Annotated in this window: 231 protein-coding genes, 12 tRNA genes, 3 rRNA genes, 1 other RNA gene and 1 pseudogene (2 of these 248 cut by a window edge); 89 read left to right on the forward strand and 159 right to left on the reverse strand. The window is 47.1% G+C overall.

Features of this window, described 5'->3' with window-relative positions:
- Both IL_RS09040 and IL_RS09045 read right to left on the reverse strand, forming a co-directional pair.
- On the reverse strand, positions 1-587 hold the 5' end (the start) of the coding sequence (locus IL_RS09040) for an ABC transporter permease (RefSeq protein WP_011235002.1). It extends 1918 nt beyond the left edge of the window; only the first 587 of its 2505 coding nucleotides appear in the window; its start codon is at positions 585-587; its stop codon lies beyond the left edge, outside the window.
- Positions 577-1257 (reverse strand): ABC transporter ATP-binding protein, encoded by a 681-nt coding sequence (locus tag IL_RS09045; RefSeq protein ID WP_011235003.1) that lies wholly within the window; start codon positions 1255-1257, stop codon positions 577-579. The genes IL_RS09040 and IL_RS09045 overlap by 11 nt, the downstream gene beginning before the upstream one ends.
- Before the next feature lie 3 nt (positions 1258-1260).
- Here IL_RS09045 and IL_RS09050 point away from each other — a divergent pair, with 3 nt between their 5' ends.
- Positions 1261-1878 (forward strand): arylesterase, encoded by a 618-nt coding sequence (locus IL_RS09050; RefSeq protein ID WP_011235004.1) that lies wholly within the window; start codon positions 1261-1263, stop codon positions 1876-1878.
- A gap of 45 nt (positions 1879-1923) precedes the next feature.
- Here the strand turns inward: IL_RS09050 and IL_RS09055 are convergent.
- From IL_RS09055 to gltX, 6 genes are all read right to left on the reverse strand, one after another.
- Positions 1924-1999 (reverse strand) — tRNA-Glu (locus tag IL_RS09055).
- 35 nt (positions 2000-2034) lie between these two features.
- Positions 2035-2110: transfer RNA gene (locus IL_RS09060), tRNA-Glu, on the reverse strand.
- 32 nt (positions 2111-2142) lie between these two features.
- Positions 2143-2218 (reverse strand) — tRNA-Glu (locus tag IL_RS09065).
- A 47-nt stretch (positions 2219-2265) separates the two neighbouring features.
- Positions 2266-2341, reverse strand: a tRNA-Ala gene (locus IL_RS09070).
- Positions 2342-2482: 141 nt separating this feature from the next.
- Positions 2483-3133 (reverse strand): carbonate dehydratase, encoded by a 651-nt coding sequence (gene can / locus IL_RS09075; RefSeq protein WP_011235005.1) that lies wholly within the window; start codon positions 3131-3133, stop codon positions 2483-2485.
- Between the two features lie 65 nt (positions 3134-3198).
- Positions 3199-4605 (reverse strand): glutamate--tRNA ligase, encoded by a 1407-nt coding sequence (gltX, locus tag IL_RS09080; protein ID WP_011235006.1) that lies wholly within the window; start codon positions 4603-4605, stop codon positions 3199-3201.
- Between the two features lie 192 nt (positions 4606-4797).
- Here gltX and IL_RS09085 point away from each other — a divergent pair.
- Positions 4798-4873 (forward strand) — tRNA-Val (locus IL_RS09085).
- A gap of 35 nt (positions 4874-4908) precedes the next feature.
- Positions 4909-4984, forward strand: a tRNA-Val gene (locus IL_RS09090).
- A 13-nt stretch (positions 4985-4997) separates the two neighbouring features.
- Here IL_RS09090 and IL_RS09095 read toward each other — a convergent pair.
- Positions 4998-5909, reverse strand: coding sequence for a LysR substrate-binding domain-containing protein (locus IL_RS09095; RefSeq protein WP_011235007.1), 912 nt, complete (start codon positions 5907-5909; stop codon positions 4998-5000).
- Positions 5910-6040: 131 nt separating this feature from the next.
- Between IL_RS09095 and IL_RS09100 the strand changes: the two genes are divergently transcribed.
- The 3 genes from IL_RS09100 (at position 6041) to IL_RS09110 (ending at position 9145) form a co-directional block, all read left to right on the forward strand.
- A complete protein-coding gene (locus tag IL_RS09100; RefSeq protein ID WP_011235008.1) occupies positions 6041-7159 on the forward strand; it encodes an S-(hydroxymethyl)glutathione dehydrogenase/class III alcohol dehydrogenase in 1119 nt (372 codons plus the stop codon).
- Between the two features lie 11 nt (positions 7160-7170).
- Positions 7171-8007 carry an S-formylglutathione hydrolase gene (gene fghA, locus IL_RS09105; RefSeq protein WP_011235009.1) on the forward strand — a complete coding sequence of 279 codons (837 nt, stop codon included), beginning with the start codon at positions 7171-7173 and terminating at the stop codon, positions 8005-8007.
- A gap of 106 nt (positions 8008-8113) precedes the next feature.
- Positions 8114-9145: an IS110 family transposase gene (locus IL_RS09110; protein WP_011233734.1), complete on the forward strand. Its 1032-nt coding sequence runs from the start codon at positions 8114-8116 to the stop codon at positions 9143-9145.
- Between the two features lie 308 nt (positions 9146-9453).
- Here IL_RS09110 and IL_RS09115 read toward each other — a convergent pair whose 3' ends face one another.
- Complete coding sequence (locus IL_RS09115; RefSeq protein WP_011235010.1) at positions 9454-11292, reverse strand: methyl-accepting chemotaxis protein; 1839 nt, start codon at positions 11290-11292, stop codon at positions 9454-9456.
- Positions 11293-11479: 187 nt separating this feature from the next.
- Here IL_RS09115 and IL_RS09120 point away from each other — a divergent pair, with 187 nt between their 5' ends.
- From IL_RS09120 to IL_RS09150, 7 genes are all read left to right on the forward strand, one after another.
- The gene (locus IL_RS09120) at positions 11480-12760 is read left to right on the forward strand and encodes an acetyl-CoA hydrolase/transferase family protein (protein WP_011235011.1); all 1281 of its coding nucleotides are present in this window, start codon (positions 11480-11482) and stop codon (positions 12758-12760) included.
- Between the two features lie 87 nt (positions 12761-12847).
- On the forward strand, positions 12848-13537 hold the full coding sequence (locus IL_RS09125) for an aspartate/glutamate racemase family protein (RefSeq protein WP_011235012.1): 690 nt from the start codon (positions 12848-12850) through the stop codon (positions 13535-13537).
- Between the two features lie 13 nt (positions 13538-13550).
- Positions 13551-14234, forward strand: a complete 684-nt coding sequence (locus tag IL_RS09130; protein ID WP_011235013.1) for a DNA-3-methyladenine glycosylase I — start codon at positions 13551-13553, stop codon at positions 14232-14234.
- Between the two features lie 96 nt (positions 14235-14330).
- Positions 14331-14948, forward strand: a complete 618-nt coding sequence (locus IL_RS09135) for an outer membrane protein (protein ID WP_011235014.1) — start codon at positions 14331-14333, stop codon at positions 14946-14948.
- A 157-nt stretch (positions 14949-15105) separates the two neighbouring features.
- Positions 15106-15819, forward strand: a complete 714-nt coding sequence (locus IL_RS09140) for an SIMPL domain-containing protein (protein ID WP_016341372.1) — start codon at positions 15106-15108, stop codon at positions 15817-15819.
- A 51-nt stretch (positions 15820-15870) separates the two neighbouring features.
- Complete coding sequence (locus IL_RS09145) at positions 15871-16476, forward strand: DUF502 domain-containing protein (protein ID WP_011235016.1); 606 nt, start codon at positions 15871-15873, stop codon at positions 16474-16476.
- A gap of 44 nt (positions 16477-16520) precedes the next feature.
- On the forward strand, positions 16521-16898 hold the full coding sequence (locus IL_RS09150) for a YchJ family protein (protein ID WP_011235017.1): 378 nt from the start codon (positions 16521-16523) through the stop codon (positions 16896-16898).
- Here IL_RS09150 and IL_RS09155 read toward each other — a convergent pair.
- From IL_RS09155 to IL_RS09185, 7 genes are all read right to left on the reverse strand, one after another.
- Positions 16895-18226: a GGDEF domain-containing phosphodiesterase gene (locus IL_RS09155; protein WP_011235018.1), complete on the reverse strand. Its 1332-nt coding sequence runs from the start codon at positions 18224-18226 to the stop codon at positions 16895-16897. The genes IL_RS09150 and IL_RS09155 overlap by 4 nt on opposite strands.
- A 261-nt stretch (positions 18227-18487) precedes the next feature.
- Complete coding sequence (locus IL_RS09160; RefSeq protein ID WP_011233734.1) at positions 18488-19519, reverse strand: IS110 family transposase; 1032 nt, start codon at positions 19517-19519, stop codon at positions 18488-18490.
- A 62-nt stretch (positions 19520-19581) separates the two neighbouring features.
- Entirely contained in the window at positions 19582-20541 is a 960-nt protein-coding gene (locus IL_RS09165) for a hypothetical protein (protein ID WP_016341374.1), read from the reverse strand.
- A gap of 72 nt (positions 20542-20613) precedes the next feature.
- A complete protein-coding gene (locus IL_RS09170; protein ID WP_081423227.1) occupies positions 20614-21120 on the reverse strand; it encodes a DUF2919 family protein in 507 nt (168 codons plus the stop codon).
- Positions 21050-21268 carry a DUF2061 domain-containing protein gene (locus tag IL_RS09175; RefSeq protein ID WP_011235021.1) on the reverse strand — a complete coding sequence of 73 codons (219 nt, stop codon included), beginning with the start codon at positions 21266-21268 and terminating at the stop codon, positions 21050-21052. The genes IL_RS09170 and IL_RS09175 overlap by 71 nt, the downstream gene beginning before the upstream one ends.
- Before the next feature lie 99 nt (positions 21269-21367).
- A complete protein-coding gene (uvrB, locus tag IL_RS09180) occupies positions 21368-23401 on the reverse strand; it encodes an excinuclease ABC subunit UvrB (protein ID WP_011235022.1) in 2034 nt (677 codons plus the stop codon).
- A complete protein-coding gene (locus IL_RS09185; RefSeq protein WP_011235023.1) occupies positions 23394-24752 on the reverse strand; it encodes an MATE family efflux transporter in 1359 nt (452 codons plus the stop codon). Before IL_RS09185 ends, uvrB begins: the two co-directional genes overlap by 8 nt.
- A 133-nt stretch (positions 24753-24885) precedes the next feature.
- On the opposite strand from IL_RS09185, the gene IL_RS09190 reads away from it, so the two are divergent.
- From IL_RS09190 to IL_RS09200, 3 genes are all read left to right on the forward strand, one after another.
- On the forward strand, positions 24886-26073 hold the full coding sequence (locus IL_RS09190; protein ID WP_011235024.1) for a pyridoxal phosphate-dependent aminotransferase: 1188 nt from the start codon (positions 24886-24888) through the stop codon (positions 26071-26073).
- 718 nt (positions 26074-26791) lie between these two features.
- Positions 26792-26868: transfer RNA gene (locus tag IL_RS09195), tRNA-Asn, on the forward strand.
- 22 nt (positions 26869-26890) lie between these two features.
- Positions 26891-26967, forward strand: a tRNA-Asn gene (locus tag IL_RS09200).
- Positions 26968-26984: 17 nt separating this feature from the next.
- Here IL_RS09200 and IL_RS09205 read toward each other — a convergent pair.
- Positions 26985-28016 carry a glycosyltransferase family protein gene (locus IL_RS09205; protein ID WP_011235025.1) on the reverse strand — a complete coding sequence of 344 codons (1032 nt, stop codon included), beginning with the start codon at positions 28014-28016 and terminating at the stop codon, positions 26985-26987.
- Positions 28013-28522: a phosphatase PAP2 family protein gene (locus tag IL_RS09210; RefSeq protein ID WP_011235026.1), complete on the reverse strand. Its 510-nt coding sequence runs from the start codon at positions 28520-28522 to the stop codon at positions 28013-28015. Before IL_RS09210 ends, IL_RS09205 begins: the two co-directional genes overlap by 4 nt.
- Positions 28523-28716: 194 nt before the next feature.
- Here IL_RS09210 and rsxA point away from each other — a divergent pair, with 194 nt between their 5' ends.
- The 7 genes from rsxA to nth are packed head-to-tail and all read left to right on the forward strand — an operon-like array spanning position 28717 to position 34576.
- Positions 28717-29298: an electron transport complex subunit RsxA gene (rsxA, locus tag IL_RS09215; protein WP_011235027.1), complete on the forward strand. Its 582-nt coding sequence runs from the start codon at positions 28717-28719 to the stop codon at positions 29296-29298.
- On the forward strand, positions 29298-29879 hold the full coding sequence (rsxB, locus tag IL_RS09220; RefSeq protein WP_011235028.1) for an electron transport complex subunit RsxB: 582 nt from the start codon (positions 29298-29300) through the stop codon (positions 29877-29879). The genes rsxA and rsxB overlap by 1 nt, the downstream gene beginning before the upstream one ends.
- Entirely contained in the window at positions 29876-31546 is a 1671-nt protein-coding gene (gene rsxC / locus IL_RS09225) for an electron transport complex subunit RsxC (RefSeq protein ID WP_011235029.1), read from the forward strand. The genes rsxB and rsxC overlap by 4 nt, the downstream gene beginning before the upstream one ends.
- Positions 31543-32595 carry an electron transport complex subunit RsxD gene (gene rsxD / locus IL_RS09230; RefSeq protein ID WP_011235030.1) on the forward strand — a complete coding sequence of 351 codons (1053 nt, stop codon included), beginning with the start codon at positions 31543-31545 and terminating at the stop codon, positions 32593-32595. The genes rsxC and rsxD overlap by 4 nt, the downstream gene beginning before the upstream one ends.
- Position 32596: 1 nt before the next feature.
- Positions 32597-33238: an electron transport complex subunit RsxG gene (rsxG, locus tag IL_RS09235; protein WP_011235031.1), complete on the forward strand. Its 642-nt coding sequence runs from the start codon at positions 32597-32599 to the stop codon at positions 33236-33238.
- On the forward strand, positions 33235-33915 hold the full coding sequence (locus tag IL_RS09240) for an electron transport complex subunit E (RefSeq protein WP_011235032.1): 681 nt from the start codon (positions 33235-33237) through the stop codon (positions 33913-33915). Before rsxG ends, IL_RS09240 begins: the two co-directional genes overlap by 4 nt.
- 25 nt (positions 33916-33940) lie before the next feature.
- Positions 33941-34576, forward strand: coding sequence for an endonuclease III (nth, locus tag IL_RS09245; protein ID WP_011235033.1), 636 nt, complete (start codon positions 33941-33943; stop codon positions 34574-34576).
- A gap of 5 nt (positions 34577-34581) precedes the next feature.
- Here the strand turns inward: nth and IL_RS09250 are convergent, their stop codons facing one another.
- Positions 34582-35478 (reverse strand): OmpA family protein, encoded by an 897-nt coding sequence (locus tag IL_RS09250; protein WP_011235034.1) that lies wholly within the window; start codon positions 35476-35478, stop codon positions 34582-34584.
- Between the two features lie 128 nt (positions 35479-35606).
- Between IL_RS09250 and rnt the strand changes: the two genes are divergently transcribed.
- Complete coding sequence (gene rnt / locus IL_RS09255; RefSeq protein ID WP_011235035.1) at positions 35607-36254, forward strand: ribonuclease T; 648 nt, start codon at positions 35607-35609, stop codon at positions 36252-36254.
- 67 nt (positions 36255-36321) lie between these two features.
- Here the strand turns inward: rnt and IL_RS09260 are convergent, their stop codons facing one another.
- Together IL_RS09260 and IL_RS09265 are read right to left on the reverse strand one after the other, a co-directional pair.
- Positions 36322-36927: a peroxiredoxin gene (locus IL_RS09260; RefSeq protein ID WP_011235036.1), complete on the reverse strand. Its 606-nt coding sequence runs from the start codon at positions 36925-36927 to the stop codon at positions 36322-36324.
- Between the two features lie 159 nt (positions 36928-37086).
- Positions 37087-37425: a Grx4 family monothiol glutaredoxin gene (locus IL_RS09265; RefSeq protein WP_011235037.1), complete on the reverse strand. Its 339-nt coding sequence runs from the start codon at positions 37423-37425 to the stop codon at positions 37087-37089.
- Between the two features lie 201 nt (positions 37426-37626).
- On the opposite strand from IL_RS09265, the gene IL_RS09270 reads away from it, so the two are divergent.
- The gene (locus IL_RS09270; RefSeq protein ID WP_011235038.1) at positions 37627-38208 is read left to right on the forward strand and encodes a superoxide dismutase; all 582 of its coding nucleotides are present in this window, start codon (positions 37627-37629) and stop codon (positions 38206-38208) included.
- A gap of 57 nt (positions 38209-38265) precedes the next feature.
- Here the strand turns inward: IL_RS09270 and IL_RS09275 are convergent, their stop codons facing one another.
- The 3 genes and pseudogenes from IL_RS09275 to blaOXA all read right to left on the reverse strand — a co-directional run.
- Positions 38266-39591 carry an IS4-like element ISIlo1 family transposase gene (locus IL_RS09275; RefSeq protein ID WP_011234327.1) on the reverse strand — a complete coding sequence of 442 codons (1326 nt, stop codon included), beginning with the start codon at positions 39589-39591 and terminating at the stop codon, positions 38266-38268.
- A gap of 119 nt (positions 39592-39710) precedes the next feature.
- Positions 39711-40706 carry an alpha/beta fold hydrolase gene (locus IL_RS09280; protein WP_011235039.1) on the reverse strand — a complete coding sequence of 332 codons (996 nt, stop codon included), beginning with the start codon at positions 40704-40706 and terminating at the stop codon, positions 39711-39713.
- Positions 40707-41444: 738 nt separating this feature from the next.
- Positions 41445-42248: pseudogene (gene blaOXA, locus IL_RS13800) on the reverse strand (class D beta-lactamase); the annotation flags it as partial.
- Positions 42249-42464: 216 nt separating this feature from the next.
- Between blaOXA and IL_RS09290 the strand changes: the two are divergent.
- Positions 42465-44825: a DUF748 domain-containing protein gene (locus IL_RS09290; protein ID WP_011235041.1), complete on the forward strand. Its 2361-nt coding sequence runs from the start codon at positions 42465-42467 to the stop codon at positions 44823-44825.
- Positions 44826-44858: 33 nt separating this feature from the next.
- Here IL_RS09290 and IL_RS09295 read toward each other — a convergent pair whose 3' ends face one another.
- The 9 genes from IL_RS09295 to IL_RS09340 form a co-directional block, all read right to left on the reverse strand.
- Entirely contained in the window at positions 44859-45626 is a 768-nt protein-coding gene (locus IL_RS09295) for a zinc-dependent peptidase (RefSeq protein ID WP_041291760.1), read from the reverse strand.
- Positions 45627-45667: 41 nt separating this feature from the next.
- Entirely contained in the window at positions 45668-45982 is a 315-nt protein-coding gene (locus tag IL_RS09300) for a hypothetical protein (protein WP_011235043.1), read from the reverse strand.
- Positions 45979-46215: a hypothetical protein gene (locus tag IL_RS09305; protein ID WP_011235044.1), complete on the reverse strand. Its 237-nt coding sequence runs from the start codon at positions 46213-46215 to the stop codon at positions 45979-45981. The genes IL_RS09300 and IL_RS09305 overlap by 4 nt, the downstream gene beginning before the upstream one ends.
- A complete protein-coding gene (locus IL_RS09310; RefSeq protein WP_011235045.1) occupies positions 46212-46532 on the reverse strand; it encodes a hypothetical protein in 321 nt (106 codons plus the stop codon). The genes IL_RS09305 and IL_RS09310 overlap by 4 nt, the downstream gene beginning before the upstream one ends.
- Positions 46533-46708: 176 nt before the next feature.
- On the reverse strand, positions 46709-47305 hold the full coding sequence (locus IL_RS09315) for a DUF5610 domain-containing protein (protein WP_011235046.1): 597 nt from the start codon (positions 47303-47305) through the stop codon (positions 46709-46711).
- 125 nt (positions 47306-47430) lie between these two features.
- Positions 47431-47856 carry an N-acetyltransferase gene (locus IL_RS09320; protein WP_011235047.1) on the reverse strand — a complete coding sequence of 142 codons (426 nt, stop codon included), beginning with the start codon at positions 47854-47856 and terminating at the stop codon, positions 47431-47433.
- A 38-nt stretch (positions 47857-47894) separates the two neighbouring features.
- Entirely contained in the window at positions 47895-48359 is a 465-nt protein-coding gene (locus IL_RS09325; RefSeq protein WP_231378584.1) for a GNAT family N-acetyltransferase, read from the reverse strand.
- A 42-nt stretch (positions 48360-48401) separates the two neighbouring features.
- Entirely contained in the window at positions 48402-48830 is a 429-nt protein-coding gene (locus IL_RS09330) for a DUF1801 domain-containing protein (protein ID WP_011235049.1), read from the reverse strand.
- 260 nt (positions 48831-49090) lie between these two features.
- Positions 49091-50512 carry a serine hydrolase domain-containing protein gene (locus IL_RS09340; RefSeq protein WP_011235050.1) on the reverse strand — a complete coding sequence of 474 codons (1422 nt, stop codon included), beginning with the start codon at positions 50510-50512 and terminating at the stop codon, positions 49091-49093.
- Between the two features lie 121 nt (positions 50513-50633).
- On the opposite strand from IL_RS09340, the gene IL_RS09345 reads away from it, so the two are divergent.
- Positions 50634-52631 carry a winged helix-turn-helix domain-containing protein gene (locus IL_RS09345; RefSeq protein ID WP_011235051.1) on the forward strand — a complete coding sequence of 666 codons (1998 nt, stop codon included), beginning with the start codon at positions 50634-50636 and terminating at the stop codon, positions 52629-52631.
- 394 nt (positions 52632-53025) lie between these two features.
- On the opposite strand, the gene IL_RS09350 is transcribed toward IL_RS09345, so the two are convergent.
- Both IL_RS09350 and fadR read right to left on the reverse strand, forming a co-directional pair.
- Positions 53026-53853, reverse strand: coding sequence for a hypothetical protein (locus IL_RS09350; RefSeq protein WP_011235052.1), 828 nt, complete (start codon positions 53851-53853; stop codon positions 53026-53028).
- Positions 53854-54193: 340 nt separating this feature from the next.
- Complete coding sequence (gene fadR / locus IL_RS09355) at positions 54194-54904, reverse strand: fatty acid metabolism transcriptional regulator FadR (protein ID WP_011235053.1); 711 nt, start codon at positions 54902-54904, stop codon at positions 54194-54196.
- A 143-nt stretch (positions 54905-55047) separates the two neighbouring features.
- Between fadR and dsbB the strand changes: the two genes are divergently transcribed.
- Positions 55048-55593, forward strand: coding sequence for a disulfide bond formation protein DsbB (dsbB, locus tag IL_RS09360; protein WP_011235054.1), 546 nt, complete (start codon positions 55048-55050; stop codon positions 55591-55593).
- An 18-nt stretch (positions 55594-55611) separates the two neighbouring features.
- Here dsbB and IL_RS09365 read toward each other — a convergent pair whose 3' ends face one another.
- The 11 genes from IL_RS09365 to IL_RS09415 form a co-directional block, all read right to left on the reverse strand.
- A complete protein-coding gene (locus tag IL_RS09365; RefSeq protein ID WP_011235055.1) occupies positions 55612-56043 on the reverse strand; it encodes a YcgN family cysteine cluster protein in 432 nt (143 codons plus the stop codon).
- Positions 56044-56059: 16 nt separating this feature from the next.
- Positions 56060-57097, reverse strand: coding sequence for a lytic murein transglycosylase (locus tag IL_RS09370; RefSeq protein ID WP_011235056.1), 1038 nt, complete (start codon positions 57095-57097; stop codon positions 56060-56062).
- Positions 57084-57344 (reverse strand): YcgL domain-containing protein, encoded by a 261-nt coding sequence (locus tag IL_RS09375; protein ID WP_011235057.1) that lies wholly within the window; start codon positions 57342-57344, stop codon positions 57084-57086. The genes IL_RS09370 and IL_RS09375 overlap by 14 nt, the downstream gene beginning before the upstream one ends.
- 20 nt (positions 57345-57364) lie before the next feature.
- Positions 57365-58537 carry a ribonuclease D gene (rnd, locus tag IL_RS09380; protein ID WP_011235058.1) on the reverse strand — a complete coding sequence of 391 codons (1173 nt, stop codon included), beginning with the start codon at positions 58535-58537 and terminating at the stop codon, positions 57365-57367.
- The gene (gene fadD, locus IL_RS09385) at positions 58534-60204 is read right to left on the reverse strand and encodes a long-chain-fatty-acid--CoA ligase FadD (RefSeq protein ID WP_011235059.1); all 1671 of its coding nucleotides are present in this window, start codon (positions 60202-60204) and stop codon (positions 58534-58536) included. The genes rnd and fadD overlap by 4 nt, the downstream gene beginning before the upstream one ends.
- Before the next feature lie 88 nt (positions 60205-60292).
- Complete coding sequence (locus tag IL_RS09390; RefSeq protein WP_011235060.1) at positions 60293-61162, reverse strand: alpha/beta fold hydrolase; 870 nt, start codon at positions 61160-61162, stop codon at positions 60293-60295.
- A gap of 11 nt (positions 61163-61173) precedes the next feature.
- A complete protein-coding gene (locus IL_RS09395) occupies positions 61174-61752 on the reverse strand; it encodes a Slp family lipoprotein (RefSeq protein WP_011235061.1) in 579 nt (192 codons plus the stop codon).
- A gap of 12 nt (positions 61753-61764) precedes the next feature.
- Positions 61765-62064 (reverse strand): hypothetical protein, encoded by a 300-nt coding sequence (locus IL_RS09400; protein ID WP_011235062.1) that lies wholly within the window; start codon positions 62062-62064, stop codon positions 61765-61767.
- Positions 62065-62130: 66 nt separating this feature from the next.
- Positions 62131-62814: a tRNA (adenosine(37)-N6)-threonylcarbamoyltransferase complex dimerization subunit type 1 TsaB gene (tsaB, locus tag IL_RS09405; protein WP_011235063.1), complete on the reverse strand. Its 684-nt coding sequence runs from the start codon at positions 62812-62814 to the stop codon at positions 62131-62133.
- Positions 62792-64744 (reverse strand): ATP-dependent DNA helicase, encoded by a 1953-nt coding sequence (locus IL_RS09410; RefSeq protein WP_011235064.1) that lies wholly within the window; start codon positions 64742-64744, stop codon positions 62792-62794. The genes tsaB and IL_RS09410 overlap by 23 nt, the downstream gene beginning before the upstream one ends.
- A 49-nt stretch (positions 64745-64793) precedes the next feature.
- Positions 64794-65066 (reverse strand): hypothetical protein, encoded by a 273-nt coding sequence (locus IL_RS09415; RefSeq protein ID WP_011235065.1) that lies wholly within the window; start codon positions 65064-65066, stop codon positions 64794-64796.
- A 337-nt stretch (positions 65067-65403) separates the two neighbouring features.
- On the opposite strand from IL_RS09415, the gene hisG reads away from it, so the two are divergent.
- Genes hisG through hisIE form a run of 8 tightly spaced genes read left to right on the forward strand, consistent with a single transcriptional unit; the run spans position 65404 to position 72473 of the window.
- Positions 65404-66297 carry an ATP phosphoribosyltransferase gene (gene hisG / locus IL_RS09420; protein WP_011235066.1) on the forward strand — a complete coding sequence of 298 codons (894 nt, stop codon included), beginning with the start codon at positions 65404-65406 and terminating at the stop codon, positions 66295-66297.
- A 2-nt stretch (positions 66298-66299) separates the two neighbouring features.
- Positions 66300-67628 carry a histidinol dehydrogenase gene (hisD, locus tag IL_RS09425; protein ID WP_011235067.1) on the forward strand — a complete coding sequence of 443 codons (1329 nt, stop codon included), beginning with the start codon at positions 66300-66302 and terminating at the stop codon, positions 67626-67628.
- Positions 67625-68698, forward strand: a complete 1074-nt coding sequence (gene hisC / locus IL_RS09430) for a histidinol-phosphate transaminase (protein WP_011235068.1) — start codon at positions 67625-67627, stop codon at positions 68696-68698. The genes hisD and hisC overlap by 4 nt, the downstream gene beginning before the upstream one ends.
- Entirely contained in the window at positions 68695-69771 is a 1077-nt protein-coding gene (gene hisB, locus IL_RS09435; protein WP_011235069.1) for a bifunctional histidinol-phosphatase/imidazoleglycerol-phosphate dehydratase HisB, read from the forward strand. Before hisC ends, hisB begins: the two co-directional genes overlap by 4 nt.
- Positions 69768-70358 (forward strand): imidazole glycerol phosphate synthase subunit HisH, encoded by a 591-nt coding sequence (gene hisH, locus IL_RS09440; protein ID WP_011235070.1) that lies wholly within the window; start codon positions 69768-69770, stop codon positions 70356-70358. Before hisB ends, hisH begins: the two co-directional genes overlap by 4 nt.
- On the forward strand, positions 70352-71089 hold the full coding sequence (gene hisA, locus IL_RS09445) for a 1-(5-phosphoribosyl)-5-[(5-phosphoribosylamino)methylideneamino]imidazole-4-carboxamide isomerase (protein WP_011235071.1): 738 nt from the start codon (positions 70352-70354) through the stop codon (positions 71087-71089). Before hisH ends, hisA begins: the two co-directional genes overlap by 7 nt.
- Positions 71071-71868 carry an imidazole glycerol phosphate synthase subunit HisF gene (hisF, locus tag IL_RS09450; RefSeq protein ID WP_011235072.1) on the forward strand — a complete coding sequence of 266 codons (798 nt, stop codon included), beginning with the start codon at positions 71071-71073 and terminating at the stop codon, positions 71866-71868. The genes hisA and hisF overlap by 19 nt, the downstream gene beginning before the upstream one ends.
- The gene (hisIE, locus tag IL_RS09455) at positions 71865-72473 is read left to right on the forward strand and encodes a bifunctional phosphoribosyl-AMP cyclohydrolase/phosphoribosyl-ATP diphosphatase HisIE (RefSeq protein ID WP_011235073.1); all 609 of its coding nucleotides are present in this window, start codon (positions 71865-71867) and stop codon (positions 72471-72473) included. The genes hisF and hisIE overlap by 4 nt, the downstream gene beginning before the upstream one ends.
- Here hisIE and IL_RS09460 read toward each other — a convergent pair.
- The 19 genes from IL_RS09460 to IL_RS09545 form a co-directional block, all read right to left on the reverse strand.
- Positions 72470-73858: an MATE family efflux transporter gene (locus IL_RS09460; protein ID WP_011235074.1), complete on the reverse strand. Its 1389-nt coding sequence runs from the start codon at positions 73856-73858 to the stop codon at positions 72470-72472. The genes hisIE and IL_RS09460 overlap by 4 nt on opposite strands.
- A 16-nt stretch (positions 73859-73874) precedes the next feature.
- Positions 73875-74663, reverse strand: coding sequence for an alpha/beta fold hydrolase (locus IL_RS09465; RefSeq protein WP_011235075.1), 789 nt, complete (start codon positions 74661-74663; stop codon positions 73875-73877).
- 9 nt (positions 74664-74672) lie between these two features.
- Positions 74673-75080 carry an MAPEG family protein gene (locus tag IL_RS09470; RefSeq protein ID WP_011235076.1) on the reverse strand — a complete coding sequence of 136 codons (408 nt, stop codon included), beginning with the start codon at positions 75078-75080 and terminating at the stop codon, positions 74673-74675.
- Between the two features lie 75 nt (positions 75081-75155).
- Positions 75156-75803, reverse strand: coding sequence for an adenylate kinase (gene adk / locus IL_RS09475; RefSeq protein WP_011235077.1), 648 nt, complete (start codon positions 75801-75803; stop codon positions 75156-75158).
- Positions 75804-75920: 117 nt separating this feature from the next.
- Positions 75921-77834: a molecular chaperone HtpG gene (htpG, locus tag IL_RS09480; RefSeq protein WP_011235078.1), complete on the reverse strand. Its 1914-nt coding sequence runs from the start codon at positions 77832-77834 to the stop codon at positions 75921-75923.
- Positions 77835-77899: 65 nt separating this feature from the next.
- Positions 77900-78505, reverse strand: a complete 606-nt coding sequence (gene recR, locus IL_RS09485; protein ID WP_011235079.1) for a recombination mediator RecR — start codon at positions 78503-78505, stop codon at positions 77900-77902.
- Between the two features lie 16 nt (positions 78506-78521).
- Positions 78522-78848 (reverse strand): YbaB/EbfC family nucleoid-associated protein, encoded by a 327-nt coding sequence (locus IL_RS09490; RefSeq protein ID WP_011235080.1) that lies wholly within the window; start codon positions 78846-78848, stop codon positions 78522-78524.
- A 31-nt stretch (positions 78849-78879) separates the two neighbouring features.
- Positions 78880-80925, reverse strand: coding sequence for a DNA polymerase III subunit gamma/tau (gene dnaX, locus IL_RS09495; RefSeq protein WP_011235081.1), 2046 nt, complete (start codon positions 80923-80925; stop codon positions 78880-78882).
- Positions 80926-80950: 25 nt separating this feature from the next.
- On the reverse strand, positions 80951-81484 hold the full coding sequence (locus IL_RS09500; RefSeq protein ID WP_011235082.1) for an adenine phosphoribosyltransferase: 534 nt from the start codon (positions 81482-81484) through the stop codon (positions 80951-80953).
- Positions 81485-81500: 16 nt separating this feature from the next.
- Complete coding sequence (locus IL_RS09505; protein WP_011235083.1) at positions 81501-81878, reverse strand: response regulator; 378 nt, start codon at positions 81876-81878, stop codon at positions 81501-81503.
- A gap of 35 nt (positions 81879-81913) precedes the next feature.
- A complete protein-coding gene (locus tag IL_RS13840; RefSeq protein ID WP_255801606.1) occupies positions 81914-82036 on the reverse strand; it encodes a hypothetical protein in 123 nt (40 codons plus the stop codon).
- Positions 82037-82102: 66 nt separating this feature from the next.
- Positions 82103-82858 (reverse strand): HvfC family RiPP maturation protein, encoded by a 756-nt coding sequence (locus IL_RS09510; protein ID WP_011235084.1) that lies wholly within the window; start codon positions 82856-82858, stop codon positions 82103-82105.
- Positions 82851-83660 (reverse strand): HvfB family MNIO-type RiPP peptide maturase, encoded by an 810-nt coding sequence (locus tag IL_RS09515; protein ID WP_011235085.1) that lies wholly within the window; start codon positions 83658-83660, stop codon positions 82851-82853. Before IL_RS09515 ends, IL_RS09510 begins: the two co-directional genes overlap by 8 nt.
- 74 nt (positions 83661-83734) lie before the next feature.
- On the reverse strand, positions 83735-85033 hold the full coding sequence (locus IL_RS09520; protein ID WP_011235086.1) for a tetratricopeptide repeat protein: 1299 nt from the start codon (positions 85031-85033) through the stop codon (positions 83735-83737).
- A gap of 3 nt (positions 85034-85036) precedes the next feature.
- The gene (locus tag IL_RS09525) at positions 85037-85648 is read right to left on the reverse strand and encodes an energy transducer TonB (protein WP_011235087.1); all 612 of its coding nucleotides are present in this window, start codon (positions 85646-85648) and stop codon (positions 85037-85039) included.
- 1 nt (position 85649) lies between these two features.
- Positions 85650-86051, reverse strand: coding sequence for an ExbD/TolR family protein (locus IL_RS09530; protein WP_011235088.1), 402 nt, complete (start codon positions 86049-86051; stop codon positions 85650-85652).
- 12 nt (positions 86052-86063) lie between these two features.
- Entirely contained in the window at positions 86064-86588 is a 525-nt protein-coding gene (locus tag IL_RS09535; protein WP_011235089.1) for a MotA/TolQ/ExbB proton channel family protein, read from the reverse strand.
- Positions 86589-86591: 3 nt separating this feature from the next.
- On the reverse strand, positions 86592-87959 hold the full coding sequence (locus tag IL_RS09540; RefSeq protein WP_011235090.1) for a MotA/TolQ/ExbB proton channel family protein: 1368 nt from the start codon (positions 87957-87959) through the stop codon (positions 86592-86594).
- Complete coding sequence (locus IL_RS09545) at positions 87956-88744, reverse strand: DUF3450 domain-containing protein (protein ID WP_041291783.1); 789 nt, start codon at positions 88742-88744, stop codon at positions 87956-87958. The genes IL_RS09540 and IL_RS09545 overlap by 4 nt, the downstream gene beginning before the upstream one ends.
- Before the next feature lie 467 nt (positions 88745-89211).
- Between IL_RS09545 and priC the strand changes: the two genes are divergently transcribed.
- The 3 genes from priC to IL_RS09560 are packed head-to-tail and all read left to right on the forward strand — an operon-like array spanning position 89212 to position 90945.
- Positions 89212-89742 carry a primosomal replication protein PriC gene (gene priC / locus IL_RS09550; protein WP_011235092.1) on the forward strand — a complete coding sequence of 177 codons (531 nt, stop codon included), beginning with the start codon at positions 89212-89214 and terminating at the stop codon, positions 89740-89742.
- Positions 89729-90664, forward strand: coding sequence for a histone deacetylase family protein (locus tag IL_RS09555; RefSeq protein WP_011235093.1), 936 nt, complete (start codon positions 89729-89731; stop codon positions 90662-90664). Before priC ends, IL_RS09555 begins: the two co-directional genes overlap by 14 nt.
- Before the next feature lie 5 nt (positions 90665-90669).
- On the forward strand, positions 90670-90945 hold the full coding sequence (locus tag IL_RS09560; protein WP_011235094.1) for a late competence development ComFB family protein: 276 nt from the start codon (positions 90670-90672) through the stop codon (positions 90943-90945).
- A gap of 17 nt (positions 90946-90962) precedes the next feature.
- Here IL_RS09560 and ffs read toward each other — a convergent pair.
- The 3 genes from ffs to IL_RS09570 all read right to left on the reverse strand — a co-directional run bounded on the left by ffs (position 90963) and on the right by IL_RS09570 (position 93001).
- Positions 90963-91059, reverse strand: an RNA gene (gene ffs / locus IL_RS13650) — signal recognition particle sRNA small type.
- 83 nt (positions 91060-91142) lie between these two features.
- A complete protein-coding gene (locus IL_RS09565; protein ID WP_011235095.1) occupies positions 91143-91892 on the reverse strand; it encodes an enoyl-CoA hydratase in 750 nt (249 codons plus the stop codon).
- A 20-nt stretch (positions 91893-91912) separates the two neighbouring features.
- Entirely contained in the window at positions 91913-93001 is a 1089-nt protein-coding gene (locus IL_RS09570) for a ketoacyl-ACP synthase III (protein ID WP_011235096.1), read from the reverse strand.
- Positions 93002-93130: 129 nt separating this feature from the next.
- On the opposite strand from IL_RS09570, the gene IL_RS09575 reads away from it, so the two are divergent.
- From IL_RS09575 to IL_RS09590, 4 genes are read left to right on the forward strand one after another with little or no spacing between them, the layout of a single operon-like run.
- Positions 93131-93676, forward strand: coding sequence for a YajG family lipoprotein (locus tag IL_RS09575; RefSeq protein WP_011235097.1), 546 nt, complete (start codon positions 93131-93133; stop codon positions 93674-93676).
- A gap of 2 nt (positions 93677-93678) precedes the next feature.
- Complete coding sequence (locus IL_RS09580) at positions 93679-94269, forward strand: peptidylprolyl isomerase (RefSeq protein WP_011235098.1); 591 nt, start codon at positions 93679-93681, stop codon at positions 94267-94269.
- Positions 94269-95612, forward strand: a complete 1344-nt coding sequence (locus IL_RS09585) for an AmpG family muropeptide MFS transporter (RefSeq protein WP_011235099.1) — start codon at positions 94269-94271, stop codon at positions 95610-95612. The genes IL_RS09580 and IL_RS09585 overlap by 1 nt, the downstream gene beginning before the upstream one ends.
- Positions 95599-96516 carry a ketopantoate reductase family protein gene (locus IL_RS09590; RefSeq protein WP_011235100.1) on the forward strand — a complete coding sequence of 306 codons (918 nt, stop codon included), beginning with the start codon at positions 95599-95601 and terminating at the stop codon, positions 96514-96516. The genes IL_RS09585 and IL_RS09590 overlap by 14 nt, the downstream gene beginning before the upstream one ends.
- Here the strand turns inward: IL_RS09590 and ribBA are convergent.
- Genes ribBA through glyA form a run of 4 tightly spaced genes read right to left on the reverse strand, consistent with a single transcriptional unit; the run spans position 96513 to position 100507 of the window.
- On the reverse strand, positions 96513-97628 hold the full coding sequence (gene ribBA, locus IL_RS09595; protein WP_011235101.1) for a bifunctional 3,4-dihydroxy-2-butanone-4-phosphate synthase/GTP cyclohydrolase II: 1116 nt from the start codon (positions 97626-97628) through the stop codon (positions 96513-96515). The genes IL_RS09590 and ribBA overlap by 4 nt on opposite strands.
- Before the next feature lie 13 nt (positions 97629-97641).
- Positions 97642-98769 carry a bifunctional diaminohydroxyphosphoribosylaminopyrimidine deaminase/5-amino-6-(5-phosphoribosylamino)uracil reductase RibD gene (gene ribD, locus IL_RS09600; RefSeq protein WP_011235102.1) on the reverse strand — a complete coding sequence of 376 codons (1128 nt, stop codon included), beginning with the start codon at positions 98767-98769 and terminating at the stop codon, positions 97642-97644.
- On the reverse strand, positions 98762-99211 hold the full coding sequence (gene nrdR, locus IL_RS09605) for a transcriptional regulator NrdR (protein ID WP_011235103.1): 450 nt from the start codon (positions 99209-99211) through the stop codon (positions 98762-98764). Before nrdR ends, ribD begins: the two co-directional genes overlap by 8 nt.
- A gap of 39 nt (positions 99212-99250) precedes the next feature.
- Positions 99251-100507, reverse strand: a complete 1257-nt coding sequence (glyA, locus tag IL_RS09610) for a serine hydroxymethyltransferase (protein WP_011235104.1) — start codon at positions 100505-100507, stop codon at positions 99251-99253.
- Positions 100508-100666: 159 nt separating this feature from the next.
- Between glyA and ettA the strand changes: the two genes are divergently transcribed.
- The gene (gene ettA / locus IL_RS09615) at positions 100667-102331 is read left to right on the forward strand and encodes an energy-dependent translational throttle protein EttA (protein ID WP_011235105.1); all 1665 of its coding nucleotides are present in this window, start codon (positions 100667-100669) and stop codon (positions 102329-102331) included.
- A gap of 51 nt (positions 102332-102382) precedes the next feature.
- Here ettA and radA read toward each other — a convergent pair whose 3' ends face one another.
- Entirely contained in the window at positions 102383-103747 is a 1365-nt protein-coding gene (gene radA, locus IL_RS09620; RefSeq protein WP_011235106.1) for a DNA repair protein RadA, read from the reverse strand.
- Positions 103748-103812: 65 nt separating this feature from the next.
- Here radA and IL_RS09625 point away from each other — a divergent pair, with 65 nt between their 5' ends.
- The gene (locus tag IL_RS09625; RefSeq protein ID WP_011235107.1) at positions 103813-106317 is read left to right on the forward strand and encodes a PilZ domain-containing protein; all 2505 of its coding nucleotides are present in this window, start codon (positions 103813-103815) and stop codon (positions 106315-106317) included.
- Here the strand turns inward: IL_RS09625 and serB are convergent.
- Positions 106291-106953 carry a phosphoserine phosphatase SerB gene (gene serB / locus IL_RS09630; protein ID WP_011235108.1) on the reverse strand — a complete coding sequence of 221 codons (663 nt, stop codon included), beginning with the start codon at positions 106951-106953 and terminating at the stop codon, positions 106291-106293. The genes IL_RS09625 and serB overlap by 27 nt on opposite strands.
- 27 nt (positions 106954-106980) lie before the next feature.
- Between serB and IL_RS09635 the strand changes: the two genes are divergently transcribed.
- On the forward strand, positions 106981-107613 hold the full coding sequence (locus IL_RS09635; protein WP_231378585.1) for a YtjB family periplasmic protein: 633 nt from the start codon (positions 106981-106983) through the stop codon (positions 107611-107613).
- Here the strand turns inward: IL_RS09635 and IL_RS09640 are convergent.
- On the reverse strand, positions 107570-108367 hold the full coding sequence (locus IL_RS09640) for a TatD family hydrolase (protein ID WP_011235110.1): 798 nt from the start codon (positions 108365-108367) through the stop codon (positions 107570-107572). The genes IL_RS09635 and IL_RS09640 overlap by 44 nt on opposite strands.
- A gap of 5 nt (positions 108368-108372) precedes the next feature.
- Positions 108373-109962 carry a peptide chain release factor 3 gene (gene prfC / locus IL_RS09645; RefSeq protein WP_011235111.1) on the reverse strand — a complete coding sequence of 530 codons (1590 nt, stop codon included), beginning with the start codon at positions 109960-109962 and terminating at the stop codon, positions 108373-108375.
- Positions 109963-110139: 177 nt separating this feature from the next.
- Here prfC and IL_RS09650 point away from each other — a divergent pair, with 177 nt between their 5' ends.
- Positions 110140-111831: a methyl-accepting chemotaxis protein gene (locus IL_RS09650; protein WP_011235112.1), complete on the forward strand. Its 1692-nt coding sequence runs from the start codon at positions 110140-110142 to the stop codon at positions 111829-111831.
- Here IL_RS09650 and IL_RS09655 read toward each other — a convergent pair.
- From IL_RS09655 to IL_RS09685, 7 genes are all read right to left on the reverse strand, one after another.
- Complete coding sequence (locus IL_RS09655; RefSeq protein ID WP_011235113.1) at positions 111824-113023, reverse strand: phosphopentomutase; 1200 nt, start codon at positions 113021-113023, stop codon at positions 111824-111826. The genes IL_RS09650 and IL_RS09655 overlap by 8 nt on opposite strands.
- A complete protein-coding gene (gene deoA, locus IL_RS09660; protein ID WP_011235114.1) occupies positions 113020-114360 on the reverse strand; it encodes a thymidine phosphorylase in 1341 nt (446 codons plus the stop codon). The genes IL_RS09655 and deoA overlap by 4 nt, the downstream gene beginning before the upstream one ends.
- Before the next feature lie 4 nt (positions 114361-114364).
- Positions 114365-115111 carry a deoxyribose-phosphate aldolase gene (gene deoC, locus IL_RS09665; protein WP_011235115.1) on the reverse strand — a complete coding sequence of 249 codons (747 nt, stop codon included), beginning with the start codon at positions 115109-115111 and terminating at the stop codon, positions 114365-114367.
- An 18-nt stretch (positions 115112-115129) separates the two neighbouring features.
- Positions 115130-115567, reverse strand: coding sequence for a ribosomal protein S18-alanine N-acetyltransferase (gene rimI, locus IL_RS09670; RefSeq protein WP_011235116.1), 438 nt, complete (start codon positions 115565-115567; stop codon positions 115130-115132).
- Positions 115554-115874: a hypothetical protein gene (locus tag IL_RS09675; RefSeq protein WP_011235117.1), complete on the reverse strand. Its 321-nt coding sequence runs from the start codon at positions 115872-115874 to the stop codon at positions 115554-115556. Before IL_RS09675 ends, rimI begins: the two co-directional genes overlap by 14 nt.
- 67 nt (positions 115875-115941) lie before the next feature.
- Positions 115942-116018 (reverse strand) — tRNA-Trp (locus tag IL_RS09680).
- 95 nt (positions 116019-116113) lie between these two features.
- Positions 116114-116971 carry an HDOD domain-containing protein gene (locus tag IL_RS09685; RefSeq protein ID WP_011235118.1) on the reverse strand — a complete coding sequence of 286 codons (858 nt, stop codon included), beginning with the start codon at positions 116969-116971 and terminating at the stop codon, positions 116114-116116.
- 85 nt (positions 116972-117056) lie between these two features.
- On the opposite strand from IL_RS09685, the gene IL_RS09690 reads away from it, so the two are divergent.
- Positions 117057-118784 (forward strand): autotransporter assembly complex protein TamA, encoded by a 1728-nt coding sequence (locus tag IL_RS09690; RefSeq protein ID WP_011235119.1) that lies wholly within the window; start codon positions 117057-117059, stop codon positions 118782-118784.
- Entirely contained in the window at positions 118781-122161 is a 3381-nt protein-coding gene (locus IL_RS09695; RefSeq protein ID WP_011235120.1) for a translocation/assembly module TamB domain-containing protein, read from the forward strand. Before IL_RS09690 ends, IL_RS09695 begins: the two co-directional genes overlap by 4 nt.
- A gap of 258 nt (positions 122162-122419) precedes the next feature.
- Here the strand turns inward: IL_RS09695 and rrf are convergent.
- The 5 genes from rrf to IL_RS09720 all read right to left on the reverse strand — a co-directional run bounded on the left by rrf (position 122420) and on the right by IL_RS09720 (position 127838).
- Positions 122420-122535: ribosomal RNA gene (rrf, locus tag IL_RS09700) — 5S ribosomal RNA — on the reverse strand.
- Between the two features lie 116 nt (positions 122536-122651).
- Positions 122652-125540, reverse strand: a 23S ribosomal RNA gene (locus tag IL_RS09705).
- Between the two features lie 223 nt (positions 125541-125763).
- Positions 125764-125839, reverse strand: a tRNA-Ala gene (locus tag IL_RS09710).
- 259 nt (positions 125840-126098) lie between these two features.
- Positions 126099-126175, reverse strand: a tRNA-Ile gene (locus IL_RS09715).
- Positions 126176-126295: 120 nt separating this feature from the next.
- A 16S ribosomal RNA gene (locus tag IL_RS09720) occupies positions 126296-127838 on the reverse strand.
- Together the 16S, 23S and 5S rRNA genes with 2 tRNA genes alongside form the textbook arrangement of a ribosomal RNA operon.
- 512 nt (positions 127839-128350) lie before the next feature.
- Between IL_RS09720 and IL_RS09725 the strand changes: the two genes are divergently transcribed.
- Positions 128351-129133 (forward strand): hypothetical protein, encoded by a 783-nt coding sequence (locus tag IL_RS09725; RefSeq protein ID WP_011235121.1) that lies wholly within the window; start codon positions 128351-128353, stop codon positions 129131-129133.
- A 76-nt stretch (positions 129134-129209) separates the two neighbouring features.
- On the opposite strand, the gene rplQ is transcribed toward IL_RS09725, so the two are convergent.
- The 17 genes from rplQ to rplN all read right to left on the reverse strand — a co-directional run bounded on the left by rplQ (position 129210) and on the right by rplN (position 137703).
- On the reverse strand, positions 129210-129611 hold the full coding sequence (rplQ, locus tag IL_RS09730; RefSeq protein WP_011235122.1) for a 50S ribosomal protein L17: 402 nt from the start codon (positions 129609-129611) through the stop codon (positions 129210-129212).
- Positions 129612-129650: 39 nt separating this feature from the next.
- Positions 129651-130640, reverse strand: a complete 990-nt coding sequence (locus IL_RS09735; protein WP_011235123.1) for a DNA-directed RNA polymerase subunit alpha — start codon at positions 130638-130640, stop codon at positions 129651-129653.
- A 25-nt stretch (positions 130641-130665) separates the two neighbouring features.
- Positions 130666-131286 (reverse strand): 30S ribosomal protein S4, encoded by a 621-nt coding sequence (gene rpsD, locus IL_RS09740; protein ID WP_011235124.1) that lies wholly within the window; start codon positions 131284-131286, stop codon positions 130666-130668.
- A gap of 28 nt (positions 131287-131314) precedes the next feature.
- On the reverse strand, positions 131315-131704 hold the full coding sequence (gene rpsK / locus IL_RS09745; protein ID WP_011235125.1) for a 30S ribosomal protein S11: 390 nt from the start codon (positions 131702-131704) through the stop codon (positions 131315-131317).
- Between the two features lie 12 nt (positions 131705-131716).
- The gene (gene rpsM / locus IL_RS09750) at positions 131717-132073 is read right to left on the reverse strand and encodes a 30S ribosomal protein S13 (RefSeq protein WP_011235126.1); all 357 of its coding nucleotides are present in this window, start codon (positions 132071-132073) and stop codon (positions 131717-131719) included.
- A 120-nt stretch (positions 132074-132193) separates the two neighbouring features.
- Entirely contained in the window at positions 132194-132307 is a 114-nt protein-coding gene (rpmJ, locus tag IL_RS13655) for a 50S ribosomal protein L36 (RefSeq protein WP_006956433.1), read from the reverse strand.
- A gap of 24 nt (positions 132308-132331) precedes the next feature.
- A complete protein-coding gene (gene secY / locus IL_RS09755) occupies positions 132332-133660 on the reverse strand; it encodes a preprotein translocase subunit SecY (RefSeq protein ID WP_011235127.1) in 1329 nt (442 codons plus the stop codon).
- A gap of 5 nt (positions 133661-133665) precedes the next feature.
- Positions 133666-134100, reverse strand: coding sequence for a 50S ribosomal protein L15 (gene rplO, locus IL_RS09760; protein WP_011235128.1), 435 nt, complete (start codon positions 134098-134100; stop codon positions 133666-133668).
- A gap of 3 nt (positions 134101-134103) precedes the next feature.
- Positions 134104-134286: a 50S ribosomal protein L30 gene (rpmD, locus tag IL_RS13660; protein WP_011235129.1), complete on the reverse strand. Its 183-nt coding sequence runs from the start codon at positions 134284-134286 to the stop codon at positions 134104-134106.
- A 6-nt stretch (positions 134287-134292) separates the two neighbouring features.
- Positions 134293-134793 carry a 30S ribosomal protein S5 gene (rpsE, locus tag IL_RS09765; RefSeq protein ID WP_011235130.1) on the reverse strand — a complete coding sequence of 167 codons (501 nt, stop codon included), beginning with the start codon at positions 134791-134793 and terminating at the stop codon, positions 134293-134295.
- Positions 134794-134802: 9 nt separating this feature from the next.
- On the reverse strand, positions 134803-135156 hold the full coding sequence (rplR, locus tag IL_RS09770; protein ID WP_011235131.1) for a 50S ribosomal protein L18: 354 nt from the start codon (positions 135154-135156) through the stop codon (positions 134803-134805).
- A 9-nt stretch (positions 135157-135165) separates the two neighbouring features.
- Positions 135166-135699: a 50S ribosomal protein L6 gene (rplF, locus tag IL_RS09775; protein ID WP_011235132.1), complete on the reverse strand. Its 534-nt coding sequence runs from the start codon at positions 135697-135699 to the stop codon at positions 135166-135168.
- A 14-nt stretch (positions 135700-135713) separates the two neighbouring features.
- On the reverse strand, positions 135714-136106 hold the full coding sequence (gene rpsH, locus IL_RS09780; RefSeq protein WP_011235133.1) for a 30S ribosomal protein S8: 393 nt from the start codon (positions 136104-136106) through the stop codon (positions 135714-135716).
- 26 nt (positions 136107-136132) lie between these two features.
- Positions 136133-136438: a 30S ribosomal protein S14 gene (rpsN, locus tag IL_RS09785; protein WP_011235134.1), complete on the reverse strand. Its 306-nt coding sequence runs from the start codon at positions 136436-136438 to the stop codon at positions 136133-136135.
- Positions 136439-136449: 11 nt separating this feature from the next.
- Positions 136450-136989 (reverse strand): 50S ribosomal protein L5, encoded by a 540-nt coding sequence (gene rplE, locus IL_RS09790; protein WP_011235135.1) that lies wholly within the window; start codon positions 136987-136989, stop codon positions 136450-136452.
- 20 nt (positions 136990-137009) lie between these two features.
- Complete coding sequence (gene rplX, locus IL_RS09795; RefSeq protein WP_011235136.1) at positions 137010-137324, reverse strand: 50S ribosomal protein L24; 315 nt, start codon at positions 137322-137324, stop codon at positions 137010-137012.
- Positions 137325-137334: 10 nt separating this feature from the next.
- The gene (gene rplN / locus IL_RS09800) at positions 137335-137703 is read right to left on the reverse strand and encodes a 50S ribosomal protein L14 (protein WP_006956444.1); all 369 of its coding nucleotides are present in this window, start codon (positions 137701-137703) and stop codon (positions 137335-137337) included.
- 272 nt (positions 137704-137975) lie between these two features.
- Between rplN and IL_RS09805 the strand changes: the two genes are divergently transcribed.
- The 6 genes from IL_RS09805 to IL_RS09830 are packed head-to-tail and all read left to right on the forward strand — an operon-like array spanning position 137976 to position 143783.
- Positions 137976-140765 (forward strand): monovalent cation/H+ antiporter subunit A, encoded by a 2790-nt coding sequence (locus tag IL_RS09805; protein WP_011235137.1) that lies wholly within the window; start codon positions 137976-137978, stop codon positions 140763-140765.
- Positions 140765-141106, forward strand: coding sequence for a Na+/H+ antiporter subunit C (locus IL_RS09810; RefSeq protein WP_011235138.1), 342 nt, complete (start codon positions 140765-140767; stop codon positions 141104-141106). Before IL_RS09805 ends, IL_RS09810 begins: the two co-directional genes overlap by 1 nt.
- Entirely contained in the window at positions 141106-142620 is a 1515-nt protein-coding gene (locus tag IL_RS09815; protein ID WP_011235139.1) for a monovalent cation/H+ antiporter subunit D, read from the forward strand. The genes IL_RS09810 and IL_RS09815 overlap by 1 nt, the downstream gene beginning before the upstream one ends.
- A gap of 5 nt (positions 142621-142625) precedes the next feature.
- Complete coding sequence (locus tag IL_RS09820; RefSeq protein ID WP_011235140.1) at positions 142626-143114, forward strand: Na+/H+ antiporter subunit E; 489 nt, start codon at positions 142626-142628, stop codon at positions 143112-143114.
- Entirely contained in the window at positions 143108-143377 is a 270-nt protein-coding gene (locus tag IL_RS09825; protein ID WP_011235141.1) for a K+/H+ antiporter subunit F, read from the forward strand. The genes IL_RS09820 and IL_RS09825 overlap by 7 nt, the downstream gene beginning before the upstream one ends.
- Positions 143378-143390: 13 nt before the next feature.
- A complete protein-coding gene (locus IL_RS09830; protein ID WP_011235142.1) occupies positions 143391-143783 on the forward strand; it encodes a Na+/H+ antiporter subunit G in 393 nt (130 codons plus the stop codon).
- A gap of 36 nt (positions 143784-143819) precedes the next feature.
- On the opposite strand, the gene IL_RS09835 is transcribed toward IL_RS09830, so the two are convergent.
- From IL_RS09835 to dusA, 16 genes are all read right to left on the reverse strand, one after another.
- Complete coding sequence (locus IL_RS09835; protein WP_011235143.1) at positions 143820-145232, reverse strand: hypothetical protein; 1413 nt, start codon at positions 145230-145232, stop codon at positions 143820-143822.
- A 155-nt stretch (positions 145233-145387) separates the two neighbouring features.
- Positions 145388-146713, reverse strand: coding sequence for an IS4-like element ISIlo1 family transposase (locus IL_RS09840; RefSeq protein WP_011234327.1), 1326 nt, complete (start codon positions 146711-146713; stop codon positions 145388-145390).
- A gap of 136 nt (positions 146714-146849) precedes the next feature.
- Positions 146850-147113, reverse strand: a complete 264-nt coding sequence (rpsQ, locus tag IL_RS09845; protein WP_011235144.1) for a 30S ribosomal protein S17 — start codon at positions 147111-147113, stop codon at positions 146850-146852.
- Positions 147113-147304 (reverse strand): 50S ribosomal protein L29, encoded by a 192-nt coding sequence (gene rpmC / locus IL_RS09850; RefSeq protein ID WP_011235145.1) that lies wholly within the window; start codon positions 147302-147304, stop codon positions 147113-147115. The genes rpsQ and rpmC overlap by 1 nt, the downstream gene beginning before the upstream one ends.
- Positions 147304-147717, reverse strand: a complete 414-nt coding sequence (rplP, locus tag IL_RS09855; protein ID WP_011235146.1) for a 50S ribosomal protein L16 — start codon at positions 147715-147717, stop codon at positions 147304-147306. The genes rpmC and rplP overlap by 1 nt, the downstream gene beginning before the upstream one ends.
- Before the next feature lie 11 nt (positions 147718-147728).
- Complete coding sequence (rpsC, locus tag IL_RS09860; protein WP_011235147.1) at positions 147729-148409, reverse strand: 30S ribosomal protein S3; 681 nt, start codon at positions 148407-148409, stop codon at positions 147729-147731.
- Positions 148410-148419: 10 nt separating this feature from the next.
- Positions 148420-148752 carry a 50S ribosomal protein L22 gene (rplV, locus tag IL_RS09865; RefSeq protein ID WP_011235148.1) on the reverse strand — a complete coding sequence of 111 codons (333 nt, stop codon included), beginning with the start codon at positions 148750-148752 and terminating at the stop codon, positions 148420-148422.
- A gap of 13 nt (positions 148753-148765) precedes the next feature.
- On the reverse strand, positions 148766-149044 hold the full coding sequence (rpsS, locus tag IL_RS09870) for a 30S ribosomal protein S19 (RefSeq protein ID WP_011235149.1): 279 nt from the start codon (positions 149042-149044) through the stop codon (positions 148766-148768).
- 16 nt (positions 149045-149060) lie between these two features.
- Positions 149061-149885 (reverse strand): 50S ribosomal protein L2, encoded by an 825-nt coding sequence (gene rplB, locus IL_RS09875; RefSeq protein ID WP_011235150.1) that lies wholly within the window; start codon positions 149883-149885, stop codon positions 149061-149063.
- A gap of 14 nt (positions 149886-149899) precedes the next feature.
- A complete protein-coding gene (gene rplW, locus IL_RS09880; RefSeq protein ID WP_011235151.1) occupies positions 149900-150202 on the reverse strand; it encodes a 50S ribosomal protein L23 in 303 nt (100 codons plus the stop codon).
- On the reverse strand, positions 150199-150804 hold the full coding sequence (rplD, locus tag IL_RS09885) for a 50S ribosomal protein L4 (RefSeq protein ID WP_011235152.1): 606 nt from the start codon (positions 150802-150804) through the stop codon (positions 150199-150201). The genes rplW and rplD overlap by 4 nt, the downstream gene beginning before the upstream one ends.
- An 18-nt stretch (positions 150805-150822) precedes the next feature.
- Positions 150823-151461 (reverse strand): 50S ribosomal protein L3, encoded by a 639-nt coding sequence (gene rplC, locus IL_RS09890; protein ID WP_011235153.1) that lies wholly within the window; start codon positions 151459-151461, stop codon positions 150823-150825.
- Between the two features lie 38 nt (positions 151462-151499).
- Positions 151500-151811 (reverse strand): 30S ribosomal protein S10, encoded by a 312-nt coding sequence (gene rpsJ, locus IL_RS09895; RefSeq protein ID WP_008488677.1) that lies wholly within the window; start codon positions 151809-151811, stop codon positions 151500-151502.
- Positions 151812-152019: 208 nt separating this feature from the next.
- Positions 152020-153240: a dipeptidase gene (locus IL_RS09900; RefSeq protein WP_011235154.1), complete on the reverse strand. Its 1221-nt coding sequence runs from the start codon at positions 153238-153240 to the stop codon at positions 152020-152022.
- A gap of 174 nt (positions 153241-153414) precedes the next feature.
- Positions 153415-153672: a hypothetical protein gene (locus IL_RS09905; protein ID WP_011235155.1), complete on the reverse strand. Its 258-nt coding sequence runs from the start codon at positions 153670-153672 to the stop codon at positions 153415-153417.
- A 172-nt stretch (positions 153673-153844) separates the two neighbouring features.
- The gene (gene dusA, locus IL_RS09910; protein WP_011235156.1) at positions 153845-154843 is read right to left on the reverse strand and encodes a tRNA dihydrouridine(20/20a) synthase DusA; all 999 of its coding nucleotides are present in this window, start codon (positions 154841-154843) and stop codon (positions 153845-153847) included.
- A gap of 157 nt (positions 154844-155000) precedes the next feature.
- On the opposite strand from dusA, the gene zur reads away from it, so the two are divergent.
- From zur to IL_RS09930, 4 genes are read left to right on the forward strand one after another with little or no spacing between them, the layout of a single operon-like run.
- Positions 155001-155441: a zinc uptake transcriptional repressor Zur gene (gene zur / locus IL_RS09915; protein WP_011235157.1), complete on the forward strand. Its 441-nt coding sequence runs from the start codon at positions 155001-155003 to the stop codon at positions 155439-155441.
- 36 nt (positions 155442-155477) lie between these two features.
- On the forward strand, positions 155478-157808 hold the full coding sequence (locus IL_RS09920) for a M1 family metallopeptidase (protein ID WP_011235158.1): 2331 nt from the start codon (positions 155478-155480) through the stop codon (positions 157806-157808).
- Positions 157801-158307, forward strand: a complete 507-nt coding sequence (locus IL_RS09925; RefSeq protein ID WP_011235159.1) for a DUF6702 family protein — start codon at positions 157801-157803, stop codon at positions 158305-158307. The genes IL_RS09920 and IL_RS09925 overlap by 8 nt, the downstream gene beginning before the upstream one ends.
- Before the next feature lie 3 nt (positions 158308-158310).
- Positions 158311-158781: a chemotaxis protein CheX gene (locus IL_RS09930; RefSeq protein ID WP_011235160.1), complete on the forward strand. Its 471-nt coding sequence runs from the start codon at positions 158311-158313 to the stop codon at positions 158779-158781.
- A 6-nt stretch (positions 158782-158787) separates the two neighbouring features.
- Here the strand turns inward: IL_RS09930 and dnaB are convergent, their stop codons facing one another.
- From dnaB to rnr, 11 genes are all read right to left on the reverse strand, one after another.
- Complete coding sequence (gene dnaB, locus IL_RS09935) at positions 158788-160182, reverse strand: replicative DNA helicase (protein WP_011235161.1); 1395 nt, start codon at positions 160180-160182, stop codon at positions 158788-158790.
- Positions 160183-160277: 95 nt separating this feature from the next.
- The gene (locus IL_RS09940) at positions 160278-161237 is read right to left on the reverse strand and encodes a DUF4097 family beta strand repeat-containing protein (RefSeq protein WP_011235162.1); all 960 of its coding nucleotides are present in this window, start codon (positions 161235-161237) and stop codon (positions 160278-160280) included.
- Positions 161238-161250: 13 nt separating this feature from the next.
- Complete coding sequence (locus tag IL_RS09945; RefSeq protein ID WP_011235163.1) at positions 161251-161766, reverse strand: hypothetical protein; 516 nt, start codon at positions 161764-161766, stop codon at positions 161251-161253.
- A complete protein-coding gene (locus IL_RS09950) occupies positions 161756-162283 on the reverse strand; it encodes an RNA polymerase sigma factor (RefSeq protein WP_011235164.1) in 528 nt (175 codons plus the stop codon). The genes IL_RS09945 and IL_RS09950 overlap by 11 nt, the downstream gene beginning before the upstream one ends.
- A 136-nt stretch (positions 162284-162419) precedes the next feature.
- Positions 162420-162872, reverse strand: coding sequence for a 50S ribosomal protein L9 (gene rplI, locus IL_RS09955; protein WP_011235165.1), 453 nt, complete (start codon positions 162870-162872; stop codon positions 162420-162422).
- 41 nt (positions 162873-162913) lie between these two features.
- Entirely contained in the window at positions 162914-163141 is a 228-nt protein-coding gene (gene rpsR / locus IL_RS09960; RefSeq protein ID WP_011235166.1) for a 30S ribosomal protein S18, read from the reverse strand.
- A gap of 10 nt (positions 163142-163151) precedes the next feature.
- Positions 163152-163451 carry a primosomal replication protein N gene (gene priB / locus IL_RS09965; RefSeq protein WP_011235167.1) on the reverse strand — a complete coding sequence of 100 codons (300 nt, stop codon included), beginning with the start codon at positions 163449-163451 and terminating at the stop codon, positions 163152-163154.
- Between the two features lie 24 nt (positions 163452-163475).
- Complete coding sequence (gene rpsF, locus IL_RS09970) at positions 163476-163826, reverse strand: 30S ribosomal protein S6 (RefSeq protein WP_011235168.1); 351 nt, start codon at positions 163824-163826, stop codon at positions 163476-163478.
- Positions 163827-163963: 137 nt separating this feature from the next.
- Complete coding sequence (locus IL_RS09975; protein ID WP_011235169.1) at positions 163964-164395, reverse strand: hypothetical protein; 432 nt, start codon at positions 164393-164395, stop codon at positions 163964-163966.
- Positions 164385-165131: a 23S rRNA (guanosine(2251)-2'-O)-methyltransferase RlmB gene (rlmB, locus tag IL_RS09980; RefSeq protein ID WP_011235170.1), complete on the reverse strand. Its 747-nt coding sequence runs from the start codon at positions 165129-165131 to the stop codon at positions 164385-164387. Before rlmB ends, IL_RS09975 begins: the two co-directional genes overlap by 11 nt.
- Entirely contained in the window at positions 165128-167437 is a 2310-nt protein-coding gene (gene rnr / locus IL_RS09985) for a ribonuclease R (RefSeq protein WP_011235171.1), read from the reverse strand. The genes rlmB and rnr overlap by 4 nt, the downstream gene beginning before the upstream one ends.
- Positions 167438-167631: 194 nt before the next feature.
- Between rnr and IL_RS09990 the strand changes: the two genes are divergently transcribed.
- The gene (locus IL_RS09990) at positions 167632-167988 is read left to right on the forward strand and encodes a hypothetical protein (protein ID WP_016341380.1); all 357 of its coding nucleotides are present in this window, start codon (positions 167632-167634) and stop codon (positions 167986-167988) included.
- A gap of 37 nt (positions 167989-168025) precedes the next feature.
- Positions 168026-168613 carry a hypothetical protein gene (locus tag IL_RS09995; protein ID WP_011235172.1) on the forward strand — a complete coding sequence of 196 codons (588 nt, stop codon included), beginning with the start codon at positions 168026-168028 and terminating at the stop codon, positions 168611-168613.
- Positions 168614-168682: 69 nt separating this feature from the next.
- On the opposite strand, the gene IL_RS10000 is transcribed toward IL_RS09995, so the two are convergent.
- A tRNA-Leu gene (locus IL_RS10000) sits at positions 168683-168768 on the reverse strand.
- 221 nt (positions 168769-168989) lie between these two features.
- Here IL_RS10000 and IL_RS10005 point away from each other — a divergent pair.
- The gene (locus tag IL_RS10005; RefSeq protein ID WP_011235173.1) at positions 168990-169499 is read left to right on the forward strand and encodes an RDD family protein; all 510 of its coding nucleotides are present in this window, start codon (positions 168990-168992) and stop codon (positions 169497-169499) included.
- Positions 169500-169521: 22 nt separating this feature from the next.
- On the opposite strand, the gene lptG is transcribed toward IL_RS10005, so the two are convergent.
- Together lptG and lptF are read right to left on the reverse strand one after the other, a co-directional pair.
- Positions 169522-170592, reverse strand: a complete 1071-nt coding sequence (gene lptG / locus IL_RS10010) for an LPS export ABC transporter permease LptG (protein WP_011235174.1) — start codon at positions 170590-170592, stop codon at positions 169522-169524.
- Complete coding sequence (gene lptF, locus IL_RS10015; RefSeq protein ID WP_193330461.1) at positions 170592-171701, reverse strand: LPS export ABC transporter permease LptF; 1110 nt, start codon at positions 171699-171701, stop codon at positions 170592-170594. The genes lptG and lptF overlap by 1 nt, the downstream gene beginning before the upstream one ends.
- A gap of 133 nt (positions 171702-171834) precedes the next feature.
- Between lptF and pepA the strand changes: the two genes are divergently transcribed.
- The 3 genes from pepA to IL_RS10030 are packed head-to-tail and all read left to right on the forward strand — an operon-like array spanning position 171835 to position 176648.
- Entirely contained in the window at positions 171835-173340 is a 1506-nt protein-coding gene (pepA, locus tag IL_RS10020; RefSeq protein WP_011235176.1) for a leucyl aminopeptidase, read from the forward strand.
- A 1-nt stretch (position 173341) separates the two neighbouring features.
- Positions 173342-173791: a DNA polymerase III subunit chi gene (locus tag IL_RS10025; RefSeq protein WP_011235177.1), complete on the forward strand. Its 450-nt coding sequence runs from the start codon at positions 173342-173344 to the stop codon at positions 173789-173791.
- A gap of 7 nt (positions 173792-173798) precedes the next feature.
- Complete coding sequence (locus IL_RS10030) at positions 173799-176648, forward strand: valine--tRNA ligase (RefSeq protein ID WP_011235178.1); 2850 nt, start codon at positions 173799-173801, stop codon at positions 176646-176648.
- A gap of 120 nt (positions 176649-176768) precedes the next feature.
- On the opposite strand, the gene rraB is transcribed toward IL_RS10030, so the two are convergent.
- From rraB to IL_RS10060, 6 genes are all read right to left on the reverse strand, one after another.
- Positions 176769-177155 carry a ribonuclease E inhibitor RraB gene (gene rraB, locus IL_RS10035; RefSeq protein ID WP_011235179.1) on the reverse strand — a complete coding sequence of 129 codons (387 nt, stop codon included), beginning with the start codon at positions 177153-177155 and terminating at the stop codon, positions 176769-176771.
- The gene (locus IL_RS10040; protein WP_011235180.1) at positions 177152-177892 is read right to left on the reverse strand and encodes a 1-acylglycerol-3-phosphate O-acyltransferase; all 741 of its coding nucleotides are present in this window, start codon (positions 177890-177892) and stop codon (positions 177152-177154) included. Before IL_RS10040 ends, rraB begins: the two co-directional genes overlap by 4 nt.
- A 13-nt stretch (positions 177893-177905) precedes the next feature.
- The gene (gene parC / locus IL_RS10045) at positions 177906-180149 is read right to left on the reverse strand and encodes a DNA topoisomerase IV subunit A (protein WP_011235181.1); all 2244 of its coding nucleotides are present in this window, start codon (positions 180147-180149) and stop codon (positions 177906-177908) included.
- Positions 180150-180175: 26 nt separating this feature from the next.
- The gene (parE, locus tag IL_RS10050) at positions 180176-182068 is read right to left on the reverse strand and encodes a DNA topoisomerase IV subunit B (RefSeq protein WP_011235182.1); all 1893 of its coding nucleotides are present in this window, start codon (positions 182066-182068) and stop codon (positions 180176-180178) included.
- 66 nt (positions 182069-182134) lie between these two features.
- The gene (locus IL_RS10055; RefSeq protein WP_011235183.1) at positions 182135-182596 is read right to left on the reverse strand and encodes a DUF1249 domain-containing protein; all 462 of its coding nucleotides are present in this window, start codon (positions 182594-182596) and stop codon (positions 182135-182137) included.
- Positions 182597-182605: 9 nt separating this feature from the next.
- Positions 182606-183223 carry an NUDIX domain-containing protein gene (locus IL_RS10060; RefSeq protein ID WP_011235184.1) on the reverse strand — a complete coding sequence of 206 codons (618 nt, stop codon included), beginning with the start codon at positions 183221-183223 and terminating at the stop codon, positions 182606-182608.
- Between the two features lie 184 nt (positions 183224-183407).
- Here IL_RS10060 and tolC point away from each other — a divergent pair, with 184 nt between their 5' ends.
- Together tolC and lpxL are read left to right on the forward strand one after the other, a co-directional pair.
- A complete protein-coding gene (gene tolC / locus IL_RS10065) occupies positions 183408-184793 on the forward strand; it encodes an outer membrane channel protein TolC (RefSeq protein ID WP_011235185.1) in 1386 nt (461 codons plus the stop codon).
- 100 nt (positions 184794-184893) lie between these two features.
- Complete coding sequence (gene lpxL, locus IL_RS10070) at positions 184894-185835, forward strand: LpxL/LpxP family Kdo(2)-lipid IV(A) lauroyl/palmitoleoyl acyltransferase (protein WP_011235186.1); 942 nt, start codon at positions 184894-184896, stop codon at positions 185833-185835.
- Here the strand turns inward: lpxL and glnE are convergent.
- Both glnE and IL_RS10080 read right to left on the reverse strand, forming a co-directional pair.
- Positions 185814-188660 carry a bifunctional [glutamate--ammonia ligase]-adenylyl-L-tyrosine phosphorylase/[glutamate--ammonia-ligase] adenylyltransferase gene (glnE, locus tag IL_RS10075; RefSeq protein ID WP_011235187.1) on the reverse strand — a complete coding sequence of 949 codons (2847 nt, stop codon included), beginning with the start codon at positions 188658-188660 and terminating at the stop codon, positions 185814-185816. The genes lpxL and glnE overlap by 22 nt on opposite strands.
- A gap of 7 nt (positions 188661-188667) precedes the next feature.
- Complete coding sequence (locus IL_RS10080; protein WP_011235188.1) at positions 188668-190167, reverse strand: inorganic triphosphatase; 1500 nt, start codon at positions 190165-190167, stop codon at positions 188668-188670.
- Positions 190168-190392: 225 nt separating this feature from the next.
- Between IL_RS10080 and putA the strand changes: the two genes are divergently transcribed.
- Entirely contained in the window at positions 190393-193560 is a 3168-nt protein-coding gene (putA, locus tag IL_RS10085; protein WP_011235189.1) for a bifunctional proline dehydrogenase/L-glutamate gamma-semialdehyde dehydrogenase PutA, read from the forward strand.
- A 60-nt stretch (positions 193561-193620) separates the two neighbouring features.
- Here the strand turns inward: putA and IL_RS10090 are convergent, their stop codons facing one another.
- The 4 genes from IL_RS10090 to IL_RS10105 all read right to left on the reverse strand — a co-directional run bounded on the left by IL_RS10090 (position 193621) and on the right by IL_RS10105 (position 198095).
- Complete coding sequence (locus tag IL_RS10090; protein ID WP_011235190.1) at positions 193621-194058, reverse strand: hypothetical protein; 438 nt, start codon at positions 194056-194058, stop codon at positions 193621-193623.
- The gene (locus tag IL_RS10095; protein WP_011235191.1) at positions 194048-195832 is read right to left on the reverse strand and encodes an acyl-CoA dehydrogenase C-terminal domain-containing protein; all 1785 of its coding nucleotides are present in this window, start codon (positions 195830-195832) and stop codon (positions 194048-194050) included. Before IL_RS10095 ends, IL_RS10090 begins: the two co-directional genes overlap by 11 nt.
- 108 nt (positions 195833-195940) lie before the next feature.
- Positions 195941-196651: a general secretion pathway protein GspB gene (locus IL_RS10100; protein WP_011235192.1), complete on the reverse strand. Its 711-nt coding sequence runs from the start codon at positions 196649-196651 to the stop codon at positions 195941-195943.
- Positions 196652-196676: 25 nt separating this feature from the next.
- Positions 196677-198095: an ExeA family protein gene (locus tag IL_RS10105; RefSeq protein WP_011235193.1), complete on the reverse strand. Its 1419-nt coding sequence runs from the start codon at positions 198093-198095 to the stop codon at positions 196677-196679.
- A gap of 109 nt (positions 198096-198204) precedes the next feature.
- On the opposite strand from IL_RS10105, the gene IL_RS10110 reads away from it, so the two are divergent.
- A complete protein-coding gene (locus IL_RS10110; protein WP_011235194.1) occupies positions 198205-199317 on the forward strand; it encodes a CCA-adding enzyme in 1113 nt (370 codons plus the stop codon).
- On the opposite strand, the gene folK is transcribed toward IL_RS10110, so the two are convergent.
- Positions 199314-199823, reverse strand: coding sequence for a 2-amino-4-hydroxy-6-hydroxymethyldihydropteridine diphosphokinase (gene folK / locus IL_RS10115; protein ID WP_011235195.1), 510 nt, complete (start codon positions 199821-199823; stop codon positions 199314-199316). The genes IL_RS10110 and folK overlap by 4 nt on opposite strands.
- Positions 199824-199834: 11 nt before the next feature.
- Positions 199835-200218 (reverse strand): dihydroneopterin aldolase, encoded by a 384-nt coding sequence (folB, locus tag IL_RS10120; RefSeq protein WP_011235196.1) that lies wholly within the window; start codon positions 200216-200218, stop codon positions 199835-199837.
- A gap of 97 nt (positions 200219-200315) precedes the next feature.
- Here folB and plsY point away from each other — a divergent pair, with 97 nt between their 5' ends.
- Positions 200316-200906, forward strand: coding sequence for a glycerol-3-phosphate 1-O-acyltransferase PlsY (gene plsY, locus IL_RS10125; RefSeq protein WP_011235197.1), 591 nt, complete (start codon positions 200316-200318; stop codon positions 200904-200906).
- Here the strand turns inward: plsY and tsaD are convergent.
- Entirely contained in the window at positions 200890-201924 is a 1035-nt protein-coding gene (gene tsaD / locus IL_RS10130; RefSeq protein WP_011235198.1) for a tRNA (adenosine(37)-N6)-threonylcarbamoyltransferase complex transferase subunit TsaD, read from the reverse strand. The two genes, plsY and tsaD, sit on opposite strands and share 17 nt — an antisense overlap.
- A gap of 126 nt (positions 201925-202050) precedes the next feature.
- Here tsaD and IL_RS10135 point away from each other — a divergent pair, with 126 nt between their 5' ends.
- The gene (locus tag IL_RS10135; protein WP_011235199.1) at positions 202051-203607 is read left to right on the forward strand and encodes an amidase; all 1557 of its coding nucleotides are present in this window, start codon (positions 202051-202053) and stop codon (positions 203605-203607) included.
- On the opposite strand, the gene IL_RS10140 is transcribed toward IL_RS10135, so the two are convergent.
- Positions 203585-204625 (reverse strand): phosphodiesterase, encoded by a 1041-nt coding sequence (locus IL_RS10140; RefSeq protein ID WP_011235200.1) that lies wholly within the window; start codon positions 204623-204625, stop codon positions 203585-203587. The two genes, IL_RS10135 and IL_RS10140, sit on opposite strands and share 23 nt — an antisense overlap.
- Entirely contained in the window at positions 204625-205659 is a 1035-nt protein-coding gene (locus tag IL_RS10145) for a type IV pilus twitching motility protein PilT (RefSeq protein WP_011235201.1), read from the reverse strand. Before IL_RS10145 ends, IL_RS10140 begins: the two co-directional genes overlap by 1 nt.
- A gap of 36 nt (positions 205660-205695) precedes the next feature.
- On the opposite strand from IL_RS10145, the gene IL_RS10150 reads away from it, so the two are divergent.
- The 4 genes from IL_RS10150 to IL_RS10165 are packed head-to-tail and all read left to right on the forward strand — an operon-like array spanning position 205696 to position 208211.
- Entirely contained in the window at positions 205696-206406 is a 711-nt protein-coding gene (locus tag IL_RS10150) for a YggS family pyridoxal phosphate-dependent enzyme (RefSeq protein WP_016341381.1), read from the forward strand.
- Complete coding sequence (gene proC, locus IL_RS10155) at positions 206406-207230, forward strand: pyrroline-5-carboxylate reductase (protein WP_011235203.1); 825 nt, start codon at positions 206406-206408, stop codon at positions 207228-207230. The genes IL_RS10150 and proC overlap by 1 nt, the downstream gene beginning before the upstream one ends.
- 8 nt (positions 207231-207238) lie before the next feature.
- Positions 207239-207766: a YggT family protein gene (locus tag IL_RS10160; RefSeq protein WP_011235204.1), complete on the forward strand. Its 528-nt coding sequence runs from the start codon at positions 207239-207241 to the stop codon at positions 207764-207766.
- Positions 207767-207788: 22 nt separating this feature from the next.
- A complete protein-coding gene (locus IL_RS10165) occupies positions 207789-208211 on the forward strand; it encodes a DUF4426 domain-containing protein (protein WP_011235205.1) in 423 nt (140 codons plus the stop codon).
- A 2-nt stretch (positions 208212-208213) separates the two neighbouring features.
- Here the strand turns inward: IL_RS10165 and IL_RS10170 are convergent, their stop codons facing one another.
- Complete coding sequence (locus IL_RS10170; RefSeq protein ID WP_011235206.1) at positions 208214-209938, reverse strand: potassium/proton antiporter; 1725 nt, start codon at positions 209936-209938, stop codon at positions 208214-208216.
- Positions 209939-210071: 133 nt separating this feature from the next.
- On the opposite strand from IL_RS10170, the gene rdgB reads away from it, so the two are divergent.
- Entirely contained in the window at positions 210072-210680 is a 609-nt protein-coding gene (rdgB, locus tag IL_RS10175) for an RdgB/HAM1 family non-canonical purine NTP pyrophosphatase (RefSeq protein WP_011235207.1), read from the forward strand.
- A complete protein-coding gene (gene hemW, locus IL_RS10180) occupies positions 210677-211828 on the forward strand; it encodes a radical SAM family heme chaperone HemW (protein ID WP_011235208.1) in 1152 nt (383 codons plus the stop codon). The genes rdgB and hemW overlap by 4 nt, the downstream gene beginning before the upstream one ends.
- Here the strand turns inward: hemW and trmB are convergent.
- Together trmB and IL_RS10190 are read right to left on the reverse strand one after the other, a co-directional pair.
- On the reverse strand, positions 211825-212562 hold the full coding sequence (trmB, locus tag IL_RS10185) for a tRNA (guanosine(46)-N7)-methyltransferase TrmB (RefSeq protein ID WP_011235209.1): 738 nt from the start codon (positions 212560-212562) through the stop codon (positions 211825-211827). The genes hemW and trmB overlap by 4 nt on opposite strands.
- A gap of 112 nt (positions 212563-212674) precedes the next feature.
- Positions 212675-213766, reverse strand: a complete 1092-nt coding sequence (locus IL_RS10190; RefSeq protein ID WP_011235210.1) for an OmpA family protein — start codon at positions 213764-213766, stop codon at positions 212675-212677.
- Positions 213767-213881: 115 nt separating this feature from the next.
- On the opposite strand from IL_RS10190, the gene mutY reads away from it, so the two are divergent.
- From mutY to IL_RS10210, 4 genes are all read left to right on the forward strand, one after another.
- Positions 213882-214922, forward strand: a complete 1041-nt coding sequence (gene mutY / locus IL_RS10195) for an A/G-specific adenine glycosylase (RefSeq protein WP_011235211.1) — start codon at positions 213882-213884, stop codon at positions 214920-214922.
- Positions 214923-214933: 11 nt separating this feature from the next.
- Positions 214934-215206, forward strand: a complete 273-nt coding sequence (locus tag IL_RS10200; RefSeq protein ID WP_011235212.1) for an oxidative damage protection protein — start codon at positions 214934-214936, stop codon at positions 215204-215206.
- A 156-nt stretch (positions 215207-215362) separates the two neighbouring features.
- A complete protein-coding gene (gene proB, locus IL_RS10205) occupies positions 215363-216478 on the forward strand; it encodes a glutamate 5-kinase (protein WP_011235213.1) in 1116 nt (371 codons plus the stop codon).
- Entirely contained in the window at positions 216475-217728 is a 1254-nt protein-coding gene (locus IL_RS10210) for a glutamate-5-semialdehyde dehydrogenase (RefSeq protein ID WP_011235214.1), read from the forward strand. Before proB ends, IL_RS10210 begins: the two co-directional genes overlap by 4 nt.
- Positions 217729-217796: 68 nt before the next feature.
- Here the strand turns inward: IL_RS10210 and IL_RS10215 are convergent, their stop codons facing one another.
- Together IL_RS10215 and IL_RS10220 are read right to left on the reverse strand one after the other, a co-directional pair.
- Entirely contained in the window at positions 217797-219782 is a 1986-nt protein-coding gene (locus IL_RS10215) for a 3-deoxy-D-manno-octulosonic acid kinase (RefSeq protein WP_011235215.1), read from the reverse strand.
- A 5-nt stretch (positions 219783-219787) separates the two neighbouring features.
- Positions 219788-220564: a hypothetical protein gene (locus IL_RS10220; protein WP_011235216.1), complete on the reverse strand. Its 777-nt coding sequence runs from the start codon at positions 220562-220564 to the stop codon at positions 219788-219790.
- A 119-nt stretch (positions 220565-220683) separates the two neighbouring features.
- Between IL_RS10220 and IL_RS10225 the strand changes: the two genes are divergently transcribed.
- On the forward strand, positions 220684-222240 hold the full coding sequence (locus IL_RS10225; RefSeq protein ID WP_011235217.1) for a cryptochrome/photolyase family protein: 1557 nt from the start codon (positions 220684-220686) through the stop codon (positions 222238-222240).
- An 11-nt stretch (positions 222241-222251) separates the two neighbouring features.
- Positions 222252-222788: a lipocalin family protein gene (locus IL_RS10230; RefSeq protein WP_011235218.1), complete on the forward strand. Its 537-nt coding sequence runs from the start codon at positions 222252-222254 to the stop codon at positions 222786-222788.
- Here the strand turns inward: IL_RS10230 and IL_RS10235 are convergent.
- Positions 222785-224569 (reverse strand): DEAD/DEAH box helicase, encoded by a 1785-nt coding sequence (locus IL_RS10235; protein ID WP_011235219.1) that lies wholly within the window; start codon positions 224567-224569, stop codon positions 222785-222787. The two genes, IL_RS10230 and IL_RS10235, sit on opposite strands and share 4 nt — an antisense overlap.
- 343 nt (positions 224570-224912) lie before the next feature.
- On the opposite strand from IL_RS10235, the gene IL_RS10240 reads away from it, so the two are divergent.
- The 5 genes from IL_RS10240 to IL_RS10260 form a co-directional block, all read left to right on the forward strand.
- Positions 224913-226355: an NAD-dependent succinate-semialdehyde dehydrogenase gene (locus IL_RS10240; RefSeq protein WP_011235220.1), complete on the forward strand. Its 1443-nt coding sequence runs from the start codon at positions 224913-224915 to the stop codon at positions 226353-226355.
- Complete coding sequence (locus IL_RS10245; RefSeq protein WP_011235221.1) at positions 226352-227725, forward strand: aldehyde dehydrogenase family protein; 1374 nt, start codon at positions 226352-226354, stop codon at positions 227723-227725. The genes IL_RS10240 and IL_RS10245 overlap by 4 nt, the downstream gene beginning before the upstream one ends.
- Before the next feature lie 82 nt (positions 227726-227807).
- Entirely contained in the window at positions 227808-228659 is an 852-nt protein-coding gene (gene trxA, locus IL_RS10250; RefSeq protein ID WP_011235222.1) for a thioredoxin, read from the forward strand.
- A gap of 93 nt (positions 228660-228752) precedes the next feature.
- The gene (gene zapE, locus IL_RS10255; protein WP_011235223.1) at positions 228753-229874 is read left to right on the forward strand and encodes a cell division protein ZapE; all 1122 of its coding nucleotides are present in this window, start codon (positions 228753-228755) and stop codon (positions 229872-229874) included.
- A gap of 249 nt (positions 229875-230123) precedes the next feature.
- Positions 230124-230686 carry the 5' end (the start) of a sodium-dependent transporter gene (locus IL_RS10260; protein WP_011235224.1) on the forward strand. The gene runs 856 nt beyond the window's last position, so 563 of the gene's 1419 nt are visible here — the first part of the coding sequence; the start codon lies at positions 230124-230126; the stop codon falls past the right edge of the window.

A 230686-nucleotide genomic window follows, 5' to 3' on the forward strand; every position in this document is an offset into this window, starting at 1 on the left:
GTTTCTTCCAGCTGCGAATGGCGAATCAATACGTTAGGACTGTCGGTAAAAACTGAAAAGCCAACGTCAGGCTCGTAAGTAACCACCTTAGTGACTTTAAAGCTACTATTGCCCACTTCAATATCATCGCCAATATCTAATTGCAGCGCCTGAAACAGCTGCGATGCCACCCAGGCTTCACCTTCTGCGGGGAGCCCCTTGGCAACGTAACCTTGTCCAAAAGGTTGATCCGCTATTTCCAGCTCACCGCGCAGAGGATAACCGTCACTCACCGCTTTAACATCCACCAGGGTCATGTTTCCGTCAGCAAAAGCCATGGAATTGAAAACCACTTTCCAGGCGGTTTTCAAGTTCATTTGCCCGGCTTGCTCAAGCCACTCCTGCGGAATATCGCGTCTGGAACTTAGTACTCTGTCGGCAGCCAGAAACTCACTGCTACGTTCAGTTAATCCTGCTTGCAGACGATCACTGAAAATAGACAACGAAAGCACTGCGGTCACCGACAAAATAATAGCCAGTGCCATAATGGTCAGTTCACCGCGCCTCAGCTCCTGCTTTAACAGACGAAATGAAATCTTATGCCACATCCTGATCTGCCTCCGATAGCTGGCCTGCTTCCATTTGCAACACGCGCTGACAACGCGCAGCAAGTCGCTGATCATGAGTGACCACAACAAGTGTGGTGCCATAATCCTTATTCAAGTCAAATAGCAGCTCTTCAACCTTGCCGCCGGTTTTTGCATCAAGGTTACCGGTAGGTTCATCAGCAAACAGAATTTTGGGTTGTCCAACAAAAGCCCGAGCAATAGCTACGCGTTGCTGCTCACCGCCAGACAGTTGGTTAGGATAATGGTGCCAGCGATCTTCCAGCCCAACCTTCGCCAGTAATTCTCTGGCTTCTTTCTCTGCGCCTTTATGTCCGGCCAGTTCTGCCGGCAGCATAACGTTCTCTAAGGCACTTAAGCTAGGTACCAGCAGGAACGACTGAAAAATGAAGCCGACTTTGTCAGCACGAACTTTTGCGCGCTGCTCCTCATCCAATTCGCTTAATTTTTCGTTCTCTATAAGAACCTCTCCGGAGGATGCGAGGTCTAAACCCGCCAGTAGTGACAATAACGTCGACTTACCTGAGCCGGAAGCGCCGACAATGGCTACGGTGTCACCGGCATTGATACTGACGTTAATTGGCTGCAGAATCTGTAATGGACCCTCAGAGGTGTCTACGGTTTTTTCCAGTTGTTGAGCTTGAATGAGCATAAAATGAAAAACTTCCTTTTGAAAACGTGTTTATTTTTAGCGCTGTTGTTGGTTATACGCAGCGTTTCCGCAAATGTCTCACTTGTCGTTTTAGGTGACAGCTTAAGCGCCGGTTATGGGCTTTCTCAGGAACAAACCTGGGTTGCCGAGTTAGATCGACGCTGGGAGAGCTCTCATCCCGATATTAACATCATTAACGCCAGCATTAGTGGCGAGACCACTCGTGGTGGTTTGCGCCGCTTAGAAGGCGTTTTAGAGCGTCATAAACCCGACGCATTATTTATTGAGCTGGGTGGTAATGACGGACTTCGTGGGTTCGACCTAAACACAGTTCGTTCAAATTTGAAACAAATCATCGACCAGGCGCAGCAACAAGGCGTTAAAGTCGGTTTGAGTCAGGTTATGGTGCCACCAAACTATGGCCAGCGTTTTGCTGAACAGTTCCAGAAAATGTTTGAGGAAGTTGCAGAAGAAAAAAATGTGACACTCATACCTTTCTTTATGGAAGAAATAGCAACAAATGCGGATTATGTGCAGGATGATGGCATTCACCCCACCGCGGAAGCCCAGCCAAAGATAGCTGATTTTCTGGAACCTTATTTACTGAAGTTGGCCCAGTAGCGAAAGCCAGAAACAAAAAAACCGCCTGCGGGCGGTTGATTTAAGTGGCGTCCCCTAGGGGATTTGAACCCCTGTTACCGCCGTGAAAGGGCGGTGTCCTAGGCCACTAGACGAAGGGGACCCATGGAACTTAATTTAATATATGCAGAAAAGTAATGGCGTCCCCTAGGGGATTTGAACCCCTGTTACCGCCGTGAAAGGGCGGTGTCCTGGACCACTAGACGAAGGGGACGCAGAAATTACTTTTTACATTTTGTATTTGAATGGCGTCCCCTAGGGGATTTGAACCCCTGTTACCGCCGTGAAAGGGCGGTGTCCTGGACCACTAGACGAAGGGGACGCAACAACCAAATACTTACTGCCAAATAATGCTTTACCAAAACAACTTGGTGGAGCTAAGCGGGATCGAACCGCTGACCTCTTGCATGCCATGCAAGCGCTCTCCCAGCTGAGCTATAGCCCCGCACCTGACAGTCGCAGACTGCCTTGACAGCGGGGCGCATTCTATTGTGACCTGAGCTAATGTGTCAACTATTTTTTCTAAAAATACTTCTGTTTGAGCGTTTTTATGGCAGTTTGCTCAGTAATTCATCAAATCTTGACTTTAACCGCCTTTCGGCAACTTTTGGTGGTAAACGTGGTACACCTGCTCCATGCCTTCCCGGCTTGAAACCGATACATTCATATCATTAACCAAACCATTATCTAAACGATAGACCCAACCGTGTATTGTCAGTGACTCACCTTTGTCCCAGGCTTCCTGCACCATATTGGTTTTGGCCAGGTTTTTAACCTGTTCAATCACGTTCAGTTCACACAAACGATCAATCTGCTCGGTCTCGCCCAGTTGCTCTAACTCTTCGGCATGCTCGCGGTACACATCACGAATTGGATACAACCAGTGATCAACCAGCCCGTGAGGTTTACTCTCAAGTGCCGCTTTTACACCCCCACAACCGTAATGACCCACCACAAGGATATGCCGAACTTTCAACGCTTCAATGGCAAACTGAATAACCGACAAGCAGTTAAAATCAGTCTGGATGACTTGATTGGCGACATTTCTGTGTACAAACAATTCACCCGGAGCCATCCCCACAATCTCGTTCGCCGGCACCCGACTATCGGAACAGCCTATCCATAGATATTGCGGGGATTGCTGCCCTACTAAGCGTTTGAAAAAATCAGGATCGTTCTTTACCTGTTGCTCCGCCCACTCTTTGTTGTTTGCAATCAAATGTTTTATATCTGCCATTACTCATCCCATCGTGGCGGTCGCCTGGCGTTATCAGGCCAGGCGTAATTTTTATTAGCATCAAATTACGCGTTTTCGCGGTTAGCAATAAATTCCAACGCCAGGTCTATACGTGCCAGAACGGTCTGCTGCGGAATTAATTCCAGAGTCACATCTAATGATGGAGAGTTGCCCCCACCCGTCGCGGCAACACGCAGTGGCATGCCCACTTTGCCCATACCAACATCCAAATCGGCAGCTGTCTGGTTAATTGCCGCCTGAATATTAGCAGCATTCCAGTCACTAATTGCTCCGAGCAGTTCTTTGGCTTTTACCAGCGGCTCTTTGGCTACCGGGCGTAAATGTTTTTTCGCCGCTTTTTCGTCAAACTCATCGAATGACTCAAAGAAGTAACGGCTAATGGCAGCCATTTCTTTTAAGGTTTTTACCCGATCAGCCTGCAACGACACAACTTGCTCTAGCGCTGGACCATTACTGGTGTCCACACCTATTTGGTCAAACTGCCATTGCAATTGCGGTGCAACTTGCTCCGCAGGCAAGGTTTTCATGTAGTGCTGGTTTAGCCAGTTAAGTTTTTCGGTATTAAACGCAGAGGCTGCTTTATTCACGTCATCCAGCTTGAAGTACTCCACCAGTTCATCGCGGCTGAATATTTCCTGATCACCATGAGACCAGCCTAAACGCGCTAAGTAATTTACAACCGCTTCCGGTACGTAGCCGTCGTCGCGGTATTGCATAACGCTGACTGCACCATGACGCTTCGACAGCTTCTTACCATCGTCACCTAAAATCATCGACACGTGAGCGTACTGAGGTACTGGTGCACCCAGAGCTTTCAGAATATTAATTTGACGCGGGGTATTATTAATGTGGTCTTCACCACGCACCACGTGCGTAATATCCATGTCCCAGTCATCAACCACCACACAGAAGTTATAAGTCGGCGTACCGTCAGTACGGGCAATGATCAAATCATCCAGTTCAGTATTAGCGAACTCAATGCGCCCGCGAATGTGATCATCAAAAACCACACTGCCGTCTTGCGGGTTACGAAAACGAATGACGTACTTATCACCGCCAACATTCGGGTTGTCCCGACAATGGCCATCGTAGCGAGGCTTTTCACCGGCAGCCATTTGCTCTTCACGCATTTTTTCTAAGCGTTCGGTTGAGCAATAGCATTTATAGGCTTTGTCTTCTTCCAGTAATTTGTCGATTAACTCCTGATAGCGCTCAAAACGCTGAGTCTGGTAATAAGGCCCGCGATCCCAGCTTAAACCTAACCATTCCATGCCCTCTAAAATGGCATCAATAGCAGGCTGAGTTGAACGTTCACGGTCCGTATCTTCTATACGCAGTACGAACTCGCCGCCCTGCGCTTTTGCGACTAACCATGAATACAATGCCGTACGGGCACCACCAACATGCAAATACCCAGTCGGGCTGGGGGCAAAACGCGTTACCACACTCATGTTTGTTCCTTTCTTTAAAACCAGTCAATTTTATGGGCGCAAGTTTATCAAGACTGAGCGCCTGACGCATCTGCTATTCGAAATGATTAAAATGTCAGCAAACGAACACAAGTTGGCAATTTTTATTTGACAGTTTAGATCTGCGCCCTATAATGCCACCTCGCAACGACGCAGAAGTGTCACAGTGAAAATGGTTGCTTAGCTCAGTTGGGAGAGCATCGCCCTTACAAGGCGAGGGTCACTGGTTCAAGCCCAGTAGCAACCACCACTTCTCTTCTTCCGTCAATTGCAGACCTTCAGGATGGTTGCTTAGCTCAGTTGGGAGAGCATCGCCCTTACAAGGCGAGGGTCACTGGTTCGAGCCCAGTAGCAACCACCACTTTTTTACTCTCTCAGTTCTCTATTTCTCCAGTATTAAATTTTCCTGATAAATTTCCTGATAAATTCCCTGACAAATAGTCTAGTAATACCCGTACTTTTGGAATCACCTGACGGTTTTCCGGATACAATGCCCATATACCATCATCGGGTTGCCGGTAGTCCGCTAATACTTCCTCTAGCTGCCCGTTAGCTAATGAGTCCGTTACATAATAGTCCGGCAGCATAGCCAGCCCCAGACCTTTCATAGCGGCGTCACGAAGCGCCAGACCATTGTTGCAATGCAGGTAGGATTCCGGACGAACCGTTTCCAGTTTACCCTCAACCTGAAAGCGCCATTGCCTGACCGTTCCGGTAAAACAGCGGTGCGCATCCAGTGCGTTAATATCTTGCGGCCGACCAAACTCTTCAAAATAAGCAGGAGAGCCGACGACGAAATGTCGGCGCGAGCCTAGTTTTCTGGCCCGTAACCGCGGATTACCCAACTGCCCTAATCTAATGGCAACATCGTAACTGCCCTCTATTAAATCGACCTGCTCGTTGGTTAATTGAAAATCCAGCCGGCATTCTGGGTAAATGTGTAAAAAATCATTCAACAGAGGTGCTATGAAACGCTCACCATAATAGACCGGTGCCGTAATGCGAATCAGCCCCTGCGGCTGCTGCGTTCGCTGCTGAATGGCCTGATCGGCGTCTCTTAAGCTGGCAACCAAGTGCTGACAATGAGGTAAATAAAGCTTCCCCTCTTCCGTTAAACTGACACTGCGGGTTGAGCGGTACAGCAGTTGCATCTGCAGCCGGTGCTCAAGCGCTGCTATATTACGGCTAACCTGCGCCACAGATAACCTGAGTTGCCGGGCTGCCGCAGTAAAGCTCTGTTGCTCAGCCACTGCCGCAAACTCACTGATCCCCTGCCATGGCTTCATCTCACACCCATTATTTCATTTATGAAAAAGTAATTTGTAAAAACAGTAGATTACCTGCTAATGAGAAAAAGTTAAACTTACGCTACGCTTTTACCTAATAAAATGAAAATCCAAGACTATAAGGAATTATTATGGAAACCATTAAGTCACGCGCTATGGTTGCCTGGGGCCCGGGCGAACCACTGAAAGAAGAAATTATTGACGTTGCGCCGCCGAAAAAAGGCGAAGTGCGGGTTCGCATTATAGCAACAGGTGTTTGCCATACCGATGCTTACACACTTTCCGGTAAAGATCCTGAAGGCATTTTCCCTTCTGTACTAGGTCACGAAGGTGGCGGTATTGTTGAATCCGTCGGCGAAGGTGTCACCTCAGTTGAAGTGGGTGATCATGTTATTCCTCTGTACACCGCGGAATGTGGTGAGTGTAAATTCTGTACCTCGGGTAAAACTAACCTGTGTCAGGCCGTTCGTGCCACTCAGGGTAAAGGCTTAATGCCGGACGGTACCAGCCGCTTTTCAAAAGACGGCGAGACCATTTATCACTACATGGGCACTTCAACTTTTTCTGAATACACCGTTTTACCAGAAATTTCACTGGCTAAAATTCCCAAAGACGCTCCTTTAGAAAAAGTCTGTCTGTTAGGTTGTGGTGTCACCACCGGCATGGGCGCGGTTAAAAACACCGCCAAAGTCCAGGAAGGCGACACAGTTGCGGTATTTGGTTTAGGTGGTATTGGTCTGGCCGTTATTATTGGTGCCGTACAAGCCAAAGCTTCGCGCATTATTGCCATTGATGTAAACGACGACAAACAAACGATTGCCAAAGAGCTAGGCGCAACCGACTTCGTGAACCCAACCAAGTACGACAAGCCTATTCAGGAAGTTATTGTCGATATGACTGACGGTGGTGTCGACTTCTCGTTTGAATGCATTGGTAACGTCGACGTTATGCGCGCCGCGCTAGAGTGCTGCCACAAAGGCTGGGGCGAGTCCGTAATTATTGGTGTTGCCGGTGCCGGTGAAGAAATCTCTACCCGCCCTTTCCAGCTGGTTACTGGCCGTGTATGGCGTGGTAGTGCCTTTGGTGGCGTTAAAGGCCGTACCGAACTGCCTGACTATGTAAAACAATATATGGACGGGAAATTTGATTTAGACACCTTTATCACTCATACCATGCCGTTAGAAGAGATTAACGAAGCGTTCGACTTAATGCATGAAGGTAAGTCGATTCGTTCAGTTATTCATTATTAATGGAGTCTGTAATGAAACAAGTTAGCGAAACCCGCTGTTTCGGCGGACGCCAGTTACGCTTTGAACATGACTCTGAAGTACTGAACTGCGCTATGCAGTTCAGTGTCTTTTTGCCCCTAAGAGCAGAAAAGTCCAAGGTGCCAGCGGTTTATTTTCTCTCCGGCTTAACCTGCACCGACGAAAATTTTTCCACTAAAGCCGGTGCGCAACGGGTAGCAACGGAGCTCGGTATTGCCTTAATTGTACCGGATACCAGCCCGCGTGGAGATAACGTAGCTGATGATCCAGACGGGGCTTACGACTTAGGCTTAGGCGCCGGCTTTTACGTCAACGCTACTCAGGAGCCATGGAAAAATCATTATCAGATGTATGACTACATCGTTAAGGAGCTTCCGAAGCTGGTCGAAGCGGAACTGCCAATTAACGATAAACGCGCTATTGCGGGTCATTCCATGGGTGGCCATGGTGCTTTGGTTATTGGCTTGCGTAACAGCGACCGTTACAGCAGTATCTCTGCCTTTTCGCCTATTACTAATCCAACACAGTGCCCCTGGGGTGAAAAAGCCTTTAGTGCTTATTTAGGCGATGATCGCGAACAGTGGAAGCAATACGACGCTGTTGAGATTATTAAATCGAAAGGTCAGACATTGCCAATTCGGGTAGATCAAGGCTTAGCTGATGGCTTTTTAGAAGAACAGCTAAAACCTGAAAACCTGAAAGAAGCCATTGCTGAAGTAGAGGGTGGTGGCACCGTTCACCTACACGACGGTTACGACCACAGCTACTATTTTATATCCTCGTTTATCGAAGCCCAGCTTCGCTTCCATGCGAAGTATTTAAACGCGTAACACGCCGCCGACGTAGCCTGATGAGATGGTCCCCTCCCTCCTAAGCGGCATCGCAATGTGCCAATATAGAGGTTCAAGCTTCTATAGAACAGAGTGGAGAGGACCAATGGCTATTGTAAACAGAATTGCCCTGGATTTGGCAAAGGATTTTATTCAGGTTTTGGCGCTGGATGAAAATGAGCAGGAAGTTTTTAATAAAAAACTGCGCAGCAATAAAGTGTTAGCGAAGCTGGCGACGCTGAGCCGTACGGATGACTGTGAAGTAGCGGTTGAGTCCTGCGGCATGAGTCATTACTGGCGCCGCGAATGTGAAAAGCTGGGTTATAAAACGGTGGCGTTGCCACCGCGTTTCGTCAAAGCGTACCTGCAGGGTGAGAAGAACGATGCGAATGACGCCCGGGCGATAGCCGAGGCGGCATCACGACCCAACCGTCAGACGGTCAGGCTGAAAAGCATTGAGCAGCAGGACTTAGCATTGATGGTCAATCAGCGGGAAGGCTTCGTGCAGACGAGAACGCAGTTCTCGAATAGGTTGCGGGGGCAACTGGCCGAATACGGCATTCTTTTACCGAAGCGAGTCGGTACGATATTACAGAGAGTACCGGAGGTACTGGAAGACGACAGCAATGCGCTGACGCTTCAGTCACGGGACCTCATCAACCGGCTCTATCAGATGCTGCGAGCGGTGGATGAAGAAGTTAAAGCGCTGGATAAGCACTTAGCGACACAGGCCGAAAGGAATGAAGACAGTCAGCGGCTGATGACCCTGCCGGGTATCGGACCGATAACAGCGACCTCGCTGCTGGCACTGATAGGTGATGTGAGTGAATTTAAACGCGGCCGCAACCTGTCGGAATACCTGGGACTGGTACCACGGCAAAACAGCAGTGGCGGTAAAGACCGTTTAGGCGGTATTACCAAAAAAGGGAACACCAAACTCAGGACACTGCTGGTGCATGGCGCCCGCTCGGCACTGCGGGTGGCACAACAGCGCCACGACAGGCTGAGCCTCTGGGCACAGGATGTCGCTAAACGCAGAGGCAACAACGTTGCAGCGGTGGCACTGGCTAACAAGCACGCCCGGATAATCTGGGCGATGTTAAAGAATAAAGAAGATTACCGGATGACTGCTGCTTAACAGCATTCAGTAAAAGAGCACAGCGAAGGTTCATTCCTTCCGGGAGTTGCAAACGTCAACAGGATGGTAAAATAGGGTAAACCGACGACAACTGAGACTGTTGAACGTCCGTACATAAAGTACGTTAGCCTGATAAGCCAGTTGTCGTGCGGAGTTCATCCAGGCCAGGTGCGCAAAGCGCGCACCATAAACAGGCCGTATATATGCGAGCGCCCCGACATTTACCACGAGTTGCCGTTGCAAAACGGGAGGGGACCATATATGACATTTATGTCAGGTGAGATATCTCCCCTGATGTGAACATCAGGCTACACGCGGAATTTGATAACCGCCTGGCGTAATTGCTCTGTTTGATTGCGAACCTGAGCAACGGCATCGGCATTTGACTGCGCATCATTCGCTGCTTCCACACCGGCATCCCGCACACGGGTTATATTTCTGGCGGTTTCATCCACAACCGCCGATTGTTCTTCAACTGCCGTCGCGATAGATGCCGAACGGTCGTTAATTTTTAAAAGCTCCATATGGATGCGATTAAATAACTCATCGGACTCCGATGAATGCTGAGCACTCTCCTCACCCAGTTCATTACACTCCTGCAATGTGGTGACAATAATCTGCGTCTGCTGGTTCAACTGGCTGGTAATAGACTCAATTTCACCAATAGATTTTTGCGTGCGTGAAGCCAGTGTCCGGACTTCATCAGCAACAACAGCGAAACCACGCCCCTGCTCACCAGCTCGGGCAGCCTCAATAGCCGCATTCAGTGCCAGTAAATTGGTTTGCTCTGCAATACCATTTATAACCGTCACTATTTGTGTAATTGAAGCACTGCGTTCCGCTAAGGTATTTGCTTCGCTCACACTACTGTTTAAACGCTCTGCCAGATACCGAACCTTTTCAACGCCAGCTTGTACTGAAGTACTGCCATGCTTAGCCTGATCGGACAAACTGTTCACCTGCTCGGCAGTGTCTTCTGCATCATTCGCAATAGTATGAGCAGTGCTGCCCATCTCATTGATAGCGGCTGCAACCTGATCAACTTCGTGCGATTGCATATCCAGATTCTCAGACGTATGAGTGACGGTATCCGACACCTGCTGGGTTAACCCGTTAACCGTCTCAACTGACTCATTAATTTGCTTAATAACGTTACGGAAGTATCTCAGAAGTTCATTAAAGCTATCGACTAAATCACCTAATTCATCACTACGGAACTTTTCTGATACCAGAGTTAAGTCATTGCTACTCTGGACTTTTTTCATGTCTTCGCGTAACTGAGTTAGCGGCTGATTAATGGAGCGAACAACCCAGAACAGCATGGCTACAACAATAAATGCAATTGCTGCAAAAACCACAATAGGAACCCATTTCATGGTTGCCTGACGTGACTGAAGCAACTCATTTAGATTCTCATCTAACTCAGCTAACGAACTCTCCATATTACCGGCAATAATTCTGACTTCACCTTTAATGCCGGACTCTTCATCCAGGCCAATTTCTTTCGACAAGCTGGCATAACGGCCAAAGTCACGACGATAAGCGTCAACTTTGGAAGCCAGATTCGGCGATGCCGATAGCTCGGCTTTCAACTCATCCAGTAAATTGTTAACTCGGCCGAGGTATTTGTCGTCAAAACGCAGCATAAAGTCTTTTTCGCTACGGCGTATCTGCAACAGAGTTACCAACAATTCGGTTCGGTTGGCTGTATCAATAGCTTCTTCCAGCTCATGCGTCGCCGCCCGCAGCGCGCCATAGGCCGCACTATTTTCATCCAGTCCTCGTTGCTTAAACGCAGCAACTAAACTATTAAAATTTTCTTCATATTTTGAAACCTGCTCAGCAAGACCATCAATAAGTCGCGTAGAGCCCTCATCAGCAACCAGTTGGTTAAGCTGTTCTAACCTTTCAATCGTTACACTAACTTCTTGCTGTAGTTTATCCGCGTAACTTTCATCCATTCGCAAAAGGAAATCTTTTTCGGCACGACGCACTTGTAACAAACCGTTATGTACAGATTCCCGCAATTCACTGGCGCGATGCAGCTGACTAATTTGAGACTGAAAAAACATCATCAGCATTAGTAGTATGATAAAAGCAGCCGTTGTTACCGCACCGACAGAGAGAAGTTTATTGCGAATTGACATAAGGTAAGCCCATGTTTAGAAACTGGCGAAATAATAGTCATTGAACAAATGTTCTGCAATGATCTATTTTGTTAACAACTTTAGCTAAGCGACACGCTATGTCAAAGTAAGAGGTATCACTTACTGGGTAAATACCCTTATTTCAGAACCAGTTATAATCGCACCAAGCTCAAAACAGGATGCAGTAATGAAAGTTAATTCGGCAATACAAGCGTTATCAATTCTGAACGATGGAGATGTTATTTGGTGTCAGTCGATGGCGGCCACTCCCTACAAATTATTAGAGGGTCTGAAGGAAGTTGCCAAACAGCGTGTAAACTTAACGCTATTGCAATTGCATACGGAATACAGCGAAGCTTTAGGTGACCCGGAATTAAACGGGCATCTCAGGCAACGAGCATTTTTTGTCGGAGCATCAACCCGCCAGGCCGTTAATCAGGGTCTGGCCGACTACGTTCCTATTTTCCTGTCTGAAATTCCAAAGCTGTTTCGTTCAGGCGAACAACCGCTGGACGCAGCTATTATTCAGGTATCGCCGCCAGATAAACACGGTAACTGCAGTTTAGGTATCTCGGTAGAAGCAACGCGAGCCGCCCTGCAAGTTGCAAAGAAGGTTATAGCCTGGATAAATCCGAATATGCCACGCACCCATGGCGATGCACTGGTTCAACTTAAGCGCTTCGATCGCTATTTTGAAGAAGCGGCACCGATTCCCGAGCATAAGCAACCGCAACAGAACCCTATTACTCAGAAAATTGGTGAGCAAGTTGCCGGGCTCATTAACGACGGTGACTGTTTACAGATGGGCATTGGAGCGATACCCGATGCGACTCTGGCTTGTCTGCATCATCATAAAGACTTAGGTATTCATACCGAAATGTTTTCAGATGGTGTGCTGCCTTTAGTTGAGCGTGGCGTTATTAATAACAGTCGCAAGCGTAAACACCGAGGACGCATTGTCACCACCTTTGCGATGGGATCTCAGGCATTATATGACTTTGTAGATGACAACCCGGAAGTGTTTTTCCTTGATGTTGAATACACTAACGACACGTCCGTTATTCGCCAAAATAAACAGGTTATGTCTATTAACAGCGCACTGCAGGTTGATTTAAGCGGTCAGGTTTGCGCCGACTCAATCGGTACCCGTATTTATTCCGGCGTTGGTGGGCAAATGGATTTTGTTCGCGGCGCCAGCTTATCCGAAGGTGGTCGCTCAGTGATTGCGCTACCGTCAACGGCTTGTGGCGGAAGCGTTTCCCGCATCAGTTCTCTGCTGGAACCGGGAGCCGGAGTCGTAACAACTCGCGCGCACGTTCATTACATTGTGACCGAGCATGGTATCGCGAATTTACGAGCCAAAAGCATGAGTGAACGCGCACGGGAGCTTATCCACATAGCCGACCCTAAATTCCGTGAAGAACTGGCTAAAGCGGCCTACGACGACTGGGGTCTGAACATAAGCTAGACTGTTTTCATCTAATATCGCCGTTAACTTAACGTCCAAACTGCGCTAGGCTATTTTTAAATAGCCTATTGCGGAGCGGAGGTCTTAATGAAAACAGTCGGCATTATTGGTGGCATGAGCTGGGAATCAACCAGCACTTACTACCGACGCCTGAACCAGCTAGTCAATGAACGACTTGGTGGCCTGCATAGCGCAGAGCTCCTGCTTGCCAGCGTTGACTTTGCGCCTATTGAAAAAATGCAAAGTCAGGGCGACTGGGACGCAGCCGCGCAGGCTCTTATCGGTAAAGCCAGACAACTTGAGTCCGCGGGAGCCGAATGCATTGTTATAGCGACAAATACAATGCATAAAGTGGCACCTCAGATTGAAACCGCTGTAACCATACCCTTACTGCATATTGTTGACGCGGTAGCCGCTCATCTCAAACAAAATAGTGTCCATAACGTTGGGCTGCTTGGTACCCGTTTCACCATGCAGCAACCTTTCTATAAAGAGCGCCTGGAACAAAACAATGTACAGGTTCTGGTCCCCGAGGAAGAGGACAGCATTACCGTCGACAGCATCATTTTTAAAGAACTTTGTCACGGCCAGTTCACTGAAAAAGCCAGGGAGCATTATCTTCGCGTTATTGATTCGCTAGCCGAACGGGGTGCACAAGGTGTTATTCTGGGATGCACAGAAATAGGTTTACTGGTTCAGCAGGAGCATTCGGCTTTGCCATTATTCGATACCACGGAACTGCACTGCCGGGCTATTGCCGACTGGATGTTGAAATAACAGCAGGTTAACCATGACAGACCTAACCACAGACTTTTCTCAATTTTATGAGCGCGCTTGTCAACGCAAAGGCGGCGAAAACGCTATGCTTTCACGCATGCCAAAAGTTACACCTGCAAGCGAGCTGAAACAGCTGGATGACCGGGTCATTTTATCAACCATTACCCGTTGTATTTTCCGCGCCGGTTTTGTCTGGCGCATTATTGAAGCGAAGTGGCCGGGTTTTGAAGAAGCCTTTAAAGGCTTTGTGCCTCTTTACTGGCAACAAGTGCCCCCAGAAGTCTTAGAGGCACTTTCCAAAGATGAACGTATTGTCCGCAACCAGCAAAAAATAAACACCGTGCCCGCTAACGCACGAATGATTGTGGAAGTAGCCGAAGAATACGGCAGTTTTGGTCAGTTTCTGGCTCAATGGCCATCGAGCCAACAAGCGGAGTTGTTGCATTATCTTAAAAAGAACGGTTCGCGATTAGGCGGCGTTACCCCACAGTATGTTTTGCGCGAGCTTGGCTGGGACGGTTTTATTCTTTCCAATGATGTTATCACCGCGTTGACCAACTACAAGCTGATAGACGCTTCTCCCACCAGTCAAAAAGGGTTAAAACAAGCTCAAAGTGCGTTTAACCACTGGCATCAGCAGACCCAGTTACCTTACAGTCATTTGTCGCGAATTCTGTCTTACAGCGTAGGAGAATAGACGCTCGTCAATCTCTTGTCAGGTTAAATATAAAGCAATTGAAGCACTTAGCTATTAAAGGTATATTGCCCGCTTTTCTCAACCAAGGAGAGACTTATGAGAAAAGCTGTTATCGCATTGGCAATGCTGACCTTACCTGGCGCAGTTCTAGCTGAGACCCCTAACTGGAATAAAGTTGATGCGTCCTATCTTGATACCGATGTTGGCGTTGACGGAGCTGGCGATCTTTCTTTCGACGGATTCAGAGTCGGCGGTTCGGCCGCTATTAATCCGGACCTCGTCGTTTTAGATAACCTTTTCGTATTTGCAGATTTCGACTCTGTCTCCAATGACGACTCAGGTTTCGATTTAGATATCGACTTTCTGTCAGCAGGTATCGGTTCATATAAGCACTTAACTAACACCACTGATTTATACTCGACAGTATCGTTTGAACGAGCAAAATTTTCAGGTTCTGGCCAGGGACTGTCGACATCGGCATCCGAGAATGCCTGGGGTGTTGGAGTCGGACTTCGCTCTATGATAGCTCCAAAAGTTGAGGTCGATGCTAAGGTGGACTATATCGCGTTTGACGAAGATACTTTTCGCTTTAGTGTATCTGCTTTCTATCACGCGACAGCAAACCTGTCGTTTGGTCTTGGCTATGAGACATACGGTGAAGTCCAGTACCTCGATGTTGATAGCCTAAGTGCTACCGTACGCTATTCATTTTAATAAACTTAACTATGCTTTCCCCCCTGCTGCTAACCCGCAGCAGGGCCAAATTAAACTCTGGATAAATTCCCTTCTATCGCCTATAAATAGTTGAGTGTACGCACACATTAACTCCCGTTGCCATAAGCCACTCTTTCTAAAAACTATGGGGATTTTGATGAACTCAACTAAGAATACTCTGATAATAAGCATTTCTCTTATCATCAGCTTCGCGATCGTTAGCATTATCGGTTCAAATGCAGTGCTTGAGCACAAGTCTATGGAGCGCAGTGTGACCGTAAAAGGGTTATCCGAACGAGAATATCTTGCCGACACAGTTATCTGGCCTATTCAATTTACCGCGGCAAGCAACGATTTATCAGAAATTTATGAAACTATGGAAGCCTCCAATAAAAAGGTCATCGCCTTCTTACGGGAGAAAGGCATTGAGACGGACGAAATATCCTCATCTGCCCCTTCCATTACAGACAAATCTGCACAGCGTTACGGCTCTTCTCAACCCGCAGAATTTCGTTATACCGCCACACAAGCTATTACTGTCTATTCCAGTAACGTAGAGCAGGTTCGCAGTGTCATGGGAGACCTTGCCGAGCTGGGTAAAGAGGGGATTGTTCTCAGCAGCGACGATTATCAGGCGCAACCTGAATACTTATTTACCCGGTTGAATGAGGTAAAGCCCGAAATGATAGAAGAGGCCACTAAGAAAGCCCGGGAAGTAGCAGAAAAATTTGCGACAGACTCGAACTCTCAGTTGGGTAAAATCAAACAGGCACGTCAGGGGCAGTTTAGTATCAGTGCTCGCGACCGACACAATCCTCATCTGAAAAATGTGCGGGTTGTATCCACCATAGAATATTACTTGTCCGATTGATTTATTCGTTTCACAATGCGGCTAACTCTTTGCCAAAAGGCTTATTAAATAATGAAAAGAACGCTGCAGTATTTGTTTAAAGGGTTAGCCATTTTACTGCCCATTGTTGTGACCTTTGCGTTACTGCAATGGCTGCTAGTTACCATCGAAAATTGGCTTAAGCCTATATGGATAACCTTACTGGGTGAGTCTTCCTATTTTCCGGGGCTCGCCTTTATTAGCTTTTTAGCTATTGCTTTGCTTATTGGTTTTAGCTCCCGCTGGAATTTCATTGATTCTCTCTGGCAGCTTCCCGGAAAACTTATCAACCGGCTGCCACTGCTGCGCAGTCTTTACGGTACCATTAACGATGTCTTTGAAATGATGTCGGGCAAAAACTTCGCTGAAGAATCTGTTGTATTAGTCACACTTCCCGGCAGCAAACTGCGGCTTATTGGTATTGTCACCAAGAAAAGCGGAATTAAGGGTGACCGCCTGTCGGAATTGATGAAAGATGACCAGGTGGCGGTATTTTTGCCCATGAGTTATAACGTCGGCGGCTATATGGTCATTGTGCCGGCGGATTGTATCGAGTCACTGACTATGAAACCTGCCGATGCCCTGCAGCTGACAATAAGTGGGGGCCTGGGCAAAAATCACTCCGGCAAAACAGATTAAAAACTGCAGTTGAAATCAGCGCGCGTGCTGGTAAAGTTCGCGCTATGAAACTATCTGAACCCTGCCCTTGCGGCCTCGATAAAACCTATCAACATTGTTGCTATCCATATCATAATGGAGAATCACTTGCGTCATCGCCTGAAGCCTTAATGCGTTCACGCTACAGTGCCTTTGTCGGACGCTTAGCAGGCTACTTAGAAGCAACATGGCATAGCAGCTACCGCCCCGCCTTTCTCGATTTAAGCGACTCACCAAACTGGCTTAAATTGCAGGTTATTTCTTCCAGCGTAGATCAGAATAAAGGGCAGGTGCATTTCCGCGCATTTTATCGCGACGGAGATGATATTGCTTTTATGGAAGAAAAATCTGATTTTATTTTCGAAGACGGCAAATGGTATTACTTAACCGGCCAGACAACTTAAGACAGCTGCTGACCGGTTTTATCTAAAAATACCAGACCGTGGGTTTTAACATGCTTCTCATAACGAGTTACTGTTAACGGCTTAGAAAAGTAAAAACCCTGAAACTCTGAAAAGCCAATTTCGGTTAATCTTGTTAACTGAGACTTTTCTTCTACACCTTCAACGACACATTTAATTTTCAATTCAGAGCAAATATTAAAAATGCCCTTAACTAAGCTGTATTGTCGCCCGGATGTTTTTATGCCACGAAGCAGCGCTCTGTCCAGTTTTAACTTATCAATCGGGTAATAAGCCAAGCGGGTAACACTGGAATAGCCGACTCCAAAGTCATCAACCGATACCTTAAAGCCCCAGGACTTCAATTCATTCATAAGCTCTAATGAGTTGACCCTGTCCGACTCCAGACAGGTTTCTGTTAACTCCAGCTCTATCTGTGAAGGTTTAACCGAAAAATCGGCCAGATATTTGACCAGCTTCGAAATAAAATCGGGCTGAGAAAAGTCAAGCAGTGAAATGTTGATGGCTACGGGTAACAGCGGAAAATCATTTTTCTTCCACAGCGATATTTGAGCACAGACTTTCTGAACAATTAAGTCGGTTAAACGACTTATCATTCGGTACTCTTCTGCAATTGGAATAAAAATAGCCGGAGAAATGGAACCCAGTACAGGGCTGTCCCAGCGGGCAAGTGCTTCAAGCCCGACACAAGTGCCATCGGCAGTCACTTTCGGTTGAAAACAAACATCCAACTCGTCGTTCTGTATGGCTTCATCCAAAAGAATTGAGATTTCATGGCGTTCCATAAACTCTTCCGAGTTTTCAGTATCATAAAGATGATAAAACTGGTTCACAGAAGCAAACTTCTTTGCTTCCAACGCACGGGAAACAACAACGTCGGCGGTTTCACCATGCTTAGGAAACCTGGCCACACCGAACTGAAAAGACTGCTGACATTTAATACCCTGAAAGGTGTATTCTTTATCGAGAGAGTTTTTAATATCCAGTAAAACGTCTTTTAATTCGTTCTCTACCGTCTTTGGCAAAATAAACACCAGCTTATTTAACGCAATAGTCGCAGTTAAGCGCGGATGCTGCCGGTGCTTCTTCAACCGGCTGTATGAAGACGCTAAAAGTCTTCTGATAACACTTTCACCATACTTTAACCTGAGGTAGTCCTCGCTTTCACTTTGTGCAACAACCACAAAGAATTCACGATCTGACTTAGAAATTAATTTATTGCATTGCAACTCAAACCAGTCGCTGTTCGGCAAGTTTGTCTGAGTATCCAGGTAACGCAAACGGCGGTTTTCCTGCTCTAAGAACGTCATATATGGTCCCCTCCCGTTTTGCAACGGCAACTCGTGGTAAATGTCGGGGCGCTCGCATATATACGGCCTGTTTATGGTGCGCGCTTTGCGCACCTGGCCTGGATGAACTCCGCACGACAACTGGCTTATCAGGCTAACGTACTTTATGTACGGACGTTCAACAGTCTCAGTTGTCGTCGGTTTACCCTATTTTACCATCCTGTTGACGTTTGCAACTCCCGGAAGGAATGAACCTTCGCTGTGCTCTTTTACTGAATGCTGTTAAGCAGCAGTCATCCGGTAATCTTCTTTATTCTTTAACATCGCCCAGATTATCCGGGCGTGCTTGTTAGCCAGTGCCACCGCTGCAACGTTGTTGCCTCTGCGTTTAGCGACATCCTGTGCCCAGAGGCTCAGCCTGTCGTGGCGCTGTTGTGCCACCCGCAGTGCCGAGCGGGCGCCATGCACCAGCAGTGTCCTGAGTTTGGTGTTCCCTTTTTTGGTAATACCGCCTAAACGGTCTTTACCGCCACTGCTGTTTTGCCGTGGTACCAGTCCCAGGTATTCCGACAGGTTGCGGCCGCGTTTAAATTCACTCACATCACCTATCAGTGCCAGCAGCGAGGTCGCTGTTATCGGTCCGATACCCGGCAGGGTCATCAGCCGCTGACTGTCTTCATTCCTTTCGGCCTGTGTCGCTAAGTGCTTATCCAGCGCTTTAACTTCTTCATCCACCGCTCGCAGCATCTGATAGAGCCGGTTGATGAGGTCCCGTGACTGAAGCGTCAGCGCATTGCTGTCGTCTTCCAGTACCTCCGGTACTCTCTGTAATATCGTACCGACTCGCTTCGGTAAAAGAATGCCGTATTCGGCCAGTTGCCCCCGCAACCTATTCGAGAACTGCGTTCTCGTCTGCACGAAGCCTTCCCGCTGATTGACCATCAATGCTAAGTCCTGCTGCTCAATGCTTTTCAGCCTGACCGTCTGACGGTTGGGTCGTGATGCCGCCTCGGCTATTGCCCGGGCGTCATTCGCATCGTTCTTCTCACCCTGCAGGTACGCTTTGACGAAACGCGGTGGCAACGCCACCGTTTTATAACCCAGCTTTTCACATTCGCGGCGCCAGTAATGACTCATGCCGCAGGACTCAACCGCTACTTCACAGTCATCCGTACGGCTCAGCGTCGCCAGCTTCGCTAACACTTTATTGCTGCGCAGTTTTTTATTAAAAACTTCCTGCTCATTTTCATCCAGCGCCAAAACCTGAATAAAATCCTTTGCCAAATCCAGGGCAATTCTGTTTACAATAGCCATTGGTCCTCTCCACTCTGTTCTATAGAAGCTTGAACCTCTATATTGGCACATTGCGATGCCGCTTAGGAGGGAGGGGACCATCTCATCAGGTTACTCTCCAGCGTTTTCTCTTGTGTGCAATCGACAAATTCATAAACATAAGAGCTGGCTTCCGGAACTTCTAATCTGACAACTTGTTGGTATGTATGCTCATGACGGATAATCTTGCCACCCGTGGGTAATTTGGCATGATTAATATCGGGAAACCAGTTAGAAATAGACTGACAACCACTTCTCGTCGACTCATCTAAACCAAAAATATCACCGGCCTGTTTATTAAAATCTGTAATTAACCCGTCTTCATTAACAATAACTTTGGGTCTTCTCGACTCGGCAAAAAACACCCGGTAAAGCGAGTTCTTACCTTTTAAGTAATCGTTAGACTTTTGAGTTTCCTGATTCAGACGTTTTGCAGCGACTATTGTACGAGCCACTGCGAGAGGAATACAGATGTTAAAAAACAGAAAAATAAGTCCCAAAATATATAGAGACGCATCAGGTAACTGTTCGTTAATTCCTGTCAATTCTGATAAGTCGATATCGTTAAGAATAATATAAAACGGCACAATATTAAGAATGCCGTAGAATAATGCAGCACGTCCACCTAAAAGCATCAACGCTATAAGTGGTGAAGCATACATAAACATTGAGCTAACTTGTGCAAGGCTCAAGTCGACTAATAAAAGATTACAGGACAAACTCGCGGCAATAATCATGACATGCAGAGAATGAGCACAAAAATGATAGTATCGAGTACTTAACCAAAATAGGGTCAGCATCACTCCCAAAAATGTGGAGGTAACGCCTATAGTGAAAATTAAATGCAACTCTAATAAAGGGACAAGCGTATCAATAAAAACAGCTAATGAAAGGAAAGCTCCCGAGAAAAGAATAATTCTTAGTGCGCTGACTCGCCAATTGGGAACACCATTTTCTGACGTTCCTTCGTCTTTAAGCAGAAAAAAGTTATTTAAGAAGTTCATGCTGGCCCGAATCAGTTCTCAGACAGCCATTAAAGAACGTTAAACCTTAAAAATCAACTACCTTTACTCAAGTTACTCTATATTAATCAGGTGCTGTCGATAAAAACGCCAGTGTCTGGAGTTTATTAAATACCAGCCACAAACAAACCAACCAAAAACAATTGCGGCGCGACCAAATGAAAAAGCACCATGTTGTTCAATGAATAGCCAGAAAATAAGTACGGCATCAAAAATTAAAGAGAGTAATAACAGAGGTTGAGCAAAACGCATTAATCTATTTGCCCAGTTAGCTTTGTCTTCACCGACAAAGGTGGTTGCCAGCAAAACAATTAAAGCAGGCAGACCAATCAGTAACATCAGCCCGAACTGCTCTGAACTGGTGTAGAAAAGCTTCAGTAATCGAGTTCGGTCTTCAGAAAAAGTCAGAGATATAATGGCGGCGACATAGCCACGCATTTCAAATAAAAGCACCAGCAGGAGCGAGAGCGGTATACTCGCCCGGCCCTCTTTATCCAGGTATCGTGCTCTCTCTACCAATCGCTGCCCGGCGCTTGTCGCCTCGCTGCCAGATTTTTTCATGGAAATAATAACCTACTGTATTCACTAAAGGTTCAATCAGAGCAATAGCACCACCAAGCACGACATCGCCTGTCATTAACCAGACTACGCCAAAGGCGATGGTAAAATGCATGATACCAAATGATACTGTCTTTACTGCGTCTTTCATAACAATCTCCCGCGTCGACTTTTATTGATTGTTGCCGATTAAGATTGTTACAGCCAATTGATAAAAGCGATAACCCTGTTCGCTGCAGGGTATTTATCTTTAAACCGCTCGTTTAAGTTGTTCGCGCAGTTCAGCGACTTCATCGCGCAGTTTACCTGCTTGTTCAAACTCAAGGTTCTGCGCCGCTTTGTACATCTCTTTCTCTTTAGCGTCGATTTCTTTCATCACCGCTTTCGCGTCTTTAACCACTACCGTGCGGGCATCATACCCGGAGGCCACTTCTGCCAGCGCTTTTTCAGCTTTACTCTTACGAGCTTTAGCTGACCCCTGCCCCAAGTCCATCACGTCGGTAATGTCTTTATTCAGTCCCTGCGGGGTAATACCGTGCTCTTTGTTGTAAGCAATTTGCTTCTCGCGGCGACGGTCTGTTTCATCCATAGCGCGTTGCATAGAGCCGGTAATACGGTCGGCGTATAAAATGGCGCGGCCGTTAACGTTACGTGCCGCACGACCAATCGTCTGAATTAACGAACGATCGGAGCGCAGAAAGCCTTCTTTATCCGCATCTAATATCGCGACCAGCGACACTTCCGGCATATCCAGACCTTCCCGCAGCAAGTTAATACCGACCAGCACATCAAACTTACCCAGACGCAAATCGCGGATAATCTCCATACGTTCAACGGTATCAATGTCTGAATGCAGATAACGCACCTTTATGCCGTGTTCATCCAGATAGTCGGCTAAATCTTCCGACATCTTTTTGGTCAAAGTTGTCGCCAGCACCCGCTCGCCGACCTCTGTCCGCAAGCGTATTTCAGACATTAAATCATCCACCTGGGTGGCAACCGGACGCACTTCTATCTGCGGATCAATCAATCCTGTCGGCCTGACAACCTGCTCAACCACTTCATTACCACTGCGCTCTAATTCATACTTGCCCGGTGTCGCTGACACATACAGGGTTTGTGGCGCTATAGCCTCAAACTCATCAAATTTAAGCGGCCGGTTATCCAGTGCTGACGGTAAACGGAAACCGTATTCCACCAGATTTTCTTTACGCGAGCGGTCGCCTTTATACATAGCGCCAATCTGCGACACAGTAACGTGTGACTCATCAATGATAAGCAGTGCGTTATCCGGTAAGTAGTCCATTAAGGTTGGTGGCGGCTCGCCCGGCGCACGACCGGATAAATAGCGTGAGTAGTTTTCAATGCCCGAGCAATAGCCAAGCTCCAGCATCATTTCAATATCAAACTGCGTACGCTGATTAATCCGCTGCTCTTCTATGAGTTTATTTTGCTTAAGCAGAATATCGCGACGATCTTTCAGTTCATCTTTTATCTTTTCAATGGCTTTAACCAGCACTTCCCGCGGTGTTACATAATGCGTTTTCGGATAAATAGTGGCGCGCGCAACGTCTTTTTCCGTAATCTGTCCGGTTAAAGGTTCAAAAAAGCTAATCCGATCAACTTCGCTGTCAAACAGCTCCAGACGCACCGCTATTTCTTCCGACTCCGCCGGAAAGATATCTATCACATCGCCACGAACCCGGTAAGTACCGCGCTCGAAGGCTGCGTCGTTTCGCTTATACTGCAACTGAGCCAAACGCCGCAGAACGTCGCGCTGATCGATAATGTCGCCACGACGCAAATGCAACATCATTTTCATGTAAGACTCGGGATCACCCAGACCGTAGATGGCTGATACCGACGCAACCAGAACCACATCACGGCGTTCCATCAGAGCTTTGGTAGCTGACAAGCGCATTTGCTCTATGTGGTCGTTAATTGAGGCGTCTTTCTCAATGAAAGTATCGGTTGTCGGCACATAAGCTTCAGGCTGATAGTAGTCATAGTAAGAGACAAAGTATTCCACCGCGTTATTGGGGAAATACTCTTTCATCTCACCATAAAGCTGCGCTGCCAGGGTTTTATTGTGTGCCAGTATCAAGGTAGGACGCTGCGAACGTTCAATGACATTCGCCATAGTAAAGGTTTTACCTGAACCAGTTACCCCCAACAGCACCTGATGCGCCAGACCGGCGTCCAGATTATCGAGCAGCGACTCAATGGCTTTGGGCTGGTCACCCGCCGGCTTGTATTTAGAAACCAGTTCAAATTTCTTAGCCACGTTCTCTCCTCAACTCGCGTGAAAACCACCAATACGCAATAACAGCAGTAAACAGATTAGCGACCACCCCGCCAATGAATAAACCGGTTAAGTCAGCGAGTACACTCCCCAAATAAGAGAGCGGTACGAATAAAACAAATAACCGAATGATACTTAACCACAACGCGTTCATTGGCCGGTGCACAGCATTAAAGCTGGAATTGGTCAGTATAATAATGCCCTGCAACCCGTAACCCAACGGCATAATATAAATAAAGAGCTTAACAATGTCGGCAACCGCCTGCTCTTCGGCAAATACCTGAGCTATCCAGTGTGCGGTTACCAGCATCAGTAAATAAATGATCGCCTGAATGGCCAGCACGGCTTTTAACGCGGTTCGATAGGCTTCTTTCACCCGATCAATACGATCCGCGCCGTAGTTCTGGCTAATTAATGGCGGCAACGACATAGACAACGCCAGTATAATGACGCTGGCCAGTGACTCCAGTCGGGACCCGACACCGAACGCTGCCACGGCTGGAGCTCCATAAGATGCGACAATAGCAGTCATCACTGACATAGCTAATGGCGTCAGCATATTGGCGCTGGCTGCCGGCATACCTATTTTTAAAATACCGCGGGCTGACTTAACCCATGCCTGAAAAAAAGGTCGTCCGGCCGGCGGTTTAGAAGAAACCAGCTTGTTTCTGCGCAGCAACCAAAACACTAAAAAGACACCACTAAACCAGGAAATAACACTAGCAAGAGCAGCACCTTCAATGCCCATGGCAGGAATAGGCCCTAGCCCAAAAATTAAAATTGGATCGAAAATGGCGTTCGCCAACCCACCGGAAGCCATAATAAGCGATGGTGTTCGTGTGTCACCGGCGGCTCGCAGAACCGCATTCCCAACCATAGGCGTAACCAACATCACGCAGCCCAGATACCAGAGCGTCATATACTCCCGTATCAATGGCATTAGCCGTTCCTGTGCCTGCAATAAACTGAAAACCGGATCCATCAGCAGGTAGCCAATAAGCGCCAATGCAGCAACTAGTATGGCGGATACTGAAAGCGCAGAAAAACCGTCAAAATGAGCCTCTTCCGGCCTGTCGGAGCCGTATTTACGGGCAATGACGGCAGAAGTGCCTATGCCTAAACCTATGGCCAGGCTTATAACGGTGAAAGTAACGGGAAAGGTAAAGCTGACAGCCGCAAGAGGGTCTGTTCCGAGCATACTGATAAAGAAGGTATCGACAACATTGAAGCTAATGAGAGTAGCCACACCGAAAATAACCGGCCAGGTCATTTCCCAGAGTTTTTGTCCTACCGGCGCGCTGATAAGACTTCTTGATGCGTCGGCAGCTGCCATTCAATCCCTCCTCAGTTCGATAGCCGAATAGTGTACATGAGACTGTGCTTTGTGGCTACGGAGAATAGACTTTAGCCACTGCGATCCGTATAGTAATGGGCATTTCAACCCTTGCGAAAAACAGGATCTGAACGTGGATTATCAACTCTCTGATCGTATCAATGCGATTCAACCATCGCCGACTCTGGCGGTTACTCAAAAAGCCAATGAATTACGCCAACAAGGCAAAGATGTTATTGGTCTGGGCGTCGGCGAGCCAGATTTTGATACACCAGATTTTATCAAAGAAGCGGCTATTCAGGCGATTCGCGATGGTAAAACAAAATATACTGCAGTTGATGGCATCGACGAGCTAAAAGATGCAGTCATTAAAAAGCTGCAGCGCGACAATAACCTGAGCTACGAGCGCAAAGAAATTATTGTCTCTGCCGGCGGCAAACACAGTATTTTTAATTTGCTCAGTGCCTGGTTAAACCCGGGTGATGAAGTCATTATCCCCGCACCTTATTGGGTTTCTTATCCGGATATGACCAAACTAGTTGGCGCAGAGCCCGTTATTGTTAAAGCCGGTATTGATCAGCGTTTTAAGATCACACCAGAACAACTGCGCGAAGCCTTGACCGATAAAACCCGGTTAATGTTCATTAATAGCCCGTCTAACCCGGCGGGAACGGCATACACAGCAGACGAACTAAAAGCTTTGGCTGAAGTATTGCGTGACTATCCAAAGGTACTTATCGCCACTGATGATATGTATGAACATATCCTCTGGAGTGATTCGGCTTTTGCTAACTTCCCTATGGTGGCTCCGGATCTTAAAGATCGCACCGTTATCCTGACCGGAGTATCCAAAGCTTATGCAATGACAGGCTGGCGTATCGGTTATGCTGCCGGACCTAAACCTATTATTGCAGCCATGAAAAAAATGCAGTCACAAAGTACTTCAAATCCAACCAGCATCAGTCAGTATGCAGCGGCGGCGGCATTAAATGGTGACCAGAGCTGCATTGACACAATGGTAAGTGCATTTAAAGAGCGTCACGACTACCTGGTAGATGCCTTAAATAGTATCGACGGCGTTAACTGTGTGCCCGGTGACGGTACCTTCTACGCGTTCGCACAGGTTGACGAACTAATGGCTAAAGCTAAGGTCAGCAGTGACGTTGAACTTTGCGAAAAACTACTTACCGAAGCAAACGTGGCCCTAGTGCCGGGCTCAGCTTTCGGTACCGATGGTTATTGCCGCCTGTCCTTTGCGACCAGCATGGATGTATTAAAAGAAGCGGTTAAGAGAATTAAAGACTTCTCAGAAAGTTTATAAAATAAAGGTTTTGGCGCCATTTTCCTGAATGAGCACCAAAACCCTATTAATTGAACAGTCATTCCAGCTCAAATCACGCCAATATTGCCCTTTTCTATTTTGATAGTTTTATTACAAATTACTAAAAGTTGACCTCAGATAAAGTCAATCAGATCCCGATCAATTTAAGCAATGTCAAGCCCGATCAACTTATTTTTAGAAAGATTTTTTGGCGCGTTTTTTAGTCAAATTCACTAAGAAATACACAAGTTGCTGATTCTTCAGGCATTGGTTGGTGACGTAATCACCAACATGAGTGTTTATTCATCAAAATAACATAACCCATTGTATTTTATAGAAATTAAATCACTGCGTTATTTTTTAACCAGACCTAAAAATGCCTTCAAACCCGCATGAGTCTTACGACTTAACAGAGTTAAACACAAGGTTATCCACAGATTCCGTGGATAAGATCATGTAGCCGTTATCTACTGCGACATTCAGATATCTGTGGATAATGAGATCAGCGATAAACATAGCACTTATGTTATAGATGAATATTTTACAGTTACTTGACATTGTCATCGACAGCGATTGGCGTATGTTTTAGCGCTAATATGATTAAAAAAGCTATTTTGTCGACTTTTTCGACAACCGAACCGTTTTCCTTTAAAAACCTTCGCAGAATAGTTGACACCCCTGCGTATGAGCTTTAATATTCGCAGCCGTTGAATGTTGTTCCCCAGTAGCTCAGTTGGTTAGAGCGGTGGACTGTTAATCCATGTGTCGTTGGTTCGAATCCAACCTGGGGAGCCAAGCAACATCCAACCTGTTCAATTCCCCAGTAGCTCAGTTGGTTAGAGCGGTGGACTGTTAATCCATGTGTCGTTGGTTCGAATCCAACCTGGGGAGCCACATTTAGAGAGAACCGCCTATACGGCGGTTTTTTCGTTTCTGGACCACAGCCCTGCACTCAGTTCAGTAACCGGCTGCTCAGCGCCTTTAGATATCCACTGAGCTAATTCATCTGCAACACTAGGCCAATATAACCGTTGCGGATTACGTTGGGTTAACCAGCTATCAATTGACACACTGTCGATTCGCTTAAGGACATGCGCCAACCCCTGCTCCTGCAGTATCTGCGCATTCCATTTTTGCTCAAACTGACCGGTCAAAGGTTTTACTGCAAGCGCTTTGCCCTGACTCAGAGCCTCGCAACTGGTTTCAAACCCCGCATTAGACAAAATAGCCGACGCCTTATTGAAGTGAGCGGCAAACTCCGCTCTCGAGGGAGGGTAACACTCAATATGACCTAAAGATTCGCGCTTTGCCAAAGGATGAAAAAAAGAAAACTCGTAATTATCTAAAGGCTGCAATTGTTCAATCACATGCCGTGGGTCTTCAAAGGGTAAATACACAACCACACGTTGCATTAAGCCACCACAGTTATTTTCTTCATGCCTGACCACAGGGGGAATCGCATTACCGGTTGAAAGCCAGTGCATACCGACAGGCTCTGAACAGGGCGCAAATGAAGATATCAGCTTTTTCTGCCACCAGGACAAACGCCGGAACAATTCAGGCTCTTGAAACGCATACTGACGACCCAAGCCAATACAGCGTACTCCGGCTTTCTTAGCCGCCCAGGCGGTTACGGGTTCATAATCTGTGATCACTAAATCGTAATTTTTTACCGGTAACTTTTTTACATCCTGCCAAAACTGACTCCAGTCGTTGTTCAGCAACGTCTTACGTCTTCGTAACCGCCCTTTTTCAGTGACAAAAGACAAACCCTGCTGCCACTGATAATCGCCGAAAACGTCCATATCGAATAAGCCGGCAACATCACGCCCCGATATCAGGTAATCAATATCAACATTATATTTTGCAAGAGACTTTGCCATGGTGTGACAGCGACTCAGGTGACCATTACCCGTGCCCTGTATACCATAAAGAATTTTCATATAACGAACTCCGATACGACAATAGCCAGCGAAGCGCCGGCAACAATATCGCTGGGGTAATGGACACCAACCACAACTCGGGAGGCACCAATGGCGGCAGCCCAGCCAAAACAGACTAAGCCAAGATTTGGGTAGTACTGATAGGTTACTGTAGAAAACAGAACCGCAGCTGCGGTATGGCCAGAGGGAAAACTGAATTTATCACTGGCGACAACCAAAGCGGCAAAGGATAAATTTAACTCACTGGGTCGCTGGCGCCGAAAACTGTTTTTCATTATCCAGTAAACCGGTAGCTCAAAAGCAAAGGCAAGTAACAGGTGGGCAAAATAGTCGTCGCCGGATTCGTCCAGAAGCCAGGCCATTAATGCAATAACCAGGTAACCGTAACCGTCACCACTGCGCGACGTCAGCAGTGCAATCTGTCCGGGCAAATCCTTAGCCCGCAAACCAGAAAATAAACAATAGCAATAGCGATCAAAACGTTGTAAATAACTGATTAGTACCATGTGGTTTAAAACCCATTTTGGCTTCAGTTGTAGCTACCTTGCCTAGCCTTTATGACACTAAATGAGCAGTTTCGTGAAGAAAGTATGACAATGCACAAATTTTCTCCAAAACACATGCCCTCTGTCTGTTGTTTATGGCGGCCAAAACACCGATAATATGCGGTCTTTGTTAAACACAGTATCCGGAAAGGTAAATGACCGATTACTTACTGCTACTGATAGGCACCGTGCTGGTTAATAACTTTGTACTGGTGAAGTTTCTGGGTTTATGCCCCTTTATGGGCGTTTCCGGCAAGCTGGACACGGCAATAGGCATGTCAGCAGCGACCACCTTTGTGCTGACCCTGGCCTCGGTCTGTAGCTACCTGGTTAACCAATACCTACTTGAGCCGCTCGACTTAATGTCGCTGCAAACGCTCAGTTTTATTCTGGTTATTGCTGTGGTCGTACAATTTACAGAAATGGTGGTACACAAAACCAGTCCTACGCTGTATCGGTTACTGGGTATTTTCCTGCCACTTATTACCACCAACTGTGCTGTATTAGGTGTGGCTTTGCTTAACGTCAACGAGCAACACAACTTTGTGCAGTCCATTGTTTATGGCTTGGGAGCCGCTATTGGTTTCTCGCTGGTACTTATTTTGTTCTCAGCTCTGCGTGAGCGCTTAGCTGCCGCCGACGTGCCGGTAGCGTTTAAAGGTTCAGCTATTGCGATGATAACCGCAGGGCTTATGTCTCTTGCCTTTATGGGCTTTAGCGGATTGGTGAGCGCTTAATGAGTTTATTCGGAGCAGTTATCGCGCTGGGTATATTAGCGCTGATATTCGGAGTGATTCTTGGCTTTGCCGCGGTTAAGTTCCGCGTCGAAAGCGATCCTATTGTCGACCAAATTGATGAAATTCTGCCACAAACACAATGTGGTCAATGCGGTTACCCCGGTTGCCGACCCTACGCACAAGCCATTGCCGACGGTGACGACATTAACAAATGTCCGCCGGGTGGCGAAGCGACCATAAAGCAGTTAGCCGATTTAATGGGCGTAGAAGCCAAGCCGCTGGATGATGCCCATGGCGAAGAAGACGTTAAAAAAGTCGCTGTTATCCGCGAGGACGAATGCATTGGTTGTACTAAATGTATTCAAGCCTGTCCGGTCGATGCCATTTTAGGTGCAGCGAAACAAATGCACACGGTTATCGAACATGAATGCACCGGCTGCGACCTTTGTGTTGAACCTTGTCCGGTCGACTGTATCGACATGGTAAAAGTAAAAGCAAGACCCGAAACCTGGCAATGGGATTTGGATACAGTGAAAGAGAACATAAAAGCCAATAGCATTCCGGTTAAGGTGGTGGAATGAGCGACGTGCAGGCAAACAAACATGACTTTAGCGCCAATGTGATAGGCCACTTCCCGGGCGGCGTTCATCCTCCTGAACGCAAGCACCCGGCCAGCAGCCAGCCCATTCGTAAACTTAAGTTACCGCAAGAGCTGATTTTGCCGGTGCGCCAGCACATTGGGCCTTCCGGTAAGGTTTTGGTTAAGGTCGGCGAGCGCGTCGATAAAGGCCAGCGTTTAACTGAAGCAGGGTTAAGTCAAGGATTACCCTTGCACGCTCCAACTTCTGGCACCATTGCCGCCATTGAAGAGCGCCCTACAGCACATGCATCGGGCTTGCCGGAACAGGCTATTGTCATTCACCCGGACGGCGAAAACCGCTGGGGAAATAAGCACGCACTGCCCGATTATCATGACGTTGAAATTTCACGCTTACTGGAACTGATTCAGGAAGCTGGTATTGCTGGTTTAGGTGGTGCAGGTTTTCCTACCGCTCAAAAGCTGGCACAACAAAAGCCTCTGAGACACCTTATTATAAACGGGGTTGAGTGCGAACCTTACATTGCCGCAGACGATCGCTTAATGCAGGAACACGCCGATGACATTATTGCCGGCATTCGTATTTTACAGTACATCACCCGTTGCGACTCGGTTCTGCTAGCTATTGAAGATAATAAGCCTGAGGCCATAAAGGCCATGGCAGAAGCCATTGACGACAACCCGCAAATACAGCTTAAGGTAGTGCCCACCAAATACCCTTCGGGTGGGGAAAAACAACTGATTGAACTGCTTACCGGGCATCAGGTACCGAGTGGCAAGTTGCCGATGGATATCGGTTTATTGATGCAAAACGTCGGCACAGCTTATGCCGTTAAACGGGCAATTATCCATGGTGAACCATTATTAGAGCGCGTGGTTACCCTGACCGGCGAGTCTCTGCAACAACGGGGCAACGTGTGGGCCTTATTAGGAACGCCAATTCAACACTTGCTGGATGAGTCAGGTTTTACCCCGGAGAAAAAGCAACGCATTATTATGGGCGGGCCAATGATGGGCTTTACCCTGCCTATTACGGAAGTGCCGGTCATAAAAACCACTAACTGTGTTCTGGCACCTACTGAGAAGGAACTTCCTTCTCCCGGACCTGAACTGGCCTGTATTCGATGCGGCGCCTGTGCCGATGCCTGCCCGGCAACATTACAGCCGCAGCAGTTGCAATGGTTGGCCAAAGCCAAAGACTACGAGTCACTGGAAAAACACAACTTGTTCGACTGCATTGAATGCGGTGCCTGCGCTTATGTCTGCCCCAGCGAAATTCCACTGGTGCATTACTACCGTAAGGCCAAAGCCGAAGTGCGTAATATTGCCCGGGAAAAAGCTAAGGCGGAACAAGCCCGTAAGCGTTTCGAAGCAAGACAGGAACGGCTGGAGCGTGAAAAAGAAGAACGCTTAGAGCGTCACAGAAAAGCCGCCGAAGAGCGCAAGAAAATGCAGCAGGAAATGCAACAAGAAGCGCAGCAGAAAAACAGCGACGAACCGGGAAGTAAAGCGGAAGAAAGCACTGAGAAACCAGCCGGTAAATCAGCTGCGGTTGCAGCCGCTATTGCCCGTGCTAAAGCTAAAAAGGCCGCTCAGGCTGCTAAAGAAAGCCCGGAAGAAAGCAACTCAGCCAAAGGAAGTGAGTCATGAGTTTCAGAATTGCATCGTCACCCCATGGGCATAACCAGCGCAACACCAGCGAGATGATGCGCTGGGTTTGTTATGCACTGGTTCCCGGCGTACTGTTGCACAGCTACTTTTTTGGTTCCGGTATCTGGTTTCAAATTCTTCTGGCCGTGGTTACTGCAATTGCCGCCGAAATGGCCTGCACCGTAGCCCGGGAGCGTCCGGCATTTTCAGCCTTGCGCGACAATACTGCCATAGTTACCGCCGTTTTACTGGCAATTAGCATTCCGTCATTAGCGCCCTGGTGGATCATCGTTATAGGGACGTTATTCGCCATTGTCGTGGTCAAACATGTTTATGGTGGCATGGGGCAAAACTTATTTAACCCGGCCATGGCTGGTTATGTGCTTCTGCTGGTGTCATTCCCGGTACAAATGACCAACTGGTTACCGGTTTCAGCTATTAGTGAGCATTCGCTTAACTTATGGCAAACGTTGCACACCATATTGTTTGAATACACGCCAGCAGGCTACAGCGTTGAGCAGCTCCGTTCCGGTATCGATGGCGTCACCATGGCAACCCCTCTCGACAGTATAAAAACCGGACTGACTCAGGGTTATACACTAACTGAAATTTATCAGCGCCCAGAATTCAGTTACTTTGCCGGTGCCGGCTGGCAGTGGATAAACCTGGGCTTTTTCGTCGGTGGGTTACTCTTAATTCAGCAACGTATTATCAGCTGGCACATTCCACTCGGCTTTCTTGGTGGTCTTTGTATACCCGCATTTATCGCGCATATTTTCGCCCCGGACCTGATGCCCGGACCTATCGTTCACGCCTTAAGCGGAGCAACAATGTTAGGTGCCTTCTTTATTGCCACTGATCCGGTATCTGCGGCTACCTCTAATCGTGGACGGGTTATATTTGGCTTGCTTATTGGCTTCTTAATTTTTGTTATTCGCAGCTGGGGCGGCTACCCGGATGCAGTCGCCTTTGCTGTGTTGCTTGCCAATATGTGTGTACCGCTTATAGACCGTTACACGCGGCCTGTTGTATACGGACACGGAGACTGAAATGACGCTGAACAGTATGCAAAAAAACGGTTTATTGTTGGCGGCATTCGCAGTTGTTGCCACGTCTCTGGTTATTGGTGTGCAGGTGCTGACCGAAGACAAAATTGCCATGCAGCAGCAACAGCAGGTATTGCGCACCTTGAACCAGCTGATACCACCGACCATGCACGACAACGACTTGTATCAGTCCTGTCGTTTACTGGAGAATCCGGCATTAGGCAGCAGCAAGCCGCAACCCTTGTACCGCGCCTGGGTTAACGAAGAGCCAACTGCGCTGGCAGCAGAAGTTATTGCACCCGACGGCTACTCCGGCGCTATTCGTTTATTAGTGGCCATTAAACCCGGCGGGGAAGTCCTGGGCGTGAGAACTCTGCGCCATCAGGAAACCCCCGGTTTAGGCGACAAAATTGAAGTTGAAAAAAGCGACTGGATAAAAAGCTTTGCTGAGAAGCAAGTTCGCGGCGCAGACGATGACCGCTGGGCGGTGCAACGCGACGGCGGCATGTTTGATCAGTTTACCGGCGCCACCATTACGCCTCGCGCCGTGGTTTCGGCAGTAAAACGTGCGACTTTAGAACTTCAGCAACAAGCTGACGTTCTATTTAATGCCGACTTACCTCACTGTCAGGAGGTTCAGGAATGAATGAATACAAACACTTAACCAAGCAAGGCTTATGGGACAATAACCCAGCATTAGTTCAGCTATTAGGCTTATGCCCTTTATTAGCAGTTACCGCTTCGGTGACCAATGCGCTGGGTCTTGGGCTGGCCACCTTGTTTGTTCTGGTTGGCTCTAACATTACCGTGTCTCTGGTACGCGAATTTGTGCCATCGGAAATTCGTATTCCGGTCTTTGTTATGGTTATCGCCACTTTTGTCACCATTATTCAGTTGTTGATGAATGCGTATGTCTTTCAGCTTTACCAGTCACTGGGTATTTTCATTCCGCTCATTGTGACCAACTGTGCCATTATTGGCCGCGCCGAAGCTTACGCTTCGAAAAACCCATGGCAACGGGCCGCCTTCGATGGGTTGGCAATGGGCGCAGGCTTTGCCTTAGTACTGGTTGTGCTGGGCGCAATGCGCGAAATTATCGGTAACGGCACGCTGTTTAATGGCGCAGAACTCTTGTTAGGTGACTGGGCTGCACAATTGCGAATTGAGCTATTCACGGTGAATTACCCATTATTGCTGGCGATACTGCCACCCGGAGCCTTTATTGGTATGGGTTTTATTATTGCGTTGAAAAATAAAATTGATGCAGTACGCAGCGCCCGCGCTGAAAAGAAAACCGTTACCCGTGCACGGGTTACTGCCTGAAAAATATAACAACAAATGACTTATTATGAATAAAACCAAGCGTTACGAAATTTTAAGCCGACTACGGGACAACAACCCCAACCCAACCACAGAACTGGAATATGACTCACCTTTTCAGTTACTGATTGCGGTCTTGTTATCCGCTCAGGCTACCGACGTTGGTGTTAATAAAGCCACTCGTAAGCTCTTTCCCGCAGCACCTACCGCAGAAACAATGCTAGCTCTGGGTGTGGATGGCATAAAAGAATACATAAAAACCATCGGCCTGTTTAATTCCAAAGCCGAAAACGCTTACAAAACCTGCAAAATTCTGGTTCAAGAATATGGCGGCGAAGTACCGGAAGACAGAGCTGCACTGGAAGCCCTGCCTGGTGTTGGTCGTAAAACCGCAAACGTGGTGTTAAATACCGCCTTCGGCTGGCCGACTATTGCCGTAGACACGCACATATTCCGCGTGTCTAACCGCACCAAACTGGCACCGGGAAAAAACGTCAAAGAAGTAGAAGAAAAACTGATAAAAGTGGTACCGGCTGAGTTTAAGGTCGATGTGCACCACTGGTTAATTTTGCACGGCCGTTACACCTGCATAGCCCGCAAGCCACGTTGTGGTTCCTGCGTTATTGAAGACTTGTGCGAGTTTAAAGAAAAAACCAGCGATTGAGCTTATTACAGCTCAATCGACGACGGTTTTGTCAGTTGCACAATAACGCGGCGGTTAATCTGACGGTTTATCTCATTGTCATTGGATTTAACCGGACGATCTTCACCGTGAGCAACGGTTTTAATCCGCTCGGCGTCTATACCACGCTCAACAAAAAACTGCTGAATTTCTTTCGCGCGCTGTTCGGTTAATTCCTGGTTCGGCCCACGCGCACCAAGCGAGTCAGTATAGGCATCCACCAGAACCAGTTCCAGCTCATTATCCACCTGAAGATAATCGCTAATCTGTTTAAGCTTTCGCTGCGAGGACAAAGTCAGCTTTTCGCTGTCGGCTTCATGGTTAAGCACCGTGTACGCAATATCATCAAAGCTGAAAGGCAATAACGCATTTACGCAGCTCATAAAGTCATCATAAGTACGACGAAAATTCACCGACGACAAAGACACTGCCACCTGATCACGGTTGTTGTACCAGTCATCATAGAAAAACGTGGGATACCGCCCTTTCTCCAGCTCGCTTAACAAAGTCCATGCCAGTTGTTTTTGCAGCTCACCATCAAACTGCTTATACAGTTGCATATTACCAATGCGGTAACTGGACTCACCGGGCTGCCAGCGCGGCGGCACCGACTCAATAGCAGACACACCATAGCTGTCCGGTAACTTCTGCATCTCCATTTTCATGCGCAAATTGAGCTCTTTGCTGGCTTCACTTTGAAACCGCACCTTACCGTAACGAGGAATTTCATGTTCCATCTCACAGGCTAAGCGGTTCTTTTCACTGATCTGCCAGGCGGAGTTATCCAGGTTTGCACTGTAGTGCCTGACTGAGTTTGCTTGTGCCTGCCCGCTTAATAGCAGCAGCGAGGCTGAAACAGCAGTCAACATCGGCCAATTTTTCATAAGCGCCCCTGATTTATTTCTGATACGTCTGTTATCGGCAAGCATTGCGGTTGCTTTAGTATTTCTGCAAGCAGAACTCCGTTATCTTTGGCATAATGGCGTTATGTTTTATTCACTACGGAAATTCTATGTCAGACAGCTCTAACTCGCTTATGAAACAACGTTTTCGCGGCTACATGCCGGTAGTCGTCGATGTCGAAACAGCGGGGTTTAACGCAAAAACCGATGCGTTACTGGAAATAGCTGCAGTCTTGCTGGATTTCGATGACGACGGAATACTCAAGCCGGTCGACTCGGTTCATTACCACGTAAAACCTTTCGAAGGTGCCAACATTGAACAGGCAGCTATCGACTTTAACGGCATTGATCCGCACTGCCCCTTGCGCGGCGCCGTAGAGGAAGGTGAAGCGCTGCGTGAGCTTTTCAAGCCTATACGAAAAGCGCAGAAAGCTGCAGGTTGTCAGCGGAGTGTTTTAGTGGGACATAACTCAAACTTTGATCACGGCTTTATGATGGCCGCCGCTGAGCGTGCCAATTTAAAACGTAACCCGTTTCATCCTTTTGTCAGTTTTGACACCACGTCGCTTGCGGCAATGACCTTAGGGCAAACTGTACTGATTAAAGCATGCCAGGCAGCCGGTATTGAGTTTGACAGCAAACAAGCACACTCAGCCTTGTATGACACCGAACGCACCGCAGAGCTCTATTGCTGGATGATTAACCGCTGGAAGGAATTGGGTGGCTGGCCGCCGGAATCGCGTCAGGATAAAAGTTAACTTTACATACGAAATTCAGACATAAAAAAGCCGCTCAAACGAGCGGCTTTCTCAATTCAGTAAACGCTTACAGTTTGTCAGCGTTTTTAGACAAGTAAGAAGCAACGCCTTCTGCGTTTTCTTTCATGCCTTCTTTACCTTCTTCCCAGCCTGCTGGGCAAACTTCACCGTGCTTCTCGTGGAAGTTCAGTGCGTCAACCATACGCAGCATCTCGTCGATGTTACGGCCTAATGGCAAGTCGTTAACTACCTGGTGACGAACCATGCCTTCTTCATCAATTAAGAATGAACCACGGAACGCAACGCCAGCTTGTGGGTGTTCAACGTCGTACGCTTTACAAATGCTGTGACGAACGTCAGCAACCAACGGGTATTTCACCTGACCAATACCACCAGCGTCGGTTGACGTATTACGCCATGCGCTGTGAGTAAACTGAGAGTCAATTGATACACCGATGACTTCTACGCCACGTTTTTTGAATTCGTCTAAACGTTTGTCAAAAGCAATTAGCTCTGAAGGACATACGAAAGTGAAGTCCAACGGATAGAAGAAAACCACTGCTTTTTTGCCTTTGATGGCATCAGACAGTTTGAAATCTTCAACAATTTCACCTGAACCTAATACTGCTGCTGCAGTAAAATCAGGTGCCTTACGACCTACTAATACAGACATCGATTCTCTCCATTTAATGTTGAGTGTGTTAAATCTTCACCTGTAGTGATGGGGATGCCTCAACGAAAAAACAAGGTCACTCACGACATTCACTACAGACTGTCTACTATTTGCTTAAATTCTATTCAGCTGAAGGCTACTTATTCCGCTGAAGGCTCTTTATTCAGCCGAAGGCTCCGGATGACGCTCTGCAACTTCAGAAACCAATTCTTGCAGTTCGCCGTTCTGGAACATTTCCATAATAATATCACAACCGCCAACCAGTTCACCCTCAACCCAAAGCTGCGGGAAAGTCGGCCAGTTTGCGTATTTAGGCAATTCTGCACGGATATCCGGGTTTTGCAGGATATCGACGTAAGCAAACGCCTGCCCACAGCCCATTAAGGCTTGTGATGCTTGTGAAGAGAAACCACAGCTAGGCAACTTCGGAGAGCCTTTCATGTACAACAGGATTGGGTTTTCTTCGATTTGCTGCTTAATTCTGTCAACCGTTTCCATAACACCTCTGCTTAATATAATGGTTGATTAAAACACTCAGGTATTTTAACACAGCCTATAAAGTTTTGTCCTAAATTGGAAGATTTCCTTGAAAAGCAATCCAGTCAGCCCTATATATCGTAAGGTATAACAAGAAAAAACCTGCGCAAGTTAATGTGCAGGTCGAACATTTGCACTCATAAAGAACGGAGAGAAAAAATTATGGCATTTGAACTACCGGCTCTTCCATACGAGAAAAACGCTCTGGCACCGCACATTTCAGAAGAAACTCTGGAATACCATTATGGTAAGCATCACGCAACTTACGTGAGCAAACTGAACGATGCGGTTAAAGGTACCGACCTTGAAAGCAAGTCTCTGGAAGACATTATTAAGTCTGAAAAAGGCGGCCTGTTCAACAACGCTGCACAAGTATGGAACCACACTTTCTACTGGAACTGCCTAAGCCCGAACGGCGGCGGCGAACCAACAGGCGCGATTGCTGACGCAATTAACGCTAAATTCGGTTCTTTCGACAAATTTAAAGAAGAGTTCAACGCAAGCGCTGCCGGCAACTTCGGTTCTGGCTGGACATGGCTGGTGAAAAAATCTGACGGTTCTGTCGATTTGTTCAACACAGACGACGCAGATACCCCAGTTGCGCACGATGGCGTAGAGCCACTGTTAACTGTTGATGTGTGGGAACACGCTTACTACATCGACTACCGTAACTCTCGTCCTAACTACTTAGAAGCTTTCTGGAAGCTGGTAAACTGGGACTTCGTAAACAAGAACTTTGCTTAAAGCAGACTTGTGAATGATTAAAAAAGGCGCCGTTTGGCGTAATGCTTGTCAGTTAAGCTAACTGGCTGTCGGTTTAGAAGGCGGTCGCATCGGATAACGTTGCGGCCGCCTTTTTATTGAACGAGGGTAATATCGCTCTCGTCTTTCGGGCAGCACGAATGCGCTGGCCATTTCCATCATTTGCTCCATGACTTTGGGTATTTTTCCGGGTGAGATGTGTACCAGTATATGTAACTGCCCCACCAGATAATGAGAGGCTTGTTTGAAACTTATTTGATTCGGCTCAATATGCTTCAGGCTATAGGCCATTTGCGCCATCATATACCGCAATAAGTTATAAGCGACCAGCATGCCCCACAACTCCTGCTCAACCAGGTCAGGCCGTTTGCTGCGCAGGGTCAGCTCACTCTTCAGCATATATTGTTTCATTTCACGGTAAGCCTGCTCGATTTCCCAGCGATGAGCATATAAGTCAACGATATCGGCTTCAGGATAACGCATCGTGTCTGTCATTGAGGTTAATATCGCAACCTCTTTTTTAGCTATTTTCTTACACACTAAACGCGCCTGAACAGTGTCCGGTGCATTATCCCACTTCTTCTTAGCTTGTGGTGAGAGCCTAATTTCTACCAATTTGTCCGTGTCGCTAAAAGACTTCTTGACAGAGTATTGTGCGCCTTTTCTGAGGGGAATAAGCCAATGGCGCTCCTCACCGGCACGATGCCATTGATCCAGTAAACCCAGCGCATAAAACCCTTTATCGAACAGCGTCAGTGAGTGGTCCGGCGTCTGTTCAATCAGCCGGGCTGCCAGGTCTACTTCACTAACCTCTGCAATACTGCCGAACTCCGTCGAGGTGACTAAATGGCTGCTTACTTCCATTTGATTCACCATCCGAATTTGAGGATAGTCGGATTCAGCCCGCTGGTTAGCCGTTCGCCCATAGGAAGCATCATTCTCCGGTGTGTCCGGTGTACGCCAGACGGTGCCGTCGACAGCCAGAACCGATAGATTATTCCAGTGAGAAAGCGGTAGTTTATCGAACCACAGCTCATTAGTGAGCTCAAACATACGCTTCATAACATTAGCCCCCAAACGCTGACGAGCCTGAACTACGGCACTCGGCGCAACGTAAGGTCTTTTGCCGGGCAACATTAAATCAAGGTGTGAAACGAGCTGACGCATCGGCATTTCCCGAAATAATGCCATTCCTACGACCGCCCAGACCATAAAGTCCATTGGCAAACGGCGTTTGCGTACCGTTGTAACGCCCGCGTCTTCAAGGCATTGTTCGATTAACTCAGGCTCCAGCAGATCCGGTAGTTTACTAAAATCATCCGGCGTAAACTCCTGCAGTTGGTCCAGTGCTTGACTCAGAAACATAAAAAATCCGTAGTTAGAAAACCTAACTACGGATTTTGAAGTCTCTGCCGGATCGGTCAACCGATCGCTAAAATTTTTCTTAACTGATCGGCATTAGCCGTTTGGCGCCTTTTTTGTTACTAAAATATATTATCCAACTGCTCACGATAACGGTCAAACGCTTCAAACTGCGGCATATGACCAAGGCCTTTCAGCTCATACAAATGACCATCAGGAATTTGCTCAACCACTATTTCGCCTAGTTGGTCGTAGCGGCCCAGCTGATAATCAACGCCTTCTTTTTTCCAGCCACGCCCGGGGCCTGTGGTGTCACGGGTTCCCAGAATTAAATGCGTTGGTACCGTTAATTGGTCAAACTCGTTAGACACATTGCCGGTAAAAATCATGTCGTACGTCAACGCGTTATTCCAAGCTACCAGATCCCAGTCGCCGCCGTTTATCCACCCTTCGTGAATTTTAATTAACGCTTCGTAATCCTCTGACCATTTACCGTCATAGTAATTTTTCTTCTGGTAGGCCCGGACTTTATCAATGGTTTTGCCCTGCTCGTTCTCATAAAAGAAGGCCGGATCTTTGTATTGCACATAACGCAGATAGTCTTCCAGGCCTACCGGGTTAACCAACACCAGTTTCTCGACATTGTCGGCATGGTTCAGGGCATAGCGGGTAGCCAGCATGCCGCCCATAGAATGACCCATCACAACAAGCTCATCTATTCCCAGCGACTCCACTAACCCTTTAGTGTTATCTGCCAGAGCTTCAAAAGAAAACTGATAATGCTCCGGTTTGGAGGACTTACCAAAACCGATTTGGTCCGGCATAAGTACCCCGTAGCCTTTTTCGTGAAGATAGTTAGCGGTCTTTTCCCAATAATCGGCGGCAAAATTCTTGCCATGCAGCAGCAATACAGTCGGCTGGCCATCTTCTGCGGGTAAGTGCATGTAAGCCATTTCCAGCTTCTGCCGTTGGCTGTCGAATTCAAAGTTATGGACTTCAAAAGGGTAAGAATAACTACTCAAACGAGCATCGTATTTCGGAGCATGGTCGTCAGCAGAAGCCTGCGCTGTCAGCCCAAATAGAAAAGCGGTAAACACGGTATAAATCCAGGTACGCATGTGCAAGTCCTTAGTTTGATTTTTAATCGTTACTATCTCGGTCAGCATTTAGACACGATAGTTCCATTTTGGAAAAGATACAAAGCTAACCGCAGACATCATTTAACCCACACAATCTCTTTTTTAGTCACTAGCTCTAGGACAGTTATGGCAGGTTGATTCATACTCCTTCCTGAATTTATCAGCAAAAGGAATCTCAAGTGTGTCCTCAAGCTCATTGTTAACCACCTGAAATTCGAGAAGTTCATCACGAGACAGCCAATGAATAGAATTATGGGAGGCAGATTTAATCGAAAACCAGTAAAAATCATCCGCCCCAAGCATTTCATCGGTATAAATTCGGTGCAAATCATGAGCCGTGTCATGACGCGGAAAGTCCGTTGCTGGCTTACAATGAGATGCTTCAGCACTGTCGGAACACTGAGCCCACGAATGCACACCAACATGCGCCCCCTGGCCAACAGAGCGTTTCACTCCGGCCAAAAACAAGCTAACTCCCCCTGATGCCGCCACGCCATTGGAAATCAAATGCGTGTGAAGCCCTTTTTGGCGTATATACCGACCCAGTCTAAGCGTATCCCGATCATTGACAGAGCCGCCGTTAGCAGTGAACACAATTCGCTGAACGCCAGGGTGGGCTTCCAATGTTGATATCACCTTATCAGCCGTATTACCGTCGAAGGTGCCGAGTAAATATAAGTTCGTATCAACCACAGCAACTGTTGTCTCACTATCTACCTCATTTTTTTCAGCTGTACGACTCGGTAATGCATCAATAGAAGTCAAAATCTCACGTGTGATTTTTTCGCGTTTCGCAAGATCAGCCATCCGGTTCGGTGTGTCGATGTTCAATGCGAAAAACACCGAACCTTCAGGCCATTCGACCCAGCCTACCCACCAGCCAAATCGACCTTCCCAACCGGTTTTTGCTCGCAAAATCCAGTTCCGCTCAGCTTCAACAATCATCAGATCTTTTATTAGCCGCTGATGTTCTACCGCAAAAGGCAGTTCGTTACGGTAAAGCCTTTGCAAAAAGGCAATCTGTTCATTGGCAGAAATAGCCAACTGACCATCCAGCCAATAATTACGGACATCGTCAGACGGGTCTGCATTTCCATAATCAATGCGCTTTAAGTAGCTTTTCGCTTTTTCGGCTCCAATATCCTCCGCAAACTGCTGATAAACCCAAACAGTTGAGTTACGTATAGCCGAGCGCAGATTCTGGTCACTATTATGTCCGGCAAAACTGCGTTCCACTCCATCCCACTTAAACACCTCGAACTCGTCCTGAACGACGCCAGCATCAAGGGCAAAAAGTGTGTGTGGGATCTTAAATGTTGAGGCTGGCGAAAACCGTTTTGCAGCTCTTTCTTTATCAAACACCAGAGTCGTCTGCTCGCTATCACGTCCATCGACTACGACAATGGTGCCCTCAGCCTCATATTTTTCGAATACGCTTCCCCAATCAGAGCGCTCCTGAGTCTCCGCACAAACGGGAACGGCAAAGCTCAATATAAAAAGCACGAGTAAGCTAATTTTCATGTTGTCTCCAAAAGGTCTGGCGCTGCGTTTTTATTCTATGGCTTAATTAAAGGGCATCTGTGGAACTTGTGCTATAACAGTCCTTGGGTTCCACAACTATTTACTACACCATAGCCAGTAAGAGTACCGCAATAAAATTTACGTTACACGAAAGTGACGCTGGCCGCTGAGGCGGCTACACTGTGCATTATTACTCGCTTTAACGGAGGCTCTATTATGCACGGCAGCTCACTTGGTCAATTCGGCAACTATCTGCGAGAAAAATGGGCCTCTCCGCGTCGCATTCGGTTCTGGCTGTTGGTACTGGTTATTCTCTACACCTTGCTGGGCTTTTTTGCCCTACCCTGGGTAATCCAATACGTTGCGGTGAATACGGCTAAAGAAGATTTTGGTCGCGAGTTGCGCATAGAGTCGGTGCACACTAACCCGTATACACTAACGCTTAGAATGAACGGCGTTACGCTAAATGACAAAGATGACCGGCAGTTACTTGGCTGGGGTAATCTGCTTGTCAACCTGGAATGGTCGAGCATTATTGACCAAACCTGGACTTTCGAAGCAATTCGCATAGACAAGCTAATGATTCAGGAAGAACGCTTTGTCTCAGGTGAAACGCGCTTCTCCCGTCTTGCCGCCGAAAGCTCTGGCCCAGAAGCTGGGAAAGAAAAAGCAGAGAAAGAAGAGTCTGCGGAAATGCCTGCCTTACGCATCAGAGACTTTAAGTTGGAAAACGGCATTCTGCGTTTTGCTGACAATCTAAAAGACGTAACAGCAGCTGACGACGCCGAACCCAAACAAGTGTCTCTGGCTCTGCAGAACATAGGCCTTTCCGTAAAGGATTTCACCCTGCAAAATGACGCGAGCTTCCCGCTACGCCTGAATGGTCAGCTTACAAAGGGCGGTAAACTCGCCTTCGACGGAACTTTTCAATTATTGCCGAGCCCAGCTCTGGAAGGAAATGCCGAAATTAATGAGTTGGCGTTTAAGCAGGCAGCCCCTTACCTCCAGCAATTTATGAACGTGCAGCTCGAAAACGGAACCCTGACCCTGAATGGACAAATGAGTACCAATGCACAACAACCTTTTGCTTTTAAAGGCTCTGCCAGCATCAACACGCTGAATATCAAAGAAGCCTCTAACGACGAGACTCTCCTTGGATGGGATAGCCTTCAAACCGGACAGTTTGATTTGAACATAGCAAGCAAAGAAATTGAAACAGCGCCCATTGTCGTTAAAGGCTTGTCTGCCCGGGTGGTCATTAACCAGGACAAAACCACTAACTTCGGACAACTTGTCGTTGATACGCCAGCCGACACAAAAGGCGATACAAATAAAAGCGAGGAAACCCAACCGTTCGGTATCACTATAGAAGGTGTTGAGCTGTCTGACGGAGACGTTCAGTTTGCCGATAAATCTCTGCCGCTGCCCTTCTCTACAAGTATTCATACGCTAAGCGGAGAAGTGTCTACTTTGAGTTCAGATTCGTCTGAGCCCGCACGGGTGAAGTTTGAAGGCGAGGTTGCAGAATATGGCCTGGCACAGGTAAACGGCACCGTTCACGCCTGGCATCCAACGCGCCAGACGACTATTAATGTCAGATTCCGTAACCTTCAGATCCCGGAATACTCTCCCTATACCGTGAACTTCGCTGGCCGAAAAATAGCAGACGGCACGATGGATCTTGATCTCGACTACACCGTTAATGAGGAGAAGCTAGACGGACAAAATAACTTGGTGCTACATGACCTGAAACTCGGCGAAAAAATGGAATCCAGCGACGCGATGGATCTACCGCTGGACCTCGCCATTGCATTGCTGCAGGACAGCGACGGTGTCATTGACCTAAATCTTCCCGTGAGTGGAGATGTTGGCAACCCGCAGTTCGACTTTGGCAAAGTTATCCAACAGGCTGTGGGAGACGCTATTAAGTCTGTCGTTACCGCACCTTTCAGCTTTTTAGCTAACCTTGTGGGCGCGGACTCAGAAGAAATGGGTAAAGTCGAGTTTCCGGAAGGTCGTACCCATTTGCTCCCACCCCAGCGTGAACGCATTGCTAAGCTTCGCGAAGCACTCAACAAGCGGCCAGCTCTGGCTTTGGAGCTAGCTGGTCCATTCAACCAGGCTTTCGATGCTCCTGCTCTGAAAGAAGATAAAGCGATGAAAGTTTTACAACAACGTCTGGCGGAAGAAGGAAGCGAGGTAGAGGAACCCAGCCTGACCAGCGAGTCGAGTCAGGACGCTATGGAGGCAATATTTTCCTCTCATTACCCGGACACAGAACTCGAAGCCCTGAAAGACCGCTTCACTGAAAAACCAAGTGAAGCATCCAATGAAGAGAAATTCGATGCGCTGGCCTATCGCAACCACTTAGCTGAAAAGGTAATAGCCGCGCAATCGATTACAAATGAGGAACTCAAAGCCATTGCAAATGCACGTGCAGAGACTGTACGCGACGCTTTGGTCAACAATTCGGAGAGCGGTATATCTGCTGACCGGGTGCGTATTAGAGAGCCTCAGGAAGTCGATTCAGTAGAAGGCGAACGGATTGCCATGGAACTTGCTGTTACAACGGATTAATCCGCCCACGCTGTTGGAGCACAGCAATATTCGTCAGCAAGGACGCTGTCGGTAGAACTGACATAACAACCGGTAAACCTCGGGCATGTGCTCTTTCATGTTCTGTGGGTCTTCAAAAAAGGTTTCGCTGCATACCGCGAAAAATTCAGCAGGGCTGGTTAACGAATAGCCATCAAGCGGTAACGGCCTATGATGGATAGAATCGCTCTGCAACCTTTCCCAGGCCGCCGAAAAAATATCGTGCCATTCGCCGGGCTTCATATCCGGATGCATAGGCGGCGCGCCGTTGGCACCATCGCGCAACATATCGAGTTTATGGGCAAACTCATGAATAACAACATTACTGGCTTTTCCGTGACGAGCATGAGGCCCTGTTTGACATACCGACTGCCAGGATAGAATCAAAGGACCGCGCAGCCATGCTTCACCGCTTAACCCCGGGCTTTGAGGGTGAACAACGCCGTCGTCGCTCCGATACGGACGATTAGGAACAAAGTCCCCTTCGTAAAGAATAATGGTGTATAAATGATCGTACCAATCTAATCCAAGGTGCAAAATGGGCACACAAGCCATGGTTGCTATTTTTAGGCACATCGCATCGGTGAACTGAAAATCCCCGCCTGACGCAAAGTTTTTACGAACCAGAAAACGAAGCGCCATATCTCGCAGAGCATCGCGCTCCGCGCCTTGATAGCGCGCCATTACCGGCCAGTCAGCTACCGCTGACTCCCACTCACTTATCGTGAAACCCATTTTTCTAATGCGTCTGTTCTCAAACCAATTACGTAATCGTTTAAACATGGCATTCTCGGCGTTGAACAAAAACGCAATAGTGAAATTGATTAACTACTTGGCTTCGCATGGGTTTGCACTCCTTTCCCTGAAAACACCCAGCCGCTTAAACCATCCTGGTTAATCTGAATGGCCATAAAGTCTTTGCCGTATCGTATACGTTTAACGTCATGGTCAGTTCCGGCCGGAACATCGAATACAACGCTGCACCCCGGTTTATTGGAGTAACCACATTCCCAATTGCTGTAAGCCGATACAGCTTCCGTAATTTTTACTTTATTGCCACGATCACTAGCAATATCAGCAGCCCATAGACCCAATATCACCAGGCAAATAGCGATTATTATTCCAATACTCAGTTTCATTGCCAACCCAGCTCTTTATATGTTTTTTTATCCTGCTCCGGGAAGCCACTTATGTATTCTCCCCAGCCCATATACTCGTAATATTTGGTCATAGCTTCAAAGTAAGATGAAGCTTCGCAGGTCCAGGCAAGCTTCGCTCCAGGCCCTAACAAGCCACGGGCACTGTCACCTCGAGGGCCGGAAAGACAAAACGTCTGTGAGTTTTCACCTTCAGTCCATAGTTCGTGTTTCATAACCCGTTCTTCAACTCAGCAACAAACTCATCGAGAGATCTACCCATATCGAAAACACCAAAGTCAAAATCAACGTAGTAGACAGTACCAACAGAATTTGTAAAAAGCACGTTATCGCCTAAGGTGACGGCAAAAGGGCTGAGTTCCATGCCATTCAGGTAGGGTTTGTAAGCATTAACTATCTGCTCTTTATCTTTCTGGGGAATCTGTTCAATAATTTCCAGATTTCTATCCGGTATTTTCTCGGCAAGCTCCCGATACAAAGACACATCAATAAACTTTCCTACAATATCTGTGTTGTGAGCAGGGGGCGTCAACGGTATGTCCTCTGTATTGCATAGAGTCAAAGGGGACTATCTTACCTGTTGAAATTAAAAAATTACCAGCACCTTTACTTCACTTGACGACTCTTTACATCAACAATTCAAAGGTTAGATGCTGAACTTATCGAAAGTACTTAGCCGAGGTGTATTCGGGGAGCAAAGCGCTGAGGTTAGTCCTCAGCACTATTTTCAGACTCTTCTGACTTAGCCGCCTGTTCCAGTATTTTCTCGCGGAAGTTTTCCAGGCCTTTCATTACTAAATCGTAGGTTTTGTCGACACCACTTTCGACTTCGCCTTCGTATGCTTGTAAGCCTGTAAGAATATTTTTGGCGTCATCAAAGCCTTTTTCGATACCGCCAGTAATAGCTTCCATGAAATTATTCAGAGTTTCTTCTTCCGATTCGCCCGGGTTCATTTCCTTGTAGCGGCCATAAAAATTGGTCGCAAAAGAAACAATGCGATCAGCCGTGGCCTCAGGAGAAGTATCAACGCCGGAGTCGTAAATTTTCTGCGTGGCGTTTTTGCCCATTACTGGTTCCAGCTCGGCGTTAATGCCTTCCAGCGCCGTTTTGTACAGTAAGCTGAGCGAGTCATTATTACTGTTCAGCGATACCCGTTCATGAGCGCGCAAAATGCCAGCATTATTTGCCTGCTTAGACTGCGCTGCCATCTCTTTCATGCTGTTGCGGTTGTCGTCGGTTTTTGCCGGACTGTTCTGTTTACCAGAACCCGTTACGGAGGTGCTATTACCTGTAGTAATTGACATAATATTGCTCCTGAAAAGTTCGGCTATAGCTTGATTTTAGTATAGCCCGTAACTTGTTAACGGCAGCTTCCGGTTAAAATTTAACCTTTTTTATTTGTTTTTATCAGGAGAGTTCGAGCACAGCATTAAGATGTATATTCCATAATGAGCTCAGGGTGCCCCGTATGCTCATCAACTTTTTCGTCCGTTGAAATAAATCCATGCTTTTCATAAAAACTTATGCTCGGGGAATTACCTTTGTAAACCGCAAGTTGCAAGCTCTCTCGCCTGCTCTTAGCGTCATTAAGTAAGAGCGTTCCGATTCCTTTGCCCTGAGCACCTGGAGTTACAAAAATTGCAGCCAAAGTGTGTTCATAAAGACTATAGAAACCGTATATTTCCCCTTCAAATTCGAATACAAAGGTCTCCGATGCAGGAATGTACATCTCACGCATGTCGCTAACCTTTGACTCCCAAAATTCCGCTTCTATAAAACTATGAGCTTTTATTGATGCAGAGAGCCATATTTCCAAAACCCGCTCAAGATCTGCTTCCTGATACTCCCGAATCACCCTACTTTCCCTCACTATTTGTAACCCAACTGCCACACTTATTTTGCGTGCATTGAACTGTTAAGTTCAATTTCCATCGGCTGATAAATCAGCCCCTTAGACTCTCCTGTAGCACCTTTGCACTCAAAACCATAGCTCTCATAAGCGGGTACGGAAGACAGAGAAGCGCTAACCGTTACAATATCGGTTCTCGCGTGTTCCAACGCAGCTGCCAGCAATTTTTTACCCACACCTTTCTTCTGGTAGTCAGAACTAACGAATAACATTGCTACGTGACGCCCTTGTTTGAGCTCTATCACGCCCACAGTTTTACCGTCGCTTTCAGCAACAAGCATCAAATTATCGCCCTTCATTCGCTCACCGAACGAATGACTTGCGGCAATTGTTGAGAAGGTTGATACGCCTTCATCAGATAAGCTATCAGCTACAGATTGAAGAAACGAGGCTAAGCAGATGGCGCTTACAGCTTCAAGATCCTTCTCTTCCATTTTCCTGATAATCACCGAAACCTCCCGAAATTTAATACTACTGCGAGTGTCACCAACTCAAGCTCCAAGTAATGGTCGTTGCTTCAAGCTATGGTATTTCAGCGCCATCTGGAGGCAATGACTTAATGGTCCGCTCGCAGGATACGCACTTAAGGGGATAACAATAGCTCTTTTTCCTTCGTACTGGAATTCATCCGGGTAGACCTCTTTAAAGGTTTCGACCAAGACTGTCTGACAATGAAAGTAAACCCTAATGACATCGGGATCTTTTGGCTTCCAGTCCATTCGGATTGTACTACCGCCTTTCACAAGATAGCTAGGCTCGCCCCACTTGAGAGTCTCTTCAACAGCGCCCAAAGCATTTTCTTCGGCTACTGAAAAAATTAGGCTGCGAACATTTTCAAGCTGCCTTTGTGCCTCTACCGGGTAGGAAGTAAATTTGGCTTGTATGTCCGCGCAAGCGTTTGATTCATCTATTTCTGACATTGCGCGCCTCTATTCGTGAAGTCAGTGCTTAGCTCAGTTGTTCATTGGCGAGTTCATCGTCCAATTCTTTCGTAAAAGCCCAGTGGTCACCGGTATCAAATGCGACGACCCAGGCTCCCTGTGCGGCGCTATCTTGTAGAGAGCTGTTACGAGTACCAAAACAACAATTACGGTTATAAAGGCTGTCATAATTTCCATATTCAGTTTGTTCCTTTGTCCGGCCTTATCTGTTCCGCTGTTTTGGTTTGTCAGCATTTAAATTAACGATATCTTGTGATGAGCTCATTAATTTTTCTTCTGACAGGCGCTACAGTGTTAGATTGATTAGCTAAAATAACCACGATAAATCCTTTATCTAAATATATGTCTAAACGCGCATCCACGCCTAAGTATGCGCCACCATGACCAACAATTCGATTATTCGGCTCGCCGCTAACAGAGAAACCATAACCATACCAAAACGCGGAGTTGTAGTCGGTTTTTTCACTGTATGCTTCTTCAGTAAGCTCCTTGCTAAGTAGCTTATACTCAGTCAATGCTATAGCGAATTTATGTAAGTCCCCCACGGTAGAAAAACCACCGCCCGCTGGGCTGCCCTTAATTGCTCTGGTGTAAATGCTGTTAACCCAGTCATCACTGTAGCTTCGTTTCAAGTAGCCAGTAGCTAAGTTTTGATTTGATGAATCCAACTCGAAGCTACCTGTATTTATCATCCCAGCTTTGTTGTAAATGTTTTCTTGTACGTAGTCATAATAGGACGTACCCGTTACGCTTTCGATAACAAGCCCAAGCATTAGCATTCCTGAGTTACTATATCTATTCTGTGTACCCGGCGAAAATAGCAATGGAGAGCTGGATACAAGTGGTTTATAGGCAGTTAGATCCCGGTAAGCTTCCTTGTTGCTTTTATTAAATTCGTCGTTAAAAAAGTTTCCAAAGCCTGAAGTATGCGTTAAGAGGTGACGAACCGTTATTGCTTCGACTTCTCCTTGTGGCAACCAACTGGTGTCTACGAAATCTATCAGTTTGTCTTCAAATTTAAGCTTGCCTTGTTCAATAAGTTGTAACGCCGCAACTGCTGTAAACATCTTGTTCATTGAACCCAAAGAAAATTTTGTCTCTACTTCATTTTTCACGCGCCACGGTCTATTCGCATAGCCAACAGCTTCCTGAAATAAGACATCTTTTCCTTCGGCAACTAAAACAACACCTGAAAAAGCTTCGTTTCGGGCTAACTTATCAATAAAGTTAGTGAGTTTCTGTTTTAGTTCTTGTGCAGTAATGGTTGTTAACTTTTGAGAATCAGATGTAACGTCTTCAAAGGTGAAATAATTGATCTTAAACGGAGATTTTCTTTCTCTATTTATCATTAAATTGTATTCAAGGTCATTGTTGCTTGAAATTACACGAACGCGCTCATTACCATTTTCCGCGGAAAGGTGCTTCTGCACCTCAAGTTGCCCAAAGGTATTTTGCTGATTTAGTAAAACGCCAACATGTGCATCAATCCCATACCTTTCAATCTGACTATTTGACATGTTTTTCTGTAAGTATTTAATAACCTCTGTTCGTGAGCCTTCGTTAAAAACTCCCACAAAGGATTTAGCAAACTTTTCATCGGCAAATGCTAATTTGGAAAAATAGACAGGTATTAATAATAGAAGTATGTATTTAGTTCGCATTTATTTGTCCTAACGTATTAGAATGTTGGACTTAATTTGTTCAGAAAACTCGCTTAAGTCGATGAAGAAATTGATATTTTTTTGCGATTTTTTTGTGATTGACGAAAACTAAGGACTGTAAATGTCAGATTTTTCAATAGAAAGCTTAGGTAAGACACCTTTCTTTCTTGACGAGTTTTTAGTCGACGCTCAGCGCAATACCCTATCGGTTAACGACTCAGTACAAACCGTTGAACCAAAAGTTATGCAGGTGTTGTTAGTTCTCGCTGCGAATAATGGCAATGTGGTTAGTCAGGAAGCCTTGTATGCTGAAGTCTGGCCAAACTCAGTTTTTAGTCCGGGCTCAATCAGAAGAGTCATTACGATTCTGCGTAAAGTATTGAGTAAAGACAACCAGGAATTAATAAAGACCTTTCCTAAAAAGGGCTATAGCCTCAATGCAAAAATTAGATTAGAAAACCATACCAAAACAAGCTTCAAGAAAAGAGCTTGTTGGGCGTTATCAATTATTCCTATCATCGTTTTGTTGTTTGCTTTTACCGTCACCACCGAGACAGACTCAACTTTTACTGTCCACGAGGCAACTCCTATTACCTCGACCGAGGCACTTGAGTTCAATGCCAAGATCTCACCTGATGGCGCAATGGTAGCTTTTTTACGAATAGCTGAAACTGGAGAGGGAAACAGAGCTCTCTGGGTAAAAGACATAGCAACAGACGAAGAACAACTCATAGTTGATGGCAATGTATTGGAGTTTGACTGGTCGACAGAAGCTGATGCCCTGGCGTTTACAATCTTTTCCAATAAAAGTGAGCAAATTCAGACTGTCAATTTGAATACTTTAAATATCTACAATTCAATCGCCTCTTTTGTGAATGAAAAGAGAATTAGTTCTATGCATTGGGGCCGCGACAACAATATTTACACTTTAACCAAAGAGAATGGTCTGGTCAGCTTGATGGCCATTAACCTTAACTCTGGCAAGAAATCAAAGATAAAAGATTTTGATGAGACATTCGTGCCGTATGAGATTAATTTTCACAAAGTACAAAACAAGCTTGCGCTCGCCGGTTTTGACCAGGATGGCGTAAGTAAGATTTTTTCATTGTCGTTAAGTAGCGACGTAGAAGCATTGTCAGAAATTATTGCCTTAAATAAAAATAGATACTTTTTAGCCTGGCACCCAAATGGGGAGGCAATGGTAATAAGTGATGGTCGTTTACTTAGTAAGGTTTGGATGGATGGTAGCTCGTCCAGAATTAACTACGACAGCTATGACTTCGTTCAGCATCCACAGTTTACGCCAAGTGGCGACCAGATACTTTTTAGTCTGGCTAAGATTGATACTGACATTGAACAAATGTCATTAACTAGTAACGACCAAGTCACGAAGTTAGTTAATTCAAATACTGTCGACAGGGAGCCCTCGCTGTCGCCTGATAAGTCGAAATTGGCCTTTATTTCCCAGCGAAAAGGCTTTCCTCAAGTATATGTTTTAGATTTAAACACCCAGGAAATTCAGCTAGTTTATGAGAATAAAGAACGCTTACTGGGTGTCTCCAGACCCGTCTGGAATGCCAATAACAACCGTTTAGGTTTTTCAAACTATGACTTCCCTATTATTATTTCTGCCGAAAACGATAAGTACTCAGTGAAACAACTAACAGCTCCCCATGGAGTCTTAGTCGATTTCTATCCGAACAACGAAAAAGTCTTAACCTTAGCTCGTAAATCGAATCAGTTGTCGACCATAGACTTAGCTACTGAAAAAACGCTAAATCAACGTACGCTTAATGCAAGTAACGCTATAGTCGACGCCGATGGCCAAGTCTGTTTTGTTCAAGCCAATAAATTACAATGTTTTCAAAATGACACTGAATTCGAGGTGTTAGATCTTCAAGGACACGTTTTAAGTTGGGTTAAAATTGGCACCGAGCTACTGTTCACGCTTCAAGCTGACGAAGGAAACTCTCTCGTGGTTGTAGATTTAAAGTCTAAGTCTATTAAGGCGGAGTACGGAATACCGGGATTTGTCACTAAAGTGACAGCGATAAAAGACGGTAAAATTATTTATGAATCTCAAAACAAACAAAAAGATATTGTACTGCTAAAAAGCTGATGGTCGGGAACGTGAAAGCTAGCAAAACTAGGCCGTGAACTTGGCAATATCTTATGTAGATTAACAAAACAACAATACCCATCTTCACTTACAACCCTAAAGGCCTGTTCAATTGTGTTTACCTGACTTTCCCGCTCGTAGCTATGCTAATTTGAATCACTCGACATTATCTTGGAGATCAACCCTGACAGACTCAGTAACGTGACTCGGATCGAACTTGACCGTAGATATTGAAGAATAGATTTTGCTCGATCTCACTACTCTCTCCTCCTCGAAGCGATCGCCACATTGCTCTTCCCGCTTAACGCCTTAATAACCGGCACGCGTTTTTTTGTGAATCAGGTGCCGATAGGCAAGTAGTTAATTGACTTGTTACATTCTATTTTCAAAATATTCACTCTTTGACCGGATAGCTTACTATGCACTGTTGATCGGCAAGCAAGTAAAAGCTGTTCCCAGTTAACTCGATAAATGGAAAGTCAACAAATTTTGCATTATGCATAGATAAGCTTAAATGCATTTTTCTATCTGTTAACTTCAATCTTCTCGCGTGGGCGGGATAAGTACCTTTGCCTTTTTGTGTTACTAAGAAAGCGACAGGAAAAAAAGATAGCAAGCTTAGAATAGTCATGTTCCCCTCATTGTGAAAACCAACCATTTTTGCACTTAAGTGTTTTTTGTGAGGATAAAACCAATAGTATATGTCGTGAGTATTTTCTATAGCATCATTTTCGCCTAAGACAAACTCTTGTAAGGGCTTAAAATATGGTGCGTCCACAGGTTCTGTCCGGCACTCACTTACAGATGTTGCAGCTAAAATATGACCGATCATAGCTCTAGCATATCTTATGGCATCAATATCTAAACTTAGCATTGTAGGAGTCACGAGAGGGCCTTCAAAATGAGCCCTTATTAACACTGTTAACTCCTTATGCACGCGTGATATTTCAGAATCGTTTTTACCAAGTATTTCATTGTTGCATGCGCTACATATAGTTTTAAAAATGCTACCATTTTTAGCCTTTACACCCTTTAAGCTGTTTGATTCATCCCCCATTAACTCGGTAATGTGTTTTTGCTCAACTTTTGTGATTTGAATCGATCCTTGAGGCGGAACGTGATCTTTAGAAAGTGCTCCAAACTTCCCACAAATCAAGCAATATCCTTCCTTGATACGAGTATGTTGGATTCTCTTAGAAATCTCTCTTGAATATTGTCCCATTAAATTGCTCGATGTTTAATTTGAAATGTAACGTTTGTGCACTGCACATGCACACTTTCTAACCCATTAAAAAAATCAAAAGTACCTCTTTCCTTTTTAATAAGGCGTTCGTTTCTATCAAAATTATTCCACTATAAGCTAAAATAAAATGTGCATGCTCATTTAGCCATTTTAAAGTGCGCAATATCAGTCTTTACAATTTACGTATGTAATTGACACTAAACGGGTTAAAAATGAAAAGCAAGCAACAAAAAAGCCTGACAACTCAAAAAGAGTTATCAGGCTTTATAATCAAAAAACTAAATTTAATTCTATCGAGAAAAGCGGGAAACTAGCTTAATTAACCCACCAAATCATCCGGCATATCGCCACGCAGGCTATGCCAAATTTCGGCGGACTCGTAACCGTAACGACGAACCAGGTTAACGGACTCGTTGTAGTCGCCTTCGCGGGTTACGGCTATTAGGTTTTCATAGTAGTCGCGGGCCAGTTGGCGGGCTTCTGACGACGAAAAGTAATACTGCCCAATACGCGAGTACAGGCCTTTAAAGCCGTTCAGTACCAGCACATAAATGGGGTTGCCGGAGGCCATGGCTAAGTCGTGGTTCAACTGGTAGTCGAACTCGGCAAAGGTTTTTTTGTTGTCTTCCAGCTCGCTGGTGGGTTCCAGTAGCTCCAGAACTCGCTTTGGGTTATGGCGAATGGCGGCACGAATATAAATGGCGCTAATATTGGTGCGTGCAGACAATAGCTGGTCGACTAGCTCCGGCATGCCGTCTTCGTCCAGGCGCGCCAGGGTTTCTAGAATATTAAGACCAGAGGTTTCCCAAAAGTTGTTCACTTTGGTGGGTTTGCCGTGCTGAATGGTCAGCCAGCCGTCGCGCGCCAGACGCTGCAGCACTTCGCGAAGGGTGGTTCGCGTTACCCCAATGAGTTCAGACAGTTCTCGTTCAGCGGGTAGAATAGTGCCCGGTGCAAAATGCCCGTTCCAGATAGATTTTACGATGTACTCCTCGGCAAAACCCGCCGGACTTTTAGCTTTTATTATCATATTCCCGCCTGTGAACTAACTAATAAAAGGATTCTAGCAGCCTTGTGTGAGGTCGGACAAGATAACTTCCGGCTTTATATCGACAACACCACGCTATTTGGGTATGGTTTCTACGTTTTTACAGTTTCTTAAGGAAAATCATCATGCTGTCTGTGGGTCAGTGGCCTAACAAACCTTTTGCCTGGTTACTGTTATTTCTAGGGTGTTCAGGCCTGTTGGGCGCCGCGCTTTACTTCCAGATGGTTCTTAACTTAGAGCCCTGCGTAAAGTGTGTTTATCAACGTATGGCGGTTATCGGTATTGGCTTGTCTGCTATTGTCGGCCTGTTTGGTTCCGGGCTTTGGTTAACGCGCTGGGCGGCTTTAATTGGCTGGCTTTACAGCAGTTATCAAGGTTTATTAATTGCCTACGATCACTGGGATCTTCAAACCTCGAAAAACGCGTTCTTTGCGGTGTGTGAAAGTGCGCCTAATTTCCCTGACTGGGCACCAATGCACGAATGGATGCCGGGGCTTTTTGCGGCACCGGGGTTATGCGGTGACATTGACTGGCAATGGCTGGGGTTAGGTATGCCGGGCTGGATGACGGTGATTTTTGCGGGCTTATTGCTCATTGGTATTATTGTGACTATTTGCCATATTATTTCGTCGTTCACGAAAAAAGACGGGTTGGTGCTTTACCACAAATAATCCGTTTTAATGCCAGGGCTAAGACAAGGGCCAGGTCACTATACGGTCTTCCAGGTCGCCCTTGAACTTCGCCTCACTTACGCAATGGCCGGCTACATGATAGCCGGCTTTTTTCATTGGCTCTTTACTGCCCTCATGCCTTAACGGATGCCATTGCGGCAAAGGCTGTCCTTCTGCCCGCAACCGATAAGCGCAGCTAGCGGGCATAAAGTAAACCTCGTCGAGGTTGTCAGGGGTTAAGGTTACACAAGCGGGTACACGCTCACTGCGGTGAGCGTAGTCGCTGCAGCTGGCCGTCTTGGTATCTAACAACCGGCAGGCAACGTCGGTAGAATACAGGTTATCTTCTTCGTCCAGTAGCTGGTTTAAACAGCACTGCCCACAGCCATCGCACAAGGCTTCCCATTGTGCGTGACTCAGTGTGTGCAGCGGCTGTTCATACCATTTCATCAGTACCGACAAGGCATTACCTTGGAAAACGAATGCGGTCGGACAAATAGCCCACGGCGGCCACAAAATAGTGCGAACGGTTCCAGCGCATGAGCGCGTCGTAGTTAGCGTAAGCCAGGTAAACGCGGCCTTCTTTGTCATCCGGAATCACTATTGATGCATCGATATCGCCGCGCGATGGCAACTCAGAGCCGTCAAAGCGTGTAACGCCTAAGTCAGCCCACTCGCCCAGCTTTTTCTTAGTGTCCAGCCCGGCTAATGACTCATCAAAACCTTCAGGCAGTTGTACCTGACGTCCCCAGGTTACGTCGTCTTTCCAGCCAACCGAGCTCAGGTAGTTAGCGGCTGACGCAAATACGTCCGGGTAGCTGCCCCAAATGTCTTTTTTACCGTCACCGTCGTAGTCCACGGCGTAACTCATGAAAGAGCTTGGCATAAACTGAGTTTGCCCCATAGCGCCTGCCCATGAACCCTTCATTTGCTCCGGTTCAATGTGGCCGTCTTCAATAATGGTTAAGGCTTCCCAAAGCTGCTTTTTGAAAAACTCTTCGCGACGTCCGTCAAAAGCCAGCGTAGTTAGTGCCGATACCACATCAAAGCCACCAGTGAACGAACCAAAGTTGGTTTCAATGCCCCACAGCGCGACAATAAAGCGCGGCTGCACGCCGTACTCTTTGCCCACTTTTTCCAGCAGCTCTTTATGTTCGTTGTATTTTTCTAACGCTTTTTCGGCTTTCCAATCCGGTACTGCGCGTGGCAGGTAGGTATCCAGAGTTAATTTAAATTCCGGCTGGTTTTTATCCAGCTCTACCGCCCGTTCGTAATACTTTACTTTGGCGAAGGCTTTATCCAGAGTGTCTTGCTTATAGCCGCTTTCAATGGCTTCGGCTTTCAGAGCTTCAACGTAGGTGGCAAACTGTTGGTTCACATCTTCGCTGGACTCTTTTTTAGCCTTGTCGTCAGTTTCCTGAAACGCAGAAGCCGGCGCGCTAAGCGCAAATGAAGAAGCCAGACAAAGAGCCAGCCCTGCCACTTTTATTTTATTTGTTAACATTGACTTGAAGTTCCTCTCGTTTCGGTGGTAACTGCAAATAGAAACCATCGTTATGCAAATGCTGTTGTAACTTTTCGACCGTTAAACGCGCCAACTGTTCACGGTTGGCCAGGTTAATTGTCAGCACTTTTTCGGCGCGACCAAACTGGCCCAACAAAACATCGGGCACGTCGGTAAATTCGTTACCATGAGGCAGGTAAAGATAGGTATCGGCTTTTTTCGAGCTGCGATAAACATCACACAGCATGGCAGTTCTCCTGAATGGGGCTACTTGCTAATTATAGCCTGTAATTCTGCCCCAATTGCGTGCTGACGCCAACCCACCATTAAGTCAGGTTGCGGCAAACGCTGCTGTTGTTGCGTTGAGTATTGCCAATGAAAGTTAATAAAATCATTAATTTGCTTGCGTGACGCCACCAGTGACGCCGGTATGTGTAAAGATTCAGCCAGTTCCGTAACGGCCTTTTTAATGGCCTTAAAAGTTGGCTTGTAGCCTTCCATATCGTCCAGACGTTCCAACGTTTGCGGAAATTCAGACTCGGGCACTTGTTCGGCTTGCTGAATACAGCGAATAATATCGCGCCCCGAATACTTGCGTGACATGGGGGCTAAATCTGGAATGCGGCTTAGCTCGTCGTCATTTTTTGGCATTCTTCGGGCTAGCTCAAGCAAGACCCCGTCCTTGGCAATAAAGCCCAGCGGAATGTCGCGCTCGCGCGCTTTGTGTAAACGCCAGGGCGTCAGAATTTTAAGTGCAGCCAGTTGCCGCGGGTTCAGCTGCCAGGCATTGCCTACGCCCAAATAGAGCAGATCATCCGGCCAGCTTTGTGTGCGTTTACGCACCTGAATTTGCGACTCTTCGTACACAATATCCAGCACACCTTTTTCTTCACACAAAGCTTTAAGATACGGGTACATTATCGCCAGATAACTGGCATCGGCGGCAGCATAGTCTAACTGTTCATCGCTTAACGGACGCTTAAGCCAGTTGGTACGTGACAAGCTTTTGTCCAGCTCAACGCCGTCAAATAAGGCATCGACTAAACGTGCGTAGCCCATTGAGTCACCCAGGCCACAAAAACCGGCGGCTATCTGGCTATCAAAAATTTGTTTGGGTTGGCGGCCGCTGCTTTGCTGAAAAAACAGTTCAATATCTTCGCCACCGGCATGCAATACGGTTTCGACTTCATCGCCGGAAATCAGCTGCCATAAAGGCTCTAAATCAATATCCGCCAACGGGTCAATAACAGCCGTTGTGCCGTTAGCGTGAATTTGTAATAAGCCTAACTGAGCGTAATAAGTGCGTTCACGCACAAACTCAGAGTCAATAGCGAACCAACCGCATTTTACGGCCTGCTGGCAGAGATCTTGTAAATCATCAGTGGTGGTAACGAGCCGGTATTGTTGTACCGACTCGGGTAATTCTAACGGCAGAGTCAAGCTTCATCCTCTTCATCGCGTAATTCACGGCGAATTATTTTGCCGACGTTGGATTTAGGCAATTCATCACGAAACTCAACCAGTTTAGGTACTTTGTAACCGGTCAGGTTTTCGCGCGAAAAGTCGATAACTTCACGTTCGGTCAGTGATTTATCTTTTGCCACAATGAAGACTTTTACCGCTTCACCAGACGATTCGTGCGGCACGCCTATGGCTGCCGACTCAAGAATTTTAGGATGGTCAGCTAGTACGTCTTCAATTTCGTTCGGATAAACATTAAAACCCGACACCAAAATCATGTCCTTTTTACGATCCACAATTTTGAAGTAACCACGCTCATCAACAGTGGCCATGTCACCCGTTGCAAACCAACCGTCTTTAATTGATTCTGCTGTCGCATCAGGACGGTTAAGGTAACCCACCATAACTTGCGGGCCTTTCACTTCCAGCTCGCCCGGTTCACCTAAAGCCACTTCTTCGCGCGTTTCAGGGTCAACAATACGCATGTCGGTACTTGGTACCGGCAAACCAATGCTGCCCGTGTAATGTTCAATATCGTAAGGGTTAACGGTAACCACCGGAGAACACTCGGTTAAACCATAACCTTCCAGCAAACGAGACTTGGTTACCCGCTCCCACTCGTCGGCCACTGCACGCTGGACCGCCATGCCGCCGCCCAGAGCAATTTTTAAATTCGAGAAATTGACGTCTTTAAAGCCCTTGGTATTCAACAGGCCATTAAACAGCGTGTTAACCCCTGAAATCATTGAGAAAGGATACTTATTCAGCTCTTTCACAAAGTTCGGCATGTCGCGCGGGTTGGTAATTAAGACGTTCTTGCCACCGTGCTTTATAAAGGTAAGGCAGTTCGCGGTTAACGCAAAGATATGATAAAGCGGCAGCGCGGTAATAATGGTTTCTTCGCCATCATTCATTATGGGCGTAATAACCGAGGAAACTTGTTCAAGGTTAGCAACCATATTACGGTGCGACAGCATAGCGCCTTTTGCCACCCCCGTTGTTCCGCCGGTGTACTGTAAAAAGGCAATATCATCACCGGTCACTTCAGGACGTTTATAGTCGGCCATGGTTCCTTTGGCCAGCGCTTGATTAAAACTCACCGTGCCTTTTAAATTATGCGAAGGCACCATACGTTTTATATACTTAACCACAAAGTTAACCAAAGAGCGCTTAAGTAAAGGCAACTGGTCACCTATTTGCGTGGTAACAACTAAATCGAGCGGAGCTTCTGCTTTGATTTTTTCATAGGTTTGAGCAAAGTTTTCCAGAATAACCAGAGCTTTTGCCTGAGAATCTACCAGCTGATGCTTTAACTCGCGCGGCGTGTAAAGTGGGTTGACGTTCACTACAGTCATGCCTGCTCGCAGAATACCGAATAACGCCACAGGATATTGCAGCAAGTTTGGCATCATAACCGCAACGGCATCGCCTTTTTTAAGGCCGGTACTGTGCAGGTAAGCGGCAAAGTCGCGAGTTTTCAGACCCAGTTCTTTGAAACTCATTTCTGAGTCCATATTTACGAAAGCCGTTTTCTCGCCGTACTTTTCAATGGACTGCTCAAGTATATCAACCAACGACGCAAAGTGATCCGGGTCAATTGTTTCCGGTACTCCCGCTGGGTAGTTTTCCAACCAAATTTTATCCATAAAAGGCTCCGCCTCTCACTATTTATAGTTATTTTCAGTGGCGCAATCATCGCATATCCGACCAGTTAATCCTAGTCGTTACCAGCCGCTAAACGTACGATTTAAGCAGTTCAGCTATTTTCTCAGGTTGTTCCATATGTACGTGATGTCCACCTTCCAATGTCTTACAACTTAAGCCTGAAACTTTATCCTGCCATCGCTTAAATGCGCTATCTAACTGATCATAACCGCGGCTCCCGCGCACAACGGTCACTGGCATGATTAACTTTTCAAACAAGTCATCCACTGCCGAACTCGGTAACCTGTAGGCCGACGTTGTCTTTACCCTGGCATCGGCCCGCCAGTGCCAGCGGCCATCTTCACCATGCTCGCAACCACGTTCAACAATTAACCGGACTAAATTGGCTGAAAAATCAGCCTGAGCGGCTCTGGCCTCTACGGCGGAGTCGAAATCCGCGTAGCTTCGCCAGCGAGGTGTCTGTAGTTTTTTGCGACTTAAAAAGCCCTGTTTCAGCTGCTCCTGCGCATTCGTTCCGTCAGACACCAGTAACCCAAAGGCTTCAACTAATAGCAGTTGCTGAATACGCTCAGGGCTTAATGCTGCAACCACATTGCTGACAAAGCCCCCCATAGAGTGACCGAGCAAGGTTAAATTCTGCCAGTCCTGCTGTTGAATCAGCTGCCATAAGTCATAAGCATAGTCGATAAAATGATAATAGTTGCCCACCGGACGGTGATCACTGTGCCCGTGACCGGGCCAGTCAAGCGCTAAAAAACCACCTTTTTCAGGTGACCAGTACCGGGCTATAGGTAAAAAGCTATGACTGTTGTCTAACCAACCATGAGTTGCAACAACTCTTATGTCGTTAGGATCGCCCCAGCACAGCCCCCGAACGGAACCCCAGTCCAGCTGATAACTGACTGGGGTAGCCTGCTCTGCTGTTTCTCTATAATCCATTAAAGAACGAATTAGTTGCGGTTTTTAGCCGGAGTACCCGAGTTGTCCTGCACACGAACACGTACCGGAACCGGATAACGGTAAGGATAATAAGGCGAATAGAAGTTATGACGGAACCACAATGGCGAATAGTCAATTTCTACCTGGTTGTTTTGTTTTTCAATCTTCCACAGGTGATAACCCGTTGCTTCAATAACCGGGTAGGTATAAACATATTCGTCAATTTTGCCCTGCTGAGTTTGGCCTATCGTACCAACAAAACTGATTGACCGGCCTTGCTGATACACGTCGGGATCAACAAAGTCATTAACTACCGCTAAAAAACGCCCATCGCTGTTATCACTAACCTCAGGACGTCCCCAGCGCTTCAACGGGAAGCTGACGACTTCCAGCACGGTATGATCTTCGGCGTTGCGAACATCGGCAATGACACCGCCCCAACGGGCTGGCTCACCGGCTACTTCATCGCCCTGATGCTTGGCAACCTTGTAACTCACCAAAGCCTCTTCATTATCAGTGGCAAGCTCATCCGGAACCGAAGTGCAACCAGCAAGCACCATTGCGCTTAATACTGCAAATATCATTTTCATAACAGACCTCACTCAGGCGTAAACATCAACACCAAACATTGACGTAATTTGCTCTCTTTTCTCGCTTAACGCTATGTTTTGATAAGCATTAAGTGCTTTTTGAGAACGTTGTGGTGGCTCATCGTAAAACGTATTAAGTGACTCCCACCGTTCTGCGCGCCGCTGACTTTGCCGGGCATCGGGCACTACCCGCCGGGTATCAGCGACTTTCGCCGGGTTCTGTTCCTGGCGTTGCTGATCTTCCGGCGCAGACCTTTGAGGCCCTTGCTGTTGGCTGTTTAGCGGCTGAACCGCTTGCGGATTAATTCGCACGTCAACGATGACTCATCTGTTAGTAAGACTGATTTTATTATGGCGAGTTCAGTGCCATTCTACAAGTTATCGACCTGGCAATTTTTTCCAGGTCACTTCATTACGAACATACAAAGGTTCTAAGTTCTCTGCATCGACCGAAGTAACGCAACCTTTAGTTGCTATTGTCAGCATGTCTTCCGCCAGCGGTAACCGGCAATCCATGCTGTGCTTTAATTCCTGCTTAGGGTCTAGGGTACCGGCGTAGTTGTCCCAGCCAGTTCCCGCAGTATGAAAGCCCTGGACATTATGCTCTGCGAATAAACTAGCAGAGGGTTCAGCAACGGCGGGCTCCGTTATTTGTTCAGCAAGACCATTATTATTACGGTACAAGGCGTAATAAATTTCACCCATGCGCGCATCAATACAGGCCACAACCGCTTCTGCATTGTGTTTACGAATGGCTTGCTGCGCTAACGCCTGCAGGCTACTGACCGGATATACTGGTAACTCGGCACTAAAAGCAAGACCCTGCGCCATGGATACCCCGATGCGTACACCGGTAAAACTGCCGGGCCCTACGCCAACGACCAGCCCGTCCAGCTGACTTAATTCGGTTTCTGCCTGCTGCAGCATTTGTTCAACAAAAGGCAGTAAACGCTGCGAATGTTCCCGCGGGCTTTCTATTGCTTCGCTAAAGAAATTGTCCTGCCAGCGAATAGCCACTGAGCAATTTTCGGTCGACGTATCAACTGCTAATAAGTTCGTCATTATTGGTTTCATCTTTCTCTGCAACCTGCGCTAAAAAACTCAGCGCTTCATTTAAATCCCGGGTTCTCGACATAGCTGGCAAGCTGGATAAAAACTGCTTACCGTATTGGCGCGTTACTAAACGACTGTCGCAAACAATTAACACACCGGAGTCGTCTTTATCACGAATTAACCGTCCTGCGCCCTGCTTCAACGCAATTATCGCCTGCGGCAATTGTATCGTGCTGAAGGCGTCGACACCACGCAAACGGGCATCTTCAACACGCGCATTCAGCAAAGGGTCATCCGGCGAGGCAAACGGCAGTTTGTCGATAATAACGCAACGCAAGGCTTCACCCCGCACATCGACCCCTTCCCAAAAGGACGAAGTACCCAACAGCACGGCATTACCTTTTTTGGTGAAGGTTTCCAGTAACTCTGTTTTACCGGACTCGCCCTGCACCAGAATGTCGCGATCCAGCCTGTCACGTAATATTGAGGCCATTTGCTGCAACATACGGTGGCTGGTAAACAGTAGAAAAGTGCCCCCCCGGTTCACCTTAACGCACTGCTCCGCAATTTCAGTCAACATTTGATGCCGATTCGGGTCGTTGGCCTCGGGCAAATAACGCGGTAAACACAGCTTGGCCTGCTTCGCAAAGTCAAAGGGGCTTTCCAGCAACAAGGTGTCGGCGTCATCTATGCCTAAACGCTTGGTAAAGTAATCGAACTTGCCGTTAACCGCCAAAGTAGCAGAGGTAAATACCCAGCTCATTTTGTTGCGCTTGATATAGCCCCCGAAGGTCTTGGCAACGCTTAGCGGGGTTTGATGCAAACTGACGTGTCGGGGTGTAGTTTCAAACCAAAAGCTGTAGCCGGTGCGGTCGACGTCCATTAGCTGACGCCAAATATAGAGGTGCTGTTCAGCGCGTTCATGTAAATTATCAAAGTCTTTATTACGGCCGATAGCGGTTTTCATGACGTCGGTCAGCAGGGTTAAACGCTCCTGCACTCGCTCAGCCACCTCGGCAACGTCCGGTTTTTTGCGCCAGTCTCGCCAGTTGCCGCGCATAGGGTCCCGCGGAAACAACAACCGCCAGTCTTTCAGAGTCTGTAATAACGTACGTGCCATAGCGCTGGCCTGCGACAAGTCCTTCAGCTCAGTCATACATAAACGCTGCAGTTCTTCGCACATTTCTGTCAGTTGCCGACTGGAAACCGTTTCGCCAAAGTACTGGCTGGCAATGTCCGGAATTTGATGAGCTTCGTCAAAGACCACCGTATCCACGCTGGGAATCAACTCACCAAAGCCGGTATCTTTTAGCGCCATATCGGCAAAGAAAAGATGATGGTTGACCACCACAATATCGGCTTCCATGGCTTCTTTGCGGGCTTTGACTAAGTGGCAGTCTTCGTACACCGGACAGTCCCGCCCCAGGCAGTTGTCCTGAGTGCTGGTTACCTGCGGTAATACCGAGGCGTCTTCCGCTAAGGCGTTCAGCTCGCCCACGTCACCACTGCGAGTGGATGTCGCCCAGCGCTTTACCGTAATAAGCTGATTTTGAATGTCTTTGCTGAACTGTCCGGCCTGTTGGGTTGCCTGCTCCATGCGGTGCAGACACAAATAATTTGAACGGCCTTTTAATAAAGCGACAACTTTTTCCGGCGCCAGCACTTTTCTTAACATGGGTAAGTCGCGGTGGAACAGCTGTTCCTGAAGGTTTTTAGTACCGGTAGAAACAATCGCTTTGCCTTTGCCCAGTAGCACAGGAGCCAAATACGCAAAAGTTTTGCCGGTGCCGGTCTCGGCTTCAACGACCAGCTCACCTTTTTTCTTAACAGTAGCGGCTATGGCTTCTGCCATTTGCTGCTGAGCGGCACGTGGCTGAAAGTTTGTAATTGCTTGTGCGAGCTCGCCTGTTGGCTTAAATACTGATAAAACCGTCGCCATAACCTATACCGCCGAAGAAATAGGCACGTATTATGACATAGATGTTTGCCTAGGCGTAGGTGTCTATATGTCCTGAAGATAAGGTTTCATCGTTATCAGCAACCTCTTCAACGTCCGTTTGAGCCGACGATTGTTGATGCTGATGCTGTTGGCTACTTTCTCTTTTTTGATCATCTTCGATGGTAGCCCCTTCGTCTTCATCTACAGCGTTGAGTTCGCGTATCTTCTCAATCTGGTTTATTTTCATCTGCTCACGGGCGAAGTCCACAGGCACGCGAGTGTCTTTGGGGATCAACGGAACCATTGCATCAAAGTTAGCCATTGTTGTTGTCTTTCGCCTCGCAGAGAATGAATTCTGTTATTTGACTATACAACCACTGGTTAAATAATAAGCTTATATCGACTAAATAACCAATAAGTTTACTCTTGCATTACATTTCTCAGCTGTTATAGTGCTATACAACTTTACGAAGTAAAACTATTTTTATTGGAGTGTTAATTATGCGTTTTGTTCACAGCCACCACCATCATCATTGGAACTGTATGGCCTAGCCGTGAACTTAATGTTTGGGCTAGCCGTATAAACGCTAGCCTTTCGATTGACTATACAACCCCCGAAAGGCATATACCTTCGGGGGTTTTTCATTTTAGGAGCTGTTATGACTGACCGTTTAACCATTGCGATACAGAAATCAGGACGACTGAGTAAAGAATCTATGGCATTGCTGAATGCCTGCGGTGTGAAATTTAGTGTTAACGAAGCACGCTTAATTGCGCACAGCACCAGTCACCCTATCGATTTGCTGCGCGTACGTGATGACGACATTCCGGGTCTGGTTATGGACGGCGTGGTTGATTTAGGTCTGGTTGGCGAAAACGTGCTGGAAGAAGCCCGGTTAGAGCGCATTGCAACGGATTCTGTCGCGGCCTATCAGCCATTACGTGGACTTGAGTTTGGTCAGTGCCGCTTGTCGCTGGCGGTGCCAAGAGAAAGCCAGTATCAGTCGTTGAAAGATCTAGACGGTTTACGCGTTGCTACTACCTACCCTCAACTATTAAAGCGTTACCTGAAAGACAACGGCGTGAATGCGCGTACGGTTATGCTGACCGGTTCTGTGGAAGTAGCTCCCCGTGCCGGCCTTGCCGAAGCGATATGTGACTTAGTTTCCACCGGTGCTACGCTGGAAGCAAACGGGTTAGTCGAAAAAGACGTGATATTCCGTTCTCAGGCGCAGCTAATACAACGCGCTGACAGCCTGTCGGAAGAAAAACAGGCGATGATAGACCAGTTGCTGCCACGCATAGACGGCGTGCAAATGGCACGGGAAAGCAAATACATTATGCTGCACGCGCCAAAGAACAAATTAGAGCAAGTAGTCGAGTTGTTACCCGGCGCAGAAACACCAACCATTTTGCCGCTTAGCCACACCGACGAGCAGGTTGCCGTGCACATGGTCAGCACCGAGAAGCTATTCTGGGAAACCATGGAAGATCTTAAATCTATGGGCTGCAGTTCGATACTTGTACTACCTATTGAAAAAATGATGGGGTGATCATGAGTGAATTACGGATACCCATTGAGCAATGGCAAAGCCTGTCGTCAGCGGAGCAAACTCAACGCTTAGCGCGCCCCGGACGGGCTCAGGCAGAATCACTGCGAGAGAAGGTTGCAGTTATTCTGAGTGACGTTCGTGATAACGGTGAGCGCGCGGTACTGAACTATACCCGCCAGTTCGATAACCCGGATGCGACCTCATTGCGAATGAGCGATGAACAGGTGGAAGCAGCCGTTGCTAGTTTAGATGACAAAGTAAAACGCGCCATAGACACTGCGTACCAAACCATTTATCGCTTTCACGAAGCGCAACGTCCGCAGGACTTAAGCATTGAAACCGCGCCAGGCGTGCAATGTGAACTGCGTTATGCGCCGTTAGACGCCGTCGGTTTATACATTCCCGGGGGCAGCGCAACCTTGCCCTCTACCGCATTAATGCTGGGTGTACCCGCGCAAATTGCCGGGTGCCAGCGTGTGGTTATGGTCAGCCCGCCTAATAAACAGGGCGAATTACCAGCCGCCCTGCTCTACGCTGCTAAGCGTTGCGGCGTAACCGATATTCTCCTGTGTGGCGGCGCTCAGGCTATTGGTGCGCTGGCGTACGGTATAGAGTCATCGCCTGCTGTAGGTAAAGTCTTTGGCCCGGGTAACAGCTTTGTTACCGAAGCCAAGCAACAGGTTAGCCAGAATGACAGCGGTTGTGCCATGGATTTACCGGCAGGCCCCTCAGAGCTGTTGGTGATTGCTGATGACAGTGCAAACCCGGCCTATGTGGCGGCGGATTTACTGTCACAAGCCGAGCACGGACCGGATTCTCAGGTTATTTTGCTTACGCCCTCAATGACGGTCGCCGAAAATGTACGGCAGGAACTGATGGCACAATGCGCTCAGCTAAGTCGCGCCGATATTGCCGAGCAGGCCTTACAGGCCAGTCGTCTGCTGGTAGTTGCCGATATGAATGAAGCCATAGCCATTAGCGAAACCTATGCGCCCGAACACCTTTCTATTCAGACGGATAACGCGCGTGATCTACTGCCACAGTTGACCCGTGCAGGCTCTGTCTTTGTCGGACACTACACACCAGAGTCCGGCGGTGATTATGCCACCGGTACCAACCACGTGCTGCCAACCTATGGCTATGCCCGCAATTACAGCAGCCTTGGGCTGGTCGACTTCTACCGTCGTTATACGGTCCAGGAAGCCAGTCACGACGGACTACGCCAGTTAGCAGAAGCCATTACTACTTTGGCTGACGTTGAAGGTTTAGATGCGCACAAACGTGCCGTGACTATTCGTACGGAGACTAAAAGTACGGAGAGCAAACTATGAGCATTGTTGAGCAGTTACAGCGCCAGCACCTGAAACAGCTAACGCCATACGCCTCTGCACGACGTAGCATGAGTGGCGGCAATATCTGGCTGAACGCTAACGAGTCTCCGTACAGTAACTCGTACACTGTTGATGACAGCAAACTTAACCGTTACCCGGAGTTTCAGTCTAAGCCGCTGAACCAGGCCTACGCTGAGTACGCCGGAATTAACGCCTCGAAGGTATTAAGCAGCCGCGGTTCAGACGAAGGTATCGAGTTACTGATACGAGCTTTTTGTGAACCCGGTCAGGACAAAGTACTGATTTGCCCACCGACTTACGGTATGTACGCTATTTCGGCTAAAACCTTTGCGGTTGGTGTTACTGAGGTTCCCTTACTAAATAGCGGAGAGGTGAACAACTGGCAGTTGGATACGGAGTCGATTATAGAAGCTGCTGCTGAGTGCAAAGTCATCTTTCTCTGCTCGCCTTCAAACCCGCTGGGCAATGCACTAAATACCGATGATATTGAACAAGTGCTGCAACACTCGCCACGTTCTATTGTGGTAGTTGATGAAGCCTATATTGAGTTCAGCTCTGGTGACAGCGTTGTCAGTTGGCTGGAACGTTATCCGAACTTGGTGGTGTTACGTACCTTATCGAAGGCCTTTGCTCTGGCCGGCATTCGCTGCGGTTTTTTGCTGGCGAATGACGACATTATTGAGTTACTGCAGAAAGTTCTGGCACCTTACCCTTTGCCAGACCCGACAGTGCAAATTGCGGTTCAGGCTTTGCAGACAAGCTCGCTTGAACGGCTGCAGCAACAGGTAGCAACCTTATTAGCCGAGCGCGACCGTGTGCAAACAGCCTTAGAGCAAACACCACTGACCCTGGTATCGGAAAGTGACACGAACTTTTTACTCTATCAGTGTGAAGATGCCGCTGGTTTAGTGAAATCACTTACCGATAACGACCTATTAATACGTAATCAGTCGGCGCAGCGGGGGCTGGAAAACGTTGTTCGCATAACCATTGGCAGCGCCGCCGAAAATGACGAACTGATTCAACAGTTGAAGGACTATTTTTCATGAGCCAGAAGCCTATTTTATTTATTGACCGTGACGGGACTCTGGTTGAAGAGCCAGTCACTGACAAGCAGTTGGACAGCCTTGAAAAGCTGGTGTTTGAACCGAACGTCGTGCCGGCTTTGCTGAAACTGCAACAGGCGGGTTATCAGCTGGTGATGGTGTCCAACCAGGACGGCCTGGGTACGGATAGCTTTCCTCAGGCCGATTTTGATGCCCCCCACAACTTAATGATGGCGGTGTTTGAGTCGCAAGGCATTCGGTTTGAAGACGTTTTGATTTGCCCTCACTTTGACAGTGATAACTGCAGCTGCCGTAAGCCTGCGCTTGGGCTGGTAAAGTCGTATCTGAAAGAAGGCCGTGTGGACTTTACCAACTCCTACGTTATTGGCGACCGTGAAACCGACCTGCAACTGGCTGAAAACATGGGCATTGAAGGCCTGCGTTACAGTCGTAGCGAACTCAACTGGGATGCCATTGTTCACCAACTACTGGACAACCCACGCACCGCTTCGGTTACCCGCACCACACGGGAAACGGATATTAACATTAAGGTTGATTTAGACAGTCAGACACCGCGCGAATTTAATACCGGCATTGGCTTCTTTGACCACATGCTTGAGCAGATAGCCACACACGCCGGTTTCTCGCTTTCGGTTAAGGTTAAGGGTGATTTGCACATTGACGATCACCACACCATTGAAGACACCGCTCTGGCGCTGGGTCAGGCATTGCGCTCAGCGCTTGGCGACAAGCGCGGCATTGGTCGCTTTGGTTTTGCTCTGCCTATGGATGAATGCCGGGCGGAATGTCTGATCGATTTATCCGGACGCCCCTATTTGAAATGGGAAGCAGATTTCACCCGCGACAAAGTCGGCGAGTTATCCACCGAAATGGTCGAGCACTTCTTCCGCTCGTTAACCGACGCCATGGCAATGAGCTTGCACTTATCGACCACCGAGGGTAATACCCACCACCAGGTCGAAAGCCTGTTTAAGGTATTTGGCCGGGCACTGCGTCAGGCCATTACCAAAACCGGAGACCAACAGTTGCCTTCAAGTAAGGGGATGCTGGCATGAATGTGGTGATTGTCGATACCGAGTGTGCCAACCTGACATCTGTCCGCTTTGCGGTTGAACGTTTGGGCTACTCAGTGCTTATTACCGATGATGCAGAACAAATACGCGCCGCTGACCGTGTCATTTTGCCTGGCGTAGGTACCGCTGCCGCAGCTATGCGTAACTTACAGCGCAAGCAACTCGTGGAGCCGCTACGGGAGTTAACCCAGCCGGTGCTGGGTATTTGCCTGGGCATGCAGTTACTGACCTCACACTCAGAAGAAGGTGACGTTGACTGCCTGAATTTAATTCCGGCAAAAACCAAACGCCTGCGCGATTCTGGTCTGCCTTTGCCGCATATGGGCTGGAATACCCTGCAGCCGACCGCAGATAACCCGTTAGTCGACACGAGCGACAGCTACTGCTATTTCGTGCACAGTTTTGCTGTAGCAGTTGATGAGTACACTATAGCCAGCAGCGAGTATGGTGAGCGTTTTGCCTCAATGATACGTCACAACAACTATTTTGGTGCGCAGTTTCACCCTGAGCGTTCAGGTAAGACTGGCGAAGCTCTGCTGAAACGTTTTCTGGAGTTAACATTATGCTGATACCTGCCCTGGATTTAATTGACGGCAAAGTGGTACGCCTATATCAGGGCGACTTCGCGCAAAAAACCGAGTTTGATTTAACCCCGCTGGGTCAGGCCCAACTCTATGCTCAGGCCGGTGCCGAATGGCTGCATTTGGTTGATTTAGACGGCGCTAAAGACCCGGACAAGCGCCAGCAGAAACTGCTGGCTAAACTAGCCTCAGATTCAGGTATGAAGTGTCAGGCTGGCGGCGGAATTCGTACAACCGAGGATTTGGAAGCCTTGTTTGACGCCGGTATTGAACGTGCCGTAATTGGTTCCACCGCGGTTAACCAGCCAGATACCGTAAAACAATGGTTCCAGGCCTATGGCGGCGAAAAAATTGTACTGGCGCTGGATGTGAATATTGATCAGAGTGGCAATGCCATGGTCGCTACCCACGGCTGGCAACAGGCCAGCACGCATACACTGGATGACATTCTCAACCGCTACCTGGATTTAGGCTGCCGTCATGTACTCTGCACCGATATCAGTAAAGACGGCACCATGACAGGCACCAATGTTGAGCTTTATAAACGCTATAAGCAGCTTTATCCGCAGGTCGTCTGGCAAGCGTCCGGCGGCGTCAGTTGCTTAGACGATCTTAAAGATTTGAAAGCCGTAAACTGTGACTCGGTTATATTGGGTAAGTCGTTACTTACCGGCGCTTTCACTATGCAGGAGGCATTAGCATGTTGGCAAAACGCGTAATCCCATGCCTGGACGTTCGCGACGGACAGGTAGTTAAAGGGGTGAAGTTCCGTAACCATGAAATTATTGGTGATATTTTGCCGCTGGCAAAGCGTTACGCAGAAAGCGGCGCTGACGAGTTGGTATTTTACGATATTACCGCATCTGCAGACGGCCGTACGGTAGATAAGTCCTGGGTTGAGCGGGTTGCTCGTGAAATCAACATTCCCTTTACCGTTGCTGGCGGTATTCGTTCGGTTGAGCACGCACAAACCATGCTATCTATGGGCGCGGACAAAATCTCCATTAACTCGCCTGCCCTGCTTAACCCAAATTTAATTAATACCCTGGTTGAGGAATTTGGTCAGCAGTGCATTGTTATTGGCATAGACAGCTTTTATAACGAACAGTCCGGTGAATACGAAGTGCACCAGTTTACCGGTGACGAAAGCAAGTCGCACAAATCGGCATGGCAGACCAAAGACTGGCTGCAGGAAGTCATTTCCCGTGGCGCCGGTGAAATTGTGTTGAACTGCATGAATCAGGACGGCGTGCGTCAAGGTTACGATATTGCACAGCTGTCGGCATTGCGCGGGCATTGCTCGGTGCCTTTAATTGCCTCAGGCGGAGCCGGCGAGATTCAGCACTTTGTTGATGCCTTTCAAAAGGCGCAGGTAGATGGTGCACTTGCGGCTTCGGTGTTTCACAAGAACCTATTCAGTATCAGCGAAGTGAAAGCCGCAATGGCAGCCAATAATATTGCGGTTCGCCCCATTGAAGCGCTTCAGGAGACGACATGAAAATTGATTTGAATAACATCGACGAGTTGGCCTGGGAGAAAATGTCAGGTTTACTGCCCTGCACAGTACAACACTCTCTAACCGGTGAAGTGTTAATGCAGGCCTATATGAGTACAGAAGCCATTAAGGAAAGCTTAGCAAGCGGTAAAACCACTTTTTACAGCCGCAGTAAAGAACGTTTATGGACTAAAGGCGAAAGCTCAAACAACTACCTCCGGCTTGAGGGCATCTATTCGGACTGTGATTATGACGCATTACTGGTTCAGGCTATACCCGATGGCCCTACCTGCCATTTAGGTAACCGCAGTTGTTTTGCCGAGGCACCTAAACCCTTGCTGCATGAGCTTGACTCGCTCATTGCCAGCCGTAAAGGCGCAGATACCAACGAAAGTTACACTGCCAGCCTATTTTCTAAGGGATTAAAACGTGTGGCTCAAAAAGTTGGGGAAGAAGGCGTGGAAGTCGCTCTGGCAGCGGCAACTGCCGATAAAGACGAGCTGGCTAATGAAAGCGCCGACTTACTCTACCACTTGCTGGTTGCGCTACGGGCCAATGAGCTTAGTTTGGACGATGTGCTGGAGGTATTAGCGAAGCGCCGCGGTTAAGCGGCGCTGTTTAACTGCTCACGAAAATGCTTACGCTCGTATCGGCGGGATACGCGGCGTAGGCGCAATGACAAGAGTACCGCTGCGACACTTAGGCCACTAATAAAGCCAATCCAGAAGCCTGCCGCGCCCATGGCTGGCACAACCCAGTCGGTCAGCCCCAGAATATAACCAACGGTTAAGCCAAACGGCCAGTACGAAATAAAGGCCAATATCATTGGGTATTTAGTGTCTTTGTAGCCACGCAGAGTGCCAATGGAAATGGCCTGGAAGGTGTCCGACACAGTGAAAATAGCCGCCAGCCCCATCAGCGTTGCTGCCAGATTAATAATATCCTTATCAGGAGTGTAAAGGCTGGCTAACCAACCACCACCCAGATACATAATTAAACCGTTAACGCCCGCAAACACGCCACCAAACAGCATCGCGAGTTTAAAGCTCAACATGGCGTTTTTCGGATTACCCGCACCCAGCGCAAAGCCAACCCGTAAAGTCACCGCCATAGAGATACTCAGCGGCACCATATACACTAACGAACTTATGTTCAGTGCAATTTGATGAGCAGAAACCACAGTCGGCCCCAGCGGCGCAATTAATAACGCCACAGCAGCAAACAGACTGACCTCGAAAAAGAGCGACATGGAAATAGGGAAACCGATACGGATAACGTAGGTAACGTCGTCCCAGTTAGGTCGATACCAGCGCCGGAGCAGACGTAACCGCTTGTAACGTTTGGCGGTAAAGGTATAAACAACCATTGAAAGCGCCATACCCCACAAAACAATGGCTGTCGCCAGCCCACAGCCAGCGCCACCCAGTTCCGGCATACCAAACTTGCCGTAAACAAAAATGTAGTTTGCCGGAATATTTATCAATAGCCCGATAAAACCAATGATCAGCGACGGCATGGTGTTCGACAAGCCCTCACAAAAGTTTCTCAGTACCGCGTAAATAACAAAGCCCGGTATGCCCCAGGAGATGTAAAACAAATAGTCCAGCGTAATGGCGCGAAAGTCGTCTTCAACTTCCATGATGTCCAGCAACCAGGGCGCCGAGGACATTCCAATTAGAGTAATCACCCCGACAATGGCGCAGGCGTATAAGCCCTGTTGCAGTATATTGGCGATACGTCGGTGCGAATTTGAACCGTCCAGATGAGAGATAATGGGCGCTAATGCCAGCGCCAGACCAAACACCAATAAAGTTGCTGGTACAAAAATACTGCCGCCGACCGACACAGCGGCTAGGTCAAGTGCCCCTTTGCGCCCAGCCATAACCGTATCCACGACACTCATTAACATTTGAGTTAACTGAGCCACAAGAATAGGACCGGTCAGTTTAGCCAGCTTATTAAATTCGCCTTTATTATTCGTCCACCAGTTCACGCGCGTTTTCTCTGGGTTAGGATTGCTTACGCAAAAATTGCAGGATACGCTGATTCACATCAGCCGGATGAGTCAAAGGCCCCATATGCCCTGCTCCAACGGAGTCTCGTTGAACATCAGGAAGTATCGTCGATAAAGCCTCTGCGACAGCTTTTGCACTGCGACGAGTGTGTTCGCCCTGCAGCAGCAGAACGCTTTGCCCTACCCCGCGGTAGTCTTCCAGGCGTCGGGGTTCGTTAAGCAAGGCATCGAAGTCCAGAGCCACTTTAGCAGCCTGGCTGACCATAATTTGCTGAATGCGTTCAGGCAAAGCATCAAAATATCCGGCGTCATTCCAGTAATCGACAAAGGTGCGTGTGCATTCTATTGCGTCTTTACCGTGCATAGCGTGACTGATCTCCTGTATTTCAAGCATTCCCGGAGAATCATCCGGTAATACGTGAAAGGCAACAGGTTCGTAGACAACCACATCGGAAATTTTAAATGGCTTTTCCAGCGCCAGTTTTAATGCAACAGCGCCGCCGTAGGAGTGACCAACCAGTTGCACAGGCCTGGATAACGCAAGTTGCTCAACCGCGCTAATAATACGGGGCAGTTCCTGCTCCAGTCGAAAGTTTGCCGTAAACTCAACGTTAGGCGCCTGCCCATACCCCAGCAAATCAACCGCAATAACAAAGTGAGTGCTGGTTAACTCTTTTATTAACGCCCGCCACTGGCTACTGGCGCTCTGCGAGCTGTGCAACAAAACAACCGGTGGGTTTTGTTGTTCGCCGTACAGATGAATACCTGATTCTAATTCAGACATAGCTTCACTTTATAATAAACTGACACCAACAAACTGACCGATACCAAAGCCAGCAGCTAACAATAAAACGGCAAAAGTCGTTAATACCCCAATGGTGCGGGGCAAACTCACGCCGACACTGCGGGTTAACCCTATAGCGTGACATAAGCGAGCAACGACTAACGCAATACCCAACCCATGGAGCAGAGCAATCGGAGCGTGTTGTACTTCCATCATAGCAAACAGAATAAGCGCCAGAGGCACATACTCAATAAAGTTACCGTGGATACGCACTGCAACATTGAGCTCTTCCGCTTCACCGGTGCCCAAACCTACCCGGTGTTTCCAGCGCAAACGGATAATGTTCACAGCCAAAACAAGATAAATAAGCGTTAAAATGCCCGCATAAAAGCCGGTTATTGTTAGTTGAGATGTCATTGGAATGCCTCTTGTTATTCGTTGGGGCCTGGCTTCATTAAAAAAGGCTCACCATGTGAGCCTTTTAGTAAAAAATTACTTTCTGAGCAAATCGCCCAGTTGCTCACTGACTCTTTCAACGGGTTGCGTACCATCAATTTTGTGATACTCCGTCTTACCTTCTTCAGACAGCTTTTGATAATACTCTACCAAAGGTTCCGTCTGCTCGTGGTAAACCGAAAGGCGTTTACGAACCGTCTGTTCCTGATCATCCGGGCGCACAACCAGATCTTCACCCGTTTCGTCATCTTTGCCTTCCACTTTCGGTGGATTGTGCTCAACATGATAAACACGGCCGGAACCAGGGTGGACACGGCGACCACTCATGCGATCAACAATAATTTCGTCCGGAACATCAAATTCCAGCACGTAATCAATTTCGATACCGTTATCGCGCATCGCGTCGGCTTGCGGAATGGTTCTTGGAAAACCGTCGAGTAAAAAACCATTCTGGCAGTCTGGCTCTGCAATTCGTTCTTTGACCAATTCGATAATGATGTCGTCCGACACTAACTGTCCGGCATCCATAACTTGTTTGGCCTTTTTACCCAGTTCCGAACCGGACTTAATTGCTGAACGCAGCATATCACCGGTGGAAATTTGAGGGATCCCAAAAGTATTCATCAGGAATTGTGCCTGAGTTCCTTTTCCAGCTCCCGGGGCGCCTAACAAAATAATGCGCATAGAAAACCTCTTTGCATGATTCAAAAGTCTGCCCCGAACTTTACCCTGACAGGCGGGCTATTACAAGCGCAGAAAGCCGCTGCAGGCAATGACTTACCCACAGCGGTTGATACGAAATTAAGCGTTAAGCATTAATTTGTTAAGGCGGGTAACGAAGGAGGCTGGATCTTTCAGGTTGCCCCGCTCCGCTAAAGTGGCCTGATCTAATAACACTTCAGCCCATTCTTTGAAGGTATCATCCTCTTTGGTCAGCATGCGTTGAACCAACGGATGTTCTGGATTTACTTCAAAGATGTACTTAGTTTCAGGAACCGCCTGACCGGCGGCTTCCATCAACTTAGCCATTTGCGTACTCATATCATTGTCATCGGTAATGATACAGGCCGGCGAGTTGGTTAAGCGGTTAGTCACACGAACCTTCTTAACTTTATCACCTAAGGCTTTTTCAAAGCGTTCCAGGTTTTCTTTAAAGGCTTCTTCGGCTTTTTCCTGCTCGGCCTTGTCTTCTTCGTCGTCCAGTTCGCCTAAATCAAGGTCACCTCGAGTCACTGACTGCAACTGTTTCTCTTTAAATTCAGTCAGGTGGCTCATCAACCATTCATCAATGCGCTCTGAAAGCAGCAACACTTCAATGCCTTTCTTGTTGAAGATTTCCAGTGCAGGGTTATTTCTGGCGGCTTCGTAGCTGTCAGCAACAATGTAGAAGATTTTATCCTGACCTTCTTTCATACGCTCAATGTAGTCGTCCAGGCTGACTGACTGCACTGCACCGTCGTTATGCGTTGAAGCAAAACGTAGCAGTTCGGCAATACGCTCACGGTTAGTGTGATCTTCCGCCGGACCTTCTTTCAGCACATTCCCGAAGGTATCCCAGAACTGTTGATACTGTTCTTTGTCGTCTTTTGCCAGCTTCTTCAGCATTTGCAGTACTTTTTTGGTACTGCCATTACGCATTGCACGGGTAATTTTATTATCCTGCAAAATTTCACGCGAAACGTTCAGCGGTAAGTCATTTGAGTCAACCAAACCACGCACAAAACGCAGGTAAGTCGGCATTAACTGCTCAGCGTCGTCCATAATGAAAACACGCTTAACATAAAGCTTAACGCCGTGCTGTTGTTCGCGGTTCCATAAGTCCCACGGAGCGCGTTTTGGAATGTACAGCAAATTAGTGTATTCGGTTGTGCCTTCAACTTTGTTGTGGCTCCACAGCAGTGGTTCATCAAAGTCGTGCGCTACGGTCTTATAGAACTCTTTGTATTCTTCGTCCGTAATGTCTGACTTTTCACGAGTCCAGAGTGCCTGACCTGAGTTTACAGTCTCCCATTCACCGGGCTGCCCTTCCACTTTGTTGCCTTCGTCGTCTTCTGACTCAGGTACCGGTTCTTTCCACATTTGAACCGGGATACTCAGGTGTTCTGAATACTTATTGATAATGCCGCGCAGACGATTTTCATCTAAGAATTCATCGGCATCGTCTTTCAGGTGCAAAATAATGTCCGTGCCGCGACGGGCTTTATCAATGTCAGCAATTTCGAAATCGCCTTCACCTTGCGAGCGCCATTCGACTCCGCGAGCGTCTTTATCTAATGCTGAACGGGTTCTTACGGTAACTTCATCAGCAACAATAAAGGCTGAATAGAAGCCAACACCAAACTGACCGATAAGCTTACTGTCTTTTGCTTCGTCGCCGGACAGCTGACCAAAGAACTCCGCAGTGCCTGACTTGGCAATGGTTCCCAGATTATTCATCACGTCGTCGCGCGTCATACCAACGCCATTGTCGCTGATGGTAATAGTGCGGCTGTCTTTATCAACAGAAACACGAACGTGCAGGTCACTGTCGTCACCGTACAGAGAGTTGTCGCTTAAGGCTTTAAAGCGCAATTTATCTGCTGCGTCGGACGCATTAGAGACCAATTCGCGTAAGAAAATTTCTTTATTGGAATACAAGGAATGGATCATCAGGTGAAGCAATTGTTTTACTTCTGTCTGAAATCCATGTTTTTCCATTTGACCGGCTTCCGCCATAGTATATTTCTCCTGCTGTTATTACCTATGGCAATAACAATGGGGGCGCAGGAGACATTTTCAAGTCATCGGGAAAATTGTTTTCGGCCACTGAAGGCGTGACCCAGTGTGGTTTGATCGACATAACCCAGCTCACCGCCTACTGGCACCCCGTGAGCAATTCGGGTGGTGTTGATATTCAATTGCGCGGCAATGTCGGCAATATAGTGCGCGGTAGCATCCCCTTCCACAGTCGGGTTAGTCGCCAGCACAATTTCTTCCACCGGCTCGCTCTGCAGTTGCCGCTCCAGCTCATCCAGACCAATGTCCGCCGGCCCAATACCATCCAGCGGAGACAAATGCCCCATCAGCACAAAATAACGCCCCTGAAATTGAGAGGTCTGTTCAATGGCTAATACGTCGGCGGGTGTTTCAACAATACAAAGCACACCATTTTCGCGCCGCATAGGATTGCTGCAAATGCGACACAAGGGTTCTTCGGTTAAGGTCCGGCAACACTCGCAGTGGCCGACTTTTTCCACCGCCGACTGCAAAGACTCGGCAAGCCTTGAGGCTCCACCGCGATCGCGCTCAAGCAAATGGAACGCCATACGCTGTGCTGACTTTTGGCCAACACCCGGTAGACGTTTTAAATTCTCGACCAGTTGATCGATTGCCGGACTAATACTCATTAACTGACCTTACTACTTAGAAAGGCATTTTAAAGCCCGGAGGTAAACCCATACCGCCGGTTATTTCAGACATGCGCTCTTTGCTGGTTTCTTCAACGCGACGCACAGCATCGTTGGTCGCTGCAGCAATTAAGTCTTCCAGCATTTCCTGATCGTCTTCCATTAGGCTTGGGTCAATGCTTACGCGCTTTACGTTGTGGTTACCCAGCATGGTAATTTTAACCAGGCCTGCACCGGCTTCACCGGTCACTTCCATATTGGCGACTTCTTCCTGGGCTTGTTGCATGCGCTCCTGCATTTGTTGCGCCTGCTTCATCATGTTACCCATTCCACCTTTAAACATAATTTTATTCCTCGTTTAAGCTTTTAAAAAATTAACGCGCCTGAATTGATGACTCATCAATTTGCGCTTGAAACCTTTGTTGTAAGTCTTGTACGCCGGCGTCTCCGTGTAATATTTCACACGCGCGCTGGTGACGGTATTCATTGATATGCTGTTGCACCATTAAAGGTGTTGGCTGGCTCGGCACGCCAACTTTAAAGTCTACCCTTGCAGTCGCCCCTAATAACCCGGCCAAAGACTCTCTGACGGCCTGGCTGGTCGATTCGTTCAATAAACTTTTTTGTTCTTCAGCCACCAGAATCAGCCAGTCGTCATCGCCCAGCTTTTGCAGTTCGGAGTTTAACAACACCTGACGAGCCAGCCCGGAAATGTCCATGCCTGCTATCATGGCACTCCATTTATCAACTTCGGCGGCTTCGCGGATATCGTCATTTAATTCTGGCAGTTCTTCGTTTAATTCGTCTTTTGATTCCGGCTGATGCTCGGGTTGAGCTTCTGGTTCGGCTTCTGCCGGAACAGTTAACGCCACCGGCGAGCTGTTTTCTGTCTGGCTGTTTAATGTTTTGTTGCTATTGTCGGGATTTTTTTTTTCAGCCAGTTGCTCTCGCACGCGTAAAAGATCGGCTACGCCAGAACTGCTCTGCGCCGCTGGCTCAGGCGTTGGCTCTGCTGTTTGATCTGCTGTTGGCTCAGGTACTGGCTCCGACTTAGCGGCCTCTTCCATATGATACGGAGGCGCATCATTATGATAGAAGCCCGCATCATCATCCGGTTCAGAGTAATTAAATTCAGGAGGCTCTTCATGCTCACTATAAGACGGTTGCATAGGCTCCGATAATTCCGCTTCAGGCTGCGGCTCTGGTCCTGCCTGCGGTGTTACTTCTGCTACAGACCCGGCTTCAGTCTCAGTCACTTCCTGAGCAGGAGCCGTTAGCTTCGACTCAGGCATATCAACAGCAGACGAGTCTGGTTCAGTAATGTTGTAATCGCCCTTTTCTGCCGGGCGGAAACACAGCAGCCGCAATAAAGTCATTTCGAGTCCGCTACGTGCGTCTATAGCGTAAGCCTGCTCGCGGCGACCTTCCAGAACCGTGCGATAAAAAACCTGAATAAGTTCAGCCGGCATGCGTCGCAATAATGGTTTCAGGACATCACTGTTTTCGAACACATTAGCGGCACTGGGTACTTGCTGAACCAACGCCAGCTGATGCAATAAGCTTTGTAGCTCGACCAGCACCGAACTCAAGTCCGGTACCATGGATACCATACTGTCCACACGTTGCATTACAGCTTCTGCATCCCCTTCGAGAACAGATTCCAGTAATGCGGCAATATCGGCCACGGGCACGTTGCCGAGCATACGTCTGACACTGTCGATACTAACCGAACCGCCACCCTGGGCAATAGCCTGGTCGGTTAAGCTAAGCGCATCGCGCATACTGCCACGGGCAGAACGAGCCAACAGTGGCAGCGCTTCGGAATCAGCCTGAACCTGTTCCTGCGATAAAACATAGCTAAGCTGCTGCGTAATATCGTCGTTCGACAAGGCTTTTAAATTAAACTGCAGACAACGCGATAAAATGGTAACCGGTAGCTTCTGCGGATCGGTGGTCGCCAGCAGGAACTTTACGTGCTCCGGTGGTTCTTCCAGTGTTTTCAGCAGAGCATTAAAACTGTGCCGTGACAGCATGTGCACTTCATCAATTAAGTACACTTTATAGCGGCCGCGGGTGGGCCGATACTGGACGTTATCAAGTAACTCGCGGGTGTCTTCAACTTTGGTTCTTGATGCTGCATCAATTTCCAGCAAGTCAACAAACCGTCCCTGCTCTATTTCAAGACAGGCACTGCATTTGCCACACGGCGTTGCCGTAATACCTTCTTCGCAATTCAGTGCTTTAGCCAGGATTCGTGCAATGGTGGTTTTACCAACCCCGCGGGTACCGGTAAACAGATAAGCATGATGAAGCCGCTGCTTGTCTAACGCGTGCTCAAGCGGCTTCAAAACATGTTGTTGGCCGACAACTTCTGCAAACTGCGAAGGTCGCCATTTTCTTGCCAGTACCTGATAACTCATAGGATGGATTATTAACTCTGTTTCATTAAAACTGACATAAGGTATAGCACGCAACGCCGGCCTGCTGCAATTTATCTTCACCGCCGAGCTCAGGTAAAGAGACCACAAAAGCGGCTTCTACAACGTCTGCGCCGGAAGACTTAATCAACTGACTTGCAGCTACCACGGTTCCGCCGGTAGCCAGTAAATCGTCGACAATTAGCACTCTGTCGTTTTCAGTCAAAGCGTTTTCATGCATTTGCAATTCATCTGAACCGTACTCTAACTCATAATTCTGACGTGTCACTTTACCGGGTAACTTCCCCGGCTTTCTTAACAAAGTAACTCCACACCCCATGGCATAGGCTAATGCGGAACCAAAAATAAAGCCACGGGCTTCAACAGCAGCAATTTGTGTTATGCCCTGCCCTGCATAGCGTTGCTTTAACGTATTAATGGTTAATCTAAACGCATCCGGGTTTTGCAGTAAAGGCGTTATATCCCGGAAAATAATACCTGGCTTAGGATAGTCCGGAATGGAACCAATAGAGTCCCTTATATCAGTCGTGGCTGATTCCATAATCTTAGTCTCATCATTATGCGACAAAGCGCACCGCCCAGGATTTTAGCGTATCCAGCAGAAAATCCTCGTTCAAAGGTTTAGCCAGACATTGAGTCGCACCGGCCTTTAATGCCTTTGGCTCTATCTCTACCAAATCCTGAGTTGACATAAACAACAATGGAGTACGGTGATAAGCGTCTAAATCGCGCAGGTTTTTCAGTAAAGACAAACCGTCCATAACCGGCATTTTGTGGTCAAGCAAAACAATATCGAAGTAGGTCTGTTTCGCTTTGCTTAAGCCATCTAAACCATCCCGGGCTACAGTAACCTCAAAGCCAAGTGGCTTTATCACGCTACAAATAGACTCAAGCGTTTTGTCTTTATCCTCGACAACGAGCAAAGTGACTGACATAAATGTCGTTTACCTGATAGTTAATGAGGATGTATTTAAGAAGAAAGAATTTGTGTTAAACGCAGAACCAGCGGTAAACAGGCCCAGAATAAAAACAACACTGCCGTAATAAGCAAAAATCGTTTGCCTGCCGGTTCTTTAAAGGTTTCTGATGACATAACTTTTACCTCTTGATGAAATCGGGGCTGATCATACTCGATCCTCGACAACGATAAAAGTTGAATTCAATTCTTTACCTTCAATATCAAGTGCTGCCCGGCTAGTCTGTTTAAAGTCTGTTCGGCCCCTTGCTGTAGCTGATCTTTGGGCCATTGAGGGAGTAATTCAGGCAAAAGCTCGAGTAAGCTATTCAGTTGAATACTCTCTCTATTTTGTAGCTCTGTTAACAGTAAAAAAGTCATCGCATTAGTGCGAATAAAGCGAACCTTATCGCCGTTGTCGCGAAACACGATCAAAAAACGCGGTTCTGCCAAGGGTTCCTGAGGCTGAAACTCAGTGCTTATTTCATCAACCGGGTACTGATATGACGACACCATAGCTGTCGGGTTAAGTGCAATCAGAGTGTCACTCTCAAGCGCCTCTGCCGGATTAATATAATTTTCAGGCCACGGCTTTTGCTCTACCGCCAGTTCTGCCCATTCATAGTGAGCCAGTTCAGCTGCAAAGATAAACAACTCGTCATGAGATTGCAGGTACTCAACAAAGCTTGCCGCAATACCAGTAAAATATGGTGACTGAGAAGAAAAGGTACGAAAAAACCGCTCTTTGGTTTCTGCCCATTCTTTTTCCGCTGCCAGCTTTTTGAGTACAGGGAATGCACTATCAATAAAACGAAAGATATTATTCCGCAGTAATCGCTGATAAACAGCCAGCCGCCGCGCTTCTATCTCATCCAGCCAAGCTTCGTCTACGAATTTTTCCGGCGCTTTTAACTGTTCCACAAAGCGATTTTGAATTTCTTTAAAAGTCATTTTACTCATGGCGAGCCTGTATCGCTTTTATCCTGTTCAACTCCTGGTTTAACTCTTCCAGCGAAGGGAAGTTGAAATCTCTTTCCAACAAAGTAGGGTAAACGCCGTGCCGCCCATAAGCATAATCCAGAAGCTGGAAAACTTCGTCTTTTACGCTGGCACCATGAGTATCAATATAAAGATCTTCGTATTCTTCGTGATGTCCGGCTATGTGTCCGTAGACAATTCGCTCAGAAGGCAGGCCATCGATGAATTCATAAGGGTCATAGCTGTGGTTTACACTGTTCACAAAAACGTTATTTACATCGAGTAAAAGTTTGCAATCACCTGCCTCAAGAACCTGATTAATGAATTCTAATTCGGTAAGTTCCGGAGAGGGACTCGCGTAATAAGAGACGTTTTCCAATATTAAAGCTTGCCCTAACCTATCCTGAGCTTGCTTAATTCGTTCGGCAACATAGGCAACGGCATCGACTGTAAAAGGAATAGGCAGTAAATCGTATAACTGGCCGTTATGAGAGCAATAGCTTAAATGCTCACTGTAAATTTCAATATCAAAGTCATTCAAAAAGCGCTTCACATCTTTCAGAAAGCTTTGGCTCAACGAGTCCTGGCTGCCAATAGAAAGCGATAAGCCATGGCAGGTCAGTTGATATTTTCCGGCTATTTGGGCGAGTTTTTCCAGACGGGAACCTTTAAAAGGTATCCAGTTCTCAGGGGCTATCTCAAGAAAATCCGCATCAATATCTCCAGCTAAAGCAGCGTCAAGCAACTCGTTTCTTAAGCCAAGACCGACCGAATTAGACCTCATGTTTCTCTCCCCAGAAAACAAAAACCCGACACTGTGGCCGGGTTTTACTATGCAGTTATAAAAACGAAAAGTGGTTAATCGAGATCGATACCTTTTCGTTTAGCTGTAGACTTAATATAACCCTTCCAGCTACGAGCACTGCGACGTTGACCATCGAAGGTTGCAGCTTCATCAACATAACGCATAGCCTGGCGATAGTCACCACCATAGAAATACGCTTCCGCTAATGACATGTACACACGACCTTCTTCATTACGCTCCAAATAATCCAGAGCCTTTTTTAGGGGAGTTGCTGCCGCAATATACTGTTCATTTAACAGCATCAAGTTACCTTGCTTGCGGTAGTACTCACCTTTGTCATCACGTTCTTCAGCTGACTCAGCTGCGCGTTCATACCAGGAAACGGCTTTCTCAAGTTCTTTAGCACGATGGTAGCTGTTAGCGATGGTCGCAAAGTTTTTCGCTGTCTTTTCGATATCACCCGCTTCTACATGCTTCTCCATAGTAGAGGCCGCTTTGTACGGAATACCTTCGTTATCATACAACTGAACCAGCATTTTATACTGACTCTCCGTATCCAGGTATCCTGCCAAATACGCGATTTCCATAGTTTGAAGAGACTTATCTAAGTTTTCTTCTAACATATAAAATTGCGCTAACTGAGGCCACCAGCCAGTTTGCTCCGGCAACTTATTCAAACCTTCTTCAAGAACCTCTATCGCCTGAGGATACATCTTACGCTCATAGTAAGACGCCATCATCAGGTTGTAGATATTCTTGTCAGGTTTCTCTGACTCTTGTAAAGCCACTCGGGCAAAAGGAATGATCTGAGCAAAGTTCTTCATCTGGTAATGCGCATTAGCCATATACAAGAACACCTGAGCATCACGTTCGCCTGTAAACTGAACCCATTTTCTAAGGTATTCAAGACTTTGCTCGTACTTCTCTTCTTGCAGGCTAATTTGACCTACCAGTTTCATAGCCGCGGCCTGATCATTCCAGCCTAGAACGTCTTGGTCGACTGCACTTTTCAGAACGCTCAAAGCATCACCCATGCGCTCGTCTGCTGCATAAAGGTTACCAAGGAAGCGGGCTAAGTATGCCGAGTCGTAACCCGGATCCGGCTCTTGCTCTTCGAGAACCGCTATTGCTTCTTTGATTTTATCTTCTTCATACAGTTCAAACGCATCCATGATTGCCCGGCCAATACTCTGCGAAGCAGCTTTATTGTCGCGAGCTTTCTTCTGCGCCTCAACGGTCTCTTTATCCGGAATGCTGAAACCAAGGTCCTGAGCCGAAGCCTGGGCCGTTGTCATCAACATTACCGAAGCAAAAGCCAGGGCACTAACAAATGTTTTTATTGTATATTTCATTTCTTAGTTCCCATCCATTGTGAAGTCGAGCTGAACAGTCATACCTTCCTGACGAATAGGCTTACCGTCTACAACCTTAGGCTTATACTTCCAACGCAACAATGCGCGGCGTGCCTCACGGTCAAACACTCGACGAGGTTCAGAATCGATGACTTCAACGTCAGTTACACCACCTTGCTGGTCGATAGTGAAGCGCAGCTGTACCCAACCTTCGGTGCCGTTTCTTGCAGCTGAAGGCGGATAACGCGGTTCGATACGAACAATAGGTGTTGCGTCTCCGTCAGAACTTAATCCACCACCAGGTCCTGAAAGACCTGTATCAGCACCACCAACATCAACATCAAAACCCATGTTCATGTTCATGCCACTGTCTGATGTATCAGGCTCAGACTGTGGTGTTTCTGGTGGCTGCTCCGGCGGCGGCGGTGGCGGCGGCGGTGTACGCCGACGCTCCTGAACGTCAGACTCAGGTGGCGACGTTACGATGTCAATAACGGGCGTTGGAGCCGGCGCTTCGTTGCGCTGTGCTCCTCCGCCGATTAAGTAAGCCATGAAAGCAAACAGAGCAAACGTAACGGCGGCACCTAGTAGTAAAGATACTAAAAAGCGCACCATATTAGTTATTCTCCGCAGCTATGGATATCTTATCGATACCCGCTTCCTTAACCTGATCCATGACTTCTACAACGACACCATGTTCAGCTTTCTTGTCGGCCTGGATAACAACAACATCAGTTGGTTGTTCGGCAAGCATACGTTCAATGTTAGCGCCTACACGCTCAACATCCACTTGACGTTTATCCATCCAGACTTCACCAGTATCACGAATAGCGATAAAGATGTTAGCTGAAGGCTCCTTTGTCGTATTACTGGCTTCAGGCTTATTAACCTGAATACCCGCTTCTTTGACGAATGAGGTCGTTACGATAAAGAAGATCAACATAATGAAGACGATGTCAAGCATCGGCGTCATGTCGATCGACGCATCTTCCTCTTCTCGATTACGATTACGTGCCATAGTTTTACTCTCTTAGTGATGTGGCAAACTGTCAACAAGGCCTTCTTTCGCTCTACGCACTTTACTTTCCAGGCGTGTCGCGAAAAACATACCGGATAACGCAGCAACCATTCCCGCCATAGTCGGGATTGTTGCCATCGAAATACCCGATGCCATTAGACGAGGGTTACCCGTCCCTTGTACTGCCATGATTTCAAACACCGCAATCATACCTGTTACGGTACCCAGCAGCCCAACTAGTGGACATAAGGCAACACAAGTTTTTATCAACAGAATACGTGCATTCAGTTTATCGTTCGCTTCGGAAATCCATGCTTCACGGATTCTATGGGCGTACCATGAGGTGGTGTCCTTACGGGCATCCCATTTCGCTATAATGTCATTGCGAAGTTTAGGGAAAGCACCTGTAAGGTACCAATAACGCTCAATCATCAGTACCCACATTAGAAAGAGCACCCCCATGACGATGTACAGGACATCGCCACCGGTAGCCAGAAAATCCCTGATAGATTCCCAAAGTTCCATCAGGTAAAGCATGGGTTACTCCTTCTCCGAATGCGCAGCTACGATACCCGCTGCTTGCTCGTCCAGAATATGAACAATAGACTTGCCGCGAGAAGCCACAATACTGTGAGCCAAAATCAATGGAATAGCTGCAATCAGACCCATAGCTGTTGTTACCAACGCCATAGAGATATCGCCTGCCATGATCTTCGGATCACCGGTACCAAACAGTGTAATAGACTGGAACGTACCAATCATACCAACAACTGTACCTAACAAACCAAGCAATGGAGCAATAGCCGCAAGGATCTTAATGACGTTAATGCCACTTTCGACTCTCGGGGTTTCACGTAAAATTGCTTCGTCCAGTTTCAACTCTAAGTTTTCAACGTCTGCATTCTTATTCTCTTGATAAACCTTAAGAATACGGCCTAATGCGTTGTTGTCTTTAGGTTGCTCTGGGTTCTTCAACTGAGAGCGGATTTTTCCTGCAGCAGTTGTCAAGGTAACCAGTTTGAATACAGAAATTAACAGACCAAGAATTAATACTGCAGTAATTACATAACCAACAGTACCACCTTGGTGATAACGTTCAGACAACGTCGCTTTGTTAGTTAACAAGCTAAGAATCTGACCTTTAGAAGGATCTAAGAAAATACCTTCATAACCACTTTCTGTGTTGTAAAACTCTTGTGCTTGTCCAGTTGCGCCACCTTCAGGTTGACGACCTAATGGTTGTACCTGTTCAGTCGTGTCGTTGTAGACTAAGTAGTTGTCACCCTGAATCAAGTTGAAAACACCAACACGCAATACTTCACGGTTTTCACTACCGCCGTCAAGTAAGGTTACATCAGTATTAAATTTAACAACTTTGCCTGACTCTACCATTTCAGTTAACAAGGCTTTCCAGAGCTCTTCCAGCTCTTCCAGAGTTGGAAGTTCTTTCGCTTCTGACAAGCTTTCCAGAACGTCTTCACGACCTGGATACTGTGCACTGATGATAGAAGTCGCGATACGACCGATAGTTTCTGTCGCAGCACCACGAACAACACCGAACATTTCACCTAAGGTACCTTTAGCATTCTCAAGTTCTTGTTCTTTGTTCGCCAGTTCAACTTCGTTTTCAGAAAACTCTTCCTGCAAACGTTTACCGCGAGCTTTTTCTTCTTCTAATTGCTTCTCTGCACGATTCAGCAATGCTTGCTTATCGGCACGAGCAGCTGTGAATTCACGCTCACGTTCAGCGTTCAGTTCACGAGAAGAAACACGGTTTTTTTCAACAAGCTGTAACAGCTCATCTAAACTTTTAGCTTCAGATTGATCCTGAGCCTGGGCAGCGAGAGTCGTACCTGCAGAAAGGGTGACTGCTGCTGCAATCATTAATGATTTAACTAATTTATTCATTCTGCACTCTCCGCTGCGAATACTGGAAGTTTCACCAGATCGTAAGCAAGTTGCTTACGTGACATACGAATCGCTTGGGTCAGAGGACGGATAAACTCGTCTTCCAAAGCAGTCCACTCATCGGTTTCATTGTTGTAGATCCAAGCATTTTTCAAGTCCAGAGACTGAGCTAAGAATGCAACACGACCCATGTGGAAGTAATCAACAGCAATTTGTTCGCCGTCAATTTCCAGGTTGCCCTGATACGAAATCAAACCTGAACCGTAGTCCATTTCGGTTTGATAAGCTTCGATGATTTGACGAAACTGCTCTGATGTAGAGACGCTTGAGCTGTCCATGATGTCGCGTAAACGCTCAACACGCGCCATACGCTTTTCACGGTGAATTGGAATGTCCAATTTCACAAACTGTTCAAGAGAGTCGATCATTTCATACATCAAAGGAACAACGCCCTGTTTGGTGCGCTCGATTCCGTCGATCTGCTTTTGAAGAGACTCAAGCGTTGCGTTTTGGTCATTAACCAAACGTTGTACATGGTCATTATAGACTTTCAAGTTCTCGTACTCAGCAACCACTGAACGATACTCGATAAGAAGGTCCTGACTTTGCTCGAACAAAGAGTCGATTTTATTTTGCGACTGTTCGCCGGCTTTCAAAACCTTCTGCTCTTCGTTTTGTAGCTTAGCTACATCTACTTGCTGTGCAGCGGCAACGCCGGTGCCAGCAAACGCCATCACACCCATAAGGGTTGCAGCGAGTTTGGTTCTTTTGATTACTTTGGTCATAGTTCCCAACCAATTTGACTTAACTTCCGCTTCAACGCCTAAGGCGTGAAACACCAGTTGTTTGAATGACGAAAAGATCTCGTTCTACACTTTATTATTATTGCCAAAGAAAGCAGCAATACTAAAAGATACTCCCACGATGGCTATACGCTGTCAACCAAGTAAACTGAGTCAACCGCGCTATAGCTGTCGCTTTGTATCCGGTGCAGAACACGGTTCTGGACTCTCGTAATTTCCAGATATTTTCTCGGACGACATCCTGTCGTCAACTCATTTCATACCCCCAGTTTTGGTACATGTATACCTAACTTGGAATATTACTCCTTCCTGAATAGTATCACTTTTTGATCGACGAACAACACTGACATTTCAATTTCAACGTTTTTTAAACAATTAATTTATTAGCCTATATTCAATGGTAGACCCAATTTCGTGACCTAAGTTTCAAAATCCTTTAATATAGAGGGATGAGAGAGATATTAAATGTAACCTCAATACAACATATTGAACAGCTGCTCAACACTTTACAGGGGCGAGCTGAGCAAATTGATGGGGAAAATAGAAAGAAACATCGCCAGCTTAGCGAAAATTGGTTTAGTTCGTCGCTGTTCAGCCAAAGTTCTAACCTGGCTGTAGATTACGTTGCAGAGACCCAAAACCTTTTTCGACAGCTTCAGAAAAGCGACAACCATCATGCTCAACGTTACCTTGCGGAAAAACTCAGTCTGCAGCTAGAAGCATTAAATACAGCTTTCCGGGCTAATAGACCACCTAAACAACAGCAAGATCATCGCATTACTGCGCAAAATCAACTGCAGCAGATGCATCAACAATTAGTGACTTATCGTGACTACGAAAGACGACTGACAGAAAACCTGGATACGGCTGCTGCGGGTAATAACCCAACCATGATTCAAAGCGCGCAGCAACGCCTTAACCGCTGCCAAATGGCCATTGATTCTCTGGAGAAAAAGATTAGCCGTTATGAAGAAGGTTGACGTTCCTTTTATCTACTCACCTTTATACAGTGAATTAGATTTACCGCCCAGACACCGTTACCCAATAGAGAAATACCGCCTACTAAAAGACTGGGCGGTTAAACACGGAGCAACCAATAATCAATGGCATCAACCTGAGCCACTTAGCTGGGAACAGGTAGCACGAACACACTGTCCGGGATATCTGTCTCAGTTACGGCAGAACAGCATGGATAAAAGCAGCTGGCGACGCATAGGCTTTCCCTGGTCAGAACAGCTATTGTACCGCACCCTAACCTCCGCTGGGGGCACACTGCTGACGACCGAACTGGCACTCACGAAGGGAGTTGCCATACACTTTTCCGGCGGCTACCACCATGCTCACAAAGACTGGGGCAGTGGTTTTTGTCTACTCAACGATTTAGCAATAGCCTGCAATGAAATACTAGTTCGCCATCCAAAACTAAAAATAGTGGTACTGGATACCGATGTTCATCAAGGCGACGGAACCGCCACGCTCTTCGAAAATGATAATAGGGTGTTTACCTGCTCAATACACGGGGAACGCAATTTTCCATTTTCCAAAGCTAGCTCTAACCTGGATATTCCTTTAGCTAAACATACCTCTGACAAAGAATACTTAGCGGCTCTCGAAAATACCCTCGAACGCATCAACCGCGAAATTAAACCCGATCTTATTCTTTACGATGCCGGTGTCGACATTTATCAGCGGGACGAGTTGGGTCATCTGAATATTAGTCTGGCGGGTATTTTTCAAAGAGACCTCACTGTACTACGCTTTGCTAAAAGACATAAGACTCCTCTGGCTGCTGTAATCGGCGGTGGGTATCAACGTAATTTACCTCGTTTAGTCAGAGCCCATGCTCAACTACTAAGAGCGAGTTATTATGTCTATACTGAGAATAAGCTCACAGAAGGATAAAAGGTATGAAGTTTGACGACGACATTCATAATTATTACGAACGCTTAGTTGCAGACCGGATAGAAGAACTGGAACTGGAAAAGCAACACAGTCAGGAGTTTCTGGCTGATCTCAGTTGCCTGGTACTTAATCAGTTGCCGCCGCGTTACATTCGACACGAAGTTGATATGGCTTTCTTTTTACCACCGTCAAAGCGGCTGGACATGGAAATGCAGGTACACAAAGCAATAGCGGAAGCACTGGAATTTTTGAAAGGAAGAAAACGCCCTGACGGCGATTAATAAAGATTGGGTGGCGACTCTACCAGCCACACCTCGGCACACACATCCCTGACTACGGCTGCTCCCTTCCGGGCCTGACCGGGTTCACCAGTTAGCGTTGCGAGGGGACCCGCAGAGTCACCATAAACGCTTTGTTCAAAGCGGGCTGCATTATGAACCAGTTGCCCGGCTGAAACAACCCACAGTTTACCTTTTGCTTACTTTTTCTGCAGCTTTGCAGCAATTGCCTGACGAGCTTCATCTGAGCTTAACGCTTTTGCAAAAAACGTCGCTTCACGACTGATGCGATCAGCTACTGACTCCGTCGGCTGCTTTAATAAATGCTTGGAAATTCGTAATGACTTGCTGGATTGCTTACGCAGTTTATCCAGAGTTTCTTCAACCACAACAGGCAGCCGCTCAAGCGAAACCACATGGTTAACAAACCCGGCTTGCTGAGCCGACTGCGCGTCAAAACTTTCGCCGAGCAACAACAATTCTGCCGCTTTTTGGTAACCACAAATTTGCGGTAACAACAAACTTGAGGCAGCTTCAGGCAATAACCCTAGCTGCACAAATGGCAACGCAAATACTGCGTCGTCACTGCTGTAAACAATATCGCAATGCAGTAAGAGCGTTGTTCCTATGCCTATAGCTAATCCATTTACTGCGGCAACTATAGGTACCTCGGCACGGGCCAGAGTATGCAAAAACTGAAACGCTGGAGCCGATTCATCTAAGTTTTCAGTTGATAAAAAGTCATTTAAATCGTTACCGGCAGAAAAACTGTCACCGCTGGACTCAAAAAGTACTGCATGAACCGAGCTGTCGTTGTCTGCCGCTTTCAACGCTTCATTACATGTTGTGTACATGTCCTGAGTGAAGGCATTCTTCTTTGCTGGTCGGTTCAGACGTATGCGAACAACACCGTTATCTTGCGAAACTTGTACGAGCTCTTCAGTACTCAAAATCTGTCTCCCGTCAATTATTACTGACCGCGATTTTTCCAGGCCTTTTTAGTCGCTTCGTGCATGGGAACAATAAGCTCCAATGCGCTTTTATCTCCGGCCGGTAGCTCCATTTGATTAGGACGTTTGGGCGTGACTCTCTGCCCCCATTTAATCAATCCGGCACCGCAAGTGAGTCCACCACCAAACACGGCTGACATAATGCTGTCACCAGGCTTGATAATACCGTTGTCAGCAGCTTCAGCAAAGGCAATAGGTAGTGTCGCTGAGGATGTATTTCCGTAATTCTGAATATTAATAACGGTTTTCTCGCTCGGCACTTTGCACATTTTACCTAAGAAATCGATTAACCGTTTATTCGCCTGATGCGGAATAAGGGCGTCGATATCGTCGGTGGTCATGCCGGTTTCCTGAAAAACCTTGTCGACAGCCGCACTCATGCCTTTCACTGCACGTTTAAATATTTCCTGGCCAACAAAATCAAATTGCATAATACCGTCAAAGTTAAACCGGTCAAAGCTAGAGCCAAAATCGAGGCTTAACACGTCGCGGGCATCTGCGTCACAACTGATGTGGCTAGCTAGCAAACCAACTTCTTCATCTGAGGCTTCAAGTACCATAGCGCCCGCGCCATCGCCAAATAAAACGGCGCTTTCGCGCTTGGTCCAGTCCAGAATGCGGGTTAAACGTTCTGCCCCTATGAGTAAGACCTTTTTATGTGCGCCGGTTTTTATGCCTTGAGTCGCAACGTGCATTGCATATAAAAAGCTGCTGCAAGCTGCGTTTAGGTCAAAGGCTGCAGCATGTTTTGAACCGATATTTTGCTGTACTTTAGACGCGACGTTGGGGATAAGTTCATCTGCAGTACAAGTACCGACAATGATGAGGTCCAGTTCATTGGGATCTAAATCGGCAGCGGCCAGAGCATTACGCGCAGCAACCGTCGCCAACTCAGACGTACCAACATGGCTTACTCGACGTTCGGAAATACCCGTTCGTGAAACAATCCACTCGTCGGAGGTTTCCAGGAAAGTGGCAAGATCATCATTGGTCATTACAGCCGGTGGCAGACATTTTCCCCAACCGGTAATTTCAGCAAATTTAGTCACGGCAAAACCTTTTACTTCTGTCGGCTAGTATCGTCATAATGGTAAGGTATTTTATGACAATACGGTTTCACCGTATGATAGCACGAATCGACGTCAGGTGAATGACCGCCATAAAAAAGGATAACTCCTATGTTCCGAACACTATTTGCCGCCAGTTTTTTGCTTATTATCAGTGCTTGCCAGAGCCAGCCTGATCCATTAATTATTAGCGCTGATACTGTTGTTGATAAACTAAACACCAAGGTAAGCCAATTAAAAGTCACGGATAAACGCTCTTATTCTTATTTATATCGCCATAAAAAAGAAGAGGACAAAGCAGCATTCGCACCCACTCTAAGGCCCTTAACCTTAGTTGTTGAAGAAGCTTTACAGCCTGTTACAGGTGCTTATGATGAAAACGGTCTGACATGGTACGTCACCATCGAAAAAGCACTAATTGACGCAACTCTTCATACCGTAAAATACGAACTCGAGCACAGTATTACCATTCGTGTTGAGGCCACCCGGGGAAATCGTCGCTATAGCAACTTTTATTCTGGAACCTATAACTCCACAGGTGGTCTGAAACCAGCCCAGGCAACTTTAGAACGTCAATTCAAACAATTACTGAATTCGGTGCTTACGGAAATCGCTAATGATCCTAAGCTGCGTATGCGTGAACAAGAGGACTTTTAGTCATGACTTTCCTTAAATATTTTATTGGCCTCACCGCAGCTATTTTTATCAGCGTCAGTCATGCTGAAATTCAGCCAGATAACCCCTTCCCGCGGGTAAAAATAATAACTTCTATGGGTAACATCACTGTAGAGCTCAATCGCGATGCAGCTCCTTTAACCGTTAAGAACTTTTTCCGTTATGTGAAAAAAGCACAATACAACGGTACGATATTTCATCGTTTAGTTCCCGGCTTTGTTATCCAGGGCGGCGGCTATGACGAAGATTTTCAGGACAAACCCTCATTTGAAAAAATTGCGAATGAATCCGGTAACGGCTTGAAGAACGAATATGGCACAATTGCTATGGCTCGCGAACGTGAACCTCACTCAGGTACCCGCCAGTTTTTCTTTAACTTAAATGACAATACTTCACTTAATCCAGACAATGGTGACTGGGGCTACGCTGTATTTGGTCGTATCGTTGAAGGCTTAGATGTCCTTGAAGCCATGGCTAAACTTGAATCACAGGCCTATAGCGATGAAATTGGCTGGGCTGATGTACCTGTCGACCCGCCTATTCTGAAACGTATAGAGGTTGTACCGCAAAACTAATGGCTTTAACAAAACCGACTTTCTGGCAAGATTTGAAAGTCTACAAACAGCCTCGCGTATTAGTTATTTTTGTTCTGGGCCTAGCCAGTGGTTTTCCGTGGGTGATGATTGGCTCAGCACTTTCAGCGTGGCTGCAGGAGGTTGGACTAACCCGCTCAGTCATTGGCTATTTCGGTGCGGTTTTTGGCGCCTACTCTATAAATTTTTTATGGGCGCCTATTATCGACAACCTAAAAATCCCGATACTCACTCGCTGGCTGGGTCAACGAAGAAGCTGGATTTTTTTCTGCCAGATGCTCATTGCCGGAGGTTGTTTCGCATTAGCGAGTCTGGATATTATCGACCACCTTCATCTCGTCGGGCTAATTGCACTTGGCATTGCTGTCAGTTCAGCGACTCAGGATATAGCCATTGACGCCTACCGAATTGAATCTTTTGCGGAAAACGAAGGTCGACTGCAAAGCGCCGGTGCAGCAATGACAACCGCCGGATGGTGGACCGGCTACAGTGGTTTAGGTGCCCTGCCGTTCTTTTTTGTCGATGGTATAACCTGGCAATGGCAACACGCTTATTTCGGACTGGGCTGCATCATGTTAGTCCTTGCAGCTGTCGTACTCTTTGTGCGCCGCACCACTTATCATCAGGAACCAACCATAAAAACAAAATTGACTCACTTCTGGCCGGCAATGAAAGAGAGAGTCAACATTATTGTTATTCAGCCTATTGGTGAGTTCTTTTCCCGTAACGGCGTTAAGCTCGCTTTTTCAATTCTGGCCTTTATCTTTTTGTTTAAAATTGGCGAAGCTTTTCTTGGACGAATGTCGATTGTTTTCTATAAAGAAGTTGGCTTTACTAATGCCGAAATCGGCACCTATTCAAAATTGGTTACCTGGTGGGTAACTATTATTTTTGCGCTACTAGGCAGTGCCGTCAACTTACGGTTGGGTATAATTAAAGGCCTGCTCATAGGCGGCGTAGCCATGGCCTCTTCTAACCTGATGTTCTCGTGGATTGCTCTGGTAGGCCCGGATACAAACCTATTTCTAAGCGCGGTTTTAATTGACGGCTTTACCAGTGCCTGGTCAACTGTCGCCTTCGTTGCCTTCATCAGTTTACTTTGTAACCGAACCTTTACCGCAACCCAGTATGCACTAATGGCATCGTTGGGGTCTTTAGGAAAAACAGTACTGTCGTCCTCCAGCGGACAAATTGTCGATTATATGGATGGCAACTGGGCTTTATTCTTTGTTTTAACTGCTTTAATGGTTATCCCCAGTCTTATCTTCCTCTGGTTTATTCGTAAACCCATAGCCGAGCTGGAGCGAAAACGTGACGAAGGCTAACCTAAATTGGGTCGTGCTTGGCCCTGGAGCCATTGGAGGGCTTATTGCCGGCGCTCTGCTGGAACATGGCCAGTCTGTATCGGTTTTACCGCGTAAGAACCGAACACGAGAAATAAACTGGCAAGTCACTCACAAGCAGTTTAAAGCTGACTACAGTGCTCCTGTTATTACACAACTTCTGGCCGAGAATACGGTGTTCGTTATTGCGGTTAAAGCCTTTGATGTGATTCAAGCCTTGCAACGCATAACGACATTGCGCGGGTTTAATAAAGCCATGCCCATAATAATAAGTCACAACGGCATGGTGGAACTTCCTGAACCGTTAAAAGAGCTTAATTTACACCCATTGGTGACAACTCACGGTGCGGTACGAAGCAGGAATGAAAATGCCGACCTTTGTATTGAACACAGGGGGGCAGGCCGAAGCTGGCTGGAAGTCGACCCTGCAGTCCGGAATCAGCCGACGGACTTTGACCCAGGCCTGGTCCTGCAACAGGCTTTTCCTCCGCTTACTCTGGAACAAGATCTAAGTCAGAGACGCTGGTTAAAGTTCGTTATTAATTGCGTTATTAATCCGCTGACTGCAGTTCATCAGTGCGCTAATGGCGAATTGCTGAAGGGAAGCTGGCAGGCGCAAGTATACAGCCTCGTAGCAGAAGCCGTAGCTGTAGCGAACAGTCAAAATGTGTCTTTGACAACTGAGGAATGCTATAAAGAGGTGCTTTTAGTAGCAAAGGAGACGGCCTTAAACCACTCTTCCATGCTGCAGGATATTCAACAACAACGGCGTACCGAGATACAGCAGTTAACCGGTTATTTAATTAACGCTGGTAAGACGGCGGGTGTTGCCACACCGACTCACCAGCAACTACTCAATGAGTTCCAACAACGTTATAGCGGCTAGTCTTTATCTTCAATAAAGTCGACCACTTCTAGGCCAAAGCCTGACAGTGCAGAGTAACGTTTTGGCGAGCTCATTAAGTGCATTTTATGAATGTTCAGGTCTGCCAGAATCTGTGAGCCTAAACCGACGTTCCGGGACGCATTTGACGCCGATGTTGTTGGTTTTTGCTCTCCTTTATCCTGCGCTTCAAATTCACACACCTGAGCAATGATGCTCTCCGGGGTTTGCTGACGACCAATAATAACCAGCACACCATCGTGTTCAGCAATATAGGACATAGCTTTCTGAATTGGCCAGCTGCGTTTTGCTGCCCGCTCGGTTAAAAAGGTATCGTGGAAGGTGTCCTGCAAATGAACTCGTACGTTAGTCACTTTATCTTGCGAGAGGTCACCGTGAACAAGAGCATAATGTACCTGTTCATCAATAGTGTCCTGATAAGTGATTAACCGGAACTTGCCAAATGCCGTAGGCAAATTACATTCAGCCACCCGTTCTATGGTTTTTTCCTGTATCGAGCGATATTCGATTAAATCGGCAATGGTGCCGACTTTAATACCATGCTCTTCAGAAAAAGCTTCAAGATCAGCGCGGCGCGCCATGGTGCCATCTTCGTTCAGCACTTCAACGATAACCGCCGCAGGTTCAAACCCGGCTAAACGCGCAAGATCACAACCCGCTTCGGTGTGTCCCGCACGGTTCAACACCCCGCCCGACTTAGCCTTTAACGGGAAAATATGTCCCGGCATGACTAAATCTTCGGGCTTGGCGTCTTTTTTCACAGCATCCAGCACCGTTTTCGCTCTGTCCGCCGCGGAAATACCTGTGGTTACCCCCTCAGCGGCCTCAATCGAAACAGTAAAGCTTGTTGCGTATGGGGCGTTGTTCTTATCTACCATTAACGGCAAATTCAGTTGCTCACAGCGTTCTTCCGTTAACGTCAGACAAATCAGTCCGCGACCATAACGCGCCATAAAATTGATAGTTTCCGGCGTCACACACTCGGCTGCAATAATGATATCACCTTCGTTTTCGCGATCTTCGTCATCCATAAGGATAACCATTTTACCCTGACGAATATCTTCGATAATCTCTTCTGTGCTATGCAGTGACATAACGCTTTACCTTTTAATCTTGTGTATGAGGTACTGCTACCAAGCGTTGATCAGGGCCTACCTGCCGACGATCAATAATTTTAAACCTTGGTGCTGAAGCTAAATTCAACGGCTCGTTCATGTCGATAACCGAACGTCCATGATGGCCCAATAACTGACCCGAACTGTAAATCATCAATCTGTCGCATAATTGCTGCTGAATAAGAGCGCCCGCCAAATTCGCCCCACACTCAGTCCATAACTGGTTAATTTCGCGGTTAGCCAATTCAACCATAAGCGCCGGCAGACTCACTTTACCGTTAGGGTCTGCGGCAATAATTAATTCATGACAATGTGGATGGCAACTGGGTTTACCAGGAGTTGTTCGCACTAACCACACCGGCGCCGGAGAGTCAAAAACCCTGGCCTCGTCATTCACCCTGTGCTGACTGTCAATAATAATACGTACCGGCTGTTTTAAAGGCTCAGGCAGCGGTCTTGATTTTGGCCACTGATCAACACGCACTGTCAATTTAGGATCGTCAGCCAGAATCGTTGCAGCACCACTCAGAATCGCGTCGGCCTGTGCCCGAAAAAACTGCACATCACTGCGAGAGTCAGAGGACGTTATCCATTGACTGCGGCCATCTGACAACGCCGTTTTTGCATCCAGTGAGGTTGCCATTTTTAGGGTTACCCATGGACGTTGTCGTGTCATTCGGGAAATAAACCCCGGATTCAGACTCTCCGCAGCCAATTGCAGTACACCGACGTCCACAGAAATACCCGCAGCTTTCAGACGCTGAATACCATTACCGCTGACCCTAGGGTTTGGATCCTGCATGGCAACCACAACACGTTTTACTCCGGCCTCAATTAACGCATCGCAACAAGGCGGTGTACGACCAATATGACTGCATGGCTCCAACGTGACATAAGCCGTTGCGCCCCTGACTTTTTGTCCTGCCGCGCGCAAAGCATGTACTTCAGCGTGAGGTTCGCCAGCCTGATGATGCCAGCCTTCACCAACAACTTCAGTCCCGAGAGTAATGACACAGCCAACCGCAGGGTTCGGCCTGGTCGTCATCAGTCCGCGCCGCGCCAGCATTAACGCACGGTGCATCATTTGATGGTCAAAGTACTGCGGGTTTAATTCAGTCATTAAGGCGCGCTATTTCTTCACCAAATTCGCGAATGTCCTCAAACGAGCGATAAACAGAAGCAAAACGAACGTAAGCAACCTTGTCTATCTGCTTGAGGTTTTCCATGACCAGACTGCCGACGAAATTACTGCTTATTTCGCGCTCGCCGGTCGCCCGGATGCTGGATTTTATTTTGTTAATGGCCTGTTCCATCAACTCAAGACTCACAGGTCGCTTTTCCAGTGCTCTCAGCAGTCCATTTCGGAGTTTATCTTCGTTAAATGGTTCGCGGGAACCATCAGTTTTGATAACCCGGGGCATGACCAGCTCAGCTGTCTCAAAGGTTGTAAAGCGCTCCTTGCAATGATTACATTCACGCCGGCGACGAACTGAGGCTCCATCCGCAACCAATCGCGAATCGATAACCTTAGTATCCTGTGTGCCGCAAAATGGACAATGCATTGCCTGACTCCTTTATGTGCGCTTTACAACTGTTCGCAATTAACCGTAAACCGGAAACTTAGCGCATAGCGCTTTTACCTGCTCGCGAACTTGATTAATTTTACTTTCGTCAGCAATGTCATCCAGCACATCGCAAATCCAGTTGGCGACCTGCTCAGCTTCCGCTTCTTTAAAGCCGCGGCGAGTAATTGCCGGCGTGCCTAAACGCAAACCTGAAGTGACAAAAGGTGAACGCGGGTCATTAGGAACCGCATTTTTGTTAACAGTAATGAACGCGTTACCTAAAGCCGCATCAGCATCTTTACCAGTAATATCTTTGTCAATTAAATCCACCAGGAACAAGTGGTTCTGAGTGCCGTTCGACACGATTTTGTAACCGCGCGCCTGCATGGTTTTTACCATGGCATTGGCGTTCACTAATACTTGCTTTTGGTAGTCTTTAAACTCTGGCTGCAACGCCTCCTGAAAAGCCACCGCTTTACCAGCGATAACGTGACAAAGTGGCCCACCCTGGTTGCCAGGGAATACCGCACTGTTTAACTTCTTGTGTAACTTTTCATCATCGCTGCCGGAAATAATCAGGCCGCCGCGAGGGCCCGCCAGAGTTTTATGCGTAGTGGTAGTGACAACATGAGCATAAGGTACCGGGTTAGGATAGACGCCAGCGGCAACCAGACCCGCTACGTGCGCCATATCAACCATTAAATAAGCATCAACTTTATCGGCAATTTCACGGAATTTTGCCCAGTCAACAATGCCTGAATAAGCCGAGAAACCAGCGACGATAACTTTCGGTTTGTGTTCCTGCGCCAGCTTTTCAACTTCAGCGTAGTCAATTTCACCGGTGGATTCGTCCAGACCGTATGAAACTGCATTGTATAGTTTGCCTGAAAAGTTCACACCAGAGCCATGTGTTAAGTGGCCGCCGTGAGCCAGGCTCATACCAAGGAAGGTATCGCCTGCTTCCATCATAGCCATAAAGGCAGCGGTATTAGCTTGAGAGCCGGAATGCGGTTGTACGTTTGCGTACTTGGCGCCGAACAATTCTTTTGCGCGCTCAATAGCTAAGTCCTCGACTTTATCGACGAACTCACAGCCGCCGTAGTAACGCTTGTGCGGATAGCCTTCTGCGTACTTGTTGGTCAGTTGTGACCCCTGAGCCTGCATTACCCGCGGACTGGTGTAGTTTTCCGATGCAATCAGCTCAATGTGTTGTTCCTGACGTTCAACTTCATCCTGCATCGCCTGCCATAAGTCCGCGTCAAAGTCGGCAATGTTCATCTCAGATTTCAGCATTACAGCTCTCCAAATCATTAAATGGTCTTAATTTGCCCGCTATTTTACCTTAAAACACAAATGAGTGCCTAGTTCAGCACAACAAAGTTTGGGGATGTCCGTAAATAACAGTAAACTATGCAGTAACTTTTTTGTTGATAAGAAGGATTTTACGTCGCTATGGCGCAATATATCTATTCAATGTCGCGGGTGAGCAAAGTTGTTCCCCCCAAGAAAACGATTTTAAAAGACATTTCTCTGTCGTTTTATCCCGGCGCCAAAATTGGTGTTTTAGGCGTTAACGGTGCTGGTAAGTCGACCTTACTGCGCATTATGGCGGGTGTTGATAATGAATACGAAGGCGAAGCCCGTCCGTTAGCAGGTATCCAAATCGGTTACCTGCCTCAGGAACCTCAGTTAGATGAAAATAAAACGGTGAAAGAAACCGTTGAAGAGGCTGTGGCAGATGTAAAAGAGGCCTTCGCTAAGCTTGATGAAATTTATGCCGCTTATGCCGACGAAAACGCAGATTTCGACGCCTTAGCAAAAGAGCAAGGTGAGCTTGAAGCCTTGTTGCAGGCAAAAGACGGGCATAATATCGACAACATTCTTGAGCGTGCTGCAGACGCACTGCGCCTGCCGGAGTGGGATGCAAAAATCGGTAACTTGTCAGGTGGTGAAAGACGCCGTGTGGCTATTTGTCGCCTGTTGCTATCGAAGCCAGACATGCTACTTCTTGATGAGCCCACCAACCACCTGGATGCGGAATCGGTGGCCTGGCTTGAACGCTTCCTGCATGACTACAATGGTACTGTGGTTGCTATTACCCACGACCGTTATTTCCTTGATAATGTTGCGGGCTGGATCCTTGAACTGGACCGTGGTTACGGCATTCCATGGGAAGGCAACTACTCCTCATGGCTGGAGCAAAAAGAGAAGCGTCTGGAGCAGGAAGAGCGTTCTGAAAAAGCACGCCAGCGCACTATTAAGCAGGAGCTGGAGTGGGTACGTACTAACCCGAAAGGCCGTCAGGCGAAAAGCAAAGCACGCCTTAACCGCTTTGAAGAGCTACAAAGTGGCGATTACCAAAAACGTAACGAAACCAACGAACTGTTTATTCCACCGGGCCCTCGCTTAGGCGACAAAGTTATTGAGGTTAACGGCATAAGCAAGGCTTACGGCAAGCGCCAGCTAATTGATAACTTAAGCTTTAGCGTTCCCAAAGGCGCTATCGTTGGTATTATAGGTCCAAATGGTGCGGGTAAATCCACTTTATTCCGCATGATTAGCGGGCAAGAGCAACCTGACAGTGGTTCAGTTGAATTGGGCGAAACCGTGCAATTAGCCAGCGTTGATCAGTTCCGTGACAACATGGATGACAGCAAAACCGTCTTTGAAGAAATTACTGACGGCAACGACATTCTGAAAATTGGTAACTTTGAAGTTAACGGCCGGGCTTATGTTGGGCGCTTTAACTTCCGTGGTACCGACCAGCAAAAACGCATTGGCGAATTGTCTGGTGGTGAACGTAACCGTGTGCATTTAGCCAAACTGCTAAAAGCCGGTGGCAACACCTTGTTACTCGATGAGCCGACCAACGACTTAGACGTGGAAACCCTGCGGGCACTGGAAGAAGCCATTCTGGAATTCCCGGGCTCAGTGATGGTTATTTCGCACGACCGTTGGTTCCTTGACCGTATTGCTACTCACATTCTGGACTACCGCGATGAAGGCGAAGTAGTATTCTACGAAGGTAACTACAGCGATTACGAAGCTTATATGAAAGAAAAATTCGGTGAACAGGCTATGGAGCCGCACCGCATTAAATACAAACCTATTGGTTAAAAGAATGCGGCTAAAAGGGGAGCTTTATTGCTCCCCTTTTTTACTTCCGAATTACATGACATCCAGCGCTTGCTGAAGATTCTTCACCCCAATAACTTCCATACCCTTGGGCGAGGTTTTGGGCGTATTGCCAATAGGGACAATAGCTTTTTTGAAACCGTGTTTCGCAGCTTCATTTAATCGTTCCAGACCATTGGGCACCGGGCGTATTTCTCCGGCCAGGCCAACCTCACCAAACACAATTAATTCACGCGGCAATGGTTCTCCTTTAAAGCTGGAAACAATAGCAAGCAACAACGCTAAGTCTGCTGACGTTTCAGATACCTTAACCCCGCCAACGACGTTCACAAAAACGTCCTGATCCGATACCTGTAAACCACCATGCCGATGCAAAACCGCAAGTAGCAGTGCTAGTCGCGTTGCTTCCAGTCCTACCGCAACCCGTCGCGGGTTAGCCAGCGCCGAGTAATCGACCAAGGCCTGAATTTCAACCAGCAAGGGGCGGGTACCTTCCCAGATCACCATCACCACAGAGCCATTGCCCTGATCTTCGGCGCGCTGCAGGAATATAGCCGATGGATTCGAGACCTCTTTCAGGCCGCCACCTGTCATCGCAAATACGCCGAGTTCGTTCACCGCTCCAAATCGGTTCTTGGTACCACGCAGGGTGCGATAACGGGAGTCTGATGAGCCATCCAGAAGTACGGAGCAGTCAATGCAATGTTCCAGAACTTTCGGCCCCGCCAGATGCCCTTCTTTGGTCACGTGCCCGACCATAATAATGGCGACATTTTTTTGTTTGGCGTAACGCGTTAAAAAGGCCGCTGATTCACGCACCTGAGAGACGCTGCCCGGTGCCGACTGAATATCCGCCATATGCATCACCTGAATGGAATCAATGACCATAATGGCGGGTTTTTCTTTATCAGCCAGCTGACAAATGCTCTCCACTGAGGTTTCAGACAACATACGCAGTTTATCCGTCGGCAGGTTAAGCCGCTGAGCCCGCATTGCAACCTGCTGCAGAGATTCCTCGCCGGTAACGTATAATGCAGGCATACGTTCTGCCAGTTTGCATAAGGCCTGCAGTAACAGCGTGCTTTTCCCTGCCCCCGGTGAACCGCCGATGAGTATTGCCGAACCGGGCACAACGCCGCCGCCTAAAACGCGGTCAAACTCCTGAAAGCCCGAGCTAAAACGCGGCACTTCCTGCAAGTCAACCTCGTTCAGGGTCTGCACCCGGCCTTCGGTAATACCGCTGAAGCCCCTCCGTTCAGATGAAGTAGGGGTTGTTTTTGATGTTAAACGAATTTCAGTTAACGTGTTCCAGGCCTTACATTCCGGGCATTGCCCAAGCCAGCGCGGGAAGTCGGCGCCACAGTCATTACACACATACGCACTTTTTGCTTTTGCCATTCGTCTGCTTCTCGTTTTATGATGAGGTATTATTCAAGAATAACTATAAAAAATATTAGACTTCGATGCCGAACCATTATTTTGACCAACTTATCGATCAGTTAAAACCCGTCGTTTACGATACTGACTTTGACACCTTATTTCAGTCGTTAACTGAAAACGAAGATGGTCCCACAAAATTCAAGCTTAAAATGGAGCTTAGACGTTTAGCCGCTCCCTGTCATCGCACTGTTGACTTGCGTAATCAGGTTGATGGCGAGTGCCGTCCTTACGAATACAATGGACGCCGGCATCAGCTTGACGATGTTGCTATTGAAATTTTTGAGCGGGGTCTGGAAACCTATAAAGGCGTTTTTACCCAGGATACTTTTGAGCAAATACTGGATGCAGACAACCATTTACGCCAGGCTCGCGAAGAAGAAAGAGCCTTTGCACAAAGTTTAGCTGACCACAATGCCGAGCCCTTAAGCGGTCAATCACCATTTTTGAACAGCGACAACGAGGCTGAATCTTACCTTCTGGAAACATTCCACTTTGGCCAGTACCCTTACCGCGCCGAAGAACGAATGAATTTTACCATCGAAGTCGGGCTTGAAGACAGTAAAGGAAAAAATTATCAGGCGGTAACGGCTGACATTTCCATTACGGGGATGCGCGTACGTGTCAACGACGAACATAGCCTGCAATACGGCGATTCACTGTCGCTTTATTTTACCGGACTGGCAAAAGAGTTCACGGTAAACCCTGAAACTCGAATTCCCTATCGTGTTGTCGGAGTTCAGGAGCTAGACGGTAAACACTACTTGAGTTTGAATCGAGACCCGGATTATCAGTCAGCCGAACTGGATAAGTTTTTTCATCGGTTCATTAATGGTTATAAAAAACGCTACCGCGTTAATATTGATAATACTTACAACACAATACTCAATAAAGGACACGAACAATTCCTGTTACCCAGGATGCAGCAGTTGCCGGTGTTCTTTTCCGAGTCAAACAAACAACTGGTAGCCGATTACGTATTAACCACCGACAACAACCGCTTTATTTTAAGTAACTGGATTAATGAACTGAATCAAATCAGTTTCGGTTCTATTTTTAATCTACGCCGCAGCCGCTGGTTACTTCAGGACTTAGCTCAAAAAGAGCATGCTCGTTTACTGGTAATGACCTTTTCTATTACCGCCCGCGGAAAAATATACAACTATTCAGCCACCGCAGAAGAGCTTCAAAAAACGGGGTTATGGGACACTTATATTGCCTTTGGCAGTAAAAAAGCCTCCTGGCGAGTTTATCAAATCGATTTACGCCGGGTAGATTTGAATCAGGCATGGCAACCTCAGAGCGTACCGAAAAACATTAATGTTCCGTTTCGCATCAACCCTCCTACAGCACAAGTTAAAAGAGCGATAGCACCCTTACGATATATGGGGGTGGTTAACGATATAACGGATAGTTTGCAGGGCTTTTTCGACACGGGTATAGAAAAAGAGCAATTAGCTTCATTAAAAGCTTTTGCACACCCACCGTCCACACCTATTCGGACAAAAGAAGCACGCCTTGAATTTATTAACTTACGCAGTGAAAAACGCTTCAGCTACCGCAGCCGCTGCCGGGTTAAAGTTGGCAAGCTGGTTCGTGACGGCATGATCATTGACCTTTCTGTCAGCGGTCTGCAAGTACAAATTGATACACCACTACCGGCAGAAAAAGGTGACAACGTCGACATTTCTCTGACCGGCTTCAAGAAGCTGTATAAAAAAGCCAAGTTAGACCATTTAGCTTACACCATAGCTTCTATTGACGATGCCCGCACCACGTTACGTTTGAAAATTGAAGGTGACCACGAACAACACATGGGCTCGGAGTTCATACGCTTTTTAATTCGTGAACAGCGCGACCTCCTTAAGCTTCAAGTGGAAAACACCTCAATAAATGGGCTGGAACTTTGTCTGCGCAATTTGTACTGTGACGCTCCGGGCTCATTGCCGGTTTTCCTGTACAGAAATAAAAAGCGTAAAACCTCTGTGCGCCGCGCCGGCCTCTCTAACTGGCCATCCGGATGGGCTAAGTTATTGGCTAAATTTCCCGGCAGTCAACCAAGTGCAATTAATTTACAACCGCTGCTGCGAGGTTCCTCGTTAACAGAAGAACTTCTCCCCAGATTAAATGAGATGGACCGTACGTCGGAACCTGTCACTTTATTACTGTTACTGCGGTTATATCGCCAAAATGGAGAGGATATTGTTCAGACCCAATGGCTGGAGGGTAATGACAACCAGGCTATTGAATCTTTTATTGAGCAAAGCATACCCAATTCTATCTTTCGGGCTATCACTGTGACTCTTTCCAGAACAGGACGCCCTGATACTCAGTTTATTCAGGCCGAACTGAATTACATTAGCCGCTATGCTGCTTACCGGGCACAGGAAATAGAAGAAGACTTGTGGCAGGTATACGCCATTGCAGACACAGTTGATGTAACCGAGAGCTTACTGGAGTTTGCCTTATCGGGCACCGACGCCATTAAGGAGCAGCAGGAGCGCTTAAATAACTGGCTCAATAAGTTCTGACTGTTTAAGGCAGCCTAGTATCTCGAGTAAGTTATTGGAATTGACAGAATAATCCGCAATAGCCTGTAATGCCGGTTTTGCATTAAAGGCTATACCAACAGCGGCGGCTTTAAGCATTAAGCCGTCGTTGGCGCCGTCTCCTACCGCTACGGTTCGGTCCGGCGGAATATTCCAGTGCCCGGCCAGTTGCTGAAGTTGTTCAGCTTTAACTTGAGCGTCAACAATGTCACCTAATACCTTCCCGGTCAGGCAGCCATCGGCTACTTCCAACTGGTTAGCGACAACCGCATCCAGATTCAGAGCCGCTTGAACCCTGTTTGCAAACCAGGTGAAACCACCGGAAACCAGTGCAGTTTTCCAGCCGGCGGCTTGCAGCGCCTGAATAAGTTCTTTAGCGCCGGGGTTAAATGGAATAGGTGAAAATAAACTTTCCAGATCAGACTCTTTAATGCCTTCGAGGCAGGCCACACGCTGGGTTAAGCTCTCTGCGAAATCAATTTCTCCCCTCATAGCGGCTTCCGTTATGGCCGAGACTTTAGTATAACGGTTGTTTAATCGTGCAATTTCGTCGATACACTCAATATGAATTAAGGTAGAATCCATGTCGAAAACAATTAAACCAGAACTGTGTTTCATTTAACGGGAAACTCCTGAGCTGAACTCATGCGACTAACAGAATCCAGGCAATGGCAAAGAGTAAAAAGTACTTTGCTTAACAATAAAACCAAAGCCATTATTCGTATTATGACGAAACGTGCTCTGCGCTTAGCCGCTGCCGGTGGATTACTGCTAATCATTATTAATGTCTGGAATATTGCCAGTGTCCAGTCGCAACAGCAACTTTTCTCGCAAACTCAGTCGGTAACTCAGCTTATGATGGATCAGGCCGAGCACGAAGCGCATTATTGGCTTGAACATCAAAATACCGAGCGCTTAACTGCTCTGACCGACAATATCGCCAGCCACCCCGAAGTTATGGCGGCAACCATTCGTAACCGTTTTGGTGAACTGCTCGTGCACAGTGGCGTTAATTCATCCATTATTGACTGGCCCACTAGCGAAGACACTTCTGAGCCATGGGTACTGGTTGAAGAAATTAACCTGGAAGACAATGTGAGTGGTTATTTACAGGTCATTTTCGATAAAAATTTATTATTGAAGCAAAGCCAGACCGCCCATAACGGCCTGATGCAACAAGGTAAACTCTTACTTCTTTTGGCGATGCTAGCCGGTGTGTTTATTATGCTTGGCTTTAACCGGATACGTGATCGTTACTGGCAGGTTGAGCCTCATTAAACAGCTCACAACTGTTCTTCCATAAAGCTTCGCTAAGTGAGTCTTTATCAACCTTTCTCAACTCGGCTAAAACGCTCAAAACCTTTGCAATCCTTGCCGGTTCATTACGTTCTCCCTGATGTCCGCAAATAGGCATATCCGGTGAGTCAGTCTCTAGCACCAAAGCCGATAGCGGTACTTTGGCTATTGCCTGTCGCGTTTTTTGTGCCCGGGTGTAAGTAATTACTCCGCCAACACCCAACTTATAACCGCAATCAACAAACTTCATAGCCTGCTCATAGCTGCCACTGAAGGCGTGTATAACGCCTTGCTCAGGACCATATTGTTTGACTAACGGATGAGTTGTCTCCAGAGTTTTACGGTGATGTATAATCACTGGCAGGCGATAGTTCTTCGCTAATTTCAGCTGTTCAATAAAGAGCTCGCGCTGCAGCTCGGAATTATCGCAGGTAGCATCTAGCCCCACCTCCCCCACTGCCCGTAACCGCTCATGCGGAGTATCTAAGGCTTGTTCCAGCTCTTGCAGGTGGTTCAGATTATGTTGTTGAATAAACCAGGGATGCAAACCTAAAGCAAAGCGCCAGCTTGCAAACTGATTAACTAACTGCTGCAGCCGGGGCCATTGCTCAGCACTAACACCCGGCACCATAAAACGCTCAACTCCGGCTTCAGCAGCCGCTTCTAAAACTTGCTCCCGGTCCTCATCAAATGCCTGAAAATCAATATGGCAATGAGTGTCGTAAAGCGTATTCATAAGCTTTAGTGTTCGCGTGTGTGAGTAAACTCAATATCAGGGTAACGCTCTTCTGCCAGGCTTAAGTTCACCATAGTCGGGGCAATGTAGGTCAGGTTGTCACCGCCATCTAATGCCAGATTCGCTTCTGCTCTACGACGAAACTCATCCAGTTTCTTCTCGTCTTTACTACTCACCCAGCGCGCTGTCGCGACGTTAATATTTTCGTACATGGCATCCACTTTGTATTCTGTTCGCAGGCGATGAACAACCACATCAAACTGCAGTACACCAACAGCGCCAACAATCAGGTCGTTGCTGATAAGCGGACGGAACACCTGCACGGCGCCCTCTTCAGATAACTGCACTAAGCCTTTTAATAATTGCTTCTGCTTTAGTGGATCTTTCAGCCGGATACGACGGAAAAGCTCAGGCGCAAAGTTCGGAATACCGCTAAACTTGAAGTCTTCGCCGGCGGTAAAGGTATCGCCGATTTGAATGGTTCCGTGGTTATGAAGCCCAATGATATCGCCTGGATAAGCTTCTTCCACGTGCGAACGGTCACCGGCTAAAAAGGTTAATGCATCACTGATACGCACGTCTTTACCTGTACGAACCTGACGCATTTTCATGCCTTTCTCATACTTACCGGACACAATACGCATGAAGGCAACCCGGTCTCTGTGACGCGGATCCATATTCGCCTGAATTTTAAAAATGAAACCGGAGAAGTCTTCGCTGGTGGCACTAACGCCTTCTTGTTGATCGGTTTCCCGCCCTTGAGGTTTCGGTGCCCAGTCGACCAGACCATCCAGCATATGATCCACACCGAAGTTACCTAACGCCGTTCCGAAAAATACCGGCGTCAATTCACCGGCGAGAAAAAGCTCTTTATCAAAGGGGTTCGACGCGCCATTCACCAACTCGATTTGCTCACGTAGCTCATCTGCCCAGACGCCTAGCTTCTCATCTAACTCAGGGTTATCAAGACCTTTTATAATGGTCTCTTCCTGAATTCGGTGCCCCTGCCCGGTTTTATATAAAATCGTTTCATCTTTAAGAAGGTGATAAACCCCTTTAAAGTTTTTGCCGGAACCAATCGGCCAGGTAATAGGTGCGCACATAATTTTCAGAACATCTTCCACTTCATCCAACAACTCCAGCGGGTCACGAATGTCACGGTCAAGTTTGTTCATAAAAGTGATAATAGGAGTGTCACGTAAACGAGTGACTTCCATCAATTTAATGGTTCGGTCCTCAACACCTTTAGCGCCGTCAATAACCATTAAACAAGAATCAACGGCAGTCAGGGTACGGTAAGTATCTTCTGAGAAGTCTTCGTGTCCGGGAGTATCTAATAGATTCACCAGGGCATTATGATAAGGGAATTGCATGACCGAGGTAGTTACCGATATGCCCCGCTCCTGTTCCATTTGCATCCAGTCTGACTTTGCATGCTGACCAGATTTCTTGCCTTTTATCGTTCCCGCTTTTTGGATCTGCTGACCATGCAACAGGACCTTTTCAGTAATCGTGGTTTTACCGGCATCCGGGTGAGAGATAATGGCAAAGGTACGACGTTTCGCGACTTCATTCTGCAAACTGGATTCAGACATCAACAAGACTCTTATTGGTTAAATTTAACTATATTGCTTATTTTCGCTGATCTGCTGCCGATACACAAACCATGGATTGTTATAATCTGAGATAGATACGGTACTAATGTCTAAAAGATAGCATTCCGAGCCTGTACTAAACTACAAACTGACATGAACAACCCGAGTAACCTGCCCATGCAACTGACGATAAAAGCGAAAGTATTTTCTCTGGCACTTATCCCCCCGGTACTTATTGCCGTGTTCTTAACCTGGTATAACTTGTCTCAGTCGACGACTGTTGGTCAAAACGCCGTTGAAGAATTCACAACGCAAATGGAAAAAGACAGTCGAGAGGAGCTTTCTAACTATTTGGAGTTAGCATTTACTTCTATCCAGCACCTTGTAAAAGACACTTCTCTGGGCTCGTTACAGGAAAGACAAGAACGCGCAAAGCAAATACTACGGCAATTACGTTTTGATGATTCTGGCGATGTGGGTTACCTCTTTGTTTATGACCGTCAGGGGGTCAGTGTTGCTCATGGCGTTAATCAAAGCCTTGAAGGTAAAAACCTGTTCGACTTTCAGGATCCTAATGGGGTTTACCTTATAAGAAAGCTTATTGAAGAAGCAGAAGGCGGTGGCGGCTTCGTCAAATATGACTGGCAGAATACTCAGCAGCAAGTGAATCCTAAACTCGGTTACGCCAAGCTACTAAACGAGTGGAACTGGGTAATAGGTACTGGCTTTTGGACAGCCGGAATGGAGCAGGAAGCCGCCAGAATTGAAAATAATGTTGATGAAGCACTAGCCGACGCCGTTGTTGAAACCATCGTTGCGTCAATTATTGCATTGCTGATTATCGCCGCGCTGGCGTTGTTTGTGGTCAAAGGAATTACACGACCACTGCGTAACGCCCTTAACGCTATGGAAAGAATTGCAAAAGGTGACGGTGATCTCACCCAGCGCCTCGATACGACCAGCAACGATGAAATGGCCGATCTTGGGCAGGCCTTTAACGATTTTGCCGACCAGGTTTCCGATATGGTAACCAATATCCGTCATTCTGCGAGCTCCGTCAGCCGCTCCACTCAAAAGCTGGACAAAGTTCTGATTGACGCTCGCGAGGGAGTAACCGAGCAGCAAGCAGAAAGTGAGCAGGTAGCAACCGCAATTAACGAAATGTCGACGGCCTCTCATGAAGTCGCCCGTAGCGCCAGCGAAGCGTCATCAGCAGCTGAACAGGCAGAAGAATTGGTTCATTCAAGTAATCACCTGCTGACCAAAGCCGTTAATGTCATTCACGGACTTGCAGAAAAAGTTGAGAACGGCGCATCAGAAGTTGAACAGCTAAACGCGCATTCGGCAAAAATTGGCTCCGTGCTTGATGTTATTCGAGGCATTGCTGAACAGACCAACTTACTGGCGCTTAACGCGGCAATAGAGTCGGCTCGGGCAGGTGAAGCAGGCAGAGGTTTTGCCGTTGTTGCCGACGAGGTTCGCACTCTGGCAAAACGAACTCAGGACAGCACTCACGAAATTGAATCGATGATAGAGCAACTGCAGCAAGGCAGTAAAAAAGTGTCCAGCGTCATGGCTTCAATAAAAGAAGGTAGTGAAACCAGTGTCGCTGAAGCAGCTGAAGTGGAAAACGCTTTGGCGAAAGTTCTGGAGGCGGTAAACACCATTAACACGCAGAACGCTCAAATTGCGACTGCAGCGGAAGAGCAAACATCGGTTTCGGAAACCATAAACCAAAATATGACCGCAATTGTCGATATTGCGAAGCAAACCGCCGATGGCACTCAACAGGCCGGAGAGCATATGAAAGAGCTTAGTAACACTGCGGCACAACTTGAGAACAACGTTAAGCGGTATCGTGTTAGCTAAGCTTAATCGCCTTGCCTTCTTCCATCGCCGGTAAGTCAAATAAACGACACAGTGTCTGCCCTAAATCGGCAAAACTGTGTCGTTTCCCCCGGTTACCCGCCTGCACGTTTTGACCCGACAGTAATAAAGGAATAAGTTCACGGGTATGATCGGTTCCCTGCCAGGTGGGGTCACAGCCGTGATCAGCGGTTAATACTAAAACATCATCCGGTGTCATTGCCGATTCAATAACAGGCAACCATTGGTCGAACGTTTCCAGTTCCCGGGCATAGCCATCAATGTCCCGCCGGTGTCCGTATAAGGTGTCAAAATCCACTAAATTGGTAAAAATTAATGTGTTCTCCGGGGCTTTCTCCATTGCGTTTAATGTCGCAGTTAAAAGCCCGTTCAGCCCCGAGGCTTTGACCGACTCGGAAACGCCCTGCCCGGCAAAAATATCCGAGATTTTACCGATAGCAATAACCTTGCCGCCTTTATTTTGAAGCTTATCCAGCACCGTCGGCTTAGGTGGTAAAACAGAGTAGTCTTTTCGATTGGCTGTACGCTCAAAGTTGTCCGCTTTATCGCCAACAAAAGGACGCGCAATAACGCGACCAATATTATATGGCTCTATAAGAGCCCGAACCTTCTCGCATACCTGATATAAACGCTCCAGACCAAAATGTTCTTCGTGCGCGGCAATTTGAAACACGGAGTCGGCCGAAGTGTAAAAAATAGGATAACTGCTACGAATGTGCTGCTCACCTAACTGCTTTAGGATTTCTGTGCCCGAAGCATGGCAATTACCAAGGTAACCGTCGAGTTCGCAGGCCTTAAGAATTTGAGCTAATAATTCATTGGGAAAGCTGTTTTCTTTATCCTGGAAATAACCCCATTCGAAGTGTACAGGAACGCCCATTAGCTCCCAGTGACCAGAGGGTGTGTCTTTTCCAGACGAGAGTTCTGCAGCACAAGCATAGGCGCCATGAGTTTCCACTTCGTGAAAACCTTTGGCATAGGTGCCTGTCGCTTCTTTATGAGCTTCAGCTAAACCCAGCCGGGTAAGGTTAGGTAACTGCAGGGGTTGTCCGTGCTGATACCTGTATTCCGCAATATGGCCAAAAGTATCAGCGCCTTCATCACCAAACTTATCAGCGTCGGGGGCTGAACCAATACCAAACGAATCTAATACCAGAACAATGGCTCTGCTCATTCAGTCTCTCCGGCTATGCGCTCATAGATAACAGAGTCGGGCTCCGGCGGGGTAGAGGAAAAACTCAAAGCTTTCAGTATGCTGTCAGCAGCCTCTTGCCAGTCCGACTCGTTACTGGCATGCACTGTTGCAATGACACTCTCTGAGTCCACTTTCGATCCAACTGTCAGGATATCGGTCATACCAACGCTTAAATCCAATTTATCATCAGCTTTGCGCCGGCCTCCACCTAAACAGACAACCGCCATTCCCAATTCTCTTGTATTCACTTCCGATAAATATAGCCCATGATACTCGGCGGGAAGCTTTAACGGTTTTCTCAGGTTTGCCTGGGGCAGGTACTGGTCGCTTTTTTCCAGAAAGTCGTGAGGTCCACCCAAAGAACCGACCATTTTGGCGAAACGTTCCGCCGCCAAACCGCTTCCCAGTACGTTTTCAACCATAACCTCAGCTTGGTCAGTACTTTTAGCCAAGTTTCCCGACACCAGCAACTCAGCAGATAAGGCTTTTGTTACCTGATGCAGGCGTTTATCTCTGCGCTTTCCCGTTAAATAATCGACGGCTAACTGAACCTCAACCGCATTACCGGCAGCTGAACCTAATGCCTGATTCATGTCAGTAATAAGCGCCGTGGTTTCTACTCCCAGTTTCCGGCCAACACTAACCAGACTCTGCGCTAACTCTCTCGACTCATCGTATCCTGGCATGAATGCACCGTTACCGGCTTTAACATCCATAACCAAACCATCAAGGCCTTCAGCCAGCTTTTTTGCCAGAATAGAAGCTGTAATTAACGGAATCGACTCCACTGTCGCGGTCACATCGCGCGTTGCGTAAAAGCGGCTATCAGCTGGTGCCAGACGCCCTGTTTGCCCAATAATGGCAACACCAGCCTGCTTAACCGTGTCGCGAAAGCGCCGATTATCCGGCGCGGTCTGATAGCCGGGGATGGCGTCAAATTTATCCAGCGTACCGCCAGTATGTCCCAGACCACGCCCCGAAATCATCGGAACATAGCCACCACAGGCTGCGACAATAGGACCCAGCATTAAACTAACGACGTCACCGACACCGCCGGTTGAGTGCTTATCCAATACCGGACCATTTAAATTGTCCTGTCGCCAGTCAAGAACATCGCCGGAATCTCTCATAGCAACGGTTAAAGCTGTTTTTTCCTGCGCCGACATACCGCGAAAATAAATAGCCATAGCCAACGCAGCTATTTGCCCCTCACTGACGCTATCATCGCAAATTCCGTTAACGAACTGCTGAATATCGGTGTCGGATAAACTTACAGCGTCACGCTTTTTGCGAATAACTTCTTGCGCCAAAAACATAAACTTAAACCTTAACCAAAAGGCTTTGGAGATCCTGCAACAGGCTACTGGCTCCGATGCGGAAATTATCAGCTGTGACCCAGTCCTCACCCATAATCCGCTCGGCTAACTCAATATACTGAACCGCATCATCCAGAGTCCCGATTCCGCCTGCGGCTTTAAAACCACAATCTGTTTGACTGGATTTAATGACCCCCAGCATAGCTTCCGCCGCTTTCAAGGTGGCATTTATCGATACTTTTCCGGTTGAGGTTTTAATAAAGTCAGCGCCGTTAGCAATAGCTAACTCACTAGCCAGAACAATTTTATCGTGTTGCTGAAGCTCACCTGACTCAATAATGACTTTTAGCTGAACAGAATCGCCGCAAATATCCTTGCACTCTCTTACCAATTCAGCCGGGGTGCTCTCATCACCCTGCAATAAAGCAGCATAAGGCAGGACCACGTCAACCTCGTGCGCTCCGGCCGCTATAGCTCGCTCGGTTTCTGCTGCGGCGCGGGCGACATTGGTACTGCCATCAGGAAAGTTAGTAACCGTAGCGACTTTGGTATCCAGCCCCTGCTCGTTGAGAAACTGGCGAGCCAACGCCACCCATTCAGGGAACACACAAACCGCAGCGACACTCTTTTTATTTATCGAGGCACGTTGGCATAAGTCTTCAATAACCTCTCGGGTATCATCGTTATTCAACGTGGTTAAATCCATAAAGGACAAGGCCTGTAGTGCCCGTACCTGTTGTGTTGATGGCATAATTACTCCATTTGGTTATTAGCTTTCCCAACGCATAACTAAAGCGTCTTCACGCCCGTCGGCGGCTGGATAATAATTGACTCTGCGCCCTACCGTATCAAATCCATTGCCTTCATATAAGCGGATAGCGGCAGCATTGGAAGCACGAACTTCCAGAAACACAACGCAGTGTTTCTTTTCAGCATAGTCTAATAAGTCCTGCATGAGTTTGTAACCAAAGCCCTGCCCCTGAAAGTCAGGATCCACAGCAATATTGTGCAACGTCAACTCATCGGCAACTAACTGGCTAATAGTAAAACCAATAACCCTTGAGTCGCTCAATAGCCGCCGACAACGATACTGTTCACCATGGCTTTCGCTAAATACAGACCAGGGCCATGGGGTGCGATGTGCTTTCTTTTCGACCGAAAACTCAAGCTCACCGGGTCGAAAATCCTCGATATTAAAGCTTTGCATGTTTAAGTTGTTGCCAGAGAGATTTTTTTGTTTCCACCGGAAATGAACCAGTAAGACTGTCAGTGTAATCGAAACACACATCTGGAGTTTTAGAGGGGGCTTTTATAGCAACCGGGCGTTGCTCGAAGTACAAACAAAGATCATCAAGCCAACCGGGCAAAGAAACAGGCAATTCTCTCTCTCCACGCAAATAGAGAGGGCCCAGACGATAATAAAATACCGGTGCCGACGCACGTTTCTTTTCCCAAATGGGAATACCCATAACTTGTAATGCGGCGCGTTGTTGACTGGTCCATTCTGGGAGCATGACGATTACCGTTGAAAACAGATAAATGCAGTTTACTCAAGCTTGGGAAGGATAGCCAGTTAGAAACTGGCAGGGGCGGAGGGATTCGAACCCCCAACCGTCGGTTTTGGAGACCGCTGTTCTACCAATTGGAACTACGCCCCTAACGCTTGAGCGGAGAATTATACCGACACCCAGTATTCAGACAAGCGATATTTACGGCTTAACCTACTGTTTGCAGATAAATTAAACAATTATGGCTAGGCTTCTGTATCAAAAAGCTCCTCATGAACAATCTGCAGCATCTCATCTACCTTAAACTCATCAATTTGAAAATGCTCAAGTACGCCATCCTGAACATACTGCCATTCTTCTTCTCCGGCCAAACTGCGGGTTCTCAAATCAATTGCGTATCGCGATATCTTTAGTATTCCCAATAAGTCGAGGGTTAAATTGTCAAGTTCACTGGAGTGATTGAAAATTGAACTGTCTTCAAACAAATAATAAATGACTTCAACTACAATTTTCGGCAACTTCCATTGTTGTGCCAACAGCGCACCGATAGTAGTGTGTGAAGTCTGGAAAAGCTCTAGCTCTTTAGCTTGTACCTGCTGCCAGGGAGTACTTTCTGCGGCATTTAGTAAGTCAGCATAATCATCGAACTCAGCCAACATAACCGGTATTCCTGAGCTTTGAAAAAGACCCAGCATATAAGCATGATCTCTCAATTCCGGTCGTCCGATGGCTTCAGCGATCATCACACAGGCCCCGGCAACCCACTCGTTATAACGCCAGAACTCGCTGAGATCATAGTCAGATGTCAAAGCCGACTTAAGAGCAACCGCCCTTACAATCGGAAAAACCCGGCGAAAGCCAAGCGTCATGACGGCCTGCTGAATTGAATCGACCTCTCTTGCTCTGCGGTAAGCGGCAGAATTAACAACCTGTAAAACAGCGGCGGCTATACTCATATCAGCCGAAATAGATTCAGCGATAACGTTGACATCAGGTTCACTTTTTTTGGCTTCACGACTCACAGTTAGCAAAGTTTCGGGGCGCGGTGGAATACTTACTCTTTGTAACAATCGTTTTTCTGCCGTCGTAATTTCTATCGCCATAGAGTCTCCGGGTTGAACCAATGATTTACATGAAATCTTAAAGCATGCGATTATGTCTTAACTTTTTGTCTGGTATAACACTTCAATGCGTTACTTTCGATTTATTCTTTTTAGTTTTAGTATACTTTTCAACGGGCTGGCTCTTGCTTCAGTTGAAGTTGCGGTCTCCGGTGTTGAGGGAGACGAGTACGCCAATGTTATGGCGCTATTACAAATAGCCCGTCTGGATAAAGACAAAAGTTACGCCGACTATAGAGTCCGGTATCTACATAGACAAGCACCTGCCGACATTAAAAAAGCACTCCGCCCATATGGATATTATCAGGTTGAAGTGAATGCTCAACTAGAAACAATTGAGGGAGGTTGGTCAGCTGCCTACCAAATTGAGCTGAATGACCCGGTAAAAATTGCTAAAAACATGTGGGAAATTCGGGGCGACGCGGCTGAAGACGAGGCGTTCGAGAACATAATAGAGAATAATAGCCTCAAAGAAAAACAACGTTTTATTCATAGTACTTACGAACAAGTTAAGTCCAGGTTATTGTCATTAGCGAGTCAGCGCGGCTATCACGATGCTCGCTTTATAAAACACAATGTCGAAATTGATGTTGCAGAAAACACCGCTGATATAGAAGTGATTTTTGATTCCGGGAAACGCTACGAGTACGGGCAGGTCACATTCGAACAGGATATACTCGACGACGAACTGCTCCATCGCTTTGTTCCTTTTGAACACGGCGAAGGCTACAGCACACAGGAACTCAGTCAATTACAAGTAGCATTAGGTGACAGCGGATATTTCTCTCAAGTTCAGGTCAGTCCGGACTGGGGAAATGCCGAAGAGCACACAGTACCTATCTCTGTCAGCTCCGAGCCTAACTTCAGAAACCAGTATCAATACGGTGTTGGTTACGGAACCGATACCGGAGCTCGTATTAGTGCCAGCCTCAACCGCCGTTGGGTCAATACGCAGGGACACCAACTCAGGGGGATGACACAGTTATCAGAAGTAGAAAGCCGCGTTGGTGCAAACTACATCATTCCGGGTCAAAACCCTCAGTCAGATTATTACCAGATTCGAGCCGAGGCCTCTGATAAAGATAACGAAGGACAAACTAACCGACTATATCGCTTTGGCGCATCCAGCGTTGTTGCAATGGGTAAATGGCAACGCGAGTACGGGTTAAACTGGCAACGCGATGACTTCGAAATTGGCGAAAGTTCGGGAACCAGTCAGTTTTTAATTCCGCAAGCCAGTTGGAACTATGTGACAGCTGACGGAAGGTTAAATATCGACAAAGGCTTTCGTTTTGATGTAACACTAAAAGCAGCAAGTGAAGCAGTTTTGTCTGATGCCGATTTAGCCAGCGTGGAACTTGGCTTTAAGGCCGTTGTCCCTGTTACAGACAATATACGTTTTCTTGCCAGAGCCGAAGCCGGCGCTACCTATATAGATGATTTTAATCAGTTGCCTCCTTCGCTACGTTTTTTCGCTGGCGGGGACAACAGCGTGCGCGGCTACGCTTATGAGCAATTAGGACCGGAAGACGATACAGGAACCATTTTAGGTGGCCGTTATTTGGCTGTTGCCAGCGCAGAAATTGATTATCGCTTTAAGGAAAATTGGCGTGTCGCTTTATTCACGGATATTGGTAATGCCATGATTGAACCTAATGAAAAGCTGAAACAAAGTGTCGGATTCGGAATTCGCTGGATTTCTCCTATTGGTTCGGTTCGTCTGGATTTGGCTCAGGCAATAGATGAGCCAGATAAGCCCTGGCGCCTGCACTTTACCTTAGGCCCCGATTTATGAGCATTTATCGTTGGTTGGCCATTACAGTTCTTGTTCTGGTTGTTTTAGTCCCACTAATGGCTATCAGCTTGGTTGGCAGTGAAACTGGCAGCCGCTGGATACTAACTCAGGGACAAAAATATCTACCGGTAGACATCCAGTACAAAACATTTAATGGAACTCTGCTGAATGAGTTTGAGTTTGAAGATTTTCGTTTTGAAAGCGAAACTTTTTCCTATACACCAAACAAGCTAATCATAAACTGGGATCCGCTAGCTTTGTTGTCCGGTGTTATTCGAATAGATAACATAGAAAGCCTTGGTGGCGAGATCCGTCTTCGTGCAGCTCAGAATTCGAGTCAAAACGCGGATTCTGAAGCTTCTGTTGAAGACATTCAAATTGAGCTGCCTTTAGATGTCAACTTGCGTAACTTGCTGGTTAAGGAAAGCCGTTTTTTTATTTTAGAAACTCCTTCTCAGGAACTAACGATTGAAGCATCAGCCAGAGCTAACGCTGATGGCCAGCTTAATATCAGACAGTTTCGTCTGGAGCACCAATACCTAACCACCGAGATTTCCGGAAAAACTAAATTATCTTATCCTTTTAAAAGTGAGCTCGAAAATAACACCCATTTTCACTCACCAGACTTCCCTTCGCTTAAAGTAAAAACGGAGATAGCTGGCGACATTCGGTCTCTGACGACAAATAGTGAACTATCCGAAGGACTTGTCGGTGAAGTTACCGCTAAAATCGATAACCCGCTGAACGAGCTTACCTGGCAGTTTGACAGCAATTGGCAGCAGAATAACCTGAGCCTGTGGTTGGCAAGTGTCGGAGCTGACCAGGTTGAATTGAGTTTTGCCGGAGATATACGTGGAGAGGGTGGAGTAACACAAGCCAGTATCGAGCCCGACATAGCTGTCACAGTTAATCAACAGACAATGGATATCGGTGGTTCCGTTAGCTATCAAGACAACATAATAAACTTCGCACCACTCAATGTGCACTCTAGAGGCGATATCCAGGGACAGCTAACCTTGCAGGGAAATGTTTCATCATTATCGACTACTCCGGTAATTGATGCTTCTGTAAGTTGGGAAAAAATAACCTACGAACCGAACGGTATCAGCAGCCACGAAGGCCGGTTACAGGCCAAAGGCGAACTCGATGAGCTTGCAATTAATTTAAGTAACGAACTGTCTGGCGTACTGGAAGAAGACTTACAGCTTGTTACTGAAGCTAAACTTAAGTCTGACAGCCTAAATATCTTAAGCCTGAAACTTACTCATAATGATGAAACTGTCAGTGGCAAGGCTGCTATCAATTGGAAAGACAATTTATCTTTAACTACGGATATTTCGGGTGAATATCAACAGCGGACGGTCAATGCAGAAGCGAAATTGCGTTTGTCAGAGCCCTACTTATTTGTTGACCAGTTTAATGCCAGCTGGGGAGCGCAGTCACTTATCGCTGAAGGGGCGCTTAGCCCTGGCAAAAAGCTCACCTGGCAAGTAACGTCTAAAGATTTAAGCGAGCTTTCTGACGTTAAAGGAGAGGTTGTAGCTACCGGTGATATTAGTGGGCAACTAAACCAACCAGAGTTTAAAATAGGTTTTAATAAATTTAACCTGAAGCACCCTGACTACAATACTGTTAGTTTAAATCAACCTATCACGGTCGTTTTTAACTATGAGGACATCACGTTCAATACAACGCCAGTTTGTCTAAATTACAAAGGGATAGATAATCCCTTCTGCCTTAAGTTAGAACAGCAGGACAAGTTAATAAGTTTCGATGCAGATGCCAGTGAGATTCCGCTGGATTTACTGCAAGCTCTTGTATTACCCGACGTCGCTTACAAGCTAACTGGAGAGGTATCGGCTGAGGTTGTCGGTACATTCGATTATGAAAATATGACGTTAAGGAAGCTTGACGGCGCTATTAACGCGGATAACAGTCAAGTACTGGCTGGTGAAGAAAAAGTTATTTTAAATCAGCTTAACTTAACCGCTAAAAACCGCGACGACGAGGGCATTGATATTGGAATGACAGCGATAGCTGACGAACTCGATTTTAACCTGTCAGGGCAGCTTACTATCGAAAAAGTAGCTCCCGACAGTCCTCTTTCCGGAAAGGTTTCATTAAATTCTAAAAGTTTAGAGTTACTGAATTTATTTGCACCGCAAGTGGATATCGGCAATGGGAGTACTAGCGCAGAACTCAATATTGCAGGTGATTTAAATGATCCAACTGCTTCAGGAAAAGTTAACCTTAATGCAGACAGAATCATTGTATTAGCCAGTGGTACATTAATTACTGAGCTCAATGCAAAACTAACGGCGGACGCAAATGTTGGCGAATTTACGGTTAATGCAGACGGCAAAATAGGTGATGGTGATGTCGCTATTGAGGGGGAGCTCAATGCATTTAAACGAACCGGAAACCTCATTATAAAGGGTAAAGATCTATTGATTTTAGATACCCCGGATCTTCTCCTTGTTGCATCACCTGATATCTCCCTAAAGCTTGAGAAAGATCTTGTATTCGTCAGAGGGGATTTACATCTACCTAAAGCTCGAATAACACCAGTGAATTTAGATCAAGCTGTCACTGAGTCAGCTGATGTTACTTTGAAAAATGAGTCTAAAGATCCTCCTTTGTTTTCTACTAATACAGATATAACAGTGAGTCTAGGAGAACAAGTTCGCGTCGAAGCTCTAGGTTTTTCAGGTAACTTAAAAGGGAAACTCCAAATTACGCAGCAACCCGATTCCGTTGCACGAGGTAACGGCAGTATTGGGGTCGTATCCGGTGATTACGAGATTTACGGACAAAAATTAGCTATTGAACGCGGTGATTTGCTTTTCAATGGGGGGCCTTTAGATACTCCATCCCTAAATCTTAGAGTTACCCGTAATATTGAAAAAACAGGTATCGACGAGCGGCCGCCTGAGACGATAGGAGCCCGAGTTACCGGTACTATAAACCGACCTGAATTAAGCCTTTTTTCAACTCCGCCTCTTCCGGACAGTACTATCCTCTCGTACCTTTTATTCGGGAAACCGCCGGGTAGCCAGGGAGATGCGAATAATCTCGAACTGCAGGCAGCACTATTAGTTGGTGGCCGTAGCGCCAAGTTTCTAACTGAAGGCATAAAAGACACTTTTGATTTAGATGAAGTGTCTTTGGATTCGGAAACCAGTGATGTCAATGATACCTCTTTGTATATAGGTAAATACCTCTCTCCTCGTCTGTACGTTAAGTATGGAATTGGCTTACTAGAACCAACCTCTACTTTCATACTGCGCTACACACTGTCTGAAAGACTACTTTTTGAATCCACCTCAAACACTGAAGGTCAAGGCGGCGACTTAATATACACCATCGAAACTAAGTAATTCCCGTAACTCCCCTCGCTTTGCCACCAAAGTTTTGTAGTAGCCTGATGCTCTTGCATCAGGTGGGGAGGTTGGGGGTTAAACCCGGGGTATATTATGAGAGCGGATCTTGGCCGACACGCGTCACTGCAGCTATAAACTGAGCAGGGAGACTAAGTACGGAGAAGCCAGGGGATCTCACCTGACGTTAACGTCACAGGCTACCCAGCAGACATAAAAAAAGCCCCCAGCGTGAGCTGAGGGCTTCTTAGAATAAAAGTCTGGCGGTGACCTACTCTCGCATGGGGAGACCCCACACTACCATCGGCGCTGGTGTGTTTCACTTCTGAGTTCGGAATGGATTCAGGTGGTGCCACACCGCTATGGCCGCCAGACATAAACTGTCACAACATGTAAAAACTGACTGTCGTCTTAATAACGCCACTCTATTTGCTCTAATTCGGTAAAGTCGCTCGCTTGTGCGTAACGTCCCAAACACCTTGGGTGTTGTATGGTTAAGTCTCACGGGCAATTAGTACGGGTTAGCTCAACGCATTACTACGCTTCCACACCCCGCCTATCAACGTTGTAGTCTCCAACAACCCTTCAGAGCACTCTAAGTGCTAGTGACAGCTTATCTTGAGGCTCGCTTCCCGCTTAGATGCTTTCAGCGGTTATCGATTCCGAACGTAGCTACCGGGCAATGCCACTGGCGTGACAACCCGAACACCAGAGGTTCGTCCACTCCGGTCCTCTCGTACTAGGAGCAGCTCCTCTCAACTCTCAAACGCCCACGGCAGATAGGGACCGAACTGTCTCACGACGTTCTAAACCCAGCTCGCGTACCACTTTAAATGGCGAACAGCCATACCCTTGGGACCGACTTCAGCCCCAGGATGTGATGAGCCGACATCGAGGTGCCAAACACCGCCGTCGATATGAACTCTTGGGCGGTATCAGCCTGTTATCCCCGGAGTACCTTTTATCCGTTGAGCGATGGCCCTTCCATTCAGAACCACCGGATCACTATGACCTACTTTCGTATCTGCTCGACGTGTCTGTCTCGCAGTTAAGCTGGCTTCTGCCATTGCACTAACCGTACGATGTCCGACCGTACTTAGCCAACCTTCGTGCTCCTCCGTTACTCTTTGGGAGGAGACCGCCCCAGTCAAACTACCCACCAGGCACTGTCCACAACCCCGATAAGGGGCCTATGTTAGAACATCAAACATACAAGGGTGGTATTTCAAGGATGGCTCCACGTCAACTAGCGCCAACGCTTCAAAGCCTCCCACCTATCCTACACATGTAGGTTCAATGTTCAGTGCCAAGCTGTAGTAAAGGTTCACGGGGTCTTTCCGTCTAGCCGCGGGTACACAGCATCTTCACTGCGATTTCAATTTCACTGAGTCTCGGGTGGAGACAGCGTGGCCATGGTTACACCATTCGTGCAGGTCGGAACTTACCCGACAAGGAATTTCGCTACCTTAGGACCGTTATAGTTACGGCCGCCGTTTACCGGGGCTTCGATCAAGAGCTTCGTCCGAAAACTAACCCCATCAATTAACCTTCCGGCACCGGGCAGGTGTCACACCGTATACGTCCACTTTCGTGTTAGCACAGTGCTGTGTTTTTAATAAACAGTCCCAGCCACCTGGTCACTGCGACCACCAGCAGCTCATGACGCGAAGTCAATCACCACCAGTGGCGTACCTTCTCCCGAAGTTACGGTACTATTTTGCCTAGTTCCTTCACCCGAGTTCTCTCAAGCGCCTTAGTATTCTCTACCTGACCACCTGTGTCGGTTTGGGGTACGGTCAATGTTCATCTGAAGCTTAGAGGCTTTTCCCGGAAGCATGGCATCAATGACTTCGCACCCGTGGGTACTCGTCTCGTGTCTCGGCCTTAAGGACCCGGATTTACCTAAGTCCTCAGCCTACGCACTTTCACCGGGACTACCAACGCCCGGCTCACCTAGCCTTCTCCGTCCCCCCATCGCAATGAACATCGGTACAGGAATATTGACCTGTTTTCCATCGACTACGCGTTTCCGCCTCGCCTTAGGGGCCGACTTACCCTACCCTGATTAGCATGGGATAGGAAACCTTGGTCTTCCGGCGTGGGAGTTTTTCACTCCCATTATCGTTACTCATGTCAGCATTCGCACTTCTGATATGTCCAGCAGTCCTCTCGAACCACCTTCGCCCACTTACAGAACGCTCCCCTACCCCGCATACCTAAGTATGCAGCCGCAGCTTCGGTGTATGGCTTAGCCCCGTTACATCTTCCGCGCAGGCCGACTCGACTAGTGAGCTATTACGCTTTCTTTAAAGGATGGCTGCTTCTAAGCCAACCTCCTAGCTGTCTCTGCCTTCCCACATCGTTTCCCACTGAGCCATAACTTCGGGACCTTAGCTGGCGGTCTGGGTTGTTTCCCTCTTCACGACGGACGTTAGCACCCGCCGTGTGTCTCCCGGATAGTACTCATTGGTATTCGGAGTTTGCATGGGGTTGGTAAGTCGGGATGACCCCCTAGCCCAAACAGTGCTCTACCCCCAATGGTATTCGTCCGAGGCTCTACCTAAATAGATTTCGGGGAGAACCAGCTATCTCCGGGCTTGATTAGCCTTTCACTCCTAGCCACAAGTCATCCCCTCATTTTTCAACATAAGTGGGTTCGGTCCTCCAATTGATGTTACTCAATCTTCAACCTGCTCATGGTTAGATCGCCCGGTTTCGGGTCTATACCCTGCAACTCAACGCCCAGTTAAGACTCGGTTTCCCTACGGCTTCCCTATACGGTTAACCTTGCTACAGAATATAAGTCGCTGACCCATTATACAAAAGGTACGCAGTCACGGGACGAACCCGCTCCTACTGCTTGTACGTACACGGTTTCAGGTTCTGTTTCACTCCCCTCGCCGGGGTTCTTTTCGCCTTTCCCTCACGGTACTGGTTCACTATCGGTCAGTTGGGAGTATTTAGCCTTGGAGGATGGTCCCCCCATATTCAGTCAGGATATCACGTGTCCCGACCTACTCGATTTCACTTATCATGCACCTTCACATACCGGGCTCTCACCGTCTGTGGCTCCGCTTCCCATCGGATTCTGTTAGCACAAGTTAAGCTTAAGGGCTGCTTCCCGTTCGCTCGCCGCTACTGGGGAAATCTCGGTTGATTTCTTTTCCTCCGGGTACTTAGATGTTTCAGTTCTCCGGGTTCGCTTCCTGGCACCTATTGATTCAGTGCCGGATACTCTGTGAACAGAGTGGGTTTCCCCATTCGGAAATCCATGACTCAAGTGCCTCTTACTGGCTTATCATGGCTTATCGCAAGTTAGTACGTCCTTCATCGCCTCCAACTGCCTAGGCATCCACCGTGTACGCTTAGTCACTTAACCATACAACCCGAAGGTGTCTGGCATACGTGACCAAGATTGTTTGTTCTCGCTGTACACAAGTTCGATACGCCTCTACCAAATCAGTTTGTTCAAGTAGAGTGGCATTTCTTACTTTTAATATTACAATCAGCTTTTCATGTTGTTAAAGAGCACGTAACACTAAGTTACCGGTAAACATTCTTATTAAAGAGTGCTTAACGCTAACGGTTACGAAGAGAAGAAATGGTGGAGCCAAGCGGGATCGAACCGCTGACCTCCTGCGTGCAAGGCAGGCGCTCTCCCAGCTGAGCTATGGCCCCAGAATGCTTGCCTGAAGCTTCGATAGCGGCGTTGCGCGATTCGTTCAATCAGTCACATACCATCGAGGTATGCTCCTTCAATCATTCAACGTGCGCCTTGCTCTCAAAGCTTCATGCTGCGCGTGCTGACATCGGGGAAAACCCTCTTCTCAACATCGCGGCAGCCCTGACAAGGGAATTTCAAGGTTAGGCAAGGCGAGAGGGTGCAAAGCATACATCAGTATGCGAGTACCCGAACAACGCAGCATAACCGCAGAAATGGTGGGTCTGGGCAGACTTGAACTGCCGACCTCACCCTTATCAGGGGTGCGCTCTAACCAGCTGAGCTACAGACCCAGTTTTCTTCTCTGTCTATATCAAGCCTGCAAACTGTGTGGACACTTACTCACACGGATGTGAGGTAGACAAAAAATGCAGGACGCAATTTTTTGTGTACACAAAAGATAAGCTGTTTTGTAAGGAGGTGATCCAGCCGCAGGTTCCCCTACGGCTACCTTGTTACGACTTCACCCCAGTCATGAACCACACCGTGGTGATCGTTCTCCCGAAGGTTAAACTAACCACTTCTGGTGCAGCCCACTCCCATGGTGTGACGGGCGGTGTGTACAAGGCCCGGGAACGTATTCACCGTGGCATTCTGATCCACGATTACTAGCGATTCCGACTTCACGGAGTCGAGTTGCAGACTCCGATCCGGACTACGACGCACTTTATGAGATTCGCTAACCATCGCTGGCTTGCTGCCCTTTGTATGCGCCATTGTAGCACGTGTGTAGCCCATCCCGTAAGGGCCATGATGACTTGACGTCGTCCCCACCTTCCTCCGGTTTATCACCGGCAGTCTCCCCAGAGTTCCCACCTTTACGTGCTGGCAACTAAGGATAAGGGTTGCGCTCGTTGCGGGACTTAACCCAACATCTCACAACACGAGCTGACGACAGCCATGCAGCACCTGTCTCAGTGTTCCCGAAGGCACTAATTCATCTCTGAAAAATTCACTGGATGTCAAGGGATGGTAAGGTTCTTCGCGTTGCATCGAATTAAACCACATGCTCCACCGCTTGTGCGGGCCCCCGTCAATTCATTTGAGTTTTAACCTTGCGGCCGTACTCCCCAGGCGGTCAACTTAGTGCGTTAGCTGCGTTACTCACGTCTTAATGACACGAACAACTAGTTGACATCGTTTACGGCGTGGACTACCAGGGTATCTAATCCTGTTTGCTCCCCACGCTTTCGTACCTCAGCGTCAGTCTCTGACCAGGTGGCCGCCTTCGCCACCGGTATTCCTTCCAATATCTACGCATTTCACCGCTACACTGGAAATTCTACCACCCTCTTCAGGACTCTAGCATGCCAGTTCAAAATGCAATTCCCAGGTTGAGCCCGGGGCTTTCACATCTTGCTTAACACGCCGCCTACGTACGCTTTACGCCCAGTAATTCCGATTAACGCTTGCACCCTCCGTATTACCGCGGCTGCTGGCACGGAGTTAGCCGGTGCTTCTTCTGCGACTAACGTCAATGTGCTGCGCTATTAACACAACACCCTTCCTCGTCGCTGAAAGTGCTTTACAACCCGAAGGCCTTCTTCACACACGCGGCATGGCTGCATCAGGGTTTCCCCCATTGTGCAATATTCCCCACTGCTGCCTCCCGTAGGAGTCTGGGCCGTGTCTCAGTCCCAGTGTGGCTGATCATCCTCTCAGAACAGCTAGGGATCGTCGCCTTGGTGAGCCTTTACCCCACCAACTAGCTAATCCCGCTTGGGCTCATCTTTAGGTGTGAGGCCCGAAGGTCCCCCACTTTGGTCCGTAGACATTATGCGGTATTAGCCACAGTTTCCCGTGGTTGTCCCCCGCCTAAAGGCAAATTCCCAAGTATTACTCACCCGTCCGCCGCTCGTCAGCAGAGAAGCAAGCTTCTCTCTGTTACCGCTCGACTTGCATGTGTTAGGCCTGCCGCCAGCGTTCAATCTGAGCCATGATCAAACTCTTCAATTAAAAGTAGTTCAATCAACTCAATGAATTACGCGTTTTTGCTCGGTTTCTTGCGAAACCTTGCTGAACACTCATTCAAAAGTTGCAATACAAATATTTCGTTTTGCTTAACTTCTGCAAGTGCCCACACAGTTTGCTTGGCTTGATATAATTGTTAAAGAGCGTTGCTTCTTTCGAAGCAGGGAGGCGTATTCTACACGTCCCTTTCGTTTCGTCAACCCATTTTTTTCAGCTTTTTCAGCCCGGTTAAAACAAAACGCCGTTGTCCGAATTTATTGCAAATACACTTTGCAGATAACTCATGACAACGGCGGCGAATTATAGTGATCTCTCTGAGCCTTGCAAGATCTTTTTCGATCAAAAAGTTTAACCGAACAAAAAACAACCAGCTGTAACTAAAACCCTTAGATTTGCTCGTTTTTAATTCTATTTTGTTGTTTTTTTGTGATTACCTTGAACTGTTGTTATATTGAATCACTCTAATAAGTTGGAATTACATAAAGGGCTTAAATCTTATGCGCTGGAAATCAATAACTTTTACCTGTTTGCTTGTTGCAACTCTTAGTTCAAGCGCCATACGAACGAGTCATGCTGCTACTTTTGATGGCAGCCTCCAAAATTCGTCTTCCACTTTACAAGATACTTACCGAAGTATTATCGAAAGTCACCTCAATAAAAACTTCTCTATTATGCGAACTGTACGCATTCTGATTAATAACTACCCAGAACATGCTGCCTATATCGTTAATGCCGCTTTTGATACCAGAGAGAGTAGAGTAACCGCCATTGTAATAGCCGCCATGCAAGCGGAGCCTGCAGTTACTTATACTGTCGTCGACATTGCTATAGCTCGTTATCCAGATTTATGTAATGCCATTGTTGAGGCAGCTATTCAAACCGAGCCCGCTTATATTGATGATATCATTACTATTGCTTTGCAACGTCAACCTGATCGGGCTGAAACTATTATACGCAAAGCTGTCGCGTCCCATCCTGATTTTACTGAGTCTGTTTTGAGAACCGCAGCGCAGGAAGCACCTAGTTCAATTTTTTCTTCATTGACTAAGTCGATAAAGGCTTTACCGGAGACAGCAACAGCTTTAATTGCCGTTATGAAGGACTTTTTTGTTGGTTCAGATGATGAAGAGGGCACATACGAAATTAGCAAAGAAGATTGGAGAATTTTAACTCTGGAAGCGAAAGAGTCGGGAGTTAGCCGCAAGGAACTTGAATGGTTAGTAAAGGAAGGTTATCTGGAAAAGGAAACCTTCGCTAAGATTTTCAACGAAAGACTCTAATTAGTTATTACCACTTGGTTTTAGACACAAAAAAGCCGGCTGTACTTCAGCCGGCTTTTTAACTTTCCGAAGCGGTTTACTCCGCAGCTTCTTCAGCTACTTCTTCAACTTCTTCAACTTCTGGGCGACCAACTAATTCAATGTAAGCCATTGGTGCGTTATCACCTGTACGGAAGCCACACTTCATAATGCGAGTGTAACCACCTGGGCGTTCTTCATAACGCGGGCCTAATTCATTAAACAGCTTGCCAACAACCTCTTTGTCACGTGTGCGTGCGAACGCCAGACGACGATTTGCTACGCTGTCTTGTTTTGCCATTGTGATCAACGGCTCAACAACGCGACGTAACTCTTTTGCCTTTGGCAAAGTCGTCTTGATGATCTCATGACGCACTAAAGAGCTTGCCATGTTGCGGAACATTGCCTGACGATGGCTGCTGTTTCGATTTAGTTGACGACCACTCTTACGATGGCGCATACCTATACCCTTCTCAGTAAATCTATTACTAAGGTGACCTTAGTCGTTGTCAATTAAGCTGGCTGGTGGCCAGTTCTCAAGGCGCATGCCTAGAGACAAACCACGTGAAGCCAACACGTCTTTGATTTCAGTCAACGACTTCTTACCCAAGTTCGGAGTTTTCAATAACTCGACCTCAGTGCGTTGTACTAAGTCACCAATGTACTGAATCGCTTCTGCTTTCAAGCAGTTCGCAGATCGAACAGTCAATTCCAAGTCGTCTACCGGACGCAGAAGGATCGGATCGAACTCCGGCTTCTCTTCTTTTTCTTCCGGTTCACTGATATCACGAAGTTCTACGAAGGCATCCAACTGTTCAGCTAAAATTGTTGCTGCACGGCGGATAGCTTCTTCTGGATCCAATGTACCATTGGTTTCCATTTCGATAACCAGCTTGTCTAAGTCAGTGCGCTGTTCAACACGAGCCGCATCTACAGAATATGCAATGCGTTCTACCGGGCTGAACGACGCGTCGACTAAAAGACGACCGATTGGACGTTCATCATCATCAGCGGACTGACGAGATGCCGCAGGCACGTAACCACGACCACGTTCGACTTTCACTCGCATAACAAGTTCATAGTCGCCTGTCAGATGACAGATAACGTGCTCAGGATTAACGATTTCAACATCACCATCGTGGGTGAAATCGCCTGCTGTTACAGGACCTGCTCCGGATTTATTCAAAGTCAGAGTTGCTTCATCTTTACCTTCAACGCTGACTGCCAGCCCTTTCAGGTTTAATAAAACTTCAATGACATCTTCCTGAACGCCCTCTTTGCTGCTGTATTCGTGCAGCACGCCATCGATTTCAACCTCAGTCACTGCACAGCCTGGCATTGACGACAGTAAAATGCGACGTAACGCATTACCTAGTGTATAACCAAAGCCGCGTTCCAGAGGCTCCAGTGTCACCTTGGCATGAGTCGGGCTGATTTGCTCGATGTCGACTAACCTCGGCTTTAGGAATTCGGTAACAGAACCCTGCATTGTGTCCTCTCTCTATGCTTAAGCTTTACTTAGAGTAAAGCTCTACGATCAACTGTTCGTTAATTTCAGCAGACAAGTCGCTACGTTCTGGAAGACGTTTAAATGCACCTTCCAATTTGTTGTTGTCTACTTCTATCCAGACTGGCTTTTCGCGTTGTTCTGCAAGCTCCAGTGCTGCTCCGATACGTGCCTGTTTCTTCGCTTTTTCACGAACAGAAACGACATCTTCAGGACGAACCTTGAACGATGGAATGTTCACTACCTGACCATTCACAACAACTGCTTTGTGACTGACCAGCTGACGAGCTTCTGCGCGTGTTGACGCAAAACCCATGCGATACACTACGTTATCCAAGCGCTGTTCCAGCAACTGCAACAGGTTTTCACCGGTATTGCCTTTCAGTCGTGCAGCTTCTTTGTAGTAGTTACGAAATTGCTTTTCCAGTACGCCGTACATACGACGAACTTTCTGTTTCTCACGCAACTGAACACCGTAATCTGACAAACGACCGCGACGCGCGCCGTGTTGTCCTGGTGCAGTTTCGATCTTACATTTAGAATCGATTGCGCGAACGCCGCTCTTCAGGAACAAATCTGTTCCTTCGCGACGGCTCAGCTTGAGCTTTGGACCCAAATATCTAGCCATGATCTTTCTCCAACTATCGATTCACGCCTTAAACGCGACGTTTCTTAGGCGGACGACAACCGTTGTGAGGAATCGGTGTCACATCGGTAATATTTGTGATTTTGTAACCAACGGCGTTCAGGGCACGAATCGATGATTCACGACCTGGGCCTGGACCATTCACAAATACTTCCAGGTTTTTCAGTCCGTATTCCTTCGCCATTTCACCTGCGCGTTCTGCTGCAACCTGTGCTGCGAACGGCGTTGATTTCCGTGAACCACGGAACCCTGATCCACCTGCAGTAGCCCACGCTAGTGCGTTACCCTGGCGATCAGTAATGGTAATAATGGTGTTGTTGAAAGATGCATGCACATGAGCCATGCCATCGGCGACCTGCTTTTTAACGCGCTTTCGAGAGCGAGTTGGTGTTTTAGCCATTACTCAATCCCCCTATTTCTTGATTGGTTTGCGCGGACCTTTACGAGTGCGCGCATTTGTTTTAGTGCGCTGCCCACGTAGAGGTAAGCTACGACGATGACGAAGTCCACGGAAACACCCGAGGTCCATCAAACGTTTAATGTTCATAGATACTTCACGACGCAGATCACCTTCTACGGCGAACTTTGATACAGCGTCACGAAGCGCGTCCAGTTTGTCTTCTGACAATGAACCAATCTTGGTGTCTTCAGCGATACCCGTAGCAGCAAGAATCTGCTGTGAACGAGTACGGCCAACACCGTAGATTGCAGTCAAAGCTATGACTGCATGCTTATTGTCAGGAACGTTAATGCCAGCGATACGGGCCACTAACACGTCTCCTTCAGTTTGTAGGCTTCAGTTGAAAAGCCCGTTAGGATACTCAACCGATTGCCGAATTGCAAATACTTCAAAGGCTGCGGCGACTAAGCCGCAAGCCTTTCCTTCGAATCAACCTTGTCGTTGCTTATGCTTAGCATCAGTGCAAATAACGCGAACTACACCGTTACGCTTGATGATTTTGCAGTTACGACAGATTTTCTTCACGGAAGCACGAACTTTCATTGCTACTCTCCGTTCTACCCAATCTTACCGGCCGTAGCCTTTTAGATTGGCTTTTTTCAGGACAGAGTCATATTGATGCGACATCATATGAGTCTGAACCTGTGCCATAAAGTCCATGATAACAACAACGATAATCAATAAAGATGTACCGCCGAAGTAGAATTGCACATTCCATGCAATCATCATGAACTCCGGAACCAAACAGACAAAGGTAATGTACAGTGCGCCTGCTAATGTCAAACGCGTCATTACTTTATCGATGTATCTTGAGGTTTGTTCACCTGGGCGAATCCCCGGAATAAACGCACCCGACTTCTTCAAGTTGTCAGCTGTTTCGCGAGGGTTAAATACCAACGCAGTATAGAAGAAACAGAAGAAGATTATCGCAGCCGCGTACAATAACACATATAACGGCTGACCGGGAGACAATGTCATCGATACTTGCTGCAAAAAGTCTGCAACCATACCTTCACCAGAGCCAAACCAAGTGGCAATGGTACCCGGGAATAAAATAATACTTGACGCAAAAATTGGTGGAATAACACCAGCCATATTAACTTTCAATGGCAAGTGCGTGCTTTGCGCAGCAAATACCTTACGACCTTGTTGACGCTTCGCATAATTAACGACGATACGACGTTGACCACGCTCCACAAAAACAACGAAATAAGTTACTGCTAAAACCACAACCCCAATTAATAACAACAATAACAGGTGCAAGTCACCTTGACGCGCTTGTTCAGCCGTTTGGCCGATAGCGGAAGGTAATCCTGCAACAATACCCACAAAGATCAGGATAGAGATACCGTTGCCAATACCACGCTCAGTAATCTGTTCACCTAACCACATAAGGAACATGGTTCCTGTGACTAAGCTCACTACAGCAGTGAAATAGAAGCCGAAGCCAGGGTCTATTACGAGTCCTGGCATCAAATTTGGCAAGCCTGTAGCTATACCAATCGACTGGAACGTTGCCAGTATTAAAGTACCCCACCGCGTATACTGGTTAATCTTACGACGACCAGACTCACCTTCTTTCTTAAGCTCGGCCAAACGCGGATGTACCACGCTAGCCAACTGCATAATAATCGAAGCCGAAATATACGGCATAATACCTAATGCAAATACTGACGCACGCTCTAAGGCACCACCGCTGAACATGTTAAACATGGCAACGATGGTATCTTTCTGCTGTTCGAATAGCTGAGCTAATACAGCGGCATCAATACCAGGAATAGGCACAAAGGAGCCCGCTCGGAAAACGATAATCGCTCCTAACACAAACAGCAGGCGACGCTTAAGTTCCGACAAGCCACCTTGCGCTCGATTTGATTCCAATCCTGGTTTAGCCATTTGCTCTATCCTTCGATTTTGCCGCCAGCAGCTTCAATAGCTTCGCGAGCGCCTTTGGTGACTTTAAGACCTTTTACAGTCACAGCACGACTTAACTCACCAGATTTGATGACTTTAGCGTGTAGTACGTTCTTACGAACGAGACCTGCTGCTTTCAAAGTCGCCAGTTCAACGGTATCACCGTCAACCTTCGCGATTTCTGCCAAGTTTACTTCTGCAGTGACCATAGCCTTGCGAGAAGTAAAACCAAATTTTGGCAGACGACGTTGAATTGGCATTTGTCCGCCTTCGAAACCTGGCTTGACTGAGCCACCAGAGCGAGATTTCTGCCCTTTGTGACCACGGCCGCCAGTCTTTCCAAGACCTGAACCAATACCACGCCCAACGCGCTTTTTGCTGCTTTTTGCACCAGGTGCGGGAGCAAGTGTATTAAGTTCCATCGCTTATCCCTCCACCTTAATCATGTAATTAACTCGGTTCACCATACCGCGGACTGCAGCAGTGTCTTCCAACTCTACTGTGTGACCAATGCGGCGGAGACCCAAGCCACGTAGTGTAGCTTTATGCTTCGGCAAACGACCGATAGAGCTACGCGTCTGTGTTACTTTGATTGTCTTTTTCGCCATTGTTCACTACCCCAGTATTTCGTCAACGCGCAATCCACGCTTCGCCGCAACTTGCTCCGGCGATTTCATGCCGTTCAACGCTTTGATAGTCGCGCGAACAACGTTGATTGGGTTGGTTGAACCATATGCCTTTGACAGCACGTTATGAACACCTGAAACTTCCAGAACCGCACGCATTGCACCACCAGCGATGATACCCGTACCTTCTGAAGCAGGTTGCATGTATACCTGTGAACCTGAATGACGTCCTTTAACAGGATGCTGTAAAGTGTCGCCTTTCAGTTGAACGGTAACCATATTGCGACGTGCTTTTTCCATTGCTTTTTGAATAGCAGCGGGTACTTCACGCGCTTTACCATAACCAAAACCGACTTTACCTTTACCGTCGCCAACCACAGTCAGTGCAGTGAAGCTAAAGATACGACCACCTTTAACCACTTTTGCTACACGATTTACTGTGATCAACTTCTCTATCAGTTCACCGGTTTGAGCTTCTACATTTGCCATGTTCGTCTCCTAGAACTGAAGTCCGGCTTCACGAGCTGCGTCCGCTAATGCGGCTACGCGACCGTGGTATTTAAAACCACTACGATCGAAAGACACGTTTTTAACGCCTTTTTCAATCGCTCGTTCAGCGATAGTTTTGCCCACGACTTTGGCTGCGTCTACATTACCTGTAGATTTAAGCCCTTCGCGGACACTTTTCTCTGCAGTCGATGCGGCTGCCAGCACTTCAGAACCGTTAGGTGCGATCAACTGCGCGTAAATATGCCGTGGTGTACGGTGAACGACCAGGCGATTTGCACCCAACTCTTTAATTTGTTTACGTGCGCGAGTAGCACGACGTAAGCGAGCTGCTTTATTGTCCATCGTATTACCCTACTTTTTCTTGGCTTCTTTACGGCGCACTTGCTCGTCAGCATAACGGACACCTTTGCCTTTGTAAGGCTCGGGTTTACGGTATGCACGAATGTTAGCGGCAACTTGACCAACTAACTGCTTATCTGCACCTTTAACGACGACTTCAGTCTGAGTCGGAGTATCGATTGTGATCCCTTCAGGAATCTCGAACTCCACAGGATGCGAAAAGCCTAGCGTCAGGTTTAGTTTTTTACCTTGTGCTTGCGCACGGTAACCAACACCTATCAACTGTAACTTACGTTCGAATCCTTTAGTGACTCCGACCACCATGTTTTGCAACAATGCACGAGCCGTACCAGCTTGAGCTGTTGAGTTAGCAACACCTTCACGGGCGTTAGTACGTAACTCACTCTCATCTTTTACCAGTTCAACTGCATCGTTTACAACACGACTCAGTGAGCCTTGGGCACCTTTAATCGTGACTTCCTGGCCATTTAGCGTAACTTCAACGCCAGCAGGAATTTCAATGGGTGCTTTAGCAACACGTGACATTTCCTACCTCCTAATTACGCTACGTAACCGATAATTTCGCCACCAAGACCAGCTTGGCGAGCGGCACGATCAGTCATCAGGCCTTTAGACGTCGAAACTACTGCGATGCCAAGGCCACCCATTACGTTAGGCAACTCGTTGCGTTTCTTATAGATACGCAGACCAGGCCGACTAACGCGCTCGATTGTTTCAATTACTGGCTTGCCTTCGAAATATTTCAATTCGACTTCAAGCTCAGGTTTAACAGTACTCTCGGCACTGTAACCAGTAATAAAACCTTCTTCTTTCAGAACTTGAGCAATCGCCACTTTCTGCTTAGAAGACGGCATTTTAACCGTTACTTTGTTAGCACCTTGAGCGTTGCGAATGCGTGTGAACATATCCGCAATTGGATCTTGCATGCTCATATTTGCTTTCTCCCGTGATTCGTGGCTTACCAGCTAGCTTTTTTCAAGCCAGGAATTTCACCGCGCATCGCCATCTCACGGACCTTGATTCGGCTCATGCCGAATTTACGAAGGAAACCATGAGGACGACCAGTTATACGACAACGGTTACGTTGACGCGTCGGACTGGCATCACGTGGGAGCTGTTGCAACTTAAGTACGGCTTCCCAACGCTCTTCGTCTGATGCTTTAGGGTCATTAATGACCGTTTTCAGTGCGTTGCGTTTTTCTGCGTATTTTGAAGCGATTTTAGCTCGCTTCACGTCACGCGCTTTCATTGACTGTTTTGCCATAACTCTACACCTTACTTTCTGAACGGGAAGTTAAAGGCAGCTAGCAAAGCACGAGCTTCGTCATCTGTGCCAGCATTTGTGGTAATGGTGATATCCAGACCACGTACCTTGTCGACTTTGTCATAGTCGACCTCCGGAAAGATGATCTGCTCACGAACACCCATGCTGTAATTACCACGACCATCGAACGATTTAGGGTTCAGGCCACGGAAGTCACGGATACGTGGGATTGCAATCGAAATTAAGCGTTGCAAAAAGTCCCACATGCGCTCGCCGCGCAGAGTTACTTTACAGCCAATCGGGAAGCCTTCACGGACTTTGAAACCGGCGACAGACTTGCGTGCCACAGTACGAATTGGCTTTTGACCAGAGATAGCCTCTAGGTCAGCCACTGCGTTATCAAGTACTTTTTTGTCAGCCAGAGCTTCACCAACACCCATGTTAAGGGTGATTTTATCAATCCGAGGGACTTGCATGACGCTGTTGTAGCTGAACTCTTTCATAAGCTCAGGAACTACCGATTCTCTGTAAAAATCATGCAGTTTCGCCATCGTAAAACTCCAAGTTTGAATTAAATGATTGCGTTGTTCGATTTGAAGAAGCGAACTTTCTTGCCATCTTCAAGACGAAATCCAACACGATCTGCTTTACCTGTCTCTGGGTTAAGGATCGCTACGTTCGAAATGTGGATTGCTGCTTCTTGTTCAACGATGCCACCTGATTCACCTAAAGCCGGATTTGGCTTCTGATGTTTCTTGACTACGTTGACGCCTTCCACGATCACGCGATCTTTATCGGTAAGAACTTTCAGGACTTTGCCTTGCTTGCCCTTGTCCTTACCTGCCAGGACGACTACTTCGTCATCACGTTTAATTTTTGCCGCCATAATTGACTCCTTATAGTACTTCTGGTGCCAGCGAGATAATCTTCATAAACTGCTCTGAACGCAGTTCACGAGTTACCGGCCCGAAAATACGTGTGCCAATGGGCTGTTGGTTGTTATTCAACAACACAGCCGCGTTGCGGTCAAAACGGATGACCGACCCGTCTTGTCGACGGACGCCTTTTCTGGTGCGAACGACCACCGCATTCACTACATCGCCTTTCTTCACCTTACCGCGCGGAATTGCTTCCTTGACAGTAACTTTGATGATATCGCCGATGTTTGCGTAGCGACGGTGCGAACCACCTAGAACCTTAATACATTGTACGCTGCGCGCGCCGGAGTTATCGGCAACGTCCAGGGTAGTTTGCATTTGGATCATTTCAGTGCCCCGCTTAGGTTAAAAAAACAGACCCTCTCGGGTCGTGCTGCCTTTGGTTTTTCCCTTATAAAAAGGGTCGCGAAGTGTAACAGATAAAATTTGTAAGTGGTAGGGTAATCTCAGAAAATTTCGTAGGCGTAAGATGAATTCACTATCTTAAGGGTTTAGTTTAGTTGGATTGCAGCAGAACCAATGGTAAATTCAATACTTTACGTTGCTCCGTTAATTATACCTTATTATAAGAGCACAGGCTGACTTGGGACTTCTATGGTATGAATCTGCTATTCATTATTTTTGCCCCATTCTTTGGTGCGCTCTTACCGCTATTATTTAAGCAAGCGTCGCGACCGACAAAGACTGGGATTACACTACTTGTTCCTATTTTCTGCTTAATTGTTTTGTTTCAGTACCTACCCGCTACACTTGCCGGTGAAGTACCTAAGCAAATGGTGGAATGGCTACCGGGTATAGGGCTTGATTTTGCCGTGCGTCTGGACGGCTTGTCACTTCTTTTCGTGGGGCTCATATTAGGCATAGGCGTACTGATTATTGGCTATGCTCACTACTATTTAAGCAGCGACGACGATGAATCCCGTTTTTATGCCTGCCTGCTGTTATTTATGTCATCGATGCTGGGCATCGTTATGGCAGATAATATCTTACTAATGTGGGTTTTCTGGGAACTGACCAGCATCTCTTCCTTTTTACTTATTGGTTATTGGTTCCATAGCAGTGATGCACGTCGCGGTGCTCGCATGGCATTGGCAACAACCGGCGCCGGAGGTCTGGCACTGTTAGCCGGATTACTAATAATTGGGCACATAGCCGGTGGCTATCAACTGGATACTGTATTCGCCGCAGCAGACCAGATAAAAGCGCACGCTTACTATGTACCCGCTTTAATACTCGTTTTATTAGGAGCCTTTACTAAGTCAGCCCAGTTTCCATTTCAATTTTGGCTACCACATGCCATGGCGGCGCCAACTCCCGTAAGTGCGTACTTACACTCTGCGACCATGGTAAAAGCCGGTATCTTTCTATTAGCACGTTTTCATCCGGTATTAGCCGAGACTGAACTGTGGTTTACCCTGGTGACATTAACCGGTTTAATTACCATGTTAGTCGGTGCTTACTTTGCTCTGTTAAAGCACGACCTTAAAGGTTTGCTGGCTTTCTCTACGGTAAGCCATCTGGGCCTCATTTGTATGTTACTGGGGATAGGCACCCAGGCGGCTGTGATAGCGGCGCTATTTCACATTATTAACCATGCTCTATTTAAAGCCGCGCTGTTTATGACCGCAGGCATTATTGACCATGAGTCCGGCACTCGTGATATGCGTAAACTGCAAGGGCTTATGAGCCTGATGCCTATAACGGCTACTCTTGCCATGATTGTAGCGGCCTCAATGGCAGGAATACCACCGTTTAACGGGTTTATGTCTAAAGAGCTATTCCTGGATCAAGCTCTGCAGCAACATTTATTCGGTGGGCTGTCATGGTTTATTCCTATTTTGGCGACTGTGGGAGCCATGCTGTCGGTGGCTTACTCTATTCGCTTTATTCACGATGTTTTCTTTAACGGCGACTATAAAGAACTGCCCAAAAAACCACATGATCCTCCTCGCATGATGTCTGTACCGGTTGCTGTGTTAGGGTTCCTTTGTATCGCTATCGGCGTCGCACCAATGACTATGGTCTCCGGTATACTCGATCAGGCCGCCGCCGCTGTTACCGGCTCTCCTGTTGAAGTAAAACTATCGCTTTGGCACGGCTTTAACATGCCTCTGTTAATGAGCGCAGTCGCAGTGGTTGGCGGTATTCTGATATACCTTTCCCGCGATCAACTGTTTACATTTAATCGCCAATTTGACGGGCAGGACGCTAAACACAATTTTGAACGCCTCGTGCAAAAAGCCTCTGATGCAGCAGCAAATTTTTACGACCGCTTAGACACAGGTTCCTTGCAGCGCTACATTGCTTTTGTTCTTATCAGCGTTATTGTCGTGTTGCTTCCTTCGTTAAGCGACCTAAGCGTGGTAACTGGTGGCAAACCTCAGTTGCCTGTTGATATGGTGAGCATGGTTGGTGCTATCATCCTGATATCCGCAGCATTTGCCACCGCTACATTACATCGTAATCGTTTTGTGATGTTGATGATGCTATCCGTGGTTGGACTGGTTGTGTCGTTAGCTTTCGCGCACTTTTCGGCCCCGGATCTTGCCATGACTCAGTTGGTTGTCGAAGTGGTCAGTATTATCTTAATGATACTGGCGTTGTTCTTTATGCCACAAAAAACCAGTCGGGCCTCTTCTGGCCACCGAGTTTTTCGTGACATAATCATTGCGAGCTTTATTGGTGGTATTGTCGCGACCTTAAATTTCGCAATACTGACCTCACCGTTTGAAAGCATCTCGGACTTTTTCCTTGCGAATGCAAAATCCGGTGGTGGTGGAACCAACGTAGTAAACGTCATTCTGGTGGACTTTCGTGGTTTCGATACATTAGGAGAAATTACCGTTCTGGCAATAGCTGCCGCAGGTATTCATAAGCTGCTTAATAAGCTAAAACCATTTATGCCTTCCAGTGATATTGACGGACGCCCCTGGCATAGAATTAGACACCCGTTGATGTTAACAACTGTTGCCAACATTATTTTACCCATGGCGATGGTAGTTGCTGCCTATATATTCCTAAGAGGCCACAACTTACCGGGTGGTGGTTTCATCGCAGGCCTGATAGTCGCCTCGGCGATGATCCTGCAATACATTGCCAATGGTGTCGACTGGATGAAAGAACGCTTTAGCGTTAATTATCAATCTCTAATGTCATTTGGCGTTTTGATTGCCGCGCTTACCGGGCTTGGTAGCTGGCTGTTTGGCAAGCCTTTCCTGACTTCCTGGTTTACCTATTTAAACTGGCCAGTGGTTGGTAAATTTGAATTTGCAACGGCTTTACTCTTCGATCTTGGCGTTTTCCTAACGGTTGTTGGCGCTACTATGATGATTTTAAGTAACTTCGGGAAGATGACGACACGTCATCGCCCAACGCATGAGGGTCATTAATGGAAACTTTATACTCAGTTACCGTTGGTATTTTAACCGCATGCAGTGTTTTTCTAATTCTGCGCGGCCGTTCATTTCCTGTGGTCGTCGGCATTACCATGCTGTCTTATGCCGTTAACTTATTTCTATTTTCAACCGGTCGTCTGACAATAGACGGCGCACCAATTTATGGCACGCAGGAAACCTATGCCGACCCTTTACCTCAGGCACTAGTTCTCACCGCTATCGTTATCGGCTTCGCCATGACAGCGTATTCAATTATTCTGGCTGTGCGCGCCCGAGGCGAGATAGGGACGGATGAAGTTAACCAACAAGATAACAGCACGGAGGGCAACCGCTAATGTGGCAACAACATTTGGCGATACTTCCTATTTTGGTGCCGTTACTGGCGGCGCTGCTACAGCTTCTTCCCTGGGGAGACAGACCTCAGCCAAAACGCAGAGCCATAGGCCTGCTGTCCAGTATATTAACTTTAATACTGACTATTGCCCTGCTCGTTCAGGTTAATCAAGATCAGATGATTGTTTATGCATTAGGCAATTGGTCTGCGCCATTTGGAATTGTCCTGATGGTGGACAAGCTTAGTGCTCTGATGATGCTGGTAACGGCAATATTGGCATTACCAGTGCTCATCTACGGTTGTTATGCCGAAGATAATCTTGGCTCACACTTTCAGGCATTATTTCAGTTTCAGATAATGGGTATTATGGGGGCTTTTGCTACCGGCGATATTTTCAACTTATTCGTCTTCTTCGAAGTTCTTCTGATTTCCTCCTACGCACTATTAATGCACGGTGGAGGAAAATTTCGCCTACGCACAACCTTACACTACGTATTACTCAACCTTTTAGGTTCAGCACTTTTCCTAATTAGTGTCGGTACTCTATATGGTGTTACAGGCACTTTGAATATGGCTGACCTTGCTACCCAAGTTCAACAGTTAAGCGGAGACCAGGCCGCCTTAGCTAAAGCCGGTGGTATGATGCTATTGATAGTATTCGGCATTAAAGCCGCTATCCTGCCGTTGCACTTCTGGCTGCCTCAGGCCTATTCCACAACAACCGGAGTTGTTGCCGCTCTATTCGCAATAATGACAAAAGTTGGGGTTTACGCCATAGTTCGGGTCTACACACTCATTTTCGGTCCTGAAGCTAATGAGCTTGCACTCATTGCACATGACTGGCTTTGGGTTATGGGTCTCGTTACCATGCTAGCCGGCGCTATCGGAATTATCGGAGCTCGCGACTTGCGCTTGCTTGTGGCTTATTTAGTCGTCATTTCAATTGGAACACTTATCGCAACCTACAGCTTGAATGGAATTGCGACAACCGGAGCCATGCTGTTTTATTTAATCCACTCAACCTTTATCACTGGCGCATTATTTTTACTGGCCGACCTTATTGCGTTCGAACGTGGTAAAACCGCATCACGCATCGTATCGGGCAAGAAAATGGCCAATCACTCTGCTTATTCAGTCATGTTTTTAATTGCTGCAATAGCAATAATTGGTTTACCACCTCTGTCAGGTTTTGTCGGAAAACTTATGATTATGGAATCGGCAAGCCCAACCGGGGCCAGTTTTTGGCTGTGGGGAGCCATGTTAGGCGCAACTCTTATTATGCTAATTTCAGTCACCCGGGCGGGAAGTAAAATGCTCTGGCACACACTGTCGGGTAAAGCGAATGAACAATCCGCTCCTTTAGGGAAAAGAGCTGCTGTTGTTATGCTTCTGTCGTTATCGGTTGTTATGACGTTATTTGCCAGCCCAATACGCAACTATACCGATGATGTCGCTGAACAGCTTTACGACATAGACCAGTACCCATCCCGCGTGCTGACAAAAGGAGCGGAATAATTACTATGAAAAAACTATTTCCGACACCTTTGTTATCTTTTTTCTTATTGACGCTATGGGTTCTATTATTTAACTCGGTTTCGCCCGGGGTGATCATACTGGGCGCTTTATTTTCCTGGTTTATTCCATTTTTATTCCGTGACGCCTGGCCTAATTTTGCAAAAGTTAAGCGCCCCGACCTGGCAGTCGTTTACTTTTTCATTCTGCTGAATGACATTGTCGTGGCTAACTTTAAGGTTGCCGGTATGATTCTTGGGAAACCTCGCTCGATAAAACCCGCGTTGTTTGTTTTTCCACTGGATATGAAAGAGGAGCTTCCGGTTACTCTTCTTGCAAGTACCATAACACTGACGCCGGGAACGGTATCCTGCGAAATTACTCGTGGGCGCAAAGGCATTCTTATTCACGCATTCTCAGAAGAAAGCCCGGAAGAAGTCATAAAAACGATTCGAAACCGTTATGAGCGTCGCCTGAAGGAGATATTCCAATGTTAACGACGGTACTACACATTGCCTTCTTGTTATTCAGTCTATCGGTATTAATGAATTTCTGGCGCCTTATTAAAGGACCCGATCTACCGGACAGAATACTGGCTCTGGATACAATTTACATTAATTCGCTGGCTTTACTGCTGTTGCTGGGTATGTACCAAAACACGCAAACCTATTTTGAAGCAGCATTACTCATTGCCATGTTCGGTTTTGTCGGTACCATCGCGGCAGGTAAATTTTTACTGCGTGGCGACCTAATAGAATAAAAAGGAAAACCTTATGGATGCATTGAACCAATTACCAGCATGGTCACAGTGGCTAGCGGCCTTCTTTATCTTATTAGGCGCTATATTTGCCTTTATTGGCTCTTTGGGGTTAGCAATACTCCCCGACTTTTTTACTCGTTTACACGCCCCCACGAAAAACACCACAATAGGCATTGGAGGCATAGTCATAGCTTCTATTCTTATTACTTCGGTACAAGGGTCGATTAACCTGAACGAACTTCTGATTGCCATATTCCTGTTTTTGACGGCACCTATCAGCGCCCACATTATGGCTAAAGCCGCATTACATACAGAACTGAAGATGTTTAATCGAACAAAAGACTTTCGTCAGGAAGGGGATTCTTACGAGCATATATTGCCTAATAAAAAAGACATGGAACCATAAGGTTCCATGTCTTTCGCAGTAAAAACTTAAATCGCTTTAGAAATAGTAACCAAAGTTAATGTTAAAGCGGTCATTGACCTCGCCACCATCAGTTGCGGTATTACCACCAATAAATGGTTGGTTTTTTGCTCTTACGTAATCAACATAAGTATAAAAACCGCCGCCGGCTGCAACAGCAACCCCTAGAACGTTCATCCAGGTATCATCTTGATAACCCATTTTATCGGTCATTAAGCTGTGGTCATTATAGAAAGTTAAGCTTGTCAGAGGACCAATATCTACTGGCAAAGTATAAGCAACATTAGCTGTATACAGTTTCGCTTCAGTAGGAATTGCGTCGTAATAAGCGTAAGCAGCCATGTAAACACCACGGTTTTCTAATTTTATATCGTAGTCATAGTCTGAATACTGTAACTGTACGTTCCAGGGGCCGTTATTGTAGACACCATGAGCGGCCCAGGCCATACGATTACCAACATTCTGATTCTCATACGCCTGTGCATCTGTGAAGCCTTCAGCGGCCGTTCCTGAATACAAATTCCCGCCTTGCAAAGACACACCAAGCTCTAAGTTCTCATCATCGCTGAAGGTAAACTTACGTGCGGTTCTGAAAGCATAACTATTGCTCTCACCTACAGGTAAACCCGGTTCGTCATAAGCGCCCTGACCTGGTAACCGAATACCCACGGTGTCATAGTTATAGCGCGCTGTACGATCAGATGTTGAGCCGTCAATACCGCCCTGCTCATCTGATTTCAGGTAAGCTAAATCAAAATCCCACTCATCGCCACGGTATTTGAACCGAATACCGTTATCATGTTCGTCTTCCAGGCCAACATAGAAAGTACTATTGAAGAAATAACTGTGGGAGTTGTAAGGCATGTTGCCAAATGGGATTTTTACAACACCAACCTGCCCCTGCAGTTTATCGGTGAAGTCATAACCAAACCAAGCGTGTTTAATAACGTCCTGATAATTAAACCAACGATATTCAGCAGAAAGGATGACACCTCCCATTTCTCCATCAAAATTCAGACGGAAAATATCGAAATCCAAATCGCCACCGCGGTTTTCATTATCTGAGTCATAATTATTGTATTCATACTGAAAACGAACAGCACCATGAATCTTTATTGGCCAATTTTCATTCTCTTCCGTTTTCTTTTCCAGCTCGTCTAAACGTGCATGGACTCCAGAGTCATAGACAACTCTGCGCTTCGAACTGTTTTCGTTACTGGCAATTTCATTGCCTTTTTCTACTTCTCGTTCTTTTACAACAACAACTTCTTCTTTTTCACGCTCTTCTTTTTCTTCAAGCCGTTTCTCCAATTGAGCTAAACGTTCTTTTAATGCCTGAATTTCCTGTTCAACCGAATTACTATCTTGAGGAGCAGCAATGACCGGACTTGCCGCAAGCACAGTAGCTGCAAAAAATAAACTTTTTGACATGAATTGTCTCCCTCTGAGAACTACGCATTGGTGTGCGTATTTATTATTTCTTATGTTAAAAAGAAATTTATTTAATTTCAGATATTTGTACTAAACCTATTAAGGTTTAGATCAAAAAAAAAGCCTCCGCAAGGGAGTAATGCTTGTCAGTTAAGCTAACTGGCTGTCGGTTTAGAAGGCGGTCGCATCGGATAACGTTGCGGCCGCCTTTTTATTGAACGAGGGTAATATCGCTCTCGTCTTTCGGGCAGCACGAATGCGCTGGCCATTTCCATCATTTGCTCCATGACTTTGGGTATTTTTCCGGGTGAGATGTGTACCAGTATATGTAACTGCCCCACCAGATAATGAGAGGCTTGTTTGAAACTTATTTGATTCGGCTCAATATGCTTCAGGCTATAGGCCATTTGCGCCATCATATACCGCAATAAGTTATAAGCGACCAGCATGCCCCACAACTCCTGCTCAACCAGGTCAGGCCGTTTGCTGCGCAGGGTCAGCTCACTCTTCAGCATATATTGTTTCATTTCACGGTAAGCCTGCTCGATTTCCCAGCGATGAGCATATAAGTCAACGATATCGGCTTCAGGATAACGCATCGTGTCTGTCATTGAGGTTAATATCGCAACCTCTTTTTTAGCTATTTTCTTACACACTAAACGCGCCTGAACAGTGTCCGGTGCATTATCCCACTTCTTCTTAGCTTGTGGTGAGAGCCTAATTTCTACCAATTTGTCCGTGTCGCTAAAAGACTTCTTGACAGAGTATTGTGCGCCTTTTCTGAGGGGAATAAGCCAATGGCGCTCCTCACCGGCACGATGCCATTGATCCAGTAAACCCAGCGCATAAAACCCTTTATCGAACAGCGTCAGTGAGTGGTCCGGCGTCTGTTCAATCAGCCGGGCTGCCAGGTCTACTTCACTAACCTCTGCAATACTGCCGAACTCCGTCGAGGTGACTAAATGGCTGCTTACTTCCATTTGATTCACCATCCGAATTTGAGGATAGTCGGATTCAGCCCGCTGGTTAGCCGTTCGCCCATAGGAAGCATCATTCTCCGGTGTGTCCGGTGTACGCCAGACGGTGCCGTCGACAGCCAGAACCGATAGATTATTCCAGTGAGAAAGCGGTAGTTTATCGAACCACAGCTCATTAGTGAGCTCAAACATACGCTTCATAACATTAGCCCCCAAACGCTGACGAGCCTGAACTACGGCACTCGGCGCAACGTAAGGTCTTTTGCCGGGCAACATTAAATCAAGGTGTGAAACGAGCTGACGCATCGGCATTTCCCGAAATAATGCCATTCCTACGACCGCCCAGACCATAAAGTCCATTGGCAAACGGCGTTTGCGTACCGTTGTAACGCCCGCGTCTTCAAGGCATTGTTCGATTAACTCAGGCTCCAGCAGATCCGGTAGTTTACTAAAATCATCCGGCGTAAACTCCTGCAGTTGGTCCAGTGCTTGACTCAGAAACATAAAAAATCCGTAGTTAGAAAACCTAACTACGGATTTTGAAGTCTCTGCCGGATCGGTCAACCGATCGCTAAAATTTTTCTTAACTGATCGGCATTACCGCAAGGGAGGCCTTTTAATTTCTTTTCGCTATCTGCGTCTAGACAACAGTCGCGCGATCAACGATTTCTTCCAGAGTCCAAGATTTATTCTTAGACAGCGGACGACATTCGCGAACAATCACGGTATCGCCAGCTTTAACCTGGTTTTCTTCGTCATGCGCATGTACTTTAGTTGTACGCGTGATGTACTTCCCGTATACCGGGTGCTTTACACGACGTTCAACAGCTACAGTGATGGTTTTATCCATCTTATCGCTGACAACTTTGCCTTGCAGAGTACGAACACGTTTTTCGTCAGTCATTACGCACCTGCCTTCTCATTTAAGATGGTTTTAACACGTGCGATATCACGACGCACTTGTTTCATCATGTGAGTCTGATTCAGCTGACCAGTTGCTGCCTGCATGCGCAGATTAAACTGCTCACGACGCAAGCCTAACAACTCTTCTTGCAGCTGCTCAACGGTTTTATCTTTCAGTTCACTTGCTTTCATCACATTACCGTCCGAGTCACAAAAGTGGTTTTGAAAGGCAGTTTACGTGCCGCCAGGCGGAACGCTTCACGTGCCAACTCTTCAGGAACACCGTCCATTTCATACAGAACGCGACCTGGTTGAATCTGAGCAACCCAGTATTCGACGTTACCTTTACCTTTACCCATACGAACTTCTAAAGGCTTTTTGGTAATAGGCTTGTCAGGAAATACACGGATCCAGATTTTACCTTGACGCTTAACGTGACGAGTCATTGCACGACGGCCTGCTTCGATTTGACGCGCGGTCATACGACCACGGTCAGTAGCTTTTAAACCAAAAGTACCGAAGCTGACTTTGTTACCAGACTGCGCCAGACCACGGTTGCGGCCTGTGTGAACCTTACGGAATTTTGTACGCTTAGGTTGTAACATATCGTCTCTCCTTACTTACGGTTCTTGCCGCGCTTAGGAGCTGGCTTTTCTTCAGTTGGAAGTCCACCAAGAACTTCACCACGGAAAATCCAGACCTTAACACCGATGATACCGTAAGTGGTGTTCGCTTCTGAGGTCGAGTAGTCGATGTCTGCACGTAATGTGTGCAGCGGTACACGGCCTTCACGATACCACTCAGTACGTGCAATCTCTGCGCCGCCTAAACGACCACTCACTTCAACTTTGATACCTTTGGCACCCAAGCGAATGGCGTTTTGTACGGCACGTTTCATAGCACGACGGAACATGACACGACGTTCCAACTGACCAGCAATATTGTCAGCTACCAGCTGCGAATCCAACTCAGGCTTACGAACTTCTGAGATGTTGATTTGCGCAGGAGCACCTGTCAACTTAGAAACTTGCTTACGCAGCTTTTCTACGTCTTCGCCTTTCTTACCGATAACCACGCCAGGACGTGCTGTGTGAATAGTCACACGAACGCTCTTAGCTGGACGATCGATAACGATACGAGAGACTGATGCATTGCGCAGTTCTTTGTTCAGGAACTTACGTACCTGAAAATCACTGTGCAGGTTATCAGCGAACTCATTTGTATTCGCATACCAGGTTGCATTCCATGGTCTGGAGATACCTAGGCGAATACCATTAGGATGTACTTTCTGACCCATAATTTATCTCCTAGCTATCTGACACGACCACAGTAATGTGGCTGGTGCGCTTAAAGATACGATCGGCACGGCCTTTCGCCCGTGGCTTGATGCGCTTCATAGTAGGACCTTCGTCTAAAAAGACTCGGCTCACTTTAAGTTCATCAATATCCGCACCTTCGTTATGTTCCGCGTTCGCGATTGCTGACTCAAGAACTTTCTTGATTAAGCCAGCAGCTGCTTTGGGGCTGTATGCCAGGATATCCAGTGCTTTTTCTACCGGAAGTCCACGGATTTGGTCTGCGACCAAACGGCCCTTCTGCGCTGAAACGCGGGCAAATTGGTGTTTAGCAATTGCTTCCATCACTCTCTACCTCTTACCGTTTCTTCGCTTTCTTATCAGCAGCATGGCCGCGATAAGTACGGGTTGGCGCGAATTCGCCTAATTTATGACCGATCATTTCATCTGTCACGTAGACAGGAACGTGCTGACGACCGTTGTGAACAGCGATTGTCAGGCCGATCATATCTGGGATGATCATTGAACGACGGGACCAAGTTTTAATTGGCTTCTTTTCCCCGGCTTCCAACGCTTTCTCCACCTTATTTAGCAGGTGAAGGTCAATAAATGGACCTTTTTTAAGAGAACGTGGCATGTTTTATCCTCAACTCTTATTTGTTGCGACGGCGTACGATGAACTTATCGGTACGCTTGTTTTTACGGGTTTTGTAGCCCTTGGTCGGCGTGCCCCATGGAGTCACAGGATGACGTCCACCAGAGGTACGGCCTTCACCACCACCGTGAGGGTGATCAACTGGGTTCATCGCCACACCGCGAACGGTCGGACGAATACCACGCCAGCGGTTTGCACCGGCTTTACCCAATTGACGCAGCATGTGTTCTGCGTTGCCTACTTCACCGATAGTTGCACGACCTTCAGACTGAACGCGACGCATCTCACCTGAACGTAAACGAACAGTAACATAAGCACCGTCACGAGCAAGAATCTGGCAATAAGCACCCGCTGAACGAGCCATCTGTGCGCCTTTACCTGGCTGTAACTCTACCGCGTGAACAACACTACCCACAGGGATGTTGCGCATTGGCAGGCTGTTACCAGGTTTGATTGGTGCGTCAACACCAGACTGGATACGATCGCCTACTGAAAGGTTTTTCGGAGCCAGAATGTAACGGCGTTCACCGTCAGCATACAAAACTAAAGCGATATTCGCTGAACGGTTAGGATCGTATTCAATACGCTCAACCTTTGCAGGGATACCATCTTTATTACGTTTAAAGTCGATTACACGGTAGTGGTGTTTATGACCACCGCCAATGTGACGAACCGTGATACGACCGTTATTGTTACGACCACCAGACTTGCTGTTTTTTTCCAGCAATGGTGCGTAAGGCTTGCCTTTGTACAGGTCCTGACCGACGACTTTAACGACGTGGCGTTGACCCGGAGACGTAGGCTTACTTTTAACTACAGCCATGTTTATTCCTCCTGTTACTCAGCGCCGCCTGAGAAGTCAATGTCAGCACCTTCATTCAAGGCAACATACGCTTTCTTCCAGTCACTGCGTTTCCCAAAACGAGAACCAGTACGTTTGGTTTTACCCTTCACGTTGACTGTACGTACGTTTTTGACTTCAACTTCAAACAATTTTTCGACAGCCGCTTTGATTTCGGTTTTAGTCGCATCAACAGCTACTTTAAAAACAACCGTGTTGTTATTTTCAGCAGTGTTAGTCGATTTTTCCGAAACGTGAGGTGCTAAAATCACTTTAAGCAAACGTTCTTCGCGCATCATGATAACACCTCCTCAAGCTGCTTGACGGCGTCAGCAGTCATCAGCACTTTCTCGAAAGCAATCAGACTGACAGGGTCAATACCCTGAACATCGCGCACGTCGACTTTATGCAAGTTGCGAGAAGCTAAGAACAGGTTCTCATCAACTTCTTTTGTCACGATCAAAACGTCGTTCAGATCCATTTCTTTCAGTTTCGCTGCCAGTTGCTTTGTTTTTGGCTCATCAACACCAAACTTCTCAACAACAATCAAACGTTCCTGACGAATCAGTTCCGACAAAATGCTTTTAATCGCACCGCGGTACATTTTTTTGTTTACTTTCTGGCTGTGATTTTGCGGTTTAGCTGCAAAAGTCGCACCACCAGAACGCCAGATAGGACTACGGATTGTACCTGCACGGGCACGACCAGTACCTTTTTGACGCCAAGGCTTCTTACCACCACCGGCTACTTCAGAACGAGTTTTCTGAGCTTTTGTGCCCTGACGAGCACCTGCAGCGTAAGCTACAACTACTTGATGGACAAGGGCTTCATTAAACTCACGTCCAAAGGTAGCTTCGGAAACCTCAAGAGCGCCTTTTGCGTCTTTCAATGTTAATTCCATCACTATTCTCCTCAGACGTTATGCCTTGACCGCTGGTTTAACGATCACATCACTTCCGGTTGCACCCGGGACCGCACCTTTGATCAACAACAAGCTGCGCTCTGCATCAACCCGAACTAATTCAAGTGATTGCGTAGTGACTTGCTCATTACCCATCTGACCAGCCATTTTCTTGCCTTTGAATACTTTACCAGGCGACTGGTTTTGACCGATTGAACCCGGTGCACGGTGAGATAATGAGTTACCATGAGTAGCGTCCTGCATGCTGAAGTTCCAGCGCTTCACAGTACCGGCAAAGCCTTTACCTTTTGAAGTACCAGTAACGTCTACTTTGTTAACTTCTGCAAAAATATCAACAGTCAGTTCAGAACCTACTGCGTAATCTTCGCCTTCGCCATTTTGCAGGCGGAATTCCCAAAGACCACGACCAGCCTCTGTACCAGCTTTAGCAAAGTGACCTGCTAAAGGCTTGGTTACACGGCTCGCTTTCTTCTCGCCTGTGGTTACTTGAAGGGCACGGTAACCGTCAGTGTCATCAGATTTAACCTGAGTCACACGGTTCGCCAGCACTTCGATCACAGTAACAGGAACAGAAGCGCCGTCTTCCTGGAAGACACGCGTCATTCCTACTTTACGACCGACTAGACCTATAGCCATTGTTAAAACCTCTCGTGTGTAATCCTATTACTGCCCACTTAACCCAAGCTGATCTGTACATCAACGCCAGCTGCCAAATCTAAACGCATAAGCGCGTCAACCGTTTTGTCAGTAGGGTCCATGATATCAATCAGACGCTTGTGGGTGCGGATTTCGTACTGGTCACGCGCGTCTTTATTCACGTGTGGAGAAATCAGCACGGTGAAGCGTTCTTTCCGTGTTGGCAGTGGGATAGGACCACGTACCTGAGCACCAGTGCGTTTTGCAGTTTCAACAATCTCTGCAGTCGACTGGTCGATCAGACGGTGATCGAACGCTTTCAAACGAATCCGAATTCTTTGATTAGCCATAAATAAATCAAAGCCTCAATAAAAGAGCATTTAAAAAAGAGCACAGAAAATCGCAACCTCCCTGGCACATACCGGGGGTGCGATGTTCTACGTCAACCATTCAGTCCCCAATCGGGACTGTTGTCGAACGCCTTTCACACGGCCAAAGCCGATAAACTCAAAAGACGTGGCCGCGAATTATACCGATTCACGGCCTGGTGTCAAGGCCTTAATGTGTTTTGGCGTAGTCTTCAACCTGCTCCCAAACACGCATTAAATTACCACCCAGAATCATTTCAATTTCTTTATCTGAGTACCCTCTGTCCATCAACCCCTGAACAAGATTTGGATAGCTAGATACGTCTTTTAGTCCAACAGGTAAGGAATCACCAACACCATCGTAGTCGGAGCCAATACCGATATGTTCAACCCCAATCAAATCACGTACATGATCGATATGGTCTAAAACGGTATCTACAGTCGCAAAGGGGTACGGATTATTAGCTTCAATGTCCTTAATGCGACGTTTCGCTTCGTCGCTGTCTTCGCCATATTGCTCTTTTACTGCGGTAATCCGCTTTTTCATCATGTCACGGTAACGGTTGGCCTGCTCAGCCAAAAACGACGAACCAAAGTTAATTTGGATAACGCCCTCATTTTTCGCTAAGGCCTTTAGCATGTCATCGCTCATATTACGTTCAAAACCCGGAGTGTAAGAGCGCAGCGACGAATGCGACGCAATGACCGGAGCGTCACTAATTTCAACCGCCTGATAAAACGCCTCATCGGAAATGTGCGACACATCAACCATAACCCCTACCTTATTCATTTCTTTGACCAATTTTTTACCGAATGGACTTAAGCCATCCCATTGACGGCGAATGTCATAAGAAGAGTCTGAAATGTGATTAGATAATGAGTGAGCCAGAGTAATGTAGCGAATACCGCGCTCATAGAACATACGCAGGTTGTCAAGATCGCCTTCGATAGGAGTGCCGTTTTCCATGCCCAAAGCAATTGACATCAAGCCTTGCTCTTTATTTTCGCGGATATCATCAGTGCTATAAGCCATTGCGAACTTATCTGGTGCACGTCCGACAAGCGCTTCCATACCGTCGATAAGCTCATGAGCCAACTGAACACTGCCGCCACTCTCTTCATAAGAGGCCGGAATATAAATAGACATAAACGGGGCATCGAGGCCACCTTCTACTGCACGCGGGTAGTCAAAATCCCCTTCTGCAGTGGCCTCTGTTACATCTTCCCACTTATCATGAATTCGATAAGGTACATCAATATGTGTGTCTATTAGTAAATACTGCTTCGCCAATTTTTCAGCTTTGTCACTAGCGGTATATTCCGCTTGTTCAGAAACGTTGGTTGCGGCTTGCCCCGCTGTTGCACAACCGGTAATAACGGCCAGTACAGAAGCGGCTATCAGAGACTTCATCATACGTATTCCTCTTTTTATTTTTATACGAGATATACGCAGAGTAGCAAAAGTCTAGCTGTGCCGCATTACTGATACGCTGAAACTTATGACAGCGCCGACAATCAAGGTTCCTAATACCGGTGCCGCCAACCAAATGAGCCACCATTGATCTAATAAAATCACGGGAGCCCCTTACTGAGACTGCTTATTCTTTTGTTCAGAAGGGTCAATCTGAGTTTCAGCTTGCTTTAAATCAGGCAAAAACTCTATAACCCACTCTTCAATTGACTCTGAAACCGACTGTTTGACACTTTGCATCGCTTCTTCAGAAATTTCAGCAATCTGAGCTTGAAGCTCAGCAGTGATAGAATCTCTATTCTCATCGGCAGCTGAGACCGATGCACTGAACAACATAACACCACTGACAACACTTACGATTAACGCTTTCATGATTTTCTCCTTTGAATAAATGACAGTGCGTTAGTTAAGTCACACTATGTAATTCAAAGGTTGTGCCATCTTTTTAAATGTTGCTAACCATTTGTTATATAATCACTTTTTATTTTTAACTGAGAGAAAGAAGATTTCTCAGGTTAGTGTTTTTCACCAACTTTTAGTCAATTTATGACGTTAATGATGATACGTGCTGACTGTGATCATCGCGAAAAGCCAGAGCACCATAAAGCAGTTGTTCGGCGCTGGTGGCTCTGGGGCCTTTCACACTAAGATACTGGCGCCACCGCTTACCTCCGGTCATTCCCTGAAACAGTCCCAGCATATGGCGGGCCACATGCCAGGCGCGCCCGCCCTGTCGAATATGGTTGTCTATATAAGGTATCATCGCGGTAACTACAGCCTCACGAGTTAACTCTGCCGGCTTCGTTTCACTCAAAGAATCAAGCTGAGTAAGTAACCAGGGATTTTGGTAGGCTGCCCGGCCAATCATCACCCCATGGACCTGGTTTAAATGCTGCTTAACCTCATGCAATTCGACAATTCCGCCGTTAATCGCCACGGGGACATCAGGGTATCTTTTTTGGGCCCGGTAAACCCGTTCATACTGCAATTCAGGAATATCCCGGTTTTCTTTCGGGCTAAGGCCTTGCAGCCAGGCTTTACGGGCATGCAAAGTCAGTTGATCAACACCAGCAGCAACAACGGCATCGGTTAATTCATATAGAAAGTCATCAGAATCCTGCTCATCAATGCCCAAACGGGTTTTTACGGTAACCGGAATATCGGTTACCGCTTTCATTGCCTTTACGCATTCAGCAACTTTTTCCGGTTGAGCCATCAAGCACGCGCCAAAGCTACCATTTTGCACTCGGTCAGATGGGCAACCGACATTAATATTAACCTCATCGTACCCCCGCTCTTGTGCCAAACGCGCGCACTCGGCCATAGCCGCGGGCTCCGAACCTCCCAGCTGCAAAGCAACCGGATGTTCCTCTGCATTGAATGCCAGAAAATCCTGCTGACCAAAAATAATCGCACCTGTCGTTACCATCTCGGTATAAAGCAAGGTACTCCTGGTCAGGAGACGATGAAAATACCGGCAATGGCGATCGGTCCAGTCCAGCATCGGGGCTACAGAAAGCTTATAAGAATATGGTTCGGTCAAAACATCCACCCGGTAAAAAGTTAACCGACAAAGTCAGTATATTTAGCAGACTATTTTAACTCAGAATACACCAGTAAGCAGCCTCTTCCGTAAAACCCTTTTCCTTACCCCTAAAACTCTCTACAATGACTAAAATGGTCATAAATTGTAGTCAATAATGAAAGCTCAAGAAGCACAACGACTTATACAAAAAGCTGAAAAACTCTGCCAACAACGTGGTGCCCGCCTGACAAATGCCCGCCGCGAAGTTTTCGCGATACTCGCAGAGCATTCAGGAGCCGTCGGCGCATATGATTTACTTGATCAACTGCGGGAAGTCATGCCCAATGCAAAACCCCCGACAATCTACCGCGCTTTAGACTTTTTACAAGAACAAGGCTTCGTTCATAAAATCACTTCGTCGAATAGTTTTGTTCTTTGCTCGCATTTCGACCATCAACATCCGGTTCAAATGTTAATCTGCAGTTCCTGCGGCGATGTTCAGGAAATTCAGTCCGAAGGGGTTTATGACGAATTGAAACATCAAGCCGAAGATCAAGGGTTTAAGGTTCAGAGCCAAACTATAGAAGCACATGGTTTGTGCACTAAATGCCTTTAATATTAGCGCTATTAAATAATAACAATAGGTAACACTATGAAGCTCAATCATCTTATTGCCACTGCAGCGGTTTGTTTAACCGTTAATCAGGCGGCAACCGCTCAAGCTTTTGAAGATAAATTCCGCCAGCTTAACGATGATAAATTCCGTAGTCCGAACATTTATCGTACGGCGTCCGGTGCTCCCGGACATGCTTACTGGCAACAGGAAGCGGACTACAAAATTGAGGTTGCTCTGGACGATGAGAATCAGAGTATTACGGCACAAAGCACCATAACGTACACCAATAACTCCCCCGATACTTTGCGCTATTTATGGGTTCAACTTGACCAGAACCGCTTTAAGAAAGACTCCATTGGGCCGCAGAGTCAAGCCTCCGGAGATTTAGACCGAGTTAGCTTTTCCAGAATGGAAAGCATGCTCACTCAGGAAGAGTTTCCGGCCGGTTATGAGCTTACAGAAATCAGTAACGAAGATGGTGAACCTTTAGCACATTACGTTAATGACACTATGCTAAGGCTGGATCTGGATGAGCCCCTTAAAAGCGGCGAAAGTGTCACTTTTAATATCAACTGGCAGTTCAATATTATCGAAGCTGAAGTACTTGGTGGTCGCGGCGGTTATGAGTACTTTGAAGACGACGGAAACTACCTGTATGAGATGGCACAGTGGTTCCCTCGTATGGCCGCATATTACGACGCTGAAGGTTGGCAGAATAAACAGTTTATCGGCAACGGAGAGTTCGCTTTAGAGTTTGGTGATTATCGCGTAGAGATAACGGTTCCGGCGGATCATATTGTAGCCTCTACTGGTGTTTTGCAAAATCCCGATGAAGTACTCACTTCTACTCAGCGTGAACGCCTGGAAAAAGCCCGTAATTCAGACAAGCCGGTAAAAATTGTCACTGAAGAAGAGGCATTAGAAAATCAGAAGGAAAGCACCAGCAATACTAAAACCTGGATTTTCGAAGCAGATAAAGTTCGTGACTTTGCCTGGGCTTCGTCGCGCAAGTTTATCTGGGACGCGCAAGGTTACAAAAAGAACGATACCAATGTGCTGGCTATGTCGTATTACCCTGAAGAGGGCAATCCATTATGGGAACGTTACTCGACCGCTTCTATTATTCACACAATTGAGCACTATAACGATTACAGCTTTGACTATCCTTATCCTGTCGCTATATCGGTAAACGGCCCTGTTGGTGGTATGGAATACCCGATGATTACCTTTAATGGTCCGCGCCCTTACGTTGATGAGGATTCAGGTGAGAAATACTACTCTAAACGCACCAAATACGGTCTAATTTCTGTAATCATCCACGAAATTGGTCACATTTACTTTCCTATGGTAGTTAACTCTGATGAACGCCAGTGGACCTGGATGGATGAAGGTATCAATACTTACCTACAGTTTCTGGCTGAACAAAAATGGGAAAAAGATTATCCGTCGTGGCGCGGTGAACCGCGTAACATTACCAGTTACATGGCCAGCAGTAACCAAATGCCTATTATGACCAACTCAGAGTCGATTCTGCAATTTGGTAATAATGCCTACGGAAAGCCAGCTACAGCACTTAATATATTACGTGAAACTATCGTTGGCCGTGAGCTCTTTGATTTCGCTTTCCGTCAGTATGCGCAGCGTTGGAAATTTAAACGTCCTACACCAGAAGACTTATTCAGAACCATAGAAGATGCTTCCGGCGTTGATTTAGACTGGTTCTGGAGAGGCTGGTTCTACTCTACTGACCATGTCGATATCGCCCTTGAGCAAGTCAATCAGTTGACTATTAATACGCAAGATCCGGAAATCGAAAAAGCATGGCAAGAACAGCAAGAAAATGCTGAGCCAGAGTCTTTGACAACTCAGCGTAATGCCGACGTTAATTATAAAATTCATCAGCAACCGGATCTTACTGACTTTTATAATGAGAACGACGACTACACTGTCACTAACGCTGACCGAAACAAATATCAAGAGCTGATAGAGGGGCTTAACGAAGAGCAGCGGGAAATGCTGAAGAACGGCAGCAACTTCTACGTACTTGATTTCGTCAATAAAGGCGGCTTAGTTATGCCTATTTTACTAGATCTTCAGTTTGAAGATGGCAGTAAAGAACATGTTCGCATTCCGGCCGAAGTATGGCGTCGCTCTCCAGAAAAGGTGAGCAAGTTATTAATTCGCGATAAAACTTTGACTCAAGTCGTTGTTGACCCTAACTGGGAGACGGCAGATGTTGATACCAGTAACAACTACTGGCCAGCCAGAGCAGTGCCATCCCGGATTGAACTGTTTAAGCGTGAAGACCGTAATAAGAGCATGATGGAAGACTTCAACGAGGAGTTGGAGTCGGGCAACGATGATTAAACTTGTTGCTGCTATTGTTTTTTTGTTCGCGCTGATACCTTCTGTATCAGCGCATCGCTATTTTTTTGGGTTAACCGAAATAAGTGCGAATAAAAACACCCAAGCAATAGAAATTATTCATCAGTATACTTTGCATGACGTACAACAAGTGCTTAAAAAGCGGCTGGGAAAGGCTTTTAGACTGGAAGAAGAAGGTTCTGAAAAACATATCAGAGACTGGATAACTGAAAAGTTTCAACTGGTAAACTCGCAAGGAAATAAAGTTGAGCCAAACTGGGTAGGTTTTGAAGCTGACTACCAGAAAATTTGGGTTTATCAGGAGATACCGAAGCGTGATAACCTGTGTGGGTGGGATGTTTCAAATAAGCTATTAATGGATAGCTTTTCTGCCCAGGTAAATACTATCAATGTCGTCGATGATCATGGCAATCGTAGCCTAATTCTGACCATTGAAAATACATCTGACACAATTACGTGCCAGCAAGAGATAAAGGAATAGAAAATGAATGCCGAGTTCGTAAACCCATTTCTTCAAGCACTGCAAAATGTCTTGTCGATGATGGCTCAAATGGAATTGAAGCCCGGTAAAGCTCAACTAAAAAAGGATGAGTACGCGCGGGGCGATGTATCAGGCGTCATCGGTATGGTGGGCCCACAGATAAAAGGATCATTCTCAATTTCATTTGAGGAAAATCTGGCCTGTGAAATCATGAATAAAATGTTAGGTGAGTTACCAAACTCAATTAACGAAGATGTCTGTGATATGGTCGGCGAAATCACGAATATGGTTACCGGCGGAGCCAAAAAGACACTAGGTGAAAAAGGTTACGATTTTGATATGGCTACTCCAATTGTGGTTTCAGGTAAAGACCATACCATTTCTCATAAATCTGAAGGCTCAAAATTAATCATGCCATTCAACCACGTTGCCGGCAAAGCTTACATAGAAATATGCTTCGATAAAATCAAATAGCGACGACTAATAACGCTCGTCGCTGGCATGGCGGGCATAGTTGTCAAACCTCGATAATTGCCCATGGAATTTCAATTCAATTTTACCAATAGGCCCATTACGCTGTTTGCCGATAATGATTTCAGCTAAGCCCTGTTCAGCTGAGTCTGGGTGGTAAACTTCGTCACGGTAAATAAACATAATAACATCAGCATCCTGCTCAATAGAGCCAGACTCACGCAAGTCTGAGTTAACGGGTCTTTTATCGGAACGCTGCTCAAGTGAACGGTTTAACTGAGACAGCGCCACCACAGGCACTTCCAGCTCTTTCGCTAACGACTTCAAAGAACGAGATATCTCTGCAATTTCCAGCGTTCGGTTTTCCGACATGCCCGGAACCGTCATTAGCTGCAGATAATCCACCATAATCATGGATATTCCCTTATGCTCTCTATGAATCCGGCGAGCACGGGAGCGCACTTCGGTAGGAGTTAAGCCAGATGAGTCGTCTATGTAGATATTATTTTTATCATTTAGCATGTTCATGACAGACGCGATGCGAGCCCAGTCGTCATCTTCAAGCTTACCGGTACGTACTTTATTCTGATCTACCCGACTAAGTGACGCCAGCATACGCATCATCAGCTGCTCTGCGGGCATTTCCAAACTAAACACCAATACCGGACGGTCATCATTGAGCGCAATATTCTCTGCCAGATTCATGGCAAAGGTCGTTTTCCCCATAGACGGACGTGCCGCTACAATGACCAGGTCAGAAGGCTGAAGACCAGCAGTCATCTGATCGAGGTCAGTAAAGCCGGTAGAAACACCGGTCACGCCGTTATTGTTTTTCAGCTTACTCAACTGCTCAATACGGCTAACCGTACGCTGCAGAATTAAATTGATACCTTGCGGCCCTTCGCTGGAACTGACTCGCTTCTCAGCAATTTGAAAGACTTTTGATTCCGCCAGATCAAGCAATTCGGCGCTGCTTCGCCCCTGAGTATCGTAACCTGACTCAGCAATATCATTTGCCGCACCAATCATTTCCCTTAACACCGCTCGTTCGCGGACAATGTTTGCATAGGCTAATATATTTGCCGCGCTGGGGGTGTTTTTCGCAATTTCTCCAAGGTAGGCAAAACCACCTATTTGCTCAAGCTCCCCAGCCGTTTCCAAGTTTTCGGAAACTGTCACCAAATCCATTGGCTGACTGCGTTGAGCAAGCTCATGCATGGCTTTAAAAATAAGCCTATGCGAACGATGATAGAAGTCTTCAGCGATGACGCTACCGGCAACATTGTCCCAGGCATCATTATCGAGCATTAAACCGCCAAGAACGGATTGTTCAGCTTCAATTGAATGTGGTGCCGAGCGCAGTGCTTCTATTGACGCGTCGCGTTTTTTTGACTTCTCTGCCATGGGGAAAGTTGTCTCGCAAAGGGAAATAATAAGAGGGGATTACTATACAAAATCCCCTCTTGTTTAGAAAGCGAAGCAACGCCTAACAGCACGATTTAATTTTTATCGAGTGTTATTTCACCACTAACCGTTGTTGCAGATATATCCGCACTGCCTTCTCCTATCATAAACTCCAGATTAGATGATGGGCCCCATTCGGCTTCAATAGCTTTATCTTTTGTTAAGTAATTGGTAATTTCACCACCGGCGTTAGATTTCAAGTTGAAGTTTGCGTGAATCTCGCCCTCCCACTTAAAAGTTAAGTCGCCGCTAACTGAGCTCGCCTCCAGGCGTGCATTTTCATTCAGGGCTGCGGTTAGAGTGGCATCACCACTCACGGTGGTCATTTTCCCTTTACGTAATGTTCCAATTTTTGCGTCAATATCTCCGGAAACCGACTGAGCAGTAAACTCAGTAATTGAGTCAGACTGACTTGTAATATCGCCACTCACAGATTGATAAGTCGCAGCGTCAGAACTATTCCGAATATCCATAATATCGCCGCTTACCGTCTCAAAACGCACATCACCTTCAATATCTTTTGCATCGATGTCACCACTAACGGTTTTTAACAACAGACGGTTTTTAATTTTATTGACAGTAACGTCCCCACTGACCAGCCTAATTTCCAAGCCACCGTTAAACTCATTTGCAATAACATCCATGGACACACCATTAACTTTGATATCCATTGACGCTGGTAGATAAATTTTTAGGTCGGAACCGCCGTCATCAGATGAAAAACTGAACCCTCGCTCTTGCGGTGTTTCAACATTAATATGAATACCATTACCACGTTGTTCGAAAATAAACTTCTCTGTCTTCTCATCCAGTGTCCCAACCACTCTAATTTCATTTTTTTCGTGCACAATGAGTTCTACTTTGCCTCTCATATTATCGATTAGCACTCTTGCTCCTGGCGAGACCGATAAGGTTTCATCGACCTCTTCCTGTGCCAGTACTGTGAAACTCAAAGTTAGTAGCAATAATCCAACTAAGGATAATATTCTGTTCATTTCTTTCTCCTGTTTATATTTCTCGTAAATTATTATTCAACGTATAAGACTGATTTAGTAATTTCAGCTCTTGCTCATTTACCCAGCGTAACAATTCCAATAAACTCGGATCCCCGGGGCTAAGCCTTAACGATTCAGTAATGTCCTGCCTGGCTAACGCCAATTGCATTAGCTGAGCTTCAATTTCACCATTAAGTTGATGATACCCCGCCATTTCATAACCTGTGCGTAGACTATACAGCTGCTGTCGCTGTTCAGCATTCATTTCTTCAGCTAACAAGTAGAATCCGGATACCGTTTTTTCTGCTGGCGGCAAAGAACTGAACAGCCATCCAGTCATAAAGAGAGCAATCAAAAAACTGGCGGCCAAGGCTCCTTGCCAAAAAGTTGTTTTAGACCTTCTTCGCGATATCGGATAATCAATTTGCCTTTCAATTTCGGGCCAAAAATCTTTGCTAGGGTTAATCCCGCTGAGCTTAATTTCTTCGAGTCGACTTTCGAACTTTTGGTACTCTTCATTATTTGCCATCCTGAAGTGACTCCTCCAATTTTTTACGGGCCCGGTGAAACTGTGCTTTACTTGTCCCCACTGCAATTCCCGGCCAATTCGCAATTTGTTGATGAGATTCTCCCTGCAACGCATGCAAAACAAAAACTTGCCGGGTTTGCTCAGGGAGCTTAAAAATCAATCTATCGAGTTGATGAATATCCATCTCCCCTTCATCAAACTCCTCATGGGCCTTATGCTCTTGAGATAAAAACCTGGAAAACCAACGGTTTCGTTTGCGCATTTCAGTCAGACAGATATTTGTCGCTACACGATAAAGCCAACTGCTAAACTTTGCCTCGCCACGAAAAGAGCTAAGTTTCTGCCAAAGTTGCACGAACACTTCTTGAACGACGTCATCCGCCAATGTTCTGTCTGCGCACAAACGCAATACCAGCCCGTATACTTGCCGTATATATAAATGATATAGGCGCTGAAAAGCTTCTACATCACCCTGCGCAGCCAGTCGCACATCTTCACAGGCCGTTTCGCTTTGCAACGCTCTCTCCCTAGGCACACTTTATTATCAATATAGTAGTTTAGACGACACAGACATCAGGAAGGTTTACAGGAAACATTTTTTCCCCAAAAAAAAAAGCTGCCCGGAGGCAGCTTTTTGATAAAACCGTAACGACTTATTCAGCCGGTACAACTTTCAATGTAATGTTTGCAAATACATCAGCGTGCAAGTGCAGTTCAATATCAAACTCACCGACTTCACGTAATGTACCATGCGGCATTAATACTTCGCTCTTCTTCACTTCAACGCCAGCAGCTGTTACTGCATCTGCGATGTCGCGAGTACCGATAGAGCCAAATAGTTTGCCTTCATCACCAGCTTTAGAAGCAATAGTTACTGCATCTAAAGCATTTACTTTTTCAGCGCGAGCTTGAGCAGCAGCTAATTGATCCGCTAATTTCGCTTCATACTCAGCACGACGTTGTTCGAATAGATCAACGTTGCTTTTGGTTGCAGGTACAGCTTTTCCCTGTGGGAAAAGAAAGTTACGTGCGTAACCAGATTTTACACTGACTTGATCGCCAAGGCTTCCCAAGTTAGCAATTTTATCTAACAAAATGACATTCATTTCTCGCTACCTCTACTTTTGGTAATCGAACCGGTGCTAGCTTACTGATGTGAGTCAGTATAAGGCAGCAGTGACAAATAACGAGCACGCTTGATAGCGCGCGCTAACTGACGCTGATACTTAGCGGATGTTCCAGTAATACGGCTAGGAACGATTTTACCAGTTTCAGTAATGTAGTTCTTAAGCGTAGCGATATCTTTATAATCAATTTCTTTTACGCCATCTGCTTTAAAGCGGCAGAATTTGCGGCGACGAAAAAAACGAGCCATGATGGTCTCCTTAAATCAATTCGAGATGCTGAGCATGAAGTACCAAACGAGGTGAGCCATTGCTATCCTCGTGACGGTGCAGAAAACCTTCTGCCAGAACTTCACAACCCACCGTCAATTTTTCTAACCAGTGTTGTAAACCTTCACCACTTAAAACGACCTGAATACGCACATAAGATTGACGATTCATACCAGCTTCCGGTTGCATAGACCGATGTTCAATCACTAATTGTAAATGCTCAATACCTGACGGGCTGGTTTCCAGCTTAGGTACTTTGCCAAGTGTTCCGGTTAAATGCAGTCGATTCATAAGGGCTATTGAAAGTCAGCAAGCTTACGCTGCTTCACTGTCACCTTTACGATCTTCCTTCGGCTTAGTCAGCGGCGAAGGCTCAGTAATAGATTCTTTTTTGCGCATGATCATATTGCGCAATACCGCATCGTTATAACGGAATGCAGTTTCAAGCTCTTCCACAACCTCTGCAGACGCTTCAATGTTCAACAGAACATAGTGCGCTTTGTGCAGTTTGTTGATTGGGTAAGCCAATTGACGACGGCCCCAGTCTTCTAAACGATGGATTTGACCACCACCTTGCTTGATCGTTTCGCTGTAGCGCTCGATCATGCCAGGTACTTGCTCGCTCTGGTCCGGGTGGACCATAAATACGATTTCGTAATGACGCATTACAGTTTCCTTTTGGTTCGTATAGCCTCAGTTTAGCTCAGCCGCACTAACATAGAAGCAAGGAACACATTCAGTAAAATGAAAATATGGCTGATTTAAGCCGCGCGATACTAACTAAAATGAACGCCAATTGCAAATTAATCGGCGTTTTTATGGGCTTTTTCAATGCGGGAGCTGAGTAAAGCAACAACGCGGTCGGCCAATTCGTTTGCTACGGCTTTGTCGCCACGAACCACAATATTGTCTACGATTTTGCCCTGGCGACGAGCTGTAGCATCAATTTGCACCGCATCCTGCTGTTCAGCGAATACAAGAGTGACTTGCCATTCAGCATTACTATCCTCGACTCTGTGCCATTCGTGCCTGACATCCAGTCGATTACTAATATCAAAGGCAAGGTTCTGCACAGACTGGGTTGCGTCATCCTCAACGTCAAAATGAAAAGCGACATAGGGTTTCTCTGAACGCAGCCAGGTTGGTGATTCCCAGTTAGGCGTCCAACTGACAAACAATACTGCGACCATTGCTAAGGCAATGGCTATAGGCAAAAGGCGACGTTTAAGATCCATTGCGCTGTCTGACAACCTCAAATAAGCAAACACCACTGGCTACAGAAACATTTAAGCTACTGACACTACCAGACAAAGGAATGGAGACTAAATCGTCACAGGTTTCGCGGGTAAGACGTCTCATACCTTTACCTTCGGCACCCATAACCAAAGCGACAGGCCCTCTGTAATCAACATCATAAACAGATTGAGTTGCTTCGCCTGCTGTGCCGTATGCCCACACGCCCAATTCCTGTAAGTCACGAAGCGCCCTGGCTAAGTTGGTGACCACAACAAGAGGAACGTTCTCGGCAGCACCCGACGCCACCTTACGCACGGTTGGAGTAATTTGAGCCGACTTGTCTTTTGGTACAATAACGCCCGTAACCCCTGCTGCATCGGCCGTGCGCAGGCAAGCACCTAAATTATGCGGGTCGGTCACGCCATCGAGTATTAAGAACAACCCGGCCTGCTGACTTTGTTCCAGTAATTTAGGCAAGTCGTGCTCAGTTAAAGTAGGCGGCGACTGAACGGTCGCCACAACGCCCTGGTGGTTACCGCCTTCCGCTCGTTTTTCCAAAGCTTGTTTAGGCACCCATTGAGGTCTGACGCCAGTTGCATGGCATTGATTGACAATGTCACGCACCGAATCATCCTGACGCTCTTTAGAAACGTAGAGCTCTACCAAACGGTCTGGATGATTTTTTAATATGGCCCGCACCGCGTGCAAGCCAAATACGGTCACTTTTTGACTCATGACTTGCTACGTCCCTTATTGCTGCTGCGATTACCGCTTTTCCGCTGGCCGCCTTTTCCACGAGACTGTCCTTTTCTCTTACCTTTGCCTGAACCTTTAGCTGGCATATTTCGTTTCTGGCCACCCGGACTCGTCGCTTCCAGCAAAGTTAAATCAATTTTACGATCGTCCAGATTCACGTCTTTCACTTTGACTTTCACATTATCACCCAGACGGAAAACGCTGTTGCTGTTCTCTCCGATTAGCATTCCTTTTTGCTGATCAAAGTGATAGTAGTCGTTGTCGAGGTTACTAATATGAATAAGACCGTCAATTTGGTAGTCACTTAAGCGCACGAACAAGCCAAAATTGGTGACTGAGGAAATAACGCCCTCAAACTCCATACCAATATGGTCTAGCATGAACTCACACTTCAGCCATTCGTCAACCTGGCGGGTAGCATCATCTGCACGTCGCTCGGTCATTGAGGTATGTACACCCAGTTCATCCAATTGCTTATCAGAGTATGCCCATGCACCCACTAAGCCTTTCTCTTCACCTTTTTTCTTGCGTAAAATTGCTTTTATCGCGCGGTGCAAAATAAGATCCGGGTAACGACGAATAGGTGAGGTAAAGTGCGCGTAAGACTTCAATGCCAAGCCAAAGTGCCCTTTATTCTCTGGTTGATATACCGCCTGCTGCATAGAGCGCAACAACATGGTTTCAATCAGTTCATGATCCTGACGATCTTTCACTTGCTCAAGCAAAGTCGCATAGTCTTTCGGAGATGGTTCATCACCGCCTTCCAGGTTCAGACCCAGTTCGCCAAGAAAACTGCGGAAGTTGTTCAGTCGTTCGTCAGCCGGAGTTTCATGCACGCGGAACAACGCGCCAACTTCTTTATCTGACTCAATAAGCTGAGCAGAGGCCACGTTTGCCATAATCATGCACTCTTCAATAATTTTGTGAGCAACATGACGTTTAACCGGTTCGATACTCTCAATTTTACGCTGAGCATTAAAAATAAAGCGGGTTTCCTGCGTATCAAACTCAATAGCTGAGCGGCGCTTACGAGCTGCACTTAATGCGTTATAAAGTCGCTCCAGTTCCTGCACATTGTCCATGACATGCTGGTACTGCTGTTGCAGTTCTTCATCGCCATCAAGTAGCTTTTTAACTTTATTGTAAGTCAGTCGCGCATGGCTTTTCATTACTGCCGGATAAAACTCTGTGGACTTGAGTTTTCCACGAGGTCCCAATTCCATTTCTGCAACCATGCACAAACGGTCGACATCGGGGTTTAATGAACACAAACCATTAGACAGTTTTTCCGGTAGCATTGGAATAACATTGCTGGGGAAATAAACTGAATTACCGCGTTCTGTTGCGGCTTTATCAAGAACGGTGTCCGGACGAACATAGTAAGACACATCGGCAATTGCTACCCAAAGGCGCCAGCCTTTTTCTTCCTGCACGCAGCAAACGGCATCATCAAAGTCGCGAGAGTCTTCACCATCGATAGTAATAAGCGGCAGGTCACGTAAGTCTTTACGGCCCTCGTAAGCCTCGGCTGGCACTTCTTCGCTATATTTTTTCAGCTCTTCGTCAACTTCAGTTGGCCATTCGGTAGGAATATCGTGCTCACGAATAGCGACCTGAATTTCCATGCCTGGTGCCATATGTTCACCCAGCACCTCGCTGACACGACCAATTGGGCTGGTTCGGCGACTTGGACGTCGGGTAATTTCAACGACCACAAGCTGTCCATGACGCGCGCCATTTTTATCCGCATCAGGAATAAGAATATCCTGACTAATACGGCCATCGTCCGGTACTACTATGCCCAGATCATGTTCAACGAAGTAACGGCCAACAATATTACTGTCGCGGGGCTCTGTAACTCTAACGATACGCCCCTCGGTGCGACCTCGGCTATCTTTACCACTGGTTTTAACCAGTACGCGATCACCATGCAAAACTGAATACATTTGATGATGTGGAATAAACAGGTCTTTACCGCCATCTTCAGTCTGACAAAATCCAAAACCATCTTTATGACCAATGATACGACCTTTGATCAAATCCATACGCTCGGGCAGACCATAAGCATTCGCTTTACTGTATATAAGCTGTCCGTCGCGCTCCATAGCGCGCAAACGCCGTTTCAAACCAATTGCCTGGCGCTCATCATCTAAACCAAAGTGACGAATGAACTCATCAAACTGAACCGGTTTACTGTTTGAGGTTACAAGTTCAAGCAATTGCTCACGGCCCGGAATTTCAACTTCATATTCTGGCGTACTGTTGTTCTGTTGATTATCTGACATAGAATCCTATTGTAGTTGCACGGTTAAGGAGGACCGATGGGCAACAGTATACGTGCTGAAAGTCATAATGTCAGTGCTTAGCTTGTATTTTGAACAAAACGTACCCATGTACTACTTAATAGGTAAAAAAATGAGTTGTCGAATCGTCTTATATACTCTAATTTGAGAACTGGAACATTTACGAAGATCAAAAAATGCAAAAATATTCAGCAACTACAACCGAATTAAACGGGCTCCAACAGTGGAGCTATCGGGTATTGCTGTGTTTATTACTCATCGTTTTCAGTACAGCCAGCTACGCCGCATCTGGCGAAATTAGTGAAAAACAGCTAACGGCGCAGCAAAATTCCAACGCTGTTTTCATTGTAGACCTGTCATCGCCTATATCTGAAATTCAGGCAGAAGATCCCGAATTCGATAAAGCAATCGACGCATCCTCACGAGTTTTTCAAAACGTCTTAGCGCTTGCTCCTCTATCTCAGGAGAAAAGCGAACCGAAGCTTACCCAATGGAATTGGCATCTCGTCCGGGGGCCACCCGCTCACCTTTAAAAATTCTGTATTTTTTTAATTTTTAAAGGAGTTTGTCATGAGTGAGTTTAAAGAAATTCAATGGTCTTCTGCAGCCGATAAAATTGCAATACACCACAACTATGAGCATCAACCGTTAATTAGCTGGCACGATAGTGCTACGCATGTTGTTGATGATTTCACAAAAGTATCTCCTCTAGAAATAAAGGAGAGCACTCTGGTCAGCGACGCAGAGCAAAAGCTTCGTAATGCCAACCTCCGCTACGCCTGCATAAAAAATCAAAGTGATGAAATGACAGGTTTACTGGCATTGCGTGAGCTTCACGGACGCAAAGCAACTCAGCTAAGTACCGTCAAGCAAATTGGCTGGCGGGAATTGGCAGTAAAAGAGTTGATGTTACCTCTGGTGGCATTACCACAGGTAAGACTTGAGGACTTAAAGAAAGCTAAAATCGGTGACGCAGCGGCAACTCTCAAAGCCAGTGGCCGCGACTTTCTTCTCGTGATTAACGATGGAGAAGTCTGTGGCGTAGTGTCATCTCTTAGAATAGCTGAATTAACAGGGGAGTCAGTAAACGTTTATCACCTGCCCTCAACTTTTGCGGAAATTATTTCAGCGATAAATCATCATGAGGTCATTGACTGAAATCAATTATATGTCAGAAGTGCTTTTGCGCTTCTGGCATCTTCAGTACCAACTACGAAGGGAAAAACTTGGTGGCGCTGGACGGACTTGAACCGTCACTCCCAGAAGGAACCTGATTTTGAATCAGGCGTGTCTACCAATTCCACCACAGCGCCATGCTTTATAAGGTGAAGGCGTTGCATAACAAAGCAACGGGACGGAATTATACTCGTCCACTCTCTCTAATCAAGCAATAATTCACTAAAACACCTTATAATCCAACTAACTGCTGATTCCTTATACAGCTAAGAGTACAACTGAGAGTAAAACGGAGGTAGCTGTCAGCCCGCTTTGCTCGTGATATGATTAACGCACTATTGAGTTAAATGAGTTTCACATGAGTTCCGCAGCACAGAAATTACACGCCAGTTTCCCCAGTGCCGGCTTTCCCAGACGTTTTGTCTCCTGGGTTTATGACTTTTTAGTCGCCGTAGCTATTATTATGCTCGCTTCAGCCTTGGCTTTACTCTTTGCCGCGCTGCTGACTACTCTTGACTGGTTAGTGTTGCCCGAAGGAATGGATCACGCCGCCTGGTTAGCCCAGGGACCTTGGTACAGCTTGTATCTTCTTTCCGTTGTTTCGCTATTTTTTGGCTGGTTCTGGAAACGTTCGGGTCAAACCTTAGGTATGCGCGCGTGGCGCCTGAAACTTCAAAACCGTGATGGTTCGAGGCTGACTAATCGCCAGGTTTTTATCAGGCTGATTACTTGTTGTGCAGGCCTTGGAAACCTCTGGGTTCTGGTAGATTTTAAAAACAAACGTGCCTGGCATGATTACGCTGCCGGCACCGAAGTTGTCACGCTTTCAAAAGAAGCAAATCAGCTGTTCTACTGGAATGAACTTTAGCCTATAGAGGTACGGCCAATTGTCAGGCCGTACGCCCTCGCATAAAGTAAACGGCCACTCCGGCAAATAAAATACTGGGTAATAAAGCTCCCAGAATAGCCGGAATTTGATAAACCTGAGCCAACGGACCAAAAATTTCGTTACTCACATGAAAGCCAAAACCAGTAATAACACCAAGTAATATTCGGGCACCCATTGTTGTTGATCGCAGCGGGCCAAAAATAAAAGACAAGGCCACCAACAGCATAACCGCTACCGTAATCGGTGCGAAAAGTTTCCGCCATAACGCCAACTCGTAGCGCTCCGCGGATTGCTGGTTACTCTCTAGGTAGGTTAAGTAGTCCAACAGCCCAGTAATAGAAAGCGACTCTGGTTTTATAGTCACCACTCCAAGTTTGTCCGGCGTTAAACTCGACTGCCAAACCATACTAGGCTTTTCATCACGTAACATTCGGATATCATCAAGCTGAGTTACAGTTACCTGCTGCATGCGCCATTTGTCACCACTGAAATTAGCGGTCCGGGCGTAAGTTACTTTTTGCAACTCACGATTGTCGTTAAAGTCGTAAATTAATACGTCGTTAAGCCGTCCGGTATCCTCTACTTCGCCAATATTGATAAAGTCCGAGCCATCTTTTGCCCACACTCCCTGCTGAGCAGATATTAAGCTACCGCCGGAAATAGCCTGTGAACGTATGGCCCGGCCCTGAGCTTCCATAGGCGGCGCTATCCACTCTCCAATGGCCATAACCGCGACCATCATAATAATAGCTGACTTCATTACCGCGCCAATAATATTTAAACGCGACCGCCCGGCGGCCATCATGACCACCAGTTCCGAGTTACTGGCAAGCATCCCCACGCCAATGAGCCCGCCGAGTAAAGCGGCCATTGGAAAGAAAGTTTCAACATCGCGCGGCAGGCTGTAAAACACAAAGAGCGCCGCATCCATAACATTGTAGTCGCCGCGACCCACCGCTTTAAGCTGCTCCACAAAGCGGATTAACGAGGAAAGCCCGGTTAATACGGCCAGACTTAAAAGCGATGTCCGTAATACGGAAAGCCCAATGTACTTATCTAAAATACTAAACATCAGTGCCCCCGCGCAGCGCCAAAGCGCAAGTTTGCCAGTAACCTCAACCCGAGCGGACGCCCCTTACCCACCAGAGCCAACCCAAAAATCAGCAAAATGAAGTGTATCCACCACAAGCCAATAATAGGCGGAATAACGCCGTCCCGAATGGCTGACTTAGCTGCCATAAGCAATAAAAAGTACCCCAGATAAATAAGCAGCGCCGGCGCCATTCTTCCGAACTTACCCTGACGCGGGTTTACCCGGCTTAGTGGCACCGCAATAAGTGTCAGTAACGGCATTGCCAGCGGAATAGCAATACGCCACTGTAATTCAGCAATCGCTGCCGGTTCTTTCCGCGATAACAGTTCAACAGTTGGGTAAGCCTCAAGTTTTCGTAATTGCTCACTTGCCTGCTGCTCTTTAATTTGCAATTGATAACTGTCGAACGACATCATCTGATAGCTGTCGTCATCGCCGGCATAACGTTTTCCCTGACCCAGCTCCAGCCATTGCGAGCCGGTTGTTTCACTAATCACTTTGCCGGTTTTGGCCATCACCACACTACCGGACTGTAACTCGCCCTGATTGTGCGTGTGCTGCGCAACAAAAACTTCCTCCAAATCACCCTCATCGCCAACACGTTGTACAAAAATAACCGCCTTCTGGTTGCTGGCTTGCTGAAATCGCCCCGGCATAAGCGCGGTGAGTCCGCTTTCTGAACGAGCTTTATCTTCTAGTTTTTGCTCCTGATCAAGCGACCAGGGCACCAGCCACAAAGTAAAAGACGCGGTGATAATAGCCAGAATCAGTGAGAGCACCAGCGTTACCCGGGTTACGTACCACTCACTGACGCCACAAGCGTGCAAAACGGTCATTTCATTGTCGGCGTAGATACGTCCGTGAGCCAGTAAAATCCCTAAAAACAGGCTAAGAGGCAAAATCAGTGACAATAATGCCGGCAGGTTCAACGACAACAGCTGAAAAATAATAGCGCCCGGTATGTCCCCTTCTGACGCATCCGATAACACACGGACAAATTTCTGACTGACAAAAATTGTCATCAGGATAAAAAGCACAGCAAGCTGCGACTTCAAGGTTTCACTGATCAAATATCGGAATATGCGCACTGGCGTTCACTCATAACTTAGGTTTTTACTGGAATAGCTGTGATTTTTAAGTAAACTTGTTATTTTAACAACAAAGTGTCTTTATAGCGAAACTATAGCAGGCATTGAAGCCACCTGAAACAGGAGCACTGTCATGGAGTTCAGCGTCAAAAGTGGTAATCCGGAAAAACAACGCTCTGCTTGTATCGTTGTTGGCGTATTTGAACCTCGTCGTCTGTCTGGCGTTGCCGAACAATTAGACAAAGTCAGTGATGGTTATTTAAGCAACCTATTACGCCGCGGAGACCTCGAAGGTAAATCCGGCCAGGTTTTGCTGTTACATCATGTCCCGAATATTCTTGCCGAACGAGTTTTACTGGTCGGCTGTGGTAAAGAACGCGAACTCGATGAGCGTCAGTACCGCCAGATTATCGCTCGTACTATGAACACTTTGAACGAAACAGGTTCAATGGAAGCGGTGTGCTTTCTTAGTGAACTGCACGTTAAAGGTCGCGATACCTACTGGAAAGTTCGCCAGGCGGTAGAGTCTGCACGGGCAACATTGTACAACTTTAATGAGCTCAAAAGTAAAAAAGAAGAGCCTCGCCGCCCGTTACGCAAATTGGTTTTTAACGTTCCAAGCCGTAAAGAACTGGCTTTGGGCGAACAAGCTGTGCAGCATGCATTAGCCGTGGCAACCGGAATGGATATTTGCCGCAACGTAGCAAATATGCCGCCTAACATTTGCACGCCTCGTTATCTGGCCGATCAAGCCAAATTAATGGCTGATAATTACGACAATTTAACGGTTGCCACGGTTGAAGAAGCCGAAATGGAAAAGCTGGGTATGAATGCATACTTAGCGGTAGGCCGGGGTTCCGAGCATGAGTCAGTACTCACATTAATGCATTATAAAGGCGCAGCCGATGATCAAGCTCCCATTGTGCTGGTTGGTAAAGGTCTGACATTTGATTCTGGCGGTATTTCAATTAAGCCCTCCGCCAATATGGATGAAATGAAATACGATATGGGCGGCGCAGCTGGTGTTTTAGGTGCCATGCAGGCTCTGGCCGAATTGCAGCTACCTATTAACGTTATTGGCACGGTCGCCGGTTGTGAGAACATGCCAGATGGCAAAGCATACCGCCCGGGTGACATATTAACCACGATGAGCGGCCAAACCGTTGAAGTACTCAATACTGACGCAGAAGGCCGACTGGTATTGTGCGATACCCTCACTTATATTGAGCGGTTTGAACCTGAATCGGTGATTGACTTAGCGACTCTCACAGGCGCCTGCGTTATTGCTTTAGGCAGTCATGCTTCTGCCGTGCTCAGCCAGCACAACCCGCTAGCACACGAAATTCTGAATGCAGCCCAGCAAAGTGGCGATAAAGCCTGGCGCATGCCGCTTTGGGACGAGTATCAGTCGATGCTGGACAGTCCTTTCGCGGATATGGCGAATATTGGCGGTCGTGAAGCTGGTACTATTACTGCTGCCTGTTTCCTCTCGCGTTACACTAAAAAGTACAACTGGGCGCACATGGATATCGCAGGTACTGCCTGGCAAGGTGGTAAAGACAAAGGTTCAACGGGGCGCCCGGTTCCACTGTTAACTCAGTTCTTAATTAACCGGTGCAACACCGAGGCAGCTGAATAAAATGTCGTCAGCCACCTTTTTCTTAATGCCGGACGAAGCTGAAGATGAGCAAAACCGGCTTATCTGCGATAAGATAGCGCAACTGTACCGAAAGCATAAAAAGTTGCGGGTCTGGGCGCGTAATCAGCAGCAGGCTGAAGCTTTGGACGAACTCTTGTGGCAACAACCAAGTGATGCTTTTATTCCGCATAACTTACACGGCGAAGGCCCGGCCACTGGTGCTCCGGTAGAGTTTTGCTGGCCTGAGGCGGATGCAGTAAAAAACCGTCCGGGTTATGCACTGTTTAACCTGGCGGAAGAGATTCCGGTACAAGCCCAGCAGAGCCAACAGCTCTATGACATTGTTCCAGCCGATGACAATGGCAAAAAAACAGCTCGCGAGCGTTACAAACATTACAGGGCGCGCGGTTGCCAAATGCAAACCGAGCCCCTGACATCCGAACAGAAGTAAGGTCATTATGGATAAAACATACTCCCCTGCAGCGATAGAACAAGATCTCTACCAACAATGGGAAGACAAAGGCTATTTTAAGCCTTCAGGTAAAGGCGATCCCTACTCGATTATGATTCCGCCGCCCAATGTTACCGGCAGTCTGCATATGGGTCATGCCTTCCAACACACGATTATGGATACGCTTACCCGTTACCAGCGCATGGACGGCCTTAATACCCTTTGGCAAGTAGGTTCTGACCACGCCGGTATCGCCACGCAAATGGTTGTTGAGCGCCAGTTAGCGGCTCAGGGACAAACCCGTCAGGAGCTCGGTCGTGACGCGTTCATCGATAAAATCTGGGAGTGGAAAGAACAATCGGGCGGCACTATTACCCAACAAATGCGCCGCCTGGGCGACTCAGTAGACTGGGATCGCGAACGTTTCACTATGGACGAAGGCCTTTCAGATGCGGTCCGTGAAGTGTTCGTAAAACTGCACGAAGACAACCTGATTTACCGTGGTAAGCGCCTGGTAAACTGGGATCCTGCTCTGCAGACCGCTATTTCTGACTTAGAAGTCGAGAACAAAGAACAACAAGGTTATATCTGGTATTTACGCTATCCGCTCGCCGATGGTGAGAAAACGGAAGACGGTAAAGACCATTTGGTGGTCGCGACCACCCGCCCGGAAACCATGTTAGGCGATGTTTGTGTTGCCGTGCATCCCGACGACGAGCGTTTCGCTCATTTAGTCGGTAAATTCCTTGAGTTACCTATTGTTAACCGCCGTATTCCGATAGTTGCCGACCATCACGTTGACAGCGAATTCGGTACCGGTTGCGTAAAGGTAACCCCGGCACATGATTTTAACGACTACGAAATTGGCAAGCGTCATCAAACTGGCATGATTTCCATTTTTGATGACACGGCTCATGTTATGGCAAAAGCCGGCCTTTACACCAGTACGGGTGAAACGCTTGAAGAGCTGAACGGATTTAACGGTATATTACCTGAACAGTACGCTGGTAAAGAGCGTTTCGAGGCTCGTAAACAGCTTGTTGCCGAATTTGACGAGCTTGGTTTACTGGAAAAAATTGAAAAGCACACCAACAAAATACCTTATGGCGACCGTGGTGGTGTTCCTATTGAACCGCATTTGACCGACCAGTGGTATGTCCGCGTTGAACCTATGGCGAAACAGGCTACGGCAGCGGTTGAAGATGGCCGCATTGAGTTTGTGCCCAAGCAGTATGAGAACATGTATTTCAGCTGGATGCGCGACATTCAGGACTGGTGTATTTCGCGTCAGTTATGGTGGGGACACCGCATTCCGGCATGGTACGACGAACAAGGCAATGTCTATGTTGGTCGCACCGAAGAAGAAGTGCGGGAAAAACATAATTTAGGCGATACGCCGTTACAGCAGGACGAAGACGTACTGGATACCTGGTTCTCTTCGGCGTTGTGGACGTTTTCGACTTTAGGGTGGCCCAAAAATACCGAGGACTTAAAAACCTTCCATCCGACCGATGTGCTGGTTACCGGTTTTGACATTATTTTCTTCTGGGTTGCCCGCATGATCATGATGACCATGCACTTTATGAAAGACGAAGAAGGCCAACCGCAAGTACCGTTTAAGAAGGTCTATGTGACCGGTCTTATTCGTGACGAGGAAGGCCAGAAGATGTCTAAGTCTAAAGGTAATGTATTAGATCCGCTGGACATGATTGACGGCATTAGTGCTGACGAGCTGGTCGCTAAACGTACTGCGAATTTGATGCAGCCTAAAATGCGCGAGAAAATTGAAAAGCGCACCCGCAAGGAATTCCCAGAAGGTATCACCGCTCACGGAACCGATGCACTGCGTTTTACATTAACTGCGCTTGCCTCAACAGGTCGCGATATCAATTGGGACATGAAACGCCTGGAGGGTTATCGCAACTTCTGTAACAAGCTGTGGAACGCCAGCCGTTACGTGCTGATGAGCACCGAAGAACATGACTGTGGGCTTGAAAACGACGATATGACCCTGTCACTGGCAGACGAATGGATCATTGCCCGTTTTAACAGCACAGTAAAAGATTTTCGTCAGGCTTTGGATACCTACCGTTTTGATCAGGCTGCGGCTATTGCGTACGAGTTTACCTGGAACCAATTCTGTGACTGGTATCTGGAGCTCACTAAACCGGTGCTGCAAAATGGTACTGAATCACAGCAACGCGGTACCCGCCACACACTGGTGAATGTTTTAGAGCAGTTACTGCGTTTACTACACCCGGTTATGCCTTACATTACCGAAACTATCTGGCAACGTGTTAAACCGCTGGTTGGTAATACAGATGATACTATTATGCTGCAGCCGTTCCCGCGGGTTGAGGACAACGTCAGCCATCAGGCAATGCAGGACATGGAGTGGCTTAAGCGCGTTATTTTGGCTATTCGTAATATTCGCGGTGAAATGGACTTATCACCGAATAAGCCGCTACCGCTGTTACTCTCAAATGCCGATGCAATGGCAAAAGGTCGTATTCAAAACAATGAAAGCTTCCTGAGTAGCCTGGCAAAACTGGAGTCTATTGAGTTTATTGAAAGCGACGATGACGCACCAGCCAGTATGACTGCGCTGGTTGATACGTTGAAGCTACACATTCCAATGGCCGGTTTAATTGATAAAGAAGCTGAGCTGCAACGTCTGCAAAAGTCTATTGAGAAAGCGAATAAAGAGTGGCAGCGCCTGAATGGCAAGTTAAGCAATGATAACTTTGTCAGTAAAGCACCTGAAGCGGTCATTGCCAAAGAACGTGAAAAGCTTTCAGAGGCTGAAACAACGCTAAAACAGTTGCAGGAGCAGCAGGACAAAATTAAAGCTCTCTAATTTTGTACGACGCCATTGCTGAACAAAAAAAGCCCGGATCATTAGATTCGGGCTTTTTTCTAAAGTTATCTATTCTAAACAAAACTATTGCTTTAATTACCAATAAAGGCTGAGAGAGGCTCATTCCTCTCCATCATCTAAGTCTTCATCGTCAAGTTCTTCGTCTTCAATCAGCGTGCCCCAGCCGTCGTATTCAACTTCGCATTCGTCAGCAATAGCGGCTATTTCACGCACCTGACGGTTGAGAATATCGTTATCAAGCTCAGCGTCGGTGACCGCCATAAACGCAAACCAACGCTTGCCACGTTCGTCTTCAAACTCGTCGGCATCGTCCACATGATACCCCTGCTTAACCAGTTCAACAGCGGCTTTTTCCAATTTGGTGAAGTCCTGGCTGGCTAAGTGATGTTCAATTTCATACAAGAGTTCTGTTTCTGCACCATCAGCAATCAAAGCCTGTACAGTTTCTTCACTTTGCGTAAGTAGATCATTAAGATCTCGACTCATGTTTTTTCCTTTTTAGCCTGTTCTTGCTCAATGCTCGCGTTTAACTGCTTAATTTTATCATCCATTTTTTGATGACAGTGAGCACTTAATTCACGTAGGTTCTCTCGCTGATAATTGGCAATTCTCACCGGTTCAAGAAACGCCACTTTTAACACACCGTTGTTCCAGCGGTTCATCTTTATCTTACCGTGTAATTCAGACACGCAGACCGGCACGACATCCACCTGGGCACGAAAAGCAGTATGAAATGCACCGTTTTTAAATGGCAACAAACCACGCCCGTAACTGCGAGTGCCTTCTGGAAACATCCATACCGAAATATCGCGCCGCTTTATTACATCAGCCGTCTGCCCGATTGTGCCATGGGCTTTACCGGCATTTTTTCTGTCTATAAGGATATTGCCTGCCAACCAGTAGAGCCAGCCGAAAAAGGGGATCCACCTAAGGCTCTTCTTGCCAACAGTCACCGTATTTTTTGGCAGCATTGCTGCTATGGTGAAAATTTCCCAGCTATTTTGATGATTACAAATAAAGACATAAGGCCCACCCTTTTCGATATCCGGGTGCCGGCTGACCTCAATTCGCATCCCCAAAACCCGTATTGCCCAACCAAAGATATGGGCAAAACGATAGGTATTGTTACGGTGAAAAGGGCGGACAATGCAAAACAAGCAGCCTACGACACCAAACACCACAACAAAACCGCCAAGAAACAACCATCGCAACAAGGCTAACATTCAAACTCCCCAATTAATCCTTGTTTTCCTCAACCACTATTCCGTCGACACGTTGTAACCCGCGCGGCAGTTTATTGCCCCGGCGACCACGTTCTCCGTAATAATGTTCTAAATCAGCCGGCTTCAGAGTCAGTTTGCGTTTACCTGCAATCAGGGTAATAGCGGCATCCGGCGCGGCGGTAGCTAAAGCAACCACATACTCCTCGCGGGACTGCGCTCTTAAGGCCGGAATACTGATTAACTTATTCCCTTTTCCTTTGCTCAACTGGGGTAAGTCTGCAACCGGGAACACCAACATCCGACCCTCATTGGAAATAACAATGACTTTGTCGTGTTGCAGGTCATTCACGTTATTCGGCGGCAGGATCTTAGCCCCGGTAGGTAATGTAATAATAGCTTTACCATTTTTATTACGGCTGACTAAATCACTAAACTGACAAACAAACCCGTAGCCTGCGTCAGACGCCAGCAGCAAATGGCTTTCATCTTTTGCCATTAAAACATGCTCGACATTCTCACCAGCAACCAGACTGAAACGTCCGGTCAGAGGTTCCCCCTGACTCCGTGCCGATGGAAGTAGATGTGCCTCACAGGAGAAACTCTTACCTGAGCTATCAAGAAAAACGACCGGTTGGTTACTCTTCCCTTCAGCCGAAGCAAGATAGCTGTCGCCCGATTTATAACTGAGCTTATCACCCTCGATATCATGACCTTTGGCTGTACGTACCCAGCCTTTTTTAGAGAGCACAACAGTGACCGCTTCAGCAGGTGTTAAGTCTCGTTCGCTTAGCGCTTTTGCTTCAGAACGTTCAACAATAGGCGAACGACGTTCATCACCATAATTCTCAGCATCCGCCAGCAATTCTTTCTTAATCAAAGTTTTCAGACGACGATCAGAGCCCAGCAAGGTCTCAAGCTTTTCTCGTTCTTTATTCAATTCATCTTGTTCGCCAGTCAGCTTCATTTCTTCCAATTTAGCTAAGTGGCGTAATTTCAATTCAAGAATCGCTTCAGCTTGCTTATCGGTAAGCGCAAAGCGACTCATCAGTTCTTCTTTCGGCTTGTCTTCTGTACGAATAATCTCAATAACTTCATCAATATTCAGATAAGCAATGAGTAAGCCTTCCAGAATATGCAAACGCGCCAGCACTTTATCTAAACGATGCTGCAAACGGCGGGTAACAGTGGTCTGACGGAATTCCAGCCACTCCTTCAAAATGCCCACCAAAGGCTTCACTTTTGGCCGACCGTCTAAGCCGAGAATATTCAGATTAACCCGATACTGCTTCTCTAAATCGGTGGTAGCAAACAAGTGGTTCATTAACTGTTCGGTATCGACTCGATTTGAACGCGGAACCACAACCAACCGGGTCGGATTTTCGTGGTCAGACTCATCCCGCAGGTCAGATACCAGAGGAAGTTTTTTCGCCTGCATCTGATGCGCTATTTGCTCTAAAACCCTTGCACCTGAGGCTTGGTGTGGCAGCGCCGTAATAACAATTTCGCCGTCTTCAACGCTGTAACAAGCTCGCATTTTAATGCTGCCACGCCCGGTTTCATACAGTTTGACGATGTCTTCCGACGGCGTAATGATTTCTGCATCCGTCGGATAATCCGGACCCTTCAACACTTCCATTATATCTTCAAGCTGGCTGCCGGGCTTTTCCAGTAACATCGCACAAGCATTTGCTACTTCACGGGCATTGTGCGGAGGAATATCCGTCGCCATACCAACAGCAATGCCGGTAACGCCGTTCAATAATATATGAGGTAACCGCGCGGGCAGAACCTGTGGTTCTTTCATGGTACCGTCGAAGTTCGGTATCCAGTCAACTGTGCCCTGACCCAGTTCACTCAGCAGCACTTCGCTGAACTTAGACAACCGGGCTTCGGTATAACGCATAGCCGCAAAAGACTTAGGGTCATCCGGAGAACCCCAGTTACCCTGACCATCCACCAGAGGATGACGATAGGTAAAGGGCTGCGCCATTAATACCATTGCTTCATAACAGGCGCTGTCACCATGCGGGTGGAACTTACCCAGCACGTCACCCACGGTACGAGCCGATTTTTTATATTTTGCTAATGCAGACAAACCCAGCTCTGACATTGCGTAAACAATGCGTCGCTGTACCGGTTTCAGGCCATCGCCAATATTTGGCAGTGCCCTGTCCATAATTACGTACATGGAGTAATTAAGGTAGGCCTCTTCGGTAAAGCGACTCAGTGGGCGGGTTTCTGTAACTTCCGTCGTCATTCTGACTTCTCCTTGCTCACAAGTGCTTACAGTTCAGCCAAATCGGCCATGTTACCTTTGCTTTCCAGCCAGGTACGGCGATCACCAGCGCGTTTTTTCGCTAACAGCATATCCATTAACTCTTCCATTACTTCGCCGTCATCAATGGTCAACTGGACTAACCGGCGGGTATTAGGATCCATGGTGGTTTCTCGTAGTGTCAGCGGGTTCATCTCGCCCAGACCTTTGAAACGCTGCACATTGACTTTGCCTTTGCGTTTCTCTGCTTCAATCCGATCCAGAATTCCCTGCTTTTCTGCTTCATCTAACGCATAAAACACTTCTTTGCCCACGTCGACACGATACAACGGCGGCATGGCTACAAAAATATGGCCATGCTCGACCAAAGGTCTGAAATGTTTCACAAACAATGCGCACAATAGGGTGGCAATGTGCAGACCGTCGGAATCGGCGTCAGCAAGAATACAAATTTTTCCATACCGCAACTTGTCTAAATCAACACTGTTTGGATCGACACCCACGGCAACAGAAATGTCATGAATTTCCTGCGAGCCTAAAATTTGCTCCGGGTCGACTTCCCAAGTATTTAAGATTTTTCCCCGCAACGGCATCACCGCCTGAAACTCGCGGTCGCGGGCTTGTTTAGCAGAGCCTCCGGCGGAGTCCCCTTCCACTAAAAACAATTCACTGCGGCCAGGTTCCTGGCTAGAACAGTCGGTGAGCTTGCCGGGCAGTGCCGGACCCTGAGTCACTTTTTTACGAACAACTTTTTTACTGGCTTTTAAGCGTCGCTGCGCGTTACTAATACAAACATCAGCTAAAAGTTCGGCTTGATCGGTATGCTCATTCAGCCACAGGCTAAAAGCGTCTTTTACCACACCGGAAACAAAACTGGCCGACTGACGGGATGACAAACGCTCTTTGGTCTGTCCGGCAAATTGCGGGTCCTGCATTTTTGTCGACAGGATATAACTGCAACGCTCCCAGACATCTTCCGGTGTTAATTTGACACCTCTGGGTAACAAATTACGAAACTCACAAAACTCGCGCATGGCTTCCAGCAAGCCCTGGCGCAATCCATTAACGTGTGTACCGCCGAGCGTAGTAGGAATGAGGTTAACGTAACTTTCTGAGACCCCTTCACCGCCTTCCGGGAGCCAGGTAACGGCCCAGTCAACACCTTCAGTCTGAGAACTAAAACTTCCGTCAAACGGCATTTCCGGCAACGTCGGTACATCTTTTACCGCTTCCACCAGGTAGTCAGTCAGACCGTCCTGATAAAACCAGGTATCTTCTGTGTCATCTATTTTATTGCGGAAGGTTATTTTAAGCCCGGGGCAAAGTACCGCCTTAGCTCGCAAAATATGTTTTAGCTTGGTAACAGAGAATTTTGCCGAATCGAAATATTGAGGGTCTGGCCAAAAATGAACCCGGGTGCCGGTATTTCTCTTGCCTACGGTACCGGTAACCTCAAGCTCGCTGACTTTATCACCGTTTTCATAGGCCATTTCATAAACCTGGCCGTCACGCTTAATAGTCAACTCAACGCGCTTAGAAAGCGCATTAACGACCGAAATACCCACACCATGCAAACCACCGGAGAATTGATAGTTTTTATTTGAAAATTTACCGCCGGCGTGCAGTTTGCTCATAATCAGTTCAACACCGGGAACTCCCTCTTCCGGGTGGATATCCACTGGCATTCCGCGTCCATCATCTGTCGTTTCGAGAGATTGATCGGGATGCAGAATAACAAGTAATGATTTAGCGTGCCCCGCCAGAGCTTCATCGACACTGTTATCTATAACTTCCTGACCCAAATGGTTAGGTCGAGAGGTGTCAGTGTACATACCGGGGCGGCGCTGAACCGGTTCCAGTCCGTTCAGCACCTCAATGGAGTCGGATTTATAGTCTGTCATGAGTCCCTGTTTTTATTATTGGCTCGATCCGCGAAAAGTCTGCCTCAATTTACCGTTAACTGGCGTCTATTTGAAGTAGTAAGGCATAAATTTCTGAACGGCTTCACTGAGTTTTGGTTGAATATGCCCCTGCTTTCGACACAATGTTAACCAGTCAGCCAAAAACTGATTAACCTGATGCTTTTCATCTCGGTGCCGCATTTCGCGGTTAGGTTGTTGATAACGTGCCGCTAAACGGGTAACCCCCTGGCTGGCTATGATCTCAGCCATACGCACATCATGGTATAATCTTACCGTCATTTTCGCCTGCAAGTAATCCGCCCAGTTTGGCTTCAATTGTTCAATTTCTATATCTGAGGTGTAGCGCGATTCGCTAACGTTGCGTAAATTGAAAGCCAAGTTTTCGCCCGCGTAGAGCGTTACCTCAGCTTCAGATTCAAGCTGAGACAACAGCGGTAACAAGCCTGCATAATTTAGTTCAGTTAGCCGGTGCAGTTCCGCAACGTCGACAACATAGCGCTGTTGCATAATAAAACCTCAGTTTTGCTCCTGGTCAGAGAACATCTTATCACGATGTAATAGCAACCATTGTAACCCAATAACACTAGCAGCGTTGTTGATTTCTTCACGTTCGAGCATGTTAATAACTTCTGTTCTGGGTAAAACATGAACCCGGATATCTTCGTCTTCTTCAGGTAATCCGCCAAAACTAGCAGCCGATTGACTGTCGACTTCGGCAATATAAATAGTCAACTTTTCGTCGGTGCCACCCGGACTTGAATAATAGCTGGTCGCGTAGATTAAGCGCTTAGCTTTTAATCCTGCTTCTTCTTCTAATTCACGCGTAGCGACTTCCTCTGCACTCTCATCAGCGTCAAACATGCCCGCGACAAATTCAAACAACCAGGGGCCGTTTTTATCATCAAGCGCACCCACCCTGAACTGCTCCAGAACAACCAGCTGGTCGCGAATCGGGTCATAAGGAATAACCACAACAGCGTGCCCGCGTTCCATTAATTCCCTGTTTATCTCCGGACTCCAGTCACCAGAGAACAGCCGATGTTGTAAAGAATAGCGATAAACCGATAAAAAACCTTGATAAAGAGGTACCTTTTCCTTTACTTTCACATCATCTCGGTGAAAACGAATCGTCATACTTACTGTCCTTTCTTGGGGGTAATTAAAGACAAACATTCTGTTACACTTGAGCGAATTCTGAAACCATGTTTTTCTTAAACTATCTGCGCAAATCATTTACACTGGTAATCATTCAACACTGTATGTAAACTATGCGCAATCATTGAACAATTGCATGTCAAGTAACAGGAATCTGACTACCATGAAAAAGCATATTTTGTCGGCAGCTGCCGGTCTGGCATTGACCACAGCCTCTTTTACGTCAAATGCTGAAGATTTGGCTCAAATTTACCGTTTAGCCGTAGATAACGACCCGACCTTATTACGCGCTGCAGCAGAACGCAATGCCGCACAAAAAGGCATTGATATTGCCAAGTCAGGATTCCTGCCTCAGGTTTCGGGAGAAGCTGGTTACAGTGACTCAACAAGCGAATCCGCGCAAGTTTTTGAGTCAGGCATTCAAGTTTTCGATAGCGACAGCAGTGGTTGGCAAGCCGGCATTACGCTGAACCAGAGTATTTTTGACTGGACTGTCTGGAGAAACGCCGACATTGCAGAGAAACAAGCTTATCAGTCTGAAGTTGCCTACAGTAACGCTCAGCAAGACTTAATGCTTCGCGTTGTTAACGCTTATTTCCAGGCATTACAGGCTCGCGATGATTTATCCTTTGCTGAAGCTGAGAAAAAAGCGATTGAACGTCAGCTTGAACAAACCAAACAACGTTTTTCTGTTGGGTTAACTGCAATTACTGATGTACACGAAGCTCAGGCTCAGTACGACAGCGCAGTTGCTCGCGAAATTCAGGCGCGTAACGCGGTGGAAATTGCACTGGAAGATATCCGTGAAATTACCGGTCAATACCCACAAACTCTGGCCGCCCTGGATACCGACACCTTTTCTCCCAGTAGTCCAGCACCGGACGATGTTCGTCAGTGGGTAAAAAAAGCCGAAAGCGGTAACTTAAGCTTATTAGAAAGCAAAGTTTTGGTAGATATTGCTGAGCAACAAATTCAATTGAATCAAGCTGGGCATTATCCAACCGTTTCTTTGCAGGCGAGTTACTCAACACAAGACAACGAACGCACAATAACGACTGACAACGGACAGCAACAAACGACAAACTTACCACGTCTGGACAGTCGCTCTATAGGTCTAAACGTCAGCGTACCCATTTTCTCAGGGTTCCGTACCTCGTCTGAAGTTGCACAAGCGCGCGACAACTACGTTGCCAGCAGCCAGCAAATGGTACAGACTCGCCGCAATATTGAGCGCGAAGTGCGAAACGCCTACTACCAGGTAACCGCGTCTATTGCCAGCATCAATGCATTCCAGCAGTCTGTGGTATCTGCTGAGAGCGCATTAAAAGCTACTGAAGCGGGTTTTGAAGTGGGTACACGTACTATTGTAGACGTACTCGACAGCACCCGTAACCTGTACAACGCAAAACGTAACTTGTCAGAAGCCCGCTACGGCTATATTCGTCAAATTTTGACACTTGAACAAGCCGCTGGGCAGCTGCAGGAACAAGACCTGATGGCTATTAACAGCAGCCTTTCTGAGAACGTACAAGGCACTGCCGCAGACTAACTGCGCAGACCACGGCACCGCCTGACTATTGGCGGTGCCTCATTTTTGAATTTTTATGTTACTATCCGCGGCAAATAGCGAATAATAAGCGACATCAGCTGTGATCGAACCTCCCAAATTTAAATTCTACTTTTTACATCCTAAGTTTTGGCTTACCTGGCTCGGTGTTTTCATCCTGTATAGCGTGTCATGGTTACCTTATCGCCTACAGCTTGCCATGGGCCGCGGGTTGGGCTTACTGTTTAAAAAACTCATGCCGCGCCGGGTGAATATTGCCCGCACCAACTTAAAGCTGTGCTTCCCGGAATACAGCAATGAGAAAATCGAGACATTGCTAACCGAAAATATGAAAAATACAGGGATAGCATACTTTGAAGTTGGTATGGCATGGTGGTGGCCGAGCTGGCGAATTAAACGTAAACTGCATGTTCATGGCGAAGAGCATTTGCGTCAGGCTCAGGAAGATGGCAGTGGTGTTCTGCTACTGCTATTTCACTTCCTTAGCCTTGAAGTTCACGCCCGCTTACATGGCTTTGTCGAGCCAGCTGTTGGTCTTTATCGCCCACACAATAATGCGGTCATGGAGTTCTTACAAACCCGCGGCCGAGGGCGTTCAAACAAATATATGATCCAGCGTCGCGATGTCAAAGCCATGATGAGGTCGCTTACCGAAGGTGACATCGCCGGTTATCTTCCGGATCAGGATTATGGTCGTCGTCGCGTCGAGTTTGTTAAGTTCTTTGCAGTACCGGATGCTTCAACGACCTTGGGTACTATGCTTTTTGCCCGCAACCCTAACTGCAAAGTCATGGTAAGCCGCTGCGTCAGACGTGACGACGGAAGCGGTTACGATCTCTTTTACGAACCGCCGCTTGAAAATTTCCCCACGGGAGACAAAAAGGCAGATGCCGAACGCGTGAATGGTTTGGTGGAAGACGCCATTCTAAAAGCTCCGGCACAGTATCTCTGGGTTCACCGCAGGTTCAAGACCCGTCCTGACCCCGACATGCCAAGCTACTATCAGTCATCTTCCAGTAAGTGATTCCAGCAATTGAGCACAGCCTGACGTTCATTGTCCAGGTTGTGTTCCTCCAATAACTGCTCCCCCTGTAACGCCAGCGAATGACTCTCACAGCGAAAAATTTGAAAGGCGTTAATTAAGTTCTGAGCATCCACTTCTGTTAGTAAATGTAACTGTTGCGCTTCAGTCAGAAGCCTGACGTTATCACTGTACTTGCATAGCTCCGGATATTTATGCGCATAACGCAAAACCAGGTACTGAGTGATAAACTCAATATCTGCAATACCGCCCGGGTCTTGTTTTAAATCGAACTTCCGGCTGTTTCTTTGCGTCAAATGCTCACGCATTTTTTCACGCATTTTAACAATACTCTGACGCAGCTCTTGTTCATCTCGTTTTTGAGACAAAACACTTCGCCGTATATCCATAACCGTATCTCTTAATGCAGGAACACCGTATACAGGTCGCGCACGCACCAGTGCCTGCAACTCCCAGGTCCAGGCGTCATCGCGCAAATAACGGGCAAAAGAATTCACCTGTGTCACCAATAAACCGGCCTGTCCTGACGGCCGCAAGCGTAAATCCACGTCATATAAAATGCCCGCAACAGTGCGGGTCGTGAATAAATGCAGAATCCGTTGCGCCAGGCGTAAGTAAAACTGCTGAACTTCAATCGGTCGTTGACCGTCTGTTTGCCCCTGATAGTTGGCATCCGTTACAAAAACTAAATCAAGGTCGGAACCATAACCCAGTTCCTGCCCGCCTAGCTTGCCATAGCCCAGCACCGCAAAGCCTGTATTGTCGAGACAAGTTCCAGCAGGTTTACCGTGCTTTTGAGTCAGATGTTGCCAGGCTAGGCCGACCACTTCAGAAATAATGGCTTCTGCAAGCGCACTTAAATGATCACTAACGTTCATGAGTTCTAAAACGCCACTGATATCCGCTGCGGCAATTTTTAGTTGCAGCGCCTGCTTAGCCTGACGCAACGCATCCATCTGCGTTTCCAGATCTTGTTCAGGAATACGCATCAGATATTCGCGTAGTACTGCGGCATAGTCCTTTGACTCAGGCAGGCTGTAAAGCTGCTGCGGGTCAATTAGTTCATCCAGAAGTATGGGATGCAAAGCCAGCTGTTCAGAGATCCACGGGCTCGCCATACATAATTTACAAAGCTGCTCGCGGGCGCCGGGGTTTTCAGCCAGCAATTCAATATACGCCGTTCGGCTCATAACCGCTTTAATAATAGAAAGCAGTCTTTCCAGCAAGCGTTCAGGGTGCTGATGCTGAATAGCATGTCGGAGCATTATCGGCATTAACCTTGCTAATGCTGAACGCCCTCTAGGGCCCGAACTGCGACGGCGGCTCTCCTGACGAAAATTTTTAATCAGAGTCCATAATGCCTGAGGTTCATCAACTCCTTCACTTTCTATGATTTCTAGCGCTGCATCATCATCCAGCATGTCCTGCCACAAAACCTGCAAGCCTTGCTCATCCTCGTCATCTTCAGACTCCGCGCCAACCACTTGCTGGAACTCTGCATGAATGCGCTCCATGCACTCGTCAATTTTTCTTTGCAAGGTTTCCCACTCAGGTTCATTCAGCATTGCGCATAATCGCATGCGACCAGTTTCATCTGTGGGTAATTGCTGAGTTTGCTGATCATCAATTTGTTGCAGCCGGTGCTCAATAACCCGCAAATATTCGTAATCTTTTAGCAGCTGCCTGGCATGCTCCGGATCTATCAAATCCAGTTCCACCAGACCATTCATAGCGATATAAACTGAACGTGTCTGCAGTGATTTTTCCTGCCCCCCGCGGATAAGCTGATGCGCCTGAACAATAAACTCAACTTCGCGAATCCCGCCGGCACCCAGCTTGATGTTATTTTTAACTCCCTGCCGGCGGGTTTCCTGAGTAATTAAAAGCTTCATTTTACGCAGCGCTTCAATGGCACCAAAATCAATATAGCGGCGGTAAACGAAAGGTCGTATCAACTGCTGAAATGCTTGCTCATATTGTTCATCAGCCCCTATCATGCGGGCTTTAACCATGGCGTAACGTTCCCAGTCACGCCCCTGCTCCTGGTAGTAATGTTCCAGAGCATTCAAACTGGTTACCAACGGGCCCGACTGACCAAAAGGTCTTAACCGCATATCGACCCGGAACACTTGCCCGTCCGCAGTCGTCTCGTCAAGTAACCCAATAAGTGACTGCGCCAGCCGCTTGTAAAAAACCCCGTGCTCCAGATTACGTCCCGGCCCCTGTGTTTCCCCTTGTTCAGGAAAAGCAAAAATAAGGTCAATGTCGGACGAGAAATTCAGCTCTTTTCCACCCAGCTTCCCCATGCCAATGACCAACATCGGCATTAGCTGATCATTAGCATCAAGCGGTTTACCGTGACGTTGAACAAAGCGTTCAAACAACCACTCAAGACTTTTATTGATTGCTGCATCAGCAAAGGTACTGTAATGGTGCAAAGACTCCTTTAACGACACTTGCTGCAGAATATCGGCTGCGGCAAGCTTCGCCATCCAGCAGTGTCGTAGTCTCCGTAGGCATTTTTTTGCCTCATCTTCGTTCGTTACTTGACTTAACGACTCAGCTATACGGTCACCGTAACTGTCAGCATCAATCAAACGAACGGAGCTTCCACTGCCGTCAAAAAAATCGGTTACAAGATGCTCAGGGTAACTTTCCGCAACCCTGCCAATGAACGGGCTGACAGCAAATAACGCCCGTAATATTTGCTCCTGTTCAGCTGTGAGCGTAATGCTCTCTACAACCTCTTTATAACGCTCCCAGGCTGTTTCAGTTTCGCTCATCAATTTATTATCGGGAGTCAGCATAACCACCTTAATTTAACCAGTATGGTTCACGTTTCAACGCAGCTTTACGAGAATATTCAAGAGCTTTTAACAGGGACTCTCGCTGTACTTTTTGCCAGTCCATCAGTTTTTCATCCACTTCGTCGTCGCGATCCCGAATACGCTCATGCAAAATATGCAATGCGGTAATTTCACGAATACCCCGGGCTAAATCCTGCCACGGCAAGCGGAAACTTTCTCTCAAATCCGCATCAAATAAATGCCCGAAACAAGTCCCCATCAAAAGGCTATTTTGCAAGGGTGTAAGCAACTTAAGATACCCTTCTTCACTGAGCTTTTCATGCTCAGAAAATGCCGTTTGTACCAGCTGCCAGTCGCTTTTCAAAAGTTGACTGCTCCAGGGCAAAACCGGCTGCTCCAACTCCTCTGTCATTTCTTCTTTCAACAGAAACTCTGACAACCCCAGTACGGTTTTCTGGTATGCGGCAGAATGTACTAATTCAGCGACTTCATTCAGGCGAATAACATCCTCCTGACTGTTGACTAACGATTCATACAGTTTGTTGTAGCGCTTAAGCGCGCGATGATAAGCACCATCTTCTGCGGTTAGCTCATCCAGTCCTTCAAAGCGCTTGAGCCACTGCAGCTTCGCAGTTATTTGCGAGATGCCGGTCAGCAACCGCCGCTCTCCAACACCGTTCTCAATGAGCTGCTCCAACACAACCCGCACCATTTGCATGCCGTCCGCCATTCCCTGTACCGCCCGGACACTGGGCTGGAAGTCCAGACAAGCTTCATTATGCTGCCAGTGACGTAAGCCTGACTCCAACGATCGATAAAGCGCCTGACCAACATTTTGCTCGGAGTGGATTGGTACGTAGTGCATTTGTGTAAAAGGCTCCAGCAAGCTTTTTCCGGCCAGCAGATAACCTCTTGCCGCTTTACTTAACGAGCCAACTCGCGCACCGGCTTTTTTTACTAACTCCTGCGCCAGTCGATAGGCCTCGGCCAAAGAACCGCCCTGTAACTCCAGTTCAATCTCCGCTATTGGCTCTCGCTGCTCGCCCGACTCTATATATCCCTCATCAAGAACCATTTCGATAACACCTTCGCCACTGGGAAGCCGCCAACGGGTCCGGGTAAAATCGGTCACAAACAAGGTGTCCAAATCGCGCTGAATATCGTAAACCGGGAAGTCATCCGGCCATATTTCGTTATCAAACAGGGTTAAATCCGGTTTGTCGCTATCAATGTCAATATTGTACTCAGGCCTTTGATGCATACCGCCCATAACCCGACCAGCCAATTTCACCGTCTGCTCTTTATGATCTTTATCGCTGCGTATCCGTAATCCAATATCGAACTGACGTAAACGTAAATCGGACGTGTCAAAGTAGGCATTTTTGAGTTCAAACTGCTCTTTGCGGGGTTTTGCCTGATGAGAATCCGCCAACGACTGGCAGACTTCGAGCGCTTTTTCTCGCTGTTCTGGAGCAATTAATAGTTTGAGCTCAACTTCTTGTGACATAAATCGATTCCGATGCGTTTAATAAGTTAGATTAAAGGTACTGGCTTGGCGGCTAACGGTCAACAAACACGGGCATTTAGTTCACTTGACACCAAGGGTGAAAAGTTGCAACGTGAGATCCGACCATGAAGGGTCTTTACCCGCGCAAAAATAAGCTTATACTTGCGCCGATTCCCAACTTTGGGGAAGCACGCCGAGCTTCGGCCTGGCTACACAGGAGATGCTATGTTCAAAGCGAGTGAGGTGCTATCCAAACAGCATCAGGCTGAGGACTTAAAGTCCTTACAGCAGGCAATTACTGACAATTATATTGTTGATGAAGACGAATATATGCGTGAGTTGTTGCCGCTGGTTCCTGCCGATGATGATACGGTTAGCGCAGTAACCGAGCGCGCAGCTAAGTTAGTTGAGCAAGTGAGGGAACAGGCAGATAACGGCGTCGTCGACGCATTTCTGCAAGAGTACAGCCTAGATACCAAAGAAGGTATTATTTTAATGTGCCTTGCCGAGGCACTATTGCGAATTCCTGATGCTTATACAGCCGACGCGTTAATTCAAGATAAACTCTCCGGCGGAGACTGGCAGAAACATATGGGCCAGAGTGCGTCCTGGTTAGTTAACTCAGGTACCTGGGGGCTGGCACTGACAAACAGTGTGACAAACCCTACAGGCAAAGCCATGGAAACACCTCGTGGTGCTTTCCGTCGTCTTGTTCGCAAACTCGGTAAACCCATTATTCGCAAGGCAACCTATACCGCCATGCAAATTATGGGTAAGCAGTTCGTATTGGGACGTACCATTGAGGAAGCCTTGAAAGAAAGCCGTGATAACCGTGACAAGGGTTACACTCACGCTTACGATATGCTTGGCGAAGCCGCATTAACTATGAAGGATGCGGATTACTACAAGCAGCAGTACGTCAACTCAATCAAGACGATCACCAAAGAAGAGTTCAATAACCCGGATGCACCACGGCCAACAATTTCAATTAAATTGTCAGCCTTGCACCCTCGTTATGAAGCATCAAATCACGAACGTGTACTAACTGAACTGGCCACCACTTTGACTGAACTGGTCAAGCTGGCCAAAGAAGCCGATGTTGGTGTGACCATTGATGCCGAAGAAGCCGATCGCCACGAGCTTTCAATGGAGCTGTTTGAGAAAGTCTACCGCAGCGGCGTCTGTAAAGGCTGGCCACGTTTTGGTTTGGTTGTACAGGCCTACTCGAAGCGTGCACTACCAACCTTGTGCTGGATAACCGCACTGGCAAAAGAGTGTGGCGATGAAATTCCTGTTCGTTTGGTAAAAGGGGCTTATTGGGATAACGAAATTAAGTGGACTCAGGAAAACGGTTTACTTGGTTATCCGGTATTTACTCGTAAGTCACACAGCGACATTTCATACCTGGCCTGTGCCCGTTACTTACTAAGTGACGACACTGACGGTGCCATTTATCCGCAATTCGCGACTCACAACGCGCAAACCTTTATGGCCATTCAACAAATGAATGAGACCCACCAGCGTAGAATTGAGTATCAGCGTTTGCACGGCATGGGTGATAGCTTATACGACACCATAATGGAGCAAAATCCAGGTATGGTGGTACGTATCTACGCACCAGTAGGCCCTCACAAAGATTTGTTGCCGTATTTAGTCCGCCGGCTTCTAGAGAACGGTGCTAACTCGTCGTTTGTCCACAAACTGCTAGATGCAGACACACCGGTCAATGACTTAGTCGAGCACCCGATGAAAACCGCGTCCGGCTACGAGAAGTACGCAAACAGCAAAATTCCACTTCCCTCAGAAATGTATGGGGATCGCACAAATTCATTAGGATTGAATATGAATATTCACTCACAAGCAGATGATTTTATTGCAGCGGTTCAACAGTACCGTGACAAACAATGGCAAGGCGGCCCCATCGTCGATGGGAAAACCATAGAAACCGATCACCACGTCAGTATTACCAGCCCTCAGGAAACCTCGAAGCAGGTTGGTAGTATCTACTGGGGTGATAAAAAACTCTCTGAACAGGCACTGAAAAGTGCGAACGCTGCCTACAAATCCTGGCGTAAGGTTCCTACCGACGAGCGAGCGGAATGTTTAGAGAAATTTGCCGACTTAATGGAAGCTAACCGCAACGAGCTTATCGCTCTGTGTTCTGTAGAAGCAGGAAAAGGCTTACAGGACGGGATCGACGAAGTTCGCGAGGCCGTTGATTTCTGTCGCTATTACGCCAATCAGGCGCGTGAACTCATGGGTGGCCCTATTCAGTTACCGGGTCCGACAGGCGAAGACAATGAGCTATTTGTTGAAGGCCGTGGAACTTTCATTTGTATTAGCCCATGGAACTTCCCTCTTGCCATTTTCGTCGGCCAGGTTGCAGCCGCTTTGGTTACCGGTAACTCAGTTATTGCTAAACCGGCAGAGCAAACTGGGCTTATCGCATACCGCGCAGTGCAGCTGGCTTTGGAAGCAGGCATTCCGGGTAACGTATTGCACTTTATGCCTGGCAGTGGTGCCGAGGTCGGTAGCTATTTAACCAGCCAGGAAGACATTGGTGGTGTTTGCTTTACCGGTTCAACTTATACCGCTCAGGCCATTAACCGGGCACTAGCGGCACGTACTGGTCCAATTGTGCCATTGGTTGCTGAAACCGGTGGACAGAACGCCATGATGGTTGACTCTACCGCTCTGCCGGAACAAGTTGTCACCGATATCGTTGCCAGTGCCTTCCAGAGTGCGGGACAGCGTTGTTCAGCCCTGCGAGTTCTATTCGTACAGGATGATGTTGCTGATCGTGTTCTCGACTTACTACGTGGCGCTATGGAAGAGCTGCAAGTTGGTGACCCACTGCTGCATGAAACCGACGTTGGTCCGGTTATAGACGGCATTGCAAAAACCAACCTGGAACAGCACATATCTGATATCCAGCAGGCCGGTCGACTGATTGCTCGCGCGCCACTGCCAGATTACGCTATGGGTGGTACCTTTGTTGCGCCTACAGCGATCGAAATCGACAGTATCAGCCAGCTGGTGAAAGAAAACTTCGGGCCAATTCTGCACGTTATTCGCTTTAAAACAAGTGAAATTGACGAGGTTATCGAGAGTATTAATAACACAGGCTTTGGTTTAACTTTTGGTATTCACAGCCGTAACGAAACCTTTGCTCACGACGTGGCAAGCCGCATTGATGTAGGTAACGTGTACATTAACCGTAACCAGATAGGTGCGATTGTTGGCGTACAACCATTTGGTGGTCGCGGTATGTCAGGTACCGGACCGAAAGCCGGTGGTCCACACTACTTGACCCGCTTTATTACCGAAAAAACGCGTAGTGATAATATTACTGCCGTTGGTGGTAACGCCACCTTGTTGTCTCTGGACGATTAGAGACCAGCAAGAGACAAAAAAGCCAGCGAGAAATCGCTGGCTTTTTACTTTATTCTTCGTTTATTTCTTCGTAACTTTTAGCTCTATCTGGTAATTTTCCAGTTGCCGTTTGAGGCTGTCATTTAAAACGACAATAATTTCCTGCTTGCGCCCTTTTTCATCCACAAAACTCAAACCGGCTAAATCTTTTTCATACTGCTGCAGTACCGGCGGGTGTTCCAACTGATAAGTTCTGGGGGGTAAAATGAGGCGTTTTTCCGTTAACTCAAGATCATTATAAAACGCGGCTGGTTGCAATGGCCTGAATTTCACTACAATTGCCATAACAATAACCATGGTCAGCAGCGCGCCTGTAACAATAATCCACAAGGAAACCGCGTCACCAATATAAATTGCCATCCATATCGCTAAAAAGAAGCCGCCCCAGGCCTGGGGGCGGCGACTATCACGATAAAACGTCAGTGCATTGTTTTCTTTTTTTTCGTCTTTAGAATTCATCGTCACTATGTAAGTAAAGGCTTTCACTACCATCTTTTATCGCAGCTGCCAGGCTATGAATGCGAGGCAAAATGCGGGCAAAATAGAAACGTGCCGTTTTTGCTTTAGTTGCAAGGTATGGCTTGTCGCTTAATAGTGGCTCGGCGGCTATTGCCATTTTCAACCACAGGTAAGCGTAAGAAACATAGCCTACCAGATGCAGATACTCAACCGCCACACTGTTCACTAAGTTCTCATCACCAGCTGCTTTTTGCAGTACTTCCTCACTGACACCATTGAGGATATTTAGCGCCTGCTGCAATTGCTCTCGCTGCTTTATCCATTCGCTGCCAGTAACCGTTTCATCCAGAAAGCTCTGAATTTCTTCATTAAATGGCTGCAGTAGCTGACCTTGTGAACCAAAAACTTTACGACCCAGCAAGTCCAGCGCCTGAATACCATTAGTGCCTTCGTATATTTGAGCTATACGGGTATCGCGAACCAATTGTTCCTGGCCCCATTCTCTGACATAACCGTGCCCGCCAAAAACCTGTTGGCCATGAATGGTCGACTCCAGTCCTGTGTCGGTTAAAAACGCTTTCGCAACAGGCGTCAATAACGCCACCATGGCATCGGCTTTTTGTCTAACCTGATCATCCCCGGCGTATTTTGAACGATCGAGCTGCTGCCCCACCCAGGTAGAAAACGCGCGACCACCTTCGGTCAGAGACTTCATGGTCAGCAACATACGGCGCACGTCACCATGCACTAAAATTGAGTCGGCTTCGGCCTGGTCGTTACGAGTTGCTTTTGCGCCGCGTCCCTGAATACGATCTTTAGCGTATTCCAGAGCATTTTGATACGAACGTTCTGCTGCGCCCAGCCCCTGAATACCAACGCCTAATCGCTCATAGTTCATCATGGTAAACATAGCGGGTAAACCTCGATGAGGCTCACCAACCAGCCAGGCCTTAGCTCCATCAAAGTTCATCACACAGGTTGCTGACGCGTGAATCCCCATTTTGTGTTCAATAGAACCGCAGCTAACATTGTTGCGTTCGGTCAGGTTACCCTGCTCGTCGGATAAAAACTTAGGCACCACAAACAACGATATACCTTTTGTACCCGCCGGTGCGTCAGGCAATTTAGCCAACACCAGGTGGACAATATTGTCGGTTAAGTCATGCTCACCGCCAGTAATAAATATTTTGGTGCCGCTAAGTGAAAAACTGCCGTCTTGCGCGGGAATAGCCTTACTGCGAATAATGCCTAAATCCGTACCGGCATGAGGTTCAGTCAGGCACATGGTACCTGTCCATTCCCCCGAAACCATACGCGGTAAATAATGGTTCTTCAGCTCATCACTGCCATGTGAGTTAATTGCCATGATTGCGCCGGAGGTTAGGCCCGGATATAGAGAGAAAGCGATGTCGGCGCTGCAAAGCATTTCTTCGTACTGAGCAGATAAAGATTTCGGCAAACCCATGCCGCCAAAATCAGGATTTGCCGTTACACCAACCCAGCCACCTTCAGCCAACTGGCGAAAGTTCTCTTTATAGCCTTTAGGTGTTGTCACCTCGCCGTCTTTAAACTTAACACCTTCTTCGTCTGCTTCGCGGGCTATGGGCGCAACCAAGTTTTCCGCAACTTTTGCACCTTCATCAAGAATAGCGCCAGCGGTTTCAACGTCCATCATGTCGGCAAGTTCCGGAGTCTGCTGCCAGTCATCAGCAACGCGGAATACATCATGCAAAACAAAATCCATGTCGTCGCGGGGAGCTCTGTAGTCAGCCATATCATTACCTCTTGTAGAAATTACAAAGCGTTCAAACTAATAATTTAAACGCTTGTTTAAACTGTATCGCACAAGAGTATGAATCCCTTCGCAGGATGTCAATAATTTCTATGGTTGCCAGTCTTCTAAAGCGGGCTGGGAGAATGCCTGTGAGTCTTTCACCAAAACCACCTTTTGCGGTTCTATTCGCAATATTGTCAGCTGATTTAACGCATCGCCCTCGTACAGTCGCTGGCCGTTCAGCTCAATCCACCGCTGAGATGCACTGGAGCGATACATATGGCTGTCGTAACTAAACGCAGGAACCTCTCGCTGAAACGAGCGCGAGAGTTCACTTAATGAAGGGATTACACTAGTATCGGCTCTATTATCATCGCTATTGCTGGTGTCGTTCACTGCCGCTTCAAAACGCTGCAACAAGTCTGGCGAAACAGTAGAAAGATCCAGAGCCTGCCGCTGCGATCCAGCTTGGGCGCTTGGCTCGGGTTCTGATGATTGCTGTTGACCACTGCTTTGTGTGACTTCGGGTTCTTCTTCCGGAACGGGTTCGGGTTCTGCTTCCCATTCAACCGATTCAATACTGGCGGTTTCTCCCCACCGGAAGCCTTCCGCTTCAGGACGTTCAGACTGGTTTGTTTCACCAAGCCAAACAGCTCCGGCAGAGCCCAGCACTGCGCCGAGAATAAGCACCAAAGGCCAAAGTAACCAACTCCAGCTACGGCTGTGTTTATCGTTAGCCATAAGCGAGGCATCAAGCACCGAGGTTTGTTTTAATAATGGCGACTGTTGCTGCTTTAATGCTTTTAATAAGGATGACATTATTTGCTCTCTTTACTCGCTTTTTTCATTCGCTTTCTTTACTCAATCTGGGCCCAAAGTCAGACGCGCGTGATGCCAGCCATGCCATTGTCGCTTCATCTAGTTTCCCGGTTACCCTTAGCCCCTGGCTTTTTTGCAGCTCTTTAAATTGCTCGTCCGATGACTTGCTTTGCCATTTAGAACCCAGGTGTTTTATCAGCTGTTCACGAACCCACTGTTGGTGTGCGTCGTCACTTTCAGCCAGCGGCTGTTGATACAAAATAAGGAAAGCCCCGTTCCAGCCATTAGTATCTATCGCCGTACCATCGGTTATTAAATCGGCGCTTTTATCTCGCCTATAAAGCAATGCCGGGTAATTAATGCTGCGCAGTTGCTGCAGGCTCTGGTTTAACTCAAGACAGACGAGATCATATTGTTCTATCCACTGACAAAAATCAGTATCTACCGGCGGTTCGGGCAAGCCCCAGACACTCGCCAACTCTTTTGCGGCCTGATACTGACTGCTGGACGTTGCGTCCAACGGTTTTTCCGTATCGTTAATCAGGGTGTAACTGCCAGCCGCGCTGGCGACAAGAAGCAAAAAAGCCCCCGCCCAACGCCATAAAGCTGAGTGCGGCTGTCTATTCCGACTACCGGTAGTGCCATTCAGCTCAATATGCGCTTGCTGTATATGCCTTGGCAACACTTCGCTACTGGATTCCGTATAAGCTGCCAACAATGCCCGGTCACAATAAAGGTTTAATAAACGGGGAATACCCTGGGTTAACTGGTGTGCCTTCCTTCCTGCAGCAGCAGTAAACAAAGGCCGGTTTGCGCCAGCCACCTGCAGGCGGTAAGCAATGTAGCGTTGCGTGTCCTGCTCGGTCAGCGGCAAAATATGATAGCGGGCGGTAATACGCTGTGCCAGTTGACGAAGCTCCTGTCGGCGCAGTAAGTCCTGTAATTCCGGCTGACCAATTAAAATGACCCGAAGCAATTTACGATCATGAGTTTCTAAGTTGGTCAGTAACCTCAGCTGTTCCAGAACCTGTGGTCGCAAATGCTGAGCTTCATCAATGAGCACCACACATTGGCGGCCATCATCATTAGCTTTCAGAAAAAACTGGCTGAGCTTATCGGTCAGTGTTTTACGGGTCGCAGAGCGCTTTTGATAACGAATACCAAACTCATCGCACAGGCTGGCAAGCAGTTCATCTTCATTCAACATAGGGTTGAGGATGAACGCCGTTTCCGTTGACTCGGGCAACTGCTCCAGTAACGCTCTGGATACCGTGGTTTTACCTGTGCCCACTTCCCCGGTTAACAGAATAAAACCACCGCTGCCTTGTAGCCCCTGTGTAAGATGCGCCAAAGCCTCCTGATGCCGTTCACTCAGGTAAAGGTAATTTGGGTCCGGGGCAATGGAGAAAGGCTCTGCCTGAAGACCAAAATAGTTCTGATACATATCGGCCCGCTACTGTGCTGATAATATTATTTGTTCAACAGTGTAACGACTTGCTTGCACATCGACCAGTGATTCGACATGATCATGCCAAACAAAGTTGAGGTGAACAGTGGACGTATACTTAGTTGGTGGCGCAGTACGCGATAAACTTCTGAAATTACCAGTACACGAACGCGACTGGGTAGTGGTCGGTGCCCGTGCAGAAGACTTGCTGAAACAGGGGTTTCTGCAAGTTGGTAAAGACTTCCCGGTGTTCCTGCACCCCAGTACCCGCGAAGAATACGCACTGGCCCGGACTGAACGAAAATCCGGCAAAGGCCACACCAGCTTTGACGTTTTTGCCTCTCCCGATGTGACTCTGGAAGATGATTTAGCCCGCCGGGATTTAACCATTAACGCCATTGCGCAAAGTGAGGACGGTGAAATAGTCGATCCATACAATGGCGTGCAAGATATTAAAGCGCGCAAGTTACGCCATGTTTCTGAGGCTTTTACTGAGGATCCGCTAAGGGTATTAAGAGTGGCGCGCTTTGCCGCACGTTTTGCCCACTTAGATTTTACCGTCGCCGAAGAGACTCAGCAAATGCTGCAGGAAATGTCAGCCAGTCAGGAACTCAGTCACTTAGTCCCTGAACGGGTCTGGCGGGAATGGGAGAAGTCACTGTTAACCCAAACGCCAACTGTCTTTTTAACTCTGCTTAGAGACATACAGGCGCTTTCTCAGGTGTTACCCGGAATAACCGCCGATGATTCACAACTGCAACGATTGCAAAGAACATCGGCTTATTCCGATTCAGTGACGCTAAGATTTGCCAGCTTATTTATAGAGCAAGAAACCCCTGAGAGCCTGAAGCAGTTCTGCAGGCAACTGGCCATACCGAATCATTATCGTGACAGCGCTTTGCTGGCAAGAAATCATGAAGATTTCATTACCACACCGGAGCTCCCAGAAAAAGCTCAATTGGCTGCACTACTGAAACAAATTGACTACTGGCGCCGACCGGAGAAGCTGGAGCAGTTGCTACAGTTACGGCAAGCTGAATATAGTGAATCTAAGCAGCAGAAAAGTATTGCTGCTCAGCATAAAAAGTTACGTTCGGGGGCAGAAAAAGCCGCAGCGCTTAATGCTGGGACTTTGCAGCAGCAGGGCTTTACCGGTAAAGCCCTGGGCGATGCTTTACGCGAACAGCGTGAGCAGATACTGGCTGAGGCATTGAATTAACCTTCCAGCCAAGAAGTGTCGCTAATAGGCTCTAATTGTTGCGGTGAGTCTTTATGAGTCTGCTGGTATTGCTCCCACAACTGCTCGTAACTCACATTTAAAAGCGGATGCAGGTGGTGCCCGGCTATTTCAGCCAGTGGCCAGAGCACAAAGGCATTTTCAAGAATTTCGCCACGGGGCAACTGCGGTTGTTGCTCCCGAATAACGTCATCATACAATAAGACATCAATGTCTAATGTTCGCGGGCTGAACTTAGCACTGCCCGGAATCCGTCCGTTTTCCTGCTCAATGCGCTTGCATTCAGCCAGAACTTCGGTAACAGAAAGGTTGGTTATTACCTCCACCACCAGATTGTAAAAATCACTTCCGGAAAACCCTACCGAGGCACTGCGAAAAATTCTTGAGCGTTGTTGCCAGGTAAAGCTCTTTGCAATGGCTTTCAACCCTGCCCGAATATGTTTTTCACGATCCGTATTAGAACCTATTCCGAGAAAAACTTGCGCCACAACTTATCCTCTTACCCAAATGGGCTGTCGAAAACACTTCGGCGAACGCTTACAGCCACCGTTTTAGCATTAGGCACAGCTCCGGGTTTAGCCACCCGCACTTCAACGTTCTGCACACCGAATTCATTCAAAATGAGGCTGGCAACGCCTTCAGCAACCGTTTCTATGAGCTGACGCGGCTTCTCTGCTACCCAGGCCGACACTCGCTCGCTCACCAGTGCATAATCTAAAGCGTCGTCAATATTGTCAGTAACTGCCGCGCGCTGGTTGTCCCAGCTCATCTGAATATCCAGCACCAACTGCTGTTTTTTTTCTTTTTCCCAGTCATAGACACCAATGATGGTTTCTACGGTTAAGCCTTCAATGCTAACGACATCAATATCTGCTTGTTCCATTTGTGTTAACCCGTGGTAATTGCCCAAAAAACCGCTTATTCTAGGGACATTGAGTTTTAATCGCAGTCTACCTTAACCAACGAGGGATTCGTACCCCATGACAGCGCTTACTTTACTGATGATACTTTCAGCCTACCTTCTGGGCTCTATCAGTAGCGCTGTGGTTATCTGCCGGCTTTGGGGCTTACCTGACCCGCGCAAAGAAGGTTCCGGCAACCCCGGAGCCACGAATGTTTACCGGGTTGGCGGAAAAATCCCTGCGTTATTAACTCTTTGGTTTGATGTTTTAAAAGGTATGGTTCCGGTGTGGGGCTCTTACTTTCTCGGCATTGAGCCCTTTTTCCTTGGGCTAATTGCGGTTGCAGCCTGCCTTGGCCATATTTTTCCGCTTTACTTTCATTTTCGTGGCGGCAAAGCTGTTGCTACCGCCTTAGGTGCTATGTTTCCGGTTGCCTGGGAAATGGCGTTGTTGCTCATTGCCACCTGGTTACTGGTTTTCCGTGTCAGCCGGGTATCCTCTTTAGCGGCTTTAGTAACCGTCTGTCTGGCACCCTTTTATGCCTATTGGATAAAACCCCAATACACAGTGCCGGTTATTATGATTTCGCTATTAATACTCTGGCGTCACCAGGCCAATATTCTGCGCTTGTCCTCCGGCGAAGAAAAAGCCTTTAAACGGCGTCGCTAATATTCACCATGGGTTTCAAATCTGTCATCGGCCATCTTGGGTGTGTTTTCACTGCCAATGGCTCACGTTCTCCCGCTTCTAAACGCAGAGCGCCCGCTAAGGCGATCATCGCACCGTTATCAGTACAAAATTCCGTACGCGGGTAAAATATCTGGCCCTTTTGTTTTTCTAATAAAGCTTCAAGTTTTGCGCGTAAATGCTTATTGGCACTGACCCCACCGGCAACGACCAAACGCTTGTAACCGGTTTCTTTTAGCGCCCGGCGACATTTAATCACCAAGGTATCAACCACCGCATCTTCAAATGCCCGCGCAATATCCGCCAGGGTCTGCTCATCACTGTCATTAGCGGCCAGAGTATTAGCCGCAGAAGTTTTCAAACCACTGAAAGAAAAATTAAGACCTGGTCTGTCTGTCATTGGTCTGGGAAAGGTAAAACGATCGCTGTTGCCCTGTTCAGCCAAAGCAGCCAATCGCGGCCCCCCGGGATAATCAAGCCCCATTAGCTTAGCTGTTTTATCAAAAGCCTCGCCTGCGGCGTCGTCTACTGATTCGCCCAGCAAATGATAATCGCCTATACCTTTTACTTGAACCAGTTGAGTATGCCCGCCGGAAACCAACAAGGCGACAAAAGGAAATTCGGGCTGGTTTTCTTCCAGCATAGGCGCCAGCAAATGGCCTTCCATATGATGAACTCCAACCGCGGGTAAATTCCATCCAAAAGCCAGACTACGACCAATACAAGCACCAACTAACAGAGCACCAACCAGCCCAGGCCCCATTGTATAAGCAATACCATCCAGTTGCTGATGCGAAATCCCGGCCTCTTTGAGCGCAGCTTTAATCAACGGTAAGGTCTTGCGCACGTGGTCACGAGATGCCAGCTCGGGCACTACGCCGCCGTAGTCGGCATGCAGTTTCACCTGCGAGTACAACTGGTGGGCTAATAAGCCTTTTTCGGTGTCGTACACCGCAACACCCGTTTCATCACAAGACGTTTCAATACCCAATACCCGCATAATACTAACCAATTCTGCTATTTACCGACAATTGACGCTATTTTACCTGATTTTTATTCGCATGACTCGCCTTACAGGAAAAGTTATGCCACTTTATGAAAACATAAAAACAACAAAGGCTTTAGCATGAGACAACTCGTTGCATTTCTATTTATTCTGACCTTATCGGCTTGTCAGACATCACCGACGGAGCAGGGTAAGTTTTCCTGGCAGGACGCCTCTGTTATCGAATTGCAAAACACCATGACCAATGGTGATTTAAATGCCGAACAACTCACACAATATTATTTGCAGCGCATCAATACTCATAACCGTCAGGGTGCGAATTTACGAGCGGTAAACAGCGTAAATGAGAATGCTCTGAAAGATGCCAGACGGCTTGATGCCGAGCGCGAACAAGGCAAGGTTCGCGGTCCATTGCACGGCATTCCTGTTCTGTTAAAAGACAACATCGATACCGCCGACGGTATGGCAAATACCGGGGGTTCATTATTGTTCGCAGAAAACTACCCGGAAGATGATGCTTTTCTTGTAGAACAATTGCGTGATGCCGGAGCTATTATTTTAGGCAAAGCCAACTTAAGTGAGTGGGCGAATTTTCGCTCTACCCGCTCCAGTTCGGGCTGGAGTGCTATTGGAGGTCAGGCCGTGAATCCGTATGACACGACTCGCTCTACTTGTGGCTCCAGTGCAGGTTCCGCTACCGCTGTTGCCGCCGATTTAGTCGCACTTGCGGTAGGTACCGAAACCGACGGCTCGTTAACCTGTCCGGCCGCTGTTAATGGCATTGTTACCATCAAGCCAACGCTGGGCCTTATCAGTCGCGACGGCATTATCCCTATTGCGCATAGTCAGGATACTGCAGGCCCAATGGCTCGTAGCGTAGCCGGAGCCGCCTTAATGCTGGATGCGATGCAAGCTTACGATCCGGATGACCCCGCAGGCTATCGTACTGAAACGAATTTTGCCTCGCATTTAAAAGCAGACGGACTCGAAGGCAAGCGTATTGGTGTGGTTCGTAACTTAATGGGTTACAACAACTTGCTTGACGAACAGTTCGAGCAACAGCTCTCGATTATGGAAGCTCAGGGAGCTGAAATTATTAACGTTGAGATGACAACCTACGGAGAATACGGCGGCGATGAATTTACCGTGCTGCTGTATGAGTTTCAACAGGATATGGCGGCTTACCTGAGCAGCACGAATCTGCCCTATAACAATTTAAGCGATATGATAGCGGCAAATAATGAATTGCCTGAGCAGGAGTTATCACTATTTGGTCAGGAGCTCTTTGAAATGGCAGAGGCTCAGGATGACGAAGCCGCTTATCAGAAAGCGTTGGCCAAAAGCAAAAAGCTGGCAGGTAAAGAAGGCATCGATGCCATGCTTGAGGAGAACAATATCGACTTACTAATAGCTCCGACAACAAGCCCTGCCTGGAAAATCGATCACGTACTTGGCGACAACTATTCAGGCTCAGCCAGTTCACCGGCTGCCGTTGCCGGATACCCGCACATATCAGTGCCTATGGGTTATATCCAAATTGGAGACGAACCCGCCCTGCCGGTCGGTATCAGTTTCTTTGGCGCTGCACGCTCTGAGGCCACGCTCATAGAAGCGGCTTTCGCCTACGAACAGGCAACAAAGCACCGTAAACCGCCTAATCTGGTTGTAACTGACTAAGGTTGAGTTTACGAGTATCGAGCGGCCGGCCGTCGACATCGCGGAGTGTTAGTTCCAGTTCCGGCTGCTCTTTCCAAATAACTTCAACTTGACCGTAACGGCTTTCAGCATAAGCCTCACCGTCGCGATAACTAGATGAGTAAGGCGTTTCACCATCAAAGTTAATGGACCCAGGCGTCACCTGCCAGAGTGGATAAGGCAGGAATTCATCTGACTTAGCGAACTCACCGAACAAGCGGTCACCGCTCGCCAGCAATAAACCTGAAGGTTTCAGTTCCGTTAACAACTCTTTTAAACGGTTTTGTTCGCGCAAGTAAAGTGCCCAGCTATCATAGCCATTGGCAGGAGCTATTACCGGTGTCGCGCTCATAATAATGCGGACTTCGGCAGGCTGTTGTAATTGCTCCGCAAGCCACTGCCATTGCTCATCACCCAGCAAATCGCCCGTATTATTCGACTCATAAGGACCTAAATCAGCATTAAAGCGGCGAGTCTGACGCTCTACCCAGCCCACCTGACTCAGTGGGTCACGGTTCCAGCGACCGTCCAGAACAATAACCTGCACACGTTGCGGTTCATTCCCAAAAATTACGCTCTTTGCAATACCATGACTTTGAAACAGCCGTTCCGAGGTTGCCGGCTCACGCCAGAAGGTAAGAAAGTGGTTGCGGACGGCATAGCGATTCGGGTTATTTTTTCCGCTCTTGCCATCCAGACTGTAATCGTTGCGGTTCCAGACCGACATAACCGCAGAGTTGCGTCGCAGAACCCGTGGCCCGCGGTAACGGTTAAACACCTCATAGGCATCCAGTAAGTCGTCCATGTCGCCGGCGTTCTCACCGATAGTATCACCCAGGAACACAAAGACTTCAGGCTGCGCATGATTAATCGCATCCCAGACTTCCTGTCGCTTGGTATGGTCAATGCAACAGCCAAAAGCCACTCGTGTTGTCTGCTGTGCAGGCGCACTAAACGCCGCAGCCAACAGCAGAAGCAGCCAAACGCTCCGTATTAGCATTAGAAATCCTCTTTAGTCACCGCACAGCGGCGTGCCTCTTCTGCCTCTATATCGCCACGAGCCAGTAATTTCTTGAGTGCCTGATCTAATGTTTGCATGCCCCGCTCTGCTCCAGTTTGAATAGAGGAGTACATTTGCGCCACTTTGTCTTCTCGAATCAAGTTTTTAATAGCTGGCGATGACAGCATAATTTCATGTGCGGCAACACGACCACCGCCAACTCGTTTTAGCAAGCTCTGCGAGATAACCGCACGTAAAGATTCTGACAGCATGGAGCGGATCATCGGTTTATCATCGCCCGGAAATACGTCAATAATGCGGTCGATAGTTTTAGGTGCAGAAGTTGTATGCAAGGTACCTAAAACTAAATGCCCGGTTTCGGCTGCCGTCATAGCTAAACGGATGGTTTCTAAATCGCGCATTTCACCCACCAGAATCACATCAGGATCTTCACGCAGTGCTGAGCGCAGGGCCGCACTGAAACTGCGAGTGTCCCGATGAACTTCACGCTGGCTGACCAGGCTTTTTTGATTGTCGTGAACGAATTCTATGGGGTCCTCAATGGTTAAAATATGCAACGCCCGGTTTTGATTCAAATAATTAACCATGGCCGCCAATGTGGTTGATTTACCCGAGCCAGTCGGTCCGGTTACTAACACTAAACCCCGGTTAGCACTGACAATGTCCTTAAATATCTCCGGAGCATCCAGTTGCTCTAAAGTGGTGACTTCGGCAGGTATCATACGAAAAGCGGCGGCAATGCCTTTGCGCTGGGTAAACACGTTGGCACGGAAACGCGCAACGCCTTCTATTTCAAAGGAAAAATCACACTCAAATTTTTCCTCGAACTCCTGCCACTGGCCTTTGGTCATCACCTCAAACAACATGTCTTTCAGCTCATCCGGCTGATGCTCGGGTTGATTTAGCGGACGAATGTCCCCATCCACTCTAATCATAGGGACACTGCCGGAGGACAAATGTAAGTCCGAGGCATTTTGTTTCACACTGAAGGCCAGTAATTCGTTAACATTCATATATCTTATCCCTGAATAAGTGAGATGACGGTGGCAATGACAACTAAGGTAGCAGAAAAGATAACAAATAATCTCGCGGAAATACGTCAGCAATTGCAGATTTTATCTGAAGAATCGCCACACCAGCAGTCGGTCAAATTGCTGGCGGTGAGTAAAAAACATTCTTTAGAAGCGATAAAAGCCGCTATAGCCGCCGGGCAAATGCACTTCGGCGAAAACTATGTTCAGGAAGCCGTCGCTAAAATAACTCAGCTAAAAGAACAAACTACTGATCCGGTACAGTGGCATTTTATCGGCCCGGTTCAGTCGAACAAAACCAAAGATATAGCTCAGCACTTTGACTGGGTACAGAGCGTGGAGCGGGAGAAAATAGCCCGTCGTCTCAATGAGCAGCGCCCCGACGATTCCCAGCAGCTCAACCTATTATTGCAGGTTAATATTGATGATGACGACAACAAATCGGGTTTAGCCCCCGAGCAGGTTGAAGCTTTAGCGGAATACGTTATGAATTGCCCTAAACTAAAATTACGCGGTTTAATGACTATTCTTAAAGCAGGGACAACAGAAGACGAACGCGAAAAAAGCTTTCAGCAGATGTATAAGCTCTACCAACAGTTGCAACAAACTTACGGCGAGCAAATTGATACCTTATCCATGGGGATGTCGGGTGATATGCGACAAGCGGTGCTTGAGGGTGCTAACATGGTACGTATTGGAACAGCAATTTTTGGAGAACGGGAGTCCTAATGAACGACATTCGGAATATTGCCTTCATTGGCGCAGGAAATATGACACAAAGCATTGTCGGCGGTATGTGCAAAAGCGGTTACCCTGCTGACAAAGTCTGGGTCAGTAACCCCAGCGATGCCAAATTAGAAAAAATGAAATCGGAGCTGGGCGTCAATACCAGTAACGATAATCTGGAAGTGGTGAATAACGCTGACGCTATTGTACTGTCGGTTAAGCCTCAGTTAATGGCGGAAGTTTGCGCTCACTTACGTGAAAACGTTCACAATCTGACAGACAAATTAATAATTACCATTGCCGCCGGTATTCGTATTCCTAAATATCGCGAGTATTTAGGCGAAAACATCCGTATTATCCGGGTTATGCCAAATACGCCGTCACTGGTAGGTCAGGGCATGTCAGGTTTAGTTACTGACGATTCCGTTGACGAAGCCGATAAAAACTTTGTAACCGAAGCCTTTAATGGCGTAGGTGAAACACTCTGGGTTAGTGACGAAGATCAGCTCGATATTCTTGGCGCCGTAGCAGGCAGTGGGCCAGCTTACTTTTTCGAGTTTATGGACAGCCTGGCAAAAGCTGCAACCGAGCTTGGTTTTGATGCCGAGAAAGCGCGCGCTATGGTTCAGCAAACCTGCTTAGGTGCAGCTCAAATGGCCAAAGAAAGTGAGTTATCATTGGAAGACTTGCGCAAACAAGTCACCAGTAAAGGCGGCTCAACAGCAAAAGGTGTTGAAGCCTACCAAGACTCTGACTTACACGGCATTTCGGAAAAAGCGGTAAAAGCCGCGGTTAACCGTAATCAGGAAATGGCGAAACTCTTTTAGGAGTCACTATGAATAACGCCCTTACATTTTTAGTCGCAACCATAATTGACCTGTATTTGGTCATAGTACTTTTGCGACTCTGGATGCAGTTAACTCAAGCTGATTTTTATAACCCGGTCAGCCAGTTTGTTTATAAGGCAACCCAGCCTGTCGTGGGCCCGCTGCGCAGCTTTATGCCAATGCTGGGCAAGCTGGACACAGCCAGCTTAATTTTTGCGTTAGCATTAGGCATGCTAAAAGTAGCGGCGCTGGTCTGGCTTAACAACTTAGTTGTTGACCCGCTGGTGATTGTTATTCAGGGAATATTAACGGCTGTAAGCAGTTTGCTGTCAATGTTGTTCTGGGTACTGGTTATTCGGGCAATACTCAGCTGGTTCTCACAGGGGTACAACCCGGTAGAAGCCATGTTGCACCAAATTACAGAGCCGTTATTAGCGCCTGTACGTAAAATTCTTCCTCCAATTGGAGGCTTAGATTTATCGGTACTGGTTGTCATTATTGGACTACAGTTTTTACGCATATTAATTGGTGTTTAATGCTACTGGTGGAGGAAAAGTGATGAGTAAAACATTCTTTGTTAAAACAGTAATGGTCGTTTCTTTAATATTTTCAGGCTTTGTTATGGCTGAACAGAAAGAGACACTAGGCGACTGGGATGTTCACTACAGCGCTTTTAACTCCACCTCTTTATCTCCCGCTATTGCGACGCAATACAACTTAACCCGCAGCGCATCGAAAGGCGTGCTCAATATTGCGGTATTGGATAAAAAGACTCAAAAAGCGCAAACACCCGGGGTAACCGGGCAAGTGGTTAATCCGCTGGGACAAATACAGGAGCTCGACTTTCAACAGGTAACTGAAGGTGATGCCAGTTATTACCTGGCTCAGTTTGAGCACTCTAACGCCGAAACCCTGCGTTTTACCATTCAGGTTGGAGAACAACAGTTTAAATTTAACCAGGAGTTCTGGTTAAATGATTAGCTTTAAACCGGCTTAACGCCTATTGACTGAATATCACCTTTATCACTAATTTTCCTTACCGTCAGAATGACATCGCCCAAACGTATATTGTCACCAATAACAACGCGGCGATGGAATTTCTGAGAGAAGTAATCAGCGATTGTCGTACTCAGTAGAGCATCGTCCAGATTACCCAGAGGATAAAAGCTCCCGACATCAGCCAGCGTCAGGTCGCCACGTAAAGTAAAGTCGCCAAAGAAGTCTTTCTCGGATACTTTTAAGCCCTTACCACCTGATGCGAGAATTCTGCTCACTTCATCAATATCGTTTACCGTCGCGGCGACCAGCAGGCCATCACCCTCTTCCACCATAGGCTGAGTTTCTGGCTGTAACCATTCACCATCGCGAATTAACCCAACGAAGGTAGCCGGAGCCGTTAGTTTTAGCTCCTTCCAGGTATGGTCACAAGCTGGCGAGTTTTTGTCGATTTGATAAAGCCAGACTTCTAACGCTTCCTTACTGGGCACTGAGGACAGCGGCATACGCTGCTGAGGTTTAGCTTTTAACGGCACCTCAAGCCCTAACCAACGCGCTACCGGTGCAATACTCCACCCCTGGATAATGAGTGAGATCATGACCACCACAAAAGCAATATCAAAATACAGTTCTTGATCAGGTACGCCACTTAGCCAGGGGAATAGCGCCAGTATAATAGGAACAGCACCTCTTAAACCCACCCAGCTGATAAACACCTGTTCACGCCAGGGAAAACTGAACGGCAGTAAGCTAACAACGACAGCTAATGGGCGTGCAATAAAAATTAAAGTAAAGGCAATACCAATGGCTACCGGCGCATTAGCCATTAAATGAGAAGGAACAACCAATAACCCCAGAATAAGGAACATAGCTATCTGACTAAGCCAGGCCAGCCCATCCTGCACTTGCAGTATATGCACGAGTTGGGGTAGCCGCGCATTGCCAATAACAAAGCCCATTAAATAGACCGCCAGAAACCCACTGGCATGAAGTTTTGCTGTTAGCGCATAAATGGAAATAGCGCAGGCTACTGCTAGCAATGGAAAAAAGCTGAAACTAAGAGGCAACTTACGCGCCGCAATAATGAATAACCGACCACCTAGCCAACCTATGGTCAGGCCGCCAATTAGCTGCCAGATGACATCAAGACCTACCCAGTACCAGTCAGGGAAGCTGCCGCTGGCTACGGCGCCAGTCATGGTTAAAGTCAGAATAACGGCCATGGGGTCGTTACTGCCCGACTCTATTTCAAGGGTTGATGCGACCCGCTCTTTAATCTGCAACCCGCGGGACTGAAAGATACCAAACACCGCGGCGGCATCTGTTGAACTGAGTATAGCTCCCATTAGTAAAGCCGCAGGCCAGGGTAAACCAAACCAATATACCGCAGCGGAAGCCACCAGAGTACAGGTTAACGCAACACCTATAGTTGCCAGGCTAATAGCGGGCCAGAGGGCTACCCGAAAACGCTCAGGGTGCGTTCGCATCCCACCATCAAACAGGATAATAACCAAAGCTGCAGAGCCAATAAAAAACGCGATATCCGGATTGTTAAATTCGACACCTAATACACCTTGCTCACCCGCTAACATGCCAATTAACAAAAAGGTCAGCAGTACAGGTGCACCCAGCCGGTTGGATGCTACAGCGGCTAAAATGCTGACAACCAGCAGCAAGCCACACAATAAAATCAAGGTGTTAGCCGAATCCAAATAGAATCTCCTTATCTTTGTCTCTGCTTGTTCATCATAGCAGGTTTCACTTGGAGGCTAATGTTAGATTTCAAATCACGTTAAAACCCTTTATCCTGTGCCTCTTGATAATTAGGGTACAGGTTCGCTTATGATGTCACAAAACACCTTAGTGCTGGCTACCGGCAACGCAGGAAAAGTTGCCGAATTGCGTCACATGTTAAGTCAGACACATGCCACCGCCGACTGGCTAGTTCGCCCGCAGTCAGAATGGGACTTCGCTGAGGCTGATGAAACCGGCACCACTTTTGTCGAAAATGCCATTATAAAAGCTCGCCACGCGTGCCAGCAAACGGGGTTACCTGCTATTGCTGATGATTCAGGTCTGGCCGTTACCGCTTTAAATGGCGCTCCGGGCGTTTACTCGGCCCGCTACGCTGGCGGCAATGCCACCGACTCTGACAATATCAATAAACTACTGAAAGCCTTAGAGGGCGTTGAAGAAAGCCAGCGTCAGGCCAGTTTTCATTGCGTACTGGTTTATATGCAAAGTGCGGAAGATCCGACACCAATCATCTGTCAGGGCCGCTGGGACGGACACATATTAACTCACCCGGTTGGAGAAGAAGGTTTCGGCTACGACCCTGTGTTCTGGGTTAAGGAAAAAAACTGTTCCGCAGCGCAGTTAAGCAAAACAGAAAAACAAGCACTCAGCCACCGCGGACAAGCTTTGAAGCAACTGCTGGAGCAGCTGGCTAAATGACTTCTCCTCTGACGCTTCCGCCGTTATCGCTGTATATACACATTCCTTGGTGTATTCAAAAATGCCCTTATTGTGATTTTAACTCACATAAACTGACCGGAGATGTACCTGAAGCAAGCTACGTCGGCCGTCTTTTAGAAGACTTACGAGCCGACATTGACTGGGTTCAGGGTCGGGAAATTCAGTCAATATTTATCGGTGGGGGGACGCCGAGTGTCTTGTCTGCAAAAGCGATACAGCAGTTAATGGACGGCGTTCGTTCAATAGTCGCACTAAGTCCCGATTGCGAAGTGACTATGGAAGCCAACCCGGGAACCTTTGAGACCGAAAAGTTCTCAGCCTTCGTTGCCGCAGGCATAAACCGGTTATCTATTGGTGTCCAGAGCTTACAGGAGCATCAGTTACAACGCCTGGGGCGTATTCACAATCCGCAACAGGCAATAAATGCGGCCGCACACGCAAGTGAACTACCGCTATCCAGTTTTAATCTCGACCTTATGCACGGCTTACCGGATCAAACCGTAGAAATGGCTTTAGACGACCTACGTCAGATCATTGCCCTGAATCCACCGCATATCTCCTGGTATCAGTTGACTATTGAGCCTAACACGCTGTTTGCGAGCCAACCTCCGGAACTACCGGACGACGATACACTGTGGGAAATTTACCAGCAGGGCCATAAACTTCTGGAGGCTGCGGGTTATTCTCAGTACGAAGTGAGCGCTTACGCTAAACCCGGCCATCAAAGCAGGCACAACCGTAACTACTGGCAATATGGCGACTATTTAGGTATTGGTTGCGGAGCCCACAGCAAAGTCACTCTGCCTCAACAAAATAAAATTCTGCGTTGCGAAAAAGTGAAGCACCCCAAAGGCTATTTAGATTTAACCAAGCCTCTGCGCTATCAATTAAAAGAAGTTGCAGTAGAAGACCGCTTGTTTGAGTTTTTCATGAACCAATTCCGCTTACTGGAGCCGGTTAGTAAAAGTAACTTTGAACAAACCACAGCTCTTTCTGCAGAGGTAGCTTCAAAGCAGTTAACGGAAGCGAAAACTCTGGAGCTTGTAACGGAAGACGAGCTTAACTGGCAACTAACTCAACGCGGTCACAGATTTCTAAACTCGGTTCTGGATACGCTTCTGGATTAACCCAGAAGCGTGGCAGATTTATTGGTTTTAAACTGAAGATCCCAAACGCCATGGCCTTTTCCTTCGCCCCGGCGTTCAAACTTGGTTTTTGGGCGGTTCTCAGGACGTGGTACGTAGTCACCTGAAGACGACAAATTGGTTAACCGGGGTTCGTCATTCAGAACTTCCAGCATATGCTCTGCGTAGTTTTCCCAGTCTGTTGCAAGATGAATGACTCCGCCAGTCTCAATTTTCTGAATTAATAATTTCACAAACTCAGGCTGCACAATGCGGCGTTTATGGTGACGCTTCTTATGCCAGGGGTCGGGAAAGAAAATTTGAACACAGTTCAGGCTATTATCCGGAATGCATTGTTTTAATACTTCGACCGCGTCTTCATGAAACACCCGAAAGTTTTCCACCCCTGCTTCCTCTGCCGCCATAAGGCAAGCACCTACACCGGGTTCATGCACTTCTATACCAATAAAGTCACGTTCGGGAGCATTAGCTGCCATCTCAACTAGTGAATGCCCCATACCAAAACCAATTTCCAGCGTTACCGGGGCTTCACGGCCGAAGACCATAGCAAGATCCAGTCGTCCATTTTCCAGCGTTAGTCCAACGGTTGGCCATAGACGTTCAATAGCCGCCGCCTGGCCTTTGGTCAGCCTTCCTTCTCTTTTCACAAAGCTGCGCACTGTTCTCACGTATTTGCCTGCAGCGGCGGCTTCTTCGGCACTTTTAAAATGGCTCATGACTTTCCTGAAAATTAATGACTTAGCGAATACCAAAAAAACAGGCCTGAAAAATCAGGCCTGTTTAGAGTAGAGCTATTATCGCTATTTCAAGCAATCAATACAATCGGTATTAACGAGTTTTAGGTACCCGGTTTACGACTTTCAATGTTGCTTCTATGCGACGGTTTTCCTGTCTGTCAGCAGCGCTGTTCTCACGAACTTTTGGTTGAGATTCACCGTGACCTTTAAAGTCAACGCGGCTCTTCTCAATACCATGTTGCTTAACAAGTGCGTTGGCAACAGCTTCTGCGCGACGCTCAGACAACCACTGGTTATATTTCGCTTCGCCCGTGCTGTCCGTATGTCCGTGAATAGTGATATCCAACTGTGGATGCTCTTTCATGAACTCCGCCATATCCTTAATGTCTGACCGTTCACCACTGCGGATGTTCGAAGAGTTTAAGTCAAACTCTACCAGCAACTCTTCAGTAATGGTCTCGTTTTCATAAAGAATACAACCAGTCTCATCTACTGAGTAATTTTTAGGTGTATTGGCACATTTGTCTTTTGAATCAACAACGCCATCACCATCAGAATCTACAGGTTTAGACTCCGGCTCAGGTGCCGCTTGTTGAGGCTCCGGACGTGGCTCTGGACGTGTTCTTGGTTCAGGGCTGGTATCGCGACCACCAAAGAACCATTGCAAACCAACGTTTGCGAACATTTCTGTGTAGTCTTCTTCCCAACCACGCTGAGCTCCACCTTCCACACGCCAGGCCAGATTATCGGTTATAAAGCTACGATGACCAAGCGTGACTCGCGCAGCAACATCCGTCACATCACCAATTTCAGTGTTGTTTACACCTAAACCAGCATAAAAGTTGTTGTTGAAGTGGTATAGCGCATCAACACCGTAGCTGTCGCCGTAGGCGTCGCCTGCGCCAACCAGATCGGCTTCCATGTAGTCATAATAAATGCGGGCTTCCCATGCCTCAGTAAACATCATGCCGGCTTCAACGCCTGAAGTAATGGTTTTGAAACCGTCATCAACAGAGAATACTTGACCATTTTTTACCGCAACACGATCATCGTCGGCAGAAAATGCGCCTAAACGCGCGCCCAGATAAAAGTCGTTTTGCTCAACCTCAGTTTGTTGTGCAAAAACTGGAGCGGTTAATCCAGCGGTTAGCAAAGATATAGTGATTAGATTTAAGGTTTTCATTGCAAAGCTCCTTTTAATTGCAATAACAATCATGCTCGGAATATGAGACACTGTGTATGACATAAAGACTAGTACATTTTTTGAATAAGTCATTTTTATTTGCAGAGATTTACAGTTGACTCAGACATTTAGCTCACAGGTTCTCAATTGGTTTCAGCAATACGGGCGCAAGCATCTGCCATGGCAGAAAAACGTCACGCCCTATCGCGTCTGGGTGTCAGAAATTATGCTGCAACAAACCCAGGTCACTACCGTTATTCCGTACTTCGAACGTTTTATGGCAACCTTTCCTACGGTTCAGGAACTGGCCTCAGCCCCACAAGACAAAGTATTGAATTTATGGACTGGATTAGGCTATTACGCAAGAGCCCGGAACCTTCATAAAACCGCAAAACTTGTTTGCACTGAATATAACGGTGAATTTCCAAAAAAAGTTCATGAACTCGAACAATTACCTGGGGTTGGCCGCTCAACAGCGGGTGCAATTCGCTCTCTTGGACATGGTGAGTACGCGCCTATTTTAGATGGCAACGTTAAGCGTGTATTAGCACGCCATTTTGCTGTTTCTGGCTGGCCTGGTAAGGCAGATGTTTTGAAGCAGCTGTGGCAACTGAGCGAACAGTTGACCCCGAAGCAAGACTCCGGCGCATACAATCAGGCAATGATGGATATCGGTGCAATGATTTGCACTCGCAGTAAACCGCTTTGCGAGCAATGCCCTGTCAATAGCACCTGTATTGCCAGAGCAACGGACACAATAGCACAGTATCCGGGAAAGAAGCCGAAAAAGATTAAACCAGTAAAAACAACCCACATGCTGCTTTTTCGGCATAATCATCAGTTCTTGCTGGAGAAGCGCCCCCAGTCTGGTATATGGGGCGGGCTTTGGTGCTTTCCACAATGTGATGAGGAAACGGACATTCCTTCCTTAGCCCAACAATACGGTGTCACTGAACTGGCAAGACAGCAACTGACACCTTTTCGTCATACTTTTAGTCACTTCCACCTGGATTGCAAGCCTCTGCTGATTGATGTCGCTCCCTCTGAGATTTTACTCAACGAAGCTCAACATTTATGGGTAAAGGCTGATACCAATCAGGACTTGGGCTTTGCTGCACCAACCGTTAAACTGATGGAGCAGTTAACTACTAAATAGGTGAACACCGCATGAGCCGCACTGTATTTTGTGAGCATTTTCAAAAAGAAGCCGAAGGCCTCGATTTTCAACTCTACCCCGGCGAGCTGGGCGAGCGTATTTTTAACCATATATCAAAAGACGCCTGGGCTGAGTGGCAAAAGAAGCAGACCATGCTGATAAACGAAAAACGGTTAAACATGATGGATCCGACTGATCGTGAGTTTCTTGAAAAGCAGATGACAGCCTTTTTATTCGAAGGAAAAGCCCCTGAAATTGAAGGCTACACCCCACCAGAGAGTTAATGCATTACATTAACGAATTTCCGGACTTGACTCTTTTTTCTTGTAAATCGAAATTATTGTCTAATATATTGACAATAGGTATGGCTTATGAGCCTCGCTGGAGCTTAGACAGCCAATCTGTTAGACTACTAACGAATTCAACAAAAGGGAGTCTCTATGAAAGCGCCATCCTGGCGAAGAGCCGTACTGAAAGTGGGGAGTGCGCTCATCGCGCCAGATGAAACTGGGGTTAGCACCAAATACCTATTACCCATAGCTCGTTTTATTAACGAGTGCCGAGAACGCGGGCAAGAAGTTGTCTTAGTCTCGTCAGGCAGCGTTGCTGCCGGCCGCAAACATTTTAACTTTGAACACAAGAAAGTACCGGTTGCTGTGCGTAAAGCAATGTCCGCAGTCGGTCAAAATGAAATGATGGGTTACTGGTCACGCTTTTTCGATTCCCCCTGCGCCCAGTTGCTTATGACCCACAGTGACTTACGCGACCGAGCTCGCTACGTCAGCATTAAAAACACCCTAAACAGATTGTTAGAGCACGACATTTTACCGGTGGTAAATGAGAACGATGCTCTTGCTACTGACGAAATGAAAGTGGGTGATAACGACAACTTGTCGGCCATGATCGCGACTTTGGTTGATGCCGACGCGCTGTTTATTTGTTCAGACATCGACGGTCTGTATGACTCAGATCCGAACCTGAATCCGGACGCGAAAAAAATACCGGTGGTTGAACAAATTGACGAAAGCATTTATTCGCTTGCCGGTGGTTCAGTAAGTTCCGTCGGTACCGGGGGAATGCGCACTAAAGTTGAGGCGGCAGAAAAAGCTACTTCACACGGTATCGATACTTACATAGTTAACGGTCGTAAGGGTGAAACTTTTGAATCGTTACTACAGGGGGACATCCCCGGCACATTATTCCGTCGCCAATCTGATCCAATTAGCAATAAAAAGCATTGGTTAAGACATACTCTGGTTGCCCAGGGTGAAATATTGGTTGATGAAGGTGCTGAGAAAGCATTAATTGAGAACGGTGCCTCACTACTGAGTTCAGGCATTGTTGATGTACAAGGTGACTTTGATCGCGGTGACGCCGTGCTGGTTCGCAGCGCCAACGATACTGACGCTATCGCAAAAGGTATTTGTCAGTACAGCGCACATGAACTGATGCATATTAAAGGGCAGCAAACGGAAGATATAGCGGAGAAATTTGGCTATAGCCCAATTACGGAAGTTATTCACCGCGACGATCTAATGATTTTGGAGGATTCATGAGCCAGCAACTAGCAAAAGAAATTTCGCAACGCGCCGCAAAAGCGGCACGCGCTGTAGCAACCTTATCGGAAACGGACAAAAACGCCGTACTTCAAAAAATGGCTGACGCTATTCGCGCACGTCAGGATAAGATTATTGAAGTAAATAAAAAAGATTTGGCCACAGGCAAAGAAAAAGGCCTAAGCGACGCTATGATGGATCGCCTGGAATTAACGCCAGAGCGTGTCGAAGGCATGGCTTCTGCCATTGAAGAGATCATTGCATTGAAAGATCCTGTAGGCGACAGCTACGTTCTCGATGAGCGCCCTAACGGCATGAAAATTGAGAAAATGCGTATTCCTCTCGGCGTTATCTGCATGATTTATGAAGCACGTCCGAATGTCACAGCTGACGCTGGAGCGCTATGCTTTAAGTCTGGTAACGCAGTAATTTTACGTTGTGGCCGGGAAGCCATTGAGAGCAGTAAAGCCATTGCTGAAGCCTTGCACGAAGCTTTAGAAGCCAGCAATCTACCTAAAGACGTTATCACCGTGGTGCCAACACCTGACCGCGAACTGATGACTGAACTTCTGCAACAGAAAGACTATATCGATCTGGTTATTCCTCGCGGCGGTGAAGGTCTGATTCACTTCGTTAGCGATACCAGCAAAATCCCAGTCATTCAACATTACAAAGGTGTTTGCCACCTGTATGTGGATAAAGACGCAGACCTTGATAAAGCTCTGGCAATTTTACTTAACGGTAAAACTCAGCGTACCGGCGTTTGTAATGCGCTCGAAGGTCTACTGGTTCATCAGGACGTTGCTGATAAGTTCTTGCCTATGGCTGCTAAGGCTCTGGCAGAGAAAGACGTAACCATCCACGCCGATAAGCGTTCAGTAAGCTACTTTGATGGCGCTGATGAGATTGCAGACGATGCTTTTGGTGAAGAATACCTGGCTCTTGAGATTGCGGTTCGCACCGTCGACAACTACGAAGGTGCTATTGAGCATATTCAGGAGTTTGGTAGCGGTCATACCGAAGTTATTATCACTGAAAACGATGAAACCGCTAAGCGTTTCATTCGTGAAGTAGATTCAGCCGTTACCATGGCAAATGTCTCTTCTCGCTTCTCTGATGGCGGCCAGTTAGGTTTGGGTGCTGAAATTGGTATCTCCACCAGCAAGCTGCACGCATACGGACCAATGGGTCTTGAGGCACTAACAACTGAAAAATTCGTGGTGACCGGTAACGGTCAGGTTCGCGACTGATTCAGTGCTTAGCGCATTAAAAAGCCCCGGTCACTTCAAGTGGCCGGGGCTTTTTTATGGCTTAAAACTTAACGACGATAGCCTGTTAATAGTTCTGGCCAGTCACGGGACTCCTTCCAATAGAAGGTTTCATTCTTCTCTTTTTCTTTGCGTAAAGAGCGCAGTAGCCGTTGGATATTAGCTTCTTTCCAGTCACCGTTTTCACGGAAGTCGCACTTGTCAAAATCGACAATCCAGGCTTTGTCTTTGTCATCCAGCATAAGGTTGTGACAATTTAAATCTGAATGGTAGACACCGGTATCATGCAATTCTTTAATGACGCTTCCCAACTTTTGCCATAGCTCCGCGGATAGTTTCTTTTCACGCAGTAAGCGAAAAACATCGACAGCCCCCGGAATAACTTCCACCAATATGTCTGCTTTGTAACTAAAAACTGCTGTTTTTTCCATACGAGCGGCTACCGGACGCGGAACGGGCAAACCAATTTCCCGCAGCTTTAGCAGCAAATCAAATTCATGAATTGCCCGGCTTTTTTCCGCCGGCTCACGTAAAAAACGATCTTTATTAATTTTACCAACTAAACCACCACGATAGTAATGCCGCAGTAAAAGTCCCAAATCGCCTTGCTGAATAAACCAGACTGTTGCGCGTCCCGTTGAGTTTCCTGCAATCGACTTCTGCTGCTGCCAATACTGGGCTGTAAAATGCTTGTCTTCTATCGTTTCAAAAATATCGCTGTCGTAGCGAATAAGCCCTTGGGGACTCTGCTCTGTTTTTATCATACCGCTTCCTGTCAGAGTATATTCCAGTGCCCGCTTTAATACTCTTAACGTAGCACCCTGGTGCGTTTGTAAAACGCTTTTAGCAGCTTCATGTTGCGCTTTCATGACAGCTGTCTGCTGCATCAACTCCACAGCTTGTTTAATTTCTCCGGCATTATTAACCCACTGCACGGCACCGGCTTTTGCCAGCTCACCATAAACTTGTGGGAAATTGAACACGTGCCGCCCTGACATAACATTGGAGCCAGCTGCTATAACTTCAAGGGGGTTATGCCCGCCTCGCTCAATAATACTTCCGCCGACAAAGCTCGCCGAGGCTAATTGCCCCCAAAGCATCATTTCGCCCATGCTGTCAGCAAGAAAGACATCACAATCTTCAGGTATCGCATTACTCTCGCTTCTGCGGGCAAGCTTAAGCCCGGACTCCCGTATCATTTTTGCTACCACCTCAAATTGCTCAGGGTGTCGCGGGGCAATGATAAGACAGGAATTGGATAAGTCCTGTTGAATCAGTTTATGTGCCTCTAACAGCAGCTCATGCTCGCCCGGATGACTGCTACTGGCAAGCCACACATGTCGCGACGCACAGCTTTGCCGCCACAACAGAGCCTTCTCAATATCTGTGACAGAAAGCTCAATGTCGTATTTTAGGTTTCCGTCCACAAAAAGCACACTATCGGGGACACCTAAAACCTTCATTCTGCGCGCCGTTTCTTTATTCTGAACGGAAACCAGTGTCAGTTGTTTCCAGACCTTCTTCATCAACCAATGAAAACGCCGATAACCTGCCGCTGAGCGAGCCGAAAGTCGCGCGTTTAACAATGCGACAGGAATATTCGCTTTGGAAAATTGGTTCAACATTTGCGGCCAAAGCTCGGTTTCCATTACCCACACGGCTTTAGGTTTAAACTTACGCACAAAACGCTTCGCGGCACCCGGACTATCTATCGGCCAGTAGCGACAACTAACAGTGTCGGCAAAATGCTGCTGGATAAGTTCCCGGGCCGTTGGTGTCATACAGGTAATGAGTATTTTTTGACCTGGCTCCTGACGCAAAAGCTGCTCGATTAACCGTTTCGCCGCTAAGGTTTCACCAACGGAAACACTATGAATAACCAAACAGCCGTGCTGTTTTTTATCAACAGAGCCCAGCGCAAGCCGTTCTGACCAGTTCTGACGGTAGCGACTGTCTTTTCCGCCGCGTAGCCACAACCAGACAAAAACGGCTGGAGTGACCAGCCGTATTAATACTCCGTAGATCCACAATTGCATATCATTTAACGCCAGTATTCGGCTATCCACTTGGTTGGCAGAACCTTACGGTACCACTTGCCGCTTCGGCCTTCCAACGCATCATCCGGATGCGGCTTGCCGTGGAAAATAATAACTTTTGCTTCTTCCGGAATACGCGGTTCCTGAAAGAAGCTAAGTGGAAACGGACGCAGACAATGGCGCTTAAAGCTACGACACCACTTTTCCGGCCAGTACGTCAGCTTGTTTTGGCGATCGACAAAATGGGTAATATATTCCTGCTCATTTCGTACGTCAGCGATAGCCGCTTTCGGATCTTTTTTCAGATGCTCTAACGCGTCTTCATGAGCGCCAATATCAAAACGAAATACCGATGTATTCCCGGTAGCGTCAGATTTATCCCACTCTTTGATCACCATAAACTCACCTTCCGGCTCAAAGAACTCGTCCAGACTACCAACAATAATAATATCCAGATCCAGGAATAAAGTCGGGCCTTCAAGATCATAAAGCGGGTTCGCAAAGCAGGTAAGCTTTAACCAGCCGTGACCTTTTGTCCACGGAACTTGTTCATCAAAGTCTTTAAAGCCAATTTTAGGAATAGCTTTTACTTCAATGTCGTCATTGATACCCTCAAAGTCATCGGTGAAGCAGACAAAACGAAACGGTCTACTAAGATGGCGACTGACCATTGAATGCAATGTATTGACGTAATCGGGGCCATATTTTTTACCCCATTTAATGCAAATGACATTGACCGTTTTTTGCTCTGATGAATTCTCGTTACCCGCTGCCTGGTTCATAACTGCTCCTGAATCTGAAACTACCGCGCATAATGCCATATTTTGGGGCATTTAGGTATGCCGATCTGAATCCCTGAATAGAACGTAATGAAGCTATCAACCCTAACTCCTCACTGTTTATGAAAATTCATACTCTACGACTCATACTTGGCGACCAACTCAATGCCAGACATTCGTGGTTCAGAGAAAAGGACGCGGGTGTACTTTATGTAATGATGGAGCTCAAACAAGAAACTGATTACGTTGTTCACCATCGGCAAAAAGTATTAGCTTTTTTCGCAGCGATGCGGGCTTTCGGTAACGCTCTGAACACTTCAGGACATCAGGTAAACTATATAAAACTTGATGATGATACTAATGAACAAAGCCTGACTCAGAACCTTCAGCAGTTAATGAAAAAGTACGAAGTGACCACTCTGGAATGTCAGCAACCCGACGAATACCGGCTCGATCATCAACTGAAAAGCTGGGCCGGCGCCAATAACATTCATTTAAGCTGGTTTGATACAGAGCACTTTCTTACCGGCCGCAACTCGCTAAAAGAGTATTTCCCCAATAGCGAAAACTACTTAATGGAAACCTTCTACCGAAGGGTACGTAAGCAATACGATATTCTAATGGATGGAGGACGTCCGACTGGTGGCCGCTGGAATTACGATAAAGAAAACCAGAAAAAGGTTCCCGCAAGTCATGACGTAGAACTGCCTTTAATCTTCTCCAATGACGTATCAGATATAGATGAACTGCTGCGTAGCAGTGAAATTAAGACCATGGGACAAGCGAACGCGGCTCAACTGATATGGCCGGTTAACCGAAAACAGTCTAAGCAGTTGCTTGAACATTTTTGTCAATTCGGACTCCCTGATTTTGGTCGTTATCAGGATACAATGGCAACAGAAAACAACGTTGGGAAGGCCCACTGGAGTCTTTATCATTCAAGGCTTTCATTTTCTCTAAACACCAAAATGCTGCATCCGTTAGAAGTGGTTAACGCTGCTATTGATGCCTGGTCGAAAAACAAAGACACCATTTCCCTAGCCCAAATTGAAGGCTTTTGTCGGCAAATTATTGGCTGGCGAGAGTTTGTTCGGGGTATTTACTGGGCGCATATGCCCGACTATAAAAATCTTAACGCACTTAACCACACCAGACCGCTACCGGAGTTTTACTGGACTGCCAATACCAAAATGGCATGTTTGCATTACGCCGTTAAGCAGTCGTTAGACTATGCCTACGCCCATCACATACAGCGGTTAATGGTAACCGGAAATTTCGCTCTGCTGGCCAGCGTATCACCGGACGCTTTGGATGACTGGTATCTTGGTATTTATATTGATGCCATTGAGTGGGTAGAACTACCCAATACTTGCGGCATGAGTCAGTATGCCGACGGTGGGCTAATAGCAACCAAGCCCTACATTGCCAGTGCCAACTATATGCAAAAAATGGGGCACTATTGTAAAGAGTGCTATTATGATCCGAAGAAGAAAACCGGCGAAAAAGCCTGTCCTTTTAATAGCCTGTACTGGCATTTTATTGAACGTCATAAAGAACGCTTTAAAGACAATCACAGAATGAGCATGATGTATCAGGTCTGGAATAAAAAAACCGAAGAAGAACAGCAGGCGTTAATGAAACAAGCCGAAACTTATTTAGATAATATCAACGAGTTATAAAAGGAAGCACAATGAAAAAATGGATGGTGTCATTACTTTTTACCTTTCTACTGAGTGCCTGTAACTCTCAACCAACACCGGTAGCCGAAGTTGTTGACGACTTTGAAGCCGAGCGTTACCTGGGAAAATGGTACGAAATAGTCCGCATGCCACACAGCTTTGAAGAAGGCTTGCAGGGTGTTACGGCAGAGTATCGCTTAAATGGTGATGGCACACTGGAAGTGACCAACCGGGGTTATCACACCCAAAATGAAGAATGGCAAACCGCTATTGGATTGGCTGAGCCAGTCGAAAACATGGAGGCCGCATATCAGGTCACCTTCTTCTGGCCCTTTTATGGCGGATATTACGTAAGTTGGTTAGGTGGTGATTATCAGCAGGCTATAGTAACCAGCGACTCACACGAGTATTTCTGGTTTTTATCCAGAAGTCCTGATGTTTCTCAGGCAGATATTGATTACGCTTTAGCCAAGGCTCATGAGTGGGGATATGACATCGACCAGATGATCATTGTTGATCATCCGGCCGAGTTAAGAGACGCTAATTAACTAAAACGACGCGCAGCACCCTTACCGGAGTTGCGCTTAGGTCCGCCACGAGCATCGCGGTCACGCGGTGGGCGTGGCGCACGTTTAACTTGCTCATCACTTAGCTCAAGACCCATAGGCTGTTGACGCACACGAGCTTTTTTCAGTACGTGCATAATGTCTTTTGGCATACCTTTTGGTAGCTGCACTAAAGAATGATTATCAAACAACTGAATTTGCCCAATATACTTGCTGTCCATTGATGCTTCGTTAGCAATAGCACCAACGATGTCACCAGGACGAGCGCCGTGCTCACGGCCTACCTGAATTTTGTAGGTTTCAAAATCGACATCCGCTGCACGACCACCACGTTCGGCACGAGGTTTACGCTTATCGCCACGGTCACTGCGTTCATTGCGACCTGAGCGTTCGCTACGCTCGTTGCGTGCTTCACGTACCGGACGGTCTTCTTTCAGGAACAACGGGCGCTGCTCATTATGCTGAGCCAATAACGCTAAAGCAATTTCTTCAGCACTTAACTCTGACTGTTCCAGCCACTCGCCTAACAGTTTCTCTAGCTTAGGCTTATCGGCGCTTGCAGTTTCAGGAGCCAGTGACGCCTGCAACTTCTCTAACAATTGTTGCTGACGGTACTTGCTCAGTTCATTTGCGTTTGGTACTTCAAAGAACTCAACCGGTGCATTGGTTAAGCGCTCATAGTGACGCAACAAATGACGTTCTTTTGCACGGAAGAAAAGAATCGCTTCACCGGTACGGCCCGCACGACCAGTACGTCCAATACGGTGAACATAAGATTCAGTATCGCTTGGTAAGTCATAGTTAATAACGTGCGTAATTTCAGGAACGTCTAAGCCACGAGCAACAACGTCGGTCCCTACCAGAATTTCGATGTGTCCACTACGTAACTGACTGACAGTCTGCTCACGCTGAGCCTGGTTCAAGTCACCGCTTAATGGCGCCGCTTTAAATCCGTTGCGTTGCAATAATTCAGCCACATCCATCGTATCCTGACGGGTACGTACGAAAATCAGTGCGCGCTGATACGGAGTCACTTCTAACAATCGAGTCAGAGCGGTCATTTTCGTCATGCCCTGAACTTTCCATGCTTTCTGCTTAATCGTCGCTTTTTCGCGGGCAATAGCTTCAATCTGAATGTTCAGCGGATCTTTCAGGAAAGTTTTTGCCAGTTTGCGAATTGCATTCGGCATAGTTGCTGAGAATAACGCGCGTTGCGCCGTATTCGGTACAGCTTTTAGAATCGTCTCGATGTCTTCAATGAAACCCATGTTAAGCATTTCATCAGCTTCATCCAGAACGCCCACTTTCAAACCATCTAGTTGCAGGACGTTTTTATTCAATAAGTCGATAAGACGACCCGGGGTACCAACAACAATAGCGGTTCCCTGCTTCAGGGCTTTAACCTGAGGACCAAATGGAGCGCCACCGTAAACGGTTGCTACGCCAACGCCACGCATTTTCGCAGCAAAGCCTTCAAGCGCTTCAGCTACCTGAATAGCCAGCTCACGAGTTGGAGTTACGACTAATACTTGAGTTTGCTTAACCGACGCATCAATTTTTGCCAGTGCAGGCAGACCGAATGCAGCAGTTTTACCGGTACCGGTCTGAGCTTCGCCCAGCACGTCTTGCCCTTCCAGCAATGCAGGAATAGCCTGTAGCTGAATAGGAGTCGGAGTTAAAAACTGCATTGCGTTTAATTGTTCAAGCACAGCACTAGGTAAGGCCATGTCGTTAAACGACAGACCCGTTTGAGTATTTGACATATTTGTCTCACTTTATTCCCGTTTGCCCATTGGCAAACACAATAAAAAAGGGGTTATGGCCCGGCAACAGGAATCAGTGTTCAGTCTCTAAACTGTCTGGACTGGAATCAGGCGCTGCAACCCCACGAATCAAGGGTGACCGCTGCCTCATCAGTTATGCGGTGTTCCTTGAGGAACGGCGGATTATACGTTTTTTTACTCAAAAAGCAATGCCTTTGACCTTTTTTTCACCAAACGCATCTATTTCCGTCAAAATAATCGAAAAAGTTGAACCATTTCTTTTTATATTGCCTACATTATTAGAGTTATTCTCAAATTTGGAGGAATTATGTCAGCACATTCTATGTCATCCCTGACTAAGAAAGACTGCTTTATTGAAGGTCACTGGGTTCCTACGGACAAACGTTTCTCAGTCACTAACCCCGCAACTGGCGAAGTAATAGCCGAGGTTGCTGACGCTGACGAAGATTTAACTCAACGTGCCATAAACGTTGCAGAGACAGCTCTTAAAAGCTGGCGCAAGAAAACCGCCCGTGAACGCGCGATGCTGCTGCGTAAATGGTACGAAGCCATGATGGACAACAAGCAGGCACTGGGTGAATTAATGAGTGCCGAGCAAGGTAAGCCCGTCGCCGAAGCCGTTGGCGAGGTCGAATACGGCGCCAGCTTTGTTGACTGGTTTGCCGGTGAAGCTGAACGCATCGATGGCGATATATTACCCAACGCTGATAGCAGTAAGCGTGTAATGGTCACTAAAGAGCCGGTTGGTGTCTGTGCGGCCATTACCCCATGGAATTTCCCCAACGCCATGATCACTCGTAAAATTGCGCCGGCACTGGCAGCGGGCTGCACTATCGTGGTTAAGCCACCGCAATTAACTCCGCTTTCTAGTCTGGCATTAGCCCAACTGGCTAGTGAAGTTGGCATTCCCGACGGCGTTATTAATATTATTCCGACCAGCGATGCTAAAAGTGTAGGTAAACGTCTGGCGACCTCACCACAGGTTCGCAAGCTGTCATTTACCGGCTCTACAGGTGTCGGGAAAATTCTAATGCAGCAATGTTCAGAGCACGTCACAAAATTGTCTCTTGAGCTTGGTGGTAATGCTCCATTCCTGGTCTTTGACGATGCCGATATAGAGCAAGCCGCGGAACAGCTAATAGCCTGCAAATTCCGCAATGCCGGGCAAACCTGTGTTTCAGCGAACAGGATACTGGTACAACAGTCTGTAGCCGAAAAATTTACCGACGCGGTTGTCAGTAAAGTGAAAGCTCTGAAAGTAGGGCCCGGTACAGAAGAAAATGTCGACCTAGGTCCGCTTATCGATCAGGACGCTGTTGATAAAGTACAACGTTTAGTACTTGCTGCTAAGTCTGACGGTGCAACCATAGAAACTGGCGGTTCAGTAATGACCGAGTTAGGCGATTTATTCTATGCGCCAACGGTCATTACAGGTGTAACCGAAGAAATGGATATTAGTGAAGAAGAAATCTTTGGTCCGGTAGTGGCTATTAATACCTTTGAAACAGAAGAAGAAGGCATTGAAAAAGCCAACAATACTCCATTTGGCCTGGCTTCTTACTTCGCAGCCAAAGACACCGCTCGTATTTTCCGTGTAAGTGATGCGCTTGAATACGGCATGGTTGGTGTGAATACTGGTGGCATATCGCACGCTTATAATCCATTCGGTGGCATCAAAGAATCCGGTGTTGGCCGTGAAGGTTCTAAGTACGGTATTGATGAATATCTTGAGTTAAAAACGGTGACTCTTGGCGGACTTGGATGAACCCGTTTGAAAACACACTGAAGCAATTAAAAAGCCATTTTGACAGCGGGCTCACTCGTCCGCTGTCATGGCGTTTAAATCAACTTCAGCAACTTCAGCGATTTCTTACGGAGAACGAAAAGTCTTTACTGCAAGCTCTAAAGTCTGATCTCAACAAACACCCTAGCGAAGCGCGTTTAACTGAATTACAGTTCCTCCAAAGCGATATTAAGCAGACAATTAAAGCTCTGCCAAAGTGGAGCAAGCCTCGCAAAGTGGGTAATCCTTTACTGGCGTGGCCGGCAACCAGCCAGTTAATTCCTGAACCGCTTGGCGCCGTACTTATTCTGGGAGCCTGGAACTACCCTTTACAATTACTTCTGGCGCCTTTAATTGCAGCCATTGCCGCTGGCAACTGCGCTGTCATAAAGCCCTCTGAACATGCAACAGCAACAGCAGACCTACTGGCTCACCAGTTACCAGACTACCTGGACAATGCCGCAATAAAGCTCGTGACAGGATCCGTAACCGAGTCACAACAACTGACAGCACTGCCCTTCGACCACATTTTCTATACTGGCGGAGAAAACGCAGCCAAAGCAATTATGGCGTCTGCCGCAGAAAACTTAACCCCGGTTACGCTGGAGCTTGGCGGTAAAAGCCCGGCGGTAGTTTTAGCCGACGCACCCATTCAAGTTGCCGCCCGCCGTATTATCTGGGGTAAGTTTCTTAATGCAGGCCAAACCTGTATTGCGCCGGATTATGTGCTGGTAGAGGATAGCGTGAAAGAGCCGTTAATTGCCGCCATGCAGCACGAACTCATCAGTTTTTACGGTGAAGATCCTCAGCACAGCAGTGATTACGGCAGGATCATCCATCAGCAGCACTGGCAGCGCCTGACGCAAATGCTGGAAGGCGAAAACGTGGTTGTCGGTGGAGACTCTGATAAGAGCGAACGTTATATTGCACCCACAATAGTGGATGGTGTAAAAGACGGCAGTGCGCTCATGCAGGAAGAAATTTTTGGTCCAATATTGCCTGTTATAACCATTAAGTCAGCAGCGGATGCCATTGAGGAAATCCGTCGTCATCCAAAACCATTAGCACTCTATGTGTTTAGCAACAATCAGCGCCTGCTTGATTTATTTACACAGCAAGTGTCTGCCGGCAATGTTTGTTACAACGACACACTCATGTTCATGCTGAACGACGAATTGCCTTTTGGTGGCGTTGGTCGCAGTGGTATGGGTCGCTACCATGGTAAATGGGGCTTTGATACCTTCAGCCATTTAAAACCCGTGATGACACGCAGTTTTCGTTTCGACGTCGTTTTGCGCTACCCGCCTTACAGCAAGTTAAAAGATAAAATCTTATCCTGGTTTAGTCATTAACCATTGAAATTATGGACTCGCGTCTGCATATCTCTGATAACAGAGATTAAAGTGGCTTATTAAAACAGGAGCGTCGCAGCTGATGTCCGAATCCAATATCGTTAACCTTGACTTGCAGAACTTTCAGCAAGTTTTGCTGGAAGGCTCAAAAGAAAAACTCATTATTATCGATTTTTGGGCTGACTGGTGTGAACCCTGCAAACAACTTATGCCAGTGCTTGAAAAGCTGGCTATGCAATACAGCGACCAGGTTATTCTGGCCAAAATAAATTGTGATGAACAACAAGAATTAGCCGCCCAGTTTGGTATTCGCAGTTTACCTACCGTAGCCTTTTTTAAAGACGGTCAGCCAGTTGACAGTTTCGGTGGAGTGAAAACCGAAGGTGAAATTCAGGAAATACTAACGAAACACCTGCCCAGTCCGTCAGACGACTTAATTCAACAAGCTCAGACAGCTATGGGCGAAGGTGACGCGAATACGGCTTATACTCTGGCTAAACAAGCTTACGATTTAGACAACACTAATATGCAGGCTCTTAAACTGCTAGCCGAAGCTGCGGTCGATGCTGGCCGGTTGGATCAGGCCAAAGAGCTGGTCGCTAAGATTCCACTGGTAGAGCAAGACGGTGACTACCAACGTATAAAAGGCAAGCTTGAGCTGGCGGAAGACGCCGCTGACTCTCCAGAGCTACGCGCTTTACAGGAGCAAGTAGAAAATACCCCCGATGACCTGGCTTTAAAATTACAGTTAGCACTTAAGTTTCATGAAGCAAGTCGTGATGAAGAAGCCCTGCAGCAGATTTTCACTGTATTAGGTAAAGACGTCAATTTTGCTGATGCGAAAAAATACGCACTCGACATTATCAATTCATTACCCGATGGTGATCCTCTGGCAGCGACCTATCGTAGAAAGCTTTACAGCACAATGTATTGAAGACCTGTATTGATGGTTGTTCACTAGCAGCAGTGTTTGGCCGGCTTCCCCAGCCGGCTTCTTTTTGTCCTGACGTTTTGTGATAATAAGCTCATGCAGGAAAACTATAATCAAGACATTCAGTCCGGTGCGCTCCAACCCGATAAATATCAGTTAGAGGCGGTAAAGGCGCTGCAGCAACGACTGGACTCACTTGCTCGCGGACATAAACCGAAAAGTCTTTACTTATTTGGCCCGGTCGGCCGAGGGAAGACCCTGCTGATGGACATGTTTTATCAACATCTTCCGAAAAGTCAGTCTATTCGGCTGCATTTCCACCATTTTATGGCCAAAATCCACGAAGAACTGAATAGCCTTCAGGGCGAAGCTAACCCGATGCAGATTATTGCTAAGAGGTGGTCACAGCACTATTCGATAATCTGTCTGGATGAGTTTTTCGTTGAAGATATTGGCGACGCAATGATTTTAGCCGGACTATGGCATGCGCTGTTCAACGAGGAGGTTAGTTTAATAACAACCTCGAACGCCCCACCTAATGAGCTTTACAGAGATGGTTTGGCGCGCCATCGCTTCGAACCTACAATAGAGTTGTTGAATAAGGAGTGTGACTGTCTGGACTTGGGTATGGGCGTTGATTATCGCCGACTGCACGAAGCCGATTTACCCTATTACCTTAAGCAAGGCACGCTGCAACAGCTCCGTTCACTCGCAGAGAGTCATTTCGGCCGCACAAAAGAAACCCCCTCCGTTCGGATAATGAAGCGTGAAATTCCGTGCTTATGGCACAACAATAAAGTGATTGGTTTTGACTTTATGTCTCTCTGCTCCGGCCCCAGAAGTCAGCGCGACTATATGGAACTGGCCGATCGTTATGCTGCTATAGCGGTGCATCAGGTTCCGGCTTTTTCTTATATACCAGATAAAGACCTGGTACATGGTGTAGAGGAAACATACCAGCGCGAACATCAGGCAAATATTGTCAGCAAACTGGATAACGAAGCCCGTCGTTTTATAGCTCTGGTCGATGAGTGCTATGACCGAAAGTGTCACTTATTGGTAACCGCCGAAACCGACATCGATAAATTATATCAGGCCAGACAATTGGCTTTTCCTTTCCGGCGTTGCGTTTCACGACTTTTTGAAATGCAGCAATGGGGTGACTCAGTTGCAGGAAACACGCTGGTAAAAAGACGCCAATCTGTTCCAGAGAGTTGAATTCCCTGTATTTACCAGCGTGTTAAAACTGAGTTAATTAAATGTTATATGACTTGCAACAAATTCCAATATTACAATTGTCATGGATGTTAAAATAAGTTTTGTTTCCAAGCCGGATTTCCCGCATTCTGCCGCACAAACAGTAATTAGCTGCTTGCCGTTAAATTAACGCCTTGCTAGGATTGCTGGAATTTGCTGAACAGCAGCGCTTAAAAAGCGTAAAACAAAAACGATAAAAGAAGGTTCAGAATGAGCGAACAACGCGATCAATTTAGCTCTAAGATTGGCTTTATATTAGCGGCGGCAGGTTCTGCCGTCGGCATTGGTAACTTAGTTGGGTTCCCCGTTGCTGCCACTAAAAATGGCGGTGGGGCATTTTTAATTATCTATGCGTTATTCGTTGCCTTTATCTGCGTGCCAGTTATGTTGGCAGAAATGGGCCTGGGCCGACGCGCTCAAAAAAGCCCTCTGGGATCTTACAAAGCATTATCGCCAAACAATAAAGGCTGGCATCTTGCTGGCTTACTGGCAGTTATCACGCCATTTATGATTGCGGTTTTCTACATGGTCATCACGGTGTGGATCTTCGGTTACCTCTGGCATTCAGTTACCGGCAACCTCGATATGCTCGCCGACGCCGAATACTTTGGCCAATTCGTAAACGACTACGGCTTTGTTGGTTTCCTTATTGCAGTGACAATAATCGTCAATGTTATCTTGCTTGGTGGTGTTCGTCAGGGGATAGAGAAAGCCGCGAAATTCCTGATGCCAGCGCTGTTTATTATGCTCATTCTGCTGGTTATCTTTGTTCT

It is taken from the genome of Idiomarina loihiensis L2TR (assembly GCF_000008465.1).
Lineage (GTDB): Bacteria > Pseudomonadota > Gammaproteobacteria > Enterobacterales > Alteromonadaceae > Idiomarina > Idiomarina loihiensis.

Coding starts and splice junctions, on each gene's coding strand:
- IL_RS09525 (WP_011235087.1), bottom strand. CDS start 85,648: ATGGTGCGCTTTTTAGTATCTTTACTACTAGGTGCCGCCGTTACGTTT.
- rplD (WP_011235152.1), bottom strand. CDS start 150,804: ATGGAATTAACATTGAAAGACGCAAAAGGCGCTCTTGAGGTTTCCGAA.
- hisIE (WP_011235073.1), top strand. CDS start 71,865: ATGAAAATTGATTTGAATAACATCGACGAGTTGGCCTGGGAGAAAATG.
- rsxC (WP_011235029.1), top strand. CDS start 29,876: ATGAGCGACGTGCAGGCAAACAAACATGACTTTAGCGCCAATGTGATA.
- IL_RS09290 (WP_011235041.1), top strand. CDS start 42,465: ATGCACGGCAGCTCACTTGGTCAATTCGGCAACTATCTGCGAGAAAAA.
- rpmD (WP_011235129.1), bottom strand. CDS start 134,286: ATGGCGAAAAAGACAATCAAAGTAACACAGACGCGTAGCTCTATCGGT.
- rplX (WP_011235136.1), bottom strand. CDS start 137,324: ATGGCGGCAAAAATTAAACGTGATGACGAAGTAGTCGTCCTGGCAGGT.
- IL_RS09465 (WP_011235075.1), bottom strand. CDS start 74,663: ATGTCTGAATTAGAATCAGGTATTCATCTGTACGGCGAACAACAAAAC.
- IL_RS09300 (WP_011235043.1), bottom strand. CDS start 45,982: ATGAAACTGAGTATTGGAATAATAATCGCTATTTGCCTGGTGATATTG.
- IL_RS09995 (WP_011235172.1), top strand. CDS start 168,026: ATGAGTGAGTTTAAAGAAATTCAATGGTCTTCTGCAGCCGATAAAATT.
- rnr (WP_011235171.1), bottom strand. CDS start 167,437: ATGTCAGATAATCAACAGAACAACAGTACGCCAGAATATGAAGTTGAA.
- IL_RS09470 (WP_011235076.1), bottom strand. CDS start 75,080: ATGACATCTCAACTAACAATAACCGGCTTTTATGCGGGCATTTTAACG.
- rplV (WP_011235148.1), bottom strand. CDS start 148,752: ATGGAAGCAATTGCTAAACACCAATTTGCCCGCGTTTCAGCGCAGAAG.
- IL_RS09260 (WP_011235036.1), bottom strand. CDS start 36,927: ATGTCTGTATTAGTAGGTCGTAAGGCACCTGATTTTACTGCAGCAGCA.
- glnE (WP_011235187.1), bottom strand. CDS start 188,660: ATGCTGACTCCCGATAATAAATTGATGAGCGAAACTGAAACAGCCTGG.
- dsbB (WP_011235054.1), top strand. CDS start 55,048: ATGCTGTCTGTGGGTCAGTGGCCTAACAAACCTTTTGCCTGGTTACTG.
- IL_RS09510 (WP_011235084.1), bottom strand. CDS start 82,858: ATGAGTAAAATGACTTTTAAAGAAATTCAAAATCGCTTTGTGGAACAG.
- parC (WP_011235181.1), bottom strand. CDS start 180,149: ATGACGACGGAAGTTACAGAAACCCGCCCACTGAGTCGCTTTACCGAA.
- IL_RS09165 (WP_016341374.1), bottom strand. CDS start 20,541: ATGAACTTCTTAAATAACTTTTTTCTGCTTAAAGACGAAGGAACGTCA.
- IL_RS09555 (WP_011235093.1), top strand. CDS start 89,729: ATGAAGAAGGTTGACGTTCCTTTTATCTACTCACCTTTATACAGTGAA.
- IL_RS09375 (WP_011235057.1), bottom strand. CDS start 57,344: ATGCTGTGTGATGTTTATCGCAGCTCGAAAAAAGCCGATACCTATCTT.
- IL_RS10150 (WP_016341381.1), top strand. CDS start 205,696: ATGACAACTAAGGTAGCAGAAAAGATAACAAATAATCTCGCGGAAATA.
- IL_RS09685 (WP_011235118.1), bottom strand. CDS start 116,971: ATGGCGATAGAAATTACGACGGCAGAAAAACGATTGTTACAAAGAGTA.
- IL_RS09340 (WP_011235050.1), bottom strand. CDS start 50,512: ATGCGAACTAAATACATACTTCTATTATTAATACCTGTCTATTTTTCC.
- IL_RS10145 (WP_011235201.1), bottom strand. CDS start 205,659: ATGAATGTTAACGAATTACTGGCCTTCAGTGTGAAACAAAATGCCTCG.
- IL_RS09725 (WP_011235121.1), top strand. CDS start 128,351: ATGCGCTGGAAATCAATAACTTTTACCTGTTTGCTTGTTGCAACTCTT.
- rplO (WP_011235128.1), bottom strand. CDS start 134,100: ATGGAACTTAATACACTTGCTCCCGCACCTGGTGCAAAAAGCAGCAAA.
- IL_RS09535 (WP_011235089.1), bottom strand. CDS start 86,588: ATGCTTTACCTGATGGAACTTTGGGAATCTATCAGGGATTTTCTGGCT.
- rplP (WP_011235146.1), bottom strand. CDS start 147,717: ATGTTACAACCTAAGCGTACAAAATTCCGTAAGGTTCACACAGGCCGC.
- IL_RS10245 (WP_011235221.1), top strand. CDS start 226,352: ATGAACCCGTTTGAAAACACACTGAAGCAATTAAAAAGCCATTTTGAC.
- IL_RS09515 (WP_011235085.1), bottom strand. CDS start 83,660: ATGAGGTCTAATTCGGTCGGTCTTGGCTTAAGAAACGAGTTGCTTGAC.
- IL_RS10160 (WP_011235204.1), top strand. CDS start 207,239: ATGAATAACGCCCTTACATTTTTAGTCGCAACCATAATTGACCTGTAT.
- rplC (WP_011235153.1), bottom strand. CDS start 151,461: ATGGCTATAGGTCTAGTCGGTCGTAAAGTAGGAATGACGCGTGTCTTC.
- IL_RS10005 (WP_011235173.1), top strand. CDS start 168,990: ATGAGTTCCGCAGCACAGAAATTACACGCCAGTTTCCCCAGTGCCGGC.
- rsxG (WP_011235031.1), top strand. CDS start 32,597: ATGACGCTGAACAGTATGCAAAAAAACGGTTTATTGTTGGCGGCATTC.
- IL_RS09415 (WP_011235065.1), bottom strand. CDS start 65,066: ATGGCTAACTTTGATGCAATGGTTCCGTTGATCCCCAAAGACACTCGC.
- IL_RS09350 (WP_011235052.1), bottom strand. CDS start 53,853: ATGGGACAATATTCAAGAGAGATTTCTAAGAGAATCCAACATACTCGT.
- rplE (WP_011235135.1), bottom strand. CDS start 136,989: ATGGCGAAACTGCATGATTTTTACAGAGAATCGGTAGTTCCTGAGCTT.
- ribD (WP_011235102.1), bottom strand. CDS start 98,769: ATGACTGAATTAAACCCGCAGTACTTTGACCATCAAATGATGCACCGT.
- IL_RS09905 (WP_011235155.1), bottom strand. CDS start 153,672: ATGAAAGCGTTAATCGTAAGTGTTGTCAGTGGTGTTATGTTGTTCAGT.
- IL_RS09395 (WP_011235061.1), bottom strand. CDS start 61,752: ATGAAAATGATATTTGCAGTATTAAGCGCAATGGTGCTTGCTGGTTGC.
- IL_RS10165 (WP_011235205.1), top strand. CDS start 207,789: ATGAGTAAAACATTCTTTGTTAAAACAGTAATGGTCGTTTCTTTAATA.
- IL_RS09975 (WP_011235169.1), bottom strand. CDS start 164,395: ATGGATCTTAAACGTCGCCTTTTGCCTATAGCCATTGCCTTAGCAATG.
- IL_RS10060 (WP_011235184.1), bottom strand. CDS start 183,223: ATGACGATTCGTTTTCACCGAGATGATGTGAAAGTAAAGGAAAAGGTA.
- rpmC (WP_011235145.1), bottom strand. CDS start 147,304: ATGAAAGCAAGTGAACTGAAAGATAAAACCGTTGAGCAGCTGCAAGAA.
- pepA (WP_011235176.1), top strand. CDS start 171,835: ATGGAGTTCAGCGTCAAAAGTGGTAATCCGGAAAAACAACGCTCTGCT.
- IL_RS09270 (WP_011235038.1), top strand. CDS start 37,627: ATGGCATTTGAACTACCGGCTCTTCCATACGAGAAAAACGCTCTGGCA.
- IL_RS10055 (WP_011235183.1), bottom strand. CDS start 182,596: ATGCAACAGCGCTATGTTGTCGACGTTGCGGAACTGCACCGGCTAACT.
- IL_RS09990 (WP_016341380.1), top strand. CDS start 167,632: ATGCAAAAATATTCAGCAACTACAACCGAATTAAACGGGCTCCAACAG.
- folB (WP_011235196.1), bottom strand. CDS start 200,218: ATGGAACAAGCAGATATTGATGTCGTTAGCATTGAAGGCTTAACCGTA.
- tsaB (WP_011235063.1), bottom strand. CDS start 62,814: ATGACGAACTTATTAGCAGTTGATACGTCGACCGAAAATTGCTCAGTG.
- IL_RS09150 (WP_011235017.1), top strand. CDS start 16,521: ATGAAACTATCTGAACCCTGCCCTTGCGGCCTCGATAAAACCTATCAA.
- IL_RS09920 (WP_011235158.1), top strand. CDS start 155,478: ATGAAGCTCAATCATCTTATTGCCACTGCAGCGGTTTGTTTAACCGTT.
- IL_RS10135 (WP_011235199.1), top strand. CDS start 202,051: ATGAGACAACTCGTTGCATTTCTATTTATTCTGACCTTATCGGCTTGT.
- rsxA (WP_011235027.1), top strand. CDS start 28,717: ATGACCGATTACTTACTGCTACTGATAGGCACCGTGCTGGTTAATAAC.
- IL_RS10140 (WP_011235200.1), bottom strand. CDS start 204,625: ATGCTAATACGGAGCGTTTGGCTGCTTCTGCTGTTGGCTGCGGCGTTT.
- IL_RS09155 (WP_011235018.1), bottom strand. CDS start 18,226: ATGACGTTCTTAGAGCAGGAAAACCGCCGTTTGCGTTACCTGGATACT.
- tsaD (WP_011235198.1), bottom strand. CDS start 201,924: ATGCGGGTATTGGGTATTGAAACGTCTTGTGATGAAACGGGTGTTGCG.
- fadR (WP_011235053.1), bottom strand. CDS start 54,904: ATGATAATAAAAGCTAAAAGTCCGGCGGGTTTTGCCGAGGAGTACATC.
- radA (WP_011235106.1), bottom strand. CDS start 103,747: ATGGCAAAAGCAAAAAGTGCGTATGTGTGTAATGACTGTGGCGCCGAC.
- IL_RS09490 (WP_011235080.1), bottom strand. CDS start 78,848: ATGTTTAAAGGTGGAATGGGTAACATGATGAAGCAGGCGCAACAAATG.
- fadD (WP_011235059.1), bottom strand. CDS start 60,204: ATGGATAAAATTTGGTTGGAAAACTACCCAGCGGGAGTACCGGAAACA.
- IL_RS10240 (WP_011235220.1), top strand. CDS start 224,913: ATGTCATCCCTGACTAAGAAAGACTGCTTTATTGAAGGTCACTGGGTT.
- IL_RS09815 (WP_011235139.1), top strand. CDS start 141,106: ATGTGGCAACAACATTTGGCGATACTTCCTATTTTGGTGCCGTTACTG.
- IL_RS09315 (WP_011235046.1), bottom strand. CDS start 47,305: ATGTCAATTACTACAGGTAATAGCACCTCCGTAACGGGTTCTGGTAAA.
- hemW (WP_011235208.1), top strand. CDS start 210,677: ATGACTTCTCCTCTGACGCTTCCGCCGTTATCGCTGTATATACACATT.
- IL_RS10220 (WP_011235216.1), bottom strand. CDS start 220,564: ATGAACCAGGCAGCGGGTAACGAGAATTCATCAGAGCAAAAAACGGTC.
- IL_RS09900 (WP_011235154.1), bottom strand. CDS start 153,240: ATGAAGTCTCTGATAGCCGCTTCTGTACTGGCCGTTATTACCGGTTGT.
- IL_RS09305 (WP_011235044.1), bottom strand. CDS start 46,215: ATGAAACACGAACTATGGACTGAAGGTGAAAACTCACAGACGTTTTGT.
- IL_RS10095 (WP_011235191.1), bottom strand. CDS start 195,832: ATGGCTGACTACAGAGCTCCCCGCGACGACATGGATTTTGTTTTGCAT.
- IL_RS09810 (WP_011235138.1), top strand. CDS start 140,765: ATGGAAACTTTATACTCAGTTACCGTTGGTATTTTAACCGCATGCAGT.
- IL_RS10215 (WP_011235215.1), bottom strand. CDS start 219,782: ATGCAATTGTGGATCTACGGAGTATTAATACGGCTGGTCACTCCAGCC.
- rpmJ (WP_006956433.1), bottom strand. CDS start 132,307: ATGAAAGTTCGTGCTTCCGTGAAGAAAATCTGTCGTAACTGCAAAATC.
- IL_RS09655 (WP_011235113.1), bottom strand. CDS start 113,023: ATGAGCAGAGCCATTGTTCTGGTATTAGATTCGTTTGGTATTGGTTCA.
- priB (WP_011235167.1), bottom strand. CDS start 163,451: ATGAATCGACTGCATTTAACCGGAACACTTGGCAAAGTACCTAAGCTG.
- IL_RS10025 (WP_011235177.1), top strand. CDS start 173,342: ATGTCGTCAGCCACCTTTTTCTTAATGCCGGACGAAGCTGAAGATGAG.
- zur (WP_011235157.1), top strand. CDS start 155,001: ATGAAAGCTCAAGAAGCACAACGACTTATACAAAAAGCTGAAAAACTC.
- rplW (WP_011235151.1), bottom strand. CDS start 150,202: ATGATGCGCGAAGAACGTTTGCTTAAAGTGATTTTAGCACCTCACGTT.
- hisB (WP_011235069.1), top strand. CDS start 68,695: ATGAGCCAGAAGCCTATTTTATTTATTGACCGTGACGGGACTCTGGTT.
- nrdR (WP_011235103.1), bottom strand. CDS start 99,211: ATGCATTGTCCATTTTGCGGCACACAGGATACTAAGGTTATCGATTCG.
- IL_RS10030 (WP_011235178.1), top strand. CDS start 173,799: ATGGATAAAACATACTCCCCTGCAGCGATAGAACAAGATCTCTACCAA.
- IL_RS10105 (WP_011235193.1), bottom strand. CDS start 198,095: ATGTATCAGAACTATTTTGGTCTTCAGGCAGAGCCTTTCTCCATTGCC.
- rpsF (WP_011235168.1), bottom strand. CDS start 163,826: ATGCGTCATTACGAAATCGTATTTATGGTCCACCCGGACCAGAGCGAG.
- deoC (WP_011235115.1), bottom strand. CDS start 115,111: ATGCCATCAACACAACAGGTACGGGCACTACAGGCCTTGTCCTTTATG.
- IL_RS09135 (WP_011235014.1), top strand. CDS start 14,331: ATGAGAAAAGCTGTTATCGCATTGGCAATGCTGACCTTACCTGGCGCA.
- rplN (WP_006956444.1), bottom strand. CDS start 137,703: ATGATCCAAATGCAAACTACCCTGGACGTTGCCGATAACTCCGGCGCG.
- IL_RS09295 (WP_041291760.1), bottom strand. CDS start 45,626: ATGTTTAAACGATTACGTAATTGGTTTGAGAACAGACGCATTAGAAAA.
- proB (WP_011235213.1), top strand. CDS start 215,363: ATGAAAGCGCCATCCTGGCGAAGAGCCGTACTGAAAGTGGGGAGTGCG.
- nth (WP_011235033.1), top strand. CDS start 33,941: ATGAATAAAACCAAGCGTTACGAAATTTTAAGCCGACTACGGGACAAC.
- rpsD (WP_011235124.1), bottom strand. CDS start 131,286: ATGGCTAGATATTTGGGTCCAAAGCTCAAGCTGAGCCGTCGCGAAGGA.
- IL_RS09520 (WP_011235086.1), bottom strand. CDS start 85,033: ATGAAATATACAATAAAAACATTTGTTAGTGCCCTGGCTTTTGCTTCG.
- prfC (WP_011235111.1), bottom strand. CDS start 109,962: ATGTCTGAATCCAGTTTGCAGAATGAAGTCGCGAAACGTCGTACCTTT.
- rdgB (WP_011235207.1), top strand. CDS start 210,072: ATGTCACAAAACACCTTAGTGCTGGCTACCGGCAACGCAGGAAAAGTT.
- IL_RS09390 (WP_011235060.1), bottom strand. CDS start 61,162: ATGGATTATAGAGAAACAGCAGAGCAGGCTACCCCAGTCAGTTATCAG.
- serB (WP_011235108.1), bottom strand. CDS start 106,953: ATGAAACACAGTTCTGGTTTAATTGTTTTCGACATGGATTCTACCTTA.
- IL_RS09640 (WP_011235110.1), bottom strand. CDS start 108,367: ATGAATACGCTTTACGACACTCATTGCCATATTGATTTTCAGGCATTT.
- IL_RS09280 (WP_011235039.1), bottom strand. CDS start 40,706: ATGCGTACCTGGATTTATACCGTGTTTACCGCTTTTCTATTTGGGCTG.
- IL_RS09170 (WP_081423227.1), bottom strand. CDS start 21,120: ATGAAAAAATCTGGCAGCGAGGCGACAAGCGCCGGGCAGCGATTGGTA.
- proC (WP_011235203.1), top strand. CDS start 206,406: ATGAACGACATTCGGAATATTGCCTTCATTGGCGCAGGAAATATGACA.
- IL_RS09830 (WP_011235142.1), top strand. CDS start 143,391: ATGGATGCATTGAACCAATTACCAGCATGGTCACAGTGGCTAGCGGCC.
- IL_RS09365 (WP_011235055.1), bottom strand. CDS start 56,043: ATGAAATGGTATGAACAGCCGCTGCACACACTGAGTCACGCACAATGG.
- glyA (WP_011235104.1), bottom strand. CDS start 100,507: ATGCTGAAATCTGAGATGAACATTGCCGACTTTGACGCGGACTTATGG.
- IL_RS09140 (WP_016341372.1), top strand. CDS start 15,106: ATGAACTCAACTAAGAATACTCTGATAATAAGCATTTCTCTTATCATC.
- IL_RS09115 (WP_011235010.1), bottom strand. CDS start 11,292: ATGTCAATTCGCAATAAACTTCTCTCTGTCGGTGCGGTAACAACGGCT.
- hisG (WP_011235066.1), top strand. CDS start 65,404: ATGACTGACCGTTTAACCATTGCGATACAGAAATCAGGACGACTGAGT.
- dnaB (WP_011235161.1), bottom strand. CDS start 160,182: ATGGCAGAGAAGTCAAAAAAACGCGACGCGTCAATAGAAGCACTGCGC.
- IL_RS09125 (WP_011235012.1), top strand. CDS start 12,848: ATGAAAACAGTCGGCATTATTGGTGGCATGAGCTGGGAATCAACCAGC.
- IL_RS09330 (WP_011235049.1), bottom strand. CDS start 48,830: ATGTCAGAAATAGATGAATCAAACGCTTGCGCGGACATACAAGCCAAA.
- rlmB (WP_011235170.1), bottom strand. CDS start 165,131: ATGAGTCAAAAAGTGACCGTATTTGGCTTGCACGCGGTGCGGGCCATA.
- IL_RS09240 (WP_011235032.1), top strand. CDS start 33,235: ATGAATGAATACAAACACTTAACCAAGCAAGGCTTATGGGACAATAAC.
- adk (WP_011235077.1), bottom strand. CDS start 75,803: ATGCGCATTATTTTGTTAGGCGCCCCGGGAGCTGGAAAAGGAACTCAG.
- IL_RS09370 (WP_011235056.1), bottom strand. CDS start 57,097: ATGTTAACAAATAAAATAAAAGTGGCAGGGCTGGCTCTTTGTCTGGCT.
- IL_RS10040 (WP_011235180.1), bottom strand. CDS start 177,892: ATGTTAGCCTTGTTGCGATGGTTGTTTCTTGGCGGTTTTGTTGTGGTG.
- IL_RS09045 (WP_011235003.1), bottom strand. CDS start 1,257: ATGCTCATTCAAGCTCAACAACTGGAAAAAACCGTAGACACCTCTGAG.
- can (WP_011235005.1), bottom strand. CDS start 3,133: ATGGCAGATATAAAACATTTGATTGCAAACAACAAAGAGTGGGCGGAG.
- IL_RS09580 (WP_011235098.1), top strand. CDS start 93,679: ATGACTTTCCTTAAATATTTTATTGGCCTCACCGCAGCTATTTTTATC.
- IL_RS09530 (WP_011235088.1), bottom strand. CDS start 86,051: ATGGCACGTAATCGTAATCGAGAAGAGGAAGATGCGTCGATCGACATG.
- IL_RS09545 (WP_041291783.1), bottom strand. CDS start 88,744: ATGACCAAAGTAATCAAAAGAACCAAACTCGCTGCAACCCTTATGGGT.
- IL_RS10080 (WP_011235188.1), bottom strand. CDS start 190,167: ATGTCACAAGAAGTTGAGCTCAAACTATTAATTGCTCCAGAACAGCGA.
- IL_RS09650 (WP_011235112.1), top strand. CDS start 110,140: ATGCAACTGACGATAAAAGCGAAAGTATTTTCTCTGGCACTTATCCCC.
- hisA (WP_011235071.1), top strand. CDS start 70,352: ATGCTGATACCTGCCCTGGATTTAATTGACGGCAAAGTGGTACGCCTA.
- hisF (WP_011235072.1), top strand. CDS start 71,071: ATGTTGGCAAAACGCGTAATCCCATGCCTGGACGTTCGCGACGGACAG.
- rpsN (WP_011235134.1), bottom strand. CDS start 136,438: ATGGCAAAACAGTCAATGAAAGCGCGTGACGTGAAGCGAGCTAAAATC.
- IL_RS10230 (WP_011235218.1), top strand. CDS start 222,252: ATGAAAAAATGGATGGTGTCATTACTTTTTACCTTTCTACTGAGTGCC.
- IL_RS09735 (WP_011235123.1), bottom strand. CDS start 130,640: ATGCAGGGTTCTGTTACCGAATTCCTAAAGCCGAGGTTAGTCGACATC.
- htpG (WP_011235078.1), bottom strand. CDS start 77,834: ATGGCGGAAGCCGGTCAAATGGAAAAACATGGATTTCAGACAGAAGTA.
- trxA (WP_011235222.1), top strand. CDS start 227,808: ATGTCCGAATCCAATATCGTTAACCTTGACTTGCAGAACTTTCAGCAA.
- deoA (WP_011235114.1), bottom strand. CDS start 114,360: ATGTTTTTGGCGCAAGAAGTTATTCGCAAAAAGCGTGACGCTGTAAGT.
- rpsC (WP_011235147.1), bottom strand. CDS start 148,409: ATGGGTCAGAAAGTACATCCTAATGGTATTCGCCTAGGTATCTCCAGA.
- priC (WP_011235092.1), top strand. CDS start 89,212: ATGAGAGAGATATTAAATGTAACCTCAATACAACATATTGAACAGCTG.
- rraB (WP_011235179.1), bottom strand. CDS start 177,155: ATGAGTCGAGATCTTAATGATCTACTTACGCAAAGTGAAGAAACTGTA.
- trmB (WP_011235209.1), bottom strand. CDS start 212,562: ATGAGCCATTTTAAAAGTGCCGAAGAAGCCGCCGCTGCAGGCAAATAC.
- IL_RS10225 (WP_011235217.1), top strand. CDS start 220,684: ATGAAAATTCATACTCTACGACTCATACTTGGCGACCAACTCAATGCC.
- IL_RS09695 (WP_011235120.1), top strand. CDS start 118,781: ATGAGCATTTATCGTTGGTTGGCCATTACAGTTCTTGTTCTGGTTGTT.
- rpsJ (WP_008488677.1), bottom strand. CDS start 151,811: ATGGCTAATCAAAGAATTCGGATTCGTTTGAAAGCGTTCGATCACCGT.
- IL_RS09345 (WP_011235051.1), top strand. CDS start 50,634: ATGTCAGATTTTTCAATAGAAAGCTTAGGTAAGACACCTTTCTTTCTT.
- rpsH (WP_011235133.1), bottom strand. CDS start 136,106: ATGAGCATGCAAGATCCAATTGCGGATATGTTCACACGCATTCGCAAC.
- IL_RS09835 (WP_011235143.1), bottom strand. CDS start 145,232: ATGTCAAAAAGTTTATTTTTTGCAGCTACTGTGCTTGCGGCAAGTCCG.
- rplF (WP_011235132.1), bottom strand. CDS start 135,699: ATGTCACGTGTTGCTAAAGCACCCATTGAAATTCCTGCTGGCGTTGAA.
- IL_RS09110 (WP_011233734.1), top strand. CDS start 8,114: ATGGCTATTGTAAACAGAATTGCCCTGGATTTGGCAAAGGATTTTATT.
- IL_RS09095 (WP_011235007.1), bottom strand. CDS start 5,909: ATGAAGCCATGGCAGGGGATCAGTGAGTTTGCGGCAGTGGCTGAGCAA.
- rpsK (WP_011235125.1), bottom strand. CDS start 131,704: ATGGCTAAAACACCAACTCGCTCTCGAAAGCGCGTTAAAAAGCAGGTC.
- rpsS (WP_011235149.1), bottom strand. CDS start 149,044: ATGCCACGTTCTCTTAAAAAAGGTCCATTTATTGACCTTCACCTGCTA.
- IL_RS10200 (WP_011235212.1), top strand. CDS start 214,934: ATGAGCCGCACTGTATTTTGTGAGCATTTTCAAAAAGAAGCCGAAGGC.
- rpsE (WP_011235130.1), bottom strand. CDS start 134,793: ATGGCAAATGTAGAAGCTCAAACCGGTGAACTGATAGAGAAGTTGATC.
- IL_RS09820 (WP_011235140.1), top strand. CDS start 142,626: ATGAAAAAACTATTTCCGACACCTTTGTTATCTTTTTTCTTATTGACG.
- IL_RS09185 (WP_011235023.1), bottom strand. CDS start 24,752: ATGGCAGCTGCCGACGCATCAAGAAGTCTTATCAGCGCGCCGGTAGGA.
- tolC (WP_011235185.1), top strand. CDS start 183,408: ATGAAAAAGCATATTTTGTCGGCAGCTGCCGGTCTGGCATTGACCACA.
- IL_RS09505 (WP_011235083.1), bottom strand. CDS start 81,878: ATGTCAGTCACTTTGCTCGTTGTCGAGGATAAAGACAAAACGCTTGAG.
- IL_RS09635 (WP_231378585.1), top strand. CDS start 106,981: ATGCGACTAACAGAATCCAGGCAATGGCAAAGAGTAAAAAGTACTTTG.
- rpsR (WP_011235166.1), bottom strand. CDS start 163,141: ATGGCTCGTTTTTTTCGTCGCCGCAAATTCTGCCGCTTTAAAGCAGAT.
- hisD (WP_011235067.1), top strand. CDS start 66,300: ATGAGTGAATTACGGATACCCATTGAGCAATGGCAAAGCCTGTCGTCA.
- gltX (WP_011235006.1), bottom strand. CDS start 4,605: ATGAGTGTGGTAACGCGTTTTGCCCCCAGCCCGACTGGGTATTTGCAT.
- IL_RS09690 (WP_011235119.1), top strand. CDS start 117,057: ATGCGTTACTTTCGATTTATTCTTTTTAGTTTTAGTATACTTTTCAAC.
- IL_RS09120 (WP_011235011.1), top strand. CDS start 11,480: ATGAAAGTTAATTCGGCAATACAAGCGTTATCAATTCTGAACGATGGA.
- recR (WP_011235079.1), bottom strand. CDS start 78,505: ATGAGTATTAGTCCGGCAATCGATCAACTGGTCGAGAATTTAAAACGT.
- IL_RS10235 (WP_011235219.1), bottom strand. CDS start 224,569: ATGTCAAATACTCAAACGGGTCTGTCGTTTAACGACATGGCCTTACCT.
- putA (WP_011235189.1), top strand. CDS start 190,393: ATGTTCAAAGCGAGTGAGGTGCTATCCAAACAGCATCAGGCTGAGGAC.
- IL_RS09160 (WP_011233734.1), bottom strand. CDS start 19,519: ATGGCTATTGTAAACAGAATTGCCCTGGATTTGGCAAAGGATTTTATT.
- IL_RS09145 (WP_011235016.1), top strand. CDS start 15,871: ATGAAAAGAACGCTGCAGTATTTGTTTAAAGGGTTAGCCATTTTACTG.
- IL_RS09560 (WP_011235094.1), top strand. CDS start 90,670: ATGAAGTTTGACGACGACATTCATAATTATTACGAACGCTTAGTTGCA.
- IL_RS09100 (WP_011235008.1), top strand. CDS start 6,041: ATGGAAACCATTAAGTCACGCGCTATGGTTGCCTGGGGCCCGGGCGAA.
- ettA (WP_011235105.1), top strand. CDS start 100,667: ATGGCGCAATATATCTATTCAATGTCGCGGGTGAGCAAAGTTGTTCCC.
- rsxB (WP_011235028.1), top strand. CDS start 29,298: ATGAGTTTATTCGGAGCAGTTATCGCGCTGGGTATATTAGCGCTGATA.
- rplQ (WP_011235122.1), bottom strand. CDS start 129,611: ATGCGCCATCGTAAGAGTGGTCGTCAACTAAATCGAAACAGCAGCCAT.
- IL_RS09275 (WP_011234327.1), bottom strand. CDS start 39,591: ATGTTTCTGAGTCAAGCACTGGACCAACTGCAGGAGTTTACGCCGGAT.
- rnt (WP_011235035.1), top strand. CDS start 35,607: ATGTCAGACAGCTCTAACTCGCTTATGAAACAACGTTTTCGCGGCTAC.
- ribBA (WP_011235101.1), bottom strand. CDS start 97,628: ATGTCACTGCATAGCACAGAAGAGATTATCGAAGATATTCGTCAGGGT.
- IL_RS09925 (WP_011235159.1), top strand. CDS start 157,801: ATGATTAAACTTGTTGCTGCTATTGTTTTTTTGTTCGCGCTGATACCT.
- IL_RS10190 (WP_011235210.1), bottom strand. CDS start 213,766: ATGAAAACCTTAAATCTAATCACTATATCTTTGCTAACCGCTGGATTA.
- IL_RS09205 (WP_011235025.1), bottom strand. CDS start 28,016: ATGAAAATTCTTTATGGTATACAGGGCACGGGTAATGGTCACCTGAGT.
- fghA (WP_011235009.1), top strand. CDS start 7,171: ATGAAACAAGTTAGCGAAACCCGCTGTTTCGGCGGACGCCAGTTACGC.
- IL_RS09930 (WP_011235160.1), top strand. CDS start 158,311: ATGAATGCCGAGTTCGTAAACCCATTTCTTCAAGCACTGCAAAATGTC.
- IL_RS13840 (WP_255801606.1), bottom strand. CDS start 82,036: ATGTCATCAGAAACCTTTAAAGAACCGGCAGGCAAACGATTTTTGCTT.
- secY (WP_011235127.1), bottom strand. CDS start 133,660: ATGGCTAAACCAGGATTGGAATCAAATCGAGCGCAAGGTGGCTTGTCG.
- IL_RS09250 (WP_011235034.1), bottom strand. CDS start 35,478: ATGAAAAATTGGCCGATGTTGACTGCTGTTTCAGCCTCGCTGCTGCTA.
- IL_RS09210 (WP_011235026.1), bottom strand. CDS start 28,522: ATGGTACTAATCAGTTATTTACAACGTTTTGATCGCTATTGCTATTGT.
- IL_RS09575 (WP_011235097.1), top strand. CDS start 93,131: ATGTTCCGAACACTATTTGCCGCCAGTTTTTTGCTTATTATCAGTGCT.
- rimI (WP_011235116.1), bottom strand. CDS start 115,567: ATGCAAAGCTTTAATATCGAGGATTTTCGACCCGGTGAGCTTGAGTTT.
- rplI (WP_011235165.1), bottom strand. CDS start 162,872: ATGAATGTCATTTTGTTAGATAAAATTGCTAACTTGGGAAGCCTTGGC.
- IL_RS10090 (WP_011235190.1), bottom strand. CDS start 194,058: ATGAATTCTAAAGACGAAAAAAAAGAAAACAATGCACTGACGTTTTAT.
- rpsQ (WP_011235144.1), bottom strand. CDS start 147,113: ATGACTGACGAAAAACGTGTTCGTACTCTGCAAGGCAAAGTTGTCAGC.
- IL_RS10210 (WP_011235214.1), top strand. CDS start 216,475: ATGAGCCAGCAACTAGCAAAAGAAATTTCGCAACGCGCCGCAAAAGCG.
- IL_RS09050 (WP_011235004.1), top strand. CDS start 1,261: ATGAAAAACTTCCTTTTGAAAACGTGTTTATTTTTAGCGCTGTTGTTG.
- parE (WP_011235182.1), bottom strand. CDS start 182,068: ATGACAGACTATAAATCCGACTCCATTGAGGTGCTGAACGGACTGGAA.
- IL_RS09805 (WP_011235137.1), top strand. CDS start 137,976: ATGAATCTGCTATTCATTATTTTTGCCCCATTCTTTGGTGCGCTCTTA.
- IL_RS09130 (WP_011235013.1), top strand. CDS start 13,551: ATGACAGACCTAACCACAGACTTTTCTCAATTTTATGAGCGCGCTTGT.
- hisC (WP_011235068.1), top strand. CDS start 67,625: ATGAGCATTGTTGAGCAGTTACAGCGCCAGCACCTGAAACAGCTAACG.
- IL_RS09675 (WP_011235117.1), bottom strand. CDS start 115,874: ATGCTCCCAGAATGGACCAGTCAACAACGCGCCGCATTACAAGTTATG.
- lptG (WP_011235174.1), bottom strand. CDS start 170,592: ATGTTTAGTATTTTAGATAAGTACATTGGGCTTTCCGTATTACGGACA.
- zapE (WP_011235223.1), top strand. CDS start 228,753: ATGCAGGAAAACTATAATCAAGACATTCAGTCCGGTGCGCTCCAACCC.
- IL_RS09825 (WP_011235141.1), top strand. CDS start 143,108: ATGTTAACGACGGTACTACACATTGCCTTCTTGTTATTCAGTCTATCG.
- rsxD (WP_011235030.1), top strand. CDS start 31,543: ATGAGTTTCAGAATTGCATCGTCACCCCATGGGCATAACCAGCGCAAC.
- rplB (WP_011235150.1), bottom strand. CDS start 149,885: ATGGCTGTAGTTAAAAGTAAGCCTACGTCTCCGGGTCAACGCCACGTC.
- IL_RS09940 (WP_011235162.1), bottom strand. CDS start 161,237: ATGAACAGAATATTATCCTTAGTTGGATTATTGCTACTAACTTTGAGT.
- rplR (WP_011235131.1), bottom strand. CDS start 135,156: ATGGACAATAAAGCAGCTCGCTTACGTCGTGCTACTCGCGCACGTAAA.
- IL_RS10100 (WP_011235192.1), bottom strand. CDS start 196,651: ATGTCATCCTTATTAAAAGCATTAAAGCAGCAACAGTCGCCATTATTA.
- IL_RS09585 (WP_011235099.1), top strand. CDS start 94,269: ATGGCTTTAACAAAACCGACTTTCTGGCAAGATTTGAAAGTCTACAAA.
- IL_RS09265 (WP_011235037.1), bottom strand. CDS start 37,425: ATGGAAACGGTTGACAGAATTAAGCAGCAAATCGAAGAAAACCCAATC.
- IL_RS09410 (WP_011235064.1), bottom strand. CDS start 64,744: ATGGCGACGGTTTTATCAGTATTTAAGCCAACAGGCGAGCTCGCACAA.
- dnaX (WP_011235081.1), bottom strand. CDS start 80,925: ATGAGTTATCAGGTACTGGCAAGAAAATGGCGACCTTCGCAGTTTGCA.
- IL_RS09500 (WP_011235082.1), bottom strand. CDS start 81,484: ATGGAATCAGCCACGACTGATATAAGGGACTCTATTGGTTCCATTCCG.
- IL_RS09540 (WP_011235090.1), bottom strand. CDS start 87,959: ATGAATAAATTAGTTAAATCATTAATGATTGCAGCAGCAGTCACCCTT.
- hisH (WP_011235070.1), top strand. CDS start 69,768: ATGAATGTGGTGATTGTCGATACCGAGTGTGCCAACCTGACATCTGTC.
- IL_RS09175 (WP_011235021.1), bottom strand. CDS start 21,268: ATGAAAGACGCAGTAAAGACAGTATCATTTGGTATCATGCATTTTACC.
- IL_RS09625 (WP_011235107.1), top strand. CDS start 103,813: ATGCCGAACCATTATTTTGACCAACTTATCGATCAGTTAAAACCCGTC.
- IL_RS09945 (WP_011235163.1), bottom strand. CDS start 161,766: ATGGCAAATAATGAAGAGTACCAAAAGTTCGAAAGTCGACTCGAAGAA.
- plsY (WP_011235197.1), top strand. CDS start 200,316: ATGACAGCGCTTACTTTACTGATGATACTTTCAGCCTACCTTCTGGGC.
- IL_RS09840 (WP_011234327.1), bottom strand. CDS start 146,713: ATGTTTCTGAGTCAAGCACTGGACCAACTGCAGGAGTTTACGCCGGAT.